The sequence below is a fragment of the Clostridium sp. OM05-5BH genome, assembly GCF_003481505.1.
Lineage (GTDB): Bacteria > Bacillota > Clostridia > Lachnospirales > Lachnospiraceae > Otoolea > Otoolea fessa.
The window spans coordinates 295,423-488,947 of the sequence record NZ_QULJ01000002.1; the positions used below are offsets into that span (position 1 = coordinate 295,423).

Genomic DNA, 193,525 nt, shown 5'->3' on the forward strand with positions numbered 1-193,525 from the left:
TGTGGTACCGAGGTCGGCAGCAAGGTGACGCCGGAAAATACAGAAAAAATCGTGCTTCAGTATCAGGGCGGCAAGATTCCGGAGGATCAGCTGGCACCGGCAGATACAGAGCTTGGAAAACGCCAGCGGGAGTATCTTCAGAATAACAGCAGACGCGAGGTAACGATTACAGATCCGGAACAGATTGCAGAAATTCTTGCAAACTCCGCTTCGGATGATATGGTGCAGATCAATCAAATGGCGGAGGCATATCAGGGGATCAATATTGCAGTATATGTGTCCGGTATAGAGGACACAGGGGCAGTTTCAGAGGATGATTTGAGGGATTCGGTAAATTCAATGGAGGAAAATGAGATAGGTCAGACATATACGGTGGATGCCGGTCAGAATGTCCTGTATGATGGGGAATATGCGGCGGACTATGAAATGGATGAATCGGGTCAGTATGGCATCTACCAGCGCTCGTTCCGCTATGGCAAGGTTCCGGAGTTTGTGAAATCGACCTTCGGCCTGACACCGGAATTGATGCGGCTGAACCGGGTGTTTGCGTATTAAAAAAGTTGCCTAGAGTTGATTTAGGGATGCAAAAGATTGACTTTCTCCCCTGTAGGGACTAAAATAAGGGGAAACGTAGCGGTTCAGCCGGTTTATGTATTTGATGCAAAAATCGGCTGAATCGTTATGAGAAAATATCAGATGCCTTGGTTTTGCATGAACCTACCGTTGCATTTAGAACAGCGATGCACTGTCCCATCAGGCAGAACGAAATTTGAGGCGTACATATCCCGCAGAGGAGGAAGAAAGATGGCATTTTTCGATGAACTTGGAAAGGTGATCAGCGATAAGAGCAAGGAAGCTGCGAACCGGGTAAAGGACATCACAGGCGTATTACAGCTGAAATCGAAGCTGTCCGCCGAGAAAGATAAGATTAATAAGGCATATATCACACTGGGAAAAGCATACTATGACAGACATGAGGGCGAGCTGGAAGGGAAATTTGCAGATGAGTTCCACACTATCCAGGCAGGGCTTGTGAAGATTGCGTCCCTGGAGGATGAGATTGCCGAGTTAGAGGGCACAAGAGTCTGCGCGGAGTGCGGCGCAAAGGTGGAGAAAAATGCGGCATTCTGCAGCCGGTGCGGTGCGCCGATGGATTCGACGACATCTGCAGATGTGCATGAGCCGGAAGAACCAGAGGAGATGCAGGAGACTATCTTTGAAGAGAAGGATGAAGCTGCAGCAGATAAGGCGGTTGACAACGCAGAAACAGAAGGCACGGCTGGCCCAGACGCGGATTCCGCGGATGCTTCGGACTCTGTTTCGGAGAACACCACCGATACTGCGGCACAGAATGAAAATAACAGCGGGGAGCAGGCATAATTTATGGATTCACTGGTACAATGGTTTACAGCTAATTTATCCGGAGTCATATCGAAGGAGGCAATTATCTTCATTATCTCGATGATTCCGATTCTGGAACTTCGAGGCGGGCTTCTGGCTGCGTCACCGGCACTCTTAAACGTGCCGATCCTGCGGGCGATCCCGATCTGTATCGTGGGAAATATCCTGCCGATCCCGTTTATCCTGCTTCTGATCCGCCATGTGCTGGAGTGGATGAAGAAGGTTCCGTGTTTCCGTGGTATTGCGCTGTGGCTGGAACGCAAAGCGATGAGCAAAAAAGGGCAGATCGAGAAATATGAGTTCTGGGGGCTGATGCTCTTTGTCGGCATCCCGCTTCCGGGAACCGGCGCATGGACAGGCGCGCTGGTGGCATCCCTGCTCCACATGAAATTTGGCAAGGCATTTGGCGCGATTTTAGTCGGTATCGCGCTGGCGACGGTGATTATGTCGATTCTGTCCTACGGCGTGCTGGGCGTGCTGTTTGGATGATGCGCAGATAAAAATGGAATAATGTCTATGCCCGCAAAAGGGCGGCATGGATGCGAATGTATAAAAGACTCTGTAAGGGGAAATTCTCCGGACAGAGTCTTTTTGCGTCCATTATTATTTTGTTGAGAAAAAGAGATCATAAATGAAATTGGGGTTGACATATACCCTATGGGGGTATATTATAAAGGCAGTTAAGAGATAGGAGGAGACCATGAAGCAATATACAGTAACCGGCATGAGCTGCGCGGCATGCAGCAGCCGGGTTGAAAAGGCAGTATCGAAAGTGCCGGGTGTCACGGCATGCTCGGTCAGCCTGCTGACAAATTCGATGGGCGTCGAGGGCGATGTGCCCCCGGAGACCGTGATTCATGCGGTGGAAGATGCCGGATATGGCGCATCCCTGAAAGGACAGGGCACTGCAGCGCAGGCGCAGAGCGCGTCGGAGGCAGAGGACGCCTTAAAAGATCGGGAGACGCCGGTCTTAAAACACCGTCTGATCGCATCGCTGGGATTCTTAGCAGTCCTTATGTATATGTCGATGGGACATATGATGTGGGGCTGGCCGCTGCCGCACTTTATGGATGGCAACCATGTGGCGATGGGACTTTTGCAGCTCCTTTTGGCCGGAATTATCATGGTGATTAACCAGAAATTCTTTATCAGCGGTTTCAAGGGACTTTTACACCGCGCCCCGAACATGGACACGTTGGTAGCACTTGGTTCCGGCGCGTCGTTTATCTACAGCACATATGCGTTGTTTGCGATGACGGACGCCCAGTTAAAGGGCAACGACACGGCAGTCATGTCCTACATGCATGAATTTTACTTTGAGTCGGCGGCAATGATTCTGGCGCTGATCACAGTCGGAAAAATGCTGGAGGCGCGTTCCAAGGGAAAAACGACGGATGCCTTAAAGGGACTGATGAAACTGGCACCGAAGACAGCTGTTATCATCCGGGATGGAGTGGAAACAAAGGTTCCGATTGACGAGGTAAAGAAGGGTAATGTATTTGTTGTACGCCCAGGTGAAAATATCCCGGTGGACGGTGTGGTCCTGGAAGGAACAAGCGCGGTCAACGAGGCAGCACTGACCGGCGAGAGTATTCCGGTGGATAAGGCACAGGGTGACCCGGTTTCGGCGGCAACGGTCAACCAGTCTGGTTATCTGCGCTGTGAGGCGACCAGAGTCGGTGAAGATACCTCCCTGTCGCAGATCATCCGCATGGTCAGCGACGCGGCGGCGACGAAAGCGCCGATCGCCAAGATTGCAGATCGGGTTTCCGGCGTGTTTGTCCCGGCGGTTATCACGATCGCAGTGGTGACAACGATTATCTGGCTGTTGGCAGGACAGACGTTTGGATTCGCACTGGCGCGAGGTATTTCCGTACTGGTTATCAGCTGCCCGTGTGCACTGGGACTGGCTACGCCGGTTGCGATTATGGTCGGCAACGGCATGGGCGCGAAAAACGGAATCTTGTTCAAGACAGCTGTTTCGCTGGAAGAAACCGGAAAAATGGACATTGTAGCGCTTGATAAGACGGGTACGATCACCAGCGGCGAGCCGCGTGTGACCGACGTCATCCCGTCTGGAGGTGTGACTGAGAAGGAGCTGGTAAGCCTGGCGCTTTCCCTGGAAAAGAAGAGTGAGCACCCATTGGCGAAAGCTGTTCTTCTCTATGCAAAAGAACAGCAGATTGATGCGCCGGAGGCGGCTGATTTCCAGGCGCTGCCGGGTAATGGACTTTCCGGTACGTTAGACGGCGCTTCACTGGCAGGCGGAAGTTTTTCCTATATCAGCGGACATACGACGGTGTCCGCACAGGAACAGGCATCCTTTGAGCGTCTGGCATCGGAAGGCAAGACGCCGCTGTGCTTTATGAAAAATGGTCGTCTGGCTGGTATGATTGCCGTGGCAGATGTCATCAAGGAAGACAGCCCGCAGGCGGTCAAGGAACTGCAGAACATGGGAATCCGTGTGGTTATGCTGACCGGAGATAATGAGCGGACCGCCCGTGCGATTGGGGCACAGGCTGGTGTGGATGAAGTCATTGCCGGAGTACTTCCGGATGGGAAAGAGAGTGTCATCCGCAGCCTGAAAGAACAGGGTAAGGTGGCAATGGTCGGTGATGGTATCAATGATGCCCCGGCGCTCACGCGTGCCGATATAGGTATCGCGATCGGAGCTGGTACAGATATCGCGATTGATGCCGCGGATGTGGTGTTGATGAAGAGCCGTTTGAGTGATGTTCCGGCGGCAATCCGTCTAAGCCGTGCGACGCTTCGAAATATTCACGAAAACCTGTTCTGGGCATTCTTTTACAATGTTGTGGGTATTCCACTTGCAGCCGGTTTGTGGTATCCTATCTTTGGATGGAAATTAAATCCGATGTTCGGCGCTGCAGCGATGAGCTTATCCAGCTTCTGCGTAGTGACGAACGCGCTGCGGCTGAATCTGTTTAAGATGCACGATGCATCGAAGGATCATCCGATGCGGAAGAAGGCTGAGAAGGCTGCTAATAAAGGTGGAGAAAAGGCAGAAAACGCAGGTGCAGTTAGGATGGGGGCAGAAGACACCCGGTCAATTGGGCAAACAGCAAATGGAAATGAAACTGTTTCAAAAGAAATGCAAAAAAGTGAGAATCAAAAAAATCATATAAATATGGAGGGAATAACGATGACAAAGACAATGAATATCGAAGGAATGATGTGTGGGCACTGTGAGGCACGCGTAAAGAAAGCGTTGGAGGCACTGGCAGGCGTGGAGAGCGCAGAGGTCAGTCATGAGAAAGGAACCGCGGTCGTAAGCATGAGTGCGGATGTGGCGGACGATACGTTGAAAGAGGCAGTTGAGGCACAGGATTATAAGGTGGATTCGATTCAGTAAGATGAAAAAAGCTGCGAAATGGTGGAATCAAAAGGCTATTTCGCAGCATTTTGATAAAAGATAGGAGAAAAGCATGGGCTGTTGTAAATGTGAATCCCAAGCGCAGGTCTGTCAGGGAGGAGAGACGGAACGCCACAAACACAGAAACCTGACCGAAGAAAAAGATCTGCTGAAACGTTTAAACCGGATCGAGGGACAGGTGCGCGGTGTGAAGGCGATGGTGGAAGACGAGCGATACTGCGTCGATATATTAAACCAGGTATCAGCGGTTCAGGCGGCGCTGAACAGTTTTTCCAAAGTCCTGCTGTCAAACCATATCAAAACCTGTGTGGTCGATGATATAGAGGCGGGAAATGGGGAAGAAGCGGTTGAGGAACTGTGCAAGACGATTCAGAAGCTGATGAAGTAAATATAAATTTATTGAATTGAGCAAACACAAGCAACTATAGCGAAATATTAAACATAATAAATATTTTTAAAAATTCTTCAAAAAAAGTGTTGACATTCTCCCGGATTTATATTATACTACGTCATGTAATCGAGGCGTGGCTCAGTTTGGTAGAGCGCTGCGTTCGGGACGCAGAGGTCGCGTGTTCGAATCACGTCGCCTCGATTCTATTATAAAACATACGGCCTGTTGGTCAAGCGGTCAAGACGACGCCCTCTCACGGCGTAAACCCGGGTTCGATTCCCGGACAGGTCATCGAAAGTTGCTTTGGGTTTTCCAGAGCATTTTTCAAATTAAAATGCTTCCTTGGCTCAGTTGGTAGAGCGACGCATTCGTAATGCGTAGGTCGCCGGTTCAAGTCCGGCAGGGAGCTGACGAGTGGAAACCCTTGTAAATCAAGGGTTTTTCTTGTATCTGAATATAAAAAATGCCGTCCGAAAAGGGCGGCTTTTTGTGTTTTTGGGGACTATTCGGGGACTGAATTTTTTGTATTAGCCTTTTTGGATAAGGTATCAGCCAGAGCGTCAGAGGCTTTTCGATCTAGTTCTTTCAAGGCGTGACTGTAAATATTTAGTGTTGTTGTTACGTCAGAATGTCCTAGACGGCTTGCAACCGTGCGGATATTGACGTTTGAGCCGATCAGCAGAGTGGCGGCGGTGTGCCGGAGTCCGTGCAGAGGAATAAGCGGCAGCAGGGCGCTTTCGTCTGTCTGCGTGGCGTTGTAATTGTTTATAACACGGTGTAAAATCTGGTAAGGTGTTTCAAGCCCCATCATTTCCCCATTCCAGCGGGTAAAGATATATCCGCCGTTTTTCCATTGGGAGCCAATCGAAAGCCTGTAATATTCCTGTTCCTTCTTCCATTCCTGTGCAAGGGAGATAACGATCTCCGGAAGTGAGATAGTGCGGGCAGATTTTTTCGTTTTGGTACTCTTTATGATGATTTTTTTCTTTACACGGCAAACGCTTTTCACTATGCTGATAGTCGCGTTCGTAAAGTCCAGATCGTCCCATGTGAGGGCGACAAGTTCCCCACGCCTGCAGCCGGTAAAGATTGCCAGATAAAAGAGAAATTTATATTGTGTCATGCTGCGCCGGTTCGCCCGGAGATCATCGAGGCGCTGCGCTGTGGTGTCGAGTGGTCGCGCCAGCCTACCGGATGCGGTGTAATAGGCGGGATTCTCCAGGGCTTCAAGGAAGCGTTCGGCTTCCGGCTGTGAGAAGAACACGATCTTCTCATCCTCCGGTGTGTCTGGTGCTTTTATCTGTACGCGCTCCATCGGGTTCGCCGTCAGGAGATTCCAGCGGACGGCCTGCGAGAGCATAGCGGATAAAACAGCGGCTTTTCGTTTGACCGTGCCACATGAGAGCGTTTTCCCGGATCCGTCTGCCTTTTTACGCTTCAACAGCGCATTCACATATTCCTGTAAATAGAGCGGCGTGAGGTTTTCCAATGTCATATACCCGAACGCGCTTATAAATTCCTTGATAGCTGATTCTGTAGATTGAAGCGTCCGCGGTGCCTGGTTCTCTTCGGCGTATTCTGCCAGATATTTGGCGGCGTATTTCTCAAACGTCATAATATGCCCGTCTGTGTACTGACCTGTTAATACCTTGCGCTCGAAATCGGCGGCAAAGGCGGCAACGTCTTTTTCGATAGATGCCGCGCTTTTGGGGTTTCCCTTAGCCGTCAACAGCTCCGGCTTGTAAGTGATTTTCCGGCGGATCTTCTTGCCGATGCTGTTATATCCACAGCTCACAACGATTTGATAGGCGTTTTCGCCTGTTTTTTTAATTGATGCCATCGTTTAACTCTCCTTTGTTCCTGCCGGGCTGGGGCGTCTGGGACAAACAGAGAAAGTGCAGAACGATTCGTTCAGTCAGCTTTATTTGTGATCCGGATCGGTTGTATCTGGTTTTTCTCGAAGCTTTTTTTCAAGTTTTTCGATACGCTCGTCTAAGTCTTGTATTTCTGCAGTTAAAAAAATAACCTCTTCTTTTAGGTTGTCTCGAGCATTTCTATACAACGTGAGTAAATTTTCAAAAGAGCCTCTTGTTCTATTATTTAATTCAACATCTGTGAGCTGAAAGCCGTCATATCTATTTATAAAATAGTCGGTAGGTACATTTAAACTAGCGGCTATTTGCTGCAATGTTCCTAGTTTTGGCTTTCGTTTCCCGTTTTCGTATTGTGCAATCATCTGCGCTGAAACCCCTAGTGTATTTCCGAGTTCCTTTTGGGTCATGCCTCGTTGCTGTCTTAAATCGCGGAGAGTATCGCCGAATGTCATTACATAAACCTCCTGCCTGTTTTGGGATAAATTAATAATAACATGATGAAAACAAAAAAGAAAGCAAAAGATTGATAAAATGACTTGACTAAAGCAGATGATTGTGTTTTAATTAAAGCAAATGATTGAGAAAGGAGAGAAAAAATGGCGAGAATTGATAGAAAAAAATTTGTCATTGCATTGATGGATGCAGATTTGAAACTAATTGATTTAGCAAAAAAGTCAGGTTTGTCAAGGAGTACTATAACGGCAGTAAAAGGCGGAAAAAGCTGCAGCAAAAGGACGGCGGACACTATTGCCCGCGCTCTGGGCGTGGATGTAACCGAAATTATCGAAGATTAACAAGACGATCCGGGCTGGGGCGTCTGGGATGCACAGAGGGCATCAGAAAGGAGAAAACAGAACTATGACAGTACCAACGATGGTTACCATCAAAGAAGCATCTGAAAAAACCGGTATTTCCTATAACCGGCTGCGGTGCTTGTGCTTAGAAAAGAAAATCGTGTATATCACGGCGGGATGCCGGTATCTGATTAACTTTGAAAAGCTGGTTGAATACCTTAACAACGGCGATCCGAGACAGTAAGGGGGCGAGGCTATGAATGAACAGCTCTATGAGAAAATGTGGCAATCTGCGGAATCATGGCTTATACCGGAGTTCCGGCGGCAGTATATCGAATGTGGAAAGGTTGAGGATTGCCCGGAATATAACCAGATGCGGGACTTCTGCCAGGCTGTGAACATTGTTGGAGCTTGGGCGGGCGCTCCTGAAGTATCGCCGGAAAGCATTGTGTGCAACGTTAAGACGCGCGATCCAGGCATCACAGGGACGGAGCAGCGGAAAGAGGACTTGAAAGCGGCTTATTGTTGGCTGTGGGAGGTTGTGCCGCTTCTGTCCGGGAATGAGGGCGATTTAGAACGTGCTTCCAGGATGTTTTTGCAGAAGCTAAACAGCATTCACTACGAAATGGAGCGCTTGGGCGTGTTCAGAACGGAGCGGAGGCGGTAAGATGCAGATAGTTGATCTTATGGCGCTGCGTGTGAAGAAACAAGGCCGTTTAGACTTCAAGGCGGTACAAATGACAGCGGAGCAGATAACAGCACGGCGGGCGGCGCTCCGTCAGTGGCTCATGAAAAGTCGCTTTGCGAATCTGCCGAATGATACGCTGGATGCTGTACGCTTCTGGAAGCTGGCAGCAGGCGGCTACATACTGGAAGATGCGGGCGGCTATGAATATTACCTGTCTGAAAGTCAGTTGAACGGCGAAGAGCCGGAGCAGGCAGCAGGAGAAAGGGCGAACGATGGCAAATAGACGAATGTTTTCGAAAGATGTGGTTGAAACGGATAAATTTTTGAATATGCCGTTGACATCACAGGCGTTGTATTTTCACTTGGGGATGGAGGCTGACGATGACGGCTTTGTAGCATCCCCGAAAAAGGTGCAAAGAAGTATTGGATGCAGTGAGGGAGATTTACAGATCCTTGCGTCACGTGGGTTTATTATTCCGTTTGAAAGTGGGATTGTGGTTTTGGTGCATTGGAAACAAAACAACTATATTCAGGCGGATAGATACAGGAAAACGGTACACAAGGAAGAAGCGGCGTTATTGCAAAATGATAACTATGTATACCGCTTGGATCCAACTTGTATACATCCTGTGTCCAGCTTGGATCCACAGGATAGTATAGGTAAGGATAGGGTAGGTAAAGATAGTATAGAGTTAGATAAGGATAATATAGATAAGGATAATATATATGTTTGCTCGGAGCTATCGCCTGTATCCAAGATGGATACAGAAAAAACGGAGCCGGAAAAGGTGGAAACTGTAGAAGTAGAACCGGTTCCAAGTGGCTACAAGATTATCTTGCTTGATAAGAGCTTTTATGAAATCCCGCTTGAAAAGCTGAATTTCTGGAAAGAATCCTATCCGGCTGTGGATGTGGAACAGGAGATCCGGAACATGGAAGCGTGGGCGGATGCAAACCCGACAAGGCGAAAAACCCGAAACGGGGTAGTGCGTTTTATCACTAATTGGCTTAAAAGGGAACAGGACAAGGGCGGCAGTTACCAGAGAGGAAGCAGCCAGAAAGGGGCGGCTTTTAATGCGTTCGATTACATACAGAAACAGATAAGTGGAGGTGGTGAAAATGATTACACGGGAACAGGCTTTTAAAATTATCGGACTCTTTCAGACGGCTTACAAAGAGAGTTACCGAGATTCTACACCGGAAGAGATAGAGCAGAAAGCGGCCATTTACCGGGATATTCTTCAAGATTATACCTTTGAGCAGGTGCAAGCCGGTATTCGGGCGTATATGTCAGAAAATCATCAGTATGAGCCAAAGCCGGGGCAGATTATTGCCAGAATCCGGGGAAATATAGGCAACCTGGACGAGCTGGCAGCAGAAGCATGGGGCGAAGTATGGAAAAAGATTGTTTGCCGGGCAAGTGTGGCAACACAGGAAGATTACAACGCTCTTCCGGAGCTGACCCGGAAAACAGTTCCGTTCGGTCTGTTGCTTACCTGGGGAAAGGCGGAGGATCCGGGTGCCGAAGCATTCGCCCGCAGGGACTTTATGAATGATTACAAGATTCTTTTAGCACGGGAACAGGCACGGCAGGCGATACCAAAGGCAGCGCTGGAAGCTCTGCAGCGTTCAGCAGAGCCGGAGAAGCTGGAAGATAAGGCGGCGGATTCAGCTATAACGCCTTGCATCAGTGACGGCCAGACAGTAAAGAAGAACACCGGCTATACGGACTCCGAAGGGTATCAGCGGAAGCGGGCGGCTTTGTACGAACGATTGAAAAAGTAAAATAAAAAAAGCCCTTAGGATGTGGGGCATCCATAAGGGCAAGGCTTACAGCCGGAGCTGTGAAAAGACCATTTAAAGTATAATATCACAGCCCGGCGGAAAGGACAAGAGAATGAATGTGAAAATTATAGACAAAACCGGGAAATTTATTATTTATGACAAGAGAAATACGCTGCTTATAACTGCGGATATGGCGCAGGCGGGAAAGCTTGCCGAATTGATACAGATGTATTTTTCGCTGGAATATTGGCAGCGCCGCGAGGTGGCGGAACATGGAAGCGAAAAGATTCGCGCGTTGCTTCGGTATCTGGATCGGGTGGATAGGATGTCAAGGAAGCGGCAGAAAGCAGCGTATAGAACGCGTATAGAACGGGATGTAAATATTTCACAGTATCAAAACGTGGTATTCATAAAGGGGACAGAACTGGGGGATTTGTACGAGGCAATGCGGAAAAGATGGACGAATAAAAACGGGCGCTTTTGTAATGCCTTTGATGCAAGTTTATTTTACAATTTAGGTTTTGTGCATGGAGTCCGGGAAGAACGGGCGAGGCGAAAGCGGCGGAGTTTAGAAACTCAATAACGAACTGCTTTTTTTAAAGTCGGATTTTCCGACATTTCAAGCTGCTTTCCAGATTTGGAAAGCGAAACAGCTTTTAGACAAAAATGTCCGAAAGTACAGACGACTTTACATAGATTTAATCAGACTGAACCGCTGACCGCTGCGACAGTGCGGGACGTAGCGAAACGCGACACCCTTGGAGGTATAGGAATGAATGAAAGAATGACATGGGAGTTCCTGAAAGCATCGTTGTTTATTAATTTTCTGTTTGCGCTGGCGTTCTGCTTCGTGAAATAGAGTCGGAAAGCGCGACGGAAAAGGAGGAAAAACGTGATAAAGATAAAAATATCGTATGAGCGGCCGGAAGAGCTGCAGAAAGTCCTTGAAAGGCTGGCGCCGAATGTGAAGAATTTAAAGGTGGCTAGGAAACAGGACGGCAGATTCTTAAAGGCATATGTGACAATGGAATAAGATTTTGGCAGGGGATAGGCACTTGAAAAAAAGCAGCTTATCCCCTGTTTTTTCTTTGAAATGGCTTGAAAAACAGCCGGAATCCTTTGTAAAATCAATGGTTTTCTTGAATATATCCCCCTATTATGGTATAATAGACATAGCAAACAAAACATTGATAGTACCCCACAGAAAAAATGTGTGTGCCTGTTTACTCTCCAAACTGTGGAAGCCTTTGATAGAATGGCGCGGGAATAGCTTAGTTCAGAAATGAACGAAGTTGTTTCTGCGCCTTTTTGTTTGCTTAAAATAGCCCACCGGGCGTAAAACGGGAAAGGAAATGGAATGGAAAATAACACTAACACTCAGACAGAGGGAAACAACACCCAGCAGACAGCGGGGGATAGCACAGAACCGAAGACGTTCACACAGGAAGAAGTGAATAGAATCGTTCAGGACAGATTAGCGAGAGAAAGAAGAGGCACCGGGCAGACTATCGAGGAAAGAGAATTGGATCTTACCCGGCGAGAAAATAGAATGAAATGTGCTGAAAAGCTGACGGAAACAGGATATCCGAAAGAATTGTTAGATATCCTTGATACATCAAACGCTGAAACGTTCATGGAGAATGTCGGGAAACTGGCAGCGATGCAGATCCAGGCGCCGAACGCAGCACCGATCCCGCGGGTGGTGGGCGTTACTCCGGGCGCTCTCAAAGATGGCGAGGAGGCGGATATTCGAAAGGCTTTCGGCTTAGACTGAAAGGAGTTAATGAATGTCGATTGATTTAGTAACAAAGTTCGCCCCGTATACGGACGAAAAATTTAAGGCAGAAAGTAAAATTTCACTGCTTACGAACCAGGACTTTGATTTCGTAGGTGCCCGCATTGTCAAAATTTATAAAATCAGTACCGCGGAAATGAACGATTATGTCCGCCATCCGGTTTCTGACTATGCGGCATCCAGATACGGAACAGCAAAAGATCTTGACGCCACTACAGAAAGTTTTGAAATGACAAGAGATCGTTCGTTCACATTCACGATTGATAAACTGGATGAGGACGAAACAAATCAGCAGCTCACAGCGGCAAAGGCACTTGCCAGACAGCTCCGTGAGGTAGTGATTCCGGAAGTGGACGCATACACCTATAAAGCGATGGCAACGAAAGCGGGCAATAAACCGGATGCGGTAGCGCTTACCGCTGAAAATATCTATACGGAGATTCTGAAAGCGAGCAAGGCGCTGGATGATGAGGAAGTGCCGGAGACTGACAGACAGCTTGTTGTCAGCCCGGAAGTGTACCAGCTTATGAAGCGTTGCAAGGATATCACAATGGAAACGGAGATCGGGAACGATTTAAGGATCCGCGGCGTAATTGCCAACCTTGACGGCACGAACGTGATCAAGGTGCCGGCGGTAAGACTTCCGGAACACTTCGGTTTCATGCTGGCTCATCCATCCGCGACGGTAGCACCAACCAAACTGGCTGACTATAAAATCCACCAGGATCCGCCGGGAATCAGTGGCGATCTGGTAGAGGGGCGTATCGTCTATGATGCGTTTGTGCTGGATAATAAAACAAAGGCTATTTATTATCAGGCACAGCCGGAATAATAAAAGAGCGCTTCGGGCTTTCCTGTTGGATTGTTCGGGGCGCTTTTTTTATGTGAGGTGGTAGATGGGAAAAATAAGATTACGGACAAACAGTGCAACGGAGGTGCGCCGGACTATATCACGGGTAATCAACATGGTCGCGAACGGAGAAATGGACAGCAAGACCGGAAATACAATCATAGTTGGCTGTAATGCGGTTCTGTCATCCATTCGCACAGACGAACAAAAACGCCGGATTGATGAGCTTGAACGGCTTATCAGAGAGAGCGAGGAAGGAGAGGGCAATGGATAGGATAGAAAGCCTTGAAAGGAGATTTAATCGCCTGCAGCGCTGCGAAATAGAAGATATGTTTGATGTAGAGCTGAATATTTACGGCTATGATTACGCGGTGGAAGAGTACGGGAAAGAATACGTTGATCGCCGGATGAAAGGAGGAAAAGAGAGTGGATGAGATTCTGAAGGTGCTTGCGATCGTACTTGGGGTTTGGCTGGGGCGCTGGATTGCAGGAAAATGGGATAAATAACAAAGAGGGGTAAGGACATGACGAACGAGGAACTTGTGATCCGGATCCAGTCCGGGGAGGATGTGGGAAACAACATGGCGCTTCTGTATGGACAGGTAAAAAACTTTATTCGGTCGATTGCCTGGCAGTATCGGGACAGCGGAGAAATGGAAGATTTAGAGCAAGAAGGCTATCTTGCATTGTATCCGGCTATAGACAACTTCGATCCGGATGCAGGCTGTAAGTTCCTTACCTATGCAGCACCTTGGATCCGGCAGGCAATGCGGCGCTATCTGCAGAACAGCGGCGGTTGTGTGCGGCTCCCGGTGCATTGCCTGGAACAGATTCAGAAGATGCAGAAATATCAAGCCGAATATTACAGAAAACATGGTTGTGATGCGTCAGATGCCGAGATTTGCCGCTTTATGGGTCTTACCCTTGAACAGGTCGAGGGACTTCGGGAAAACGCCTGTATGATGAATCTGCGAAGTCTGGAAGCACCTGTAACAGGGCGCGATGGTTCAGAGGATGCCACAGCGGGCGAACTGGTTGCATCTGCTGAAAGTCTGGAAGAGGATGTAATAGAGCGGATCCAGCGCGAGGAATGCAGCCGGGAGGTGTGGGCGTGTGTGGATGAGCTGGAGCCGAAGCAGGCGGCGATCATCCGGGCGAGGTACCAATATAGCGCCACACTGGAACAGGCAGGGCAGTTATGCGGTCTGACAGCAACAGAGGCGCGGACAAGGCAGAATAAAGCGTTACGGCGGCTGCGGAGCTGGGACTATCGGGAGCGCCTGGCGCGGTTCCTGCCAGAGTACGAAGAAATATACGGCGATGGACTGCGAGGAAATGGCGTGGAACGCTTTCAGAGGACATGGACAAGCAGCACCGAGCGCGCCGCGCTGCATCTGGTAGAGTGATGTTTCTTAGGGACTGTTTGGGGACTGAAATCGTAAAAAGTCCCCAAAAGTTATGAAAAAGTAGAGAAAATAGGATTCGAAAAACCCTTATAAATCAATGGTTTCAAGACTTTTTACAGAGCATGGAAAGACTTTTCTTCTCGTTCGTAATGCGTAGGTCGCCGGTTCAAGTCCGGCAGGGAGCTGATGAGTGGAACCCCTCTTGATTATCAAGAGGGGTTTCTTGTATAATTGGAAATACCTTGGATTTTGCCGATGCTTCACTTTTTAAATTGGCAAAATCTGCAATCAGAACTGTGTCGTACGGAAATTTCAGTTCAGAAAATCCCTATCTGTGAACAGTAACGGTACAGTCTTTATTCCATATAACCACTTGCATGATCTCCGCAAATGATATAAAATAATAACATACAAAAGATAAGGCGGCAGACGGCAGAGTTCGTACTGCCGCTTCCGTTTGCCAGGAAAGGATATTTCACGCCATGAGACAAGAAGAATGGACGGTAGAAGCGGCAGATGCATATCTGAATGAGATACCGAAATTTACCAGTGAAAAACATACAGCGGAGGGACTTCGCAGGATGCTTTCATATCTGAATGCATTGCCGCAGGAGGAAAGAATCGTACATGTGGCCGGAACGAATGGAAAAGGGTCGGTCTGCTCGTTTCTCGATGCGATTTTGCAGAAAGCCGGGAAGCAGACGGCGCGGTTTACGTCTCCTCATCTGGTACGCGTGACGGAGCGTTTTTCCTTTGATGGACAGGAAGCAGACGATGCACTGTTCCTGGAGGCATTTGAGGCGGTTAAGGCATCATATGTTCATTTTGAGCAGGAAGGACTGGGGCATCCGACGTATTTTGAATATCTGTTTTTGATGTTCATGTGGATGGTGCGCCGGAAAAAGCCGGAGTATGTGATTCTGGAAACGGGGCTTGGCGGACGGCTGGATGCAACGAACTGCATCGAGCATCCAGCGCTTACGGTCATCACTTCAATCAGCCTTGACCATATGGAATACCTGGGCGGCACGGTGACACAGATCGCGGGCGAAAAGGCGGGAATCTTGAAAAAAAATGTGCCGGTGGTGTACGATGATACGGATGCGGCGGCTTCGGCAGTTATCAGAAATCGGGCGTCGGAACTTGCCTGTCCGGCATATCCGATCAGCCCGGAAGTGTATACGGATCTTCGGCGGGGACATGGCGGGATGAGCCTGATGATAAAAGAGAAAAGCCAGCGTCTGTTTATTCCCTTCGAAGCGGAATATCAGGCAGTCAACGCCTGCATCGCTTACCAGGCGGCGCAGCTTCTTGCAGTGGATGGGGAGACAGCGGCAGTGGGCATCCGGAATGCGGTATGGCGCGGACGCATGGAGGAGATCGAGGACGGAGTTTATCTGGATGGCGCGCACAATGAGGGCGGAATCCGTGCATTTGCGGGCGCGGCGGCAGAGGTGGCAGCGCGCAGAAGAGAAGAGTCCGGGAAAGATGGTCGGATTTTTCTGCTGTTTGCAGCCGTTTCAGATAAAAATTATGAATCGATGCTGGAAACACTGATGCGGAAACTGAAGCCGGATCGATTGGTGCTGACTCATTTATATACATCGCGGGCACTTTCGATGGAGGCGATGGAAAAAGCAGCACACCGGGTGGCAGATGGCTGTGAGGTTCAAAGTATACCAGATGTAAAAACAGCTTATCAGACACTGGTTCAGGAAAAACGTCCGGAGGATACCTGCTTCTGTGTGGGTTCCTTGTATTTAATCGGAGAGCTGGAGAAAAAGATTTCCCGAACTGGATTTGACAGCACCGCCAGAATGGTGTAAGATTAGCGGGAATGTATATCCATGTAATAAAAGGAAGAAACTCTGGAGGAAAAACATGAGTGGCGAAGGAATGACAATCAATTTCGAGGAAGAAATCGAACATTTTAAACCGAGTCTGGAGGTCGAGGAGGTCGGCGAGGCGATCGTGAAGAGTGACCTGACAGATATGTCGGATATTATGATGGAACTTTTAAAACATATGAAGGAATAGGCGGACATGATGGATCGAACAAGAAAAATTCGCCTGATTTCCAACAGCTTTTACAATGCCGGGCTGGAACGGGCAAAGAGACGGGATTTAACAGGGGCGGTCGAGTATCTGAAAAAATGCCTGAACCTGAACAAGTATCATATTGATGCCAGAAATCTTCTCGGACTTATCTATTATGAGATGGGTGAGGTGTCGGAGGCGCTGGTGCAGTGGGTTATCAGCATGAACTTTAGGGAGCAGGATAACCGGGCTGATTATTATTTAGACCAGATTCAGCGCAAGCAGGATCGTCTGGATCAGGCGAGCGCGACGATTCAGAAATATAATCAGGCGCTTCTGCAGGCGCAGACCGGAAGCGACGATCTGGCGACCTTACAGCTTACAAGAGTTGTAGAAGCTAATCCGAGATTTGTAAAAGCACATCTTCTGTTGGCTCTTTTGCATATTAGTCATGAGGATTATACGAAAGCGGGCAAATCCCTGTATAAGGTACTCAAGATTGATAAAAACAATCCCAAGGCGAACTGGTATATGGAGATTGTTAAAGAACATACCGGCAAGGCGGATATCGAGCGGAGAAAGCTGAAAAACGCATTTTCCCACCGTCAGATGCAGGATGATGATGTCATTATGCCGCCGACGTACAAGGAGAATACGGGACTGCAGTCAGTGCTCAATATCGGCGCGGGACTGCTTTTGGGCGCGGCAGTTATCTTTTTCCTGGTGATGCCAGCCAAGATTAAGCAGGAAAATAATGCACATACGCAGGAAATGCTCCAGTACAACGAGCAGCTCAATCAGAAAAATGAAGAGATTGACAGTTTAAATGAGAGCATTGAGACCTCGAAAAAGGACAAAGAAGAGGCGGAGAACAAGCTGGATACGATGCTCAACAGCAATGACAGCGTTCTGAACCAGTATGCGAAGCTCGTCAAAATGCTGCAGGCATACCGCAACAATAACCTGGCAGAGGCGGTTACCTATTATGAGGGCTTTGATCCGTCGTTATTTACGGACGAGACGGTCGTTTCCATTGCCAACGGGGTAAAGCAGGACATCGAGACAAACGGCTACCAGACGCTGGAGGATCTGGCATACACGATGTGGTCGGCAGGCCGTATGGCGGAAGCACTGGCAGATTACCAGACCTGTCTGGCGATCCGTCCGGCAAACCCGAAGGTTATCTTCAGCATGGGTATGATTTACCGGGCACAGGGCGAGACAGACAAGGCGGTCGAAATGTTTACGCAGATTGTGACCCAGTATGCGGATTCCGAGCAGGCGGACAAGGCAAGACAGCAGCTCGCCGAGCTTGCGCCGGATAACCAGCAGGCTGCAGTTCCAGGTCAGTCCATCATCAGTCAGGGAGAGACTGCGGCGGATGAAACGGCAGCAGGCAGCGGAGCGGAGACGCAGGCGGCGCAGTAAGTACAAATATAATACGGCAGATAATTAAGAAGAAAAGCACTGTAAAGATAAAAACTTTACGGTGCTTTTTGCTTTCCTAGGAAATCATGTCCTATGAAACAAAAAACGCTCCGTGAGGATGCGCACTCGCGCGAAGCAGAAACATGCTGCAAGCGACCGCGCGAGACGCCCGAATGTGCCAAGGCACATTCTTTTAGGCCTATAGGAAAAGGCTGCATAAAAAATCGAAAAAGGGGGAATCCTGATATGGAACGAAATATGTTTACATACGAAGCGATCGATTCGGCGCTGGTGATTCATCTGCCGAAGGAGGTAGATCATCATAACTGCCTGACACTCAAATATGAAACAGACCTGCTTCTGGCGGAAAATTATATTAACCGGATTATTTTTGATTTTTCGGGGACGGAATTTATGGATAGTTCCGGGATCGGTGTAATTCTCAACCGGTATAAGCAGATGGAGGGTAGCAGCGGCACGGTGGCGGTGTACGGGGCAGGCGAGCGGATGCGCCGGATTTTGCGGATCGGCGGCGTGTATCGTTTGGTGCAGTCGTACCGGACGAGAGAGGAGGCACTGGATGGGAGACATTAAAGGAGAGATGAATATGTATGCGGATGATATATCTGTATCAGAAACGGAAGTGAAAGGAAAACTTAAAAAAATAAAAGATTCAGAAGAATACAGAAAATTTAAACAGAATGAACAGAGACAAGCAGAGAAGAATGGCACGTGGATGCACCTGGAGATAGACAGCCATTCATCGAACGAGGAGTTTGCCCGTGTCACAGCGGCAGTCTTTATGAGCCGGATGAATCCGACGATGGAGGAGCTGGAGGATGTGAAAACGGCGGTCTCGGAGGCAGTGACAAATGCGGTGATTCATGGGTATAGCGATGAAATCGGAATTATTTACATAGAAGCGCGGATTGAGGGAGAAGAACTGATAATTTCGGTCCGGGATGAGGGAAAAGGAATCCTGGATGTGGAAAAGGCGATGGAGCCGATGTATACGACAGACACGACCGGCGAGCGCTCAGGGATGGGCTTTTCGTTTATGGAAGCGTTTATGGATGAGGTCGAGGTGGAGTCCAAGGTGGGCTGCGGAACGTGTGTGACGATGAAAAAGCAAATTGGAAGGGGATATATGAATAAAGAGCAGGAAGAAAAAGAAACGGCAGAGTCCTATGGATAAAACCATCGAGCAAATCAAACGGGCACACCAGGGCGATAAGACGGCGCGGGAGGCGCTGGTAAAGGACAATCTGGGACTTGTATGGAGCATCGTCCGCCGCTTTGCGGGGCGGGGGTGTGAGACGGAGGACTTATTTCAGATCGGAAGTATCGGGCTGTTGAAGGCGATTGATAAGTTTGACCTATCATATGAGGTGCGTTTTTCGACGTATGCGGTGCCGATGATTGCGGGGGAGATCAAACGTTTTCTCCGGGATGACGGGATCATCAAGGTCAGCCGTTCCATCAAAGAGCAAAACCAGCGGCTCCGGGCAGCGCGGGATGCGCTCTGCACGGCGCTTGGGCGGGAGCCGACGCTGGAAGAGCTGGCGGCGCAGATTGGAGTGAGCTGTGAGGAAGCAGCCGCATCGATGGCGGCGGACAGTCCGGTTGAATCGCTCTCTGCACCAGCCAGCGCCGGGGAAGAAACTGGCCTTCTGCTTCAGGACCGGATTGCTGGGGAGACAGCGGAGAATGAGGTTCTGCTTGACCGGATGCTTTTGGGAGATTTGCTGAAAATGCTCAATGGACGGCAGCGGGAGATCATTGTGCGGCACTATTTTTATGATCAGACACAGACTCAGATCGCGGCGCAGCTCGGCATTTCACAAGTACAGGTGTCGCGGATCGAGCGGAAAATATTAGGGCAGATGCGCGCAAAGCTGGAAGAAACATGAGAAAAAAAGACAGGCTCATAATTCAGAATATATGAATGTGCATACTCCATTGAAAGACAGCCATACTACTGGATGCAGGAACTTTTAGAGTTTCCAGAATACACAGGAAGGATGGAAAAAAATGACGGGAAATGTGAAAGTGACAATGAAAAAAAAGATGGGAATCTGTGTCTGGGTCGGATGCATGATTCTGATTGTAGCAGCGCTCTGTCTCTGTCTGATGGCAGTGGGGCGGGACAGCGTCTACATTGACGGAACCTTCGTACAGCATTCCGGGGACAGCGCGGAGGCATTTTTGAGACCGGAGGCACAGACGGAGAAGGCAGCATTATGACACAGACGGTCTATCTGAAACTCAGCCAGATCACGCAGGTACATGAGAAAAATGTACCGCTTGCAAGCCTGGGAGAGGTTTATTGCAGTGAAAAAAGCGTGGAAAGCCGCTGCCGTGCGATGATCGTGAAGAGGATCCGCGGCGGCGGGAAACAGCGCGAAAGCCGTCTGGTTGGAAACGTCATGGAGATTATCCAGCAGATTGAACGGGAAATTCCGGGGACATCGGTGCAGAATCTGGGGGAGACGGACTATGTCATTCATTATCAGCCGCCGCGCCGTCAGGCGCTTGTCTGGCAGTGGTGCAAGACACTGTTCGTCTGCCTGATTTGCTTTTTCGGGGCGGCATTTGCAATCATGACATTCAACAACGATGCAAACGTGCTGGATGTATTCAGGAAAATATATGAGATCACGACGGGGCAGGCGTCGGACGGAACAACGGCGTTGGAGGTCGGTTATTCGATCGGGCTTCCGGTGGGGATTTTGCTGTTTTTTAACCATTTTACTTCGTGGAAATTCAGTCTCGATCCGACGCCGCTGGAGGTAGAAATGCGCCTGTATGAGGAAAATGTCAATAAAACGCTGATTCAGAACGAGGAGCGGAAGGAGGATGACATCGATGTTTCTTAAAGAAGCGCTGCTTTTGCTGGCGGGGCTGGCGGCGGGAAGCACGGTGGCAGCGGGAGTCTACGCCTTTCTGGTGGTCATCGGCGTTTATCCGCGCCTGATTGGAAAGACGGCGACGGCGTCGAAGGGGAAAATCTTCTTGTATGAGACGATTATCGCGCTGGGAGGATTGTTTGGAAATGTGGTGGATTTATTTACAGAGAAAGTGAAACAGCTGACCGGGAGTTTTCTGAGAATAGCGTGGCCAGCGGCAATGACGGAGGCAGAGTTGTGGCAGAAGGCAGCAGAAGGCGGTGGCAGAACGGGAGCTGGTGCTGGATTTCTGGTGATGCTTGGAAATGTCTCCGGACAGCTGCTTCTAGCGGCTGCGGGACTTTCCTGTGGTATTTTTGTGGGCTGCCTCGTCATGTCGCTGGCAGAGACATTGAAAGCCCTGCCGGTGCTGAGCCGCCGCCTGCGTCTGGCAGTGGGGCTGCCATATCTGATTCTCGCGATTGCGGCGGGGAAATGTGCGGGTTCGCTGTATTATTTCTTACATGGAATTGGAAGACAGTAGAAGAGAGGAGAAACCATGGAAGCCAGAAAAGATCAATATGAAGCATATGTCAAATCGGTTACGCCCGTCCACAGTACATGGAAAAATGTGTTGATGGCGGGCATTTCCGGCGGGCTGATCTGCCTGGCGGCGCAGATCAGCACAAATTGTCTGGTTCAGACAGGCATGGAGGAGAAAACGGCGGCGCTCTGGACGATGCTGGGACTGATTCTGCTCAGCGTTATCCTGACAGGGGCAAATGTATTCCAGAGGCTGGCTCGTGTTTTTGGAGCTGGTGTGCTGGTTCCGATCACCGGATTCGCCAATTCAGTTGCATCCCCGGCGCTGGAATACAAGGCGGAAGGACAGGTGTTTGGTGTCGGATGCAAAATATTTACAATCGCGGGTCCGGTGATCCTGTATGGGATTCTGAGTTCGTGGGGATTAGGGGTTGTGTATTGGGGGTGGATGATGCTGACTCAATAATAAACGAGAAAAAGTCTCAATAATATAATAAGAATCTTTCTTGTTTTGTGAAAAATGAGGGTTTACAATCCGGAAATAAATACCTATAATAGCCATAGGGTAATCTGACCGTCTGAACAGCCAGATTCATTATAGAAAAAAGGAACCAGAGAGATGGACGTTTGCTAAGAAGGATAACCGCTTTCGTGACGAGGCGGCTGTCACAGATCAGACAGACCGAGCATGAATGTCTCAGCCGGTCCCGGAAATGGAGTGCTTTATGGCAGAAAAAGTGTTAGAAGTAAATCAGATAAGGGCAAATATAGAAGAAAAAGAGATTCTGCACGGCGTTGATTTAAGCGTCGGTGCAGGGGAGGTACATGTCCTGATGGGACCGAACGGCGCGGGCAAATCGACGCTCGGAAACGTCCTGATGGGAAACCCGCGATATCAGATCACGGGCGGTCAGATCTTATTTAAGGGTGAGGATATCACACATGAGTCCACGGACAAGCGTTCCAAAGCCGGTATGTTCCTGTCCTTCCAGGAGCCGCTGGAGGTACCGGGACTTTCGCTGGAAAGTTTCCTGCGTAGCGCGATGCGCCAGCAGACTGGCAAGAACTTAAAGATCTGGGAATTTCATAAACAGCTCAAAAAGGCGATGGACATTCTCCAGATGGATGAATCGTATGCACAGAGAAGCTTAAACGTGGGCTTTTCCGGCGGTGAGAAGAAAAAATCTGAGATTTTACAGCTGATGCTCTTAAATCCGAGCCTGGCAATCCTCGATGAGACAGACTCTGGTCTGGATGTTGATGCAGTCCGTCTGGTTTCTAAGGGTGTGGAAGAGTACCAGAAGAACCAGAACGGCGCGCTTCTTATTATCACGCACAGCACCCGGATTCTCGATGCACTGCATGTTGACTATACGCACATCATGGTAGATGGAAAGATCGTGGCAACCGGTGACGGCTCCCTAGTTGATAAGATCAACCAGGAAGGCTACGAATCCTTTATCCGTGAGGCGGGTGTGGCAGACGCCCGGAACTAATCGTTACTGTTCGCAGGCAGGCATTTTTGGAATCGAAGGTGCTGCAGGATAACGCGACAGTAATAACGAATCAGCACGGGTAATATGGAGGCATCAAACATGAAAGAAAAAACGTATGTAGATGACATTGATCGCAGCGTCTACGATATAAAAGACAAAGAAAATGACGCATATAAAGTAAAAGCGGGTCTGACCCCGGAGATCGTTGAGAAGATTTCTAAGGAGAAAAATGACCCGGCATGGATGCAGCAGTTCCGTCTGCAGTCCTTACAGATTTACAATTCCCTGCAGGTTCCGAACTGGGGACCGGATATCGAGGATCTGGACATGGATAACATCGTAACCTATGTCCGTCCGAAATCCAAGATGAGTGCCAAATGGTCAGAGGTTCCGAAGGACATCAAAGATACCTTTGAACGTCTGGGAATCCCGCAGGCGGAGCAGAAATCGCTGGCAGGCGTGGGCGCCCAGTATGACTCGGAGTTAGTATATCATAACGTGCGCGCAGAGGTAGCGGCGCAGGGCGTTGTCTACACCGATCTGGAGAGTGCGATGCACGGCGAATATGCGGAAATGATCCGGACGCATTTTATGCATCTGGTCAAACCGCAGGAACATAAGTTTGCAGCGCTGCACGGGGCGGTCTGGTCCGGCGGATCTTTTGTGTACGTGCCAAAGGGCGTGTCGGTTACGATCCCGCTTCAGTCCTATTTTCGACTCAATGCACCGGGAGCCGGACAGTTTGAACATACTCTGATCATCGTTGATGAGGGGGCATATCTGCATTTCATCGAGGGCTGTTCTGCGCCGAAATATAACGTAGCAAACCTGCATGCGGGCTGTGTTGAGCTGTACGTCGGCAAAAATGCGAAACTCCGCTATTCGACGATCGAGAACTGGTCGAAAAATATGTACAATTTGAACACCAAGCGCGCGATTGTGGAAGAGGGTGGCACGATCGAGTGGGTATCGGGTTCCTTTGGTTCCCATGTATCGTATCTGTACCCGATGAGTATTTTAAAGGGTGACGATTCAAAGATGGAATTTACCGGCATTACTTTTGCCGGAGAAGGTCAGAACCTCGATACCGGTGCGAAGGTAGTCCATACGGGCAAACGGACTTCTTCCTATATTAATACGAAATCTATTTCCAAGGACGGCGGTATCAGTACGTTCCGAAGTAGCGTGCAGATTGGAAAACAGGCATCTGGTTCTAAGGCATCGGTTTCCTGCCAGTCCCTGATGCTGGATGATATTTCACGTTCCGATACGGTCCCGGCGATGGATATCCGGACCCGCGATGCGAACGTCGGCCATGAGGCAAAGATTGGACGGATCAGCGACGAGGCTGTTTTCTATCTGATGTCACGCGGCATCAGCGAGGAGGACGCGCGCGCAATGATCGTCAGCGGATTTGCGGATGATGTATCGAAGGAGCTGCCGCTTGAGTACGCGGTTGAGATGAATAACCTGATTCAGCTTGAGATGAAAGGCAGTATCGGATAATAGATGGTTACTGTTTGCAGCGGGGATTTTGAAATAACAGATTCTGCTGCGGGGCATGCAAGTGCATGAATGGTAACGACAGGAGGAAACAATGGGACAGAAAGAAATGATAGTAAACATTCTTCCGACCCGAACCTGGAACCGGCTGGGAATGAACGAAAGCCAGATACAGATTGAGTGGCCGGAGGAAAGTGTTTTGATAAAACCGGAGCGCCTGGCAGCAGGTGTGACCTGGGAAAAAGAAATCTCCGGAAAAGAGTGGGACGAGATCCAGACCGGCATGGGACGCGAGTACGATGCAATGGCGGCGGAATGCGGAACGGCTGGCGCAAATAGAACGGACACTGTAAATGGAACGGCTGTTGCAGAAGAAAATGCCGGTGCGGGAAGTATCTACCGGCTGACAGCGGAAGCGGCAGCTGTGCTGCAGAATGAAAATACAGAATGGACGGTTCTCTGCGTCGATTACAAAAACGGCAGTTACCAGAACCGCCTCTGCCTGGATGCAAAGGAAAACAGCCGCTTAAACGTGCTGATCGTATTCCGCTCCGGGGAGGACGCACAGGGAACATCCTCGTTCCAGGTAAAGGTTCATGCGGAAAAGAATGCAAAGGTACAGCTTCAGGAAGTGCAGCTTCTCGGCGCCGGATATACCTGCCTGAGTGATATCGGTGCGTCCTGCGGAGAAAATGCCACATTTGAGCTTTTGAAACTGGAGCTGGGCGCAGGCAAGGTCTACGCGGGCTGCCTGACCGAGCTGGAAGGAAAAAAGAGCGCATTTGACGCGAAGATCGGCTATTACACCAGTGTAAACCAGAAGCTGGATATGAACTATACAGTACGCCACCGCGGCAAAAAGACAGAGAGTATGATGGAAGTCTCTGGCGTTTTGCAGGACGGTTCCTCCAAGCTGTTCCGCGGAACGATCGATTTCGTGCCGGGATGCGCCGGGGCAAAGGGAACTGAGCGCGAGGATGTGCTGCTGCTCGGCGATGACATCGTAAACCAGACGATTCCGCTGATTCTGTGTGCGGAAGAAGATGTCGAAGGAAATCACGGCGCTTCGATGGGCGATCTGGACGATGCAACGCTGTTTTATCTGTGCTCCCGCGGACTGTCGAGAGAGGAAGCTGAGCGCATGGTAGCGCGGGCGAGAATCGACGCGCTGAATGAGCTGGTAGCTGACGAGGCAGTACAGAAGCAGGTTCAGGAGTTCATGAACCAGAAGCGATAATAAAATGAAAAAACTGTAAGTTGGCTGCGGTTTGTTTTTGCAGCAAGTATACAAACAAATATATAAGAAGGAACAGAACATGACAGATTACAAGAAAGATTTTCCCCTGCTTGCGGGTTCGGATATCGCATATCTGGACAATGCGGCAACGGCACAGCGCCCGGAGGCGGTATTAAAGGCAGTGGAAGATTTCTATACAAAGAAAAATGCCAATCCGCTCCGCGGGCTCTATGAGCTGGGAATCGAGGCGACGGAGGCATATGAAGCGGCAAGAGAGCGCGTGCGGGAATTTATCAATGCTGGAAAGACGAGCGAGGTCGTGTTTACACGCAACAGCACCGAGAGCCTGAATTTGATCGCGTACAGTTATGGTTTAACCAGTCTGAAAGCAGGCGATGAGATCTTAATCAGCATTGATAACCACCACAGCAATATCCTGCCGTGGCAGATGGTATCCAGACAGACAGGCGCGAAGCTCGTTTATCTGGAATGTCAGCCGGATGGTTCCTACCGGGATGAGGATATGGAAGCCCTGGTGACAGAAAAGACAAAGATCGCAGCGATGCCGCAGATTTCCAATGTCCTTGGCCGCAGAAATCCGGTAGAGAAGCTGACGAAACTGGTGCATGAAAAAGGCGGTGTCATCGTCATCGATGCGGCACAGAGCGCCCCGCATATTCCGGTGGATGTGCAGGCACTGGATGCAGATTTCCTTGTATTTTCCGGTCACAAGCTGATGGCACCGATGGGAATCGGCGTCCTGTACGGAAAAGAGACCCTTCTGGATGCGATGCCGCCGTTCCTGACGGGCGGCGAGATGATCGATTCGGTCAGCCGGGAATCCGCAGTCTTTGCCGAACTGCCGCACAAATTCGAAGCCGGTACCGTCAATGGCGGCGGTGCGGTCGGCTTACAGGCGGCGATCGATTATCTGATGAACGTCGGATTTGACGAGGTGCGGAAGCGTGAGGAGCTGCTGACAACACGGGCAATGACGGCGATGCAGCAGATTCCGGGCGTTCATATCCAGGGAAGTGATAAGCCGGAAGAGCACAACGGAATTATCAGCTTTACCGTGGACGGCGTACATCCGCACGATATCGCGTCGATTCTGGATGCCGCAAATGTCAATGTGCGCGCAGGCCACCATTGCGCCCAGCCGCTTTTAAAACATCTGGGTGTGTTTGCAACAGCGCGTGCCAGCTTTGCGTTCTACAATACGGAGGAGGACATCGACCGTTTTGTCCAGAACCTGAAAGAAATCCGGAGGAAAATGGGATATGGAGAATAGAACCTTTTACAATGAAATACTGACGGATCACAATCTGCATCCGTTACATAAAGAAAAGCTGCCGGATGCCAATCTGGTATTAGAGGGCGTCAATCCGAGCTGTGGAGATGACATCATTCTTCAGCTGAAGGTCGAAGATGGACAGGTGGTAGACGGTGCTTTTGAGGGAAGCGGCTGCGCGATCTCCCAGGCGTCTGCCGATATCATGCTGGATCTGATCATCGGAAAATCCGAAGAGGAAGCACGCCATCTGGCGGATCTGTTCCTGCGGATGATCAAGGGCGAGGCAAGCGAGAACGAGATCGAAGAACTCGAGGAAGCCGGTGCCCTGGTCGATGTTTCCCATATGCCGGCGCGTGTCAAATGCGCGGTGCTGGGATGGCATACGATGGAAGAGATGCTGGATAAGGAAAACGAGAAATAAGAGAGAAGATAAAAAGAAACGGGAGCTATTCTTTTGGGAGTGTCAGGGCGGGACGTACCATTTCCGCTCTGATGATCTATATACCTGAAATAGTCTGGAAAAGAAAGAAAAGTCAGATGTGTTGGTGAAAATATATACCAAAATAGATTGGCAAAAACAAAGCACGTATAGAGAAAATAGCAAAAAAAAGCCGATCTAGATGCGTGTTTCGTATAAAATATCCAAAAGATTGACGGCATATTTACAAAAACAAACAAAGATGTTAAAATAATGATAAAAAGGATGCAGATGGCGATGTACATACGGATGGCGTACAGCTGAATCCTGTGGCTGGAGGTATGAGAGATGCCAAATTTTTCATATAAAGCGCTGGGACGGGATGGAAAAGAAGTCCGGGGAGTGCTCCAGGCTGAGAGTGAAGCGGCAGCCGCTTCCAGAATCCGGGAAAACTATCCGATTCTTCTGAGCATCAGTCAGAAGAAAGAGAAGAAAAGACCTGATGACGGCAGTCTCCTGGAGATGGAGATCGGAAGCAGGCGGATCAAGACGAAGAAGCTGGCGATCCTGTGTTCACAGTTTGCGATCACGCTTCATTCGGGCATGACAGTGGCACGCGCGATGCGTATGCTGGCAGATCAGAATGAGGACAAGCGGATCCGGAAGATCATGGGGACTGCGGCAGAGGAAGTAGCTGCCGGAAGTACCGTTGCGTCGGCGCTGGAAAAGTATAGCGACCGTTTTCCGCTCACGTTTATCGAGACGATCCGGGCAGGCGAGCAGTCTGGTACGCTGGAACGATCCTTTGACCGGCTTCAGAAGTTTTATGAGAAATCCTACAAGACGACGGAGAAGATCAAGGGAGCGATGACGTATCCTTTGTTTGTCGTTGCGGTTGCGGTGGTTGTCCTGATTATCGTCATGGCGAAGGTTATCCCGACACTGGCAGATGTATTTACTGATCTGGGCGGTACGCTGCCGCTGATGACGCGGATGCTGATCGCGACTTCCCATTTCTTCGCGAAGTGGTGGCTGCTGATGCTGGCGGTGCTGGCGTTTTTGAAGATTGGTTCGCAGGTCTACGGCAATACGCCGCAGGGACGGATTGAGAAAGCCAAGCTCATGTTATCCCTTCCACTTGTGGGCGCGATCAACCAGATGAACGGCGCAGCGCAGTTTGCCAATACAATGTCGGTGCTTCTGGCAGCGGGTATCACGATCAATCAGGCGGTTGACACGACGGCGAAGGTCATGGACAATGCACTTCTGAGCGAGGATGTTCGCTCCATGCGCGAAGGAATCGAGCGGGGACGCAGTCTGGTGGAATGTCTGCAGGGAAAGAAATATTTCCCGCCGACGATGGTCGATATGTGTTCCGTCGGAGAAGAAACCGGTGAGCTCGAGGAGACACTGGACAATGTCGCCGATTATTACACCAACGAGGCGGATTACCGAATCCAGCGGCTTCTGGCACTGCTGGAACCGACGATGCTGGTGGTGCTTGCGATTTTTGCGGGTATCATTGTAGTGTCGATTTATCTGCCTATCTTTACGATGTACGATCTGATGTAGACGGAGTGCATGATTCAGGATGAAACAGGGCGGAATCCCTGTTCATTAATAAAAAAGAAATAGGAGAATGATTATGATGAAAGGATTAATGAAAAAAGTTCGTGGGAACAAAAAAGGATTCACACTGGCAGAGCTGCTGGTGGTTGTTGCGATCGTAGGTATTCTGGTTGCAATCTCGATTCCGGTATTTACGGCACAGCTGAGCAAGGCTAGAAAGGCTACGAATCAGGCAAACTTAAGAGCGGCGAAGGCAGCAGCGATAGCAGCGTATTTGACAGATGAAGATGTGACGTTAGCCGATAAAGATGGTAAAATTGTATATTATGAGTACGATTTGGATAGTGGCACGTCTACGAAAGATGGTTCTCTTAAGACTGCTTTTGCAGCACCAACTGACTATAGCGAAGTCGCTGATATGGATTCTGCAACCGATAAAGCTAAGTACGAGCATATACAGGTGGCTATTAAAATCAGCAGCGATTCAGACAGTACTGCAAACGGTACAGAAGTTAAATTGTATGCTTCTACTAAGAAGTAAGAAATAAACCACATACGTGGAAAAATGGATGGGGTTTCCCATCCATTTTTGCTAAATGCGCCTGCCAAAGCTTTCATTTGTGGTGGCACACCTGACTGCCAGGCACATGAAGGTTTAGAAGTAACTGTTCACAGGTAGGAATTTTCTGAACTGAAAATTCCGTACGATACAGTTCTGGCAGCAGATTTTGCCGATTTGGAATGCGCAGCATCGGCAAAATCCCGTTGCTGGGCACACGTGTGTGAACAGTAACGTTTAGAATGCAAGTGATGTTCACATCAGAAATCTTTCAGGATTGAAAAATCTATTGTCAGATACATAAGCGTGACCTGCAACGAACGAATCAAAACAAAGTCAGCAGGTCATTTTGATAAAAAGTGGGTGAGCAAATGAAAAAGAACCAACACGGTTTTACACTGGCAGAGCTGCTGGTGGTGATAGCGATCGTAGGGATCCTGGCGGCGATCAGTATTCCGATTTTTACGGCACAGCGGAAAAAAGCGGTCATCGCAGCCAATCAGGCGAATGTCCGTGCGGCGAAGGCGGCGGCCGTGGCAATGCTGTATGGAAGCAAGGAAAGCCTGGAACGCTACGAGAACCAGCCGCAGAAGCAATACCGCTATTACCGATACAATGTAAAAGAGGGAAAGATTGTCTGTCAGGCAGAGGGAGAGAACGCACGCATTGAGGATGCACAGGGAAATAAAAAGGGGGTAAATGACCTGGGGCAGGAATACCGGAAGACGGCGATGGAAGCCAAGACACCGTGTACAGATATTCTGGTTTACATCGGAAATCCGGCGGCTAATCCATATGCGAATACGTCTCCGCTTCAGACCGCTCCTTTCTATGAGGGAAATGAAGTTGGGGGAACCAGCCAGAATCCATTTGGTCCAAAGCCGGGATTTGGCGCCAAATAAAAGAAATGAAATTGGGCGTTTTAAGATAAAGATAGCGTTTTACATATCTTGGAAGATATAAAATATTGGGGATTTACAAACAGACAGAACATGGATACGGACAGGAGATATTCCATCAATGCTGCATCAAACCACATTTTTAACGATTTACATTTTGACGATTACTTTTATTCTGGGCTGTGCGCTCGGAAGTTTTACTGACTGTCTGGCAGGGCGGATGTTAAACGGAACGTCCGTTTTGAAAGGGAGATCCCACTGTGATGTCTGCGGTCATGTGCTGGGAGTGCTGGATTTGGTACCGCTTTTTTCACGGCTGTGCCTGCGGGGCAGGTGCCGTTATTGCGGGGCGAAGATCCCGGCGGAGGCATTCTGGACGGAACTTGTCTCAGGAATTGCATGCTGCCTGATTATGTACCGGTACGATGTCTCGGTGCTGGCACTGCGGGGAATTCTGCTCTGGATGGTGCTTTTATGTCTGACACTCACAGATCTGCACGCGTGGATCATACCGGACCGGCTTCAGATAGCCGGAATCCTGATCTTTTTCGGCACGGCGCTGGGCTTACCGGAACCGGGAAGACAGATGCTGCGGGGAGTTCTGACCGGTGCCGGACTGTCTGTCAGTATGCTGGCACTTTCCCTGCTGTTTGACCGCCTGACCGGAAAAGAAAGCTTGGGGGGCGGCGATGTAAAACTTTTTTTTGTGACAGGACTGTATATGCGTTCCGCCTGGGAGGTATTATTTTTCCTGATTCTCAGCTGTGTGCTGGGAATTGCAGGTTCTGTCATCGGTCGGAGGGAAAAAATTCCGTTCGGACCGGCGATTGCGGCGGCATGTTTTTGTATGCTGCTGTATGGAGATATATGGACACAATGGTATACAGGGCTCTTTTAAAGGGAGTGCAGAGATGAAGAATTGTTTAGGAATTGAGATTGGACATTACCGTATCAAGATTGCATATGCGGAAAAAGGCGAGCTTCGCGAATTTATCAGCGAGCGGGTCGAGGGGATCGACCGGAACGATATGCGTCAATATGCGGATTTAATAAAGGATTTGCTGAAGGAGTATGCGATCCGCTGCCGGAACGTCGTGTTTGTCATCCGGCAGGAGGATGTGTATGTGCGGCGCTTTGAGCTGCCGCTGATGACGGAGGAATAGCTCCGGCTGAATCTTCCATATGAGTTCCATGATTATATCGGAAACGAGATGGATAAGTACGTCTTTGATTATGCGATGATCTATGCGGATCAGGAAAAAATGGATTTGATTGGTGCGGCGTGTACGAAAGAGCTGTCGCAGCAATTTGAAAAACTGGCCAAGATGGCACACTTGAAATTGGTCGGTCTGGTTCCGGCCGTGCTGGGACTGGAATGGATTCTGGAATATGCAGAAGAGAGAATGGCGGATGAGAAGAAGGCTTTGGAGACAAAGCTGAATGCAGAACCTCATAAAAAGGAAGAAAAAGAGAACGCAGAGGGGGCAGAAAAATCGGAAACTGTGAAAGACTATGCGATTCTCGATCTGGGAACCCAAGCATTGCGGATCCATTTCTTTCGCCATGGGATCTATGATATTACCCGTACCATGGAGCCGGGCTGTGAGGAGATCGAGCAGATCCGTTTGGGAGATAAGAACAAGATGCAGGAACTGGGAATTGAGGTGGAGGAAGAAAACCGCGAGGAGACCGACAAAGAAAAGATGGCGGCTGTGCTGGAGGAGCAGTACCGGACCCGCGCCGTTCAGGTCATGCGAGTTTTGAACTTTTATAGCTTCAACAATGTGAATAATACGATCGACAGCCTCTATTATTGCGGCGGAGGCGCACGATACGGGAAATTGATTGATGCGCTGAAAGAAACGCTGGATCTGCCGGTGCGGAGTGTGGCGGAGCTTCTGCCGGAGGTCTCTTTGGATGAGGAAGACGAGTGGATCGACAGCCCACAGGCATACGGTGTATTACTTGCATAAGGAGGAAGAGCGGTGGCTGATTTAAAATCAATCGCGAATATGCAGATTGGCGGTCCGAAGTATCCGAAAAAACGGCGCATCAATCTGTATCAGAAGCAGACTAAAAAAGGGAAAATAGCGGCGGAGCTGGGCGCGTTTGCCGTTTTTATGGTTTTTGTCTACGGATTTTCGAGATTTGGCGTAATGCTTCCCCTGCAGGAGGCAGACCGGGCAGAGGCGGTTTATGCGGCGACAGAGAAGGAGCTTCGTACATTGGAGAAATCCAACGAGGTGTACGGTGAGGTCCTGGCAGAGTACGCGCATTATGGAAATGGGTATCTGAATGAGGAAGAGAGTAAGCTTCCGGACCGCCGGATGATGCTGGATTCCCTGAAATCACAGATTTTCCCGCTGACGGCAGTTTCGAGTGTTTCGATCACCTCGGATCAGATGTCATTGGAAGGAACCATTCCCAATGGTACACTCTTTTCGCAGCTGGTCCGTGATGCACAGGCGGATCCGAATGCGCGCTATGTGACCGCTTCGCTGGAGGAAACAGTGAAGAAAGATGGCGAAGAGAGAGCTCTGGCATCCTTGAAGCAGGTGGGAGTGTCAATGGCTGTATTTTTTAACGAACCAGAAGAGGGCAAAGAAAAATGAATTCGTTAGGGAAATATGTATTAACAAAAACACAGAAAATAGTGCTGCTGGTTGTAGTCTTTGCCCTGATCGCGGGCGGCTACTATGCCGGATTTTACCTGCCGGTGCAGAGGCGGATTGAGGCGGCGGACACGGCGGAGCTGGATGCCCAGATTCAGCTGGAGCAGATGAAAGCGATGCAGATCCGGCAGATGGAGGAAGAGATCGAGGAAAACAAGACATCGAATGCGCCGATGGTTCCGGCCTACAATCATTTCAAGACGGAGACGGAGGAGCTGAACCGTATTTTTGCGAATGCGTATGATTTTACTTTCCAGTATTCAGAGCCGCAGGTGGACGGAATGGAGATCCGCCGCGCGATGAATATTTCTTTTACGGCGGATTCGTTTGATCACGCTGTTTCGATGCTTCATGAGGTAGTGGAAGGACCATACCGCTGCCTGATCGAGGATCTGAGCATTCAAGATGATGAAGATCTGGAAGATGAAGAGTTAAAGGATATCCGCATCCACCCGGTAGCAGTGACGTTCCAGCTGACCTATTTTGAGACCCGATACGATGCGGAATCAGAAGAAGGTCTGGATCTGGAACCGGAGGAAACGCAGGCACCGTCGGGACTGGCGAATGCGGATGTGTCGAACCTGCAGCGTTCGAACCTTGAGACAGCGGCAGAGGCGGCGCTGGGAGAATAAAGCATGAAAAAAGCAGAGAACAGTGAAAAACACCCGGAAATCTGGAAGCGGGTTTTCAGATGTATGAAAAATCAGGATGGCGCCAGCTTGATGGCGGCGCTCCTGTTTTTTGTGTTTTGCGGGGTAGGCGCGTCGATCATTCTGGCGTCCGCCTCTGCATCGGCTGGTAAGATCCGGAATCTTCCGGGAGAAGATCAGAAGCGGTATGCGGTGGACTCGGCGGCGGTATTTCTGCGGGATGAACTGCAGAAGACGGAGAATATAGTCAAGATCAAGGAAGTGATCGTGCATGACAGCCGGGAAGACGAGGAAAACGATGAGGATGATTTTTACTGCTACTACGTCGGCAGCCGGAAAAACACGGATAATGAGGCGTCGTGGCAGAAGTTCTATGGAACGGATTCGGGTTTGTCAAGCCCAGAGAGTGGGAATAGCGCGATTCTCGATTCACTGATCGTGGATATTTATAGAAATAATGAGTATCGGAAGCTGGCAGACGGGGACGATGCGTCGGAGGAAGAAATGGCGTACAAAGATTTTACCCTGTCAGTGAAGAAAGACGGAACGAGCGGGGACACGATTGACCCGTTAAAGACCAGTGTACGTCTGTGGATGGCGGATGATTATAAAATCAAGGCGGTTATCTCAGATACAGTAACGGCGGATGACAGGAAGGAAGAGCGGTGCGAGAAACGGCTGGAGCTGGAAGCAGCACATAGCTCCGAGCATAAGACGGTCACAGTACGGGGCGATGACGACGAATCGGACGACGACGATTCCTACACGATCACGACGACGACCATCATTACGACGATCCGCTGGCAGAACGGAACAATAGAGAAGGAGCTGCTGCAGAATGATAAGTAGAATGAAATGGGCAGCTGGAAGAAAGCTGCGTGCCAATACGGGCGAGACACTGACAGAGGTACTGATATCGGTTCTTGTGATTGCACTGGGAATGACGATGTTTCTGAGTGCATTTCTGGCGTCCGGCAGGATGCTGCGGCAGGGCGAAGAGCAGATGGCGAGCTATTATGACAGCCGCAATCAGCTGGAGAACAACCGGACAGCGAAACAGGCGTCGGGCAGATATGTTCTGGAGCTGGAGGCATCTGGAACCGGCGGCATGAAGAAAAGCCTGGCGTCAAAGGCCTACCAGACAGGCACACAGACGAATTACCGGACGGGACAGTATCCCATCGTGCTGTATGTGAGCCAGGCTGATTCGGATGCAGAAGAGGAAGAGGTAAACTTACAAGAGCTGCTTTACAGATACCGATAGAGGAGACAGAGATGGGACAGGAGAGATGTGAATGCCGCAGATGCAGAAATAGGCATTGCAGGCAGCAGAAACAGACGGCATCCAAGGGTCACCGGAAGCTCTTTTCAGTATGTCAGAAAAAACTCCGGTCACAGAACGGTATGACGCTGACGGAGCTTCTGGCGGCGATTGTGATTCTCGGTATGATCGGCACGGTGCTTGGAGGCGGCGTGATGATGGTAAAAAATGTTTACCAGAGGACGCAGGAACAGGCAGATGCAGAGCAGGCGCTGTCGCTCACGGCGCAGCTGATGACCGATGAATTTGCGAATGCGCTGGAAGTGAAAAATTCTGCCGGGACTTCCGCAACAGGAGAATTGGTAACACCTCTTTTGCGGAGTGGAAACAGCCACCTGTGGCTGCACTTCAGTGCGACAGACTGGTCTGGCACGGGCATTGAAAAATGGTATGGGGATTATACTTACGATGATGCGTATAATAAGATATCTTTGCTGACGCAGGCGGCGATTTCGGATGAATACTATACGGCATTTGACGGCTATACCTATTCGGAGGAGACAGCATGCTTTACGGTTCAAAATCTGGCGATCTACCGGAAAAAAGATACGATGGGAACTTCCCGGAAAGCGGTGGTAAAGCCGATTAACCTGACCGTGCGTGCAGTCAACCTGGATCAGAAATAAAATAAAAACTAACTGTTCAGCAGGTCTGCGCGTGACTGTGAAGGTACTGAACAGTTACAATAAAAAGAGGAACGAGGACAGATGGAGCAGAAGAGACAGAACAAACAGAAGAGAAGGGCGGCGTTTACACTGGCGGAATTTTTGACGGTGATTGCGATTGTCGGTATTCTTGCCAGTCTTTCTTTTGTTGCGGTGATTCATTACCAAAGAAAGCTCCGCCGTCTGGAGATGGATCAGACGGCGAAGGAGATCTTTCTGGCGGCGCAGAATCATCTGACACTGGAGGTCTCCAGTGGGACGATTCCGCGTCTGCTCCATATGGAGGCACAGGGGGAATTTTCAGACGATCAAAAGCAGGCAAAGCTGGGAATTTCGGTAGATAATACAGTGCTGGCGGAGGAGAAAGAGGGAAATATCTACGGGGTTCTCTATGTGCCGGAAAAACAGGCAGGGCAGCCTGAATCGGAACAAGAAGAGTCTGGCGGTGAGATGGCGCTGGCATCTGCGAATGTGACCGAGGAGATCCGGCAACGCCTTCTTCCGTTTGGATCGATTGATGAGACCGTCCGTGGAGACGGGAGCTATCTTATTTTCTATGATCCGGAGGCAGGACTGGTCCGCGAGGTGTGGTATTCGGATCATTATCAGTTTGTGCAGACGGATATCGGAAGCGAGGCACTTCTGGCGGCGGCGTCTGATGCCGGAAAACGGGAGCGGTTTACGGGAGCTAACTCCAATTATAAGGATCAGAAACTGCCGATCGGATATTACGCATCAGGAAATCTGGAAGTCCCGGAACTGCCGGTGGAGGAATTCGAGGTGCCGACAGTGAAACTGGTGAATGATGATATTTTATATGCAAAAATCGAGGATCCGAATAAAAATGAACATTCACTGAGTCTGTTTGTAAAGGGAGAAAAGAGCGGTACAACCGGATACATCGAGATCAATCCCCAGGGAACCAGCCCTTCGGCGCGTGTGGCGAAGGTGTCCGGAGCTTCGGGCAATTCGGATGGAACGTATCAGGTCATTCTGGATGACATAGCGGCGCCAGCCGGCACGGGCACAAGTACAGGATTCAAATTTATGGATTTCAACCAGCCGGCACAGACGGATATGACATTTCAGCAGGATGAAAGAGGTTTTGCCTCCTTTATTCCGGGCGAAAATATCTTTGTGTACGCGCAGGTTTTCAACAATGAAGCGCTTTCGCAGGTTAAGACGAGCAATATAGAATCCGGCAGCAGCCTCTTTGCATCGATCAGTACGGACCGAAGCGCGGAGATTGGCAGCTTCCGCCATCTGGAAAATCTGGATGAGCGGGTTTCAGGCTGGGATCCGGATCAGCTGTACACTGGGGCGGTGACTACATCCAAAACGGTTACGGCGATGCAGAATAGTGATCTGACCTGGAAAGCGGGAGAAAACATTGCGGACGAGAGCGGTTACTGCGGACATGTGGCGAAGCTGCATACGGCATTTGGCTCGAATTTTTTGAATCAGAATGCGGAAACCATCTCGATTGCCTACCGGGTGACGGATCAAACGAATGCAGATCGGACAAACCCGACGGCACAGACATATACCACGGAGGCGGGAAGCTATCTTCCGCTTAGCCTGCCGTATCCACTGGATTATCAGGGAAATACATACCGGATTGATGGTCTGCAGGTGGGAAAAACGACGGCAAGTTCAATCACAGCAGTAGATGGGACGGGCGGACTGTTTGGAACGGTAACGCAGGATATGAGTGTTAAAAATCTGCTGATCTGCCAGCCGGTGGTCCGGACGAAGGCGAGTGCAGGTGCTCTGATCGGTGCGGTGACGCCGGGAACGGATTCCCGGGGAACTACGAATCGGGCAACGGTGAAAATTAAAAATGTGCAGATTGAATATCCGCAGGTGCAGGCAGAGCAGACCGGCGCTTCTGCCGGTGCGTTGGTGGGCACATTTGAGGGCGTCACTCTGACCGTCCAGGATGCGCTGGCGGAGAACCATTTCCGTGATAAGCTGGGAAGCAGCACAGAAAAAGCGGCAGATCTGAAGCAGGAGGAAGAAAGCAAATACCGGATCCGCGCTTTAAAGGGAACGGCGGGCGGCCTGATCGGCACGGCAAAGGGAAAAATTTCCCTGACCGACAGCGCAGCGGCACTCTATGTGGAAGGTATGTATGCCGGCGGTCTGGTCGGAACTGCTGAGAAAGCAGCAGCTGCAGCCGCCGCAAGCGGTTCCACGGTGCAGATTCAGAGCTGTTATGTCGGCGGTCATACAGCAAACAAGAAGTTTGATACCTCCCAAAAACCAGGGAATGGGGCAAACGCCAATACAGCCTTTGAGAATCTTACCGGACGTTATAACGTAGCGGCATATACCGGCGGATTTGCAGGGGGTCTCGCCGCACAGCTTCCGGCAGACAGTCAGATAGCGAATACATATGTGTCGGCGTCGGTGTATTCGCCGACGGCTGAGGAAAAATCGGATGAAACGGAAGGTGGAAGCGGTACGGCGGCGGATGAAACAGAGGATCCGGCGATGAAAGCACCTGCGTTTGTTGCGTTCTATGATTATGCAAGTAGAACGGATGGAATACTTCCATCGGAGACGAGTGGTACGGGGACGAACAAAAAATCAGTTTATCCGGGGTGCTATGTGTGCAGTAAGGTGAATGAGAAGTATGTGCTTGCATATGACGAGGCTCTTGCAAGTCTGTTTGGTGTAAAGGATCCGAATGCAGATAGCAGTGAGGAAGAAAATAAAGATACGGAGGAAAAGCGGAATACATATCCGTATGATCCGGAATTAAAGAAGGCAGAAATACCGATTTATCCGATGCCGACGATCCAGAAAGTAGCGGAAAAACTTGCTGCGCAGGACGCTTCAAAGGGATTTTCCTGGTTTCTGAATAACCATGTCGGGGACTGGGACAAGGGCGAGAACGAAGAGGCGCTGCATACTGGAAACAGGCTGTATATCAATTATGTCTCTCCGTCTCCGCTTGAAGAAAATCAGAGAATACATCTGATATTTTCGATTACCGGCGAATTGAGCGGTAAAACGATGTGGTATGTTCTCCAAGTCAATACTGGTGATTTGCAGGAAAATACTCTGAGAACGGGATCGAAATTTTGCTTTGTAGATACGAAAGAGAAAGCTGCCAGCTGTGCAGAAAATGAGGCAAATGGCAGTTGGACGAGCTTTGCTGCAGAAAACAGGGTAAATCGTTTTGAAATAGGCATAACGGAAGAGAAAAAGTTGAAATTGCGTTTCTATCTGGATGATTTATCACGTGAGGGTGGAAATTTCTGTAGTCTGGGTACCTGGGGAGGTTATCAGCCGGGCGGTTACATAAATGGAGAAAATGTTATCGTAAAATTGAGCGAGGATGGCTATCCGCCGACAGAAAATACAAAGCTCTCATACAAGTTCAACAGCTGCTTTGCCGATGTAATTGAACGAAATGGTGATGGAACGGATACCTATACGGTTAAGGTCGCCAATGGACGTCATCTGCAGAATCTGAATTTCTGCGGAGAAGGCTATGGTGGTTTAAAGATCACACGGGTCATTCAGACCGATAATATTCTCTGGCAGGAGGATGATTCGATTACCTCACAGACGGAAGCGTATTGTAAAGAGGTGAAAGATGCATACGGAAAGATGACGATCTACAGTCCGGGAAATTCCAAGTATGAAGGTGGAAGTTTCTGGCCGATTAACAACCCGGATATTATCTCTTATGATGCGGAGGTGGATGAGAAAGAAAAAGCAAAACTGGATGAATGTTATACGATTGCAGGCTTAAAGATAACTCCTGTTGCCTGGAATGGTGCGGCTTTATTTCAGAAGACGGATCATCTGACGATATCAAACTTGAATCTGAAGGATCCGGACATTTCCTGTCAGGGGCAGAATACAGCAGGGCTAGTGGCACAGGCAGGTACTTCGGCGGACAGCTATCTAACGATTAAAAATATCCATATATATGGAGAAAAGTCCCGGATTTCTGGAACTATGGCAACAGGCGCGGTGGTTGGAAGCACGAATAATGGCAGTCTGACACTCGAACATGTAGTTGTAGATGCACCGACGCTGCAAATAAGCGGAGGAAAAACCGGAGGCTTGATCGGGGAGGCAAAAGTAAGTGATTTAGTGATGAATCACGTATATGTTTCAGGAAAAAATGTACGGATACAGGGAACTGATGATAGCGGAGGTCTGGTCGGCTTTGCCGAGAGCTCTGGTCAGATGAAGCTGGAAAACAGTTTCTTCTCTGGGTATGTGGATACAACTGAAACCGCTGGAGGTTTGTATGGATATCTGAAAAACAACCAGAATGGCGGAACTGCCGGGAAAGAATTCAGCATTGAAAACAGTTATGTCGGCGGACGGAACCGCTCTTACGGTTATACGGAAAGTGGTGCGGAAGTGCTGTCAGATAGAAGAAATGTGTCAGGCGGCTGGTGTGCCGGAGGTCTGGTGGGATGGATGGATGGTCCGATTTCGGTAATACGGAGTTTCAGTGCAGCGGATGTGTGTGGAATGAATCCATATAATGCCATCGCAGGTGGTTTATTTGGAAAATATGATTCTGCAAAACTGGTTCTTTCGAACTGCTATACAACAGGAAGTGTGAAAGCGGCTGGAACCTCAATGTTCCTTGGACATTATATTGGTCAGTTGAACGATACCTGGTGGCAGGGCGCGCAGCTGGAAGCTGGCAGTCTTTCGGTCCCGGAAGAATGCTGGTATCTGCCGAAGTTAAGCGAAGCAATCATCGGCGTACCTTATGTAGACAGCAACTCTGTAAAGGACAGCTATTTCAGTATTACCAGGACAGGTGCCGCTGACCTGTCGTCCAAAACAGGCACCAATGGCGTTGATCAGACGATCGCAATAGATGATTCTCTGCAAGGAAAAGCATATCCATATCCAATTTGGACGATCTATGAACCAACAGCTTGGCAGACTGGCACACGCCTGTATGTGGGCGACTGGGATTAGGAAATTAAGAAAAATTAGAAAACGATTGAAAACTGGAAACAGGCGCTATTCCATATACCGGGCGGAACCATCAAATTTTTGCCCGACAGGCAGGATAGCGCTTGTTTTTATCTCAGTCGAGAAGACTCCCACCTCTTCAGGCGGTGAGTAATAGCAAATTTGTCTCAGTGGGAGTTGGGTCTCCGACTGAGATAACCGCTCCGCGAGGATGCGCAGTGATTCTGCACAGAATAAGTGTTTTACTTGCATATAGGAATTTTCTGAACTGAAAATTCCGTACGATACAGCTCTGGCAGCAGATTTTGCCGATTTGGAATGCGAAGCATCGGCAAAATCCCGTTGCTGAGAACAGTATAAGTGAACAGCAACGAATATGTCAGCTTCGCTGACCAGAATCACGCGCCAAGTCTCACGGACGTTCGACTTGAAAAAAATGCCGGATGGGCAATCAGCGAAATTCTCCAATTCCCTGATGTAAATGCTGACAAAATATGGTATGATATAAGGTACGAGATTTCGAACCGACGGAACTGTGGGAAGACGAAGCAGTTACCGGGACAGGATAATGAAACGGCAGGTGATAGGAATGAAAGAGAGAATTAACCGGCTGGCGAAGGGAATCATCGATTCGGAACAGCCGAAGATGACCTGGTCGCCTGAAAAGATAGACGAGACGCTGCGGATGAATACCCTGATGCAGAGAAATTTATGGATCGGGAGCGAAAATGGATTAAGTGTGAAGGGATTTGTGTATTCCTCGAACCTGCGGGTGCGGATTCCGGGAGATAACAATTCGTTTGGCGGACTCCGGTGCCGGATCGTATATGAAGTGGACACTTCGTTCCTGACGGCAGGCGACACGATCACGGGTTCTTTTTATCTGGTGACAAACTGCGGGGAAGAGGAGATTCCGTATGAGTTTCACGTCGAGGTGGCAGACGCCGGGAAGACTTTAGGTGATCTGAAAACGGCGGAAGATTTTCTGCACATCGCGGAAAATGATATGGAGACGGCGCTCCGGCTTTTGGAGTACCCGGATTTTGTGGAAGTGCCGTTTATGCAGGATCTGCATGTGCGCGCACTCTATGACGGCCTGAAGGGGCACGGCAGCCGGGCAAATTTTATGGAAGAATTTCTGGTTGGACTGGGCGTGAAAAAGCCGGTCGGTCTGACGATTCCGGGCAGGGCGCGCGTATATGCCGAGCTGGCTGAGAATGCCGAGGACACGATCGAGATCCGGATGGATAACTGGGGCAGTGTGTACCTGGAGGTGACGGCAGACGGCGAGTTCCTCCATCTGCCGAAGAAGAGTGCGACGCAGGCGGATTTTGAAGATGGTCTGCTCCGTCTTCCGGTACGGATTCTGGCGGAACGGCTGCATGCCGGAAAGAATTTCGGTGCCGTCCTGATTCACACTGCCAGAGAAACCGTGCGGATCCCGATCGAGGCATCGGCTGCCGATGCGGGCGGATGCGACCGGGCACATATGTCATTCCAGAAAGAGCTTGGAAATTATCTGACTGCCCGTCTGGCGTATGAAAATGGGATCGGCGGCCCGGAGGCGGTTCACCAGATGCAGCGGGAGCTGGATCTGATGAAAATGACGCACTATGACGCGGGACTGCGGCTTTTGCAGGCGGAATTATACCTTTTGACTGATCGGCGTGAGAAAGCGCAGACGATTTTAAAGGAGCTGCAGGATTCAGCGGCGCTTAAAATATCGGGCGACCGGAAGCTTAACTGCCTGTACCGCTATCTGTACGTGACGCTGACCGGCAATGCCGAGCAGAAGGACACTTTGATCCGCCTGCTGCAGCAGTATGCGTCGGAGGAGACGGGCAGCAGCCTGTTTTATTATCTGATGCTTCTGCGCCTGGATGAGGAATTGCAGAAAAATCCGGTTACGGTGCTGATCAGCATGGAGCAGGAGTTTAAGGATGGCTGTCACAGCCCATTCCTCTATGCGGCGGGACTGAAACTTCTGGAGAGTGATCCGATCCTTTTAGACAATGCGGGCAATTTTGAGCTTCATGCCCTGTACTATGGGGCACGCCGGAAAATTATCAGCCGCGAGCTGGCACTGGCGGCGGTCCGGGTGGTGCGTGCGTCCCGTTCGTACCGGGAGTTTTACAGACGCCTTTTGACGGAACTTTACGGGCTGTATCCGGAGACGGAGATTCTGGAGGCGCTCTGTGCAATGCTGATCCGGGGAGACTGCCGGGAGACAGCCTGTTTTGAATGGTATAGCCGGGCGCTGGAGGCAGATTTGAGTCTGACGCGCCTGTATGAATATTATTTATATGCGATGCCGGAGAATTATGACCGCCTGATGTCGCGTGAGGTATTTTTATACTTTTCGTATTCGGCAAATTTGGATGCGGGGTCACTGGCGAAGCTTTATGCGAACCTTCTTACATATGGAACGCCGGATTCGGATATTTACCGGATGTACGAGCGGGCGATGGAAGAGTTTGCGGTGGATCAGCTTTTCAAGGAACGGATAGACGGTGCCCTGGCGGTCCTGTACCGGAAATTGATCTATCCGGAACTGATCGATACGCAGATGGCGCGTGTCCTGCCGGGGATTTTGAAATCCTGCCGGGTAGAATGCCGGGAACCGGCGATGAAATACGTGGTGGTGCGCCATGAGGAGCAGATGACGGAGGACGCGTATGTGCTGAACGAGGGCACGGCGTATGTGCCGCTGTTTTCGGAGCGCGATCTGGTTCTATTCCAGGATGAAAATGAGACGCGGTATGCGCGGGTAAATTGCGCCATCCAGCCGGTATTTACGGATATGGAGGAACTTTTACAGACCTGTTTTGAAATGAATCCGATGCATCCGTTCCTCTTTATGAATGCGTGTGCAAAAGCCTGCCGCAAGGAGGTGCTGACCGGGGACGATGCGATCCTTTTGGAGCACGCGGATCAGAAGATGGAGCTGCACCCGCTGTTTAGGGCAAAGGTGCTGTCAGCGATCGTGCGGTATTATAAGCGGATGGCGGATGGGATTGAGGATGCGAAAAAGGATGGAAGTGTTTCTTATCTTCTGAGCCTTGATAAGGATCAGTTGACGCGGGATGAGAGAAACGGCGTCTGCGGGACGCTGATCCGGTGCGGGCATTTCAGCGAGGCGTATGAGATGGTGTGCCGGTATGGTCTGGAAGGTCTGCCGGTCAATCTGCTGCTGCGGCTTTGCGGGAGAATGCTGCTTCAAAATCTCTTTGACCGGGATGACCACCTGCTTTATCTGACCTGGTATGTCTTTGAACACGAGAAGCCGGACAGTGTGATTCTCGATTATCTCTGCGAACATTTCAACGGTACGGTGGATCAGATGTACCGCGTCCTGATGCAGGGGCTGCGGCTCCGGGTGGAGACGTACGATCTGGAGGAACGGCTGGTGGCGCAGATGCTCTTTACCGGCAATACAGCAAAGTTAGACAGGGTGTTCGAGCTTTATGCGTCACGCAAGAAAACAGGGGAAAATATCGTGCGCGCGTATTTCACGGTCAAGAGCGTGGAATATTTTCTGGAAAACCGTCCGACGGACGACAAGGTGTTCGCATTTTTGGAGGGTGCTGTGCAGGGAAGCTCTGATCGGGAGCGGATCCCGGATATTTATCTGCTGGCGCTGACAAAGTATTATGCGACGCTGCCGGAGCTTTCGGAGGAACAGCGGCGCCTGTGCCAGTCGGTGGTGGATGTGCTTTTAGATGCGGGTATGATTTTTGCCTATTTTAAGGATCTGGCGCGGTTTATCCATATCCCGGGCAATATTTTAGATAAAGAAATCATCGAGTATCACGGAAACCGGGCGGTGCGCCCGTATCTGCGGCTGCGGATTCTGCCGCAGGAGGAAGAGTTCCACTATGAGGAAATGCGTCTCGTTTACCGGGATATTTACATCCGTGAAAAGGTGATTTTTGAGGGCGAGACGTTGGAATATCAGATCGAAGAGGAAGAGGACGGCGTCCGGAAGACGAAAGAAAAGGGAGAGATTTCCTGCCGGGAGATTCCGGGACGCAGCCGGGAAAGCCGGTTTGCGGCGCTCAATGAGATGAGTCTTTCTTTAAAAGTAAATAACGAGACGGCGCTTCGGGAAAAGATGCGGGAGTACCAGAAGAGAGATGCGGCGGTAAGCGCACTTTTCCCGATCGCCTGAGGAAAGGGACAGACGGACAAACGATAGATGAATGGACTTATAATTGGCATGGATCTGTGTGATTCATGCACACATATATCCTGTCAGGGTCAGGAGACGATCTGGTCGGTTCCGACCCGGATCGGAAAAGAACCGGATTCGGACGTCTGGCGGGTGGCAGAGGAGAGTGCCGGGGGCGCGTTAGAGGGCATGGTAGTGGAAGATAAGCTGCTTTCCTTGGCGATGAAGGACGGCACCGCCACGATCGACGGTGTCCGCTACGAGGGCTTATATCTGCTGAAAATGTTCCTGAAGCAGGTGCTTGCGATTCCCAGACAGGCGTCCGGAAAAGAAGAGATAGAAAACCTGGTGATCACGGTGCCAAAGCTTGAGGTAAAGCTGGTGGACTGCCTGATGTACTGTGCCGATTTTCTGGAAATCGACCGGAGCCGGGTGCATGTGATCAGTCACGCGGAGAGCTTTGTATATTACGTGATGAGCCAGAAACGGGAAGTCTGGAGCAACCAGGTGGGAATGTTTGAACTTTCGGAGAATGGTCTTCATTATTATGAATTGAGAGTGCAGCGCGGGCTGCGCCAGATGCAGGTGGTCGCGGATCAGGAGGAACTGGAGGAGTCGTTCCACTTAAATGTGCTGGACAGCGACGCGGGCATCCAGATGGCAGACAGGATTCTTTCCTCCTGTGCGGAACGGCTGCTGCAGAAGCGTCTGTTTTCAGCGATCATCCTGACAGGCAGGGGATTTGCACAGACGGACTGGGCGTCAGATTTTATGCAGCAGATCTGCAAACGGCGCCGTGTATTTGCGGAGATGGATGTATTTACCCGAGGGGCGCTGATCCGCTCGGAAGATCTCTGTGAGGCACATAGTGCGTACCATTTTACCTGTATCTGTGAGGGGCGGCTGAAAACAACGGTTTCCTTAAAGATTCAGGAGCGTGAAAAAGAGGGACAGCTGGTGCTGGCATCCGCCGGGGACAGCTGGTATGAGACGAAAATGACGGCGGAATTTATTGTGTCGGGCACGCCGGAGGTGGAATTTTCACTCCAGCCGCTGGAACCGCGCAAAAAGAAGACGGTGAAGATTCCGCTTGAGGGATTCCCGAAACGCCCGGACCGGACGACCCGGATCGAGATGGCATTTGGATTTACCGGGGAAGACACGATGATCGTCATGATACGTGATTTGGGATTTGGAGAATTATTTCCGGCGACAAACCGGATGATTAAACAAGAGGTTTCATTATGAGTCTGATACTTTGCCGGCAGGAGCCGGTTCGACATCCTTTTTACATAGAACGGCTGGGCGTCCATATCGCATCGTCGCAGGAGCTGTGTTATATCATTTATCAGAATCCGCTTCTGGTGCTGGATGGATTTGTGGATGACCGCCTGATTGAGTTTATCCGTTCGGAGCTGGGACTTTCGTTTCTGGCCGGCAAACTGGAGGCATGGCAGCGGAGCGGCGAGAGCCAGGACGAGCTGCCGATCGTGATTCTGCAGGAGTGCTGTTATTATACGGCAAAGGAGATTGCGGCATACCGCCAGAAATTGGCGGCATTTCGCAAAATGAATGCGGCGGAGTTCCGGAAAGAGACGGCGGATTACTATTTCCGCCTGCGGCAGTTTGGGACGGCGATCTATTACTACAACCGGATTCTGGAGGACTGGCGGGTCAAATCGCTGACGGACGAATTTACCGCGAAGATCTGGAACAATATCGGGGCGGCGTATGCCGGGATTTTCTGGTTTGAGAAAGCGTTTACCGCTTATGAAATGGCCTACAATTTCGACAAGAGCCCGGAGATGCTGAAGCACCTGTACCAGCTTGCCTTGATTGACCCGAAACTGGAGCTTAAGGAGCGCCATGCGGCTGCGATGACGCCGGAACAGAAGAAGATCTGGAAACGGGAACTCGACGAGGTGAACCAGACCGCGGAGAAGTGCGGGAATGTCCGCATGGTCGAGACGATGTTTGACCGCAATCCAGTCCGGCGGATGGAGAGTGCGGGAGAACTTTTAAATGGGTGGAAGCAGGAGTATCGGAAGATGCTCTGATTTTGCCCGCGCCCAGATACATCCCTTGGTCATGAGCACCGCGCTTTTTGGTTTTGTAACATTTCTTTACGAAAGGAGTTTTCCTATGCGCCTTTTGATTGTCCGCCATGCGGATCCTGATTACTCAATTGATTCCCTGACCCCGGCTGGCTGGGAGGAAGCAAAGCTTCTGGCAGACCGTCTGGCGCCGATTCCGGTGGCGGCTTATTATGTATCGCCGCTGGGGCGTGCGAAGGACACGGCGTCCCTGACCTTAAAAAAAGCCTGCCGCACGGCAGAAACCTGCAGCTGGCTGCGTGAATTTGCCCCGCAGGCGGTACATCCGGGAAAGGATTCCGGGCACTGTGTCTGGGACTGGCTGCCGGATGCGTGGATGGCGGAGCCGAAGTATTTTGATAAGGATCACTGGCATGAAACAGAAGTCTTTCAGAACGCCCATGTAAAAGAAGAGTACGACTGGGTGACTGGAGAGCTTGACCGGCTGCTCAGACGGCACGGATATGTGAGAAATGGATTGTTTTACCGGGCCGTGGCACCGAATGAGGACACGATTGTTTTATTCTGTCATTTTGGCGTCGAGTGCGTCCTGCTTTCCCATCTCTTAAATATCTCTCCGATGCAGCTGTGGCACGGAACCTGTGCGGCGCCGTCGTCGGTGACGGTGATCTATACAGAAGAGCGCCGCTCCGGCGTCGCATCCTTCCGCATGAGCAGTTTTGGGGATGTTTCTCATCTGTATGCGGGTGGACGCGAGCCGTCGTTTGCGGCGCGGTTCTGTGAGGTGTATACACGGTTTGATCAACGGCATGACTGATGGATGTTTCTGTTATTATGTATCGCAATCGTTTGAATCAGCCGATAAATAAATTTTGTGTGAGAGGCTATTTACTGCTCAGCATCCCAATATTTTTAATCAACACCGAGATTGTCCCGTCCATGTTGGTGATAAACTCCACATGGTCGGGATTTCTGTATTCTTCCATCGGGATCGAGATCTCGATGCCGGTGTCAGTGTACAGCTTCTGTTTCTGGAATTTCTTGATCGTCTGCTCATTTTTCGGCGCGACCGTCTCGTAGGAGAGGTTGTAGCGGTCGAGTTTTTCATCCAGCTCCTCGAGCATCTCCGGGCTTCCGGGAAATACTTTTTCGCGCAGTTCGGATACCTTGATTTCGCCCTGTTCCTCTAATTCATTACAGATAATGTCTTTGATTTCCATCTTTTTCTGTGCATCCTCGTCGCCGTAATATTTTTTGGCAACCTGATCGACGGCGCGGGTGACGATGTCGAGCTTGGATTTCTGGGAGAGCGGGGCGCGGCATTCGAGGAAGAGCTCGGAGAAATAGAAGCATTTTTCGCCGTTGACCTCATATTTTTTCTCAGCCAGAATCAGGGAGCCGTCGGAGAGATCGAGGACAAACGCCTCGGAGAGGCGCTGTCCCTGTCCCGGAAGCAGTGCGCGCTGTAAAATGATCTCGTTGCTGTTGCCGCCGTCCGTTTCCCTGGTCTGATGTGTGTAGGAGGTCTTGTAGTTCATCTTTAAGAATGCCAGATAATCCTTGCCCTTGCAGCCGAACACGGTCATCGCCACATCGGCGGCTGGAATGTCAATATTCGCATTCATGATGTCGTAGAGGCGCTCGGCGAGCTGTTTGCTCGTCTCGACGAAATTATCCGGGGTGCAGTTTTGCAGCAGCTCTTTGACCTCGGATCCTTCTGCAAATGTACAGTGCTTGACATCGTCACTTTCCGTTATTTTCTCGATATGCGCTTTCAGGAAGTCGGAGAAATCGGGTCCGACCTCCATGCTCTGGTCGGAGAGAACCGGGATTCCCACCGAAGAATCGAGGATGTGTACGATGGCTGCCTTTAAAATCATATCTTCACTTTTCAATGTTATCTTACCTCCAGGTTATAACTTCTTTTGTAGAACCATTCTCGACGCACTCAAAGGAAACGGAGTCGCCTGCCTGCACGAACGGAAGCCGCTCGGAAACGGTGATCGCAGCGGTGTAGACGCTGTCGGTGCGGTCATCGGTCAGCGTGAAATAGTAGTAGGTGTTACCGGAAACGACGACATTCTCGATCGCCTCGACCGTGCCGGAGACAGTTTCGCTTGCCGCCGGTTCCTTGGCAGTCGGATCTTCGATTTCCTCCTGTCCCAGCGTCTCACGGTAATTGCGCTTCGCCTCATCGATCGTCTGTCCGGTGCCGACGATCTGGTACTGCGCGACATCGACGAACGCATACATTTTCACAAGCCCTGCAGCATCTTTCAGGGAAATGAAATATGCCGGTCGTCCGGAAATATTTAAGAGAAGCGGGAAGGTCGCACTGTAATTTAAGTGCTGCACCTGTCCGCGCGCGGAATCCATTGCGGCGAGCTCGGTGGCGCCCGGAACGGTGTAAAATTTCGTTTCTTTCGTCCGCAGGTTGACGAGGACGAAGCCAATGTTCGACTCATCTGAGGTTACAGAGCTCATGCCGGTGTACAGCCACACATCGTCGTCGATGGCGAGATAGTTGTAGCCGTAGGTCGTCCGACGCACGCCGCGCTGACCGAAGATAGAGTTTAAATAACCATTCTGGAATCTGCCGTTGTCGTCGAGCTGTTCCATGATGAGGTTCGAATCATAGAGCTGGTCGATCCACTGCGGGACATCCGCCTTGGCGTACCACTTAGATTCGCCGGTCTCAGCATTGACGAGGATCGCGCCGTCGATGTCCTTGCCGTTCCACCAGCCGATCCGGTAGGCGATGGTCGGCGCCACCCAGTATGGGTTTCCATCGTCGTCGATCTCGAAGGAGACCGTCTCAAACATCCGTGTTGGGTAGCAGAAACGGATGTAGCGGTTGATATTGCGGAAGAAATATTCACTGGTGGAATACTTCATGCCGGAGGACAGCCAGACGAGATCGGTATTCTGATCGACCATATTGACAGCAATGTATGCCGGAAGTCCCTTCTTCTGGTTGTACAGCCACTTGATCGGGTCGGCATAGCGCAAAGGCGTCACGCGGTACGGTGTCCCCTTGTAGTTGATCTGTGTGTAATTTTCCTGAATCTCAAACTGGGAGACCAGGTCGGTCATCTCACCGAGCTTTTTGCTTCCGAGCCGGGAGGCGGTATCCTTATCAACGACCGGGATCTGCGACATGCCAAGCTCTGCGACATCTGAGGCAAAATCGCCCTCGGTAACGGTGATCAGATCGCGGTAGCGGGACGCATTAAAAAGCTGGACGCCCGCCGCCGAGGCGATCAGGGAAAAGAAAATCAGGACAGCGATCGCGATTGTGCCATATTTGCACGGGCGTCCCATCGCCTTAAAACCGGCAAACGGACTGCCGGAGGCGTCGGCGTACTTGCGCCGCAGAACCATCCGTCCGGTCACAGGATCGCGCACGATCTCGACGCCGCGGTTTTGCTGCACTGTTTTCAGGAATATGAGAATGCTTTCCATAAAGTTGACTGCCAGTACAATCAGAATGCAGATAATCAGAAATACGATGAAATCGTGATCGTGCAGGTTGATGGCTGGCATCATGGTGTAGAATACCAGAAAAATAAGGACGGCAGAGAGAAACAGACGCCCAAACGCCGAAGTGAATTTTTTCAAAATAGAACCCTCCTGACTTGTTTTATGATAAAAAATAGCTGTTCCCATGAAAAAAGGATTTCGCTGATTGTAAATGTGATAGAACTCTATTGTATCGCATGACGAGAGATAAAATCAAGCCCGGAAACGGCGGGAAATGTTTTCGATGAGTTTTTCAAAGCCGGAAATCTATACAGACCGGGAGAAATAATATATAATGTAAACTAAGGGTAACTATGGAAATGATTAAGAAGCGGCAGATGGGAAGATAAATATGGAACAATTCATTCGTTTTTTAGAGCAGCTGGGAGTGCACCGATGGGAGATGCTTTTTCTGATGCTGGAAGCAATGGCAGCATTGTGGCTGTTGATTGCATTTTCTCGTTTTTATATAAAACAAAAACATTTTCGCCGATATCAGGACGGCTGGCTGATTGAAACAAAGCGGGCAGCATTCCAGGACGGACTGGAGATGCAGTGTGTATTCCGCTGCTATGACAGGCTTCCGGTGTATGTATCGGATGGATTCGAGCGGGTGTTTCGGGTCACAGTGCAGCAGCTTCGCGGCGACGTCCGCTATTTTCTGGACCGGCTGCAGGGAAATATGGGAGAACAGCTCTGGAACCGGTATCTGTCGTGGAACGGCGAGGAGATCTGTACCATGGAGGTGAGGCTGACGGAACTGGAAGCATGGTACCGCGTATTTATTACGCGTAGCCAGGATCAGAAGTATGATCGGTTCTGGTTTCAGGATATCACAGAAGATCGTGCGAGACTTAAAAAGCTGAAGGAAAAGGTAGGGCAGGCGGAGGAAGAGAGCCAGTCCAAGACGGCATTCCTTTCGAACATGTCTCATGAGATCCGGACTCCGATGAATGGTATTCTCGGTATGCTGATGCTGGCCCGGACGCAGATTCAGAATCCGGGTGCGATGACGTATATAGACAAGGCGGAGGAGCTTTCCAAATATCTGCTTTCTGTTATCAACGATATTCTGGATATGTCCCGTATCGAGGCGGACAAGCTCCAGCTGGAGGAAAAGCCGTTCGGCATCCATGAGCTGGCAAAGCGGCTGCAGGATATGTTCCAGAAAAATATTGAATCTAAGGGACTCAAATTCATACTGGAAATTAAAGATTTCACAGTGGAATACCTAGTGGGCGATGAGTTCCGTATTTCGCAGGTGCTTGTAAATTTTCTTTCGAATGCACTGAAATTTACAAGTGAGGGCGAAGTGCGCCTGACGTTCCGGCAGATTCTTCGGGAGAATGAGAAGATCAGCTTCATGGTGCAGGTGCATGACACCGGCATTGGTATGGAAGCGAGCTTCATCAACCGCATTTTCAGACCGTTTGAACAGGAAAGCGCAGGCGTGGCGAAGAAGTACGGCGGTTCTGGTCTGGGGATGGCGATCGCAGATCAGATGGTTTCCCTGATGGGCGGTGAGATCGTGATCGACAGTATGCCAGGAAAAGGATCGGATTTTACCGTTTACTTGAGTCTTCCGGAGGCACAGATGGCGGAAGCGGCGCAGACGGAGACGGAGACAGCTGCTCCGGAAGAGAGCGAATTTACTTATGAAGGCTGTCATATCCTGATGGCAGAGGACAACGCGATCAACATCGAGATTGCCGTCAGCATTCTGGAAATGAAGGGTGCGACGGTCGATGTGGCGGAGAACGGAAAAGAAGCGGTCGAGAAATTTGCCGCTTCCGAGCCTGGAACCTACGATTTTATTCTGATGGATGTGCAGATGCCGGTAATGGATGGACGCGAGGCGACGATGGAGATCCGGAGGCTACCGCGGGAGGATGCAGATAAGATCCTGATTTTTGCATTGTCGGCGGATGCGTTTGTGGAAGCACAGCGCTATTCGATCCAGTGCGGCATGGACGGACATTTCTCCAAGCCGATCGATTTTGATGAGATGGGAAAAGAAATCGGACGTATGCGGAAAGAAAAAACAAGAGAAAGTCTCTCTTCGCTTCGGGGGGGGGTAGAATGGGCAATGTATAGAATGATAAAGAACGGGTGAGCGCATGAAGATAACCAGAAAGAAAATTATAAGTTTTATTGCAAAGAACGGTGGAGCAGCCGGTTGGAGTAAAGCGGCTGCGGGTGTGGTTTCTCTGGCGCTTCTGGCTGGCGGTGCTGGGATTTTCTGGAACCAGCTTCAGGAAGGTACAGCGTTTAAGCCGGGAAAAGCCTCTGCATTGCAGGGACTCCGTTCGAATCGGGTTATGTTTCCGGAGGATGATACACTTGGCGGTTCCGCTGACTCTGAGCAGTCGGACAAAAATGATAATAAACGCCTGGAACAGGATAAGAATGCGGAAAAACTTCAGGAGGGAAAAAAACAGGAGAATCAGCCGGAGCCGATGGAAGAGGAGCAGTCCCTGATGGAGGTGGCGCAAGATGTGCTGGTAATGCAGAAACCGTCTGACAGCAGTCAGAATAACACGCTGCCGGACGGTCTGGATGAAAAAAATATGAAGGTTTATGACGGAACGGCGGCAGATGGTTCCAGCTCTGCGGAAATCAGTCTGCCAGGTCACGGAACTGGCAGTGGAGGTGTATCTTCTGGCGGCAACAATGGCGGAAGCGGCTCCGGCGGCGGAACGACTAATGCGGGAAACACAACGGGAGAAAATGGAACACAGCCGGGCGGAAATGGAAATGGAAATGGCGGCGCGGTAACGCCGACACCGACTCCAACGCCGGATCCGCTCCCGACACCGACCCCGGAACCGAATCAGCCGATCGAGGATCCAGACTATCCAGCCGGGTCGGAAGGTCCGAAACTGCCGGAGGATGTGAAGGGATATCTTCCGATTGAAGCAGATAAGTATCCGAGTTCGGGGCTTCCATCCGATGAAGCGCAATCCAAAGTAAAACTTACGATTATAGGTGCAGATGTGCTTAACAGCGGAGAGGGAGAGACTTTATATAAAGGGGCTGTTTTGACAGATTGGAAGCTTCTTTGTTCTGTATACGCATATGTAGATGTAGATGGAGTAAGGTATCGCCTGACAGAATTGAATGATTGTTTTAAGGTGGAAGGTTACCCGAACGTGGCAGAGGGTAATTTCATGGCAAAATTTTCGTTCCGTCAAAACCCAGATGTCTCCTGGGAAGATGAAAAGCATGCAGACAGTGTCGAATATGATGAATTTGAAGTAAAATATGGAAAAATTGTTTTGATGGGTGAAGCAGATTCCGACGGAAAGCGGGAGACTGTGAAGGATACTTTTATGGAAGAGGGAAAACCAGTTTCCATTGCAAACCAGCTGTTGGAACTGTATAGAGCAAATCCCGAGTGGGGAGACCAGTTTGATACTCTTTCTGCGATTGTGCCGGGGCTAAGCTTATCAGAGGATGGAAGTGATCCGATTTTTGATTGGTTTGCTCCCAGTCAGGGAGGGCGTTATGTCCTTTATCCCCTGGAACGTCAGCCGGTACCGGATGGCATGGAAATTCGGTTTTATCAGGAATATAGCACGGAATGCCAGGCGGTCATCTGTAAACAGACATTGACAGGTTATCAAAATCAGGAGATTGTAGAGGTACCGGAAGGAGTTTATGCGATTGCACCGGAAGATAAGACGGTATCGGCAGGTAAACTTGAGATACCGGCTTCTGTGATGGAAATAAATCTTCCGGCTCAGGGGGTGCGGGAAAAATACGAAGTATCGCCGGAAAATAATTCCTATAGCTCAGCAGATGGTCTTCTTTATAATAAAAGTCAGACGGAGATTTTAGGTGTTCCGTGGGAACAGACGGAGCTGGTAATTCCGGAAAATGTTGAAAAAGTTGTGCTGGAAAAAGGCAATTCGGTTCGGAAATTAATTATTCAGACGGAAACCATACCAGAAATAGATTTAAACACACTGGAAAATACAGAAATTATAGTCCCGGCAGGACACTATGCAGCATATCAGCTAGCATGGGGTGCTAAACTGGGTAACAATACTACATTAGCTGCAGATGGGGAAACAGTGGATACGATTTTTGACAACAATGCGGTTGTATCAGCGGATGGAAAAACATTGTATGCGATTTCCCGGGATGCATACGGTTTATATCGGATGAGTGATCAGGTAGAGACGCTTGAAAATGATGCAACGTATGTGTGTTCACTGGAAGAAGGCATTTATATGCCAGCCGGGATTAAGCACTTAAAAAAAGGAAGCCTGTCAGGAGCAGGTGTCCGCAGAGTTTATTTCACGGGAGATACACCTCCGAAGATAGAGGATGGAGTGTTTGGAGATCCGAAAGAGGCATTGGCACGAGGATTGGAAATCATTATTCCATCCGCATATGAAGAGGCATGGCAGAAAGCGTTAGCCCCTGTTTTGGGTGAATATGCGCCATCTTTGATACGGCCGATGAATGTTTCTTTGGAGGAAGAGGATAGTGGTTTATCTTATCTGCTCACAGCGGATGGAGCGGTTCTGCTTCACGCACCGGAAAATACAGATGGTTTTGAGAATTTAAAGGCAAAATCTGGAAAACCGTGGATTCGAATTGGGGCGAAGGCGTTTGAAGATTGTCAGAGCTTGAGCGTGGCAGAACTTCCCGACACGATTTCGGAGATTGGGAGCTGGGCGTTTGCAGACTGCAACAGTTTAGATTTAATCATGATTCCATGTATGGACACCGTAAAAATAGGCGTAGATCCATTCCCAAAGGATTCTTCTGTGGCAGTTAATACACAGAAAATTGAACTAGAGGACGCATCCATATTGGATTATATTTATCTGTATGGTTCCTATAGTTGTGTGGCGGAGGACGCAGAGGGCGACGAATACGAAATCAATCGGTGGGGACTTTCGTACCGGCTGGAAAAGGCAGAACAGGGATGGTTCCTGTTTGGTATTGATAAAGAAACAGATAACGAAACAAATGCAGAAAAGGATGTTTCTTATCTGATAGGCGTGACCCGCGATATGAGCGGAGCAATCCGCGGGGCCAAGGGATGTCCGCTGCGTCAGATTGGATATTATACCTTTATGGATCATGAAAAGGAGTTTACAATTCCAGATAAGGTGGCTGCACAGATTCAGTTTATCAATCCGTATGCGTTCTATAATTCTGGTCTGACGGGAGAGGTGAATCTGTCAGTAGGGATGATAAATGTTGCAAGATATGCATTTGCAAAATGTGATAAGTTAAATACGGTCCGATTTGATAAAGCAACCGATCTTCCAGAAGAGAAATTAATACTTGGCGAATCCGTATTTGAAGGCAGCGGAGTGAAGAAGATTGTATTTGGAAAAAATATGGATTCAATCTGTGCGGGATCCTTTACACAGTGTGGTGAATTAGAAGAAATTGTTTTTACCGGAGAGGAACCACCGGTTCTTGTTCTTTTTTCAGTGGGTGCCCCTTATCTGTGGGGCTGGGAAGACGGTGATTCGATCCCTGCTATCATTTTGGAAGGGGATGCACAAGGGGAAGAGGAGGCTTATATTAATCGCTGGATGTATCCGATTCTTGGTTACGATTCCAAGGAAACGATGGAAAATAAGTTCTGGATGGAGGCATTTCAGAATATCGTTGAATTTCTGGATGATGGTCAGACAATGAATTGGAAGTACATAGATGATTATATTGCAGCCAAAAGTGAGTTAGCAGAATATGAGGCAAGGAAGAATTTAAATCCCCTGTTTAAGCTGAACGAACCGGAAAAGCCGGATGTGAAGATCCCTAATATCAAGGATTATCTGTATGATGAGATCGAGGAAGACCTTCCGTTTGAACTTGTCCTCCCGGACGAAATTGCCACAAACCCGGATGAGGTGGAGATTGATGAGGATTTCCTGATTGATGATCTGCCGGACGAGGAAGAACCGGACGGGGATACCACAGATGATGACACACCGGATGATGCGGAAACGGATGAAAAAACGGACGAAGATAGCGGAGATGGAGATAAAGATAAAGAGCCTTCTGGAGAGGAAACTGACAAGGATGGTTCGGATGAAGATAACGAAAATAAAGACAACGAAAATAAAGGTGATTCGGATATAGACAACGCGGGTTCATCCGACAGCGGAAAAGGGGATAATTCCTCAGAGAAGAACAATTCGCCTGATGAAGCGGGAAACACTGATAAGACCGGAGCGCCTGAAACAGAGGATTCAGATGCAGAATAACAAACTTGGAGGTAAGGCATGATAGTAGAGCAGTCGGAACATATCATTCGTGAGATACAGACGGCGTTTATGGGAAAGGATGAAATTATCCGGCGCGTTCTGACCACGATATACGCGGGAGGACACGTGTTGCTGGAGGACTCCCCGGGCGTTGGTAAGACGACGTTAGCGCTGGCGTTCTCAAAGGTTATGGGACTTTCTCATAAGCGTGTCCAGTTTACAACAGATACGATGCCGTCGGATATCACGGGATTTACAATGTACAACCACCAGTCGGGACAGTTTGAGTACCGCGAGGGTGCGGCTGCCTGCAACCTGCTGCTGGCAGACGAGATCAACCGTACCTCCCCGAAAACGCAGGCGGCGCTTCTGGAGGCGATGGAGGAGAAATCGGTCACGGTCGATGGTGTAACCTATCCGCTGCCGTCGCCGTTTATCTGTATCGCGACGCAGAACCCACTTGGTACGGCAGGAACCCAGGCGCTGCCGGAATCCCAGCTGGACCGTTTCATGGTAAAGCTGTCGATCGGTTATCCGTCTGCAGAGGATCAGCTGCAGATTTTAAAAGCCAGACGGTATAAGAATCCGCTGGATTCGATCCGGGTAGCCGCAGAGGCAGAGCATGTTATCGATGTGCAAAACTATCTGTCCTCGATCCGGGTGCAGGACGAGATCCTGTATTATTTGATCCGCCTGTGTGAGGCAACGAGACAGGAGCCGGCGGTGGAGCTGGGAATCAGTCCGCGAGGTGTACAGGCGCTGACCCGTATGGCAAAGGCAAATGCGGTGCTGGAGAAGCGGAGCTATGTGATTCCAGAGGATGTGCAGGATGTATTTTGTGATACCTGTGCACACCGACTGATTCTGAAACCGCAGGAGAGAATCAATGGAATCAGCGAACGGATGATTTTGCAGAAAATTTTGATGGAAGTGAAACCGCCGGAACTGGTGAAGGGAAGAAAGAATGCGTAAGAGCCGAATTCTGTATGGAATGATTTTGCTGATAGAGATGGGGCTGCTTTTCTGGAGCGGCAGCGGGCTTTTGCTTGGAATGCTGACAGCTCAGTTTCTGATTCTGGTTCTGCTGTGGATTGCTCTGAGGTTAGATACGGAAAAGCTGAAACTGTCACTCCGGATGCCATCGGCATGTCTGGCAGGGAGAGAGCTGCTGCTTACACTGGAAATTGATAAAAAAGTGTTTCTGGCAGCAGGCGTCATGGAAGCAGTGCTTGCGTGTGAAAACCACATGATGAATATGAAAAACGAGCTTCCTGTCCGCGTGATTTTTGCGGGAAAGAAGCATATGGTGCAGATACCATTTCAGACGGACAGCTGTGGTCAGAGCCAGATACAGCTGAAACAGATCCGCTGCTATGATATTTTTGGTCTGATGGAGCGCGATATTCCGATGCTGGATGAGCAGAGCATGGTGGTTTATCCGCGCGAGACAGCGCTGCAGCTCTCTTTGGAAAATCTGCTTTCCGGCGGATGGGAGGGCGAGCAGAGAACGCTGGATCGCCGCGGCAGAGATATGAGCGAGGTATTTGAACTGCGGGAGTATCAGCCGGGAGACGATGTGCGCCGGATTCACTGGAAGCTTTCTGGAAAAATGGGCAAGGTGCTGATCCGTCAGGCAAGCGATACATTTCGCTGTGATAATATGTGCTGTTAGATACCGGACATATGGATGAAACCAGAAACTATCCGATTACCCAGATGGCAGCAGCGGTCAGCGTAGCGGCATCGGTCAGCCAGGGGCTGTCTGAGCTGGGAATTTCCCATTATACCGGGATTGCTGCGGGAGAGCACCTGCTTTCGAGCCCGGTGGGGGAATCAGCCGAGTTTCAGAGGATGCTGAACACCTGGATGACGGTGCGCCTCGCTGAGACGAAAGGAAAAGCGCTTTCTTATTTCATGCTGGAACAGTTCCAGCAGCACTATAACCGTCTGATTTATATCACAAATGGAATGTGCCCGGAGGCATTTTTTGAACTGCCGCCGGAGTTAAAGATAACAGCCGTCTGCATTCTGGAGGACAAGGAGGAGGCATCTGTGCGCCAGCAGGGAAACTGCACGATTCTGGAAATCCCGCAGGGAGAGCTTTGGAAAACCATGTATACGATTGCGATCTAGCTGCATGAAAGACAGGGAAAATGATAGAAGAAACGAAAAAGATGGAAGAGGGAGTATCATGCCGATAAAGACTGGAAAAGAGAGTCAGCGTCCGGAAAATCAAAGATGGGGAGGTAGTCTGACAGACAGTGTCTCTCAGCTTTTGCGCAGCGGCGCGCTGGCAGGCGGTATTCTGGCGGCGTGGAGAAAGTTTGTGCAGCTGCCAGCGTGGGACAGCCTGGTTCTGGCAGGTGTATTGGGGCTGGTATTGGCGGCGGCGCTGGTAATTCATCACTTTTCTGTGCGGCTGGCGGGGAAACTTTCGTGGATATTTGCCCTTTTAGGGGGAATGACAGCGATTTTCGGTGGTCTGGGACAGCTGTTGGAAGGTGTGATTGGCACCGTCAACATGGGAATCGCTTACTGGAACCTGAAGGAAGAGGATGCGATTCCCTATCTGATGCAGGGGGCAGCAAGCCGGAGCGGCTTTTTCCTTTTGGGACTTGTGATGGTGTTCTGTGTGACCGGGCTTTGTTGGTATATTGCACGGAAGGGAGCGATCGCGAGCAGTCTTCTGCTGACGCTTTTGGCGCTGGTTCCTGGAATTATGCTGAAACAGCTCTCATTCTGGGGTCTGATTCTTTTATTCCTGGGACTGATCGGGCAGTGGCTGCACGTGGTGGGAGCCGGAAGCATGCGGATGCGCCTTGCGTGGACGTTAGTTAGTGCGTCTCTGTTTTTGGGAATAGTGGGAGTGGCTGGAACCAAGGAGGTTGGCTCGATCCTTCAGTTCAAAAATAAGACGCTGCAGTTTGTAGATGAGGCTCGGTTTGGAAAAGATATGCTTCCAGAGGGAGATCTGAGAAAGGCATATTCGATGAAGCAGGGCGATGCGGTGACGCTGCGTGTGACTTCGGGGAGAGAAAAAGCGCTCTATCTGCGGGGCTATACAGCGGGGGACTATGAAGACGGACACTGGGTGCCTCTTAAGCGTTCGGCATACAGCGGCGGGCGGAATGGTTTTTTGAAATGGCTGGAAAATCAGGGATTTGACCCCAACACGGAATACGCGCTCAGCCGTAAAGTGGGTGCTGCCAGTGACAGTACACAGCAGCCAGAGGCGGCGACGATCCGGATTCAGAATCTCGGTGCGAGCCGGAAATATTATTATACTCTGTATTCGGCTGAAAAACCGGCTGGCAGCTATGGAATAGCCGCAAACCGGGACGAGGGGTACCGTTCCCATGCACTTTCCGGTGTTAAAACGTATGAGATATGCGATTTTTCTCAAAATATTCCGGGTGAGTTAAATAAGCTGGAAAACTGGATGTATGCGCCACAGACAAAAGAAGAATCGAACTATCTGCAAGCGGAGGCGGTGTACCGCGATTTTGTATACGACGCTTACATGGAGGTGGATGCGGAGTTTGCATCTTTGATTGAAATGATTTTCCATGCTCCGGGAGAGAATGAGACGGATACAGAAGAGAGTATCTATACGGTTACCCAGAAAATCCGCGAAAAGATGGAACAGAACATGGTTTACAGCCCGAATCCAGAACAGCCGGAGGACGGGGGAGACCCGTTAAGACCGTTTCTGCGGGGCGAGCAGGTTGGAAATGCAGCCTTTTTTGCCTCGGCGGGTGTAATGGCGTACCGGAGTTTCGGTATTCCGGCGCGGTATGCCGAGGGCTACCTAAAAGAGAGAACCAATGGAGCAGACGGGGCGAAGACTGTGAACCTGACTGGTTACAATGGGCATGCCTGGGTCGAGGTTTATATGGACGGTCTCGGCTGGGTTCCGATCGATGTGACGCCGGGCTATTATTATAATACATATGCGCTGCTCCAGATGATCGGATTGCCGGATGAGATTCAGAAGGCATCCGTGACGGAGGATCAGGGTGAAAATATGGACAATGCGCTGGAGCTGCAGGGCGCTCAGAAACACAGTCAGAAAGAGACTGTTGAGAAGATTCTTATTTCCATGGCGGTTTCCGGCGCGGTTTTACTGATGGCATTTCTTCTGTTCTTGTTTATTGCCAGCGGAGAATTCCGGATGCTCTATGAGGATTGGAAAATCGAGCGCCTGTTGGGAAAATCGCAGATGGAGGACACCGCGGGGGAGTTTGGCGGCTGGATCACGAAAGAACTGGCGCGCATCGGAATTGAGATGCGTGTCGGCTGGCGGTGCGCCGAGACGGAGCAGGAGATCCTTGCATATCTTCCGGGAGTTGCGGCGGGTGAATATGTGCGTGTCAATGAATTGCTGGAAAAATGGTTTTACGGCGGCGAGCCGCTGGAGCCGGAAGAAATCCGTGTGCTGTATACATTTTTGCGTAAAATTAAGACCGTGATTGACAGGCGGCACCGGTACGACTGGATAAACACCAGGGTTGGACATCTGATCAGACGGACAAAGCGGAAAAACCACCGTAAGGCAAGTTGAAATTCTGTAACTGTTCAGTACCTTCACAGTCACGCGCAAAAATCCATTAAAAATTGCCTACGGCAATGGGATTTTTGCCTGCTGGCCCATGTTTTCGTACGGTCAGCGCAGTAAATGCGCAGACCTACTGAACAGTTACGAAATTCTTACATAAAATTCTTTTGCATGAAAAAACAGTTGTCCTTCCTCTGAAAATATGCTATGATTACTATGTTTATTCAGGAGGTGCGAAGATGATCAAGACGATCCTTACGATCATATTTATTATTATCTGTGTATTCCTGTCGGCGGTAATCCTACTGCAGGAAGGCAAATCGGCAGGTTTGTCCGGTTCCATCGGCGGTATGGCTGACAGCTACTGGGGCAGAAATAAAAGCCGTTCTATGGAAGGAAAGCTGGAGAAGCTGACCAAATATGCTGCAATTCTGTGGCTGATCCTTGCATTAGTTTTGAATTTAAAATTCCTGTAAGGAACCTTTAAGAGGCTGTCGCGTGGCAGCCTTTTTTTCATTTTCACAGGACCCAATTTCCTATAAAATGAAAAACGCTCCGCGAGGATGGGCACTCGCGCGAAGCGTAAAACATGTCGCAAGCGACCGCGCGAGACGCCCGAATGTGGCAAGGCACATCCTTTTTAATATTTGAGAAAGAGAAGTGATATAAATTTGAACATATTTGATAAAATTATGGAAAAAATAAAGAGAAGCGAGGCTCAGAAATACACAAAACAGCAGAAGCGCCAGGCGCAGATGCAGAGTGCGGCAGCTTCACAGAAAGAGGAAGGACAGAAAATGCCGGAAAATCGCAGGAGAGAAAGAGAGGCGTTTGAAAAACGTCAGCAGACGGAGATGAAGCTCTCGGATGAGATGCTGGAGACGATCCGGAAAAATGCAGAACAGCGGTTTGCGATGCGGAAAGAAGAAGCGCGGGAAGAGAAAATGTCCGGAGAAAGCCGGGAGAGCAGCGTACGGCGCCAGATTGACGGGGATGGGCTGATCGGCGAGTGGGAAGAGAGGTACGGAAAAAAGAAGAAAAAACCGGAGCGTGCGAAAGGTCCGAAAGAGGAATCGGTGCGCCAGAAAAAGGATAAAGCGGGAAAGAAAGACCGTGATCGAAAGCTTGAGCGTGAGATGGATAAGAAGCGCGAAAAGCGCGGCAAGAAGGAGCGTGAGGATGCTGGCGTTTCCGAGGAGGAGTTTACCCGCCGCTGCAAGATGATTCAGGATGTCATGAATGAACCGGCATACGTGCCGATGAAGCTGAAGGAGCTGGCACTTCTTTTAAATATTCCGAAGGAACAGCGCCGGGAGCTGCAGCGGGTTATCGATCATCTGCTGGAAGAGGGAAAAATCAGCATGTCCCGCAAGGGCAAGCTGGGACGCCCGGAGACATTTTCAGAGGCAGGTATTTATTCGGGACACCCGAAAGGCTTCGGTTTCGTGGCAATCGAGGGACGTGAGCAGGATGTGTTCGTTCCGCGTGAAAAAACAAAGGGCGCGATGCACGGCGATAAGGTGCTGGTTGTGATTGAGCAGGAGAGCGACGGCGGACGCAGAGCTGAGGGAAGTATCGTGCGGATCCTGGAGCACGCCAATCAGGAGCTGGTTGGTCTGTATGAGAAAAACGGCGGTTTCGGCTTTGTGATCCCGGACAATCCACGGATTTCACGCGACATTTTCATCCCGCAGGGGTGTGACGCGGGCGCAGTGACCGGTCATAAGGTCATCGTGAAGATCAAGGATTACGGAAACAGCCCGGATAAGAAGCCGGAGGGCGTGATCACCAGTATTCTCGGACATATGAACGATCCGGGAGTCGATATTTTATCGATCGTGAAAGCATACGGTCTGCCGGAAGAATTTCCGCCGGAGGTCATGGCGCAGCTTGAAGAGATCACGGATGCCGTCCGCGAGGAGGACAAGGCGGGACGCAAGGATCTGCGCGATCTGCCGACAGTCACGATTGATGGTGAGGAAGCGAAAGATCTCGACGATGCGATCACGCTGGAGAAGACGGAGCAGGGTTACCGGCTCGGTGTACACATCGCGGATGTGACCCATTATGTCCGCGAGGGCAGCCCGCTTGATCGCGAGGCATTAAAGCGCGGAACGAGCGTGTATCTGACCGACCGCGTCATTCCGATGCTGCCGCATAAACTCTCAAACGGTATCTGTTCCCTGAATCAGGGCGAGGATCGCCTGGCGCTGAGCTGTATCATGGAGATCAATGACAAAGGCGTCGTGCTCGGACATGAGATTGCAGAGACATTGATCCGCGTCGATCGCCGGATGACGTATACGGCGGTCAATGCGATCATCACGGATGATGATGCAGAGACAAAGGAGAAATATAAGGAATTTGTGGATTTATTCCTGCAAATGAAAGAACTTTCGCAGCTTCTTTGCAAGAGACGCCAGGAGCGCGGTGCGATCGACTTCGACTTTCCAGAGAGCAAGATTTTACTCGACGCCAAAGGACGCCCGATCGAGATCAAGCCGTATGAGCGCAACGCAGCGACGAAGCTTATCGAGGATTTCATGCTGATGGCAAATGAGACGGTAGCCGAGGACTATTATTGGCAGGAAATTCCGTTCCTCTACCGAATCCATGAGAAACCGGATGAGGAGAAGATGGCGAAACTCGGCACATTCATCAACAACTTTGGATATACATTGCGGATGCCGGGCGGCGAAGTCCACCCGAAAGAGCTGCAAAAGCTGCTTGAAAAGATAGAGGGCACGCCGGAGGAGGCATTGCTCAGCCGTCTGACGCTGCGCTCCATGAAACAGGCGAAATATTCGACCTTGAACTCCGGTCATTTCGGATTGGCGGCGAAATATTATACCCATTTCACTTCCCCGATCCGCCGTTATCCGGATCTGCAGATCCACCGGATCATCAAAGAGTGCCTGCACGGCAATATGGATGCGCGAAAAACCGCCCATTTTGAAAAAATCCTGCCGGAAGTGGCAGTCCAGACCTCGGCACTGGAGCGCCGCGCTGACGAAGCCGAACGCGAGACTGATAAGATGAAGAAAGTCCAGTACATGGAACATTACATCGGAGAAGAATTCGAGGGAGTCATTTCCGGTGTCACCAACTGGGGCTTCTATGTCGAGCTGCCGAACACGGTTGAAGGATTAGTTCATGTCAATGAACTGCGCGGCGACTATTTCGTATTTGACGAAGCACATTATGAGCTGGTCGGAGAGATGACTAGAAAGACGTACAAGCTCGGTCAGACTATCCGCGTCCGCGTGACGGCCTGCGACCGGTATGCAAGGACGATTGATTTTATGCCGGCGGTGTACTGGAAGTAGGGGATTGTAAAATAAGATGTAAAAAGTAGAGAGGGAAAGAGGAATTAAAATGGGAGCAGGAATCAAGATGGTGGCGAACAATAAGAAAGCCTACCATGATTATTTTATCGATGATAAATTCGAAGCCGGGATCGAGTTATTCGGTACCGAGGTCAAATCGATCCGCATGGGTAAATGCAGCATCAAGGAAGCATTTATCAAGATCGAGAGCGACGGTCAGGTGTATGTATTCGGCATGCATATCAGTCCATATGAGAAGGGAAATATCTTTAATAAAGATCCGCTGCGTGTGCGGAAACTCCTTCTTCACAAATTGGAGATCCGCCGCCTGATGTCGAAGATCAAAGAAAAAGGATACACGCTGGTACCGCTGCAGGTTTATTTTAAAGGAAGTCTCGTAAAAGTGGAGATTGGTCTGGCACGTGGTAAGAAGCTGTATGATAAGAGAGATGATCTGGCGAAAAAGGACGCGAAGCGGGAGATTGACCGGGCGTTTAAGGCGAGACAGAAATAAAAGAAAAGATTCCATCTATGTACCGACTTCCAAATGTTAGACCTAAAAATCTAACGATTGGAGGTCGGTATTTTTACGGCTAAATATTCTTTTGAACTTAAATTTCTGTTTCGTTGTAAAAACAACTGAATTTCTGCCGGTATTTTTTTATAATACGCTTGTAAAGCTAAGAAAGACAAAAAGCCGGCAGCCTGGAAGTGCGCGAATGTGTTCTTGAACGTGAGGGTGCCGCAGGTTAGAAATAATGGCAGTTGATTGCAGAACAACGAAAAGGAGTTATAAAGTATGGAGCGGAAAATGTTTTGTTACCAGTGTGAGCAGACGGCAGGCTGTACGGCCTGTACCGGCAATGCCGGTGTGTGCGGCAAGAGAGCGGACACCGCCAGGCTGCAGGATAAGCTGACGGGTGCGCTGATTGGCCTTGCAAGAGCGACGGAAGGCAATGAATACCTGATTACCGGGGATACCAGCAGGCTTGTATTGGAAGGATTGTTTACCACGGTAACAAATGTGAATTTTAACAATGACACCATCACTGAATTGATCCGGCGGGTTGAAAAAGAGAGAGAACGCCTGGTGCCTGATTGTTTCGTGTGCACGGTCTCCTGCGGCAAAAATAACAATTATGATATGAATAATCTCTGGGAGGCAGACGAGGATGTCCGTTCTCTGAAATCGCTGATTTTGTTCGGAATCCGCGGCGTTGCGGCGTATGCTTACCACGCGGCCGTTCTGGGATATACCGATGACACGATCAATCGCTTCTTTTTTAAGGCGCTCTTTGCGATTGGCATGGATGACTGGGGCATGGACGAGCTGCTTCCGATTGTCCTGGAAGTGGGTGAAATCAACCTCAAGTGCATGGCGCTTCTGGATCGGGCCAACACCGAAACTTATGGAAATCCTGTTCCGACGCAGGTGCCTCTGACCGTGGAGAAAGGCCCGTTTATCGTTATCAGCGGCCATGATTTATACGATTTAAAACAGCTCCTTGAGCAGACGAAAGATAAGGGCATCAACATCTACACTCACGGTGAAATGCTTCCGGCGCACGCTTATCCGGAACTGAAAAAGTATCCTCACCTGAAGGGCAATTTCGGCACGGCATGGCAGAACCAGCAGAAGGAATTTGCAGATATTCCGGCTCCGGTTCTCTTTACGACGAACTGCCTGATGCCTCCGAAAAAGAGCTATGCCGACCGGGTGTTTACGACGGAAGTCGTGTCCTATCCGGAAATGGTACACATCGGCAAAGAGAGAGATTTTACGCCGGTTATTGAAAAGGCACTTTCATTGGGTGGTTATCCTGAGGATATGCATTTTACAGGCATAAACGGCGGAAAAACAGTCATGACTGGATTTTCCCACCATGCGGTTCTTTCAGTGGCGGATACGGTCATCAATGCCGTTAAATCGGGAGCTATCAAACATTTCTTCCTGGTCGGCGGATGTGACGGTGCCAAGCCGGGACGCAATTATTATACCGAATTTGTAAAGCAGACACCGGCAGACAGCATTGTTCTGACCCTTGCCTGCGGCAAATACCGGTTCAATGATCTGGATCTGGGTACGATTGGCGGTCTTCCGAGAATAATGGATATGGGACAGTGCAACGACGCTTACAGCGCCATCAAGGTTGCGGTGGCACTGGCAGAAGCATTTGACTGCGGTGTCAACGATCTGCCGCTTTCCATGGTGCTCTCCTGGTATGAGCAGAAAGCAGTGTGTATCCTGCTGACACTGCTTCATCTGGGGATCAAAAATATTCTCCTCGGACCGTCCCTTCCGGCATTTATCTCTCCGAATGTGCTGCAGTATCTGGTGGAAAATTATAACATTGCACCGATCAGCACACCGGAGGAGGATCTGCACAGATGCATGAGTCTTTAAGGATATAAATAAATATATAAAGTGAACATTCGTATCACACTGAAATGCGCGTACTTGTGTTCTGTTTTGATTTGAGAGAAACAATAAAATTGGGGCTGTCGGGAAATAGATAGTTCCAAAGCAGGGAGGGTATGACTCACAACGAGTCATACCCTCCCTGAAATTTATCAGAAAAAAGAAAAAAGATGGCTAATGACAACCATCTTTCTCTCCGTTACATGTTATAATGTAACTATGCTAACCAATAATTATTATAACGATTTTTTTGAATTAGGGCAACAGAAAATTAACTTTAGTTTCTTCGAATTGAGTTTACCTGACGACGATCCAGTCTATACCCTGAAAAAAGTGATGGAGGAATTAGATTTTTCTGGCTTGTTAGCCAATTGTTCAGATAAGGGAAGAACCGGGTACAACCCAATCATGATGTATGCTGTAGTTACCTATGCAAATATGCGGGGAATACGTTCTGTTGACCGTATTGTTGATCTGTGTGAAAGAGACCTTGCTTTTATCTGGCTGACGCGCGGACAAAAACCGAGACGTGATGCTTTTTATGACTTTAAGAGCAGAAAGCTGACATCAGATGTCCTGGATGACCTGAATTACCAGTTTATGCGACGGCTGCAGAAAGAAGGGCTGGTCACATTAAAAGAACTTTTTATTGATGGTACAAAGATAGAGGCAAATGCCAACCGTTATACTTTTGTATGGCGCGGAAGCATCAATTACCATCTTGCAAACCTTCTGGATTCTATCGACCAGCTTTTTAAAAAATATAACGCTTTTTTGCAGAAGAATGATTATGGGACAAAGTATGAGCTGGGAAATGCACAGATGTTTGTGATCGAAGGAATGGATAAAGTCCGGGAAGTGATCGAAAAGAACAGAAAACGAAAGCTTGTAAAACATAAAAAACTCTCCAATAACCATATTATAGAAATTGATAACTGTTCGCCACTTGAAATACGGAAACTCCAGAACAATCTCATGATGATCGCAGATTGCGGTAGAGAATTATTTTATCGTACATGGATATGTAAGCAGTGACCGCACCAATTATAATACCCTGATCCCGGTCCTTGAAAAACATAAGAATGCTTTCGGGAGTATTCTGGAAGAAGTAACTGCAGACAGCGGGTACTGCAGTGAAAAAAATCTGCTTTATTTAAAACAGAATGAAATATCCAGTCATATAAAGCTGCAGGATCATGAGAAGCGAAAAACACGCGCTTATTCAGAAGATATCAGTAAATATTACAACATGAGGACGGGGATCTTTGAAGATGAACAGTTCTATATCTGCCATGACGGACGTGAACTGCGGCATCTCAGGACAGAGACCAAAGATCAGGATGGATATACACAGACCTTTGAGATATATGGCTGCGCAGACTGCAGCAGATGCGAACACAAAGCCCGCTGTCTGTATAAGTATGATGCGGAGAAAGATGCCGAAAAGAACAAAGTCATGAAGATCAATGAACAATGGGAGGAACTGAAAGAAAGATCCCATGCCAATATCCAGAGCGAACGGGGAATCCTGAAACGCCAGACACGTTCCATTCAGACGGAAGGACATTTTGGAGATATCAAGGAAAATGAGAACTTCCGGCGTTTTAATTACCGCTCGTCAGATAAGATATATAAAGAATTCATGCTGTATGCCATTGGCAGAAATATAAATAAATACCATCGTTTTTTATACGAAAAGCTGAAAAAATTTGAGGGAAAAACTGCCTAGAAAAAAATGTGGCCGTAAAAATCCAATCAAGGATTTTTTGCGGCCAAAATAGAAAGTATTTACCAAAATAAAAATATCCTGAACAAGTTGCAGAGCCAGAAAGCCTTGTAACTGTCAGGATATTTTTGTTTAGTGCTGTCAGCTCTAAAAAACGTTATTTACCGACAGCCCCTTCCTTATATAATATTTCAAGCACTGTTTCAGAAGGTAATCCGGTTTCGTGTGCGACTTCTTCGGGACTGTGCTTTTGTTGAAGTAATTGAAGTGCTTGTAGCATTCGCTTTGTGGTTTCTTGAAATTCGGCTAGGATATTTTCTTCTATACATTCATTTACAGCGGTAGTGACCGCTTTGCTGGAATTGCTATTTTCATAGAATAGTATATGTAAGGGGAGGATGCAAGAAGAAAAGAAGTTGAAAAATAGATTGGGTAAATCTTTGCAAATTCTTTTTTGAAATGCTACAATACAAGAAAAAACTTTGCAAAGAGAAGTGAGGATTTATGATATTTTTAAAACTAAAATATTATTTCAGTAAATTCAAAATCTGCATCTATATATGTGGAGTCATTCTTGTCCTGTTTACGTTTGTGACATTGTTAAGACAAGTGAATCTTTTCACGCGAGCAGATTCTCAAACACTATTAGGTATAATCGGAACATTGCTTGGAGCAGTTATCGGTGCTGTTTTTTCATTGCTTGGGTCTATATGGGTCAACACACAGCAGCGAAAAGAAGAATTGAATAGGAAAAGAGCGCAGGAAATTTATCGACCGCTTTATGATGAACTTGTAAACATCCATAAAAACATATTGAAAGAAAATCCATATCCATCTCTTATTGAATTCAGGACGGGGCATCAAACGATGAAACCGCATCCACAGTATGTTGAGTGGCAGAAAATAAAATTGGACAGCCGCTATCTTCAGACCCCGACGGAGTTGAAGAGGCAAATGGAGCGCCTATTTGGGGCACTGGATGGTTATTTGACGAAACGAAAACGGGCATCGGATGAAGTGAAGAGAATTCTTGATTCTGTTTTAGAGGAATTCAAACTGCCGCCTTGCAGAATGGAAAATTTTGGAAGTGTGGTATTAGGGGATGTTGTGAGTGATAAAAGGAAGGAAATTTATGGAGAGAGTATGTATTTTATGGAAGAGGATGTGACGGATGAGGCTGTCATAAAAAAAGTAAATGAACGCTTTTATGAGATGGCGAATGAAAGCATAATTTTGAAGGACATGAAGGATGTTTATAATGGCTGGATGCGGGAAGAAGAGATGGCAATTAAAATATTGGAGTTGATGATTCGGATGGCTGAGAAGTAGAGGAACGTTTTGAATGATGATCTTGCCATTCAAACTATCAAATGTTAATATTAATCATATAAATATGATTAATATTATGAACAGGCAAAGCAACAGCTTCGAAAGGAGTGTGTCAATATGGGTATTTTTGTGAATTCGGATAATTCAGCGTTTCAAGTTGCGTTGAATTCGGAAATCTATATTGATAAAACAGGTTTGTTGACGTATACCAATAAGGTGATGAATACATTGCAGGGATATATTTGCAATAGCCGTCCCAGAAGGTTCGGAAAGTCGATTACGGCGGATATGCTGACAGCGTATTACAGTAAGGGCTGCGATTCAGGGAATATGTTTTCTGGACTTGAAATTAGTCAGAGCCCGGATTTCAAGGAACATCTAAACCGATATGATGTGATTCACTGGGATATCCAGTGGTGTATAGGAGCTGCTGGGGGCGCCGACAGGGTTGTATCGTATATTACAGAGAAAACGATTGAGGAATTAAGAAAATACTATTCAGAAGTAATACCGAGTGACCCGTGTTCGCTTCCAGAAGCACTGTCGTTTATTTGTAATGCAACGAAGAATAAGTTTGTTGTAATTATTGATGAGTGGGATGTTCTGATTCGTGATATGGCGGCGAATTCGAAAATTCAGGATGAATATATAAGTTTCCTGAGGGGATTGTTTAAGGGAACGGAACCGACCAAGTATATTCAGCTTGCTTATTTGACGGGCATTCTTCCTATTAAAAAAGAGAAAACCCAGTCGGCACTGAACAATTTTGATGAATTTACGATGTTGAGCGCGGGTCGCTTGTCTCCGTATATTGGATTTACGGAGGCGGAGGTGAAAGAACTTTCAGAACGCTATCAAGTGGAATTTGATAAGGTAAAGGCGTGGTATGATGGATATGTTCTAAGAAATTGTCAGGTTTATAATCCCAAAGCAGTTGTGAGTGTCATGCTGGATGGTGAATTTAAGAGCTATTGGTCGGAAACCGCGTCTTATGAGGCGATTGTGCCGCTCATTAATATGGATTATGACGGACTGAAAACGGCAATTATCGAAATGCTGTCTGGAGTTGAAGTGAAGGTAGATACGTCAACATTTGGAAATGATATTTCGAATATTCAGAGTAAAGACGATGTGCTGACATATATGATTCATTTGGGGTATTTAGGCTATGATCAGACGAAAAAGATGGCGTTTGTTCCGAATGAAGAAATTCGGCAGGAGTTGACCAGGGCGGTAGAAAGCAAACGCTGGAATGAGATGCTTCTGTTTCAGCAAGAGTCGGAGAGGTTGTTGGATGCAACACTGGATTTGGATGAGAAAGTAGTAGCATCACAGATCGGGAAGATTCATGATGAATATGTATCTGTTATTCAATATCATAATGAAAATTCTTTGAGCAGTGTTCTCGCGATTGCTTATCTGAGTTCGATGCAATATTATTTTAAACCAGTTCGGGAACTACCGACAGGACGTGGATTTGCGGATTTTGTATTTATACCAAAACCAGAGTACAAGAATGATTATCCGGCGCTGGTAATTGAACTTAAATGGAATCAGAATGCACAGACTGCGCTGCAGCAAATTAAAGAAAAGAACTATCCAGAATCGATTTTAAATTATATGGGAAATATTTTATTGGTTGGAATTAATTACGATAAGGTAAGTAAGGAACATACGTGTCGAATTGAAGCATATGGAAAAAATTAATGTATATTTTTGACATAGTAAAAACTATCGTTATATACAGCAATGGCTAAAAGTCCGTCCCACAAACTTTTAGCCACTTTCATTTAAATAAATAACCTCTCTATTTTTAAGAATTCTTCCCTTTCTGCAATCTCGTCAATTCTCTCCAAATCGTCAAAAGCATCGTTCCAAAGCAGGCAATTCCGCCGACAAAGTTGGAAATCGGTTCGGCGGCGAATACGCCGTTGGTGCCCATTCCGAACATACCTGGCAGCAGGATTGTCAGCGGAACGACGATGATTACTTTTCGGAAAATAGAGAAAAAGATCGCTTTTTTGGATTCGCCCAGACCGACGAAAATCGACTGTCCGGAGAATTGGAGCGACATCATAAAGAATCCGAAAAAGTATAAGCGGATCGCCGGAATACCTGCTGCAATGAGTTCTGCATCCTGATTAAAAATGCGGATAAAGAATGCTGGGAAACCATCGACGATCAGCCAGATACCGGTCGTATATAAAATTGCAATAAAAGAGGTAAAGACGATTGCCTTTTTAACGCGGCCGTATTCTTTCGCCCCATAATTGAAACCGAGCACCGGCTGGGCGCTGTGGGTAACGCCGGTTACCGGAAGAGTTGCAATTTCACGGATGGAGTTGATAACGGTCATAACACCGACGTAGAGATCGCCGCCGTATACCTGTAAGGTTGCGTTGCACATGATCTGGACGGTGCAGTTGGTGATCGCCATCGTGAAACCGGACAGACCGAGTCCGACGATTTTCCGGATCCTCCGTGCGGAAAGGTGCATCGAAGAACGTCTCAGTTTCAGGATTGTTTTGTCACTGGTTAAAAACCGCAGAATCCAGATGGCAGAGAGAAGCTGCGACAGGATGGTGGCGAGCGCCGCGCCGCGGATTCCCATGTGAAGCATAAAGATAAAAATCGGGTCGAGCAGGATATTGGCGGCAGCGCCCAAAAGGACGGTCATCATGCCGATGCGCCCGAATCCCTGTGAATTGATGAACGAGTTCATGCCGAGTCCGACCATCACGAACAGGCTGCCGAGCAGATAGATTGTAATGTAGGCGTCCGCATATGGATAAGTAGCGTCGCTGGCTCCGAACAGATACAGCATTGGTTTGCGGAATATCAGGCAGAGTACGGTCAGAAGCACACCGGAAATAACCATCATGGAGAAGGAATTTCCCATGATTGCCTCGGCTTCTTTGATATCCCCGCGTCCGCGCTCAATTGAGCAGAGCGGCGCACCGCCCATGCCAAACAGGTTGGCAAATGCGATGACGAGCGTGATGATCGGCAGCGAAAGCCCGATGCCGGTCAAAGATAGGGTGGCATGATCGGGTATGCGTCCGATGTAGATGCGGTCAACGATGTTGTACAGGACATTGATAAGCTGCGCCAACGTCATCGGGATCGCGAGATTCATGATATTTTTAACGATACTTCCTTTGGAAAAATCGTTCTGTGTATTGGAAGCACTCATACAAACTCCTTTTTTCTTGCGTTTGGATACAATCTGATATTATAATAAGGAAAAAGAAATTTGTCCAGAGAGAAAGTTATTCAAAAGAGATTCAAAAAGGAAGTATATTATTAAAAAAGGCGTTTTATTGAAATGGAGATTACTCTGATTGATGAAAAACTTGGTTTTTAAACGAATCGATATTGCACAAATAAGAGATTTGTGCTATTCTCAAAGAAAACGAAAGGGGTATGTATTATGCCGAGAGGACCGAAACGTTCTGCATTAGAAGTAAACAAAGAGAAGCTGGCAGCGGTAGAAGAGAAGCTGGCTAAATTAGAAGAAACCGTTAAAGCTCTGAAAGCAGAGAAAAAGGAATTAGCGGCTGAGATTCGTAAAGCTGAATTAAGCGAATTACTGGATGCGATCGAAGAGAGCAATTTAAGCGTAAACGATGTTCATGAGTTTATTAAACAGAATTCTGAGCAGAAATAAATTAAAGAGTGATAAATCATTGTATTCAAAGAATGAAAAGAGAACTGGAAATTAGGGACATCCTGATTTTTGGTTCTCTTTTTTTGTTTGCGGAAAGACGTTTGCAAACGAGAAACATATGAAAGAATGCCGATGTATAAACAGAGGGTTGTTTGAATCGGATTTGAGCCGGGATTGGCGGATGAAATCGGCTTAATGATAAAAAGGAACCGTGCAAAAGAAAGGTGCATATGCTACAATAGGAATATTCAATCAGAGGAACTTGAGATGACTTCTTTGATCAAATCGGTACCTCAAAGAGAAATAGAAGGAAAAAAACAAGGTTCCGGGAAAAGAACCGCTCAGATGTTAAAAAAGAAAGAGAAGGGAATGAATATGGATCATAATACGCTACTTGGGGTTTTGATTCCGTTTGTCGGTACGACGGCGGGAGCAGCTTGCGTCTTTTTTTTGAAAAATGAGTTAAAGCCGATCATCCAGAAAACGCTTTTGGGGTTCGCATCGGGAGTGATGGTGGCGGCGTCGGTCTGGTCACTTTTAATTCCATCGATGAATATGTGCGAAGCAATGGGGCGTCTGGCATTTCTGCCGGCATCTATTGGGTTTATGGTGGGTATTCTGATGCTGCTTTTGCTGGATCGCCTGATTCCGCATCTGCATCTGGGAAGTGATGAGCCGGAGGGACATATGTGCGGGCTCAAGAAGACAACGATGCTGGTTCTGGCGGTCACACTTCACAATATCCCGGAGGGGATGGCAGTCGGAGTGGTATTTGCCGGATTCTTAGCAGAAAAGAGCGGCATCACGCTTGCAGCGGCGCTGGCACTTTCACTTGGAATTGCGATTCAGAACTTCCCGGAGGGAGCGATCATTTCCCTGCCGCTTCGGAGTGAGTCGGGGATGAGCCGGAAAAAGGCATTTGCGATGGGAACACTCTCTGGTATCGTCGAGCCGATCGGGGCGCTTGCGACGATCGCCGCGTACCGCTATCTGGAACCGGTTCTGCCGGTTCTCCTGGCGCTTGCAGCAGGGGCGATGATTTACGTGGTTGTGGAGGAACTGATTCCAGAGTCGGCGCAGGGCAGTCATTCCGATATGGGAACGATCGGATTTGCGGTTGGATTTGTGCTGATGATGATTCTGGATGTGGCGCTGGGATAAAAGAAAGCTGCCAGTGCTGGCATGGAATCTGGTTGCCTAGAGAATAGACGAACATTTGTTCTAAAAAATGCATTGCAAAATTTTTGAATTTATGTAATAATATTTGTAGCTGTTCAGTAGGTCCGCGCATTTACTGCGCTGACCGTACGAAAACATGGACCAGCATGCAAAAATCCCATTGCCGCAGGCAATTTTTAATGGTTTTTTGCGCGTGACTGTGAAGGTACTGAACAGTTACTAATATTTTATAGTAAATGAGAACGGTTTACTACTTTTTCGCTAATGAAAAGTCTATAAAACAATGGCTGGCGGGTGTGATGCCAGAGAGTTAGAGTGTTCTATTTGCATGATTTCAAAGTCATAAAATAAATACGCATTATAAGTGGAAGAAATCAGCCTGACCTGTGAAATAAAAGCTGCCGTTTGCATCACACGTGTAAATGGCAGCCAATATTATTCCCAGGTCGGGCACAGGAGGAATGAATCTATGGGTAAAACACAGTATGATGCGGACAGCATAACGGTCCTGGAGGGGCTGGAGGCTGTCCGTAAGCGTCCTGGTATGTATATAGGAAGTGTGGGAACGAAGGGACTGAATCACCTGATCTATGAGATCGTGGACAACTCGGTCGATGAGCACCTGGCGGGCGCCTGTTCCCAGATCCGCGTGACGCTGGAGGCGGACGGCTCCTGCACCGTCCGGGACAATGGACGCGGTATTCCGGTGGAGATGCATAAAAAGGGTGTGGCGGCGGAGCGAATCGTACTCTCGACCTTGCACGCGGGCGGCAAGTTTGACAACAATGCGTACAAGACGAGCGGTGGTCTGCACGGCGTCGGTTCGTCGGTTGTCAACGCCCTCTCAGCGCATCTGGAGGTCAATGTATATAAGAATGGACAGATTCATCACGATGCGTATGAGCGCGGCATCCCGACGGTTGAGCTGATCGATGGTCTTCTGCCGGTGGTCGGAAAGACAAGAGAGACCGGAACGGAGATCAATTTCCTGCCGGATCCGGAGATTTTTGAAAAAACGCGGTTCAAGGCGGACTGGCTCAAGAGCCGCCTGCATGAGACGGCATATCTGAACCCAAAGCTGACGATTCTTTATGAGAATAAGCGGGCGGGCGAGGCTGAAAAGGTGACTTATTCGGAGCCGGACGGCATCGTGGCGTATGTGCGTGAGCTGAACAGCACGAAGACGCCGATTCATGATCCGATTTATTTCAAGGGCGTCAGCGACCAGATCGAGGTTGAAGTGGCATTCCAGTTTGTCGATGCATTTGAGGAAAATGTACTCGGCTTCTGCAACAATATTTTCACACAGGAGGGCGGCACGCATCTGGCGGGCTTTAAGACGCGTTTTACCCAGATGATCAACAACTATGCGAAAGAGCTGGGAATCCTGAAGGAAAAAGATACAAAATTTACAGGACCGGATACGAGAAACGGCATGACGGCGGTTGTGGCGGTCAAGCATCCGGATCCGATCTTTGAGGGGCAGACGAAGACAAAGCTGGCGAGTGCCGATGCGACAAAAGCGGTGTTCAGCGTGACAGGGGACGAGCTGCAGCTTTATTTTGACCGGAATTTAGAGGTATTGAAGGCGATCATCGCCTGTGCGGAGAAATCTGCAAAGATCCGGAAGGCAGAGGAACGCGCCAAGACCAATATGCTGACGAAATCCCGTTTTTCCTTTGACAGCAACGGAAAGCTGGCAAACTGTGAGAGCCGCGAGGCAGAGAAATGTGAGATTTTCATTGTCGAGGGAGATTCCGCGGGCGGTTCAGCTAAGATGGGACGAAACCGCCGCTATCAGGCGATCCTGCCGATCCGGGGCAAGATTTTAAATGTGGAGAAAGCTTCGATGGACAAGGTGTTGGCGAATGCCGAGATCAAGACGATGATCAATGCGTTCGGCTGCGGCTTTTCGGAAGGATATGGCAATGATTTCGATATTGCGAAGCTGCGTTACCACAAGATCGTCCTGATGACGGATGCCGATGTGGACGGAAGCCATATTGATACGCTGCTTCTGACTTTCTTATACCGTTTTATGCCGGAATTGATTCAGAACGGGCACGTATATATTGCGATGCCGCCGTTATTTAAGGTGATTCCGAAAAAGGGAAAAGAAGAGTATCTATACGATGAGAAAGCGTTGGAGCGCTACCGCAGAACCCACACAGGGGAATTTACCCTGCAGCGCTACAAAGGTCTGGGCGAGATGGATGCGGAACAGCTCTGGGAGACGACGTTAAACCCGGAGAACCGTGTGCTAAAGCGTGTGGAGATCGAGGATGCCCGAATGGCGTCGGAGATCACGGAGATGCTGATGGGAAGCGACGTGCCGCCGAGACGGCAGTTTATCTACGATCACGCGGATGAGGCGGAGATAGATGCTTAATAGAAAGATTATGAGTGACTGTGAAGGCACTGAACAGTTACGATTATGAAAGTATATGACAGGAATTTAGGAGATAGAAAATAGAATGGCTGAAACGATCATTACGACAGAATATTCAGAGGAAATGCAGCGCAGCTATATGAACTACTCGATGAGTGTCATCACGGCCCGCGCCATCCCGGATGCGAGGGATGGTTTGAAACCGGTACAGCGCCGCGTCCTTTACGATATGGGGGAGCTGCATCTGGGGCATGACAAGCCGCACCGGAAATCGGCGCGTATCGTCGGTGATACGATGGGTAAATACCACCCGCACGGCGACAGTTCGATCTATGAGACGCTGGTCGTGCTTTCCCAGAATTTTAAGAAAGGAATGCCGCTGGTAGACGGACATGGAAACTTTGGTTCCATCGAGGGCGACGGGGCGGCGGCGATGCGTTACACGGAGGCGCGTCTCCAGAAGTTTGCGGAGGAAGTATATTTAAAGGATTTGGATAAGACCGTCCGCTTTGTGCCGAACTACGATGAGACGGAGAAAGAGCCGGAGGTTCTGCCGGTCCGTGTGCCGAATCTTCTGATTAACGGTGCCGAGGGAATTGCGGTCGGCATGAGTACCAGCATTCCGCCACACAATCTGGGCGAGGTCATCGATACGGTGATGGCGTATATCGATCAGCCGGAGATGGAGACGGAAGCGCTTCTGAGCGTCTTAAAGGGACCGGATTTCCCGACAGGCGGCATCATTGCGAATAAGAGTGAGCTTCCGGCGATCTATGAGACGGGAATGGGGCGCATCAAGCTGCGTGCCCGGATGGAGGTGGAGCTTGGAAAACGCCGTTCTGACCGGGACAAGCTGATAATCACGGAGATTCCGTACACGATGATCGGCGCGGGCATCAATAAATGTCTGTCGGATATCGCAGATCTGGTTGAGTCCAAGAAACTTGCCGATGTGGTGGATATTTCCAACCAATCGAATAAAGAAGGAATCCGGATTGTTCTGGAACTCAAGAAAGATGCGGATATTGAGAAAATCCAGAATATTTTGTATAAAAAGACAAAACTGGAGGATACATTCGGCGTCAATATGCTGGCGATCACGAATGGACGCCCGGAGACGCTGAATTTAAAGGGAATCTTAAAGAATTACCTGGATTTCCAGTATGAAAATAATACCCGCAAGTATCAGGTACTTCTGGAAAAGGAACAGGAGAAGAAGGAGATCAAGGAAGGTCTGATCACAGCCTGCGACTGCATCGATCTGATTATCGCGATCCTGCGCGGTTCGAAGAATCTGAAAGATGCGAAAGCCTGCCTGATGGAGGGCGATATTTCCAAAATCCAGTTCCGCACACCGGGATTTGAGGAAGACGCCAAGAAGCTTCATTTTACGGAGAAACAGGCATCTGCGATTCTGGAAATGCGTCTCTATAAACTGATTGGCCTGGAGATCTTGGCATTGCAGAAGGAGTACAAAGAGACACTTCGCAAGATCAAAGAATACCAGAAGATTCTCGGCAGCCGTGAGGCGATGGATGAGGTGATTAAAGAAGATCTGCAGTCAATCAAGGAAGAGTTTGCAGTGGAACGCCGGACGAAGATCGAGGATGGACGCGAGGCGGTGTATGACGAGGCGGCGGAGAGCGCCAGACCGGGCGTGTTCGTGCTGGACAAGTTTGGTTACTGCAAGATTCTGGAACCGTCGATCTACGAGCGGAACCGGGAGACAGTGGACACGGAGAATGTGTATGTACTGCCGTGCCATACGACGGATAAGATCGGATTGTTTACGGATCTGGGTGCATTCCATCAGGTGAAGGTGACGGAGATTCCGTTTGGAAAGCTGCGCGATAAGGGCGTGCCGATTGATAACCTGAGTAAATTTGATGGCACCAAAGAACGTCCGGTCTGTGTGGTGAATGTGGCGCAGTTAAAGGGACAGAAGCTATTATTTGCAACGAAGGATGCGATGATCAAGATCGTGCCGGGCGGGGAATTTGAGACAAATAACCGGACAGTGGCGGCGACCAAGCTGCAGGAGAATGATATGCTTCTCTCGGTACAGCCGTCGGACGGCATGAGAGAGGCGGTTATCCAGACAACCAGCGGTATCTTCCTGCGATTCCCGATCGAGGAGATATCGGAGATGAAGAAGAATGCGAAAGGTGTGCGCGGCATCAAGCTGGGACGTACCGAGTCGCTGGAGGCAATCCATCTGCTGGACGGCACTGAGGACGATCCGATCGTTATGTATAAAGAAAAACCGGTTCATTTGAGCCGTTTGAAAATAGGGCACCGCGATGGCAAGGGAAACCGGGCGAGAAGCTAGAATCAAACAGAAAGATTCCGAGAGTACATTTACGAAAAAAGGAGGTATTTCATATGGCTGAACTTCAGAACACACCGACCCCTCATATCGGGGCAAAGCAGGGCGAGATTGCGGAGACGATTCTGCTTCCGGGCGATCCGCTGCGGGCAAAGTATATCGCAGAACATTTTCTGACGGATGCAAAACAGTTCAATACAACGAGAAATATGTACGGTTATACCGGCTATTATCAGGGCAAACGCGTGTCTGTCATGGGAACCGGCATGGGCTGTCCGTCGATGGGAATTTATTCGTATGAGCTGATTCATTTTTATGGATGCAGGAATCTGATCCGGATCGGAACTGCCGGTGCGCTGCGTCCGGAGGTAAAGGTGCGCGAGCTTATTTTTGCGATGGGCTCCTGTACGACATCCAACTATGTAAAACAGTTCCGCCTGCCGGGGGATTATTCCTGCGTGTGCAGCTATGAGCTGCTGGAAAAGGCAGTTGAGTCCGCGAAAAAGAGAAATTTAAAGTATCATGTCGGTAATATTTTGTGTTCCGATATGTTCTACAACCCGCCGCTTGAGCCGGCCGGGACTACCTGGGCGCAGATGGGCGTTCTGGCAGTGGAGATGGAGTCGGCGGCACTTTACAGCAACGCTGCCTATGCGGGCGCAAATGCGATCTGTATCCTGACCGTATCGGATTCGGCAGTGACCGGAGAGGCGACGACGGCAGAAGAACGCGAGAAGACGTTTACCAATATGATGGAAGTGGCGCTGGATCTGGTGTAAGATAAGCTGGTAAAAGTAGAATTTGAAGTAACTGTTCAGTAGGTCTGCGCATTTACTGCGCTGACCGTACGAAAACAAGGACCAGCAGGCAAAAATCCCATTGCCGTAGGCAATTTTTAATGGATTTTTGCGCGTGACTGTGAAGGTGCTGAACAGTTACAATTTGAAGAGAAAACAGGAGAGAAAAATGATAGGAATTGCTCCACAGGAGTGGAAAACAGATCTTCCGGAGTTTTGTGAAAAAACGAGGGATTTTTATGCAGGAAAGATGGATAAGGGCTCATATAAGGGCTTTTCAGGACGTTACGGCAGTTATGCACAGAAAGGCGGCGCGGCGAGCATGCTGCGTCTGCGTATGACGGCAGGATGTGTGTCGAAGGAGAAGCTTGCATTTATCGCAAAGGCAATCCGTGCATATCAGGTAAATATGGTACATTTTACGACTTGTGAGAGCGTGCAGTTTCACAATCTGGATGAGAAATCAGTCTGTGAATTGATGGAGCAGGCACTCGATGCCGGGATCGTGACGATGGGCGGCGGCGGGGATTTTCCGCGAAATGTGATGTGTTCTCCGCTTTCCGGCGTGGAAGAGGGCGAATATTTCGACGTTATGCCGTGGGCGAAGGCGGCGGGAGAATATCTGATGACCTTTATCAATGCGGAAAAGATGCCGCGCAAGCTCAAGGTCTGTTTCTCTAATTCACCGGCGAATGTGACGCACGCGACCTACCGCGATCTGGGATTTGCGGCTTGTCCGGACGGAACGTTTGATGTGTACAGTGCAGGCGGCCTGGGAAACAATCCGCAGTTTGGCGTTAAAGTTGCCGAGGGCGTTGCGCCGGAGAAGATTCTTTATTACATTAAGGCGATGTGGCTGACATTCCGGGCATATGGCAATTACGAAAACCGCGGAAAAGCGCGTACCCGGTATATGCAGGAAGCGCTCGGCGGAGCGGAAAATTACCGGAAGGCGTATCAGGAGAAGCTTCAGGAGGTACTGGCATCCGGGGAGCAGCTGGATCTTTCCCGCGAGGAAGTGATGGCAGCGGCAGGAATAAAAGAAAAGCAGAGCAAAACAGGCGATGGAAGCAGCGCGTCGGGAGAACGTGTGCTGGAGCAGAAACAGCCGGGACTTTATACGGTTATCTGGCATCCGATTGGCGGACAGCCGCGCCCGGAGACGCTGGCAGCCCTGGGAGAACTGATGCAGACGATTGACGGCACAGAGCTTCGCCTGGCACCGGATGAAACTGCGTACATCATTAATTTGACCGGAGCAGAAGCAGAGAAGATTCTGGAGGCGACGAAGGAGACGGCTCAGACAAAGTTTGAGACATCGGTAAGCTGTATCGGTGCGTCGATCTGTCAGGTTGGTGCACGCGATTCGCAGGCTCTGTTACAGGCGTGTGTAAAGGCGGTCGGGGAGGCACAGATCCCGGACGGCGCACTTCCGCAGATTCATATTTCTGGATGTCCGTCTTCCTGCGGTACCCACCAGACCGGACCGATGGGATTCCGCGGCGGCGCGCGGATGGCAGATGGCAAGGCACAGCCGGCATTTGTATTTTATCTGGGCGGAAATGAGGTACAGGGAAAAGAGACGATGGGACGTGAGCTTGGCACGATGTTTGAGAGTGAGATTCCGTCGTTCTTAGTCAAACTAGGAAAAGAGATTGCGGCAAGGGGGCTTGATTTTGAGAGCTACCGGACGCAGTACCCGGATGGGATTGAGAAGGCTGCAGCGGAATACTTAGCTTAGAAGAACCTATTTTGAGTTAAAGCATCGTTAAATCCGTGACAGACGTTATAAATTTATCAAATGTCCGCGAGAGGCGTACAAATGTATTTTTCTTGCGGAAAAATGTTGATTTTTTGTTTGTTTTGTTATAGGATAGACAAGAATTACAGCGGCAGAGTGAAAACGTGTTGCAGAGCAGGAGCTTCCTATCCAAACTCCATCCTGCCATGAGAAGCTGAAAAAGCCGCTGTCAGAAGAGGAGAAAAACGATGAACATGGAAAAGAAATTACGTGTAGGCATTCTGGGAGCAACTGGTATGGTAGGTCAGCGTTTCATCACGCTTCTGGCAAATCATCCGTGGTATGAGATTACTGCGCTGGCAGCAAGCCCGCGTTCTGCAGGAAAAACATATGAGGAGGCAGTCGGCGGACGCTGGAAAATGCAGACCCCGATGCCGGAGTGTGTGAAGAAGATGGCCGTTATGAACGTAAACGAGATCGAGAAGGTAGCATCCGAAGTTGATTTCGTGTTCAGCGCCGTAGATATGACAAAAGAAGAGATCCGTGCGATTGAAGATGCGTATGCAAAGACAGAAACACCGGTTGTTTCCAACAACAGCGCACACCGCTGGACACCGGATGTTCCGATGGTAGTGCCGGAGATCAATCCGGAGCACTTTAAGGTGATTGAGTTCCAGAAAAAACGTCTGGGAACCAAGAGAGGCTTCGTAGCGGTAAAACCGAACTGCTCCATCCAGAGCTATGCACCGGTTCTGACTGCATGGAAGGAATTTGAGCCATATGAGGTAGTAGCTACGACGTATCAGGCAATTTCCGGAGCGGGCAAGACGTTCAAAGACTGGCCGGAGATGGAAGGCAACATCATCCCGTACATCGGAGGTGAGGAGGAGAAGAGCGAGCAGGAGCCGCTTCGTCTCTGGGGAGAGATCAAGGACGGCGAGATCGTGAAGGCATCCGAGCCGGTGATTACCTGCCAGTGCATCCGTGTACCGGTTCTGGACGGACATACAGCAGCCGTATTTGTAAAGTTCAGAAAGAAACCAACCAAAGAGCAGCTGATCGAGAAGCTGGTTAATTTCAAAGGACTTCCGCAGGAACTGGAGCTTCCGAGCGCACCGAAGCAGTTCATTCAGTATCTGGAAGAGGATAATCGTCCGCAGGTACAGCTGGATGTCAACTATGAGAAGGGCATGGGCGTATCTGTTGGTCGTCTGAGAGAAGACAAAGTTTACGATTGGAAGTTTGTAGGTCTCTCCCACAACACACTGCGCGGCGCAGCCGGCGGTGCGGTACTGTGTGCAGAGCTTCTGACCGCACAGGGATATATTCAGGCGAAATAGAGAAATCTGTTCAGAGAATCCGTGAAATAGAAAATTAAAACTGATAAAAGTAAGAACTGCCGCCCAGTGGCGGAGAAGCTGTTTGAAAAACGATGGCTGACTCTGCTCTGGAAGGCAGTTTTTATTTGTGTCATAGGAAACATGTGTGAACAGTGACGACTCTTGAAATTTTTATAATCAGATTTGGAAAAATGGGTGTGCATGAGGGGAAAAGTATTGTATACTTGTAACTGTTCAGTAGGTCTGCGCATTATAAATCAGCTATTTATAAGTTAGACAGATTTATTCTGACAAAAGTAAGCATAAAAAATGCGAGAAATATTTTTCGGATTCTAAAAATTAAGGGGGATTTGGCATGGTTGAGAAGACAATCTTTGGAACAATGGAAGATGGCAGAGAGGTCAGCCGTTATACATTGACGAATCAGAATGGCGTTTCTGCATCCTTTTTAGATCTGGGTGCAATCTGGTCCACGATGCTGGTGCCGGATCGGAATGGAGAGATGGCGGATGTCCTGCTGGGACATGAAACAGTAGCAGACTGCCTGGTAAGCGATGGACATCTGGGCGAGGCTGTTGGACGAAATGCAAACCGGATTGGCGGCGCGGCGTTTACGTTAAATAATAAAAAATACGAATTGACGGCGAATGATGGTCCGAACAACCTGCACAGCGGTATGGATTTCTACCGGAACCGTATCTGGGCGGCGGAATATGAGACGGGCATTAATCAGGTTTCTTTTACACTGGAAAGCCCGGACGGCGATCAGGGATATCCGGGAAATGCCTCGATCCGTGTGACCTACACGCTGACAGATGAAAATGAAGTAAAGATTCATTACGAGGGGACCTGCGATCAGGATACTATTTTTAATATGACAAACCACGCGTATTTCAATCTGGCAGGTCATGAGAGTGGTCCGGCGCTTTCACAGATGGTTTACATTGACAGTGATGCGATCACGGCGGTAGACAAGGTGCTGATCCCGACCGGTGAGATCCGCAAGGTAATGGGGACTCCGATGGATTTCTCAGATTTCAAGCCGATCGGACGTGATATTGAAGCGGATTACGATCAGTTAAAACTGGGCGGCGGCTACGATCATAACTGGATTCTCAACCATGAGTCAGGCGTATTCAGTCTGGCGGCGGCTGCGATCGACGAGGAGAGCGGGCGCAAGATGGAGGTATACACCGATCTGCCGGGAGTTCAGTTCTACACGGGCAATTTCCTGGACGGACAGGTTCCGGGTAAGGGCGGTGTGAAGTATGCGAGACGCCAGGGATACTGCTTTGAGACGCAGTATTACCCGAACGCAGTCAACATGCCGGGATTTGCATCCCCGGTCGTGAAAAAGGGCGAGAAATACGATACAACGACCAGTTATAAATTTATGACGGTTTAAATTTGTATTTGATTTGTGATCATTTTGACATAGGATAGAGATTGACATGAGTGAGACAAACAACAAGGGAGTAAAAGTGCTGGCATCTGCCAGCCTTTTATTTGTAACAATTATCTGGGGCAGCGCGTTCGTTGTGATGAAAAATTCGATGGACGCGATCACACCTACATACCTTTTGGCGTACCGGTTTACGATCGCGGCGCTTGGGATGGCGGCTCTTTTCTGGAAACAGATCCGGGGAATGTCGATGCAGGAGTTTAAATGCGGCGCACTGGCGGGATTGTTTCTATTTATCAGTTATTATTTTCAGACGTATGGGCTGAAATACACGACCGCGAGTAAAAATGCGTTTATTACGACGTTGTATGTGGTGATCGTACCATTTCTGGCATGGGCGGTTAATCATGTGCGCCCGAAAGCAAATAACCTGATCGCAGCGGGATTTGCTGTTGTGGGATTGGCGCTTTTATCGCTGAAAGGCGATCTGTCGGTCAATTTTGGTGATTTCCTGACGCTGGTGTGCGGCATCTGCTTTGCGGTTCATATGATTTTTCTGGATCGCTTCACGGCATACTGCACTCCGATCCGCCTGACGGTCATGCAGATGGGAACAGCGGCGGCGTGTTCGTGGGTGCTGGGGCTTCTCACGGAAGGAGCGTTCCATCCGGAAGTATTTACACTGCCGGGAGTAGCAGTTTCGATGCTGTATCTGGGACTCGCATCCAGTATGCTCTGTTTTCTGCTTCAGACAGTGGGGCAGAAATATCTGAGCGCCAGCACATCCTCGATTCTACTGTCGTTTGAATCGGTGTTTGGACTCCTGTTCTCTGTCTGGCTGCTGCATGAGAAGCTGACGGTGCGGATGCTAATTGGCTGTGCGCTGATGTTTGCGGCGGCGATTCTGGCGGAGTGGACGCCGAAGCGGAAAAGTAATTAGAGGAAATTAGGTACTGAACAGTTACGAAATTAGTAAGATAGGAGCAGAACAACGTGGCAAAATCGTTATTTATAGCCGAGAAACCGAGCGTGGCGCGTGAGTTCGCAAATGCACTCAAGGTAAATGGACGATCGGTGGATGGCTATATTGAGTCGGAAAATGCGGTTGTGACCTGGTGTGTTGGACATCTGGTCACGATGAGCTATCCGGAAGTATATGATATGAAATATAAGCGCTGGAGTCTGGAGACACTTCCATTTCTCCCGAAAGAATGGAAATATCAGGTTATCGACAGCGTGAAGAAACAGTTTGGAATCGTGAGCGGTCTCTTAAACCGGGCGGATGTAGATACAATCTACGTCTGTACCGACTCGGGACGGGAGGGAGAATATATCTACCGCCTCGTCGCGCAGATGGCTGGCGTGCAGGGCAAGAGACAGAAGCGCGTCTGGATCGATTCACAGACGGAGGAAGAGATTCTGCGCGGCATCCGCGAAGCGAAGGATCTGTCCGAATACGATCATCTGGCGGATTCGGCATATCTGCGGGCAAAAGAAGATTATCTGATGGGAATTAACTTTTCCCGCGCACTGACGTTGAAATATGGACCATCTGTTTCTAACTATATGCGAAGTTCTGACCGGACCGTGATCTCAGTCGGACGCGTCATGACCTGTGTCCTCGGCATGGTAGTCCGCCGGGAGCGGGAAATACGGGAATTTGTCAAAACGCCATTTTACCGCGTGATCGGTACATTTGGACCGGCAGGCATCTCGATTGACGGCGAATGGCGGGCGGTGGAAGGAAGCCGGTACTATGGAACGCCGTGTCTGTATAAGGAAAATGGTTTTAAGGAGCGAAAGGACGCGGAGGCGCTGATTGCATGGCTGTGGGAACGCGAGAATGGAAGCGAAAATTCGGGAGTCATGCAGTCAGAGGTCAGCGACGCAGGAAAAGCGAACGCGGGTTTAATGGGCGTATATAATACTTCGCAGGGAACCATTTTAAAAGTGGAAAAGAAAAAGGAAACCAAAAATCCACCTCTTCTCTATAACCTGGCGGAGCTCCAGAATGATTGTTCTAAAATGTTTAAAATCAGCCCGGATCAGACCCTGAAAGTGGTGCAGGAGCTGTACGAGCGAAAGCTGGTTACCTATCCGCGAACGGACGCGCGTGTGCTTTCAACGGCGGTGGCGAAGGAGATCAGCAAAAATATCGGCGGTCTGACGCATTATGAGCCGCTGGCGGCATTTGCATCGGAGGCGATGCAGGCAGGGCTGTGGAAGAACATAGCAAAAATGCGTTATGTCAATGATAAGCAGATTACCGATCACTACGCAATCATACCGACCGGACAGGGACTCGGCGCGCTGCGAAGTCTCCCGGAGTTGAACCGCAAGATTTACCAGGTGATTGTGCGCCGTTTCTTAAGCATCTTTTATCCGGCGGCGGTTTACCAGAAATATGCGGTTGAGATTGAGGTAAAAGGTGAACATTTCTTTGCCGGTTTCAAGGTATTGAAAGAAGCGGGATATCTCAAGGTGGCGGAAATTCCGAAAAAGAAAAAGGACACCGCCGGGGAAAGTGTCGGCAGAACGAACCGCCTTGAACCAGGTATAGATGGAAATGATGCGGAAAATCCGGCAAGAGAAGCAGATGGAACAGACAGCAGCCAGCCAAAGGTAATTGACGCGTCCCACCCAGAGTTTATCCAGATGCTGGAACAGCTCAAAAAGGGGATGAAAGTGTCACTGGATGATTTGCAGATCAAAGAGGGCGAGACATCTCCGCCGAAGCGTTATTCCTCCGGTTCGATGATTCTGGCGATGGAAAATGCCGGTCAGCTTATCGAAGACGAAGAGCTGCGCGCCCAGATCAAGGGCAGCGGCATCGGAACGAGTGCAACCCGCGCGGAGATCTTGAAAAAGTTGTTCAACATCAAATACATGGCGCTCAACGAAAAAACGCAGGTCATCACGCCGACCTATCTGGGAGAGCTGATTTATGAGGTCGTACACACATCCATGAAGCAGCTTCTCAACCCGGAGCTGACGGCAAGCTGGGAAAAAGGTCTGACCTATGTGGCAGAGGGCAGCATCACACCGGATGAATATATGCAGAAATTAGAGCGCTTCGTTATCGGACGCACCTACAATGCGGTTCATATGGGAAATACGTATGGGCTGCGGCCGGCATTTGATGCGGTTGCTGTGTTCTACCAGAATGCAGAGAAAGAGAAGAAAAGTTCGAGAAGTGCGAAGAGCGCGGGAAATATGAAAGCTGCAAGAGCGACAAAAGCTGGAACCAAATAGCTTATTTATAATAATAGAATCAATTGAATTTTAGGAAAGGCAATGATCATGAAAAAAGAAGAAATGAAAATCACAGAATTATATGATTTAACCCATACGCTGGCTTCAGATTATCTGAAACAGTTTACCTACCCGTGGGAGGCGCTGGCAGGTCTCAGTGATTTTATCATCGAATTGGGAAATAGCCTGGATCCGGCAGAATATGAGAAACGTGGTGAAAACATCTGGGTTCACAAGACAGCGAAGGTATTTGACAGCGCCTATCTGCACGGACCGGTCATCGTCGGCAAAGACGCCGAGGTGCGCCACTGTGCATTCATCCGCGGCAGCGCCCTGATCGGAGAAGGTGCAGTAGTCGGAAACTCTACCGAGCTTAAAAACGTCATCCTGTTCGACAAAGTACAGGTACCGCATTATAATTACGTCGGAGACTCCATCTTAGGCTATAAATCCCACATGGGTGCCGGTTCTATCACCTCCAACGTAAAATCCGATAAACTTCTGGTGGAAATCCACGCCGAAGACGGCAAGATCAAAACCGGACGCAAAAAAATCGGCGCCATGCTCGGTGACAACGTAGAAGTAGGCTGCGGCTCTATCTTAAACCCGGGCAGCATCATCGGACGCGGTACCAACATCTATCCGCTTTCCAGCGTGCGCGGCGGGGTAGATGCAAACTCTATCTATAAGAAGCAGGGAGAAGTTGCTAAAAAGGAAGAGTCCTGTTTTGCGTCCGAATCACAAATACCTATTTTCACCGGTTCTCTACACTAAATGAAACACATCCACCAGCAAAATCTCCGCCAGTCCATAATAAGTCACAACCGCTACCAGATCATTCACCGTCGTGATAAGCGGACCAGACGCAACTGCCGGGTCAACCTTCAGCTTGTGAAACAGCATCGGCACCAGTACGCCGACCAGGCTGGAGATCACCATCGCGGTCAGAAGAGAGATGCCGACACAGCCGGAAAGTGCAAACGAGAAGAAAAGACTCTTCTGCTTCATAATATGGATGAAAATGCCGATTACGACGAACGAAGCCGAGCCGAGCAGCAGTCCATTTAAAAATCCGATTCGCATTTCCTTGAATACAAATCCCAGCTTCTGCATCGCGGAGATGTCCTCATCCATCAGGACACGGATGGTGACAGCCAGCGACTGGGTGCCGACATTGCCTGCCATGTCGAGGATCATCGACTGGAAGCAGATAAGAAGTGCGATACGGTCAACGATCGGCTCGAAAATGCCGACCACCGAGGAAACACCCATGCCGAGGAAGAGCAGCAGCACCAGCCACGGGAGGCGTTTTTTCAAACTCTGCAACAGTGGTTCGTGCAGATCCTCTTCCGAAGTAAGACCTGCCAGCTTTGCGTAGTCATCACCCATCTCGTCGTCGATCGCCTCGGCGATGTCCTCGTAAGTGATAGCACCGATGATCTTATGGTTCCGATCGAGTACTGGGATAGAATCCTCGCTGTAATCGATCAGCTCTTCCATACAATCCGAAGATTTCTCATCCGCGTACACATACGGATAGGAGGTACTGATAATGTCCTCCAGCTTCATGTACTCACGGGCAGTGATTAAATCTTTCAGCTCGATCGCACCGAAATAGCGTCCATTTTCGTCTTCGACGTAGATGGTGTCGATGTTGTCGTTGTCCTCCGCCTGGGAGATCAGATGGCGCATTGCCTGCTTGATCGTGCAGTTATTGGGAATGACGATGTAGTTGGTCGTCATCCGGCTACCGATCTGTTCCTCATCGTAGGAAAAGATCAGGTGGATATCATCCTTAGATTCCTGATCCATGCGCGCGATCAGGGCTTCTTTTTTCTCTGGATCTAAATTTTCGAGGATATCGACCGCCTCATCGGCATCCATCTCTGCCAGAACGGCTGCCGCCCGGTCAAGCCCCAGTTCATCCAGATAAGGCGCCGGTTCATCGAGATAGGTGAAAATCTCTGCCGTCATTTCCAGAGAGAGAATATTGTAGAGGCGTTTCCGGGTCGCAGTGTCCAGTGTTTCCAGAACCTCGGCAATATCGTTTGCATGGTAATTGTCGAGGTCATCCCGGATCACGCTTGCCGGTTTTCCGCTGCGGATGATCGCGCGGATATTTTCTTCAAAATTAGCATTATGCTCTGCGGTTGCGGCGATCGGAGCCGTTTCCGGGGAGCTTGTTTTCTTTTCGTCCATTTCTGGAGTCTGATTCATATTTGGTTCCCTCGCTTTCTGTCGTTCTATTTAATGCCGTTTGGGACGTACAGGGCGAGCAGTGCGGGGATAAAAAAATCCACCGCCAGTCGGGAACAGGATGAAATGCCGCAGATGGCAGTTTCAAACCCGCGCCAGGGCGATGGACAAATATATATGAAAACCAATCGTGCCGGGAAACGTTCAGCACTGAATCACCAGCCTGTTAAAGCAGGCGGAAATGTGCTATCAGACAGCCCGATTCACACTCAAAAAGACCCTGCGGCAGACCAACAGTCTGGTACGCATGGTTGGAATTCATAGTTTGATTTTGCCCATCGCGACGACTTCGCCCGTTGCTGTCACAACTGTCCATGTGGTTCTCCTTTCTGAATTTTTAAAAATTGCAGTTTTATTAAAGCACGGAATTTCGTGAAAGTCAAGCCGGATTTTCCAGCACCCGGATGCCTTTTAAGATAAAGTCCTCTGTCAAGATTGCCATCTGTTCTGTGGATTCCTTCATGCCGCTTTCGATCCAGTACTGAACGGTACCGACACAGCCGGAAACGATAAAGGCGGAAAATGCCGCGAGCGTATCCGGATCGCTGGAACATTTGAGATCCAGCCAGCCTTTTAAACATTTATCGCTGACAATGCGTTTCAGGCGGTTGACAAAATTCAGATCACCGTTTTCTCCTATTAAAATAGAAACAATCTCTGCATTTTCCTGTACAAGAGGAAATAGTTCTGAGAGTGCGAGGGAAGGGCGCGCTACCAGTTCGGGAACGGGATGGTGCGTCAGGACAGACTCAACCTCCTCGATCAGTTCATTTTTGATCTGATCCATCAGGTCAAAGACATCTTTATAATGAAGATAAAAGGTGCCGCGGTTGATGTCAGCCATCTCGGCGAGTTCGCGCACCGTGATATCCTGAATTTTTTTTTCTTTGAGGAGGCGGGTTAAGCATTCTTTTAACTGGCGTCTCGTCTTTCGTACACGCCGGTCGAGTATTTCTTCTTTCATAGTGACTTCCTTTCTGAACGTTTCCAGACAGGGAAACGCCGTATGACTGTGTATCGGAGGCTGTGGATGAAGAGAGTGTTAAAAATAAGTAAAAATGGGCACACCAGATACAAAAAACAAACATAATGTGATGAAATGTTGATTAAAATACAACTGACGTAAAAATGATTATTGTATTCATTCGAACAACTTAGTATAATGCATTATAGTTCAAAAATGAACAAATGTCAATTAAACAGACATGAGTTGTATATGCTCTATTTTAGATGTAACTGTTCACTGCGAAGAAGTCTTTTGTATGGAACGTTTCACAGACGGCAGGAGTGGCTGACAATCGGGAAAGGAACGGCTATGAGAACCTGCAGCATATGCGAAAGCAAAAGGAAATAGATACGAAGGTGGAATCTGGTATGAAAAATTTTGTCATTACAATCGGAAGAGAGTTTGGAAGCGGCGGCCATAATCTGGGGCAGTCTCTGGCAAAGGAACTGGGAATTCCCTGTTATGACCGCCATCTGATAGAGGAAGCAGCGGTGTGCGGCGGATTTAAGATGGAGGAACTGGAAGAGGCGGACGAGATGAAGGCGAACCGTTTTCTTTTTAAGGTTCCGGCCAAGTGCAATCCGTTTACCGGTTATGGAAAGCCGATGAATGATACCTTGTTTGTCGTGCAGTCCCAGTTGATCCGGGAGTATGCGAAGAAAGGTCCATGCATCATCGTGGGACGCTGCGCTGACAAGATCCTGGAGGAGACAGAAGGGCTTATTTCTCTATTTATATATGCCCCGATGGAGGCGCGCGTGAAGGAGATTATGCGGCGTTACGAGACAGATGAAAAAGAAGCTGAATACCTGATCAAACAAGCGGATAAAATACGGAAAAATTATTATAATTTTTATGCAAAAAAGACATGGGCGGATAAAGCAAGTTATGATATGCTGATTGACAGCAGCCGGATATCGGAAAAGGAGCTGGCGGCGATGCTTCGGGCACTTTTAACGGCACGGGGGGTGGAACTGGAAACAGATGGATCCGATCAATAAGCATAAAGAAGAGTGAGGACAGCGTATGAAGGACAGAAATTTGTGGATGAAGAAGGAAGAAAAGCGGACGGCGCCGGGGTTAAAAAGGGCGCTGAAAGCGGTTCTGGGACATAAGATAGTACGGCTGGCAGGAATCGCAGGAGTAAGTCTCCTTTTCTCAGCGTCTGCCGCCCAGACAGTGCTTGCGGATGATGCGGGTGTCTGGCAGCCGGTGGAGAATGGTTATTATCTGGTGGGAATGGATGGTTCTTACCTGACGGGCTGGCAGCAGATGGGCGGAAAATGGTACCTGCTCGGAGCAGACGGTTTGATGAAAACGGGCTGGGAGCAGGAAAATGGAGCCTGGTATTATCTGCAAGGGGACGGCGCGATGGCGACCGGCTGGCAGAATATCGACGGAAAATACTATTTCCTGAAAGACAGCGGCGCGATGGAGGGAACGACCTTCACAAAGGATGAGACGCAGTATACGATCAACGCGGACGGCAGCCTGGCGAACGCCAAAAAGAAGAAAAACACGGGCGGCGGCGCGTACACGCTGGCATTTCTGGATGCAGATACCCAGGCGATGGCGGACAGCTTAAATGAGCTGAAGGCGGACGCGTTTGACGGGGATGAGGAAGAAGATTACTATGACGATGACAAAAAAGATTACGATAAAGATGCCAGCTTTATTTTAAATGGAAAATTACAGCAGATCGCCGAACACCGCCTGGCGATGGCACGCAGTAAGGGCTATGGAAGCAGCCGGATCCCGGATGAAGGCACACTTGATGATTACCTCAAATCCATCGGGGAAAGCACTGCGAGACGTCATACGGAGATTTACCTCATCAACTGTGACGATGTGACGCAGGCAGAAGAAAAGCTTCTGCGTAATCACGACAGCGACGAGAAAAAGCGCGTGGACCGGGTGATTTATTATAAGGAAATGGGTGTTGCACATCAGCAGGTCGGCGATAAGCATTATTATATGATTATTTTGATGCGGTAAGGATCGCAATCATTGTATGACAGGAGCAAGCAGGCATGAAACTGAAATTTTTACATAAACGCAAAGAAGAAAAACAGACGGAAAAAGAAGCCTTCTCCCTGCCGAAATTCATCATTGAGCGGAGCAGGGCGATCGAGATTGTCTTTCTGGTTCTGGTGCTGATATCAGCGCTCATGGCGCCGTTTGTCGAGATCAACTATGATCTGACGGAATACCTGCCGTCGACCGTCCAGTCCAAACAGGGATTGGACCTGATGGAAGAGAAATTCGGCTACCCCGGCACGGGGCGTATCATGATTGACGATGTTTCGCTTTATGAGGCGAAAGCCTACAAGGATAAAATAGAGGCGTTGGACGGAGTCGATCAGGTCATGTGGCTCGATACATCGACCAGCGTATACGCGGCGGACGCATTTATCAACTTTAATAGTGTTGATGAGTATTACAAGGATAATACGGCGGTTATGGATATTGTTTTTGTAAACGGCGACACGGATAAGAGGACGTCCCAGACGATCGATGAGATCAAGGACATTCTCGGAGACAAGGGACATTACGTCGGCATGGCGGTTCAGAATAAATCGCTGCAGGAAAATGTTTCGAGCGAGATGAAGCTGATTATGACGCTGGCGGTCGTGGTTATTTTCCTGATTCTGACCGTGACGACGAACTCCTGGTTTGAACCGGTGCTGTATCTGACGGTCATGGGCGTGGCGATCGTCCTGAACAAAGGAACGAACCTGTTTATCGGGCGGATATCCTTTTTGACGAACAGTGTGTCGGCGGTCCTGCAGCTCGCCTGCTCGATGGATTATTCGATTTTCTTAAGCCACGCGTTTGCGAGGGAAAAGGCAAAGGGACTGGATCAGATGACCGCGTTAAGCAACGCGATCAATGAGGCATTAAACTCCATTTTCGCCAGCAGCCTGACGACGATCGTCGGATTTATCGTTCTGTGTTTTATGAAGTTTAATATCGGATTTGATATGGGACTCGTGCTGGCAAAAGGTATTGTCCTGAGTCTTCTGACAGTTGTGTTTTTCATGCCGGCGATGATTCTGCGTATGACACCGATGATTGAGAAAACTTCGCACCGTTCGTTCCTGCCGTCGTTTGATAAGCTCAGCCACGGCATTTATAATTGCCGCCGCATCGTGCTGATTCTGATTGCGGTGCTGGTGATCCCGGCGTACACGGCGCAGAGCATGAACGATTTTCTCTACGGAAATGATGCGGTCGGCGCCAGCGAGGGAACGACGGTATATGAGGATGATGAGCTGATCACAGCAAAATTCGGACGAAGCAATATGATGATGGCGATCGTGCCGGATACTTCTTCTATCAAGGAAAAACAGTTCACGGATGAGCTGGAAGACCTGCCGTACATGAAGAGTGTAACGTCCTTGTCTGGGCAGCTCCCGGAAGGCGTACCGGAAGATTTCCTTCCGTACAGCATCACAAGCCAGTTACATAAAAAAGATTATGCGAGAATCCTTATTTACGTTAAGAGTAAGGGCGAGAGCAAGCTGGCGTACCAGTGCTCGGATGAGATCCAGGCGATCATGAAGAAATATTATCCGGAAAATTCGTATCTGGTCGGCACAACACCGTCCACACAGGACATTCAGACGACGATCACGAAGGATTACAGCCGTGTCAATGTGATGTCGCTGATCGGCGTATTTGTGGTTGTCATGTGGAGTTTTAAATCACTGATTATTCCGCTCCTTATCATGATTCCGATTGAGGTCGCGATTTTCGTCAATATGGCGGTACCGTACATCGTCGGAGACACGATGATTTTCATTGGTTACATTATCGTAAGCTGTATCCAGCTGGGCGCGACCGTCGATTATGCGATTCTGACGACGAACAATTATCTGGAATGCCGCAAGACGATGGATAAGAAGGAAGCGGCGATCGGGACGCTGAATCTTAGTATTCCGGCGATTCTGACATCCGGTTCGATCCTGACCTGTGCCGGATATATTGTATACAAGGTATCGAGTGTCGCGGCGATTGGCGATCTGGGACATTTGATTGGACGGGGGGCTCTGATTAGTATGCTTTTTGTCTGCTCCCTGATGCCGGCATTTCTGGTATTGTTTGATCATATCCTGATGCAGAACGAATTTGAGAGGATTCATCTGTTTTTCAAAAAATGGCGCGAACGCCGCCATGCCCGTATGAAACGGGCGGCAAGACGCGTGGCTGGTGCCGTGTGGAAAGGGAAAAAGCCGCTGGTGGATTCAGTTACGTCGAAAAGAAAACAATTCGAAGCTGAAACGAAAGCGCTGGAAGATACAGAAATGACAGAGACGGGCGGTTCTCAAGAGAAAACAGATTCCGATGCGGAGGCGCGGGAGAAACACAGAAGAAAGCTCCGGCTACTCGGAAAAGTGAGAGAACGAAGAAAAGACCGGAAACGGAAGATGACAGAAAAAAGGGAGGCAGGAAGCCATGAAGAAGATCATTAGAAGAGGAGCGGCGGCGACGCTGGCAGCGGTTACGCTGGTAACGAGTGCGGCAGTTCCTGTCCGGGCGGCTGCACCAAGACTTCAGGTAGATGAAACGATGTATGTCAATCTGGACTATTATGGAACGGCAACGCAGATCAATGTGGTCAAAGGCTGTACCACGAATGGACTGACCGAATATACCGATTATGGTACCTATGACAAGGTGGTCAACATGACGGACGACACGGCGCCGGAAATTGGCGATGGAACCGTCACATGGAAACTGCCGGAGAAGAATTCGCGTTTTTATTATCAGTGTACGATGCCGAAAAACAGCGTCGATCTGCCGTGGACGTTTGACGTTTCCTATAAACTTAATGGAGTGGAAGCGGATGCATCCAAACTGGCGGGGGCGTCTGGTCTGGTTGAGGTCAATGTAAAGGCGACCCCGAATGAGAAGGCGAAGGCGTATTATAAAAATAATATGGTGTTGACCGTGTTGGTGCCGGTGGATATGGAGAAATGCTATAGTGTCGATGCGCCGGGCGCGCAGGTGCAGTCGGTTGGAAGCTATCAGGCGGCAATGTTTGCGGCGCTTCCGGGCGAGGACGGCGATTTTACAGTCCGGGTCGGCACGGATAATTATGAGAATATCGGAGTCATTATGATGATGGTTCCGGGGACCCTGGATGAGCTGAACCGCATCAAGGATCTGAAAGAGGCGAAAGATACCTGGCGCGAGGATGGAAACAAGATGTATGACAGCATGAATGCGCTGTTAAAGACGATGGAATCCATGAAGTCGGATGTTTCCGGCGTGAAGGGCGGTCTGGCAAATCTCGATCAGGCGCGTGGAACCGTCAGTGCTAACCGGAAACAGATCGAGGCGCTCTCGACACAGGCGCTTGCCGATTTGCAAGCGGTCACGGATCAGACGACGGTCATGATTCCGTATTTACAGACGGCGCGCGATGCGGTGACGGATATTAACAGCAACACACAGGCGCTTTCCAATACGATGGAAGATATGCAGGATGAACTAGATCGCCTGTATGATCGTCTGGGAGGTTTGAGTAAATCGCTGCGTTCGGCAGCCGATGAGCTGAACAAGGGACTGCTCAGCCAGCAGTCGCAGGAGGCGATCGAGAAAGAGCTTGCTCAGAAGACGGCGGAGACCCAGAAGATTCTGGAACAGATTGACCAGCTTCTTGGAGAGGGAACTACTTCTCTGACGGCGACCGAACAGGGAGCCGAAAGCCTGAATCAGAGCCTGGATGCGCTGGATGGCACGAAGCTGAAACGAATCCGTAAGACGAAAACTGCCAATGCAGAGGAGACTGCGGCGGATACGTCAAGTTCAGCAGCCGGGACGGAAAATGGAACCGAGGCGGATATAACCTCCGGTAATTCTTCGGAGAAAGAGGCTGCAGTATCTGGTACAGAAGAAACGGCGGAAGACAAGAAGGATACAGGCGATTCTGCTTCAAAAGACAGTGAAGACGCGCAGGTAAATGCATTTGGAACCGAGGCTTCTTCCGAAGAGCTGACAGTCGGACCGTCCGGCGAACCGGGAAGCGGCGGCGTCAATGATGCAAGCTGGGAAGACGAGATTGGAAATGCAGAGGATGACGTAGAAGAATCGCTGCAGTCCCTGTCATCGACGACCTATGCAGCCGGTGTGAAGAGTCTGGTAGAATCGACGAAAGGCATTTTCCAGAAAATTGAGGAGATGCAGAAATCAGCAAAAGAGGTTGTCAACCGGGTCAATGGAGCGTTCCAGACGGCCGGAGACATCAGTGGAAAGACGGGCTCTACCCTGTCGGCACTGAGAAGTTCCACGGATGAGCTGATTAATTTGCTGGATGATATGCGCGTTCTGATTGAAACGACTGATAAGTATGTTCCGACGATGCTGGATTCGCTGTCAGATTCGGAAGAGCTGATGAATCGTCTGACGAAGACGCTGTATACCACACATGATATGCTGAGCCTTTTAAATGACACGCTGATTTCAGCTGGAGATTCTCTGGATGCCGGTACGAAGGCAACACTTCAGGGAATGGAGAAGCTTCTTGATAAGAATCTGACGATGATTGATAATATTTCAGCCATCCGCGAAGCGGGAGACAGCATGAAGAGTACGCTTGATGAGCAGCTTGATAAGTTTGAGGATGAGAATAATTTCCTGAACATGGATCCAGAGGCAGATAAGATTTCCTTTACTTCCTCCAAGAACCCGTCCCCGAACAGCGTGCAGATTGTCCTCAGAACGGATGAGATTAGCGATGATGATGACGCGACGGATATTTCCGATCAGGAATCCACAAGCGACAGCGATGAAGGTCCGCTGAAACGGATGTGGAATGTACTGGTGGCGATTGTGAAAGCAATTATCCAGATATTCCAGAACCGGTAGAATAAACGAAAGGAAAGCCTCGAAGTGGTTCAGACTTCGAGGCTTTCTTTTTGTGAGTGGACCAGACGGGAGTTGAACCCGTGTCCAAAAACCAATTCCCTGTTCTTCTACTATCATAGTCCGTTCTTTGACATTCCCTCTATCCTGCGGAAACGAACATCCTCAGAACTTCAGTAGTTCCTGATACGCCTGACAGTCCGGAACCCGCCTGTCATCGTTTCTCACATATTCGATGCCAGATTCTTAAAGTGTGAGTGCTCTAAGGCTGACAACTGCCAAATTAGGCAGCGTATGCTAATTTGTTGTTAGCGTTTAATTTTAAGTTTGCCATTTAACGCATCGCATGCGGATAGCTTCACCAGCTTCATGATCCCTGTCGAAACCGGTACTGGCCCTTATATTTAGATCCTTATTATCATACCATGAAAGAGGCGGTCTGTCAATGCAGTGAAAACTCAAGAGAAAAATATCTTGACAAAATAGAAACAGCTGATATAATCGAGACTGTAATGATGAACCAGAAACGGGTTTATCTATATAAAGAAAGTGTTGAGAAGACCAGTAGGATTGTGGAACTGGACAGAGAACGGCGTCGCAGGAAAAGCCTGAAATAACAGAGGCAGGTGGCTGTGGGTGGAAGCGCCGGACAGGAAAACAAATCTGAATACCAGCTTTGAATGTCCCTTAATCGGGAACGGTGATTCCGTTATCATCAGAATGAAGTGGAATCGATCCGAACGATCGATTCAATAAGGGTGGAACCGCGATTTATCGTCCCTTAGTCAGAAACATCTGGCTAAGGGACTTTTTTTGGTTCTTCTGGTCAGGAAGCTTTTATTATTTCAGAACGAAAAGGAGAAAAAAGATGAAGATCACATTAAAAGATGGCTCTGTCAAAGAATATGCGAGCCCGATGTCCATCATCGATATTGCAAAAGACATCAGCGAAGGCCTGGCGAGAGTGGCATGTCTGGGTGAGGTTGACGGTAAGGAAGAAGATCTCCGTACCGTGATCGACCATGACTGTCAGTTAAATATCCTGACTGCAAAGGATGAGAAAGGTCTGGCAGCTCTGCGCCATACCGCCAGCCATGTAATGGCACAGGCTGTAAAACGCCTTTACCCGGAGACAAAACTTGCGATTGGACCGTCCATCGCAGACGGTTTCTACTATGATGTCGATCCGGCTACCCCTCTGACTGCAGAGGATCTGCCAAAGATCGAGGCAGAGATGAAGAAAATCATCAAAGAAGCACTTCCACTGGAGCGCTTTACTCTGCCGAGAAATGAAGCGATCGAGTTCATGAAGGAGAAAGAGGAGCCGTACAAGGTAGAATTAATCGAGGATCTGCCGGAGGATGCAGAGATTAGCTTCTACCGTCAGGGTGATTTTACTGACTTATGTGCAGGACCTCACATGATGAACACCAAGGGTGTTGGTAAGGCATTTAAGCTGATGAATCTGGCAGGCGCATACTGGAGAGGCAGCGAGAAGAACAAAATGCTGACCCGTATCTATGCGACCGCATTTGCAACCAAAGAGGATCTGGAAGCATACATCACAATGATGGAAGAGGCAAAGAAACGTGACCATCGTAAACTGGGCAAAGAACTTGGCCTGTTCATGATGCACGATGCAGGTCCGGGTTTCCCGTTCTTCCTGCCGAAGGGCATGGTACTGAAAAATACCCTGCTTGATTACTGGAGAGAAATCCATAAAAAAGCTGGTTATGTAGAGATTTCCACTCCGATCATCCTGAATCGCAAGCTCTGGGAGACTTCCGGACACTGGGATCATTACAAAAACAACATGTATACAACTGTGATCGATGAAGAGGATTACGCAATTAAACCAATGAACTGTCCGGGCGGCGTTTTGGTATACGCTTCTGAGCCACGTTCCTACCGTGATCTGCCGCTGCGTATGGGTGAGCTTGGTATCGTTCATCGTCATGAGAAATCTGGTCAGCTTCATGGTCTGATGCGTGTACGCTGTTTCACACAGGATGATGCACATATCTTCATGACACCGGAGCAGATCAAGGACGAGATCAAGGGCGTTGTACACCTGATCAACCAGGTATATTCCCTGTTTGGGTTCAAATATCACGTAGAGCTGTCCACCCGACCGGAAGACAGCATGGGAAGTGATGAAGATTGGGAGATGGCAACCGAAGGCTTGCGTTCCGCTCTGGAAGAGCTGGGACTGCCGTATGTGGTAAACGAGGGCGATGGCGCATTCTATGGACCGAAGATCGACTTCCATCTGGAAGATTCTATCGGAAGAACCTGGCAGTGTGGTACCATCCAGCTTGACTTCCAGCTTCCACAGCGATTTGAATTAGAGTACACCGGAGCAGACGGCGAGAAACATCGTCCGATCATGATTCACCGTGTTGTATTTGGTTCCATCGAGCGTTTCATCGGTATCTTGATCGAGCACTTCGCGGGTGCATTCCCAACCTGGCTGGCACCGGTACAGGTAAAGATTCTTCCGATCTCTGACAAATACGCAGATTACAGCAAGGAAGTTCTGGACAAGCTGACCGAGGCTGGCATCCGTGCAGAGATGGATACACGTTCCGAGAAGATCGGCTACAAGATCCGCGAGGCACAGACCCAGAAGATCCCGTACATGCTGGTTGTTGGACAGAAAGAGGAGGAAGAGAAGACCGTTTCCGTCCGCAGCCGTTTTGCGGGTGACGAGGGCGCAAGCAGTGTAGAGAGCTTCATCGAGTCCATCCAGAAGGAGATCGAAGAGAAAAACCTGCGTGAGACTGTGAAAGCAGACGAAGCTAAATAATTTTGAAAAATTAAAAAATCAGGCAGACGCATCTGTGAGATAAAATCATGGATGCGTTTGTTTTAGTTTGCACGAATAAATCCAAAAAAGAAGCAGATACTACTCCTGAATCTAAAAACCAGTAACTGTTCACAGGCAGGAATTTTCTGAACTGAAAATTCCGTACGATACAGTTCTGGTTGCGGATTTTGTCGATTTGAAATGCGAAGTATCGGCAAAATCCCGTTACTGGTCATACATGTGTGAACAGCAACGAAAACCATGACACATTGAAAAGTGTATCGCTGAAAAGTTTGACGGCTGGATGCCGGAGGAGACTTTCGGTGATGCATGTCAGAAAACAGGAGGAAAAATCATGACAAAACTGGATTGTAGTGTAACCGGATGTATGCACAATGCGGAAAACTGCTGCTGTAAAAATACCATTCTGGTAGAAGGAAAGACAGCGCAGGATAAATGCGATACCTGCTGCGGCAGCTTCGACGAGAAGAAAGGCGGCACATTCCGCAACCTTTTTAAAACACCGGAGAGCCGTCTCGAAGTAGAGTGCGAGGCAACGAACTGTGTTTATAATACAGACCGCCGGTGCAGTGCGGAACACATCGGAATCACCGGAGGCAATGCGACGGTTTCTATGCAGACGGAATGTTCGAGTTTCCAGAAGCGGTGACTCTGATGCGGTTTTCTTTTTAATTTAAATAGAAGAAAGCCTGCATAAGCATTCGAAATAAAAAATGCCGCCGGATATGGAAAATTCTGTCAGGAAGGAAGCAAAATCGGGCATAGGTAATGATATCCGGCGGTAGTTTTTAGTATGTCCGTAAATGTATTTGCGTACGTTGCCGTCATTTGCGCAACACGTGAACCATATTTAAAAATCATTTGTAAATCTTCTCAAAAATCTTCTCAAAAATCTCGAAAAAACCGGTTGACATTCCAAAGAAACCATAGTATACTAACAAAAGTTGTGAGGAAACAACTTTACGAAGACAGGAAAGCAGGTTATCTACCTCACCTCAGCACGAGCAAGTGACTGTGGGTTCATAAATTTGAGAAATTTCCTATATTGGATTTCCTATTATGAGTAAGTGGATGGTCTGTACTGTTCACTTATTTTTTTTGACACTGAATCAACCAAAATCATCACATATCATGGGGGTGCACGACTATTAGCGAGTTAATGATTAACGAACAGATTAGAGACAGAGAGGTTCGTTTGATTGGCGAAAATGGAGAGCAGCTTGGAATCATGTCCGCAAAGGATGCTTACAAGTTAGCGAAAGAAGCGGAACTGGATTTAGTAAAGATTGCTCCGACTGCGAAGCCGCCGGTCTGCAAGATTATCGATTACGGTAAATACAGATACGAGCTTGCAAGAAAAGAAAAAGAAGCTAAGAAGAAACAGAAGGTAATCGAGATCAAGGAAGTTCGTCTTTCCCCGAATATCGATGAAAATGACCTGAATACCAAGATGAACAATGCGAGAAAATTCCTGGAAAAAGGCAATAAAGTAAAGGTTACACTTCGTTTCAGAGGTCGTGAGATGGCACATATGTCAAAGACAAAGTATATCCTTGACGATTTTGCAGAGAAGCTTGCCGATATCGCAGCCGTTGATAAACCGGCAAAAGTAGAAGGAAGAAGTATTGTACTGTTCCTTTCTGCGAAACGCTAGATATAAGGACATAACTATTATTAAGGAGGACTACACCATGCCTAAAATGAAAACAAGCAGAGCAGCTGCTAAACGTTTTAAAACAACCGGAACCGGAAAGTTAGTAAGAAATAAAGCTTACAAATCCCACATCTTAACTAAGAAATCTACAAAGAGAAAAAGAAATCTTAGAAAAGACATCGTTACTGATGCTACAAACAGCAAGGTAATGAAGAAGATTTTACCGTACTTATAAGATTCGAGGATTAAGAAGGAGGAAATAACCGATGGCAAGAGTAAAAGGCGGATTAAACGCTAAAAAGAAACACAATAGAGTATTAAAGCTGGCAAAGGGTTACAGAGGCGCACGTTCCAAACAGTACCGTGTAGCTAAGCAGTCCGTAATGAGAGCTCTTACAAGCTCCTACGCTGGTCGTAAAGAGAGAAAGAGACAGTTCAGACAGCTGTGGATCGCTCGTATCAATGCAGCAGCACGTATCAATGGTCTGTCCTACAGCAAGTTCATGTACGGCTTAAAGCAGGCTGGTGTTGAGATGAACCGCAAGATCCTTTCTGACATGGCTATCAACGATGCAGAAGGTTTCGCAAAACTGGCAGAGCTGGCTAAGTCCAAACTTGCGTAAGCAAAGAGCAGTGCGAAAAAAAGAAGCCACACACAGAAGCGTTGTGTTTACACAAAAGCAGCTGTGTGCGGCTTCTTTTTTTTAAAGGGGGAATGCCCCGACAGCGAGGAAAAACGAAGTTTTTTCGAGCTGCCGCACTGCGGACTAGAAAGATGTGACCAAGAAACTTTTTTCCTCCAGCCGCCCCCACGCGGCGCAGAGGAAAGCTCCCTGACATCAGCAAAAATCACAACCCACATTTCCACGATATAGAATTTACTTATGAAATTATATTAAAAAAACTATCCAGAAATCGAGAAACTTGTGGTATAATGGATAAAAATATGGCTGTGAATTATTTAATCAGCCAGGTCGCAGATAGTTGACTCATAATAAAAGTGTATTGGGAGGTATCTTTAGAATGGCAAATGAAAAGAAAAAGCCGGTTAAGATCGTGGAAACTGTCCTTCGTGACGCGCACCAGTCTCTGATTGCAACCAGAATGACAACGGAGCAGATGCTTCCGATCATCGGAAAGATGGATGAGGTTGGATATCATGCAGTAGAATGCTGGGGCGGTGCGACATTCGATGCCAGCCTTCGTTTCCTGAAGGAAGATCCGTGGGAGCGCCTTAGAAAGCTGAGAGATGGTTTTAAGAAGACAAAACTTCAGATGCTGTTCCGTGGACAGAATATTCTGGGTTATAACCACTATGCAGATGATGTGGTAGAATATTTCGTACAGAAATCAGTTGCCAATGGTATTGATATTATCCGTATTTTTGACTGTTTAAATGATATCCGCAATCTGGAGACAGCGGTAAAGGCAGCCAACAAAGAAAAAGCACACGCACAGATAGCGCTGAGCTATACACTGGGTGATGCATATACACTGGATTATTGGAAAGACATTGCAAAGAGAATCGAGGATATGGGCGCTGATTCCCTGTGTATCAAGGATATGGCAGGTCTTCTGACCCCGTACAATGCAGAGATCCTTGTGAAAGCACTGAAAGAAGCAGTTGATCTTCCGATTGATATCCATACGCATTACACCTCCGGCGTTGCATCCATGACGTACTTAAAGGCAGTGGAAGCGGGCGCTGACATGATCGATACCGCGATGTCCCCATTCTCGATGGGAACGAGCCAGCCGGCGACCGAGGTTATGGTTGAGACCTTCAAAGGTACTCCGTATGATACCGGACTGGATCAGGAAAAACTGGCGGAGATCGCAGATTACTTCCGCCCGATGCGTGAGGAAGCGTTAAAGAGTGGTCTGATGAATACCAAGGTTCTGGGCGTTGACATCAATACCCTGCGTTATCAGGTTCCGGGCGGTATGCTTTCCAACCTGGTTTCCCAGCTGAAAGAAGCGCGCGCAGAGGATAAATACTACGATGTTCTGAAAGAGATCCCGAGAGTCCGCAAAGACTTCGGTGAGCCGCCGTTAGTTACTCCGTCTTCCCAGATCGTTGGTACGCAGGCTGTATTAAATGTCCTGATGGGCGAGCGCTACAAGATGTTCACAAAGGAATCCAAGAAACTTCTGATGGGCGAGTTCGGACAGACTGTAAAGCCGTTCGACAAAGAAGTTCAGAAGAAAGCAATCGGCGATGCAAAACCGATTACCTGTCGTCCGGCAGATCTGATCGAGCCGCAGCTTGAGAAGATTGAGGCGGAGATGAAGCAGTGGAAGCAGCAGGATGAGGATGTCCTGACTTATGCACTGTTCCCACAGGTGGCAAAAGAGTTCTTCGAGTCCCGTCCGGCAAAGAAACCGCCGGTTGAGAAACGTGAGATCCTGAAAGCGGCTGCACCGGAAGTAAAGAAAGCACCGGTGTCCACTGAGGAGATGGATGGAAACGGCATCAATACCTGGGCTGGAAGAAAAAGCGAGTCTTACCAGATCTAAGCTAAAAAGAATTTAAGGATTTTGAGCCAAAAGGAGTGCCAGAATCGGTAGAGTGTACCGGGTTGGCACTCCCTTTTTTATTTCATAGGAAATTATGTCCTATGAAACAAAAAAACGCTCCGCGAGGATGCGCACTCGCGCGAAGCAGAAACATGTCGCAAGCGACCGCGCTCGGCGCGAGAATGTGCCAAGGCACATTCTTTTTCATGCGGTCATGCATTCAAAAATCATATATCCGGAAAACATTTCAAAGCCAACTTATACTGCTTCTAAAAATTAAGGAAATCTTACAATTTCGCGCAAAGGCCCCAAATTTTGCGAAGTTTTTTCGGTAAGGTTGACACATATGGTCTTTTTTCATTATAATAGATACGATTGTAAAAACGTGAAAAAGATGGAAAACAGTCGAGCGGCTGTCTGGAAATACGGCGGCAGACAGAATAAGAATTCCGTTGCGGGGGATGAATTGCAGAAAACGCAGCAGAATGAGGAGATAGACGGATGAAAAAATGGAAGTTATTGGGGAAACGGGCGGCGGCGTTTCTGCTGGGCGCTGTGATGGCGGTCAACCCAGGGCTGGCAGGTACTGCAGCAGAGTCTTTGCTGGGGATCGTCAGCTATGCGGAAGAGAGAACCGCGTCGGTCAATGCGACAAACCTGAATGTCCGGAGTGGTCCGGGCACTTCGTATCAGGCACTAGCGAAGCTGTCCAAGGGCGCACCAGTTACAGTACTTGGTGAGCAGACGGGAACGGATGGCGTCGTATGGTATCAGATACGATATAGCGGAAGCGGCGGTGAGCAGACGGGTTATGTTTCGAGCAAATACATAAAGTTTCCGACTGCGATCAAATCGGATTCGGATTTTGAAAGCTATCTGACAAAGCAGGGATTTCCGGAGAGCTATAAACAGGGGCTCCGGGAATTGCATGCACAATATCCGAATTGGACGTTCACGGCGTTCCAGACAAATCTGGATTGGAACACAGCGTTGAAAAATGAAAGCGTGATCGGGCGGAACCTGGTTGCGAGCAGCAGCATTTCGTCCTGGAAATCGACCGAGACAGGTGCGTATGACTGGGGAACCGGAACCTGGCCGGGTTTTGACGGAAGCTCCTGGGTACAGGCGTCTTCGGATATTATCGCCTATTATATGGATCCGCGGAATTTCTTAAATGATAAATATATTTACCAGTTCATGAAACAGTCGTATGACAGTTCGCTTCACACGAAGACGGGGCTGCAGAACATGGTGAGCGGAACCTTCCTTTCCGGCACGGTGTCGGGCGGCTCGTCGGTATCGGCCGGTACGGGAAGTAGTTCAGGAAGCTCTTCTTCCGGTTCAGCGACGGGACCGGGAAGTTCGTCAGGTTCGAGCGGAAGCAGCGCCGGTCTGTCGTCTCCGATTGCTTCGATCAGCGATCATAAGACGGAGCGGGTGGCAGCGACCAATGGACCGGGCATGGCGGGAGATGGATTTTCTTCCAACAATGCAGACGGGGAGACGGCGCCGGTCAGCAGCGGCACATCGAATAAGTCATCGGGGACAACCAGCAGCACGGCTGGAACCACCAGTGGCAGTACAAGCGCACCGGGAAGCAGCACAACTGGAACAACTTCTGGTTCAACCAGCAGCGGAAGAACAAGTGCACCGGGAAGTGGCACTTCCAGCAGTTCGGGAACTTCCACGGGAGTGGCGCAGCAGTCTGCAATCGGCACTTCCTATGTAGATATCATCATGAATGCGGCATCCGAATCGGGAGTCAATCCATATATTCTGGCATCGATGATTCTGCAGGAACAGGGCAGCCAGGGAACCGGACGCAGTATTTCCGGAACGGTGTCCGGCTATCAGGGTTATTATAACTTCTTTAATATAGAGGCATATCAGTCCGGCTCGATGAGTGCGGTAGAACGCGGACTCTGGTGGGCATCCCAGTCGGGAACCTATCTGCGCCCGTGGAACAGCATCGAGAAATCGATCCGTGGCGGTTCGGTTTATTACGGCGAGAATTATGTAAAAAAAGGACAGGATACGCTGTACTTAAAGAAATTTAATGTGCAGGGCAGCAACCTTTATAAACACCAGTACATGACGAATGTGCAGGCGGCAGCTGCCGAAGGACTGACGCTTTCGAAGATCACGGCATTGGCAAATACAACACTTGAGTTCTCGATTCCGGTGTATAAAAATATGCCGGCGGGCGCCTGCGTCAAACCGACGCTGGACGGCAGCCCGAACAACAAGCTGTCGGCGCTGGGTGTCGATGGATTTGCACTGACACCGACCTTTAACCGAGATACAGAGTCCTACGATCTGATCGTGGATCCGTCGGTGGCAAGCGTGACGGTAGCAGCGAGCGCGATTGATTCCAAGGCAACGATTGCCGGAACGGGAACGGTCGATCTGCAGAGCGGTGTCAATGAGATCACCGTGACGGTCAAAGCGGCAAATGGAAATCTGCGAAATTACGTCCTTCACGTAGTGCGCCAGTCAGGCGGTCCGACCTACTCAAGCTCGATTGGAAGCGGCGTTTCCTCTGGAAGCAGCTCTAGCGGTCCGGCGACGGGACCGGGCATGTCTTCAGGAAGCAGTTCAGGAAATTCTTCCTCCGGCGGTTCGGATGTGCAGATTGTCGGTCCGACCTCTTCGGGAAGCAGTTCAGGAAGCTCTCCTTCCGGGCAGTCTGCACCGGGATCGAATGTGAATGGATTTGGGAGCGGCAGTTCCGGAACCCTGATTGCGCCAAATGGGGAGTCTGTCGGGAGCGCCGGCAGTCCGCAGGGGAGCCAGTCGCCGACCAGCGCGGCGGCACCATCCCAGTCCACATCGGGAACGCATGCGGCATCGTCGGTGCGCGGGGATGTCAACGGCGACGGTAAGCTGAACATCATGGATATCCTGCTGGCACAGCGGTCGATACTGGGACTTGGAAAGTTAAGAGCGGAGGAAATCGCGCGCGCCGACCTAAATGGAAATGGAAAAGTAGATATTTTGGATATTCTTCTGATGCAGAAGAAGATTCTGGGACTGTAGGGATATTTCACGTACCTGCGGCTGGTCTTGAGAGATGGCAGCGGGTACGTGAAAATTTGTAAAGAAAGGGAACGGTGCAGATATGGGACCGTTACCAATAAAGAATATAGGACAGGGCAGTTGAATGAAAAGGTTTAAAAATATCATATTAGGTATACTTGCGGCAGGTATGCTGACGGTGGCGGCGCCGGTTGGCGGGATCAGCGCCTATGCATCCAGCGCAAAAATTTCATTTTCCGATCCGAGTGCGACGGTGGGTCAGGAGTTCAGCGTCAATGTGAAGATCTCCTCTCAGGATGGAAATCTAGGGGCATCCGACGTGGTACTTTCCTATGATCCGTCGGTCATTGAGTTTGTGAGCGGAAATAACGCAAGCGGCGGTGCAGGTTCCGTCCGCCTAGTTGGAACGATGGATTCCAATTCGACGAAGGCATTTTCCTATACGCTGAAATTCAAGGCAGTGCAGGCGGGAAATACTTCGATCTCTGTGGGAAGTTATGAAGTCTATGACTCAGATGCACAGGCAGTCACAGTTTCTAAAACGGGGACGGCGAGCGTCAAAGTAAAAGCACCGGCAACCTCCTCGGCGGAAGCGGCGCTTTCGTCCTTGAAGATTTCTCCAGGAACACTTTCCCCTGCATTTTCGCCAAATGTGACTTCCTATACGGCGCAGGTAGGAGCCAGCGTCGATAAGCTGGCGGTCAGCGCGAGTGCGAAGGACAGCAAGGCGAAAGTCCTTGTCAGCGGTGATTCCGGCTTAAAGGTAGGTGCTAATACCGTTGTCTGCAAGGTGACGGCGGAGGATGGACAGACAACTAAGAGCTACACGATCACAGTCAATAAGCTCGATACGGTCGATGTGCCGTCAGAGGCGGAGACAGGGGCTGAAACAGAGGCAGTTGGGACAACGCCGGTTGTGAAAAACGGGCTGGATGTGGAAATAGACGGCGTTTCCTATACGGTGGCGACGGAATTTGATGCCTCCCTGCTTCCGGAAGGATATACGCAGTCTACCTGTACTTATGGCGGTTCAGAGGTCCAGTGTGGAAATGGCAATGACCTGACGCTTTTGTATTTGCAGGGTGCCGATGGAAATGGTGCATTTTATATTTATATACCGGAATCCGGTGTGTTATCGCCGTATGTGACGATCGATGTGACAGCAAAGTCGATTCTGGTGCTTCCACCGGATGAGTCGGTTCAGATTCCGGATGGATTTATGGAGACGACCATTCAGTTAAACGGCACGTATAAAGTGCAGGGCTGGGTGTGGAAGAGCGATGAACAGCAGAAGTATTGTGTCGTATATGGTATGAATGAGAGCGGCGAGAAGTCGCTGTATCGGTATGATATTGCAGAAAAGACCTTCCAGCGGTATTTTGAAGACCCGTCTCTGGCAACTAAATACGATGATGCACAAGTGGAAGAGATTGTAGATAAGTACAACGCACTTTGCAGGGATTATAATATCCGCTTTGTCATGCTTGCGGTTCTGGGCGTAGCGTGTGTAATCTTGTTCTTTATCGTGATCAATCTTCTGCTCAAGCGGAAAGAGTGGAGAGAGGAAGCGCAGGCAGCCGGAGGCAGACAGAGGTCCAAGCGTCGTCCGTCATCGCCGAATGCACGACCGGCGGCAGACGCACGGGTGAAACGAGGCACTGGGCGCGACAAGAGAGAAGATGGGGAAATGATGCCGGCAAGACCGGCAGCGCGGAGTGAGAAGGAGCGCATGGCAGCGGATGACAGACGCCGCCCGTCCGCAGAGCGGATGGAGGAAGGGCGGCGGAGTGCGCGCCGAACCCAAGAGACGCTGGAGACAAGACCGGTCCGCCGGGAGCGGGAAGAGGAGCGCGAGACGCCGCCGGTCCGCCGGACAAGGGATGAGGGGCACGCGTCCCAGCCGGTTCGCCGGGAGCGGAGTATGGAGGCAGCAGCATCGGCAGACCGCGCAAAACGGATGCCGGAGGAAAGACGCCGCCGGGAAGCAGGAAGCGAAAATCGTTCCGAACGCGTCCGTAGAGAAATGCCAGAAGAAAGCAGTCCGGCTTGTGTCCGCAGAGAGGCATCAGAAGAAGAACGTCTGCAGCGCACCCGCAGAGATGCGGCAGAGGAAAGCCGTACTGAGCGTCCTCGCAGAACTTCGGCAGACGGAAGCCGTGCAGAGCGGGAACGCCAGGCAGTGGCAGAAAGCCGACGCACAGAACGGGAACGTGCCGTTTCAGCAAAAGAAAGCCGCCTGCAGCGCGATTACACGCCTGCATCGGCGCATCGTGCGGCGAAAGAGTCTGCAGCATCGGGAGAACGCCGGAATGCGCGCCCGGCGATTTATGTGCGCCCGGCATCCCGCTCGGAGCTTTACTACACGCTGGAACGGGAGGAATACGGTGATCGCCCAACGAGATATGAGTCGGAATCAGAGCGATCCAGACGCGCCCGCGAGGCAAAAGCCCGGTTAGAGCGGGATCGGCGTGATGAGGATGGATTTGAGTATATCGACGATCCGCAGTAAATAAAAGAGGAAAAGATGGATATCTGTCCAGGAGATTTCTGGCGGGTATCTGTCTTTTCTTTTATATCGATTTTTTTGTAACAAGTTCACGTTACTGTTCACGCATACGTGCCCAGTAACGGAATTTGCCGTGGCTTCGCATTTAAATACGGCAAATTCCTGCTGCGACCACGTTTTCTTACGGCACTTTCAGTTCCAAAAGTGCCTATCCGTGATCAGTAACAAGTTCACACAATTAACACAGTTTTACAGTTGACGAAAACATCTGTTTGTTATACAATCTATATAACAAATGATAAAACAGGCGGCTGACTGTATTTAGAAACGGGGTCTGCCGTCAGAATGAAAGATGGTGGAGTATGATTGTAGAGATTGATTTTAACAGTGAGGAAGCGCTTTATATTCAGCTCATAAACCAGATCATCATCGGGATTGCAACCGACCAGATCCGGGAGGGCGATACGCTGCCATCCGTGCGCCAGTTAGCGGATAACATCGGAATTAACATGCACACGGTCAACAAGGCATATTCTGTACTGAAACAGGAAGGTTTTCTGCGTGTGGACCGCCGCCGCGGGGCAGTGATTGCACTTGACACGGATAAGATGCGGACGATCTCGGAGATGCGCCGGGATCTCAGTGTAATTCTGGCAAGAGGTGTCTGTAAAAATGTGAGCCGCGAGGAGGTTCACAATCTGGTGGATTCCATTTATGACGCATTTACAGCGGAATAGCAGGTTCCGGCTGCGGACGATGGTTTTTGTGTATTGGAACCGTTGCGGGATGTGTATGTTGGGAGGATAAATTATGCTGTGTGAGAAATGTGGGATTCGCGAAGCGAATATTAAATATACAGAAGTGTTTAACGGCGTCAAGACAGAGCATAATCTCTGCGCCCAGTGCGCGAAAGAGATGGATCTGGGACCGTACTCGGCACTGATTGAGGGAGAATTTCCGCTTGGAAAACTGCTTTCGAGCCTTTTGGGACTGACGGATGCGTCTGCCAGCCAGGCACCGAAAGAGGATGTGGTATGCCCGACCTGCGGCACGACGTATGAAGAATTTATCAAGAACAGCCGTTTCGGATGCGCGGACTGTTATCATGTGTTTGATCCGTTGCTTGGAGAGAAAATTAAGAAATTGCAGGAAAATTCGAGCCATACCGGCAAACATCCGAAGATCCAGCCGCGCAGTCAGGCGGCTGCAGAGGTGACGAAGAAAGGAGAACTGGAATTCAGCCCGGAAGAGCAGATTAAGCAGCTGAAACGCAGGCTGGAAGCGGCGTTGCAGGAAGAAGACTATGAGACGGCTGCTGCCTGCCGGGATAAGATACACAGTCTGGAAGGAGAGATGAGACATGACGAAATGGTTTGAGGAAGTGGCGAATGATGCGTCCAATATCGTTTCCAGCCGGGTGCGTCTGTCTCGGAACTGGGAGGAATATAAATTTCCGAGCAGTCTGGAGCCGGATGAGGCGCGGACGATGATTGCCCGTTTAAAACAGAATTTCCGCGATCTGGGTGACTGGGACGGTCAGTTTTATGAATATGAAGATCTGGAATTGATGGAGAAGCTTGACCGCACCGCATTGCGGGAACGGCGGCTTTTAAACCACACGCTGGCGGAGAAGACGACGCCGGGCGGGATCCTCTGTTCGGAGGATGAGCGGGTCAGCATGGTATTAAATGCGGACGATCATATCCGGTTACAGGTGCTGGCATCGGGACTCGATCTGCAAGAATGTTATGCAAAAGCGGATGCGCTGGATGATTATATCAACGAGAAGATTCCGTATGCATTTAATGAGAAATATGGATATCTGACGTCCTATCCGACGAATGTCGGAACAGCAATGAAGGCGTCCGTGGTCGTGCATCTGCCGTCTCTGACAATGAATAAGAAATTTCAGGAACTTCTGGGCGATATGGGACGTTTCGGCACGACCGTGCGCGGCGTTTATGGCAGAGGCAATGAAAACTACGGCGATTTGTACGAGGTAGTCAATCAGAAGACACTCGGCATCACCGAACAAGAGATTCTGGAGCTGGTAGCCAACGTGGCGGGGCAGCTCTCGGCGCAGGAAAATCAGTTCCGCGAGGTTTCTCTGTCGAGGCACCGCCTGGAGCGGGAGGATGAGGCGTACAAGTCCTACGGCGTTCTGAAATATGCGCGCCGGATGACGCTCAAGGAAGCGATGACATTTCTATCTCATGTCTGGGCGGGCATTGCGGACGGGCTGTTAAAACCGGCAGAATTTGTGAGTATTTACCGCCTGATGATCGGCATCCAGCCGGCAAACTTACAGAAACGTTCGAGCAAGCCGCTGGGACGTGAGGAATTGGAGGCAGAGCGGGCGCGGTATCTGCGTGAGGAACTGCCGAAGCTGGTGTAAAGTAAAAAGAAACAGGAGGAACAGTAAAATGAACGATCGTTTTACTCAGAAAGCCAGAGAAGCGATCCGTCTGGCAGTCGAGACAGCGCAGGAGCTGGAACACGGCTATGTGGGGACGGAGCATCTGCTTTTAGGACTGATAAAAGAGGGAACTGGCGTGGCGGCAGCGGTTTTGGCAGAACATGATGTGACAGAAGAGCGTGTCATGGAACTGATGGAGCGTCTGATAAGCCCGGCAGTGGCGACTCAGGTAGAGGGACAGATTGAATATACGCCGGGGGCGCGCGCCGTGCTGCAGGCGAGTTATGATGAGGCGGTTTTTTTCAAAGCGCCTCTGATTGGAACGGAGCACATCCTGATTGCCATCATCAAGGATGGAAAATCAACTGCGTGCCGTTTACTCAATACAATGAATGTTAATATTCAGAAATTATATGTGGATCTGATGGGGGCTATGGGCGATGATGCGCCGTCCGAGGCGGCGGAAGATGCGGCAGCAGGACGGGTGCGCCCGGAGAAAGGCAATACACCGAATCTGGACAATTTCAGCCGGGATCTGACTCAGATGGCGCGGGACGGAAAGCTCGATCCAGTCATCGGCAGGGAACGGGAAATGAAACGTGTTATTCAGATTTTAAGCCGCCGGACGAAGAATAATCCGTGCCTGATCGGGGAACCAGGCGTCGGAAAAACGGCGGTTGTGGAAGGTCTGGCGCAGTTCATTGTTTCCGGCAATGTACCGGAGACGATCGCGAAAAAGCGGGTTGTCAGCCTCGATTTGTCCGGCATGGTCGCAGGATCCAAGTACCGCGGTGAGTTCGAAGAGCGGATTAAGAAGGTACTTGCCGAGGTGCGGGAGAGTGGAAATGTGCTCTTGTTTATTGACGAGATTCACACGATCATCGGCGCAGGCGGCGCGGAGGGCGCGATCGATGCCTCCAATATCCTGAAACCGTCGCTGGCGAGAGGCGAGATTCAGCTCATTGGTGCGACGACGCTGGAAGAATACCGCAAATACATCGAAAAAGATGCGGCCTTGGAACGCCGGTTTCAGCCGGTTATGGTGGATGAGCCGACGGAGGCGGAATCCATCGAGATTTTGAAGGGGCTTCGCAGCCGCTATGAGGAACATCACAAGGTGACGATCCAGGATGAGGCACTGGTGGCAGCGGTGCGCCTGTCTGCCCGATATATCAATGACCGTTTCCTGCCGGACAAAGCGATCGATCTGATCGATGAAGCATCCTCGAAGCTGCGTCTGACTGTATATACGGAGCCGGAGGAGATCAAAAAGCTCGAAGCGGAGATCAAAAAACTCGAAGGCCAGAAGGAAGAGGCGATCAAGGCTGAAGCCTATGAGAAAGCCGGTGAGATCAAGAAGAAGCAGCAGAAAAAGCAGGAAAAGATTGAAAAGATTCGTGAAAAATGGGAAAAAGAGAAAAATTCACGCAAGTTAGTGGTCGGTGAAAATGAGATTGCGGACATTGTTTCTGACTGGACGAAGATCCCGGTTCGCAAGCTGGCAGAAGAAGAGTCAGAGCGGCTGTTGAAACTGGAGTCCATTCTGCATGAGCGCGTGGTCGGACAGGAGGAAGCTGTATCCGCCGTGGCGCGTGCGATCCGCCGTGGTCGTGTGGGACTCAAGGATCCGAAGCGGCCAATCGGTTCGTTTCTGTTCCTGGGGCCGACGGGTGTCGGAAAAACAGAGCTTTCCAAGGCACTCTCGGAGGCGATGTTTGGCACGGAAAATGCGATGATCCGCGTTGATATGTCGGAGTACATGGAGAAACACAGCGTTTCCAAGATGATCGGTTCGCCGCCAGGATATGTTGGCTACGAGGAGGGCGGACAGCTCAGCGAGAAGGTGTGTCGCAATCCATATTCGGTTATTCTCTTTGATGAGATTGAAAAAGCGCATCCGGATGTATTTAACATTCTGCTGCAGATCCTCGATGACGGGCACATTACGGACGCACAGGGACGGAAGGTGGATTTCAAGAACACGATTCTGATTATGACCTCCAATGCGGGCGCTGAAAATATTATTTCCCCGAAGCGGCTTGGATTCTCGTCGGAGAGCGGTGAGAAAGCGGATTATGCGTTTATGAAAGAACGCGTGATGGAGGAAGTGCGCCGGATGTTTAAGCCAGAGTTTTTAAACCGAATCGATGAGATTTTAGTATTCCATCCTCTGACGAAGGAGAATATCAAGACGATCGCGGGCATTCTGCTGCGCGGCATCAAGAAAAGGACGGAGGATCAGCTTGGAATGACGCTCACGATCACAGATGATGCGATCGATTTTCTGGCAGACAAGGGATATGATTCCAAATATGGTGCAAGACCGTTGCGCCGGACGATCCAGACGCAGATCGAGGATCAGCTTTCTGAGAAGATCCTGGAAGGCACGATCCGGAAAAAAACAGAGGTTCGGATTGAAAAAGATGGTGATCAGCTGAAATTTGAGACGGTCTAAAGGGCTGGAAGCGAAAAGACTGGTAAACCCGGTCGAAGTGTGTTAAAATGATACTACTGAGCAACTGTGTAAGTGCGGAGCAGTTGCGATATTGATTAAAAGGATACTAGGAGGATAAAACATTATGCCAGTAGTTAGCGAGTTAATCCGCATCGAGGATGACGGAACCATCAGTTTTGGCAATTATATGTTAGCAGCAAAGTCCAAGCTGCAGGATTTTGAATTTCAGGGCGATCTTTATAAGGTAAAAACATTCGGCGAGATTACCAAGCTGGAGCGCAACGGAATGTTCGTATATGAGTCGGTACCGGGCACGGCAGTCAATCATTTCCAGGCGGGAGATACTTCCGTACAGTTTTCGGTTGAGGGCGAGAAGGATGCTCAGATTACCATTCAGTTAGAGGATGAGCGTGAGTATGAGGTATATGTAGACGGCGTATCGGTCGGTGGCATGAAGACCAACGTCAGCGGCAAACTGGTACTGAGCGTGGAGCTGAACCCGGGCAAGGCAACCGCAATCCGGATTGAAGCCAGATAAGGAAAAGAAAAACAAAACGTTACGTACAAGTTACAATGCATGAGATGAAAGCTGCTGCATGGCAGGAATGGCGGGCGTGTGCGCCGGAAGCCGGTTTCCGCCATGCAGCAGCTTTTTGTGTAATAAGAAATATGAGAAGAAGTGTTTGGAAAGGAATCAGCATGGCAAAGGCAAAATCAACGGGATTTTTCTGCAGGGAATGCGGTTATGAATCTTCCAAATGGATGGGGCAGTGCCCGGCGTGCAAGGCGTGGAATACGATGGTGGAAGCGCCGTCCGCACCGGCATCATCCGGTACGGCAGCAGGGCGGTATGCGGCAGCGGCTTCGCTGACGGTGGCACCGGGGAAACGGGCTGGCGCGCAGGCAAAGCCGGTCAGCTTAGATGAAATTGAGCTTTCCGATACGGATCGGACGAGAACCGGATTTGCAGAACTTGACCGGGTGCTTGGAAGCGGCGTGGTGCGTGGCTCCCTGGTACTGGTCGGCGGAGATCCGGGAATCGGAAAATCAACCCTGCTTCTGCAGGTCTGCCGGAACCTGGCAGGACAGGAACAAAAGGTTTTATACGTCTCCGGCGAGGAGTCATTAAAACAGATCAAACTGCGGGCAAGCCGGATCGGGACGGTGCGCGGACCACTTTCGTTCTTGAGCGAGACGAACCTGGATACGATCGCGGAGGTGATCCGGGAGGTACGCCCGGATGTGGTCGTGATCGATTCGATCCAGACCATGTTTATCGAGGCGGCAGGTTCTGCACCGGGCAGTGTCAGCCAGGTAAGAGAGTGCACCGGCGTCCTGATGCAGCTCGCAAAAGGACTGGGCGTGACAGTCTTTATCGTCGGTCATGTGACGAAAGAGGGCGTTGTGGCGGGACCGCGTATGCTGGAACATATGGTCGATACAGTGCTATATTTTGAGGGCGATCGTCATGCGTCCTACCGGATTCTGCGGGGAGTGAAGAACCGTTTCGGTTCGACCAATGAGATCGGCGTGTTTGAGATGCGGGAGGAAGGACTGGCGGAGGTGCCGAATCCATCCGAATTTATGCTGGAAGGGCGCCCGGCGGAGGCATCCGGTGCGGTGACTGCCTGCTCTATGGAGGGAACCCGCCCGATTCTTCTGGAAGTGCAGGCGCTGGTGTCAAAGACGAATTTCGGACTGCCGCGGCGGACAGCAGCGGGCGTCGATTACAACCGTGTGAACCTGCTCATGGCAGTGTTGGAAAAACGATGCCGTTATGCCCTGTCCGGGTACGATGCGTATGTCAACATTGCAGGCGGCATGAAGATGAACGAGCCGGCGCTTGACCTTGCGATCGTGATGGCGCTGATTTCCAGCTATAAAGACCGTCCGCTGGATGAGAAAACGATCGTATTTGGCGAGGTCGGACTTTCCGGAGAGGTGCGCGCCGTCTCGATGGCAGAGCAGAGAGTCCATGAGGCAGTCAAGATGGGATTTACAAGATGCATTCTTCCGATGGTCAATGTCAGTAAATTGAAACCAAGGTCGGATATCCGGCTGGAAGGGGTGGCAAATGTGCGGGAGGCGATTGGGCTGCTGTAGGTTGCTTGGATTTTGGGAAAATTTAAGAAAAATAATATTAGCGTAATGTGAGTAATAGCAAATTTGTCTCAGTGGGAGTTGGGTCTCCGACTGAGATAAACGCTCCGTGAGGATGCGCAGTGATTCTGATAGGAATATGTCAGCTTCTCTGACCAGAATCACGCGTCAAGTCTCACGGACGTTCGACTTGAATGTTTAAAAAAACAAAAAACGCCAATGACTCATCTCTGAATCACTGACGCCTTTAGAAGCAGGGGAAGAGGGATTCGAACCCCCATTAACGGTTTTGGAGACCGTTGCTCTGCCATTGAACTATTCCCCTTCGTTGCTGACTCAGTTATAATATCATAGCCATAACGAAAAGTCAACAATTTTTTTGTGATTTTTCATTTTTTTTGATTTAATATATTTTTTTCCATTTATTAAGTATCATTCATCATTTTATATGGAAACTAGAGATCAGGATAATTTGGTAAAAGAGAATTTGTGTGCTCATGCTGGGTGGAAAATCACAATGAATATTTAGTTCAACTGCCCAAAACCAATCCGTTAAACCATTTGATGTATATAAATAATGACAATATATCATGAAATGAATACGACGATAGTTCTAGACGTCGGAATATTTTACTAAGAAACACTCTGCTTTTTTGGTAAAAATCATGTATTAAAAATATGCGGTATAAAAGAAATCAAATTGACATTCGACAAAAATCATGCTATAAACACTGAATAAATCTTTATGGTTTTAAATGTGCCTAAAAAACGGAGGAAAAAATTCTGTTGGTACATTCAGTAAAAAGGAGTTGTTTATTATGAAACAGAGAAAAATTATGCTGAAAACGATAGAAGATGCAAAGAAATTTGTCAATGCTTCTATGAAATGCGATTTTGATATTGATGTTTTTTATAACCGTGTTGTCATTGACGCCAAGTCGATTCTGGGAGTTATGAGCCTGGATCTGACACAGATTCTGACCGTTGAGTACATGGGCGAGGATGCAGAGTATGAGGCGTTTCTTGACACGATGGAAGCGAACAATGTGACAGCGGCATAAAAGGGCTGGAAGGCTGGTTCAAGTGGAACATAGATATCATAGATATTTTGGAAGGATATGTATGGCTCGAATCGACATGATGAAAGAAAAGTTGATAGTACGAAAATAAAGAAAGACTGCGGGTGCCGGAGAGAAGATGGTGTCTGCAGTCTTTTTGATAGACATATATATGTACTCTCGGAGTCTTTCTGCACGTGCTTTTGTGGCTGATTTTCCGCCAGCCGCACCCGAATTTCATCAACGTACGCACCGCGTACGCCTCAGAAATTTGGGCACAACTGACAAAAAATCATTTCACAAAATCAAGCACAGAAAGATTCCGAGAGTACATGTACGGGGAAGGGAGGAACCACACATGGAGCTGACCGGCAGGCAGATACGGATCTCCGTCCGCAATCTGGTTGAGTTCGTTCTGCGTTCGGGGGATATTGATAACCGGCGCACGGCGGGTGCACAGAAAGAGGCGATGTTAGCTGGAGGACGGATGCACCGGAAGATACAGCGGCGGATGGGATCAGGGTATCAGGCGGAGGTGTCGCTGCGCCATTCGGTGGAGGAGGACGGATTCCAGATCGTGGTCGAGGGGCGTGCGGATGGAATCATCCGGGATGGAAAAGATGTCACGATCGATGAGATCAAGTGTGTTTACCAGGATGTAAACTGTCTGGAAGAAGCGGTTGGCGTGCATATGGCGCAGGCGCGCTGTTATGGATATATCTATGGATTACAGGAAGCGCTGGACGAAGTGACACTGCAGCTCACCTACTGTAATCTGGAGACGGAGGAGATCCGCCGCTTTCAGGAGATCCAGACGATGGACGAACTTTCTGAATGGTTTGCTGGTCTGATCCATGAATATGTCAAATGGGCGCGTTACCTCTATCACAACGGGCTGCGACGTGATGAATCAATCAAAGCGCTCGAATTTCCCTATCCGTACCGGGCGGGACAGCGGGATCTGGCGGTGGCGGTTTACCGGACGCTGGAGCGCGGGCGAAGGCTGTTTGTCCAGGCCCCGACCGGGATTGGAAAGACTCTTTCGACGGTATTTCCGGCACTTAAAGCGATCGGGGAAGGGCATGGGCAGAAACTCTTTTACCTGACGGCGAAGACGATCACGCGGACGGTGGCGGAAGAGGCGCTGGCGATTTTGCGGGAACGCGGGCTGTATTTTCGTTCGGTCACGATCACGGCAAAGGAAAAGTTGTGTATTTTGGAAAAACCGGTGTGTAATCCGGAAATGTGCCCGCGTGCGAAAGGGCATTTTGACCGTGTCAACGATGCGGTGTATGAAATTTTGCATCAGGAATTTGGAATCACGCGTTCGGTAATTTTAGAGTATGCGGAAAAATTTCAGGTCTGCCCGTTTGAGTTCTGCCTCGATATTTCTTCGTTTGTGGATGGGATCATCTGCGATTATAATTATGTCTTTGACCCGGACGTGCGCTTGAAACGTTATTTTGCGGATGGGGCGGAGGGAGACTATTTCTTCCTGATGGATGAAGCTCACAATCTGGTATCGCGCGCGCGGGAAATGTATAGTGCTTCTATTATAAAGGAAGAAGTGCTTTTGACGAAAAAGGTACTGGGACATCGTGCGCCGGCGCTGGGGCGGCAGCTTACAAGGTTAAATAAGGCGCTTCTGGAGATGAAGCGGGAGTGCAGCGGCTACCAGGTGCTCAAGGATGCCGGACATCTGGTTTCAGTGTTAAACAGTGTTTTTGGAGAAATGGAAAAGTATCTGGAAAAGCCGGGCGGGGAAGATGGACGGGACACGATTCTGGATTTTTATTTTTCGGTGCGACATTTTTTAGATATGTATGAGCGGGTCGATGAGCATTACAGGATTTACACGGAACTTCTGCCGTCCGGCGAATTTGTCATCCGGCTTTATTGTGTCAATCCGATTGAAAATCTGGCGCAGTGCCTGTCGCAGGGGAAAGCGGCGGTCTTTTTCTCGGCAACGCTTCTGCCGCTCCGGTATTACCGGATGCTTCTGTCGGATCAGGAGGAGGACTATACAGTCTATGTGCCGTCCCCGTTTCCGCAGGAGCGGCGTCTTCTGCTGGCGGCGACGGATGTGACGAGCCGGTATACGCGGCGCAATGAGACGGAATACCGGCGGGTGCTGCACTACATCCAGGCGATGGCAAGTGCAAAAAAAGGCAATTATATTGTGTTCTTCCCGTCGTACCAGTATATGAACCGGGTGCGGGAAGTGGAAAAACGTTTTGGGAAAACCGGAAAAAGTATGGAAGTTTTGATCCAGGATTCTCACATGACCGAGGAGGAACGAGAAGCATTTTTACAGAAATTTTCTCCCGAACGAACAGCTGAACGTGATACCTCCTTGGTGGCGTTCTGCGTGATGGGCGGTCTGTTTTCGGAGGGAATCGATTTGACAGGCGACCGGCTGATCGGCGTGATCGTGGTCGGAACCGGGCTCCCGATGGTATGCACGGAGCAGAAAATTTTGCAGGGATATTTTGAAGAAGCGGGAAAAGATGGATTTGCATATGCCTACCAGTATCCGGGCATGAATAAGGTACTCCAGGCGGCAGGGCGGGTCATCCGGACCGCGTCCGATCAGGGCGTCATCCTTTTACTGGATGACCGGTTCTGGCGTCGGGAGTACCGGGAATTATTTCCAAGGGAATGGAGCGATGTTAAACGAGTCAGTCTTTCGTCTCTGGAGCAGGAGCTTCAGGCATTTTGGAGCCGTTTTCCAGAAGTTCAATAAATTCACGCGATGCCTGTGAGATCGGCATTGTCTCATTGTGGACGACGACGAGCTGGCGCGGCGGCAGGGCTTCAGTCAGGGTCAGGGCATAAAGTTCTTTTTCGCCAGCCGGGAGACAGAAATCCGGGACAAATGCGATGCCGAGACCGATGCGCGCCAGATCGATGAGCAGATCGTTGCTGCTTAATTCAATCTCCGGTACGAGGTCGAGCTGGTGCTTCTGGAACATGTTGTGCAGAAATTCGCTGGTGGTACTCTTGCGATCCAGCATGAGGATTGGGAGCGCCTGCAGCTCGCGCAGTGTAACCGGGCGGTCTTTCATCGGAAAATAGGTCTCATTGGCGACGAATATATCGTTGAATTCGCGCAGCACATGGATATTCTGCGTTCCACCGAGCCCGGAGTTTGGATAGTTCGTCAGAATAAAATCGACCTGACCGTTGTCCAGAAGCCGCGCACATTCGATGGAGGTACGGTTGGTAACCTTGATGTGGATATTTGGGTAGCGCTTGTGAAATTCGCTTAAAAATGGCACCAGATAATAGCGGCAGATCGTATCGCTTGCGCCAATGCGGAGCTGACCGCCGTTTAAGCTGTTAGAGTCGAGCAGCTGGTTTTCGCCCTGACGGATCAGGTTCATCGCCGGTTCCACGTGCTTGAGTAGGATCTCGCCTTCCGGGGTAAGCTGTACTTTTTTTGTGCTGCGGATGAAAAGAGTCTGGTTCAGTTTCTTCTCCAGTACTTTGATCGACTGGCTGACCGCCGACTGGGAGATGAAAAGCTGCTTAGATGCCTCGGAGAAACTTAACGTCGAGGCTACGTGGTAAAATACTTTATATAATTCATAGTTGATATCCATTTATTAGTCCTCCTTATAGAACTGTATTCAGTGTAACATGATTGGAGGGCGGAGTCAATAATGATTGTATCTGTGTCTTGTTTGTGATAAAATGACGGAATCATCTTAGAAGTATGTATTTTTTAGGAGGGAATACCACATGGAATCTAATACATTTTATGATATTTACTTAGAGGAACTGAAAAATCTCCCGCAGGGCACGCCGGAGGAGGAAACGGCGCTTCTGAAAAAACTGACGGAGGGGGACAAGACCGCGGCTTCCCGTCTGACGGAGTTAAAACTGGCGAAGGCGGTTCAGATCGCGGAGGAGTACCACGATCGGGGACTTCCGGCGGGCGATCTGGTGCAGGAGGCAAATATGGCACTGTTCCTGTTTGCAGGCGAGTATGAGGGAGGCGATTTTGACGCACAGATGGAGAAACGGGTGCGCGCGGCGATCGAGGATGCGCTGCAGATTCAGAACCGCGAGACGAAGATTGAGGAGGAGATGGCGGCGCGCGTTAATGTCCTCAAGGATATTTCTGCGAGCATGGCGCGGGAGCTGGGACGCGAGGCGACCCTTGCGGAATTGGCAGAGCGCATGAAGATGAGCGAGGATGAGATCCGTGACATCATGAAACTGACGATGGACGCGATGAAGGTCAGTGGTCAGGCGGCAGAGATGGCTCAGAAAGAGATAGATGAACAGGAGTAATAGAAAATGCTGTTTTATTTGGTACGCCACGGTCAGACCGACTGGAACCGGGCGGGAAAGATACAGGGAACGACGGATATTCCGCTGAACGAAACAGGACGGCAGCAGGCGGAGCAGCTTGCCACTGTCCTGAAAGAAAGGAGCGGCTATCCGGCAAAAACGCGGATCGATGCGGTCTATGCCAGCCCGCTTGCGCGTGCATTCCAGACGGCGGAGATCCTGGCAAAGGAAGGAAAATTACCGCTCCGCCGCCTGACGGGGCTGCGGGAGCGCGATTTTGGATGCTGGGAAGGCAAAAGCTGGCAGCAGGTGGAAGCAGAGTACCCGGATGAATTTCATCTGTGGAGGGAACAGCCGATGGTCGGCATCCCGTCCGGCGGAGAATCAAGAAAATCCTGCGAGGCGCGGAGTGAACGGGCGATCCGACAGATTTTGGAGGAGACAGCCGGGGATGCGGTGATCGTGGCGCACGGTGGGATCCTCGTCTTTTTGATGAATTATCTGCTCCGTTTCCATCGGGAGCCGCAGGAGATCATTGTGGCGAATGCCAGTCTGTCGGTTGTTTCGTATGACCGTTCGACGGGGATGGGAAAGCTGCTTGCACTGAATGAGACAGGGACGTTGGAACAGAAAAAATCGTTTTAAAGAATGATTTCAAAATGAAAAAAGCAGGAATGAAATAAGGCAAGAGATACAATAAGAGTTACTGTTCACGGGTAGGCACTTTTGGAACCGAAAGTGCCGTAAGAAAACGTGGTGGTAGCAGGAATTTGCCGTATTTAAATGCGAAGCCACGGCAAATTCCGTTACTGGGCACGTATGCGTGAACAGTAACCAATAAGATGCGTTAATAAAAAATATTAAATATATTAATTTTACTAATCTATAAAAATTGTGTATGATAAAGGCAGATGCTAGAAGAAGGCATTTGCCTTTTATGCTGAAAAATGAATGTATTTTACAGAACATGAAACATTAAAATACGAAAAAACAGGAGGAAAACATGAGCGTAAGACGTATTTTCGTTGAGAAAAAACCGGAATTTGCCGTATTGGCTCACGATCTGAAAGAGGAGATCGCAAGCTATCTGGGGATCGACACGATCACCGATGTCCGCGTACTGATCCGCTATGATATTGAGGATGTATCAGAGGATACATATCAGAAAGCGCTGATTACTATCTTCTCTGAGCCGCCGGTTGATTTTGTCTATGAGGAGGCATTCCCGTTCAAGGAAGGCGATACGATCTTTTCCGTTGAGTTCCTGCCGGGACAGTTCGATCAGAGAGCCGATTCCGCAGAACAGTGTGTGAAACTTCTGAATGAAGAGGAAAATCCGGTGATCCGTTCCGCGACAACTTATGTTATTTCCGGAACACTGACCGCGGAGCAGATCGAGGGCATCAAGTCCCTGTGCATTAACCCGGTGGATTCCCGTGAGAATAACAACGCAAAGCCGGAAACGCTGGTAACGGTATTTGAGCAGCCGGAGGATGTCAAGATTTTCGATGGCTTCTGCGGTTATGGCGAGGCAGAGTTAAAAGAACTCTACGATTCCCTGAACCTTGCGATGACGTTCAAGGATTTCGAGCATATCCACAACTACTTTAAGAACGAAGAGAAGAGAGATCCGTCTGTGACCGAGATCCGCGTGCTGGATACATATTGGTCCGATCACTGCCGTCATACGACCTTCCAGACTGAGTTAAAGGACGTTACCTTTACAAAGGGCGATTACAATGAGCCGATGGAAGCTTCCTACAAACAGTACCTGGCAGATCGCGAGGTTCTCTACAAAGATCGCGATGACAAGTTTGTCTGCCTGATGGATCTGGCTGTTCTCGCTATGAAGAAGCTTCGCCGTGAAGGCAAGCTGGAGGATCTGGAGGAGTCTGAGGAGATTAATGCGTGCAGTATCGTAGTTCCGGTTACCATCGACGGCAAGGAAGAAGAGTGGCTGGTAAACTTTAAGAATGAGACCCACAACCATCCGACCGAGATTGAGCCGTTTGGCGGCGCTGCCACCTGCTTAGGCGGTGCTATCCGTGACCCGCTTTCCGGACGTACCTATGTATATCAGGCTATGCGTGTGACCGGTGCGGCTGATCCGACCCGTCCGATGTCGGAGACACTGCACGGCAAACTTCCGCAGAAGCGCATCGTAAAGGATGCAGCACATGGCTACAGCTCCTACGGTAACCAGATCGGTCTTGCTACCGGCTATGTAAAAGAGATTTATCATCCAAATTATGTGGCAAAACGTATGGAGATCGGTGCTGTTATGGCAGCAGCTCCGCGCAAAAATGTCATCCGTGAGACTTCCGATCCGGGCGATGTAATCATCCTGATGGGTGGACGTACCGGCCGTGATGGTATCGGCGGCGCAACCGGTTCTTCCAAGGTACATACCGAGGAGTCCATCGAGGTCTGCGGCGCAGAGGTTCAGAAGGGCAATGCACCGACCGAACGTAAATTACAGAGACTGTTCCGCCGCCCGGAGGTCAGCCGTCTGATCAAGAAGTGTAACGACTTTGGCGCCGGCGGTGTATCGGTAGCGATCGGTGAGTTAGCTGACGGACTTCAGATTGACCTTGACAAGGTTCCGAAGAAATATGCAGGTCTGGACGGAACGGAGATTGCGATTTCCGAGTCACAGGAGCGTATGGCTTTGGTGGTAGATCCGAAAGATGTTGATAAGATGCTTGCTTACGCAGCAGAAGAGAACCTGGAGGCAGTTCCGGTTGCCGTTGTTACCGAGTCTCCGCGTCTGGTTCTGAATTGGAGAGGCAAGACGATCGTAGATTTAAGCCGTGCATTCCTGGATACCAACGGTGCACATCAGGAGACAACTGTTACCGTTGAGGTTCCGACCAAGGAAGGCAATGTATTTGATAAACAGGAAGTAAAGGATGTCAAAGAAAAATGGCTGTCCATGCTTTCTTCCTTAAATGTATGCTCCCAGAAGGGTCTGGTTGAGATGTTCGACAGCACCGTGGGCGCAAGCAGCGTATTCCTTCCATACGGCGGCGTTCACCAGATGACCGAGACACAGGCGATGGTGGCAAAACTGCCGATGAGCGAGGGCAAATGCGATACCGTTACCATGATGAGCTACGGCTATGATCCGTACCTGTCCAGCTGGAGCCCGTACCACGGCGCTACTTACGCAGTGCTGGATTCCGTTGCCAAGATCGTGGCAAACGGCGGTGATTTCCACAAGATCCGCTTTACCTTCCAGGAGTACTTCAAACGTATGACGGAAGATCCGAAGAGATGGGGCACGCCGTTCTCCGCTCTGCTCGGTGCTTACAGTGCGCAGCTCGGATTTGGACTTCCGTCCATCGGCGGCAAGGACAGTATGTCCGGCAGCTTCTATGATGAAGAGCACGGCGAAATCGATGTACCGCCGACACTGGTTTCCTTTGCAGTTGATATTTCCGATACCAAACACGTGGTATCTCCGGAATTTAAGAAAGCGGGCAGCAAGATTGTTCTCTTTACCATCGAGAAAGATGCACATGACCTGCCGGTATACAGCCAGATCATGGATGGTTACGAGAAAATCTACCGCGATATGGAGTCTGGAAAGATTATTTCCGCATATGCGGTTGAGGGTGCTGGTGTGGCAGAGGCTGTCAGCAAGATGGCATTTGGTAACCGCCTGGGCGTAAAGATTGAGCACAATGTAGATCCGAGAGACTTCTTCGCCGCTGGCTGGGGCAATATTGTCTGCGAGGTTCCGGACGGCAAGGTAGGCGAGCTGTCCATTCCGTACACCGTGATCGGTGAGGTAACCGACAAGGGAACCTTCGAGTATGGCAGTACCCTGATCTCCATGGAAGAGGCTCTGAAAGCATGGACCGGAACCCTGGAGAAAGTGTTCCCGACCGCTTCCGGCGCACCGATGAAGGCAGCAGAAGAGACACTTTACAATACCGATAAGGTATATGTATGTAAACATAAAGTGGCAAAACCAACTGTATTTATTCCGGCAATGCCGGGTACCAACTGCGAGCTGGACAGCGCGAAAGCGTTTGAGGCAGCCGGAGCGGAGACGATTGTGCGTGTATTCCGCAACCAGAATGCATCCGATATCCGTTCTTCCATCGAGCAGTACAAAGAGGATATCAAGAAATCCCAGATCATCATGTTCCCGGGTGGATTCTCCGCAGGTGATGAGCCGGATGGTTCGGCTAAATTCTTCGCTACGGTATTCCGCAACGAGGCGATGATGGAGGAGATCGACAAACTGCTTCATGACCGGGATGGCCTGGTACTGGGTATCTGCAATGGCTTCCAGACATTAATCAAACTGGGACTTTTAACCGGAGGCAAGATTGAGCCGCAGAAAGCAGATTCCCCGACTCTGACAACCAACAACATTGGACGCCACATTTCCCGCATGGCATACTTAAAGGTTGTATCTAACCTGTCCCCGTGGCTCAGAAAAGCAGAGCTGGGAGGCGTATACTGCAACCCGATGTCCCATGGTGAAGGACGTTTCGTAGCCAACGAGGAGTGGCTTGCAAAACTTCGCGCAAATGGTCAGATCGCGATCCAGTACAGCGATCCGAACGGAAACTTATCCGTCAGCGAGGAGTGGAACCCGAACGGTTCCTACCAGTGCATCGAGGGTATCACAAGCCCGGATGGACGTATTCTTGGTAAGATGGGTCACAACGAGCGCTGCTGGAGCGATACAGGCATGAATATCTATGGAAATCAGGATATGCAGCTGTTTGCTTCAGGTGTGGAGTATTTCAAATAAAATGAACACCTGCTTTTAAGTAAGGTAGAAATAGACCGGACCGCAGAAATCTGCCCCGGTCTATTTTTTGTGTGATAGAAAATTCCTTGGAATTCCCCATCACACAAAAAGGTACATTCTTTTTTATGTCACAGGAAATATCAATTATGATATAAATTCTACCATTGACGAAAATGTCAGAAAACCTTAAACAAAAAGTTATTCTCAGGTAATAAAAGTGTGGTATCCTGTCAATAACAGAAAGCAGACATCTACTTCAAAAAAACAAGGGGAAAATTTTGAAAATACCGACAGTTTATTTTGACGCAGGCGGATATGTTTGTTATAATGAAAACAAGATTTTGTACGCGAGAGTACATTAAAAAAGGAGGATGGGATATGAGACATAACCTGAAGGCAGCGGCGGTTTCCGTTCTTGCTATCATGGCGGCACTGGCTATGAGTATTCCGGCATACGCGGCTGACAAAAAGATCTCGGAAGTTAAGTTCCGTGTCAATGCGAAACCGGAAGCGGGCGACAGCATCGGGGATCCGGATGTACAAGTTACGAAGGGTAATGTTGAGATTACCGAGCAGGAGTTTGACAATGACGACAGCGAGTGGGAGAGAGGTGATAAGCCGGTCATCTACCTGACGATCGAGGCAAAGGACGGTTATCAGTTATCCGGCACAAAGCTTTCTGCAACCAAGTCGGCTTACAAAGTTACGAAGCGATCTGGCGATAAGAGCGAGTGGAAAGTTAAGATTACGATGTCAGCTGTTGACGGCGATTTGGATACGGTCGAAGATCTTAGCTGGAGCAATCGTACCGCAACCTGGGACAGCGTATCGGATGCAAGCAAGTATGAAGTTAAACTGTACCGCAACAGTTCTACCGTAACGACTGTTACAACTACAGGCACAAGCTACAATTTCTACCCATATATGACGAAATCCGGCGATTATACCTTTAAGGTGCGCGCGGTTGACGGAAGCGATAAGGGTGAGTGGAGTGACGAGTCCGATGAATATTATATGAATTCTTCAGATGTGTATACAGGTACACCTCCGACCGATAATTCTTCTGGTGGTTCCACTCCGGCAAATGCGAATGGTCAGTGGGTAAACAGCATTTACGGCTGGTCTTACTACATCAATGGTGTACCGGTTAAGAACAACTGGGTATATGTTGATAATGAGTGGTATCATCTGAATGCAAACGGATTCATGGATACAGACTGGATCTATACTGATAATAACTGGTTCTATTTAAACCCGGTATCCGATGGTACGAGAGGCAAGATGCTGACCGGCTGGCAGCAGATTGGACCGTATAAGTATTATCTGAATCCGGTATCCGACGGTACCCGTGGTGCAAGAAAGACAGGCTATCAGTTCATCGATGGCGCATGGTATCTGTTTGACCTGAATAGCGGAGCACTCTGGACTAACATGGTAGCTCCGAACGGTATGATAGCGGATGCAAATGGTGTTCTTCACTAAGGAGATATCCGACTGCAGACCGGAAGAGAATCTGAAATGCGGAAACATACATAAATGAAATAAAAATCAGACAGCGGCAGACAGCGGACTAGCGAAAGCAAGTGGCTGATGCCGCTGTTTTTTGTTTTTCTTGCACAGAAGGGGAGAAAAAGGATATAATAGAGAATCATATTGAGAAGCCGGAGAATTGATGAGGCGGGAATAAGAAACAGAGAGGAGAATCGATAAATTACGATGAAACCAACTGTATTATTGTATAATTTTACTGATTCCAAAAGAAAAATGAAGGTGCAGCAGGCGCTTATGCCGCTGGGATTCCGTTTAAGGGCAGTGAAAAAGGAGGAGTACGGGCTGCCGGTGGGCGTGCTGGCTGGTGTGAAAGGACTGAATGAGGATGTCCTCAGGGAAGCCGGACAGGCAATAGAGGCCGGGGAGGAAACGCAAAAAGAAGGGACCGCGCAGAAACAGGCAGACGGGAGGCTGCAGCGAGAAGTGCCGGAGAATGATTCTTCCAGGAAAATGGATTTCTCGGATGAGATGGCGATCATGGCAGGCTTTTCTTCCGCCCAGATCGATGCATTTATCTATGCACTCCGAAAAAAGGGAGTCGGACGGATTGATTATAAAGCAGTCCTGACACCGTATAATATGAAGTGGGATTCGGTACAATTATACGAAGAGATCAAAAAAGAGCATGAGATGATGACGGGGAAGGGTAAAGACGAAGCGTTGTGATGCCATGGGATTGGTGAAAGGTCATTTTACTGCTTGATGTGGAGGTGGAAAGATGCTGGAAAAAGTAGATTTGAATAAATCAGTGGATAAGGAAAACTACAAGAAGCTTCGGGAAGAGATGGATGTGAAGCTGGGAGAATTGCAGCGCGCCTGTAAGGCGGAAAAGATCCCGGTTGTCATCGTATTTGACGGCTTCGGGGCAGGCGGTAAGGGAACGCAGATCAACCGCCTGATCCAGCCGCTGGATCCGCGCGGCTTTGATGTTTATGCGAGCCGGGAGACGGGAGAAGAGGAACGGATGCGTCCATTTCTCTGGCGGTATTGGACGAAGACACCGGAAGATGGGCGAATGATGATCTTTGACAAGAGTTGGTACGATAAGGTTACCGTTGACCGGTTTGACAAAGAGACGAAGCGGCAGGAGCTAAACGGGGCGTTTAGGGATATCCTTTCATTTGAAAAGCAGCTGGCAGATTCCGGCATGATTCTGATCAAATTGTTTCTGTATATTTCCAGGGACGAGCAGAAAAAGCGCTTTAAACGGCTGGAAGAAAGCAAAGAGACTGCGTGGCGTGTGACGGAGGCGGACTGGAAGCGCAACAAGGATTACGATACGTTTCTGGAGATGAATGAGGAAATGCTGCAGCGGACGGATACCGGGTACGCGCCGTGGACGATCGTGGAAGCGACTGATAAAAATTATGCGGCAGTCAAGATTTTATCCACCGTCACAGACCGGCTGGAGTATGAGCTGAACCGCCGCCGAATGGAACGCGAGGAAGGGGCGGTGCATCCGCCGGTCAAACTTCCAGATGAGCGGTTTAAAAATGGCGTGCTTTCCGGCGTGGATCTGACGAAAACGCTGACACGCGAGGAATATAAGGAACGTCTGGATAAGCTGCAGAAAAAGCTGGAGGTGCTGCACGGCGAGCTGTACCGGCTGCGGATTCCGGTGGTGATCGGCTTTGAAGGCTGGGATGCGGCGGGAAAAGGCGGTGCGATCCGGCGCCTGACAAGCCACCTGGATCCACGCGGCTACAAGGTCAATCCGACGGCTGCACCGAATGATGTGGAGAAGGTACACCATTATCTGTGGCGTTTCTGGCGGGAGATGCCGAAAGCGGGGCATATTGCGATCTTCGACCGCACCTGGTACGGGCGCGTGATGGTGGAGCGGATCGAGGGCTTCTGCAGTGAGGCGGACTGGAAACGGGCATATCAGGAAATCAACGAGATGGAAGAGCACATGGCGAATTTTGGCGCGGTGATCGTGAAATTCTGGATTCATATTGATAAAGATGAGCAGGAACGCCGCTTTAAGGAGCGCATGGAGGCTCCGGCAAAACAGTGGAAGATCACGGACGAAGACTGGCGCAACCGTGAAAAATGGGACGCATACGAGCAGGCAGTCAATGAGATGCTGGTGCGGACCTCTACTACCTATGCCCCGTGGACGATCATAGAAGGAAATTCCAAATATTTCGCGCGCGTCAAGGTGCTGGAAACGGTTGTGGAGGCGATGGAGGAGAAGATCCGTGAGGTAAAAAAGCTGCGTAAGTGATAGAAAGAAGCGGACGGCCGATTTGGTAATCATGTGTGGAAATATGAAGAAGCGCGGTTGCAATTCTTCGTAAGATACAGTAAAATCAATATTTAAAGAAAAAGACGGCAATTTTGAAAAACACAAACATTTGTGTAACTTTGCGTTAAGTGTAGCGATAGAAAGGAAGCGGACAAAATGGAGCAGACAGCAAAAGAGCGCACACTAGCATTTATGGCAGAGCATGCGGGGGATCCAACCCCGATGGAATTATTTCATATGCACGTAAAACACGTGGGAATCAATACAAAATCGGAAGACGAGGCCTGGGAGGTTACTGAGACACTGGCGCGTCTGATGGGGCTGATGCCGCGCGAGACGGAGAAAGCTGTGTTCAGCGGGGACCTGACGGAAAATATGAAGGTGGAGAGCCACGGAACCTACGGCCATATTGGCTTTGGCGTAAATGATTGCGAGGCGGCGATCCGATACTTTGTGAACCGCGGTATGACGCTTCGGGAAGAGACGAAGCGCTTTGATGAGCAGGGGCGCTGTATTTTCGCCTATTTTAAAGAAGAAGTCGGCGGATTTGCGATCCACCTGGTACAGGATTGATAGCATCAGGCGATATAAAAACGAAAAGGATAGCAATATGAAAAAAATAATCGTGATCGGCGGCGGGGCAGCCGGCATGGCGGCTGCGATTGCGGCGGCGGAAAATGGCTGCGCGGCAACGATCTATGAAAAGAATGAGAAACTGGGAAAAAAGATCTATATCACGGGAAAAGGGCGCTGCAATGTGACGAATGACTGTGATATGGAAGGCCTGTTTGACAGTGTTGTGACAAACAGCCGCTTTTTATACAGTGCATTTTACGGTTTTAGTAACCAGGATATGAAGAATTTTCTGGAGGCGAACGGCTGTCATGTTAAGGTGGAGCGCGGCAACCGTGTCTTTCCGGTGTCTGACCGGGCATCGGATGTGACATCGGCGTTTGCAAGACGGCTGCGGGAACTGCGCGTGAAAGTAGAATTGAATCAGGGAGTCCGGGAACTGTGGCTGGAGGATGGTGTATTAAAAGGTGTGATTCTGGCGCAGGGCGGTAATGAGCGTGGGAAAAAGGGCTCCTACATAGCTGCGGATGCAGTGATCGTGGCGACGGGCGGTTTGTCCTACCCGACGACCGGCTCAACCGGCGATGGTTACCGGTTTGCGGAGGCTGCAGGGCACAAGGTGACGGAACTTTCGCCGGCGCTTGTTCCGTTTGAGACGAAGGAAGATGTGAAGGAGCTGCAGGGACTCTCCCTGCGGAACGTGGAAGCTGCTATTTTAAATGGAAAGAAAGAGGTTTACTGTGAATTTGGTGAGATGCTGTTTACCCATTACGGCGTTTCGGGTCCGGTACTCTTGAGTGCCAGCAGTTATGCAGCGAAAAAACTGAAAAAGGGTCCGCTGACTCTGATGCTCGATCTGAAACCGGCGCTTTCCATGGAACAGCTCGATGCGCGGATTCTGCGCGATTTTGAGGTGGAGAAGAATAAACAGTTTAAAAATGCGCTGAACCATCTGTACCCATCAAAACTGATACCGGTCATAATTCGCCGCAGCGGCATTGAGCCGGACAAGCAGGTCAACGCCGTGACGAAGGAAGAGCGGAGACGGCTGGCGGAGGTGACAAAGCATTTTACACTGACGCTGACCGGGCTGCGAGGTTTCAATGAGGCGATCATTACCCAGGGCGGTGTGACGGTAAAAGAAGTTAATCCATCCACGATGGAGTCGAAGAAGCTTCCAGGGCTTTATTTTGCTGGGGAAGTGCTGGATCTCGATGCAGTCACGGGCGGTTACAACTTACAAATTGCGTGGTCGACCGGTGTGCTGGCAGGACGGAGCGCAGCGGAAAATCATGAATTATAACGATATGAAAAAGGGGAAACGAAATGCCGATTAATATAGCGATTGATGGACCAGCCGGGGCTGGGAAGAGCACAGTGGCAAAGAAGCTGGCGGAAGATTATGGATATATTTATGTAGATACGGGGGCGATGTACCGGGCGATGGCATTGTATTTTCTGCGCCAGGGCATCGACAGCCATGATGAGGCGGCGATCGGACGCGCCTGTGAGACGGTTTCCATTTCACTGGAATATGAAAATGGGATCCAGCAGGTTTATTTAAATGGGGAGAATGTCAGCAGCGAGCTTCGGACGGAGGCGGTTGGAAATATGGCTTCGAATACCTCTGTCTATGCGCCGGTCCGCAAAAAACTGGTGGAGCTGCAGCGTGAATTAGCCGGACGCCGGGATGTCGTGATGGATGGCCGGGATATCGGAACGGCGGTTCTGCCGGATGCGACCCTGAAAGTATATCTGACCGCGAGCAGTCATGTGAGAGCTGAACGCCGTTATAAAGAGCTGACCGAACGCGGGGAAAGCTGTTCCCTGGAGGCGATCGAGCAGGATATCATCGAGCGCGATTACCGCGATATGCACCGGGAATTGTCGCCTCTCAAGCAGGCTGAGGACGCCATTTTACTGGATACTTCTGCGTTGAATTTTGAAGAGGTAATGCGGGAGATGGAGAAGCTGGTTGAGGCGGCAAAGAAAAAGCAGGCGTAAGACTTTAATTTAGAAAATGTGTAACAGTTCAGTAGGTCTGCGCATTTACTGCGCTGACCGTACGAAAACATGGGCCAGCAGGCAAAAATCCCATTGCCGTAGGCAATTTTTGATGGATTTTTGCGCGTGACTGTGAAGGTACTGAACAGTTACGAAAATGCCAGGAAAAAGGAGAAGCCGAAAAGGGGCGGCAGCAAACATGAGACGATTGAAACAAACATGGATCGCCGCAGCACTTGGGATGAGTGTATGGATGACCGCCTGTGCGGGCGCGGCATCGGAGACAGCCACACAGGAAGGGGCTGTCGATGAGGAGAGCCAGGGGGCGATCCGTGAGGCTGTGGCTGAAAATGATCAGGCGCAGGAGCAGCCCAAACGGGATAAAACGCAGGAAACTGAGCGGACGGAACAGCTCACGGTTGAACCAGTCCGGGAAACCCTCAATATGACGCATTTTGACAACTGTACCTTTGCAGCTGGGTTCAAACCGCAGCAGATCCATCAGGATGAAAGCAATGTTATCATCACATTGACGGTCTATGACTATGAGCATTTTCATAAGGCAGATATCGATGAACTGCGGGCGGGAGATACGCTGCTCATCGATGGGAAAGAATGTCTCATTACTTCGATTGACCGACAGGAGTCTGGGCGGATCGAGATCAATGGCGGTCCGGCACAGGGGGGAGAAGAGCTGAGAATGGTAGAGGAGGATTCCTTTTATGGCTCGGAGATGGCAGTCGGGAGAAGTTACCATAAGCTGGGAGAGGTTACGCTGCAGATGGATGAGAACTTTGTCCTGACAGATGATTCTGACCCGGATACACCGCCGCAGGTGTATACCGCGGAAGAATTATTCGCGATCCGTGATCGGCTGATCGGCGAGTTTAAGCCATACAACACGGCTGTGACGGTGAAGAATGAGAAAATCATTTCGATTTACCGGAAATTTATGCCATAAAAAATATAAAATCATTAAGAGGAGGAGAGCACCTTTTATCCGGATGAGAGAGTTCACGGGTAGGCACTTTTGGAACCGAAAGTGCCGTAGGAAAACGTGGTGGCAGCAGGAATTTGCCGTATTTAAATGTGAAGCCACGGCAAATTCCGTTACTGGGCACGTGCGTGAAGAGTAACCGGATGAGAGGTGCTTTTTTGATATAATTTCCAGGATAAATTGACTTTTAAGCATACCCCATCTATAATGAAACAAGCTGATATGGGCAGTGGGTGCCGCTGTTTGTGCCAGACCAGTCAGATTGCTCGGATTGGCAGGCGCGGACAGGGGGTAAAAGGGAAACAGGTGCAAAACCTGTGCGATCTCGTCACTGTGAACCGGAGAGTGGCGCCGCAGATGCCATTGCGAAAGTGAGAAGGCGCGGCGTGCATGATGACCCGAAAGCCAGGAAACCTGCCAGCTGTCGTGAACATATCGGTTAAAACTATTTTTGTGCGAGTCACACAAGGAGGAAAACATGAGAAAAAACAAAAAAGTAGTTGTAAGTGCAGCGGCAGTTACGATGTCCGTATTGCTTGGAGCCTGCGGCGGCAGTACATCCAGCCAGGCAACCTCGACGGAGGCGGCTTCTGAGGCAGAGACCGAGGCAGCTGAGGGCGCCGATTCCGATCAGGAAGCAGCAGATAAGGTGGCAAAGCTGATCGATGACATCTATGTACAGGAGCGCACCGATGACACGGATGAGCAGTGCAAGGCAGCCAAAGAGGCATGGGATGCCCTGACTGACGAGCAGAAGGAGCTGGTAGAAGGCGAGAACGCAGATCCAGATTATTTTGGTCGTGATACCGGCGACGCGAGCCTGGACGATCCGCGCAATCAGGATGAGATTGGCGACAAGGAGATCCTGGTAGTCAGCTTTGGTACTTCCTTCAACGACAGCCGTGTGAAAGATATCAAGAGTATCGAGGATTCCATCCAGGATGCATTCCCGGATTGGGCAGTCCGCCGTGCATTTACCGCACAGATCATTATCAACCACGTTGAGGCTCGTGACGGCGAGTGCATCGACAATATGGATCAGGCACTGGAGCGCGCCGTGGAGAACGGAGTTAAAGAGCTGGTTGTCCAGCCGACCCACCTGATGCACGGTGCTGAGTATGACGAGATGGTTGAGGCGCTCGAGAAGTATCAGGATAAATTCGAGCAGATAGCTGTCGCAGAGCCGTTGTTGGGTGAGGTTGGCGACGATGCAACCGTTATCAATGCAGATAAAGAGGCAGTTGCAAAAGCAGTTGTAGCAGAGGCAGCTTCGGAAGCAGGTTTTAAAGATGCAGCTGACGCAGCCGATCAGGGAACTGCATTCGTTCTGATGGGGCATGGTACCGCACACGTTGCAAAGGTAACCTACAGCCAGATGCAGACCCAGATGCAGAATCTTGGATATAGCAATGTATTTATCGGTACCGTAGAGGGCGAGCCGGAAGAGACCTCCTGTGAGTCTGTTATCGAGGCAGTGAAGGCAGCAGGTTATAAGAATGTCGTTCTTCGTCCGCTGATGGTAGTTGCAGGTGATCACGCAAACAACGACATGGCAGGCGATGACGAGGATTCCTGGAAGAGCCAGTTTGAGGCATCAGGTGCATTTGACAAGGTAGATACTCAGATTTCCGGTCTGGGCAGAATTAAAGCAGTAGAATCATTCTATGTTGCTCATACACGGACAGCCATTGATTCTATTGTGAAATAATGTATATGAAAAAGAAATTAAATTTAGCGGCGCTTCTGCTTGCTGCCGCTTTTCTCGGAGCGTGCGGAGGACAGAAACAGGACGCAGCTGACACCGTGGCGCAGACAGAGAGCGCAGAAACCGAGAATGCCGATCAAAAGAGCAGCATTGACCTTGCAGACGGCGTCTACACCGTCGATTTTAAGACGGACAGCAGTATGTTCAAGGTCAATGAATCGAAAAATGGAAAAGGTGTCCTGACGGTCAAGGATGGCGAGGCGACACTTCATATCAGCCTGACCTCGAAAAACATCGTGAACCTGTATCTGGGTACTGCGGACGAGGCAAAGGAAGATGAAGCCGGTTGGCTGCAGCCAACCGTAGACACGGTTACTTACAGCGACGGTCTGAGCGAGGAGGTCAACGGCTTCGATGTGCCGGTTCCGGCGCTCGGAGAAGAATTTGACCTGGCTCTGATTGGTAAGAAGGGCACCTGGTACGACCACAAAGTAAGGGTAGAAAATCCGGTTTCCGGAGAGGCAGAGGACGCGGAAGCGGCATCATCCGAGACGGAGAATAGCGATGATGCGGCAGATGTCCAGAAACCGGCAGGGCAGACTGCAGATGTGGCAGACGGCACTTATACCTGTGAGGTAACCCTGCAGGGAGGTTCCGGCAGAGCATCGGTGGACAGCCCGGCGATCATTATCGTCAAGGATGGAAAGGTGACTGCCGATATTGTCTGGAGCAGCCCGAACTATGAGTATATGCTGGTGGATGACGTGCAGTATGATCCGATCCAGACCGAGGGCAATTCCGAGTTCCAGATTCCGGTAACGCTGGATGAGGATGTAGCGGTCAGTGCCTTGACGGTGGCGATGAGCCAGCCGCATCTGATTGATTATACGCTGTATTTTGACAGCGTGACGTTATCAGAAGTTACGAAATAAAAGTAGATAGAAATACCTGTCCAGGAAGAACCTCCCGGTCCTTTTGTACATATTTTGATTACAGAAGGATCCGGGAGGTTTATGTCTATGCGTATCTGTGAACTCAAACAGCGGGAAGTTATAAATGTAAAAGATTGCAAGCGCCTTGGTTTTGTGGGCGACGTCGATTTTGACATCAGCACGGGAAAAATGCTTGCGATCATCGTACCGGGACCGGGCTGTGTCTGGGGCTTTCTGGGGCGGGAAAAAGAGTACATAATTCCATTCTGCGACATCTGCCAGATAGGGGATGACATTATTCTAGTGAGGCTGAAAGAAGAGAAAAAGAAGGAATAAAGATTACTGTTCACGGGTAGGCACTTTTGGAACCGAAAGTGCCGTAAGAAAACGTGGTGGCAGCAGGAATTTGCCGTATTTGAATGCGAAGCCACGGCAAATTCCGTTACTGTTCACGCATGTGTGAACAGTAACGAATAAAGAAGGAGTAGCGGAAAACTTCTGCTTGCAGAAGCGCACTTCCTGCGATATTATAATAAGTATGATATGTTATGAAAACTTGGCGGGGGCATATCAATAAAACCAGAAAAGGGGAAGAGCGATTGAAGTGTCCATTTTGCAACGCGGCTGACACGAAAGTAATCGATTCACGGCCTGCGGATGACAACAGTTCTATCAGACGCCGGAGACAGTGCGAGACTTGTGGAAAGCGTTTTACCACATATGAAAAACTTGAGACAATCCCTCTGATGGTTGTCAAAAAGGATAATACCCGGGAGATGTACGACCGGGCGAAGATAGAGGCAGGAATCCTGCATTCCTGCCACAAGCGCCCAGTCTCTCCGGGACAGATTTCGGCGTTGATCGACGATGTGGAAAACAATTTATTTAACCGGGAAGAACGGGAGATCTCGACCGCGGTGATCGGGGAACTTGTGATGGAGCGGTTAAAGGATCTGGATGTGGTTACCTATGTGCGGTTTGCATCGGTATACCGGGAGTTTAAAGACGTCGATACATTTATGGAGGAACTGCAGAAGATACAGCAGCGGAATGTGCCGTCGTATGAGTCTGGAAAGAACGGGGAAGAGACCAGATGATGGGAAATGCGTTTTATCCGGATGAATGGCTGGATTCTGCGTATGATATCCCGTATGAGCAGTTTTACCAGAAGGGAATGCGGGGTATCATATTTGATATTGACAATACGCTGGTGCCGCACGGTGCCCCGGCGGACGAGCGGGCAGTACAGCTGTTTGAACGTTTGCGGGCGATCGGGTTCCACACCTGTCTGCTCTCGAATAATAAGGAGGCGCGGGTCGCCCCGTTTGCCGGACAGGTAGGTTCGGATTATATTTACAAGGGCAGAAAACCGAAGCGCAGCGGATACAGGCAGGCGATGCGCCGGATGGGAACGGGCGAGCGCTCGACGATGTTTGTCGGGGATCAGCTCTTTACGGATGTGTACGGGGCGAGGCGGACAGGCATCTATTCGATTCTTGTAAAGCCGATCAATCCGAAGGAAGAGATCCAGATCGTGTTAAAGCGGTATCTGGAGAAAATTGTCCTGTGGTTCTATGTGAGAAGACAGGAAAAAAATAGCGGAAGTTTGTAGTTGGGTGTTTTTGAACGGTTTGAAAGAGCTTGCCAAGTGGCAGAACTGGATGCTGACAGGAGTGCCGGAAACGGTGGAAAATCAGTTGTTTTCAGAAAAAATATCGGCAATTTTAGAAAAATAAGGGGCGGAATTGACATGATGTGCCCTGTGTTTTCAAAAAAGTAGTTGAAAAAGAGGATTTTATAGTATAAAATAAAAAAGATAAAGCGAGTATTTTCAAGGAGGAGCATCATTTATGATATCAGCGGGCGATTTTAGAAACGGCATCACACTGGAGATTGATGGCAACGTATACCAGATCATGGAATTTCAGCACGTAAAACCGGGAAAGGGAGCTGCGTTCGTTCGTACTAAAATTAAGAACGTAATGAATGGCGGCGTTGTAGAGAAAACCTTCCGTCCGACCGAGAAGTTCCCGTCTGCCAGAATCGACAGAGTTGATATGCAGTATCTGTATTCCGATGGCGACTTATACAACTTCATGGATGTAAACACATATGAGCAGGTAGCTTTAAACCAGGAGACAATCGGCGACGCACTCAAGTTCGTAAAAGAGAACGAGATGTGCAAGATCTGTTCTTACAACGGCAAGGTATTCTCCGTAGAACCGCCGCTGTTCGTAGAGCTTGAGATCACAGATACAGAGCCGGGCTTCAAGGGCGATACCGCTACAGGCGCTACCAAACCGGCAGTTGTAGAGACTGGCGCTACTGTATATGTACCGTTATTCGTAAATCAGGGTGATAAGATCAAGATCGATACACGTACTGGTGAATATCTGTCCAGAGTCTAAGTTATAACATATACGTCAGAAAGGTCTTCACGATACCGTTTGTACCCTTGTGGGGAGGCAGTCGTGTCACTGACAGGTTTCTGACTGGAAACAGAGATTACTGTTTGTGGCAGGCATTTTCCTTTGCTGGTTATGCAGCGCATGAACAGTAGCAAGCAGAGAAACTGTTGTAAGATCCGGAGGAAACGTCGAGATTTTACAACAGTTTTTTTGCTTAACATATCGGGGAGGCGTCTATGACGCGTCCGTTGGTTCATCTCAGAGAGCGGGTTCGGAGTGAACGGTGCTCATGGGGAGTGATAAATATGGAGAACGGAAGAGAAGACCGTCTGCGTCTGGGGGAAGAGGATGAGCCGGGGCGCAGATCTGGTGGCAGGAAGAGGCGTACATCCGGCAGGCAGACGGCAATCCGCCGGGAGCGGACGAGGCAGCAGAAGAAGCGCCGTGTGATGATGCGGCTGTTTTTGTGTCTGCTTATTTTTCTCCTGGGTGCGGGAACAGGCTGGACGCTGCGCGGGAAAATGATCCGCAAGCTGATCGATCCGTCCACGATCGAGATGCCAAACTGGGTTGATGAGCAGCTTCTCACGGTCAACCGATATTCCAGACCGGGGACGAATATCCCGGTCATCAACGGGATCGTGATTCACTATGTGGCAAATCCTGGGACGACGGCACAGCAGAACCATGATTATTTTGAGGGGTTGAAAGATCAGAGCGGCAGTAACACTGTTTCCGTCAGCAGCAATTTCGTGATCGGTCTGGACGGCGAGATCATTGAGTGCGTTCCGGTCGGGGAGAAGGCATATGCCTCCAATGAGAGGAATGCGGACACCGTTTCGATTGAGTGCTGCCATCCGGCGGCAGACGGAAAGTTCACAGACGAGACGTATGACTCGCTGGTAAAACTGACTGCATGGCTGTGCAAGCAGCTCGATTTAAGTCCGAAAGACGTGATCCGTCATTATGACGTGACTGGAAAGGCGTGCCCGAAGTATTTCGTGGATCATGAGGATGCCTGGAAGCAGTTCCGCAAGGATGTGAAAAAGGCAATGCGGAAGGATATATCAGATGAGAGATGACTCCCACCTCTTCAGGTGGCGAGGAGCAAATTAGTATCAGTGGTGGGAGCGGGTCTCCCATCTGATATAGCCTCCGGCAGGATTGCTTAAGATGCGCAAAAGAAATATGTCATGCTTTGCATGACGCGCATCTCGCAGCAAGAATGCAGAGGCATTCTTGAAAATATGCGATATAAATTATGAAAGGGAATCTAGTATGAAAACGATTTTAGATTTGATCGTGGAAGAACTGAAACCGGCGTTTACCGGCTGCGGGTACGATGAGAAGTATATCCGCGTAACGGTATCAAACCGCCCGGATCTCTGCGAGTATCAGTGTAACGGCGCGATGGCAGCTGCCAAAGCGTATAAAAAGAAACCGATCGATATTGCCAATGAGGTGGTGGAAAAGACAGCCGGAAGCAAGATGTTTTCTGAGATCAACGCCGTGATGCCTGGATTTATCAATATCCGCCTGAATCCGTGCTATCTGGCATCCTATGTACAGCAGGTGGCAGAGGATGAAAAGCTGGGACTCAACGCAGCTAAGAAGCCGGAGACGATCATCATCGATTACGGCGGAGCCAATGTAGCAAAACCACTGCATGTCGGACACTTACGTTCCGCGGTCATCGGAGAGAGCATCAAGCGCATCAGCTGCTATATGGGACACCATGTCATCAGCGATGTGCATCTGGGTGACTGGGGATTGCAGATGGGACTGATCATCGAGGAGCTGCATGACCGTCAGCCGGATCTGGTATATTTTGACCCGGATTATACCGGCGAGTATCCGTCGGAGCCGCCGTTTACGATTTCCGAGCTGGAGGATATCTATCCGGCAGCGAGCGCGAAATCCAAGGTAGATGCGGCATTCCGTGAGCGGGCACAGCAGGCAACCTTCAAACTGCAGAGTGGCTATGCACCGTTCCATGCGATCTGGAAGCACATCATGAACGTGTCCTTGAAGGATCTGAAAAAAAACTATGGCAATTTAAATGTATCGTTCGACCTCTGGAAGGGCGAGAGCGATGCGCAGCCATATATTCCGGGACTGATCGAGGATTTACAGAAAAAAGGTCTCGCCTATGAGAGCGATGGCGCGCTGGTTGTCGATATCGCACAGGAAGGGGATGCGAAGGAATATCCGCCTTGTATCGTCCGCAAATCCGACGGTGCGGCGCTGTATGCGACTTCCGATCTGGCGACGATCATCGAACGTGAGCAGGATTTCCATCCGGACCGCTACATTTACGTCGTAGACAAGCGCCAGGAGCTTCATTTTATCCAGGTATTCCGTGTGGCGAAGAAGGCGGGCATCGTCAAAGAAGATACGCCGATGATCTTCTTGGGTTTCGGTACGATGAACGGCAAGGACGGTGGTCCGTTCAAGACACGTGAGGGCGGTGTTATGCGTCTGGAGCACCTGATCAAGAATATCGATGAGAAGGTATATGAGAAGATTCAGGAGAAGCAGAAGGTTCCGGCGGACGAGATGACACGCACGGCGGAGATTGTCGGCCTGGCGGCACTTAAATATGCCGATCTTTCGAATCAGGCGACCAAAGATTACATTTTCGATGTAGACCGCTTTATTTCCTTTGAGGGAAATACAGGTCCACATATCCAGTATATGATCGTCCGCATCAAGTCCATTCTGGAGAAATACAAGGAACTGCGCGGTGCGGATGCTAAAGTGGTTCCGATCCGTCCGGCTGAGAGCGAGACAGAGAAAGCACTTCAGATGGCGCTCTGCCGTTTCGGCGAGGTGACAGAATCTGCATTCTACGAGACGGCGCCGCATAAGCTCTGTCAATACATGGCGGCAGTGGCGGATGCGTTCAATGCATTCTATCTGGAAAATAAGATCCTCTCCGAGGAGGACGCAGCGAAGCAGGCAGCCTTTATCAGCCTGATCACGCTGACCAAGCGGGTGCTGGATACCTGTATGGATCTGCTCGGAATGGAATCGCCGGAACACATGTAATCTGTAATATGGAGGAATCCTCATGAAAATAATAAAAATGTCCGTAGATACCTTCTGGAAGGGCGAAGTACGGGTACAGGGACAGATTGAGGATGAGACAAAGGTATATCAGACAAGAATTTTTATCAAGGGTAGTCAGATCTATGACTACTCTTGTTCTTGTGCGGAGGGAAATTCATTCCGGGGTCCCTGCGTTCATGCAAAAGCGCTTCAGGAGGCGTTTGCCCGCCAGCAGAAAGCCGAGCATACACCGCCGGTTTCGACTTCGCCGGAGATCCGGATGATGATCCGGGAGTACACGAACCGGGAAGTAGCGCGGATTCTGGGCGAGGAAGAGCGGGAACCGGTCTATCTGCATCCCTATTTACAGATCCGGCGCGGCGAAGTGCTTTTGGAGGCACGGATCGGACGGGAAAAACGGTATATTGTGAAAAACCTGCTGGAATTTGCACAGGCGGTTCACAGCGGAAAACGGGTGGAATACGGAAAAGGCATGGCGTTTGAACACGTCCCGTCTGCCTTTGCGCCGGAAAGCCGCCCATTTTTAGATCTTCTGCTGGAGGAGGCGGACGCCTACATACGCCATTATGAGGAGATGCGCGGTCATGCGGGGCTGCCGCTTCCGGTAATGCGGGCGTTAACGCTGGGATCTGCAGCGAGGGATCGGCTGTTTGATCTTTTAGAGGGAAAAGAAGTCCAAACGGAGGACGAGAAAGGTGCTGAACGTGTGTGCCAGGTTGAGCGCAAGGATCCGCGTTTCCCGGTGGAGGTGGAAGCAAGGGGCGATGGAATTGCGGTTACGGTTCCATCGGCTCTAACTTCGTTCCGGGGAGAACAGCGTCTGTATGTGGCAGATGGATTGCATCTGTTTGGATGCAGTGAACTGTATACAGAAACGATGGGCGTTTTTCTGGAGCAGATGGAACAGGGCGGAAGAGAGTGCGGAAGCCGGAAAGAGAAGCGGGGGCTGCTGGTTGGAAGCCGGGATATTCCGCTCTTTTATGCGCGGGTGCTGGAAGGCATGGAGGCACTTGGGATCTTGCAGAGCCCGGAGATCGATTGGGAGAAATACCGCCCAGAGGCGTTGAAAGCCCGGTTTGAGTTTGACAGTGATTCGCCGGACGAGCTGCGTCTGCGTCCGACGCTTTCCTACGGAGATTTTACGTTTTCGCCGCTGGCGGACGAGCATGTTCCGCGGGAGATCTGCCGGGATGTACCGGCGGAATTTTATATCAGCCGCCTGATCACGCGGTACTTCTCTTACTGGGAGGATGAGAGCGGCGAGCTGGTGATCCGCGGGGATGAAGAAGCGCTGTACCAGGTTCTGAGCGAGGGAATGACGCAGTTTCAGGAGGTGGGCGAGGTATGGCTGTCAGAGTCTGTCCGCCATCTGCGCGTCCTGCCTCCGCCGGAAGTGTCGATGGGGGTTTCTCTTGGAGGCGGCTGGCTGGATCTGAAGATTGAGACGGCGGGAATCGACCCGGCGGAGCTTTTGCAGGTACTCAGTGAATACCGCCAAAAAAAGAAATATTACCGCATGAAAAATGGCGAATTTTTGCAGCTCTCGGGCGGCGGTCTGCAGGCGCTTGACAGCCTGACTGCGGATCTGGGACTGACAAAGAGTGAATTTCAGGCGGGGGAGGCGAAGATACCTGCCTACCGTGCTTTTTATCTGGACAGTCTCTCGGGCGACGGCAGGATGAAACTGTTTCAGCGGGATGAAGCCTACGGGATGATGGTGCGCGATCTAAAAACGGCGCAGAGTGTCAGCTATGCGGTTCCGGCGGTGCTGGAAAAGACGCTGCGGGAATATCAGAAGATCGGATATACGTGGATGCGGACGTTGGCGCGGTATCATTTCGGCGGGATCCTGGCAGATGATATGGGACTGGGAAAAACGCTGCAGGTGATTGCGCTTCTGACAGCATTTTATCAGGAAAAAACCGAGCAGAAAGCGGCTGGAAATGAAGGCAGTGGGTCAGAATTACCTCTTCCGTCTTTGATCGTCTGCCCGGCGTCGCTCGTCTACAACTGGGGACAGGAATTTGCCCGGTTTTCGCCGGGGATCCGCGTGCTTCTGATTGCCGGGACGGCGAAAGAACGGCAGGAACAGCTGGAGGAGCAGATGCGGATGGAGGCGTCTGAGGGGGCGCAGGTGATCATCACGTCCTATGATCTGTTGAAACGGGATCGGGAGGCGTATCTGGGACGCACGTTTGAATATGAGATTATTGACGAGGCGCAGGTCATTAAAAATGCAAAGACACAGGGCGCGAAGGCGGTAAAGGAGATTTCGGCGAATGCCCGTTTCGCTCTGACGGGAACGCCGGTGGAAAACCGGCTCAGCGAGCTTTGGAGCATTTTTGATTTCCTGATGCCGGGATTTTTATACAGTTACCGGAAGTTCCGTGAGCGGTATGAGCTGCCGATCGTGAAAAATCAGGATCCGGAAGCATTGACGGCACTGCGGCGGATGACGGGACCGTTTGTCCTGCGCCGCTTGAAAAAGGATGTGCTGCGGGAGCTTCCGACCAAGGAAGAGAGGATCGTTTATTCGGCGGCGTCGGGGCGGCAGCAGAAGCTTTATACGGCGTCGGCGTTGAAACTGAAAGAGGCGCTGGCTGGCGGCGCGTGGTCGGGTAATGGAAAATTGGAAGTGCTTTCCCAGCTCATGCGGCTGCGCCAGATCTGCTGCGATCCGGCACTCTGTTTTGAAGATTATACGGGGGAATCGGCGAAGCTGGAGACCTGTGTTTCGCTGATCGCATCGGCGTCTGCGGCGGGACATAAGATCCTGCTCTTTTCCCAGTTTGCCTCGATGCTGGAGCGGATTCGGGAACGCCTTTTACAAGAGGGCATTTCGTCCCATCTTCTGGTCGGCGCGACCCCGAAGGAAGAACGCAGCCGGATGGTGCAGGCGTTTGCCTCGGATGAGGTTCCGGTGTTCCTTATTTCCCTGAAAGCCGGGGGAACGGGACTCAACCTGACGGCGGCGGATATCGTGATTCATTACGATCCGTGGTGGAATGTGGCAGCGCAGAACCAGGCGACCGACCGCGCGTACCGGATTGGGCAGGAAAAGCCGGTCACGGTATACAAACTGATCTTAAAGGATACGATAGAAGAAAATCTTTTGAAGCTGCAGAATGCGAAGCTTGCGCTGGCGGCGCAGGTGGTTTCAGAGGGAATGGTTTCACTGGGCGATTTGAGCCAGAATGAACTGATGGAGCTGTTTGAACAGAATCCATAAAAAAATTTGCAGAAATAACGGGCAGGAGGAAAAAGCGTGAAGCAATGGAAACGATACAAATCATATATACTGCCATATAAGAGCGCCTTTATTCTGGGACCGCTCATGATGGTAACGGAGGTGCTGGGTGAGATTCTGCTGCCCAAATTTATGTCGATGATTATTAACCATGGCGTGGCGCAGAAAGACGGCGGATACATTCTCAAAATGGGACTTGTGATGGCGATTACCTCCTTTTTGATGGCGGCAGGCGGCATTCTGGGGGCATATTTTGCAGCGAAGGCGTCGATTTCCTTTACCAGCGATCTGCGCCGCGACTTATTTGCCAGAGTGCAGCAGTTTTCATTTAAAAATATCGATACGTTCAGCACGGGATCACTGGTAACCCGTCTGACGAACGATATCCAGCAGGTACAGAACCTGGTTATGATGGGACTTCGGATGATGCTGCGCGCGCCGGGCATGTTTCTGGGGGCGCTTGTGATGGCGTTCTGGATGAATGCGGAACTGGCAGCTGTCATCCTGGTGGTGATTCCGCTTCTGACGGCGGCGATCGTCTGGATCCTACGGACTGCATACCCGCGGTTTACGGCCATGCAGAAAGCGCTGGATACACTCAATAGCGGCATCCAGGAGGTGCTGACGAACGTGCGGGTGGTGAAATCCTTTGTGCGGGAAGACTACGAGGAAAAGCGGTTTGCCGGCACGAACCGGGAGCTCAAGGAGGCAGGGCTGCGGGCGCTGAAGATCGTAATTGCGACGATGCCGGTCATGATGTTCGCGATGAATGTGACGACACTGGCAGTTGTCTGGTTCGGCGGAAACCTGATTATCGGCGGACGGATGGCGGTCGGGGATCTGACGGCATTTACGACCTACATTGTACAGATTCTGATGTCACTTATGATGCTCTCAATGGTATTTTTGCAGAGTTCCCGCGCGATGGCGTCCATCCGGCGAATCGATGAGGTGCTGGATGAGCCGATTGATCTGAGCGATGAAAATGCATCACAGAAGGATCGGAAGGTTGAGAAAGGACGCGTGGAATTTAAGAATGTTTCCTTTTCCTACCGCGAAGGCGGTGAGCCGGTTCTATCCCACATCAGCCTGACGGCAGAGCCGGGAGAGACGATCGGCATCCTCGGTGCGACCGGAAGCGGAAAAACGTCGCTGGTACAGCTGATTCCCCGCCTCTATGATGTGACAGAGGGGAGTGTGCGGGTGGATGGTATCGATGTGCGGGAGTATTCCCTGAAAAATCTCCGGGACGGCGTTGGCATGGTTTTACAGAAAAACGTCCTGTTTTCCGGCACGATCGAGGAAAACCTGCGCTGGGGTGATGAGACGGCGACGGAGGAAGAAGTGCGGCGGGCAGCAGTGTATGCGCAGGCAGATTCCTTTGTGAATTCGTTTGCCGAAGGCTACAAAACGGAGATGGGACAGGGCGGCGTCAATGTATCCGGCGGTCAGAAACAACGGCTGTGCATCGCAAGGGCACTCTTAAAGAAGCCGAAGATCCTGATTCTCGACGACAGCACCAGTGCGGTCGATACGGCAACGGAGGCGGCGATCCGGACGGCATTCCGGGAAGATTTGAAAGATACGACGAAATTTATTATCGCACAGCGGCTGAGTTCGCTGGAATACGCGGATCGGATTCTCGTCCTTGAGGACGGCAGGATTATCGGAGAGGGAACGCAGGAGAAGCTGCTGGCATCCTGTGAGGCGTACCGGGAGATCTATGAGACGCAATATGGAAAACGGGCAGACGGGGAGGGGATGGCATGATGGATGAAAAACAGATTGAAAGCCTGAAACGCCGATATGGCAGCCGCATAGCCGACGCGCCGAAACGCCGCCGGGGACCGGAACGGATGGCGGTCATGAAGGGCGGAAAGCCCAAGGCGGGCGGTCAGACGATGCTGCGCCTGCTTTCATACTTAAAACGCGACCGGATGGCGATGACAGCCGCCTTTTTCTGTGTGATCCTGGGGACGGTGACGAATCTGGTGGGCGCCTATATGTTGCGCCCGATCATCAATCGGTATATTGTGCCTTTAGATGGCAGCCGGGGCGATGTGGCGGGGCTGTTCCGTTCCCTGTGCGTGATGGGAGCGGTTTATTTAGTCAGCGTTGCCGCTTCCTATATGCAGTCGCGCATCATGCTGCAGGTGGCGCAAAACGCGCTGCAGCGGCTGCGGGAAGAGCTGTTTAACCATATGCAGACGCTTCCGCTCCGGTTTTATGATACCGGCAGCAACGGCGATCTGATGAGCCGTTTTACAAACGATGTGGATACGATCGGCATGATGCTCAGCAGTACGCTGGTGCAGCTTTTATCCGGCGCGCTCAGTATTGTGGGAACGCTGGTCCTGATGATTTACACGAACGTGTGGCTGACGGTGATTACGCTTGCCATGATGCCGGTGATGCTGCGTGCCGGTAAATTTGTTGCCGGACGGAGCCAGAAATATTTCTCTGCTCAGCAGGCGGCGCTTGGCGCGATGAACGGCTATATCGAGGAGACTGTGCAGGGGCAGAAGGTCGTCAAGGTATTCTGCCATGAAGAGATCGCAGAGGAAGAATTTGGATGGCTCAATGCGGATCTGAAAGAAAAACAGATCCGGGCTCAGTTTTTCGGCGGTGTGATGGGACCGGTCATGAACAATTTAAGCCAGCTAAATTATGGACTGACAGCCTGCATTGGCGGTCTGCTCTGTGTGTTCCGGAACTTTGATGTCGGTGGACTGACCGTATTTTTAGGTTTTTCGCGGCAATTTTCCAGACCGATCAACGAGCTTTCCATGCAGGTTGGAAACGTATTTTCGGCGCTGGCAGGCGCGGAGCGCGTGTTTGCAGTGCTGGATGCGGAACCAGAGGCGGCAGATGCGTCGGATGCGGTTTCGATCGCGCCGATCCGCGGTGAGGTGGTGCTTGACCATGTGACTTTCGGCTATGAGCCGGGGCAGGTGATTTTGAAGGATATTTCGCTCTATGCGAAGCCGGGACAGAAGATCGCCTTTGTCGGCTCGACGGGAGCCGGAAAAACGACGATCACGAATCTGATCAACCGTTTTTATGATATACAGGGCGGCTCGATCACGGTGGACGGCGTCGATGTCCGCCGGATGCACCGGAAGGAGCTGCGGGAAAATATCGCGATGGTTCTGCAGGATACGCATCTTTTTACCGGCACGGTACGGGAAAATATTCGATACGGGCGGCTGGATGCCACGGATGAAGAAGTTGTTGAGGCGGCAAAAACGGCATCGGCGCATTCCTTTATCATGCGTCTGCCGGATGGGTATGACACGATGCTGGAGGGCGACGGTGCAAACTTAAGCCAGGGACAGCGCCAGCTATTAAACATTGCGCGGGCAGCAGTTTCTAAAGCACCGATCCTGATTCTGGATGAGGCGACGAGTTCGGTCGATACGCGGACGGAGAAGCACATCGAGCACGGCATGGACCGGCTGATGGCGGACCGGACGACCTTTGTCATCGCCCACCGGCTTTCGACAGTCCGCAACGCCAATGCGATCATGGTGCTGGAGCACGGGCAGATCATTGAGCGCGGCGACCATGAAGATCTGCTGGCGCAGAAAGGGCGGTATTTTGAGCTGTATACCGGAATGAAAGAGCTGGAATAAGGCTTTCGTTGAGAATTAAATGAGAATTTGTTTCCTGTACGCGTGAACTCACCTATATTGAAAAACGGATGGATCTAGTGTATAATGGGAACACTTGAAATTTTTAAGTAAAATCGGATCACGTAAGCTGGAAAATAGAGCCGGATCCGTGGCAAATTTTGTACCGTTAGGAGGAATATCTATGAGTATCCGAGTTGGAATTTTAGGATATGGAAATCTGGGACGCGGCGTGGAGTGTGCGATCCGCCAGAATCCGGATATGGAACTGAAAGCAGTATTTACACGGCGTGCGCCGGAAACGGTCAAGATCCTGACCGAGGGCGTACCGGTTTATCATGTAGATGAGGCAGAGGCGAAGAAAGACGAGATCGACGTTTTGATTCTCTGCGGCGGTTCGGCTACGGATCTGCCGGTCCAGACCCCGAAATATGCACAGTGGTTTAACGTAGTGGACAGCTTCGATACCCATGCAAAGATTCCAGAGCATTTCGCAGCAGTCGATGAGTCCGCACAGAAATCCGGAAAGGTTGGCATCATCTCCGTTGGCTGGGATCCGGGTATGTTCTCCCTGAACCGTCTCTATGCAGCTGCATGCCTGCCGGAGGGCGAAAATTATACATTCTGGGGCAAGGGCGTCAGCCAGGGACATTCCGATGCGATCCGCCGGATCGAGGGCGTCAAGGATGCCAGACAGTACACAATCCCAGTTGAGAGTGCACTGGAGGCAGTCAGAAGCGGCAGCAGCCCAGAGCTGACCACCCGCGAAAAACACACCAGAGAGTGCTTTGTTGTGGCAGAAGAGGGCGCGGATCAGGCAAAGATCGAGAATGAGATCAAGACCATGCCGAACTACTTTTCTGATTATGACACAACGGTTCATTTCATCACCGAAGAAGAACTGAAACGCGATCACAACCGTCTCCCGCACGGTGGTTTTGTACTCCGCAGCGGTAAGACCGGCTGGAACAAAGAGAACCACCATATCATCGAGTACAGCTTAAAGCTGGATTCCAACCCGGAATTTACTTCCGCCATCATCGTGGCATACGCACGCGCGGCATACAAGATGAACCAGGAAGGCCAGAAGGGCTGCAAGACCGTCTTTGATGTGGCACCGGCATATCTGTCGGCAGAGAGTGGGGCAGATCTGCGGAAGAAGTATCTGTAAAAATTTATTAAATAAAAGTAGAAAGCGTCTGGAATGCAGAAGATCTGCATGACAAGATGGATTCTGTGACGCACGGCGTATGCAAAGGCGGCGTTAACTGGAAACCGGCGAAGCTGGTCAACGATTTAAAGAGAAGATACAAAAAGAATCAAGCGGTAGCTGGAGGATCTGAATGTCCTTCGGCTACCTGTTTTTGTAATAAAATTGTAATAATTTCAAATTTTCCTTTCAACTTGTATTGTCGCTTAAAATGAAGTAAAATGTAAGACAGATTTGCATGATTTGTACCTGCGCAGCACTGGCAAAATCCGTTAAAGTCCGCGCAATGAGTGAACGTAACTTTACGTTTGCGGGAGCTGGCGGGTAGGAGAAAAGCGAAAATACATACAGGAAGGACAATATACGATGAATAAATGGAAAAAATCCGTGCGTTCCCTCTGCCTGGGAATGGCACTTATGATGTCTGTGTCATGGACTGCATTTGCTGCGACAGACGGGGCGACCGGTCCGGGACAGGCGGCAGGAGGCACGGTCTCCGGCGCAGTTCCTTCGGGAGCAACGGTTACTTCACAGAATGCAGCTCAGCCGACGGTGGCAGCGCAGGGCGCAGTGCTCTATGATGCGACGCACAACCAGTTCCTGTTTTCCAAGAATGCGGATACGCAGTATTATCCAGCCAGCATCACGAAGCTGATGACGGCGCTTCTGGTAGCGGAAAACTGTAATCTGAGTGATACGGTAACCTTTTCCCAGACGGCAGTTTCGAATCTGGAATCGGGCGCGGTGACGTTGCAGGTCAAGGCGGGCGATACCTTTACGGTTAAGGACTGTCTCTATGGTCTGCTTTTAAAATCGGCAAATGAGGTGGCAAACGGACTGGCGGAGCATGTGTCCGGCAGTGTCAGCGCGTTTGCGGATAAGATGAATGAGAAGGCAGCGTCCTTAGGATGCACGCATACGCATTTTGCAAATCCGAATGGTCTGAACAATGCAAACCATTTTACAACCGCACATGATATGGCGCTGATTGCAAATGCTGCATTCAATAATGCGACGGTGCGTCAGGTTGCATCGACCCTGCATTACGATTTCCCGGCGACTGCCAGCGTGCCGACGGTGCGGACGCTTACGATGGGACATAAGATGCTCAATCCGGCAAATTCCCAGTACTATGAGGGAATCATAGGCGGAAAGACCGGTTATACCTCCCTGGCAGGCAACACGCTGGTAACGTGTGCAGAGCGAAATGGCGTGCGCCTGATTGCAGTTATTTTAAAGAGTTCGCAGACCCATTATGACGATACGAAGAAGCTGCTGGACTATGGTTTTGCAGTGGCGGGAAGCGCATCCGGCACACCGGCTGGCACGAACACCTCGGTATCGGATGCGGCGAACAACAGTACGTCAAATTCCAGCAAGCCGTCCGGCAATACGACCAGCACAAATACCTCGTCTTCCGGCAGTCAGGGCGGACCGGGTAGCTCTGGAGCTGGCAATACAGCTGCTCAGGGCGACGGTGCGTGGCAGCAGTTTGGAAATGAATGGAAATACCTGAAAGCAAACGGAACCTACGCGGCAAATGAGAGTCTACTGATCAAGGGAGAGACATACTATTTCCATGCGGATGCGTGGATGGCGCGTGACTGGCAGATGGTAGACGGCTCCTGGCATTATTATACCGAAAGCGGGGCTATGGCGAAGAGCCGCTGGATTCAGACGAATGGATACTGGTATTATGTGAGTGCTGACGGAGCATTGTTTGTCAATGGAACGACACCGGACGGATATAGAGTCGATGCGAATGGTGTCTGGATTCAGAAATAAAGAAGAGAATAAAACGGAGCCGACCGGCAGAAAAGACCGGGGCGGCTCCGTTTTTCACAGCTCTGCGGTCGCAAAAAGACCGGCGGCATAGCTGGCAGATGGGGGTGATGTTATTATAGTGTGATCAATTCATACTCCCGGCTTCCCAGACCGATCTTCTCCGCGTGTGCCAGGCAGCTTTTCCACTCAGATTCTGGTGTGGAATTTGTGAAATGGTCATGGTGATCGTGGAAATCCGGATCAGCAAGATGTTTTGCAAGCTGGCTGCCCGGCATCGGAGCAGCGGCCAGACAGGCGTCCACACAGGCCTGATCGAGTGCCAGCGGATCGAAAGAAGCAAACATACCAAGATTTGGAAGGATCGGTACGTCATTTTCACCGTGGCAGTCGCAGTTCGGGGAGACGTCAACGACCAGGGAAATATGGAAGTTTGGACGTCCATCCACAACGGCTTTTGTGTATTCCGCCATACGGCAGTTTAACAGCTCGTTGGCTGCGTTGTTGTCAAATTCGATCGCGTCAAAGTTGCAGGCGCCGAGACACCGTCCGCAGCCGACGCAGTGCTCAGCATCCACGTGCATTTTTCTGGAGGCTTCATCGAAAACGAGACCGCCGTTGGCACATTCCTTCTGACAGCGGCGGCAGCCCCGGCAGAGCTTTTCCTTGACGTGTGGTTTTCCACTGCTGTGCTGATCGGTCTTACCGGCGCGAGAACCGCAGCCCATGCCGATATTTTTGATCGTACCGCCGAAGCCGGTCATCTCATGTCCCTTGAAATGGGTCAGGCTGATAAAGACATCGGCGTCCATGACGGCGCGGCCGATCTTAGCTTCTTTGATGTATTCGCCTCCGGCCACCGGAACAGCGATGTCATCGGTGCCTTTTAATCCATCACCGATGATGATTGGACATCCAACAGTCAACGGGGTAAATCCGTTTTCCCAGGCGCATTCCAGGTGCTCGAGCGCATTCTTGCGGCTGCCTGGATACATCGTATTGCAGTCTGTTAAAAATGGTTTGCCGCCCAGCTCTTTGATGACATCAACAACGGCTTTGGCATAATTCGGACGCAGATAACTGATATTTCCAAGTTCACCAAAGTGCATCTTGATAGCGACAAATTTACCGTCCATATCGATGGAACCGATCCCGGCTTTACGGATCAGTTTTTTTAATTTGGTAGGGAGACCGTCGCCAAATGCAATGGTGTGGAAATCTGTAAAATATACCGTTGCTTTTTCGGTTTTTGACATATGAATACCTCCTGATAGATTGCCTTTTTGGATTTTTTATTATAGTAAGGTGATAAAAAAATCCATTTTATTATACCGGAATCGGGTGGATGTGTCAAAAATTTACTTTTCTTTTTAATGTAGTTCCTATATAATAAAAAAATATGGAAAAAGCAGATTTCAGCTGCAGGGAGGATTCTGGCAAGATACCTGTATCTGGAAACCTGCTTTTGAAAATACGAGGGGACTTGTCTGCATAGAAGGGACAGTGACCCGGGCAGGAGATGACAGTATGAGAAATGCACCGGTTATCTATATCGTGGTGCCTTGCTACAACGAAGAGGAAGTTCTGCCATTGACGGCAGAATTTTTAGGTAAAAAATTAGATGATTTAACCCGCAGCCGCCGGATTCATCCGGGAAGCCGGGTGCTGATGGTAGACGACGGTTCGAAGGATAGAACGTGGAAGCTGATCGAGGAACTCCATGAGAAGGACGAGCGGTTTGCAGGTGTGAAGCTGAGCCGCAACCGCGGTCATCAGAACGCGCTTTTAGCCGGGCTTTTTGAGGCGGCGAGACGGCGGTGTGACGCGGCGATCTCGATGGATGCCGATCTGCAGGATGATGTGGACGCATGCGACGCGATGATCGAGCGGTATATGGCTGGCTGTGACATCGTGTACGGTGTGCGTCGCCACAGGACGACGGATACATTTTTTAAGCGTACAACCGCACTGGGATTTTATAAGATTATGAATGCGTTGGGAGCGAACACCGTGTATAATCATGCGGATTACCGACTGATGAGCCGGAGGGCGCTGGAAGGACTGGCGGAATTTTCGGAGGTCAATCTGTTTCTGCGCGGGATTGTCCCGATGATCGGCTATCCGTCCGATGTGGTATATTATGACCGTAAAGAGCGGGCAGCAGGGGAGAGCAAATATCCGCTGAAAAAGATGCTGGCTTTTGCCATCGAGGGCATCACTTCGCTGAGTACAAAGCCGATCCGGATGATTACGTTCATGGGAATTGCGGCATTTTTTGTCAGTATTGGATTCCTTATCTGGGCAGTGGTTGATTTCTTCCGGGGCAATACGATCACCGGCTGGGCGAGCATGATGGTGTCGCTCTGGTTTATCGGCGGACTGCTCCTTCTCTCGGTCGGAATCGTCGGAGAGTATGTCGGAAAGATTTATCTGGAGTCGAAGCACCGCCCGCGCTATATCATTGAGAGCCGCACGCCGGATCGCATCCGAGAACGTGAGAAAGGGCGCAGCCGGAGGCAGGAGATGCCGGGAGAAAATTTGCGCCGCAGCCGTGCAGAAGCACGGGAACTCCAGACATCAAAAAGAAGAGAAGCTGTGCAAAAACCGGAGCAGGAGTGAAATAGCTCTTAAAAATAATAGTTCTTAAAAATTCAGGAAACACTTGACAAACCTGGAAAATGGGTGTATCTTCATAAACAAATAATTCCTATCAGGAATAAGGGAATATAAGCTGAAAGGGGACAGATCCGATGCGTCAGAGTAAAGCCATGCAGATGAATATGATGATGAACGGCATGTGTATGATGTGCTGTCATATTTGTGTGCATGAAAGACGGAACGGGCTGGTCGGATAGACCTGTAAGTATAGCATAGGAAGCCGCGATCCGTACTGGATTCGCGGCTTTTTTGTGTCATAAGAAATTCCTTGGAATTCCTTATGACACAAAAAGGCACTAACTGCTTCCTGTGACAGAAAAACAGTAGTGGCATCTTTTATGCGACAGGATATCAATGCTGTATATTCGAAAAAAGAGAGGGGAAAAGACAATGGAGCAGAGAAAGAAAGCGATCATCTGCCTGGAAGGACTGGGAAAGCAATTCCAGACAACTAACGGAACGGTGACCGCGTTAGATGATATTAACCTGGAAATCCTGCAAGGTGAGATTTTTGGAATTATCGGTCTGTCAGGTGCAGGAAAGAGTACGCTGGTCCGGTGTATCAATTATCTGGAGACACCGACGGCGGGACGGGTTATTTTTGAGGGGCAGAACCTGTCGATGATGAAGGAGGCGGAGATTCGGAAAGCCAGACAGTCGATGGGAATGATTTTCCAGCAGTTTAATCTTCTGGCACAGAGAAATGTACTCCAGAATGTGTGCTTTCCGATGGAGATTGCCGGTGTCCCGAAAGCAGAGGCGAAGAAACGGGCGGCTGAGCTTTTAAAATTAGTCGGTCTGGAAGAACGGATGAAGGCATATCCGGCACAGCTCTCCGGCGGACAGAAGCAGCGTGTGGCGATTGCACGTGCGATGTCCACGAACCCGAAGGTGCTGCTTTGCGATGAGGCGACGAGTGCCCTCGACCCGAACACGACAAAATCGATTTTGGAGCTTCTCAAGAAGATTAATCGCGAACTCGGCATTACTGTGATCGTGATTACCCATGAGATGGCGGTGATTGAGTCTATCTGCGACCGTGTGGCGATCATCGACCACAGCCACATTGCAGAGTCTGGCAAGGTATCAGAGATTTTCTCCGGTCCGAAGTCGGAGATTGGGCGGCAGCTGATTCTCGGTGAGACGGTAGGGCAGAAGACAAGCTTTGCCAGAGCGCGCCAGATCCGCGTTATTTTCAATGGACAGGAATCCTCGGAGCCAATTATTTCTAATATGGTATTAGCCTGCAAGGTTCCGGTCAATATCCTTCTCGCGGATACCCACGATATTGGGGGCAAGGCGATGGGACAGATGCTTCTGCAGCTCCCGGAGGACGAGGTAGATGCAGGGCGTATCTGCAATTATTTAAAAACGGTCGGTGTGACCTATGAGGAGGTGCGCTAAGATGGTATTTGATGCGAAGACAGTCAGTATGCTGGTAAAAGAGACCTGGAGAACCTTATATATGGTAGGTCTTTCTTCCCTGATTTCTTATTTGATCGGCATCCCGCTCGGCGTGGCGCTGGTTGTAACCGATAAAGACGGCATCCGTCCGGTGCCGCTGTTCAACAAAGTGGCGGGCGTGATTGTCAACCTGCTCCGTTCGGTGCCGTTTATCATCCTGTTAGCGATGGTAATGCCGCTGACCCGTGCGATCGTGGGAAAGACGATCGGAGCAAATGCGGCAGTTGTACCGCTGGTAATCGCGGCGTTCCCGTACATCAGCCGTATGGTAGAGGCATCATTAAAGGAAATTGATGCAGGCGTGATTGAAGCAGCAAAATCAATGGGCGCTTCAACCTGGCAGATTATTTTCAAGGTGCTGCTTCCGGAGTCCAAGCCGTCCCTGTTAGTCGGCGCAGCGATTTCGATCACGACAATCCTCGGATATTCCGCGATGGCAGGCTGTGTCGGCGCCGGCGGTCTGGGCGATGTGGCGATCCGATATGGATACCACCGTTATCAGGCAGATATGATGCTGGTTACCGTTGTGATTCTGGTTATTATCGCACAGCTGATTCAGGAGATCTTTACACGAAGTTCGAGAAGAAGTGATAAGAGAATCCGTTAATAAGATATTTACAGAAATGAAATGCAGCCTATCGTCTGTGGCAGATGCAGGACATTTCTGAAATATAAATTTAAACACACAAAGAGGAGGAGATCACTATGAAAAAATCATTCTTAGGAACCACATTCCTGGCACTGCTGGCAGCTGCATCCTTAGCAGGCTGCTCTTCCAGCTCGAATGAGACAACTGCTGAGACCGCTGCAGAGGCAGCAGAGGAGACTACCGCAGAGGCTAAAGAGGCAGACGGCGATCTGGAGAAGCTGGTAGTAGGCGCAAGCCCGGCACCGCATGCTGAGATCCTGGAAGCTGCAAGAGACCTTCTGGCAGACAAGGGCTACGATCTGGAGATCGTAGAGTATACTGATTATGTACAGCCGAACAACGCACTGGAGTCCGGCGATCTGGATGCAAACTACTTCCAGCACAAACCATATCTGGATACCTTCAATGAGGAGAATGGCACTCACCTGGTAAGTGCAGGTGCAATCCATTATGAGCCATTCGGCATCTACGCAGGCAAGAGCGATTCTTTAGATGAGCTGGCTGACGGCGCAGAGGTTCTGGTGCCAAACGATGTAACCAACGAGGCAAGAGCACTTCTGCTTCTTCAGGATCAGGGTCTTCTGACACTGAAAGAGGATGAAGGTCTGACCGCAACTATCAATGATATTACAGAGAACCCGAAGAACCTGGATATCGTAGAACTTGAGGCAGCACAGCTTCCGCGTTCCTTACAGGATGCTGATATTGCAGTTATCAACGGCAACTACGCAATCGAGGCTGGTTTAAAGGTAACCGATGCTCTGGCAGTAGAGGCTTCTGACTCTCTGGCAGCCCAGACATACGGAAATGTTGTAGCAGTCCGTGAGGGTGACGAGGAGAGCGACAAGACAAAAGCTCTGATGGAAGTCCTGACAAGCGATGATATCAAAGAATTTATCGAGACGAAGTACGATGGAGCGGTTGTTCCGCTGTTTTAATTGACGGCAGGAACCTGATTACAGCAACGAAATTGGGAAGAGGCGGATGCTTTGCGGTGAAAACCGCAGGCGGAGGTCTCTTCTTTCAATTTATGGGAATGTGCGTCAGATGAAAAATGTTTTGCGTGAATTTTTTTGAATCATGTGATAGAATAAGAAAAAGATAAAGGTGACAGGCGGGTGATAAGAATGGAAATTCATATGCAGAACAGGAAAAAGGGCTTTACGCTGGCGGAGCTTTTGGTAGTCGTTGCGATAGTTTCCATTTTAGCTGCAATTTCTATTCCCATTTTTACCAGGCAGCTGGAGACCAGCCGGGAGGCCACGGATCTTGCCAATGTCCGTTCTGCATATGCAGAGGTTATGGCAGCGGTCATGATTGAGGATACAGAGAATGAAGTGAAGGTTGTAAAGCTGAAGCAGAAAAAAGAAAAATGGCAGTCGCATGACCCGGTGACGATAGGTGGAGTGATGCATTATAATGATCAGGGTGATACGGCCAACTGGATTGGTTATCCGGTTCCGGGTGGGGAGTGTGAAGTTTCCTATCGGCCGGATTCGGGAGTGTTTTTTAACTGGAAAGGCGGAAAGGGTACAGGCGGTTCGGAACAGAAATACGCGTTTAATATCAATTGCGATGTACATGCGCCCTTGAATGACAGCGACATATTGGAAATGCTGGGTAATAACAACAATTTTGAAATTGATTCCAACTGTACAAAATCCAATATGCTTCCAAAGATACAGGAAAAGATTGAGGGGGACAGCCTGTTAAAAAAGGGAACCTGGGCCTATCTGGGAGATGCGAAGGATAAGTCGAAGCGATATTTATTCTGGACATCTGTAGATATATCGTCAGATTCGGTTGGTGCAGGAAAGAAGATACCGGTTATTATCAGTACAGCAGATGGAAGGTTTTATATTTCGGAAACAACTACCGCTATTCGAAAGAATACAGCTGGTAACTATGTGGCAATCGCCGATCATCTAACTCCAAAACAGTATACGGAATATCTTTCGAATGATAAAAAGTATGAGAATCTGCAGGAGGCATATGATGCATACGCAAAGCTGGTGACGGATGGGACGTATCAACAGTATAAGGATACGCTGCCGAAGTAGGGTCTGTGCAGCTGTTACAGCTGGGCGTCTTTAAAGTGGGAAGAGCCAGGGCATATGTTACTGTTCACGCATACGTGCCCAGTAACGGAATTTGCCGTGGCTTCGCATTTAAATACGGCAAATTCCTGCTGCCACCACGTTTTCTTACGGCACTTTCGGTTCCAAAAGTGCCTACCTGTGAACAGTAACGGGCATATATCATTTATCAACCTGTGCCGAAAACCTTGACATTTTCCTGAAAAACCTCTATGATAACAAGGAACTGAAAAATGAAAGGCAGTGAAGAAGAGGAGTACACATAGAAGCCCTGACAGAGAGAACCGCGCAGGTTGAGAGACGGTTCCGGGAAACGGATGTGGAAGGTAGCTTCGGAGCCGGATTTCTGAAAAACCGCGTTCTGCTATGACTTAGGAATGTTGTGAAAGAGAGTGGTGGATAAGAGATCCCGGGAGTTCCCGTTATAGAATCAAGAGGATTGGGGTAAAGTCTGGATGTGTGCAAAGAAAACACCGGCAGGCGGAAATCCTGATTGAATTAAGGTGGTACCGCGTATATGACGCCCTTTGCAGATGATATGTCTGCAAGGGGCTTTTTCATTTCATAGGAAATTACGTCCTATGAAACAAAAAACGCTCCGCGAGGATGCGCACTCGCGCGAAGCAGAAACATGTCGCAAGCGACCGCGCTCGGCGCGAGAATGTGCCAAGGCACATTCTTTTTCATAGGAAACGCGCTTCGGAAAGGACAAAACAGATGAAAAAACAGGGTCCGCTGACAAGCTGTGATACGTGAGGCAATTATGTCTATGACGATGATTATGGGTATTATCTGTGCGAGGCAGATCTGGATGAGGACGAGATGGCGGCATTTTTAAGCAACCAGCGTTTTGTCTGCCCGTACTACCAGACGGATGATGAGTACAAGATTGTCCGGAAACAGATGTAAGAAACTGCATCGGAAATTACACAAAATGAAGGTAAACAAGATGCGGTTCATGATAGAATGCGAGGATAAACAGCATTTGATGAGTTAAAACACAAAAGGAGAATCGATCAATGAAAGAACTGGAAAAGACATATAATCCGGCGGATATTGAAGATCGCCTGTATCAGAAATGGCTGGACAGCAAATATTTCCACGCCGATGCAGAGCGTGGACGCAGAAACGGCAAGAAGCCGTTCACGATTGTGATGCCGCCGCCAAATATTACCGGACAGCTTCATATGGGACATGCGCTGGATAACACCATGCAGGATATCCTGATCCGTTACAAGAGAATGCAGGGCTATGAGGCACTGTGGCAGCCGGGTACCGACCATGCGGCGATCGCAACGGAGGTTAAGGTTATCAATAAGCTGAAAGAGCAGGGCATTGACAAGCATGATCTGGGTCGTGAGGGCTTCCTGGAGAAAGCATGGGAGTGGAAAGAAGAGTACGGCAGCCGTATCGTAAAACAGCTTCACAAGCTGGGTTCCTCCGCTGACTGGGACCGCGAGCGTTTCACGATGGACGAGGGCTGTTCCGAGGCGGTTCTGGAAGTATTTACCAGACTGTATGAAAAAGGTTATATTTACAAGGGATCCCGTATCATCAACTGGTGCCCGGTCTGCCAGACTTCCATTTCGGATGCCGAGGTAGAGCATGAGGAGCAGGACGGCTTTTTCTGGCACATCAATTACCCGATCGTCGGCGAAGAGGGACGTTTCGTCGAGATCGCAACCACCCGTCCGGAGACGCTGTTAGGCGATACTGCGGTAGCTGTCAACCCGGAGGATGAGCGCTACAAGGATATCGTAGGCAAGATGTTAAAACTGCCGCTGACCGACCGAGAGATTCCAGTCATCGCGGATGAGTATGTAGATAAAGAGTTCGGTACCGGCTGCGTAAAGATCACACCGGCACATGACCCGAACGACTTTGAGGTAGGAAAACGCCACAACCTGGAAGAGATCTGCATCATGAATGACGATGCAACCATCAGCGTACCGGGCAAATATCAGGGCATGGACCGCTACGAGGCGAGAAAAGCCATGGTAGAGGATCTGAAGGAAATGGGACTTTTAGTCAAAGTCGTTCCGCATTCCCACAACGTAGGTACTCACGACCGCTGCGGCACAACCGTAGAGCCGATGGTAAAACCACAGTGGTTTGTCAAGATGGAAGAGATGGCGAAACCGGCGGTAGAGGCACTTAAATCCGGCAGACTTAAATTCGTTCCGGAGAGCTTCGGAAAGACCTATCTGCACTGGCTTGAGGGCATCCGTGACTGGTGTATTTCCCGTCAGCTCTGGTGGGGACACCGGATTCCGGCTTATTATTGTGATGACTGCGGCGAGATGACTGTTGCCAAGAGCGCACCGGCGGTATGCCCGAAATGCGGCGGCACCCACCTGCATCAGGATAAGGACACGCTGGATACCTGGTTCTCCTCCGCCCTGTGGCCGTTCTCTACGCTCGGCTGGCCGAAGGACACACCGGAATATGAATATTTCTATCCGACCGATGTGCTGGTAACCGGATACGATATCATTTTCTTCTGGGTTATCCGTATGGTATTCTCCGGTCTGGAGCAGACTGGCAAAGAGCCGTTCCACACCGTCCTGATCCACGGTCTGGTACGCGACTCCCAGGGACGCAAGATGAGTAAATCCCTTGGAAATGGTATCGATCCGCTTGAGGTTATCGACAAGTACGGCGCCGATGCACTTCGTATGACCCTGATGACCGGTAACGCACCGGGCAACGATATGCGCTTCTATTGGGAGCGTGTGGAAGCCAGCCGTAACTTTGCAAACAAGGTATGGAATGCATCCCGTTTCATTATGATGAACATCGAAAAAGCGCCGGTAACGGATGTGAAGCTTTCTGACCTGCAGATGGCTGACCGCTGGATCCTCTCCAAGGTCAACACGCTGGCAAAAGATGTTACCGAGAACATGGATAAGTACGAGCTGGGAATCGCTCTCCAGAAGGTTTACGATTTCATCTGGGAGGAGTTCTGCGACTGGTACATCGAGATGGTAAAACCGAGACTCTGGTCCGAGGAAGACACCACCAAGGCAGCTGCACTCTGGACCCTGAAAACGGTTCTGATTCAGTCCTTGAAACTGCTGCATCCATATATGCCGTTCATCACCGAGGAAATCTTCTGCAACCTGCAGGATGAGGAACCGTCCATCATGATTTCTTCCTGGCCGGAGTACAAGGATGAGTGGAATTTCGCAGACGAGGAGAAAGCTGTAGAGACGATCAAGGATGCAGTCCGCGCGATCCGCGGCGTCCGCACATCCATGAACGTACCGCCGAGCAAGAAGGCAAAAGTATACGTTGTATCCGAGGATCCGGAAGTTCTGGCCATCTTCGAGCACAGCCGTGTATTCTTCGCAACTCTTGGCTATGCGAGCGAGGTTGTCCTTCAGAAGGACAAGAGCGGAATCGCAGACGATGCCGTATCGGCTGTGACTGCAAAGGCAACCATCTATATGCCGTTTGCAGAGCTGGTGGATCTGGACAAGGAGATCGAGCGTCTGACCAAGGAAGAGGAGAAGTTGAAAAAAGAGCTTGCCCGTTCCGAGGGCATGTTAAGTAATGAAAAGTTCGTCAGCCGCGCACCGGAGGCAAAGATTGCCGAAGAGCGTGAGAAGCTGGAGAAATACCGCCAGATGATGGCACAGGTACAGGAGCGCCTGGCACAGCTGCGGAAATAGTTGAATATGAAGTAAAAGGCAGGATCGAGAGATCCGCCTGATGCGTGAAATAAGCCGATGTGTATGGGGAAAACTATATGCATTGGCTTATTTGCAAAGAAAGAACCGAAATTATTCTGTTTTTATTTATATGGGCGAATGCCTTTGAAGAGAGAAAGGAGATTATTTTTTTATCCTCGAACGAGGATAATTGGATGATACGAGATATTATGGAGATAAGAACAGCGACAATAGCAGATCTGGCTCAGATTGCAGCCGTGGAAGCAGAATGCTTTCCGGCAGCGGAAGCCGCAACGAAAGAGGAGTTTGAGGAGAGAATTAAGTATTATGGAAATCATTTCTGGCTCATGTTTGAAGGCGAAAAGCTGATTGCGTTTGTGGACGGCTTCGTCACAGACAAGCCGGATCTGACGGATGAGATGTACGAACGGGCAGAAATGCACGATGAAAACGGCGCATGGCAGATGATTTTTGGTGTCAATACGATTCCGGCATACCGGAAACATGGCTATGCGGGACAGTTGCTCCAGTGCGCCATCGAGGATGCCAGAAAACAGGGGAGGAAGGGACTTGTGTTGACGTGCAAGGAAAAATTGATAGCCTATTATGCCAAGTTTGGATTTGTGAATGAGGGGATCTCGGAATCGGTGCATGGAAACGTGATCTGGTATCAGATGCGGTATAAGTTTTAAATTTAAGAAGAAATACGTGATTGCCCGCAAATACTAATAATACTTATTATAGGAATCGAAATGGCGTTTTTAATAGAAGTGTGATAAGATACAAGTATCAGAATTAAAAATGAGACGCCATTTCGATTTTTTGTAATTGTTTGCAACAAGCATTACAAATTCTTTTCCATCTTTCTGCGTGTATCTTTTGCGTGTGTTTTATATGCATAACGGGCATCGGAAGCAGGCTGCACGGGATTGGGTGAAAAAGGGTCAAAAGGGGCGTCCGCAAACAGGAGGGGTTAGAGAAAACATGAAATCATTGCAGGCGCGTTATCTGGATCGACTGGCAGAGCTTTACCCGACGATTGCAGCGGCATCGACGGAGATCATCAATCTGGAATCGATCTTAAATCTGCCGAAAGGAACGGAACATTTCCTGACCGATATCCATGGGGAATACGAGGCATTTTCTCATGTATTGAAAAATGGTTCCGGTTCCGTCAAGCGAAAGATTGACGATGTATTTGGAAATACCCTGAGCCGTCAGGATAAGCAGTCACTGGCAACCCTTATTTACTATCCGGCGGAGAAAATGAGCCGGATTCTGCAGACGGAGAAGAACCCGGATGACTGGTATAAGATCACACTCTATCGTCTGATTGCGGTCTGCCGCCGGGCAGCGAGCAAGTACACGCGTTCGAAGATCCGCAAGGCGCTTCCGAAGGAATTTGCCTATGTGCTGGAAGAACTTCTGACTGAGCGCGGTGATCTGCAGGACAAGGAATCCTACTACGATGCCATCGTCCAGACGATTGTCCGTGTGGGACGAGCGAAAGCCTTTATTATAGCGCTAAGCGAGCTGATTCAGCGCCTGACGGTCGATCATCTTCATATCGTAGGCGATATCTATGACAGGGGTCCGGGACCGCATATCATCATGGACAAGATGATGACCTATCACTCGATTGATGTCCAGTGGGGCAATCACGATGTGCTCTGGATGGGCGCGGCAGCGGGACAGATGGGCTGTATTGCAAACGCAATCCGTATCTGCGCGAGATATGGAAACCTGGATATTTTGGAGGATGGTTACGGCATCAACCTTCTTCCATTGGCAACCTTTGCGATCAATACATATGGGGATGACCCGTGCACCTGCTTCCAGTTAAAGGGCAGTGACTCTTACAGTGCGTCTGAGCGCGAGATGAACCAGAAGATGCACAAGGCGATCTCGATCATCCAGTTCAAGGCGGAAGGGCAGATCATCAAGCGCCATCCGGAATTTGGTCTGGAGAAACGAAATCTTCTGCATCATATTGATTTTGAACGCGGCGTTCTGGAAATGGATGGCAGAGAGTACAAGATGCTTGATATGAATTTCCCGACGGTGGATCCAAAGGATCCATATGCATTTACACCAGAAGAAGCGGATATCATGGAACGTCTGGAACGTGCGTTCATGAACTGCGAGAAGCTGCAGCAGCATATGAAGTTTCTGCTGGCGAAGGGAAGTCTCTATAAAGTATACAACAACAATCTTCTTTACCATGGCTGCGTTCCGTTAAATAAGGACGGTACCTTCAAGGAGGTAGAGATCTACGGCAAGCAATATAAGGGAAAGGCGCTATACGATATTCTGGACAATTATGTCCGCAAGGGGTTTGTCGCGGTCGATAAGGCAGAGCGGGAAAAAGGCAGGGACATGATGTGGTATATCTGGCTGAATGAAAATTCCCCGCTGTTCGGCAAGGACAAGATGGCAACGTTTGAGCGCTATTTTCTGGCAGAAAAAGAGACACATAAAGAAGTAAAAAATCCGTATTACGATATGCTGGAAAATGAGGAAGTGCTTGACCGCATTCTCCGTGAGTTTGGTCTGGAGCCGGAGGGCGCGCACATCATCAACGGTCACGTCCCGGTCAAATCCAAAGACGGCGAGAGCCCGCTCAAATGCGGCGGTAAGCTTCTCGTCATCGACGGTGGTTTCTCAAGGGCATATCAGAAAGAAACCGGTATCGCGGGGTATACGCTGATTTACAACTCCTACGGTCTGATTCTGGCAGCGCACGATCCGTTTGAGTCCACCGAGGCGGCGATCGAGAAGGAGAGTGATATCCATTCCGAGAGCCGTATGGTCAAATGGGTGCCGGAGCGCAAGTGCGTCGGGGATACCGATATCGGACGGGAACTGAAAGAGAAGATCAAAGATCTGGAAAAACTGCTGAATGCGTACTATAGCGGTGCGATCGCGGAGAAATTTACGCGGTAGATCATTCGCCAGACAACGGATGCAAATGGAAATCACGTAAGTGATCCGATTGCAGTGAATGCTGTAGAGGCAAATATTCAGAAATCAGAGAGTGTAAAATGAAAAGGAATACGGCAATGACATAATATGTATCATGTCATATACAGTGTGCCGTGATATGAGGACTTTTACAGCCGATGAGAGAAAAGAAAAAAGGAAAACGTTGATTTTCTGATTACATTATTTTCAAAACAAAAAAAACGCAATATTCCAGTTTGCGTTGCGGTTGTAGTTTGTAATATTTTATAGTACAATAATAAAAAATTTATAAAAAAAAGGAATGCAGCAATGACATAATACATATTATGTCATATACAGGGACATATATAAAGCAGGAAAATCTGGTTGGCGGAAATATGGACATCTTTTGATTATAAGACAGAGCGAGAAGAAGACAGGAGTTCACCGATACTGGGTGTGCCAATGCGATTGCGGAAACATCTGTCTGGTTTACGGAACGCATTTAAAAAGTGGACATACAAAAAGCTGCGGCTGTTATCGCAGAAAAAGGCAGACGCATGGATGGCTGGATCTGACGGGAGAACAAAGCGGCGCTGAGAGCGAAGGGAGAGAATAGAATGTTGCAAAAATCGCAGGAAGAGCCGAAAAAAAAAGAACAAAGAATTTCGGACATACATACACACGTTCTTCCGGGACTTGATGATGGCTCGAAAAGCATAAGCGCCAGTGTTCGGATGCTTCGGAAATCATATCAGCAAGGTGTGCGCAATGTGATAGCAACCCCTCATTATACCGTCTATCACTGGCGGACAAAACCGGAACAGATACAGAGACTTATGGAGCAGATGGCAAAAGCGGTTCAGAAGGTGATGCCGGAGCTGCGACTGTATAGCGGGCAGGAAATACAATATTTTGAAGGCATGGCTGATATGCTTCAGAGGGGAGAACTGCTGACACTGGCGGGAAGTCATTATGTTCTGGTAGAATTCCTTCCCCAGTCGCAGTGGAGCCAGATACAGAATGCAGTCCGGGAGCTGCTGCTGGCGGGATATTTCCCAGTGCTGGCGCATATTGAGCGTTATCAGTGTCTAAGAAAGACAGGACGTCTGACAGAGCTTCAGAGGGAGGGCGCTTATCTTCAGATGAATTACGGAAGTCTGATAAAGCTTAGAAATGTCTGGAATTTACGTGAGAGACTGGAACGGCGCTGGTGCCGTAAAGTGCTGCTGGCGGGATATATCAGTTTTCTGGGAACCGATATGCATGGGGTTCATCACCGTGCACCGGACAGTGACAGGGCACTTGCCTGGATCCGAAAAAAAGGCGGGGATACATTGGCCAGACAATTGTCAGTGGAGAATCCAGAAAAAATAATCCTGGATGAACGATTATAAGAGGAACTCTAAAATACATCTGAAACAGATTGGCAGAATGCCGGTCAGAAAAAAAGAAAGAAAAGGAAATTTGTAAGGTATGGAAACGAAAGAGAGTCAAAAACAGGCGTGGGATGATGAGGATGTAATTGATGTCGGAGAGATTTTGTATGCATTGCTCCGGAAACTCTGGATTATCATCGGAGCGCTTGTGATTGGAGGAGCAATTGGAGGGGCATATAGTTACTTTTTGCTCACACCGCAGTACACTTCAACCGCAAAAATCTATGTACTGACAAAAGAAACAACGCTGACATCGTTGGCCGACCTGCAGATTGGCACGCAGCTGACGCAGGATTACAAGACGATCATTACCGGCCGCTCGGTCATGGAAGAGGTAGTCGATAAACTTCATCTGGACATGGACTATAAAAAGCTGGTTAAGAAGATTGAAGTGGAGAATCCGAAAGATACACGTATTCTGAGCATTTCAGCGCAGGATCCGGATGCGGAAATGGCAAAAAAGATCGTTGATACGACGGCAGAAGTGGCATCGGACTATGTAGGAGAAATCATGGAGATGACACCGCCGAAACTCATCGAGAGCGGTGAGGTAGCTGTTAAAAAGACCAGTCCGAGCAATACCAAAAATGCTGCGATTGGCGCTTTGATAGCAGCCTTTTTGGTGTGTGCATACATCAGCCTGACTGTTATTTTGAATGATACGATTCAGTCAGAGGAAGATGTGGAGAAATATCTGGAACTGCCGGTACTGGCTGTGATTCCGGAGAGCAAGATTCACGGAAGAGGCGAGAAAAAAGTAAAACGTACCTCCGGCATCTGGGATATCATCAATCCATTTGCCGGAAAAGAGAAAAACGAAAGAAGGTAGGAGAGCATGGCAAACCAGAATCTGTTCATCCCGGTTACACAGGATGAAAAAAAAGACTATCAATATGAGGAAGCAATGAAAACACTCCGTACCAACATTCAGTTTTCGGGCAGTGGATTGAAAGTGATCATGCTGACCAGCACGATGCCGGATGAGGGAAAAAGTGAGACATCTTCCCAGCTGGCGATTTCAATGGCACAGACAGAGGGACGAGTTTTATTTATTGATGCCGATATCCGTAAATCCGTGCTGGTATCCCGCTTCGGATTCGGGCAGCAGATTTACGGTCTGACGCAGTACCTGACAGGACAGAAACTGCTGGGGGATATTCTGTATCATACCAATCTGCCAAATCTTGACATCATTTTCTCTGGCCCGATGGCGCCGAATCCGGCGGAATTGCTGGGAGAGGACGCATTTGCGCGGCTGGTTGAATGGGCAAGAAATGAATATGATACGATCATCATTGATACGCCGCCTCTTGGAAGTGTCATTGACGCAGCTATTATTTCCCAGCGCTGTGACGGAGCTATCCTCGTAGTTGAAAGCGGGGCGCTCAGTTATCGCCTGGTGCAGAAAGCAAAAAACCAGCTTGAGCGGACAGGCTGCCGGATTTTAGGAGCCGTACTGAATCGTGTCGATATGGCAGGCAGCGGATACTATCATAGATATTATGGAAAATATTCCAAATATAGTAAATATTACGAAAACGAGTCGGATAAATGAAAAAGCAGAATATGATTCGATGGATTGCCGGAGCGGCGGTGGGAATCGCCTGCGTGGGATTCGGTATCCATGCGTATTACAGATATGAAGAGAGAGAAGCAGCCGTGCAGGAGATGGAAGCACGTGGGCAGCAGGAAAACGAGGATGCAGAAGACCAGAAAAATGGGATTTTGACCTGGAATGGAAAGAAATATCGCCGGAATACAGCGATGAGAGCCATTCTTTGTATGGGTATTGATACGAAGGGCGAGATGGCATCACAGGCAGTTTCGGGAAAAGGCGGCGATGCCGATGCCATCTTTCTGATCGCCGAGGACGCGTCCAGAGATCAGGCTCAGATTGTACTGATTCCAAGAAATACAATGACGGAGATAGAGGTATTTGACTATTTTGGGGAACCTCTGGGGACCGAGACACAGCAGCTGACGCTGGCGTATGCGTTTGGAGATGGGCGGGAAGAAAGCTGTGAACTGACAGCAGAAGCCCTTTCTAAACTTTTATTTGGTCTTAAGATCGACGGATACTTTGCAGTCAATATGGATTCGATTTCCTATTTTAATGATGCAGTCGGTGGTGTGCCGGTTACCGTGGATGATGAGATGGTCGCAAACCAGTATCCAGAAGATTTCAAGATGGGAGAAACAGTCAACCTGACCGGAGATCTGACAGAAAAATATGTCCGCTTCCGGGATGTGGACGAAGAGGGGTCCGCAAGTATTCGTCTTCACCGGCAGAAAGGATATCTGAAAGCGTTTATTCAGAAGGCAAAGGAAAGTCAGGCGGCAGACAAAACCACCATAACCCGGCTGGTGGATGGAATACAGAAATTGGCGATCACCAACATGGCGAAGGACCAGTACATGGACATGGGACTGGCGCTTTTGAACAGTCCGGATGCCATGGAAGACGGTGATTTTATTGAACTGTCGGGAAAAATATATCAGGGAAAATTCGAAGAGTTTTACCCAGATATGGATGAGCTAAAAGAGATTGTCATCAATCTTTTTTATAAAGAAAAAGCTTAAAAAGCAAAGGCTTTGAAAGCCGGAAAGGAAGGTTCAAATGAAAAAGAAGTACGCAGCACTCATGATGGCAGCAGCAATCATGGCAGTGCCGGGCACACTGGCAATGGCAGCGAGCCCGAACACAAATGTGACAGTCAGTCACGGAGGAAGCAGTTCAGGTTCTGCCTCTTCCAAGAGCGCAGGTCTCAATGTAAATGCGGGAACCATTACCAACAAGACATCTACGGGTATCAAGAATAGTGGTCAGAATGGTTCCAACGGTATTACTGTTTCGCAGGGAAATACTGCAAATGGCAGTTCGGTTGGGTTCGCATCCGATCAGCAGATCAAAGACGGCAATAGCTGGGCTGTTGCAGAAAAAGTGTTTGAGATCAATGCAGGTGTTCCGCTGTATCGTGTAACGGGTGATCCGGCACTGGTTGGATATTCTCCGCTTATGCCGGCACAGCAGCTCATGACAACCGATGCAAATGGCGTTGCAGTGAGTGATCCGGTCACGGTAAATATTGCAGTAGCAGCTCTGGGTGATGTTCAGAATGTAGAAATCTACTACTACAGTGAAACCGATCATAAGTGGGAATTAGCTCCGGTCAACGGGATTGATCATGCAACAAACTCTGTTAATGTAACAATTCCGGGCAATGCAGTCTTTACATTAGTTCATAAGAACTAATTGATAAGGCCGCGGAAGCCGGCAGGTACCTGGTAAGAGAGGTACCTGCCGGTACCTTGAGAGGCTGATTTACAAAGTCGATTGCAATAGGCATTGACGGGGGGAGCGGTAGATATGTACAGAAGAAATTCAGGCGGATGGATGAAGCATATCGATTTCATCATCCTGGATGTGATTTCTCTGCAGGCGGCATTAATACTTGCCTATGCATGCAGTGGGTATGGATGGGATATATACACACCGATTTTGTATCGGAATATGGCGATTTTTTTAGGAATGATGGATCTGATTTTGCTGGTTTGCCGGGAGACAATGCGGGGAGTCATAAGAAGAGACCATTTTGTGGAATTTATAGTAGCTGTCAAGCAGGCCGTTTTTATAGAAGGCAGTGCTCTTTTATATCTGTTCCTTCTGCAGGAAGGGCAGAAGTATTCCAGACTGGCTTTGATGCTGACGGCTGTCTTCTATATCGGAACCGCGTATAGTGTGCGTGAATGCTGGAAATGGCATCTGCAGCGAAAAAAAACAGTCGATGGAAACAAGCGCGTTCTGATGATTGTGACAAATGAGGACATAGCCGGACGGACGGTCAAAACGATCAAGGAAAACAATTATGCACAATACATGATTGCGGGGGTCTGCCTGATCGGAGATCACGAATCGCATGTAGGAGAAAAAATCGAAGAAATTCCCGTGATAGTGGAGGAGGAAGAACTTCCCCATTATGTCTGCCAGGGATGGATTGATGAGGTTATTGTTGTAACCTCAGAGATGGTGCCATATCCGGATAAGCTGCTGAACCAGCTGACAGAAACCGGCGTAACGGTGCATCTGAACCTTGCAAAAGTGACAAGTGTGCCGGGAAAGAGACAGTTTGTGGAGAAAATAGGACCGTATACCGTGCTGACAACGAGCATCAATTATGCGTCGTCTTTCCAGCTTTTTCTCAAACGGATGATGGATGTCATAGGCGGACTGATCGGCTGTGCATTGACGGCGGTACTCTTTTTATTTCTTGCACCTGCGATTTATCTGTCATCACCGGGACCGATCTTTTTTACCCAGGAAAGAGTCGGAAAAAACGGAAAACGGTTTAAAATGTACAAATTCAGAAGTATGTACATGGACGCCGAAGCACGCCGTGATGAGCTGATGAAAGAAAATAAGCTGGGCGATGGAAAGATGTTCAAGCTTGATTTCGACCCGCGCGTGATCGGAAATCAAATCATGCCGGATGGAAGCCATAAGACCGGAATCGGTGAATTTATCCGCCGGACAAGTCTGGATGAATTTCCTCAGTTTTTCAATGTGCTGAAAGGGGATATGTCGCTTGTAGGCACCCGCCCGCCGCTGATTTCAGAGACCAATCTCTATGAATTGCACCATAAAGCCAGACTGGCGATCAAGCCGGGTATTACCGGTATGTGGCAGGTCAGCGGCCGAAGTGAAATCACGGACTTCGAAGAAGTTGTCCGCCTCGACCGGGAGTATATCACTAATTGGAATATCGGAATGGATATAAAGATTCTGATGAAGACGGTGATGGTGGTTTTGAGGAGAGATGGGGCGGTGTAAGGGGGGACAAGTTATCCATAAGTGGATGGCTTCGATTGAGAGCAGAGAAAAGCCTGATTTCATGCGGGTTTGCGCGGCTTGACCTTTTCACCTCAACTTGTTTCTGCCTGTCATGGTGCGTTACGGCCAGCGTGCTTTCAGGGGTTAATGGCTTCTGGCTGCGCTCTATACTTAACCCACCACAGCGAAAGCTGATAGAGCAGAAAACAGAATAAGGAGGTACGAGGACAAGCCTGCGTATAGATTGTTGTTGCAATCTGTATACAGGCTTGTTGTTGTGCTGTGAAGTAAGTTGAGGGGTAAAAGAATACGATTGGCAAGAAATACCATCCTTCGGGATGTGTACATAGATAAAAACACCTTTTGAGGGAATTGGGTCCAAGGAAGACCGGAGGAGTAAATATTATGAAGAATTTCAAAATCGCTGTTGCTGGCACTGGTTACATTGGGCTGTCGATTGCAACTTTGCTGAGTCAGCATCATCAGGTAACTGCAGTTGATATTGTACCGGAGAAGGTTGAGCTGATTAACAATCGCAAGTCTCCGATTCAGGATGATTATATAGAGAAGTACCTCGCAGAGAAAGAATTAAATCTGACCGCGACGTTGGATGCGAAGACCGCATACACAGATGCAGATTTCGTTGTAATAGCGGCACCTACAAATGTCTACTCAACAAACCGTATTGACGTAGCAACATCGAAAAGAACCTGTTTTGCACACTAATTGGGGCTGCTGAAATTGGCTATATTTCACAGCTGTATGAGCTATAAATGCTAGATGCTTATACAAAACGCTGAATTTTTGCCCCATGTGGCACAAAATTGGCACATCTTTTTCAGAAGAACCATAGAAATGGCGGAAAACAGGGGAAAACAAAAAAATCCGTGAGTTTATCATTAACGTCTGAAACTGCTGTTGAGTACACTATTTAACCTGCTAATGACATCTACATCATAACGGTTTGTTGAGTCATGAAAATTACGGAAAAACAGACGATTTCTACTTCATAAAACAGCTGTTGAGTAGAGCATTGATGGCGATGATAAATACAGATTTTGTGCGGTGAGAGTGAATGATTTGTTCATAACGAACAATGAATGGTGAGAATTTGACCGGATGATATATACAGTTTTAACAAAACTCATGCGCCGACAGGGTTCGATTCGACAATCCAACACTTAGAAAAAACGTCATTGCAGGGTATACGGGGTTCGACTGTATAAATCAACACTTCGGCTATAGAGGAATAGAGACGAGTGTACTCAACGGATGTTTTATGGAGTAGAAAACAAGGGAAATATGATTGCTGGGGTAGTTGGATACGACAGTATAAGAAAACACTTAGCCGAGTGTGGTTATCACACATGAGGAATTAGAGAGAAAGACCATCCATATGGATGTGTACATAGAAAATTAGAGGATATGCCCGATGAGGGCCGGAGGAGTAAATAACATGAAGAATTACAAAATCTCCGTTGCGGGCACTGGTTATGTTGGTTTGTCGATTGCGACATTACTTTCTCAGCATCATCATGTGACCGCTGTGGATATCATTCCGGAGAAGGTCGAGATGATCAACAACCGGAAGTCTCCGATTCAGGATGACTATATTGAAAAATATCTGGCAGAAAAGAATCTGGATCTGACTGCAACCCTCGATGCAAAGGCTGCATACTCGAATGCGGATTTTGTTGTAGTGGCTGCCCCGACCAATGTCTACTCAACAAAAGCAGTCGAGTTCTGATGGTCTATGGTGGAGTTGAATATACATACAAAAACACCTGATTTTGCATAAATATGCGCTGCATTTTACTCTGAAAATCATGTTTTGTGCAGTAGGACGTTAATACTGATAACTGCATTTATCTGCGTGGCGTTGAGCAACGGACGGAAATTACTAATATTCTGTCGTGTAGACATCATAAAAAATGAATAAATCATTGTGCAGGTTGCAATAAGAATGATAGATACATTTGTATGATTATTACAAAAAAGATGGAATGGGAAAATCTGGCAAAATAGAAGCAAAAAAACGGGTTTACTCAACAGATTAACACTTTGATGTAGAGGGCGGAGAGTGTGGCGTATGAATATGCGCCGGAGAAAAGTAGTGAAAGGTGCAACTGATTTTATTGAGTGAACCTGTCTGGATAATGATATGCAGGAAAATGGACGAAATACCGAGAAAAGATTTGATTGCTGCGGCAAAAGGGTACGACAGCATAAGAAAACACTTAGCCGTGTGAGCGGCAAGAGGAAAAAGGAAATACTATCTGTGAAGAGCAGATGTGTACATAGATTAGGAAATTAACCAAAACGGAGGAATACATATGAGCACAGTTACTTTAGATAATAAAACGATTTTAGTCACAGGTGCAGCCGGCTTCATAGGCTCTAACCTTGTGAAAAGAATCTATCAGGAGGCTCCTTCTGCAACGGTCATCGGCATTGATAACATGAATGCTTACTATGACGTTGCCCTGAAAGAGTTCCGTTTGAATGAGCTGGCCAAGTATCCCACATTCACTTTTGTAAAAGGCAACATCGCTGACAAGGCATTGATCACAGAGCTGTTCGAGAAATATAAGCCTGCTGTGGTCGTGAACCTTGCAGCACAGGCTGGTGTGCGTTACTCCATCACCAACCCGGATGCCTATGTGGAATCCAACCTGGTCGGCTTTTTCAATATTCTGGAAGCCTGCCGTCATTGTGAGAGCTTGGAGCATCTGGTGTATGCTTCCTCTTCCAGTGTCTATGGTTCCAACAAGAAAGTTCCGTACAGCACGGATGACAAGGTAGATAACCCGGTTTCCCTGTATGCGGCAACCAAGAAATCCAATGAGCTGATGGCTCATGCTTATTCCAAGCTGTACAACATCCCGTCCACCGGTCTGCGGTTCTTTACGGTGTATGGTCCTGCTGGTCGCCCGGATATGGCTTACTTCGGCTTCACCAATAAGCTGGTGAAGGGCGAAACAATTAAGATCTTCAACTACGGCAACTGCAAACGCGACTTCACTTATGTGGACGATATTGTTGAGGGCGTTGTCCGCGTAATGAAGAAAGCTCCGGACAAGAAGAATGGTGAGGACGGCCTGCCGATTCCGCCGTATGCAGTTTACAACATCGGTAATCAGAATCCGGAAAATCTACTGGACTTCGTGCAGATTCTGAGCGAGGAACTGGTTCGTGCGAAAGTGTTGCCGGAGGATTATGACTTCGAGGCACACAAGGAGCTGGTTCCGATGCAGCCGGGCGATGTGCCTGTTACTTATGCAGATACGAGCGCTTTGGAGCGTGACTTCGGATACAAGCCGAGCACAAGTCTGCGGACCGGATTAAGAAATTTCGCTGAGTGGTACGCTGAGTTTTATAAATAAGAGATTAGAGGGATAAAGAAATGAGAGAGTTTAAGGATTTGAAGATTGCTGTGGCTGGTACTGGTTATGTGGGTCTTTCCATTGCTACGTTGTTATCTCAGCACCACAAGGTGACTGCAGTGGATATTATTCCTGATAAAGTGGAGATGATTAACAATAAGAAGTCTCAGATTCAGGACGAATACATTGAGAAATATCTGGCAGAAAAAGAGTTGGATTTGACTGCAACTCTGGATGCAAAAGAAGCATACTCCGATGCAGATTTCGTGGTCATTGCTGCACCTACAAATTACGATAGTAAGAAGAATTTCTTTGACACAAGCGCAGTCGAAGCGGTCATCAAACTGGTGATTGAGTATAACCCGGAAGCCATTATGGTTATCAAGAGTACCATCCCGGTTGGTTACACTGCATCGGTTCGTGAAAAGTTCCACTGCGATAATATCATCTTCAGCCCAGAGTTCCTGCGTGAATCTAAGGCTCTCTACGATAACCTGTATCCGAGCCGCATTATTGTCGGTACAGATGTGGATAATGCTCGTTTGGTGAAAGCGGCACACACTTTTGCAGAACTCCTGCAGGAAGGCGCAATTAAAGAGAACATTGACACTCTGTTTATGGGCTTTACCGAAGCAGAAGCTGTCAAACTTTTTGCGAATACTTATCTGGCTCTGCGTGTCAGCTACTTCAATGAACTGGATACTTATGCCGAGATGAAGGGATTGAATACCCAGCAAATCATTAACGGTGTTTGCCTTGATCCTCGTATTGGTACTCATTATAACAATCCGTCCTTTGGCTACGGCGGCTATTGCCTGCCGAAAGATACCAAGCAGTTGCTGGCAAACTACGCTGATGTGCCGGAGAACCTGATCGAAGCTATTGTTGAAAGTAACAGAACAAGAAAAGACTTTATCGCTGACCGTGTGTTGGAGATTGCTGGTGCGTATGAGGCAAATGATAGCTGGGATGAGAGCAAGGAGAAGGAAGTCGTTGTTGGTGTTTACCGCTTGACCATGAAGAGCAACAGCGACAACTTCCGCCAGAGCAGTATCCAAGGTGTCATGAAACGCATCAAGGCAAAGGGTGCAACGGTTATTATCTACGAGCCGACATTGAAAAATGGTGAGAAGTTCTTTGGTTCTGTTGTTGTGAATGATCTGGACGAGTTCAAGAAGCAGAGTCAGGCCATCATCGCAAACCGCTATGATAAGTGCCTGGATGATGTGAAAGAGAAAGTGTACACGAGAGATATTTTCCAGAGAGATTAAGAAAGACGAGGGATACAGAATGAAAGGCATTATTTTAGCGGGAGGATCAGGCACTCGTCTGTATCCGTTGACGAAAGTTACGAGCAAGCAGCTCTTACCTATTTTTGATAAACCGATGATTTACTATCCGATGTCCGTTCTGATGAACGCTGGCATCCGCGACATTTTGATTATTTCCACACCACAGGATACTCCTCGTTTCGAGAACTTGCTGGGTGATGGGCACCAGTTTGGTGTGAATTTGACCTATGCTGTTCAGCCTTCTCCGGATGGATTGGCACAGGCCTTTATCATTGGTGCTGATTTTATTGGCAATGATTCTGTGGCAATGGTTCTGGGCGACAACATCTTTGCGGGTCACGGATTAAAGAAACCAATGAGGGCGGCTATATCAGCTGGTATGATTTCACGAAAGAAATCTACCGTCAGGCTGGATATAAGACGGAAGTCCTGCCGGTGACCACGGCAGAGTACGGTCTGAGCAAGGCTGCTCGCCCGTTCAACAGCCGCTTAGATAAGAGCAAGCTGGTAGAAGCTGGATTTACTCCGCTTCCGACCTGGCAAGATGCGCTGAGCCGTTATCTGAAAGAAATCGAGCAGTTTTGATTTTATATAAAATGCGCAATAAGGAGAAAATAAATGATTATTACAAAAACACCGTTTCGTATGTCTTTCTTCGGTGGTGGAACAGATATGGAAAGTTTTTTCAAAGATAATGGTGGTGCGGTTTTGTCCACCACATTTGACAAATATTGTTATGTAAATGTGCGTCATCTGCCGCGTTTTTTTGACTACTCTACAGAATTATCTTACTCGAAAACAGAGCGAGTAACTGACATCAATGACATCCAGCATCCGGCTATCCGAAATGCAATGAAGATGTTAGACATGCACGAGATTCGTCTCACTTATGAAGCGGATCTGCCTGCCCGTTCAGGTCTTGGCACATCAAGCTCATTTGCAGTTGGTATGCTGAACGCCTTTTATGCATTAAAAGGGAAATATGCAGATAAGAAGAAGTTGGCAGATGAAGCAATCTATCTGGAACGCAACCTTTGCCATGAAGCAGGCGGATGGCAGGATCAAATTGCAGCATCTTTTGGTGGATTTAATCGCATCAACTTTAATGCAGATGGTTATGAAGTTCTTCCGGTAATCATCTCATCGGAAAGAAAGAAACAGCTCAACCAAAACTTAATGATGTTTTTCACTGGCTTTACCCGCTTCTCTTCTGACGTACAGAAGGCAAACGCAGCAGGAAAGACGGATAAAACAGCACAGCTGAAAGAGATGCTTTCTTTGGTAGATGATGCAGAGCGGGTTTTGACGGATAAAGAAAGCGATTTGGATGATTTTGGACGGCTGCTTGACCATACTTGGAAGTTAAAGCGGCAGACTGGCTCGGCTGTGTCAACAAACAGTATTGATGAACTGTATGCAAAGGGGATGGCTGCTGGTGCTTTGGGAGGAAAGTTGCTCGGTGCAGGTGGTGGCGGTTTTCTTGTATTCTATGTACAACCGGAGCGTCAGGACGCAGTGCGCTGGGCAATGAGAGATTTGCTGTACATCCCATTTAAGTTTGAGGATGGCGGTACAAGAGTGATCCACTATACACCAGAAGATTATACACCGAGGAACTGAGAATATGAAAGTAGTAATTATGGCGGGTGGAAAGGGAATTCGTATTTCTTCCGTGGCGAGTGACATTCCAAAGCCAATGATAAAAATTGAGGGCATTCCTGTTTTGGAACGAGAGATTGAATGTCTGAAAGAGCAGGGCTTCGATGACATTCTTATTACTGTGAGTCATCTTGGAAATATCATCATGGATTATTTTGGTGATGGTTCTGGAAACTCACCAGTGACAGGGCAGCCGCTTGGTGCACATATTGAATATTATTTTGAACAAGAACCACTGGGTAATGCGGGTGCACTGTTCAAGATTAAAGACAAATTAGCAGAAGATTTTCTGCTTTTGAATGCTGATGCTATGTTTGATGTGGACTTTAACAGATTTGTTGAGTATCACAAGCGACATGGTGGACTGGTTACACTTTTTACTCATCCTAATAGCCATCCGTATGATAGCGGGCTGATTGTTGCAAATAAAAATGGTGCGGTTGAAAAATGGCTTGCAAAAGAGGATGAAAGGCCGAAGTATTATCGAAACCGCGTGAATGCGGGGCTTCATGTCATTAACCCAAAAGTATTAGCACTTTCCAAGATTGATGCCGAAGCTGTTGGAAAAATTGGTGGTGACGGAAAACCCGTAAAAGTGGACTTGGATCGCCGGTTGTTGAAGCCTCTTGCTGGAACAGGAAAGATGTTCTGTTACGACAGCCCGGAATATGTTAAGGATATGGGAACACCGGATAGGTACTATTCTGTGTGCGCTGATTATCGAGAAGGGCGCGTTACAGGAAAGAATCTGAAAAATAAGCAGAAGGCGATATTCCTTGACCGAGATGGAACGATTAATAAATATGTTGGTTTCCTTCGGAACATTGATGATTTTGAGTTGATAGATGGAGTTGCAGAAGCGATTCGCAAAATTAATGAGTCGGGATATCTTGCAATCGTCGCAACTAATCAGCCTGTAATTGTTCGTGGTGAAGTATCATTTGACGAGTTAGAAGAAATTCACAACAAGATGGAAACGCTTCTCGGCAAGGAGGGCGCATATCTGAATGCAATCTATTATTGTCCGCATCATCCTCATAAGGGATATGAGGGGGAGCGTCCGGAATTGAAGATTGATTGTGACTGCCGAAAGCCAAAGCCAGGGATGCTATTGAAAGCAGCCGAAGACTTTAATATTGATTTGTCTCAATCTTGGATGATTGGTGACGGAGAGAATGATATTAAGGCTGGAATCAACGCTGGGTGTAAAACTGTGTTAATTGGAAATGGTGACGAAAACTACGGTCAAATGATGATGGTTGATTCTCTGTTGGCGTTTGTGAAGATATCCTTGTGAAAAAATTGCGGAGTATAAAAATGATAGAGCTAAAAGAAAATATAAAAAAACATATTGATTTGCTTTGTGAACGTTATCCGGCATTGAAGATTGTAGAAGATGATATTGCAAGGGCATATCAGATATTAGAAGATTCATATAAAAATGGCGGAAAACTGTTGGTTGCTGGAAATGGTGGATCTGCAGCGGATGCAGAGCATATCGTTGGGGAATTGATGAAAGGATTCAAACTTCCAAGAAAACCGCAGTCGGATTTTGCAGACAAGTTAATTCAGACAAATACAGAATTAGGAGCTGTTTTGGCTGAAAACTTGCAGGGGGCACTCCCTGCGATTGCCTTGGATGGCCATCCGGCATTATCTACGGCCTATATGAATGATTGTGAGCCACTTCTTTGTTTTGCACAGCAGGTAAATGGCTATGGCAAAACGGGTGATGTGTTCCTTGGCATTTCAACAAGTGGTAACAGTAAAAAAGTTTTGTATGCAGCGACAACTGCTCATGCAAAGGGTATGAAAGTAATCGGTCTGACAGGGGCAAAAAGCAGCAAGCTTGAGCAGATGAGTGATGTGTGTATCAAAGTGCCTCAGATAGAGACCTATATGATTCAGGAATTCCATCTTCCGGTTTACCATTGCTTGTGCTTAATGTTGGAAGATGAATTTTTTTGGGAGAACTGATGTGATGGAAAAACAACCATTGCTTAACACATACATAAACAATGTCACAATGTCGGAGACGGTAGAAGCCATTGAGCAGATGATTACTGCAGATAAAAAATCCTACATTGTGGCAATCAATGTGGATGTTGTTATGAAAATAGAAGATGATCCATACCTAAAGAAGGTCGTTGATAGAGCTGATATGGTGCTGGTAGACGGCAAGCCGTTGGTATGGATTTCTAAAATGCATGGCAAGCCGTTAAAAGCGAAAATTTCGGGGTCTGATTTGGTTCCACTGCTTTGTGAAGCTGCGGCTGAAAAAGGATATAAAATCTTTATTATTGGCGGAAAAGATGGCATTGCGGCACAGGCGAAAGAAAAATTAGAAAGCAAACATCCGAAGATTCAAATCGTCGGAACTTATGCGCCCCCATTTGGATTTGAAAAGGATGAGAAAGAGTTAAATCATATTAATCAAATGATTTCTGATGTGAAACCTGATTTGCTGATTGCGTGCTTTGGATGTCCTAAACAGGAAAAATGGATTTATGAGAATATCGGAAAGTATGATGCAAAAGTTTCAGTATGTGCAGGCGCAACGGTTGACTTCCTTGCTGGAAATGTGAAACGTGCACCACGCTGGATGAGTGAGCATGGTTTGGAGTGGTTTTATCGCTTCTTGCAAGAACCAAAACGGATGTTTAAGAGATACTTTATAAACGACATAAAGATTGTCAATTTGATAAGAAAATATAGGTAATGACATGGAAAATATATGTTTTGTTGTAAATAAATATCCAAATGAATTTGAACCATATATGCTTGTTTTTTTGCAGCAACTTGCTTGGGAATTTGCAGATATGGGGAAAAAGGTAACCGTGATATGTCCTTTGCCCGTAAATTTGAATAGGAAGTATTTGCAGATACCTTATCACACCAGAGAATATACAGAAAAGAAGAAATCTATTGATATATACTGGCCAAAAACAGCAGGGCTTGGTCAATCGCATTATGTTTTGGGAAGAAGCCCAGTTGGAATAACGACTTTTTTCTTAGAAAAAGCAGCGGAACGCGTAATTAGATCATTCACAGAAAAACCAGATGTTATATATGGACATTTCATGGCACCGTCCGGTATTGCTGTGGCAAGATTAAGTGATACGTTCAAAATTCCTGCTTTCTTTGCGTTAGGTGAGTCACATAATACAATAGAACAGTTTGGAGCAGAAAGGGCAAAGGAAGAACTAAAAGATATTGCAGGAGTTATAGCTGTTTCAACATATCTAAAAAGATGGATAGTTGATGCAGGTGTTCTTGAAGATGATAAAGTGGAAGTCTTTCCAAATGGAATTAATGGAGATAGGTTTAGAAAATATAATAAGACTTATGCACGCGATTACTTTGGATTACCAAAAAATGAAGTGCTAGTAGGATTTGTTGGTGCATTCAACGAGCGAAAAGGGATTCTGCGAGTGTGCGAAGCTATGAAAACGGTTAGAGGTGCAAGGTTAATATGTGCGGGGAAAGGTGAGCAGAGTCCCTATGGCGATAATTGTATTTTTGCAAAGTCTTTAAAGCCAGAAGAAATACCGCTGTTTAATAGTGCAGCAGACATTTTTGTGTTACCAACGTTGAATGAGGGATGTAGTAACGCAATCGTTGAAGCAATGGCTTGTGGATTACCGATAATATCATCAAATAGAGCATTTAATGATGATATTTTGGATGCGGAATGCTCTATTAGAGTAAATCCAGTTGATGTCGATGAAATTCATGAAGCAATTCAAAAACTTGTTTCAGACCCTATTAGTAGAGAAAAAATGTCAGAAGCCGCAATAAAAAAAGCAGAAAATTTGACATTGAGTGTGCGCGCTCAAAATATTCTGGCGTACATTGAAAATAGAATAGGAGTATGGGAAAGTGAAAATACGGATAGGAACAGAAGAAAGAAGTTTTAGTTCGGCTAAAGTTTGGAGAGTGTTTTATGCACTTTTTGGACAATGGCTGCCTAGATCCTGTTATTCAAAAATATGCATGAAAATTAGATATTTCTTCCTAAAAAAAATTGCCAAAAATACTGGCAAGAACGTCAATATAGAACAGTATGTCGTATTTGGAGAGGAATTTGAAATCGGTGATAATTCAACCGTTGGATTTCGATCTGATCTATATGGTCCAGTTAAAATTGGAAGAGATGTTATGTTGGGACCGGAGGTAGCTATCTATACTCATAATCACCGTCACGATGAAACTGATATTCCAATGATTCAGCAAGGATATACGGAGATGAAACCTGTATATATAGATGATGACGTGTGGATTGGGAGAAGGGTGTTGATTATGCCAGGAGTCCATATAGGAACAGGAGCAATTATAGCCGCAGGTTCAGTTGTGACCAAGAACGTTGAGCCATACAGTATTGTAGGGGGGAATCCGGCCAAACACATCAAATATAGAAGGGAAAATCTATGAGTGTAAAAATATATATTAAAAAGTCATTAAATGTGTTCTTCTGGTGTCTGGATAAAATATCAAGAAAGGCTTATGTGAAATTCTATCCCAAATATTTAAATTGGCTTGGAATAAAGATTGATACGAAAAATTGCGAGCAAACATGGATTAGTCCAACTGTGTTTTTGATAGTTCGCAATATGATTTAATAGAGATAGGAAAAGACGTCACCATTTCTTTTGGGGTAAAAATATTGGTTCATGATTTTAGTATTAAACACGCAGCTAGAGTTATTTGTAAAGAAGATAAAGTGAAAACATCAATAAGGAAATCTGTTAAAATCGGAAATAATGTTTTTATCGGTGCAGAAACAATGATTTTGCCGGGAACAGTTATATGTGACAATTGTATTGTGTGTGGGGGGACTGTGATTAAGGGAAAAACAGATCCAAATGGAATATACGCAGGAAACCCGGCAAAAAGGATAGGTTGCGTTGAGACATTTGAAAAAAAATATATAGATTGACATAGGAGCAGATAGGATGAAAACAATTGCTTTTTTTGTACCTCAGTATCATCAAATTCCATTAAATGACAAATACTGGGGCGAAGGATTTACAGAGTGGGATAATGTAAAAAATGCGAAATCACTATTTGAGGGACATATTCAACCTAAGATTCCACTGGATAACAATTATTATAATTTATTGGACCGTAGAACAAAGATATGGCAACGTGATTTGGCTAAAGAATATGGCATTTATGGTTTCTGCTATTACCACTATTGGTTTAACGGAGAAATGCTTTTAGAGAAACCTTGTGAGCAGATTTTAGGCGATTCGGAATTGGATCTGCCATTCTGTTTTTGCTGGGCAAACGAAGCGTGGTCAATGGAGTGGACTGGTAAAAAAACAGTGATTATGCCACAATTTTATGGTGAAAAAAAAGAGTGGCTTGAGCATTGGAAATATCTCCTGCAGTTTTTCAGAGATGATAGATATATAAAAATAGATGGGAAACCTGTTTTGATTATTTATCGACCAGAATCAATAGAATGCCTCAGTGAAATGCTGCAATATTGGAGAGAATTGGCATTCGAAGCAGGGTTTCCTGGTATGGTTTTTATGAACCAAAGTGCGGAGTTTATGTTGGACAATAGAAAAGATCACAGCCAAATAGATTTTGAAATTGAATATGAACCAATTAACTCCAGAAAGAGTTTGGGGAAGAACAAATTTGCAAATATAAAAAGACTAAGAAGAGATGTTATGAACTTCTGTGAAAAAAAATTTGGTTGGGATTTACGGCGACATGGCAATTATCTTTTAATGAAGGCGACTAATATGCAAAGGCCTAGTTATGATGAGGCGTGGAAAGACATTTTAACTAGAAAACCGCATGGCAATAATTCGATTCCATGTGCATTTGTAAATTGGGATAACAGTCCGAGATATCATGAGAGAGGACAGGTTTATATAGGTGCAAATCCAGAAAAATTCAAAAAGTATTTTTCGGCACAGATTAAGCGGACAAAAGAAGTCTATCATAAGGATATGATGTTTATTTTTGCATGGAATGAATGGGGAGAAGGTGGTTATCTGGAGCCGGACGAAGAAAACAAATATGGTTATCTTGAAGCTGTAAGAGACGCTTTAAAGGAGAATGATGAGTTTCCATGGTAAAAAAATATAATAGTCAGAAAAATATTATTTGGATTGCTTCTAATGCCCCCTACAGTGGAGCACCCGCAGCGGGAGGTCAGACTTTTAATTATTACCTAAATGGTTTTAAGCGAAGTGCTGATTTTAATATTAGACTGGTGTGTTGGGGGGATATTTGGAAAAAAAAGGAAATTGAAGATGAGCAAAAGGATATAGTTCATCATGTGATCTATACTGAACCAACACTAAAATCTAAAATTAAAAAAATTAGCAACATTGAGTCATCATATAATCCATGGAACAAAAATGCCAATCTGATTTCAAATTATTGTGCAAATGAAATCATAAACACATTAGTTAACTGGAAAGTTGAGGGTTTTTTGCCAGATTGTATTATTTTAGAATGGACAAATACGGTGGTGCTAGCTTCTCGAATACATAAGATATTTCCAGATGCTAAACTAATCGCTTCTGAGCATGATGTGACATTTGTTGGCTATAAAAGAAAAGCAAAGTATTTTAAAGGAATAAAAAAGATTTTATGGAAACATAAATACCTTTATGAAAAGAAAACGGAACTGAATGCTTTGAGAGAGTGTGACTTAATACTTCCACATAATGCTGAAAACAAGGAAGTGCTAATAAAGTGCGGAGTAAATGAAGAGAAAATTCAATGGCTTGTTCCTTATTATAGTAATATGTCGGGGTGTGCAAGAAAATCTAACAACCGAGATATACTTTTCTTTGGAGCCATGTCTCGCCCAGAAAACTATTTAAGCGCAATTTGGTTCATAGAGAATGTGATGCCCTTATTGAATGATTTAGATGTTCGTTTCGTTATTGTAGGTAGTAAACCGCCAGAGGAATTAAAAAGATTTAAGTCCGACCGTATTGTGATTACTGGATTTGTTAATGATACACTTCCGTATTTTGAATCTTCCATGTGCTTGGTAGCTCCATTAGTTCTAGGAGCAGGAATAAAAGTCAAAATATTAGAGGCCATGTCATCAGGAATTCCAGTGTTGACAAATGATATAGGGATTGAAGGTATTCCGGCTGAAAATGGGTCAACATACTTCCATTGTAATGATGCAGAAACTTATAATAAAATTATTCGACAATTGTATAGTGGTGAGATTGACACTGAAACGGTTTCTATTAAATCAAGAGAATTTATGAAACAGTTGTTTGATGTTGAAGGATCTTTGAGACGGTATATGTATTTGTGCAAGGAATTATAACATGGAATGATCGAAGCGTAGTAAAGGAGGCGAATTATGAAAATTAAAGTCAGCATAAATACACCTAAAATTGTGTTGTTGATAGCCTTGCTTTTGTATGCGCTATCGCAACAGAGTTGGGGTGGGCTTATTTCTGGTACTATTATGTGGCGTATACTCTTTTTGGGATGCGTCGTATTTGGTATTACAGCATTTTTCAAACTAGTTAAGACACCTTCATTGTACATGGTTATGAGTGTTGCAATGATAGCAGTTGTCCTTTTGTTTAATAATCAAAACCTTAGCAATGGAAGTAATGGCTATGAATTGGTGTTTTGTGAAATAGTGCTATTTTCAATCTCTGCATATCGAGGTGATTATTGGATTAAGAGTTCGTTGAAATTGATGCTTATGTTGGGCGTTTTTTATGCACTGATGACATTGTTGTCATTTTCTAGTAAAGGGTTCTATGATTTGATCATATATCCTTTCATATCTTCAATTAACGATACCAGCCATATGGGATTGAGTGCGTATTATTCCAATGGATTTACAGCACATTATAGTTTTAATGGAATGTATGTTGCAATGGGAGTATGCATAGCGATGGGGAGCTTAGTACCTTTGAGCGGTTGCCAAAATGTGAGAAAAAAATTGTTGAAAGTCATATTTGTCGTACTTATGTTTTTAGTTCTTCTCTTGACAAATAAGCGCGCTCATATACTTTTTACTGGAGCTGGAGCTTTCTTAGCGTACTACTTTTATAATAGTAATACGCCAACTAAAAGAATAACAAAAATTATGGCATTAATAATTGGTGTTTTACTGGCGGCATACTTTCTTAGCTATTTTATGCCGGATGCTTTTGAATTTTTAAGACGTTTTGAGGAATCGGCTAATGGTGAGGGTGGCATATCCAATGGTCGATATATAGTTTGGGGAATTGCAACAGCGTTTGCCAGTGGGAATAAGATGTTTGGAACAGGATGGTGGTCTTTTTATCGTTATTTCGGAGCCCATGTACATAACATATACCTTCAGCTTTATGTTGAAACGGGACTGATTGGCACAACGATATTCATTCTTTTCTTTTTTAATGCTTATGTTAAAAATATTGTACTTATCAAAGAAATCCGTAGAGAGAAAGTGTTTTTATCTGAAAACGCTGAAAAGCATTTAATTATTTCGCTTATTTACCAGACTTTCTTTCTGTTATATGGAATAACTGGCACATGTCTTTATGAAATTCCAACATTGGTTCCATATATAATTTTTGCGACAATTACGGAACATTACTGGTATTTGAATAAGAAAGGAGTCTGTAGACTATGAAAATTGGCATACTAACATGGTATTATGGAGCAAATTATGGTGCAAAAGCCCAGGCTTACGCGCTAAATCAAGTTGTGTCTCATTTGGGGCATACGGTCCAGATGGTAAATTATAAAACCAATGGATTTGAGAAAGTCAATATAGGAACTAATTTAAATGTTGAGCGTGCAAAGCATCATCCGGTTTTATATTTGAAATGTCTATGGCGTGTAAAAAATTTCTGGGAAGTAAATAAATACTTTAATGAATCAATTGTTATTCGTAAAGGAGAGGATGTTGATAGTTTAGGACTGGATTGTGTGATATTTGGAAGTGATGCAATCTTTAATGTTAATCATAAGCTGTTTGAAAAAATATATATGGGTGTTGGGATCAAGAAAACAAAGAAAGTTTCTTACGCACCTAGTTGTGAAGATTTAAATCCTAATTATAAATTAAGTAAAGAATGTATAGATTCTTTACGACAATTCTCAAATGTATCTGTTAGGGACGAGAATACTAAGCGGTTACTAAAAAATAATGTTGGCATAGATGCAGTGGAAGTCTTAGATCCAACACTTTTGTATGATTTTGTTGATATTAGTACCAGATGGGATGAGAAAGATTATATTTTAATTTATACATTTTCGGATTGGAGCATATATCAAAAGCAAATCCAGTTATTTGCAAAAGATCATGGGCTCAAGATTATTGCAGTAGGGAGATATTGTAAATGGGCATATAGATCTTACACAGCAGCATCATTTGAACAATGGATATGTTCGTTCAGGAAGGCTACATATGTTTTGACTGATTCATTTCATGGTACAGTTTTTTCTATTAAGAATAATAAGCAAATGATTTTATGTAGTAGACCAGATAAGAGAGCTAAAATTGAGAGTCTATTAAATGATGCGAGAATACAACGGAAATTTTATGATGGCAAGGAATCTATAGAGACTTACCTTCAAGCAGTAACAATAGATTATCAAGAAGTGAATCAGAGTATGAAGAAACTGGTTGATTTCTCAATGGCATATTTGCAAAAGAGTCTTGCAGATAATGTAGATTATTATGGTGAACACTAATATGAACGAAAATAAGAAAGCAGGAATTGAGAATGCATTTAAGGCAGGTGTATGGTATTCACTATCTGCTATTGCGGCAAAGTCAATTTCGATAATTACAACACCTATTTTCACGCGAATGATGTCAACATCAGACTATGGAATTGCAGCGACATTCTCATCGTGGTATTCGATTTTTTTGATATTATGTACTGCTAATCTTTCATATAGCCATTCCAGAGCCAAGATTGATTTTCCGGGACAGTTTACTAGATATGTGGGGGCAACACATACTTTATCTTATCTGATTACAGGAGTATTATCAGTAGTTGCAATTTTATTTCTATCACCGGTAGCAAAATTTTTGGATCTAAATCCTGCTTTGATTCTGCTTTTGTTGATATATCTTTTCTCAGGCGGGACAATTAATATTTCTCAAAGTGAGAATAGATATTGTTATGATTATAAGAAAAATATTTTCATAACATTATTTACTACTGTTGGAACTGTGCTTTTTACATTTCTTTTCCTTGGCATCATTAAAGAAAACCGTTATTATGCAAAAATCCTTGGATTTGTTGTTCCATCTCTATTACTTGCCGTTTGGATTGTTATCTTACAAACAAGAAAAAGAGCATTTTGTATTAACTTAGATTATTGGAAATATGGGCTTCGCATTTCAATGCCTTTGATTTTCCATACCATATCTTTGAATGTGTTAACTCAGTCAGACCGTATAGTGATTAATAAAGTGTGTGGAAGCGAGGCTGCTGGTATATATAGTCTGATTTATCAATATGCAATGCTGATAAATATTATCTTAAATGCAATTAATGAGAGCTGGAATCCATGGTTTCATGACATATATAATGAAAGGCGCTGCGATCTGATAAATAAAAACATTACTCCGTTGAATGCTTTTGTTTCATACATATGCATCGGGTGTATTACAGTTGGTCCAGAAGCGATAATGATTTTAGGGGGAGAAAAATATATCTCAGGTCAGGATTGTATTTTCCCGATTGTTTTGGGACTTTTAGCACAATTTCTGTTTAGTCATTATATTATTATTGAAGTTCACCATAAACAGACTCAATTTACTTCGCTTGGAACAATTATTGCAGCAGCTATCAATTTGGGATTAAATGTTGCATTAGTACCGTTTTTTGGATTTACATGCGCGGCATATACAACCCTAATTGCATATTTGGTGCTTTACTTAATTCATTTATATATAACAAGGCATATGCTGAATATTCACTTATACAATGATTTGAAGATTTTTGGATGGTTTGGCGTGGTTGCATTATATGGTATATTATCAAAAATTTTGTATAGAACGATCATGCCGAGGTATGCACTATTTTGTATCGTTACGATTGCTTTGTTTGCAATATATAAAGATGTTGTGTTGGGCTTAATAAAGAAAAAAAGGAGTTAACAAAAGTGAGCGAGAATATATCATTGGTTGGTGCGTCCTGTTGCGGGTGTATGGCGTGTGAAGCAGTATGCCCAGTACATGCCATAGAATTGGATACACGGGGGGGGTATTGGTACCCGAAAATTAATGCTTGTGTTTACTGTGGTAAGTGCTTGGATGTTTGTCCGATATTAAACTCGGAGCATAATAAGGTTAAGGAGAAAAATACAGCATATATAGCATATCTTATAGATGAACAAGAGCGAAGAAAAAGCACATCGGGCGGTCTATTTTTTGCCATTGCTACATATGTGATTCAGCATGATGGTGTTGTTTATGGTGCGGCATTTGATGATAGTATGAGAGTTACACATCATCGTGCTTCAACAAAGCAACAAGTTACTATGCTTCGGGGAAGTAAATATGTCCAAAGTGATATTCGTTTAGTTTTTATATGCAATAATAGATGATTTGAAAACAAAAAAAATGGTTCTTTTCTCTGGAACCCCGTGTCAGGTATCAGCAGTTAAATCTTTTTGTGAAAAGAAAGCAAATTGTGACAACCTTTTTTATTAGAAATACTCTGCTATGGTGTTCCAAGTCCAATGATCTTTCAAAATCATCTCAAACAAATTGAATTGAATTATAAAGATGCAGTGTGTAATTATTTATTTCGAGACGAAAGTGGTGGTTGGGGGCAATATTACATTCACAGCGCCGATCTAAAAAATGGAATGCATCTGTACAATGAAACTCTGTTCCAAGACCTAGAGAAATTGTATAGGTCACATTATAATGTGCGGCAGAGTTGTTTTGAATGTCGATATATAGGAAGAAAGCGATGTGCAGATATAACCATTGGAGATTGCTGGGGAGTACATGAGATAACAAAAGAGTTTGATAGTAAGGATGGGGTTTCTCTTGTGCTTATAAATACATCTTTTGGAAGAGAAGTTTGGAACTCAATTTGTAATGATGTGAATTCTTTGGAGATTGAGTACAATGTTTTGGAAAAATCAAATGGTGTTCTTGTGCATGGACCGGAGAAGCCAAATGATTACGAGGAATTCTGGAAGTGGTTCCAAAAAAGAGGATATTTGGAGACACTCATCAGATTCACTCCGTATGGTGGGATACGGTATAGTATCTACCATAAAATATGTAACATGAAAAATAGATTAAGAAAGAAATGGTACAATGAAGATAGAAAAAGCGGATGAGAGAGCTGTGATACAAATCCTTAGAGGAATTGCAATAGTGTTAGTTGTTATACACCATGTCATGAAGTGTTTTTCGCTTTCGAACGAATTGAATACCTTATTGACGATCATTAACACAGTCCATGTTGTTGTTTTTTTTGTAATTTCAGGTTGGCTTTTTGAAAAAAAGAAATGTAAGTATAGGAAGAACGGCATTTTTCTGTTTCTTAAGAAGAAGTTTTGTCAATTAATAGTTCCTTATACGACTTTTTCCTTTTCATTTGCGATTTTGATATGGTTGGGAAGCCATATTGAAGTGCTGAAACAAGCAACCTTGGCATTAGCTAAGGGAAGAGTTAAAAGTCTGGTTCAAATCATTGTTGATATCGTTTTATATAGAAATGTATATTATGAATCACTTTGGTTTGTCTATGCAATGTTTTTTTTAATGGCTTTAATGTTTTTACTTTATGATGATAGATTTGTGAGGCTCCCTTTTGTAATAAGTATGTTGCTATTGGCCACTTTTATAAAGTCCTATGCATGGATGCTAATTGATTTGGAACGATGGACGATTCTTAATAATACTATTATGTATTTTCCATGGATGCTGTTTGGAAGGCTGCTTTACACGAGGCTACACAATGGATTTGTAGTGAAGTGGAATATAGTTGCTATTGCAGCTCTTGTTCTTTCAATGTGTATTATTAGATGGTATTATATTGATCTTAAGTGTTTTATGGGACTATATGCTAGAGCTATTTGGCAAGGATTGGAATTTCTTGCAATAAGACTCTCTTTTTTGGCATTAGTGTTAGCCTTGTCCAAATGGTTAATTATAACGGATAAATATAAGCCGATTGAATATATTGGTGATATGTCGTATGATATTTATTTGATTCATAATCCTTGGATTGTATCAACCCTGTCTATTATTTTGAAGAATCGGGTTACGATACCTTTGGCTATTGTGATTGGCACAATAATGACTATTGTAATAAGTGTTACTGTAATTAATGTGATTAAGTGTTATTTAAATCCTATTTACAAGGTATACTTCGGAAAGATTTAATTAGAAATTTGACTCGTGCGTCCATTTCACTGAGGGGGTTAAAATCCTGCCTGAAAAGAGAATAATCACCTCGTTTGTTGGCTAGTCCGCATAAAATCAACTATATTATATGACTGTGTGAAAATACCTGTAAAGGTAAGAACATCAAAAATGCCATGTGTAAGCATGGCTACGCCGTCCGAAAATGCTGCCTCTACGTGGCGGACGGCAGGCAACGGGAGTGTGTCTGGACACCTCCGGCTAAAGCATCACGTTCTTTGCAATAAATAGCACATTCATAACTAACTAAAGAAATAAAGGAATAAGTTTGGAAAAGTTCTTTAGAAGATAGTCTTTAGGTATATTTCAATACAATAATCCGATATTTCAATTGGCTCCATGTTTACAAATATTCATAAGGAATATAATAATGCGAAACATTTTAGCTTTTAGACGTTGTACAGGTGAGGAAATCCGATGGCTTGTTGGAACTTTTGAGTCGCAATTTCCAACATCATCGAATTGGCAGATAAAAGAAGTTGATATCAATGAAGTTATACCGCTCTGTAAGTATGTGTATAGCAGGAGATTAGAATTTGCTAAAGAGAGCATACGAAAGTGCATTCGTTATGGTGTTCCACTGTTCTATCCGTATGTTGTCGAATATGATAATGGAGATACACATTTGGTTACATAGCTATAGATATTACCCATTGATGCCAAAACCAAACATTGCGGGAGAAACAATCTATTACGCGGGCAAATATTTCGCCTCTAATGTGACACATTTATTGAAAACATCATATAATAAATTAATTCAATTTTCAAATCCAGTATGTGGGAATATGTTGAGATATAAACTATATGGGATCCTATTTAAAATCGATATTGTTGGATTTACTTTGATGTATAATAAAATTGTCGATGAAATGAAGAGCTTTGATGAAACAGGAAAAGAAATAGCGTTACATTTTATTGCAGGAATTTCTAATATTTTTGAGAATGAAATGCAAAAATTCGATATTTTGAATATTACGGTTCAAATGTACCCCTGT

Annotated in this window: 160 protein-coding genes, 4 tRNA genes, 1 other RNA gene, 4 pseudogenes, 1 riboswitch and 1 other annotated feature (1 of these 171 cut by a window edge); of the genes and pseudogenes, 158 read left to right on the top strand and 11 right to left on the bottom strand. The window is 48.4% G+C overall.

Features of this window, described 5'->3' with window-relative positions; translation table 11 throughout:
• The 8 genes from DXB70_RS03805 to DXB70_RS03840 form a co-directional block, all read left to right on the top strand.
• Nucleotides 1-555: the final stretch of a DUF6449 domain-containing protein gene (locus DXB70_RS03805; protein WP_118672679.1), read on the top strand. 1,863 nt of this gene lie to the left of the window's left edge; the window shows 555 of its 2,418 coding nt (coding positions 1,864-2,418); the start codon falls outside the window, past its left edge; the stop codon is at nucleotides 553-555.
• Between the two features lie 249 nt (nucleotides 556-804).
• Nucleotides 805-1,380: a zinc ribbon domain-containing protein gene (locus DXB70_RS03810; protein ID WP_118472868.1), complete on the top strand. Its 576-nt coding sequence runs from the start codon at nucleotides 805-807 to the stop codon at nucleotides 1,378-1,380.
• 3 nt (nucleotides 1,381-1,383) lie between these two features.
• Nucleotides 1,384-1,890, top strand: a complete 507-nt coding sequence (locus DXB70_RS03815) for a small multi-drug export protein (protein WP_022358562.1) — start codon at nucleotides 1,384-1,386, stop codon at nucleotides 1,888-1,890.
• A gap of 211 nt (nucleotides 1,891-2,101) precedes the next feature.
• Nucleotides 2,102-4,774: a heavy metal translocating P-type ATPase gene (locus DXB70_RS03820; RefSeq protein ID WP_118672680.1), complete on the top strand. Its 2,673-nt coding sequence runs from the start codon at nucleotides 2,102-2,104 to the stop codon at nucleotides 4,772-4,774.
• A gap of 73 nt (nucleotides 4,775-4,847) precedes the next feature.
• Nucleotides 4,848-5,183, top strand: a complete 336-nt coding sequence (locus DXB70_RS03825) for a metal-sensing transcriptional repressor (protein WP_022358560.1) — start codon at nucleotides 4,848-4,850, stop codon at nucleotides 5,181-5,183.
• 130 nt (nucleotides 5,184-5,313) lie between these two features.
• A tRNA-Pro gene (locus DXB70_RS03830) sits at nucleotides 5,314-5,387 on the top strand.
• An 18-nt stretch (nucleotides 5,388-5,405) separates the two neighbouring features.
• Nucleotides 5,406-5,477: transfer RNA gene (locus DXB70_RS03835), tRNA-Glu, on the top strand.
• 45 nt (nucleotides 5,478-5,522) lie between these two features.
• Nucleotides 5,523-5,595, top strand: a tRNA-Thr gene (locus tag DXB70_RS03840).
• A gap of 93 nt (nucleotides 5,596-5,688) precedes the next feature.
• On the opposite strand, the gene DXB70_RS03845 is transcribed toward DXB70_RS03840, so the two are convergent.
• Nucleotides 5,689-7,026 carry a site-specific integrase gene (locus DXB70_RS03845; RefSeq protein ID WP_118672681.1) on the bottom strand — a complete coding sequence of 446 codons (1,338 nt, stop codon included), beginning with the start codon at nucleotides 7,024-7,026 and terminating at the stop codon, nucleotides 5,689-5,691.
• 81 nt (nucleotides 7,027-7,107) lie between these two features.
• Entirely contained in the window at nucleotides 7,108-7,512 is a 405-nt protein-coding gene (locus tag DXB70_RS03850) for a helix-turn-helix transcriptional regulator (RefSeq protein WP_107000070.1), read from the bottom strand.
• Nucleotides 7,513-7,656: 144 nt separating this feature from the next.
• Between DXB70_RS03850 and DXB70_RS03855 the strand changes: the two genes are divergently transcribed.
• The 44 genes from DXB70_RS03855 (at nucleotide 7,657) to DXB70_RS04060 (ending at nucleotide 47,552) form a co-directional block, all read left to right on the top strand.
• The gene (locus DXB70_RS03855) at nucleotides 7,657-7,854 is read left to right on the top strand and encodes a helix-turn-helix transcriptional regulator (protein ID WP_107000069.1); all 198 of its coding nucleotides are present in this window, start codon (nucleotides 7,657-7,659) and stop codon (nucleotides 7,852-7,854) included.
• Between the two features lie 64 nt (nucleotides 7,855-7,918).
• Nucleotides 7,919-8,098: a helix-turn-helix domain-containing protein gene (locus tag DXB70_RS03860; protein ID WP_233430162.1), complete on the top strand. Its 180-nt coding sequence runs from the start codon at nucleotides 7,919-7,921 to the stop codon at nucleotides 8,096-8,098.
• 12 nt (nucleotides 8,099-8,110) lie between these two features.
• Nucleotides 8,111-8,521: a hypothetical protein gene (locus tag DXB70_RS03865; protein ID WP_118672682.1), complete on the top strand. Its 411-nt coding sequence runs from the start codon at nucleotides 8,111-8,113 to the stop codon at nucleotides 8,519-8,521.
• Nucleotide 8,522: 1 nt separating this feature from the next.
• A complete protein-coding gene (locus tag DXB70_RS03870) occupies nucleotides 8,523-8,825 on the top strand; it encodes a hypothetical protein (RefSeq protein ID WP_118672683.1) in 303 nt (100 codons plus the stop codon).
• Entirely contained in the window at nucleotides 8,815-9,687 is an 873-nt protein-coding gene (locus DXB70_RS14095) for a hypothetical protein (protein ID WP_182448410.1), read from the top strand. The genes DXB70_RS03870 and DXB70_RS14095 overlap by 11 nt, the downstream gene beginning before the upstream one ends.
• Nucleotides 9,662-10,327, top strand: a complete 666-nt coding sequence (locus tag DXB70_RS03880) for a replicative helicase loader/inhibitor (RefSeq protein ID WP_118672684.1) — start codon at nucleotides 9,662-9,664, stop codon at nucleotides 10,325-10,327. Before DXB70_RS14095 ends, DXB70_RS03880 begins: the two co-directional genes overlap by 26 nt.
• A gap of 118 nt (nucleotides 10,328-10,445) precedes the next feature.
• Nucleotides 10,446-10,910, top strand: coding sequence for a hypothetical protein (locus DXB70_RS03885; RefSeq protein ID WP_147354036.1), 465 nt, complete (start codon nucleotides 10,446-10,448; stop codon nucleotides 10,908-10,910).
• A 309-nt stretch (nucleotides 10,911-11,219) separates the two neighbouring features.
• Nucleotides 11,220-11,360 (top strand): hypothetical protein, encoded by a 141-nt coding sequence (locus DXB70_RS14100; protein ID WP_182427331.1) that lies wholly within the window; start codon nucleotides 11,220-11,222, stop codon nucleotides 11,358-11,360.
• A gap of 324 nt (nucleotides 11,361-11,684) precedes the next feature.
• Entirely contained in the window at nucleotides 11,685-12,101 is a 417-nt protein-coding gene (locus DXB70_RS03890) for a hypothetical protein (RefSeq protein WP_118672686.1), read from the top strand.
• 13 nt (nucleotides 12,102-12,114) lie between these two features.
• Nucleotides 12,115-12,954, top strand: coding sequence for a hypothetical protein (locus DXB70_RS03895; RefSeq protein ID WP_118672687.1), 840 nt, complete (start codon nucleotides 12,115-12,117; stop codon nucleotides 12,952-12,954).
• A gap of 64 nt (nucleotides 12,955-13,018) precedes the next feature.
• Nucleotides 13,019-13,246: a hypothetical protein gene (locus DXB70_RS03900; RefSeq protein ID WP_107000061.1), complete on the top strand. Its 228-nt coding sequence runs from the start codon at nucleotides 13,019-13,021 to the stop codon at nucleotides 13,244-13,246.
• On the top strand, nucleotides 13,239-13,406 hold the full coding sequence (locus tag DXB70_RS14105) for a hypothetical protein (RefSeq protein ID WP_181357150.1): 168 nt from the start codon (nucleotides 13,239-13,241) through the stop codon (nucleotides 13,404-13,406). The genes DXB70_RS03900 and DXB70_RS14105 overlap by 8 nt, the downstream gene beginning before the upstream one ends.
• 90 nt (nucleotides 13,407-13,496) lie before the next feature.
• The gene (locus DXB70_RS03905; protein WP_118672688.1) at nucleotides 13,497-14,378 is read left to right on the top strand and encodes a sigma-70 family RNA polymerase sigma factor; all 882 of its coding nucleotides are present in this window, start codon (nucleotides 13,497-13,499) and stop codon (nucleotides 14,376-14,378) included.
• Between the two features lie 482 nt (nucleotides 14,379-14,860).
• Nucleotides 14,861-16,204 (top strand): Mur ligase family protein, encoded by a 1,344-nt coding sequence (locus DXB70_RS03910; RefSeq protein WP_118672689.1) that lies wholly within the window; start codon nucleotides 14,861-14,863, stop codon nucleotides 16,202-16,204.
• Between the two features lie 55 nt (nucleotides 16,205-16,259).
• The gene (locus DXB70_RS14110; protein ID WP_022358683.1) at nucleotides 16,260-16,415 is read left to right on the top strand and encodes a hypothetical protein; all 156 of its coding nucleotides are present in this window, start codon (nucleotides 16,260-16,262) and stop codon (nucleotides 16,413-16,415) included.
• A gap of 6 nt (nucleotides 16,416-16,421) precedes the next feature.
• Nucleotides 16,422-17,843 carry a tetratricopeptide repeat protein gene (locus DXB70_RS03915; protein ID WP_243099898.1) on the top strand — a complete coding sequence of 474 codons (1,422 nt, stop codon included), beginning with the start codon at nucleotides 16,422-16,424 and terminating at the stop codon, nucleotides 17,841-17,843.
• Nucleotides 17,844-18,089: 246 nt separating this feature from the next.
• Nucleotides 18,090-18,437 carry an anti-sigma factor antagonist gene (locus tag DXB70_RS03920; protein ID WP_022358681.1) on the top strand — a complete coding sequence of 116 codons (348 nt, stop codon included), beginning with the start codon at nucleotides 18,090-18,092 and terminating at the stop codon, nucleotides 18,435-18,437.
• A gap of 142 nt (nucleotides 18,438-18,579) precedes the next feature.
• Nucleotides 18,580-19,038 (top strand): anti-sigma F factor, encoded by a 459-nt coding sequence (gene spoIIAB / locus DXB70_RS03925; RefSeq protein WP_182429178.1) that lies wholly within the window; start codon nucleotides 18,580-18,582, stop codon nucleotides 19,036-19,038.
• A complete protein-coding gene (locus DXB70_RS03930; protein ID WP_107000058.1) occupies nucleotides 19,031-19,753 on the top strand; it encodes a SigB/SigF/SigG family RNA polymerase sigma factor in 723 nt (240 codons plus the stop codon). Before spoIIAB ends, DXB70_RS03930 begins: the two co-directional genes overlap by 8 nt.
• A 121-nt stretch (nucleotides 19,754-19,874) precedes the next feature.
• Entirely contained in the window at nucleotides 19,875-20,087 is a 213-nt protein-coding gene (locus DXB70_RS03935) for a hypothetical protein (protein WP_107000057.1), read from the top strand.
• Nucleotides 20,084-20,719: a stage V sporulation protein AA gene (locus tag DXB70_RS03940; protein ID WP_117795710.1), complete on the top strand. Its 636-nt coding sequence runs from the start codon at nucleotides 20,084-20,086 to the stop codon at nucleotides 20,717-20,719. The genes DXB70_RS03935 and DXB70_RS03940 overlap by 4 nt, the downstream gene beginning before the upstream one ends.
• Nucleotides 20,709-21,272 (top strand): stage V sporulation protein AB, encoded by a 564-nt coding sequence (locus tag DXB70_RS03945; protein WP_118468783.1) that lies wholly within the window; start codon nucleotides 20,709-20,711, stop codon nucleotides 21,270-21,272. Before DXB70_RS03940 ends, DXB70_RS03945 begins: the two co-directional genes overlap by 11 nt.
• A gap of 15 nt (nucleotides 21,273-21,287) precedes the next feature.
• Nucleotides 21,288-21,737: a SpoVA/SpoVAEb family sporulation membrane protein gene (locus DXB70_RS03950; RefSeq protein WP_107000055.1), complete on the top strand. Its 450-nt coding sequence runs from the start codon at nucleotides 21,288-21,290 to the stop codon at nucleotides 21,735-21,737.
• A gap of 259 nt (nucleotides 21,738-21,996) precedes the next feature.
• Nucleotides 21,997-22,767, top strand: coding sequence for a Fe-S cluster assembly ATPase SufC (sufC, locus tag DXB70_RS03955; protein WP_118672753.1), 771 nt, complete (start codon nucleotides 21,997-21,999; stop codon nucleotides 22,765-22,767).
• A gap of 99 nt (nucleotides 22,768-22,866) precedes the next feature.
• On the top strand, nucleotides 22,867-24,273 hold the full coding sequence (gene sufB / locus DXB70_RS03960; protein ID WP_118490616.1) for a Fe-S cluster assembly protein SufB: 1,407 nt from the start codon (nucleotides 22,867-22,869) through the stop codon (nucleotides 24,271-24,273).
• 91 nt (nucleotides 24,274-24,364) lie between these two features.
• Nucleotides 24,365-25,507 (top strand): SufD family Fe-S cluster assembly protein, encoded by a 1,143-nt coding sequence (locus DXB70_RS03965; protein ID WP_118637086.1) that lies wholly within the window; start codon nucleotides 24,365-24,367, stop codon nucleotides 25,505-25,507.
• A 79-nt stretch (nucleotides 25,508-25,586) separates the two neighbouring features.
• The gene (locus DXB70_RS03970) at nucleotides 25,587-26,798 is read left to right on the top strand and encodes a SufS family cysteine desulfurase (RefSeq protein ID WP_107000052.1); all 1,212 of its coding nucleotides are present in this window, start codon (nucleotides 25,587-25,589) and stop codon (nucleotides 26,796-26,798) included.
• On the top strand, nucleotides 26,788-27,222 hold the full coding sequence (sufU, locus tag DXB70_RS03975; RefSeq protein ID WP_118672690.1) for a Fe-S cluster assembly sulfur transfer protein SufU: 435 nt from the start codon (nucleotides 26,788-26,790) through the stop codon (nucleotides 27,220-27,222). Before DXB70_RS03970 ends, sufU begins: the two co-directional genes overlap by 11 nt.
• A gap of 345 nt (nucleotides 27,223-27,567) precedes the next feature.
• Nucleotides 27,568-28,791 carry a type II secretion system F family protein gene (locus tag DXB70_RS03980; RefSeq protein ID WP_118672691.1) on the top strand — a complete coding sequence of 408 codons (1,224 nt, stop codon included), beginning with the start codon at nucleotides 27,568-27,570 and terminating at the stop codon, nucleotides 28,789-28,791.
• Between the two features lie 73 nt (nucleotides 28,792-28,864).
• Nucleotides 28,865-29,329 carry a prepilin-type N-terminal cleavage/methylation domain-containing protein gene (locus DXB70_RS14525; RefSeq protein WP_279221334.1) on the top strand — a complete coding sequence of 155 codons (465 nt, stop codon included), beginning with the start codon at nucleotides 28,865-28,867 and terminating at the stop codon, nucleotides 29,327-29,329.
• 389 nt (nucleotides 29,330-29,718) lie between these two features.
• Entirely contained in the window at nucleotides 29,719-30,249 is a 531-nt protein-coding gene (locus DXB70_RS03990; protein WP_118672693.1) for a type II secretion system protein, read from the top strand.
• Nucleotides 30,250-30,367: 118 nt separating this feature from the next.
• Nucleotides 30,368-31,144 carry an A24 family peptidase gene (locus DXB70_RS03995; RefSeq protein ID WP_118672694.1) on the top strand — a complete coding sequence of 259 codons (777 nt, stop codon included), beginning with the start codon at nucleotides 30,368-30,370 and terminating at the stop codon, nucleotides 31,142-31,144.
• Between the two features lie 13 nt (nucleotides 31,145-31,157).
• On the top strand, nucleotides 31,158-31,409 hold the full coding sequence (locus DXB70_RS04000) for a hypothetical protein (protein ID WP_118672695.1): 252 nt from the start codon (nucleotides 31,158-31,160) through the stop codon (nucleotides 31,407-31,409).
• Nucleotides 31,410-31,457: 48 nt separating this feature from the next.
• On the top strand, nucleotides 31,458-32,219 hold the full coding sequence (locus DXB70_RS04005; protein ID WP_118672696.1) for a pilus assembly protein PilM: 762 nt from the start codon (nucleotides 31,458-31,460) through the stop codon (nucleotides 32,217-32,219).
• Between the two features lie 12 nt (nucleotides 32,220-32,231).
• Nucleotides 32,232-32,858 (top strand): hypothetical protein, encoded by a 627-nt coding sequence (locus tag DXB70_RS04010; RefSeq protein WP_107000045.1) that lies wholly within the window; start codon nucleotides 32,232-32,234, stop codon nucleotides 32,856-32,858.
• Entirely contained in the window at nucleotides 32,855-33,550 is a 696-nt protein-coding gene (locus DXB70_RS04015; RefSeq protein WP_118672697.1) for a hypothetical protein, read from the top strand. Before DXB70_RS04010 ends, DXB70_RS04015 begins: the two co-directional genes overlap by 4 nt.
• Before the next feature lie 3 nt (nucleotides 33,551-33,553).
• On the top strand, nucleotides 33,554-34,417 hold the full coding sequence (locus DXB70_RS04020; RefSeq protein ID WP_118672698.1) for a hypothetical protein: 864 nt from the start codon (nucleotides 33,554-33,556) through the stop codon (nucleotides 34,415-34,417).
• On the top strand, nucleotides 34,407-34,832 hold the full coding sequence (locus DXB70_RS04025; RefSeq protein WP_147354037.1) for a hypothetical protein: 426 nt from the start codon (nucleotides 34,407-34,409) through the stop codon (nucleotides 34,830-34,832). The genes DXB70_RS04020 and DXB70_RS04025 overlap by 11 nt, the downstream gene beginning before the upstream one ends.
• Nucleotides 34,833-34,843: 11 nt before the next feature.
• The gene (locus DXB70_RS04030) at nucleotides 34,844-35,515 is read left to right on the top strand and encodes a type II secretion system protein (protein WP_117795685.1); all 672 of its coding nucleotides are present in this window, start codon (nucleotides 34,844-34,846) and stop codon (nucleotides 35,513-35,515) included.
• An 81-nt stretch (nucleotides 35,516-35,596) separates the two neighbouring features.
• Nucleotides 35,597-40,516, top strand: a complete 4,920-nt coding sequence (locus tag DXB70_RS04035) for a prepilin-type N-terminal cleavage/methylation domain-containing protein (protein WP_118672700.1) — start codon at nucleotides 35,597-35,599, stop codon at nucleotides 40,514-40,516.
• 586 nt (nucleotides 40,517-41,102) lie between these two features.
• Entirely contained in the window at nucleotides 41,103-44,681 is a 3,579-nt protein-coding gene (locus DXB70_RS04045) for a DUF5717 family protein (protein ID WP_118672701.1), read from the top strand.
• A 27-nt stretch (nucleotides 44,682-44,708) separates the two neighbouring features.
• On the top strand, nucleotides 44,709-45,929 hold the full coding sequence (locus DXB70_RS04050; RefSeq protein ID WP_118672702.1) for a DUF5716 family protein: 1,221 nt from the start codon (nucleotides 44,709-44,711) through the stop codon (nucleotides 45,927-45,929).
• Nucleotides 45,926-46,738: a hypothetical protein gene (locus DXB70_RS04055; RefSeq protein WP_118672703.1), complete on the top strand. Its 813-nt coding sequence runs from the start codon at nucleotides 45,926-45,928 to the stop codon at nucleotides 46,736-46,738. The genes DXB70_RS04050 and DXB70_RS04055 overlap by 4 nt, the downstream gene beginning before the upstream one ends.
• Nucleotides 46,739-46,823: 85 nt before the next feature.
• Nucleotides 46,824-47,552 carry a histidine phosphatase family protein gene (locus tag DXB70_RS04060; protein ID WP_118672704.1) on the top strand — a complete coding sequence of 243 codons (729 nt, stop codon included), beginning with the start codon at nucleotides 46,824-46,826 and terminating at the stop codon, nucleotides 47,550-47,552.
• Nucleotides 47,553-47,619: 67 nt separating this feature from the next.
• Here DXB70_RS04060 and DXB70_RS04065 read toward each other — a convergent pair whose 3' ends face one another.
• Complete coding sequence (locus DXB70_RS04065; RefSeq protein ID WP_118672705.1) at nucleotides 47,620-48,630, bottom strand: nucleoid-associated protein; 1,011 nt, start codon at nucleotides 48,628-48,630, stop codon at nucleotides 47,620-47,622.
• Between the two features lie 7 nt (nucleotides 48,631-48,637).
• Nucleotides 48,638-50,353: a CvpA family protein gene (locus tag DXB70_RS04070; protein WP_243099899.1), complete on the bottom strand. Its 1,716-nt coding sequence runs from the start codon at nucleotides 50,351-50,353 to the stop codon at nucleotides 48,638-48,640.
• Nucleotides 50,354-50,606: 253 nt separating this feature from the next.
• On the opposite strand from DXB70_RS04070, the gene DXB70_RS04075 reads away from it, so the two are divergent.
• From DXB70_RS04075 to DXB70_RS04135, 14 genes are all read left to right on the top strand, one after another.
• Nucleotides 50,607-52,367 carry an ATP-binding protein gene (locus DXB70_RS04075; RefSeq protein WP_118672707.1) on the top strand — a complete coding sequence of 587 codons (1,761 nt, stop codon included), beginning with the start codon at nucleotides 50,607-50,609 and terminating at the stop codon, nucleotides 52,365-52,367.
• A gap of 4 nt (nucleotides 52,368-52,371) precedes the next feature.
• Nucleotides 52,372-56,487: a leucine-rich repeat domain-containing protein gene (locus tag DXB70_RS04080; RefSeq protein ID WP_118672708.1), complete on the top strand. Its 4,116-nt coding sequence runs from the start codon at nucleotides 52,372-52,374 to the stop codon at nucleotides 56,485-56,487.
• A gap of 18 nt (nucleotides 56,488-56,505) precedes the next feature.
• The gene (locus DXB70_RS04085) at nucleotides 56,506-57,459 is read left to right on the top strand and encodes a MoxR family ATPase (protein WP_118672709.1); all 954 of its coding nucleotides are present in this window, start codon (nucleotides 56,506-56,508) and stop codon (nucleotides 57,457-57,459) included.
• A complete protein-coding gene (locus DXB70_RS04090) occupies nucleotides 57,452-58,159 on the top strand; it encodes a DUF58 domain-containing protein (protein ID WP_118672710.1) in 708 nt (235 codons plus the stop codon). The genes DXB70_RS04085 and DXB70_RS04090 overlap by 8 nt, the downstream gene beginning before the upstream one ends.
• Nucleotides 58,160-58,170: 11 nt before the next feature.
• Nucleotides 58,171-58,620, top strand: coding sequence for a hypothetical protein (locus DXB70_RS04095; protein WP_147354038.1), 450 nt, complete (start codon nucleotides 58,171-58,173; stop codon nucleotides 58,618-58,620).
• Nucleotides 58,621-58,678: 58 nt separating this feature from the next.
• Nucleotides 58,679-61,048, top strand: coding sequence for a transglutaminase domain-containing protein (locus DXB70_RS04100; RefSeq protein ID WP_182448411.1), 2,370 nt, complete (start codon nucleotides 58,679-58,681; stop codon nucleotides 61,046-61,048).
• Between the two features lie 233 nt (nucleotides 61,049-61,281).
• On the top strand, nucleotides 61,282-61,518 hold the full coding sequence (secG, locus tag DXB70_RS04105; RefSeq protein ID WP_107000428.1) for a preprotein translocase subunit SecG: 237 nt from the start codon (nucleotides 61,282-61,284) through the stop codon (nucleotides 61,516-61,518).
• Nucleotides 61,519-62,262: 744 nt separating this feature from the next.
• Nucleotides 62,263-64,368: a ribonuclease R gene (gene rnr, locus DXB70_RS04110; protein WP_118672754.1), complete on the top strand. Its 2,106-nt coding sequence runs from the start codon at nucleotides 62,263-62,265 to the stop codon at nucleotides 64,366-64,368.
• Between the two features lie 49 nt (nucleotides 64,369-64,417).
• Nucleotides 64,418-64,882 carry an SsrA-binding protein SmpB gene (gene smpB / locus DXB70_RS04115; protein ID WP_022358767.1) on the top strand — a complete coding sequence of 155 codons (465 nt, stop codon included), beginning with the start codon at nucleotides 64,418-64,420 and terminating at the stop codon, nucleotides 64,880-64,882.
• A gap of 285 nt (nucleotides 64,883-65,167) precedes the next feature.
• Nucleotides 65,168-66,772, top strand: a complete 1,605-nt coding sequence (hcp, locus tag DXB70_RS04120) for a hydroxylamine reductase (protein WP_182448412.1) — start codon at nucleotides 65,168-65,170, stop codon at nucleotides 66,770-66,772.
• Nucleotides 66,773-66,964: 192 nt separating this feature from the next.
• Nucleotides 66,965-67,822 (top strand): transposase, encoded by an 858-nt coding sequence (locus DXB70_RS14610; RefSeq protein ID WP_333490927.1) that lies wholly within the window; start codon nucleotides 66,965-66,967, stop codon nucleotides 67,820-67,822.
• 214 nt (nucleotides 67,823-68,036) lie between these two features.
• A complete protein-coding gene (locus DXB70_RS14615) occupies nucleotides 68,037-68,516 on the top strand; it encodes a transposase (RefSeq protein ID WP_333490928.1) in 480 nt (159 codons plus the stop codon).
• A gap of 501 nt (nucleotides 68,517-69,017) precedes the next feature.
• Nucleotides 69,018-69,842, top strand: coding sequence for a hypothetical protein (locus tag DXB70_RS04130; protein ID WP_118672713.1), 825 nt, complete (start codon nucleotides 69,018-69,020; stop codon nucleotides 69,840-69,842).
• Between the two features lie 117 nt (nucleotides 69,843-69,959).
• Nucleotides 69,960-71,549 carry an AAA family ATPase gene (locus DXB70_RS04135; RefSeq protein ID WP_118570417.1) on the top strand — a complete coding sequence of 530 codons (1,590 nt, stop codon included), beginning with the start codon at nucleotides 69,960-69,962 and terminating at the stop codon, nucleotides 71,547-71,549.
• Nucleotides 71,550-71,655: 106 nt separating this feature from the next.
• Here the strand turns inward: DXB70_RS04135 and DXB70_RS04140 are convergent, their stop codons facing one another.
• Nucleotides 71,656-73,035 carry an MATE family efflux transporter gene (locus DXB70_RS04140; RefSeq protein ID WP_118672714.1) on the bottom strand — a complete coding sequence of 460 codons (1,380 nt, stop codon included), beginning with the start codon at nucleotides 73,033-73,035 and terminating at the stop codon, nucleotides 71,656-71,658.
• A 237-nt stretch (nucleotides 73,036-73,272) separates the two neighbouring features.
• On the opposite strand from DXB70_RS04140, the gene DXB70_RS04145 reads away from it, so the two are divergent.
• The 11 genes from DXB70_RS04145 (at nucleotide 73,273) to DXB70_RS04195 (ending at nucleotide 88,709) form a co-directional block, all read left to right on the top strand.
• Nucleotides 73,273-73,509 carry a hypothetical protein gene (locus tag DXB70_RS04145; protein ID WP_022360338.1) on the top strand — a complete coding sequence of 79 codons (237 nt, stop codon included), beginning with the start codon at nucleotides 73,273-73,275 and terminating at the stop codon, nucleotides 73,507-73,509.
• A 375-nt stretch (nucleotides 73,510-73,884) separates the two neighbouring features.
• Nucleotides 73,885-74,670, top strand: a complete 786-nt coding sequence (locus DXB70_RS04150; protein WP_118491150.1) for a ZIP family metal transporter — start codon at nucleotides 73,885-73,887, stop codon at nucleotides 74,668-74,670.
• Between the two features lie 487 nt (nucleotides 74,671-75,157).
• Nucleotides 75,158-77,077, top strand: a complete 1,920-nt coding sequence (locus tag DXB70_RS04155; protein WP_117795665.1) for a DNA gyrase subunit B — start codon at nucleotides 75,158-75,160, stop codon at nucleotides 77,075-77,077.
• Nucleotides 77,078-77,162: 85 nt separating this feature from the next.
• Complete coding sequence (locus DXB70_RS04160; RefSeq protein ID WP_117795663.1) at nucleotides 77,163-79,406, top strand: DNA topoisomerase (ATP-hydrolyzing); 2,244 nt, start codon at nucleotides 77,163-77,165, stop codon at nucleotides 79,404-79,406.
• A 53-nt stretch (nucleotides 79,407-79,459) separates the two neighbouring features.
• On the top strand, nucleotides 79,460-80,182 hold the full coding sequence (gene deoD, locus DXB70_RS04165) for a purine-nucleoside phosphorylase (RefSeq protein WP_117795661.1): 723 nt from the start codon (nucleotides 79,460-79,462) through the stop codon (nucleotides 80,180-80,182).
• A 187-nt stretch (nucleotides 80,183-80,369) separates the two neighbouring features.
• Entirely contained in the window at nucleotides 80,370-81,941 is a 1,572-nt protein-coding gene (locus tag DXB70_RS04170; RefSeq protein WP_118672715.1) for a nitrite/sulfite reductase, read from the top strand.
• Between the two features lie 254 nt (nucleotides 81,942-82,195).
• Complete coding sequence (gene asd, locus DXB70_RS04175; RefSeq protein ID WP_118468829.1) at nucleotides 82,196-83,281, top strand: aspartate-semialdehyde dehydrogenase; 1,086 nt, start codon at nucleotides 82,196-82,198, stop codon at nucleotides 83,279-83,281.
• A 355-nt stretch (nucleotides 83,282-83,636) separates the two neighbouring features.
• On the top strand, nucleotides 83,637-84,686 hold the full coding sequence (locus DXB70_RS04180) for an aldose epimerase family protein (protein ID WP_107000025.1): 1,050 nt from the start codon (nucleotides 83,637-83,639) through the stop codon (nucleotides 84,684-84,686).
• Between the two features lie 46 nt (nucleotides 84,687-84,732).
• A complete protein-coding gene (locus DXB70_RS04185; RefSeq protein WP_118628555.1) occupies nucleotides 84,733-85,623 on the top strand; it encodes a DMT family transporter in 891 nt (296 codons plus the stop codon).
• A gap of 53 nt (nucleotides 85,624-85,676) precedes the next feature.
• The gene (locus DXB70_RS04190; protein ID WP_118672716.1) at nucleotides 85,677-87,935 is read left to right on the top strand and encodes a DNA topoisomerase; all 2,259 of its coding nucleotides are present in this window, start codon (nucleotides 85,677-85,679) and stop codon (nucleotides 87,933-87,935) included.
• Between the two features lie 48 nt (nucleotides 87,936-87,983).
• Nucleotides 87,984-88,709 carry a UDP-N-acetylglucosamine pyrophosphorylase gene (locus DXB70_RS04195; RefSeq protein WP_117795651.1) on the top strand — a complete coding sequence of 242 codons (726 nt, stop codon included), beginning with the start codon at nucleotides 87,984-87,986 and terminating at the stop codon, nucleotides 88,707-88,709.
• On the opposite strand, the gene mgtE is transcribed toward DXB70_RS04195, so the two are convergent.
• Together mgtE and DXB70_RS04205 are read right to left on the bottom strand one after the other, a co-directional pair.
• The gene (gene mgtE, locus DXB70_RS04200) at nucleotides 88,701-90,152 is read right to left on the bottom strand and encodes a magnesium transporter (protein ID WP_243099900.1); all 1,452 of its coding nucleotides are present in this window, start codon (nucleotides 90,150-90,152) and stop codon (nucleotides 88,701-88,703) included. The genes DXB70_RS04195 and mgtE overlap by 9 nt on opposite strands.
• A gap of 418 nt (nucleotides 90,153-90,570) precedes the next feature.
• The gene (locus DXB70_RS04205) at nucleotides 90,571-91,155 is read right to left on the bottom strand and encodes a TetR/AcrR family transcriptional regulator (RefSeq protein WP_107000022.1); all 585 of its coding nucleotides are present in this window, start codon (nucleotides 91,153-91,155) and stop codon (nucleotides 90,571-90,573) included.
• A 410-nt stretch (nucleotides 91,156-91,565) separates the two neighbouring features.
• Here DXB70_RS04205 and DXB70_RS04210 point away from each other — a divergent pair, with 410 nt between their 5' ends.
• Genes DXB70_RS04210 through DXB70_RS04225 form a run of 4 tightly spaced genes read left to right on the top strand, consistent with a single transcriptional unit; the run spans nucleotide 91,566 to nucleotide 98,067 of the window.
• Nucleotides 91,566-92,198, top strand: a complete 633-nt coding sequence (locus DXB70_RS04210) for a cytidylate kinase-like family protein (RefSeq protein WP_117795649.1) — start codon at nucleotides 91,566-91,568, stop codon at nucleotides 92,196-92,198.
• A 25-nt stretch (nucleotides 92,199-92,223) separates the two neighbouring features.
• Nucleotides 92,224-93,192 carry a cell surface protein gene (locus tag DXB70_RS04215; RefSeq protein WP_243099901.1) on the top strand — a complete coding sequence of 323 codons (969 nt, stop codon included), beginning with the start codon at nucleotides 92,224-92,226 and terminating at the stop codon, nucleotides 93,190-93,192.
• A gap of 35 nt (nucleotides 93,193-93,227) precedes the next feature.
• Nucleotides 93,228-95,669, top strand: a complete 2,442-nt coding sequence (locus tag DXB70_RS04220; RefSeq protein WP_118672717.1) for an MMPL family transporter — start codon at nucleotides 93,228-93,230, stop codon at nucleotides 95,667-95,669.
• A complete protein-coding gene (locus tag DXB70_RS04225; protein WP_118672718.1) occupies nucleotides 95,653-98,067 on the top strand; it encodes a hypothetical protein in 2,415 nt (804 codons plus the stop codon). The genes DXB70_RS04220 and DXB70_RS04225 overlap by 17 nt, the downstream gene beginning before the upstream one ends.
• A gap of 54 nt (nucleotides 98,068-98,121) precedes the next feature.
• Here the strand turns inward: DXB70_RS04225 and ssrA are convergent.
• Nucleotides 98,122-98,462, bottom strand: a transfer-messenger RNA (tmRNA) gene (gene ssrA, locus DXB70_RS04230).
• Nucleotides 98,463-98,932: 470 nt separating this feature from the next.
• On the opposite strand from ssrA, the gene thrS reads away from it, so the two are divergent.
• From thrS to radA, 14 genes are all read left to right on the top strand, one after another.
• The gene (gene thrS, locus DXB70_RS04240; protein WP_107000018.1) at nucleotides 98,933-100,870 is read left to right on the top strand and encodes a threonine--tRNA ligase; all 1,938 of its coding nucleotides are present in this window, start codon (nucleotides 98,933-98,935) and stop codon (nucleotides 100,868-100,870) included.
• A gap of 355 nt (nucleotides 100,871-101,225) precedes the next feature.
• A complete protein-coding gene (locus tag DXB70_RS04245; RefSeq protein ID WP_107000017.1) occupies nucleotides 101,226-101,540 on the top strand; it encodes a DUF1540 domain-containing protein in 315 nt (104 codons plus the stop codon).
• A gap of 510 nt (nucleotides 101,541-102,050) precedes the next feature.
• Nucleotides 102,051-102,545 carry a translation initiation factor IF-3 gene (gene infC / locus DXB70_RS04250; RefSeq protein ID WP_107000016.1) on the top strand — a complete coding sequence of 165 codons (495 nt, stop codon included), beginning with the start codon at nucleotides 102,051-102,053 and terminating at the stop codon, nucleotides 102,543-102,545.
• Between the two features lie 37 nt (nucleotides 102,546-102,582).
• Nucleotides 102,583-102,780 carry a 50S ribosomal protein L35 gene (gene rpmI / locus DXB70_RS04255; RefSeq protein ID WP_022358435.1) on the top strand — a complete coding sequence of 66 codons (198 nt, stop codon included), beginning with the start codon at nucleotides 102,583-102,585 and terminating at the stop codon, nucleotides 102,778-102,780.
• A 31-nt stretch (nucleotides 102,781-102,811) separates the two neighbouring features.
• On the top strand, nucleotides 102,812-103,168 hold the full coding sequence (gene rplT, locus DXB70_RS04260) for a 50S ribosomal protein L20 (protein ID WP_022358436.1): 357 nt from the start codon (nucleotides 102,812-102,814) through the stop codon (nucleotides 103,166-103,168).
• Between the two features lie 400 nt (nucleotides 103,169-103,568).
• Nucleotides 103,569-105,062 carry an oxaloacetate decarboxylase subunit alpha gene (locus DXB70_RS04265; protein WP_022358437.1) on the top strand — a complete coding sequence of 498 codons (1,494 nt, stop codon included), beginning with the start codon at nucleotides 103,569-103,571 and terminating at the stop codon, nucleotides 105,060-105,062.
• 501 nt (nucleotides 105,063-105,563) lie between these two features.
• Entirely contained in the window at nucleotides 105,564-108,098 is a 2,535-nt protein-coding gene (locus DXB70_RS04275) for an SH3 domain-containing protein (protein ID WP_118472747.1), read from the top strand.
• Nucleotides 108,099-108,222: 124 nt separating this feature from the next.
• Nucleotides 108,223-110,607: a cadherin-like beta sandwich domain-containing protein gene (locus tag DXB70_RS04280; protein WP_118672720.1), complete on the top strand. Its 2,385-nt coding sequence runs from the start codon at nucleotides 108,223-108,225 to the stop codon at nucleotides 110,605-110,607.
• 359 nt (nucleotides 110,608-110,966) lie between these two features.
• On the top strand, nucleotides 110,967-111,341 hold the full coding sequence (locus DXB70_RS04285) for a GntR family transcriptional regulator (protein WP_022359631.1): 375 nt from the start codon (nucleotides 110,967-110,969) through the stop codon (nucleotides 111,339-111,341).
• Nucleotides 111,342-111,414: 73 nt separating this feature from the next.
• Nucleotides 111,415-111,981 carry a UvrB/UvrC motif-containing protein gene (locus DXB70_RS04290; protein ID WP_107000012.1) on the top strand — a complete coding sequence of 189 codons (567 nt, stop codon included), beginning with the start codon at nucleotides 111,415-111,417 and terminating at the stop codon, nucleotides 111,979-111,981.
• Complete coding sequence (locus DXB70_RS04295; protein WP_118672721.1) at nucleotides 111,965-112,999, top strand: ATP--guanido phosphotransferase; 1,035 nt, start codon at nucleotides 111,965-111,967, stop codon at nucleotides 112,997-112,999. Before DXB70_RS04290 ends, DXB70_RS04295 begins: the two co-directional genes overlap by 17 nt.
• Nucleotides 113,000-113,027: 28 nt before the next feature.
• Nucleotides 113,028-115,475 carry an ATP-dependent Clp protease ATP-binding subunit gene (locus tag DXB70_RS04300; protein ID WP_118672722.1) on the top strand — a complete coding sequence of 816 codons (2,448 nt, stop codon included), beginning with the start codon at nucleotides 113,028-113,030 and terminating at the stop codon, nucleotides 115,473-115,475.
• A gap of 124 nt (nucleotides 115,476-115,599) precedes the next feature.
• Nucleotides 115,600-116,013 carry a hypothetical protein gene (locus DXB70_RS04305; protein ID WP_022359635.1) on the top strand — a complete coding sequence of 138 codons (414 nt, stop codon included), beginning with the start codon at nucleotides 115,600-115,602 and terminating at the stop codon, nucleotides 116,011-116,013.
• 161 nt (nucleotides 116,014-116,174) lie between these two features.
• Entirely contained in the window at nucleotides 116,175-117,578 is a 1,404-nt protein-coding gene (gene radA / locus DXB70_RS04310; RefSeq protein ID WP_118672758.1) for a DNA repair protein RadA, read from the top strand.
• Between the two features lie 251 nt (nucleotides 117,579-117,829).
• On the opposite strand, the gene DXB70_RS04315 is transcribed toward radA, so the two are convergent.
• A tRNA-Trp gene (locus DXB70_RS04315) sits at nucleotides 117,830-117,900 on the bottom strand.
• A gap of 493 nt (nucleotides 117,901-118,393) precedes the next feature.
• On the opposite strand from DXB70_RS04315, the gene DXB70_RS04320 reads away from it, so the two are divergent.
• Both DXB70_RS04320 and DXB70_RS04325 read left to right on the top strand, forming a co-directional pair.
• Nucleotides 118,394-118,636, top strand: a complete 243-nt coding sequence (locus DXB70_RS04320; protein ID WP_118472750.1) for an HPr family phosphocarrier protein — start codon at nucleotides 118,394-118,396, stop codon at nucleotides 118,634-118,636.
• Between the two features lie 355 nt (nucleotides 118,637-118,991).
• Complete coding sequence (locus DXB70_RS04325) at nucleotides 118,992-121,376, top strand: ATP-dependent DNA helicase (protein WP_118672723.1); 2,385 nt, start codon at nucleotides 118,992-118,994, stop codon at nucleotides 121,374-121,376.
• Here DXB70_RS04325 and DXB70_RS04330 read toward each other — a convergent pair.
• Entirely contained in the window at nucleotides 121,312-122,235 is a 924-nt protein-coding gene (locus DXB70_RS04330) for a LysR family transcriptional regulator (RefSeq protein ID WP_022359290.1), read from the bottom strand. The two genes, DXB70_RS04325 and DXB70_RS04330, sit on opposite strands and share 65 nt — an antisense overlap.
• 139 nt (nucleotides 122,236-122,374) lie before the next feature.
• Between DXB70_RS04330 and DXB70_RS04335 the strand changes: the two genes are divergently transcribed.
• From DXB70_RS04335 to DXB70_RS04445, 24 genes are all read left to right on the top strand, one after another.
• Entirely contained in the window at nucleotides 122,375-122,929 is a 555-nt protein-coding gene (locus DXB70_RS04335; protein WP_118672724.1) for a sigma-70 domain-containing protein, read from the top strand.
• A 6-nt stretch (nucleotides 122,930-122,935) separates the two neighbouring features.
• A complete protein-coding gene (locus DXB70_RS04340) occupies nucleotides 122,936-123,574 on the top strand; it encodes a histidine phosphatase family protein (protein ID WP_118672725.1) in 639 nt (212 codons plus the stop codon).
• A gap of 358 nt (nucleotides 123,575-123,932) precedes the next feature.
• Nucleotides 123,933-127,697, top strand: a complete 3,765-nt coding sequence (locus tag DXB70_RS04345; RefSeq protein ID WP_118672726.1) for a phosphoribosylformylglycinamidine synthase — start codon at nucleotides 123,933-123,935, stop codon at nucleotides 127,695-127,697.
• A gap of 378 nt (nucleotides 127,698-128,075) precedes the next feature.
• Nucleotides 128,076-129,179, top strand: coding sequence for a hypothetical protein (locus DXB70_RS04350; protein ID WP_118472755.1), 1,104 nt, complete (start codon nucleotides 128,076-128,078; stop codon nucleotides 129,177-129,179).
• 234 nt (nucleotides 129,180-129,413) lie between these two features.
• Nucleotides 129,414-129,914 (top strand): DUF3783 domain-containing protein, encoded by a 501-nt coding sequence (locus tag DXB70_RS04355; RefSeq protein WP_117795623.1) that lies wholly within the window; start codon nucleotides 129,414-129,416, stop codon nucleotides 129,912-129,914.
• Nucleotides 129,915-129,966: 52 nt separating this feature from the next.
• The gene (pap, locus tag DXB70_RS04360) at nucleotides 129,967-131,475 is read left to right on the top strand and encodes a polyphosphate:AMP phosphotransferase (RefSeq protein ID WP_117795621.1); all 1,509 of its coding nucleotides are present in this window, start codon (nucleotides 129,967-129,969) and stop codon (nucleotides 131,473-131,475) included.
• A 177-nt stretch (nucleotides 131,476-131,652) separates the two neighbouring features.
• Nucleotides 131,653-132,069, top strand: a complete 417-nt coding sequence (locus DXB70_RS04365) for a VOC family protein (RefSeq protein ID WP_243099902.1) — start codon at nucleotides 131,653-131,655, stop codon at nucleotides 132,067-132,069.
• Between the two features lie 37 nt (nucleotides 132,070-132,106).
• Nucleotides 132,107-133,372, top strand: coding sequence for an NAD(P)/FAD-dependent oxidoreductase (locus DXB70_RS04370; protein ID WP_118672727.1), 1,266 nt, complete (start codon nucleotides 132,107-132,109; stop codon nucleotides 133,370-133,372).
• A gap of 23 nt (nucleotides 133,373-133,395) precedes the next feature.
• Nucleotides 133,396-134,073: a (d)CMP kinase gene (gene cmk / locus DXB70_RS04375; protein ID WP_118468709.1), complete on the top strand. Its 678-nt coding sequence runs from the start codon at nucleotides 133,396-133,398 to the stop codon at nucleotides 134,071-134,073.
• A gap of 199 nt (nucleotides 134,074-134,272) precedes the next feature.
• Nucleotides 134,273-135,034 carry a hypothetical protein gene (locus DXB70_RS04380; protein WP_147354039.1) on the top strand — a complete coding sequence of 254 codons (762 nt, stop codon included), beginning with the start codon at nucleotides 134,273-134,275 and terminating at the stop codon, nucleotides 135,032-135,034.
• Nucleotides 135,035-135,329: 295 nt separating this feature from the next.
• Nucleotides 135,330-135,507: riboswitch (cobalamin riboswitch) on the top strand.
• Between the two features lie 41 nt (nucleotides 135,508-135,548).
• Nucleotides 135,549-136,778, top strand: a complete 1,230-nt coding sequence (locus DXB70_RS04385) for a sirohydrochlorin cobaltochelatase (RefSeq protein WP_118672729.1) — start codon at nucleotides 135,549-135,551, stop codon at nucleotides 136,776-136,778.
• Nucleotides 136,779-136,783: 5 nt separating this feature from the next.
• Nucleotides 136,784-137,707 (top strand): hypothetical protein, encoded by a 924-nt coding sequence (locus DXB70_RS04390; RefSeq protein ID WP_118672760.1) that lies wholly within the window; start codon nucleotides 136,784-136,786, stop codon nucleotides 137,705-137,707.
• Between the two features lie 87 nt (nucleotides 137,708-137,794).
• A complete protein-coding gene (locus tag DXB70_RS04395) occupies nucleotides 137,795-138,043 on the top strand; it encodes a YlmC/YmxH family sporulation protein (RefSeq protein ID WP_118637140.1) in 249 nt (82 codons plus the stop codon).
• Nucleotides 138,044-138,306: 263 nt separating this feature from the next.
• Nucleotides 138,307-138,804 (top strand): transcriptional regulator NrdR, encoded by a 498-nt coding sequence (gene nrdR, locus DXB70_RS04400; protein WP_117795612.1) that lies wholly within the window; start codon nucleotides 138,307-138,309, stop codon nucleotides 138,802-138,804.
• Complete coding sequence (locus DXB70_RS04405) at nucleotides 138,804-139,319, top strand: YqeG family HAD IIIA-type phosphatase (protein WP_107000417.1); 516 nt, start codon at nucleotides 138,804-138,806, stop codon at nucleotides 139,317-139,319. The genes nrdR and DXB70_RS04405 overlap by 1 nt, the downstream gene beginning before the upstream one ends.
• Nucleotides 139,320-139,355: 36 nt before the next feature.
• Nucleotides 139,356-139,487, top strand: a complete 132-nt coding sequence (locus tag DXB70_RS14530; protein WP_270228417.1) for a hypothetical protein — start codon at nucleotides 139,356-139,358, stop codon at nucleotides 139,485-139,487.
• 70 nt (nucleotides 139,488-139,557) lie between these two features.
• Nucleotides 139,558-140,115: an elongation factor P gene (gene efp, locus DXB70_RS04410; RefSeq protein WP_022358740.1), complete on the top strand. Its 558-nt coding sequence runs from the start codon at nucleotides 139,558-139,560 to the stop codon at nucleotides 140,113-140,115.
• 305 nt (nucleotides 140,116-140,420) lie between these two features.
• Complete coding sequence (locus DXB70_RS04415; RefSeq protein ID WP_118490748.1) at nucleotides 140,421-141,197, top strand: peptidoglycan recognition family protein; 777 nt, start codon at nucleotides 140,421-140,423, stop codon at nucleotides 141,195-141,197.
• Nucleotides 141,198-141,393: 196 nt separating this feature from the next.
• The gene (gene argS, locus DXB70_RS04420) at nucleotides 141,394-143,163 is read left to right on the top strand and encodes an arginine--tRNA ligase (RefSeq protein WP_118672730.1); all 1,770 of its coding nucleotides are present in this window, start codon (nucleotides 141,394-141,396) and stop codon (nucleotides 143,161-143,163) included.
• 22 nt (nucleotides 143,164-143,185) lie between these two features.
• A complete protein-coding gene (locus tag DXB70_RS04425) occupies nucleotides 143,186-146,413 on the top strand; it encodes an SNF2 helicase associated domain-containing protein (RefSeq protein ID WP_118672731.1) in 3,228 nt (1,075 codons plus the stop codon).
• Between the two features lie 105 nt (nucleotides 146,414-146,518).
• Complete coding sequence (locus tag DXB70_RS04430) at nucleotides 146,519-148,201, top strand: ABC transporter ATP-binding protein (protein WP_118672761.1); 1,683 nt, start codon at nucleotides 146,519-146,521, stop codon at nucleotides 148,199-148,201.
• On the top strand, nucleotides 148,198-150,063 hold the full coding sequence (locus DXB70_RS04435; protein ID WP_106999992.1) for an ABC transporter ATP-binding protein: 1,866 nt from the start codon (nucleotides 148,198-148,200) through the stop codon (nucleotides 150,061-150,063). The genes DXB70_RS04430 and DXB70_RS04435 overlap by 4 nt, the downstream gene beginning before the upstream one ends.
• Before the next feature lie 181 nt (nucleotides 150,064-150,244).
• Nucleotides 150,245-151,231, top strand: a complete 987-nt coding sequence (locus DXB70_RS04440) for a diaminopimelate dehydrogenase (RefSeq protein ID WP_118672732.1) — start codon at nucleotides 150,245-150,247, stop codon at nucleotides 151,229-151,231.
• Between the two features lie 405 nt (nucleotides 151,232-151,636).
• Nucleotides 151,637-153,055, top strand: coding sequence for a D-alanyl-D-alanine carboxypeptidase family protein (locus DXB70_RS04445; RefSeq protein ID WP_118672733.1), 1,419 nt, complete (start codon nucleotides 151,637-151,639; stop codon nucleotides 153,053-153,055).
• Nucleotides 153,056-153,168: 113 nt separating this feature from the next.
• Here DXB70_RS04445 and DXB70_RS04450 read toward each other — a convergent pair whose 3' ends face one another.
• Entirely contained in the window at nucleotides 153,169-154,308 is a 1,140-nt protein-coding gene (locus DXB70_RS04450; protein WP_118672734.1) for a DUF362 domain-containing protein, read from the bottom strand.
• Between the two features lie 271 nt (nucleotides 154,309-154,579).
• On the opposite strand from DXB70_RS04450, the gene DXB70_RS04455 reads away from it, so the two are divergent.
• From DXB70_RS04455 to DXB70_RS04650, 37 genes and pseudogenes are all read left to right on the top strand, one after another.
• Nucleotides 154,580-155,671: a glycosyltransferase family 2 protein gene (locus DXB70_RS04455; RefSeq protein WP_118672735.1), complete on the top strand. Its 1,092-nt coding sequence runs from the start codon at nucleotides 154,580-154,582 to the stop codon at nucleotides 155,669-155,671.
• A 429-nt stretch (nucleotides 155,672-156,100) separates the two neighbouring features.
• Nucleotides 156,101-157,114 carry an ATP-binding cassette domain-containing protein gene (locus DXB70_RS04460; RefSeq protein ID WP_118672736.1) on the top strand — a complete coding sequence of 338 codons (1,014 nt, stop codon included), beginning with the start codon at nucleotides 156,101-156,103 and terminating at the stop codon, nucleotides 157,112-157,114.
• A 1-nt stretch (nucleotide 157,115) separates the two neighbouring features.
• Nucleotides 157,116-157,781: a methionine ABC transporter permease gene (locus DXB70_RS04465; RefSeq protein ID WP_022358729.1), complete on the top strand. Its 666-nt coding sequence runs from the start codon at nucleotides 157,116-157,118 to the stop codon at nucleotides 157,779-157,781.
• Between the two features lie 98 nt (nucleotides 157,782-157,879).
• Nucleotides 157,880-158,761, top strand: a complete 882-nt coding sequence (locus tag DXB70_RS04475) for a MetQ/NlpA family ABC transporter substrate-binding protein (protein WP_118672737.1) — start codon at nucleotides 157,880-157,882, stop codon at nucleotides 158,759-158,761.
• Nucleotides 158,762-158,950: 189 nt separating this feature from the next.
• The gene (locus DXB70_RS04480; RefSeq protein ID WP_207665598.1) at nucleotides 158,951-159,883 is read left to right on the top strand and encodes a type II secretion system protein; all 933 of its coding nucleotides are present in this window, start codon (nucleotides 158,951-158,953) and stop codon (nucleotides 159,881-159,883) included.
• A gap of 270 nt (nucleotides 159,884-160,153) precedes the next feature.
• Nucleotides 160,154-160,450 (top strand) — a binding site (T-box leader).
• 186 nt (nucleotides 160,451-160,636) lie between these two features.
• Nucleotides 160,637-160,828 (top strand): annotated as a pseudogene (locus tag DXB70_RS14330) (DUF6472 family protein).
• Between the two features lie 110 nt (nucleotides 160,829-160,938).
• Complete coding sequence (locus tag DXB70_RS04490) at nucleotides 160,939-163,590, top strand: valine--tRNA ligase (protein ID WP_118672738.1); 2,652 nt, start codon at nucleotides 160,939-160,941, stop codon at nucleotides 163,588-163,590.
• A gap of 209 nt (nucleotides 163,591-163,799) precedes the next feature.
• Entirely contained in the window at nucleotides 163,800-164,282 is a 483-nt protein-coding gene (locus DXB70_RS04495; protein ID WP_107000411.1) for a GNAT family N-acetyltransferase, read from the top strand.
• A gap of 292 nt (nucleotides 164,283-164,574) precedes the next feature.
• Nucleotides 164,575-166,533 carry a fructose-1,6-bisphosphatase gene (locus tag DXB70_RS04500; protein WP_118523389.1) on the top strand — a complete coding sequence of 653 codons (1,959 nt, stop codon included), beginning with the start codon at nucleotides 164,575-164,577 and terminating at the stop codon, nucleotides 166,531-166,533.
• A gap of 617 nt (nucleotides 166,534-167,150) precedes the next feature.
• A complete protein-coding gene (locus tag DXB70_RS04510) occupies nucleotides 167,151-167,927 on the top strand; it encodes a CpsB/CapC family capsule biosynthesis tyrosine phosphatase (protein ID WP_118472775.1) in 777 nt (258 codons plus the stop codon).
• Between the two features lie 79 nt (nucleotides 167,928-168,006).
• A complete protein-coding gene (locus DXB70_RS04515; protein ID WP_117795586.1) occupies nucleotides 168,007-168,798 on the top strand; it encodes a Wzz/FepE/Etk N-terminal domain-containing protein in 792 nt (263 codons plus the stop codon).
• 6 nt (nucleotides 168,799-168,804) lie between these two features.
• Nucleotides 168,805-169,524 carry a CpsD/CapB family tyrosine-protein kinase gene (locus DXB70_RS04520; protein WP_118472777.1) on the top strand — a complete coding sequence of 240 codons (720 nt, stop codon included), beginning with the start codon at nucleotides 168,805-168,807 and terminating at the stop codon, nucleotides 169,522-169,524.
• Nucleotides 169,521-170,549 (top strand): LCP family protein, encoded by a 1,029-nt coding sequence (locus tag DXB70_RS04525; RefSeq protein ID WP_117795582.1) that lies wholly within the window; start codon nucleotides 169,521-169,523, stop codon nucleotides 170,547-170,549. The genes DXB70_RS04520 and DXB70_RS04525 overlap by 4 nt, the downstream gene beginning before the upstream one ends.
• 37 nt (nucleotides 170,550-170,586) lie before the next feature.
• Nucleotides 170,587-171,222 (top strand): hypothetical protein, encoded by a 636-nt coding sequence (locus tag DXB70_RS04530; RefSeq protein ID WP_118672739.1) that lies wholly within the window; start codon nucleotides 170,587-170,589, stop codon nucleotides 171,220-171,222.
• 114 nt (nucleotides 171,223-171,336) lie between these two features.
• A complete protein-coding gene (locus DXB70_RS04535) occupies nucleotides 171,337-172,797 on the top strand; it encodes a sugar transferase (RefSeq protein ID WP_118672740.1) in 1,461 nt (486 codons plus the stop codon).
• Between the two features lie 405 nt (nucleotides 172,798-173,202).
• Nucleotides 173,203-173,523, top strand: coding sequence for an NAD-binding protein (locus DXB70_RS04540; protein WP_118672741.1), 321 nt, complete (start codon nucleotides 173,203-173,205; stop codon nucleotides 173,521-173,523).
• Between the two features lie 730 nt (nucleotides 173,524-174,253).
• Nucleotides 174,254-174,529 (top strand): annotated as a pseudogene (locus DXB70_RS04545) (UDP-glucose 6-dehydrogenase); the annotation flags it as partial.
• Between the two features lie 601 nt (nucleotides 174,530-175,130).
• Nucleotides 175,131-176,180 carry an NAD-dependent epimerase/dehydratase family protein gene (locus DXB70_RS04550; RefSeq protein ID WP_118672742.1) on the top strand — a complete coding sequence of 350 codons (1,050 nt, stop codon included), beginning with the start codon at nucleotides 175,131-175,133 and terminating at the stop codon, nucleotides 176,178-176,180.
• Nucleotides 176,181-176,200: 20 nt separating this feature from the next.
• Nucleotides 176,201-177,451, top strand: coding sequence for a nucleotide sugar dehydrogenase (locus tag DXB70_RS04555; RefSeq protein WP_270497555.1), 1,251 nt, complete (start codon nucleotides 176,201-176,203; stop codon nucleotides 177,449-177,451).
• Between the two features lie 19 nt (nucleotides 177,452-177,470).
• A pseudogene (locus DXB70_RS04560) lies at nucleotides 177,471-177,842 on the top strand (sugar phosphate nucleotidyltransferase); the annotation flags it as partial.
• A pseudogene (locus DXB70_RS04565) lies at nucleotides 177,824-178,057 on the top strand (sugar nucleotide-binding protein); the annotation flags it as partial. The pseudogenes DXB70_RS04560 and DXB70_RS04565, both read left to right, overlap by 19 nt.
• Nucleotides 178,058-178,090: 33 nt before the next feature.
• A complete protein-coding gene (locus tag DXB70_RS04570) occupies nucleotides 178,091-179,092 on the top strand; it encodes a kinase (RefSeq protein WP_118472784.1) in 1,002 nt (333 codons plus the stop codon).
• A 4-nt stretch (nucleotides 179,093-179,096) separates the two neighbouring features.
• Nucleotides 179,097-180,428, top strand: a complete 1,332-nt coding sequence (gmhB, locus tag DXB70_RS04575) for a D-glycero-beta-D-manno-heptose 1,7-bisphosphate 7-phosphatase (protein ID WP_118672743.1) — start codon at nucleotides 179,097-179,099, stop codon at nucleotides 180,426-180,428.
• A gap of 20 nt (nucleotides 180,429-180,448) precedes the next feature.
• Entirely contained in the window at nucleotides 180,449-181,108 is a 660-nt protein-coding gene (locus tag DXB70_RS04580) for an SIS domain-containing protein (protein ID WP_118472786.1), read from the top strand.
• 4 nt (nucleotides 181,109-181,112) lie between these two features.
• A complete protein-coding gene (locus DXB70_RS04585; protein ID WP_118472787.1) occupies nucleotides 181,113-181,850 on the top strand; it encodes a WecB/TagA/CpsF family glycosyltransferase in 738 nt (245 codons plus the stop codon).
• Between the two features lie 4 nt (nucleotides 181,851-181,854).
• Nucleotides 181,855-183,048, top strand: a complete 1,194-nt coding sequence (locus tag DXB70_RS04590) for a glycosyltransferase (RefSeq protein ID WP_118472788.1) — start codon at nucleotides 181,855-181,857, stop codon at nucleotides 183,046-183,048.
• Nucleotides 183,011-183,562, top strand: coding sequence for an acyltransferase (locus tag DXB70_RS04595; protein ID WP_270497559.1), 552 nt, complete (start codon nucleotides 183,011-183,013; stop codon nucleotides 183,560-183,562). Before DXB70_RS04590 ends, DXB70_RS04595 begins: the two co-directional genes overlap by 38 nt.
• Before the next feature lie 232 nt (nucleotides 183,563-183,794).
• Entirely contained in the window at nucleotides 183,795-184,067 is a 273-nt protein-coding gene (locus DXB70_RS04605) for a DapH/DapD/GlmU-related protein (protein ID WP_182431321.1), read from the top strand.
• 16 nt (nucleotides 184,068-184,083) lie between these two features.
• Nucleotides 184,084-185,223, top strand: a complete 1,140-nt coding sequence (locus tag DXB70_RS04610; RefSeq protein WP_118472791.1) for a glycoside hydrolase family 99-like domain-containing protein — start codon at nucleotides 184,084-184,086, stop codon at nucleotides 185,221-185,223.
• Nucleotides 185,217-186,443 carry a glycosyltransferase gene (locus DXB70_RS04615; RefSeq protein ID WP_118472792.1) on the top strand — a complete coding sequence of 409 codons (1,227 nt, stop codon included), beginning with the start codon at nucleotides 185,217-185,219 and terminating at the stop codon, nucleotides 186,441-186,443. Before DXB70_RS04610 ends, DXB70_RS04615 begins: the two co-directional genes overlap by 7 nt.
• Before the next feature lie 36 nt (nucleotides 186,444-186,479).
• Nucleotides 186,480-187,754, top strand: a complete 1,275-nt coding sequence (locus DXB70_RS04620) for an O-antigen ligase family protein (protein ID WP_118472793.1) — start codon at nucleotides 186,480-186,482, stop codon at nucleotides 187,752-187,754.
• A complete protein-coding gene (locus DXB70_RS04625) occupies nucleotides 187,751-188,821 on the top strand; it encodes a polysaccharide pyruvyl transferase family protein (protein ID WP_118472794.1) in 1,071 nt (356 codons plus the stop codon). Before DXB70_RS04620 ends, DXB70_RS04625 begins: the two co-directional genes overlap by 4 nt.
• A gap of 1 nt (nucleotide 188,822) precedes the next feature.
• A complete protein-coding gene (locus tag DXB70_RS04630; RefSeq protein WP_182431322.1) occupies nucleotides 188,823-190,241 on the top strand; it encodes an oligosaccharide flippase family protein in 1,419 nt (472 codons plus the stop codon).
• Nucleotides 190,242-190,246: 5 nt separating this feature from the next.
• Entirely contained in the window at nucleotides 190,247-190,690 is a 444-nt protein-coding gene (locus DXB70_RS04635) for a 4Fe-4S dicluster domain-containing protein (protein WP_118672744.1), read from the top strand.
• A 108-nt stretch (nucleotides 190,691-190,798) separates the two neighbouring features.
• The gene (locus DXB70_RS14535; RefSeq protein WP_279221338.1) at nucleotides 190,799-191,440 is read left to right on the top strand and encodes a Coenzyme F420 hydrogenase/dehydrogenase, beta subunit C-terminal domain; all 642 of its coding nucleotides are present in this window, start codon (nucleotides 190,799-190,801) and stop codon (nucleotides 191,438-191,440) included.
• Nucleotides 191,418-192,491 (top strand): acyltransferase, encoded by a 1,074-nt coding sequence (locus DXB70_RS04645; protein ID WP_118472797.1) that lies wholly within the window; start codon nucleotides 191,418-191,420, stop codon nucleotides 192,489-192,491. Before DXB70_RS14535 ends, DXB70_RS04645 begins: the two co-directional genes overlap by 23 nt.
• Before the next feature lie 575 nt (nucleotides 192,492-193,066).
• On the top strand, nucleotides 193,067-193,525 hold a 459-nt coding region (locus DXB70_RS04650), incomplete at its 3' end, for a hypothetical protein (RefSeq protein ID WP_147354040.1).

Excerpts from the sequence above, each read along its gene's own strand:
- DXB70_RS03810 (WP_118472868.1), top strand. The coding sequence starts at position 805 with ATGGCATTTTTCGATGAACTTGGAAAGGTGATCAGCGATAAGAGCAAG.
- DXB70_RS03815 (WP_022358562.1), top strand. The coding sequence starts at position 1,384 with ATGGATTCACTGGTACAATGGTTTACAGCTAATTTATCCGGAGTCATA.
- DXB70_RS03820 (WP_118672680.1), top strand. The coding sequence starts at position 2,102 with ATGAAGCAATATACAGTAACCGGCATGAGCTGCGCGGCATGCAGCAGC.
- DXB70_RS03825 (WP_022358560.1), top strand. The coding sequence starts at position 4,848 with ATGGGCTGTTGTAAATGTGAATCCCAAGCGCAGGTCTGTCAGGGAGGA.
- DXB70_RS03845 (WP_118672681.1), bottom strand. The coding sequence starts at position 7,026 with ATGGCATCAATTAAAAAAACAGGCGAAAACGCCTATCAAATCGTTGTG.
- DXB70_RS03850 (WP_107000070.1), bottom strand. The coding sequence starts at position 7,512 with ATGACATTCGGCGATACTCTCCGCGATTTAAGACAGCAACGAGGCATG.
- DXB70_RS03855 (WP_107000069.1), top strand. The coding sequence starts at position 7,657 with ATGGCGAGAATTGATAGAAAAAAATTTGTCATTGCATTGATGGATGCA.
- DXB70_RS03860 (WP_233430162.1), top strand. The coding sequence starts at position 7,919 with ATGACAGTACCAACGATGGTTACCATCAAAGAAGCATCTGAAAAAACC.
- DXB70_RS03865 (WP_118672682.1), top strand. The coding sequence starts at position 8,111 with ATGAATGAACAGCTCTATGAGAAAATGTGGCAATCTGCGGAATCATGG.
- DXB70_RS03870 (WP_118672683.1), top strand. The coding sequence starts at position 8,523 with ATGCAGATAGTTGATCTTATGGCGCTGCGTGTGAAGAAACAAGGCCGT.
- DXB70_RS14095 (WP_182448410.1), top strand. The coding sequence starts at position 8,815 with ATGGCAAATAGACGAATGTTTTCGAAAGATGTGGTTGAAACGGATAAA.
- DXB70_RS03880 (WP_118672684.1), top strand. The coding sequence starts at position 9,662 with ATGATTACACGGGAACAGGCTTTTAAAATTATCGGACTCTTTCAGACG.
- DXB70_RS03890 (WP_118672686.1), top strand. The coding sequence starts at position 11,685 with ATGGAAAATAACACTAACACTCAGACAGAGGGAAACAACACCCAGCAG.
- DXB70_RS03895 (WP_118672687.1), top strand. The coding sequence starts at position 12,115 with ATGTCGATTGATTTAGTAACAAAGTTCGCCCCGTATACGGACGAAAAA.
- DXB70_RS03900 (WP_107000061.1), top strand. The coding sequence starts at position 13,019 with ATGGGAAAAATAAGATTACGGACAAACAGTGCAACGGAGGTGCGCCGG.
- DXB70_RS14105 (WP_181357150.1), top strand. The coding sequence starts at position 13,239 with ATGGATAGGATAGAAAGCCTTGAAAGGAGATTTAATCGCCTGCAGCGC.
- DXB70_RS03905 (WP_118672688.1), top strand. The coding sequence starts at position 13,497 with ATGACGAACGAGGAACTTGTGATCCGGATCCAGTCCGGGGAGGATGTG.
- DXB70_RS03910 (WP_118672689.1), top strand. The coding sequence starts at position 14,861 with ATGAGACAAGAAGAATGGACGGTAGAAGCGGCAGATGCATATCTGAAT.
- DXB70_RS14110 (WP_022358683.1), top strand. The coding sequence starts at position 16,260 with ATGAGTGGCGAAGGAATGACAATCAATTTCGAGGAAGAAATCGAACAT.
- DXB70_RS03915 (WP_243099898.1), top strand. The coding sequence starts at position 16,422 with ATGATGGATCGAACAAGAAAAATTCGCCTGATTTCCAACAGCTTTTAC.
- DXB70_RS03920 (WP_022358681.1), top strand. The coding sequence starts at position 18,090 with ATGGAACGAAATATGTTTACATACGAAGCGATCGATTCGGCGCTGGTG.
- spoIIAB (WP_182429178.1), top strand. The coding sequence starts at position 18,580 with ATGCACCTGGAGATAGACAGCCATTCATCGAACGAGGAGTTTGCCCGT.
- DXB70_RS03930 (WP_107000058.1), top strand. The coding sequence starts at position 19,031 with ATGGATAAAACCATCGAGCAAATCAAACGGGCACACCAGGGCGATAAG.
- DXB70_RS03935 (WP_107000057.1), top strand. The coding sequence starts at position 19,875 with ATGACGGGAAATGTGAAAGTGACAATGAAAAAAAAGATGGGAATCTGT.
- DXB70_RS03940 (WP_117795710.1), top strand. The coding sequence starts at position 20,084 with ATGACACAGACGGTCTATCTGAAACTCAGCCAGATCACGCAGGTACAT.
- DXB70_RS03945 (WP_118468783.1), top strand. The coding sequence starts at position 20,709 with ATGTTTCTTAAAGAAGCGCTGCTTTTGCTGGCGGGGCTGGCGGCGGGA.
- DXB70_RS03950 (WP_107000055.1), top strand. The coding sequence starts at position 21,288 with ATGGAAGCCAGAAAAGATCAATATGAAGCATATGTCAAATCGGTTACG.
- sufC (WP_118672753.1), top strand. The coding sequence starts at position 21,997 with ATGGCAGAAAAAGTGTTAGAAGTAAATCAGATAAGGGCAAATATAGAA.
- sufB (WP_118490616.1), top strand. The coding sequence starts at position 22,867 with ATGAAAGAAAAAACGTATGTAGATGACATTGATCGCAGCGTCTACGAT.
- DXB70_RS03965 (WP_118637086.1), top strand. The coding sequence starts at position 24,365 with ATGGGACAGAAAGAAATGATAGTAAACATTCTTCCGACCCGAACCTGG.
- DXB70_RS03970 (WP_107000052.1), top strand. The coding sequence starts at position 25,587 with ATGACAGATTACAAGAAAGATTTTCCCCTGCTTGCGGGTTCGGATATC.
- sufU (WP_118672690.1), top strand. The coding sequence starts at position 26,788 with ATGGAGAATAGAACCTTTTACAATGAAATACTGACGGATCACAATCTG.
- DXB70_RS03980 (WP_118672691.1), top strand. The coding sequence starts at position 27,568 with ATGCCAAATTTTTCATATAAAGCGCTGGGACGGGATGGAAAAGAAGTC.
- DXB70_RS14525 (WP_279221334.1), top strand. The coding sequence starts at position 28,865 with ATGATGAAAGGATTAATGAAAAAAGTTCGTGGGAACAAAAAAGGATTC.
- DXB70_RS03990 (WP_118672693.1), top strand. The coding sequence starts at position 29,719 with ATGAAAAAGAACCAACACGGTTTTACACTGGCAGAGCTGCTGGTGGTG.
- DXB70_RS03995 (WP_118672694.1), top strand. The coding sequence starts at position 30,368 with ATGCTGCATCAAACCACATTTTTAACGATTTACATTTTGACGATTACT.
- DXB70_RS04000 (WP_118672695.1), top strand. The coding sequence starts at position 31,158 with ATGAAGAATTGTTTAGGAATTGAGATTGGACATTACCGTATCAAGATT.
- DXB70_RS04005 (WP_118672696.1), top strand. The coding sequence starts at position 31,458 with ATGGATAAGTACGTCTTTGATTATGCGATGATCTATGCGGATCAGGAA.
- DXB70_RS04015 (WP_118672697.1), top strand. The coding sequence starts at position 32,855 with ATGAATTCGTTAGGGAAATATGTATTAACAAAAACACAGAAAATAGTG.
- DXB70_RS04020 (WP_118672698.1), top strand. The coding sequence starts at position 33,554 with ATGAAAAAAGCAGAGAACAGTGAAAAACACCCGGAAATCTGGAAGCGG.
- DXB70_RS04025 (WP_147354037.1), top strand. The coding sequence starts at position 34,407 with ATGATAAGTAGAATGAAATGGGCAGCTGGAAGAAAGCTGCGTGCCAAT.
- DXB70_RS04030 (WP_117795685.1), top strand. The coding sequence starts at position 34,844 with ATGGGACAGGAGAGATGTGAATGCCGCAGATGCAGAAATAGGCATTGC.
- DXB70_RS04035 (WP_118672700.1), top strand. The coding sequence starts at position 35,597 with ATGGAGCAGAAGAGACAGAACAAACAGAAGAGAAGGGCGGCGTTTACA.
- DXB70_RS04045 (WP_118672701.1), top strand. The coding sequence starts at position 41,103 with ATGAAAGAGAGAATTAACCGGCTGGCGAAGGGAATCATCGATTCGGAA.
- DXB70_RS04050 (WP_118672702.1), top strand. The coding sequence starts at position 44,709 with ATGAATGGACTTATAATTGGCATGGATCTGTGTGATTCATGCACACAT.
- DXB70_RS04055 (WP_118672703.1), top strand. The coding sequence starts at position 45,926 with ATGAGTCTGATACTTTGCCGGCAGGAGCCGGTTCGACATCCTTTTTAC.
- DXB70_RS04060 (WP_118672704.1), top strand. The coding sequence starts at position 46,824 with ATGCGCCTTTTGATTGTCCGCCATGCGGATCCTGATTACTCAATTGAT.
- DXB70_RS04075 (WP_118672707.1), top strand. The coding sequence starts at position 50,607 with ATGGAACAATTCATTCGTTTTTTAGAGCAGCTGGGAGTGCACCGATGG.
- DXB70_RS04080 (WP_118672708.1), top strand. The coding sequence starts at position 52,372 with ATGAAGATAACCAGAAAGAAAATTATAAGTTTTATTGCAAAGAACGGT.
- DXB70_RS04085 (WP_118672709.1), top strand. The coding sequence starts at position 56,506 with ATGATAGTAGAGCAGTCGGAACATATCATTCGTGAGATACAGACGGCG.
- DXB70_RS04090 (WP_118672710.1), top strand. The coding sequence starts at position 57,452 with ATGCGTAAGAGCCGAATTCTGTATGGAATGATTTTGCTGATAGAGATG.
- DXB70_RS04095 (WP_147354038.1), top strand. The coding sequence starts at position 58,171 with ATGGATGAAACCAGAAACTATCCGATTACCCAGATGGCAGCAGCGGTC.
- DXB70_RS04100 (WP_182448411.1), top strand. The coding sequence starts at position 58,679 with ATGCCGATAAAGACTGGAAAAGAGAGTCAGCGTCCGGAAAATCAAAGA.
- secG (WP_107000428.1), top strand. The coding sequence starts at position 61,282 with ATGATCAAGACGATCCTTACGATCATATTTATTATTATCTGTGTATTC.
- rnr (WP_118672754.1), top strand. The coding sequence starts at position 62,263 with ATGATTCAGGATGTCATGAATGAACCGGCATACGTGCCGATGAAGCTG.
- smpB (WP_022358767.1), top strand. The coding sequence starts at position 64,418 with ATGGGAGCAGGAATCAAGATGGTGGCGAACAATAAGAAAGCCTACCAT.
- hcp (WP_182448412.1), top strand. The coding sequence starts at position 65,168 with ATGGAGCGGAAAATGTTTTGTTACCAGTGTGAGCAGACGGCAGGCTGT.
- DXB70_RS14610 (WP_333490927.1), top strand. The coding sequence starts at position 66,965 with ATGACAACCATCTTTCTCTCCGTTACATGTTATAATGTAACTATGCTA.
- DXB70_RS14615 (WP_333490928.1), top strand. The coding sequence starts at position 68,037 with ATGAGGACGGGGATCTTTGAAGATGAACAGTTCTATATCTGCCATGAC.
- DXB70_RS04130 (WP_118672713.1), top strand. The coding sequence starts at position 69,018 with ATGATATTTTTAAAACTAAAATATTATTTCAGTAAATTCAAAATCTGC.
- DXB70_RS04135 (WP_118570417.1), top strand. The coding sequence starts at position 69,960 with ATGGGTATTTTTGTGAATTCGGATAATTCAGCGTTTCAAGTTGCGTTG.
- DXB70_RS04140 (WP_118672714.1), bottom strand. The coding sequence starts at position 73,035 with ATGAGTGCTTCCAATACACAGAACGATTTTTCCAAAGGAAGTATCGTT.
- DXB70_RS04145 (WP_022360338.1), top strand. The coding sequence starts at position 73,273 with ATGCCGAGAGGACCGAAACGTTCTGCATTAGAAGTAAACAAAGAGAAG.
- DXB70_RS04150 (WP_118491150.1), top strand. The coding sequence starts at position 73,885 with ATGGATCATAATACGCTACTTGGGGTTTTGATTCCGTTTGTCGGTACG.
- DXB70_RS04155 (WP_117795665.1), top strand. The coding sequence starts at position 75,158 with ATGGGTAAAACACAGTATGATGCGGACAGCATAACGGTCCTGGAGGGG.
- DXB70_RS04160 (WP_117795663.1), top strand. The coding sequence starts at position 77,163 with ATGGCTGAAACGATCATTACGACAGAATATTCAGAGGAAATGCAGCGC.
- deoD (WP_117795661.1), top strand. The coding sequence starts at position 79,460 with ATGGCTGAACTTCAGAACACACCGACCCCTCATATCGGGGCAAAGCAG.
- DXB70_RS04170 (WP_118672715.1), top strand. The coding sequence starts at position 80,370 with ATGATAGGAATTGCTCCACAGGAGTGGAAAACAGATCTTCCGGAGTTT.
- asd (WP_118468829.1), top strand. The coding sequence starts at position 82,196 with ATGGAAAAGAAATTACGTGTAGGCATTCTGGGAGCAACTGGTATGGTA.
- DXB70_RS04180 (WP_107000025.1), top strand. The coding sequence starts at position 83,637 with ATGGTTGAGAAGACAATCTTTGGAACAATGGAAGATGGCAGAGAGGTC.
- DXB70_RS04185 (WP_118628555.1), top strand. The coding sequence starts at position 84,733 with ATGAGTGAGACAAACAACAAGGGAGTAAAAGTGCTGGCATCTGCCAGC.
- DXB70_RS04195 (WP_117795651.1), top strand. The coding sequence starts at position 87,984 with ATGAAAAAAGAAGAAATGAAAATCACAGAATTATATGATTTAACCCAT.
- mgtE (WP_243099900.1), bottom strand. The coding sequence starts at position 90,152 with ATGAATCAGACTCCAGAAATGGACGAAAAGAAAACAAGCTCCCCGGAA.
- DXB70_RS04205 (WP_107000022.1), bottom strand. The coding sequence starts at position 91,155 with ATGAAAGAAGAAATACTCGACCGGCGTGTACGAAAGACGAGACGCCAG.
- DXB70_RS04210 (WP_117795649.1), top strand. The coding sequence starts at position 91,566 with ATGAAAAATTTTGTCATTACAATCGGAAGAGAGTTTGGAAGCGGCGGC.
- DXB70_RS04215 (WP_243099901.1), top strand. The coding sequence starts at position 92,224 with ATGAAGGACAGAAATTTGTGGATGAAGAAGGAAGAAAAGCGGACGGCG.
- DXB70_RS04220 (WP_118672717.1), top strand. The coding sequence starts at position 93,228 with ATGAAACTGAAATTTTTACATAAACGCAAAGAAGAAAAACAGACGGAA.
- DXB70_RS04225 (WP_118672718.1), top strand. The coding sequence starts at position 95,653 with ATGAAGAAGATCATTAGAAGAGGAGCGGCGGCGACGCTGGCAGCGGTT.
- thrS (WP_107000018.1), top strand. The coding sequence starts at position 98,933 with ATGAAGATCACATTAAAAGATGGCTCTGTCAAAGAATATGCGAGCCCG.
- DXB70_RS04245 (WP_107000017.1), top strand. The coding sequence starts at position 101,226 with ATGACAAAACTGGATTGTAGTGTAACCGGATGTATGCACAATGCGGAA.
- infC (WP_107000016.1), top strand. The coding sequence starts at position 102,051 with ATGATTAACGAACAGATTAGAGACAGAGAGGTTCGTTTGATTGGCGAA.
- rpmI (WP_022358435.1), top strand. The coding sequence starts at position 102,583 with ATGCCTAAAATGAAAACAAGCAGAGCAGCTGCTAAACGTTTTAAAACA.
- rplT (WP_022358436.1), top strand. The coding sequence starts at position 102,812 with ATGGCAAGAGTAAAAGGCGGATTAAACGCTAAAAAGAAACACAATAGA.
- DXB70_RS04265 (WP_022358437.1), top strand. The coding sequence starts at position 103,569 with ATGGCAAATGAAAAGAAAAAGCCGGTTAAGATCGTGGAAACTGTCCTT.
- DXB70_RS04275 (WP_118472747.1), top strand. The coding sequence starts at position 105,564 with ATGAAAAAATGGAAGTTATTGGGGAAACGGGCGGCGGCGTTTCTGCTG.
- DXB70_RS04280 (WP_118672720.1), top strand. The coding sequence starts at position 108,223 with ATGAAAAGGTTTAAAAATATCATATTAGGTATACTTGCGGCAGGTATG.
- DXB70_RS04285 (WP_022359631.1), top strand. The coding sequence starts at position 110,967 with ATGATTGTAGAGATTGATTTTAACAGTGAGGAAGCGCTTTATATTCAG.
- DXB70_RS04290 (WP_107000012.1), top strand. The coding sequence starts at position 111,415 with ATGCTGTGTGAGAAATGTGGGATTCGCGAAGCGAATATTAAATATACA.
- DXB70_RS04295 (WP_118672721.1), top strand. The coding sequence starts at position 111,965 with ATGACGAAATGGTTTGAGGAAGTGGCGAATGATGCGTCCAATATCGTT.
- DXB70_RS04300 (WP_118672722.1), top strand. The coding sequence starts at position 113,028 with ATGAACGATCGTTTTACTCAGAAAGCCAGAGAAGCGATCCGTCTGGCA.
- DXB70_RS04305 (WP_022359635.1), top strand. The coding sequence starts at position 115,600 with ATGCCAGTAGTTAGCGAGTTAATCCGCATCGAGGATGACGGAACCATC.
- radA (WP_118672758.1), top strand. The coding sequence starts at position 116,175 with ATGGCAAAGGCAAAATCAACGGGATTTTTCTGCAGGGAATGCGGTTAT.
- DXB70_RS04320 (WP_118472750.1), top strand. The coding sequence starts at position 118,394 with ATGAAACAGAGAAAAATTATGCTGAAAACGATAGAAGATGCAAAGAAA.
- DXB70_RS04325 (WP_118672723.1), top strand. The coding sequence starts at position 118,992 with ATGGAGCTGACCGGCAGGCAGATACGGATCTCCGTCCGCAATCTGGTT.
- DXB70_RS04330 (WP_022359290.1), bottom strand. The coding sequence starts at position 122,235 with ATGGATATCAACTATGAATTATATAAAGTATTTTACCACGTAGCCTCG.
- DXB70_RS04335 (WP_118672724.1), top strand. The coding sequence starts at position 122,375 with ATGGAATCTAATACATTTTATGATATTTACTTAGAGGAACTGAAAAAT.
- DXB70_RS04340 (WP_118672725.1), top strand. The coding sequence starts at position 122,936 with ATGCTGTTTTATTTGGTACGCCACGGTCAGACCGACTGGAACCGGGCG.
- DXB70_RS04345 (WP_118672726.1), top strand. The coding sequence starts at position 123,933 with ATGAGCGTAAGACGTATTTTCGTTGAGAAAAAACCGGAATTTGCCGTA.
- DXB70_RS04350 (WP_118472755.1), top strand. The coding sequence starts at position 128,076 with ATGAGACATAACCTGAAGGCAGCGGCGGTTTCCGTTCTTGCTATCATG.
- DXB70_RS04355 (WP_117795623.1), top strand. The coding sequence starts at position 129,414 with ATGAAACCAACTGTATTATTGTATAATTTTACTGATTCCAAAAGAAAA.
- pap (WP_117795621.1), top strand. The coding sequence starts at position 129,967 with ATGCTGGAAAAAGTAGATTTGAATAAATCAGTGGATAAGGAAAACTAC.
- DXB70_RS04365 (WP_243099902.1), top strand. The coding sequence starts at position 131,653 with ATGGAGCAGACAGCAAAAGAGCGCACACTAGCATTTATGGCAGAGCAT.
- DXB70_RS04370 (WP_118672727.1), top strand. The coding sequence starts at position 132,107 with ATGAAAAAAATAATCGTGATCGGCGGCGGGGCAGCCGGCATGGCGGCT.
- cmk (WP_118468709.1), top strand. The coding sequence starts at position 133,396 with ATGCCGATTAATATAGCGATTGATGGACCAGCCGGGGCTGGGAAGAGC.
- DXB70_RS04380 (WP_147354039.1), top strand. The coding sequence starts at position 134,273 with ATGAGACGATTGAAACAAACATGGATCGCCGCAGCACTTGGGATGAGT.
- DXB70_RS04385 (WP_118672729.1), top strand. The coding sequence starts at position 135,549 with ATGAGAAAAAACAAAAAAGTAGTTGTAAGTGCAGCGGCAGTTACGATG.
- DXB70_RS04390 (WP_118672760.1), top strand. The coding sequence starts at position 136,784 with ATGAAAAAGAAATTAAATTTAGCGGCGCTTCTGCTTGCTGCCGCTTTT.
- DXB70_RS04395 (WP_118637140.1), top strand. The coding sequence starts at position 137,795 with ATGCGTATCTGTGAACTCAAACAGCGGGAAGTTATAAATGTAAAAGAT.
- DXB70_RS04405 (WP_107000417.1), top strand. The coding sequence starts at position 138,804 with ATGGGAAATGCGTTTTATCCGGATGAATGGCTGGATTCTGCGTATGAT.
- efp (WP_022358740.1), top strand. The coding sequence starts at position 139,558 with ATGATATCAGCGGGCGATTTTAGAAACGGCATCACACTGGAGATTGAT.
- DXB70_RS04415 (WP_118490748.1), top strand. The coding sequence starts at position 140,421 with ATGGAGAACGGAAGAGAAGACCGTCTGCGTCTGGGGGAAGAGGATGAG.
- argS (WP_118672730.1), top strand. The coding sequence starts at position 141,394 with ATGAAAACGATTTTAGATTTGATCGTGGAAGAACTGAAACCGGCGTTT.
- DXB70_RS04425 (WP_118672731.1), top strand. The coding sequence starts at position 143,186 with ATGAAAATAATAAAAATGTCCGTAGATACCTTCTGGAAGGGCGAAGTA.
- DXB70_RS04430 (WP_118672761.1), top strand. The coding sequence starts at position 146,519 with ATGATGGTAACGGAGGTGCTGGGTGAGATTCTGCTGCCCAAATTTATG.
- DXB70_RS04435 (WP_106999992.1), top strand. The coding sequence starts at position 148,198 with ATGATGGATGAAAAACAGATTGAAAGCCTGAAACGCCGATATGGCAGC.
- DXB70_RS04440 (WP_118672732.1), top strand. The coding sequence starts at position 150,245 with ATGAGTATCCGAGTTGGAATTTTAGGATATGGAAATCTGGGACGCGGC.
- DXB70_RS04445 (WP_118672733.1), top strand. The coding sequence starts at position 151,637 with ATGAATAAATGGAAAAAATCCGTGCGTTCCCTCTGCCTGGGAATGGCA.
- DXB70_RS04450 (WP_118672734.1), bottom strand. The coding sequence starts at position 154,308 with ATGTCAAAAACCGAAAAAGCAACGGTATATTTTACAGATTTCCACACC.
- DXB70_RS04455 (WP_118672735.1), top strand. The coding sequence starts at position 154,580 with ATGAGAAATGCACCGGTTATCTATATCGTGGTGCCTTGCTACAACGAA.
- DXB70_RS04460 (WP_118672736.1), top strand. The coding sequence starts at position 156,101 with ATGGAGCAGAGAAAGAAAGCGATCATCTGCCTGGAAGGACTGGGAAAG.
- DXB70_RS04465 (WP_022358729.1), top strand. The coding sequence starts at position 157,116 with ATGGTATTTGATGCGAAGACAGTCAGTATGCTGGTAAAAGAGACCTGG.
- DXB70_RS04475 (WP_118672737.1), top strand. The coding sequence starts at position 157,880 with ATGAAAAAATCATTCTTAGGAACCACATTCCTGGCACTGCTGGCAGCT.
- DXB70_RS04480 (WP_207665598.1), top strand. The coding sequence starts at position 158,951 with ATGGAAATTCATATGCAGAACAGGAAAAAGGGCTTTACGCTGGCGGAG.
- DXB70_RS04490 (WP_118672738.1), top strand. The coding sequence starts at position 160,939 with ATGAAAGAACTGGAAAAGACATATAATCCGGCGGATATTGAAGATCGC.
- DXB70_RS04495 (WP_107000411.1), top strand. The coding sequence starts at position 163,800 with ATGGAGATAAGAACAGCGACAATAGCAGATCTGGCTCAGATTGCAGCC.
- DXB70_RS04500 (WP_118523389.1), top strand. The coding sequence starts at position 164,575 with ATGAAATCATTGCAGGCGCGTTATCTGGATCGACTGGCAGAGCTTTAC.
- DXB70_RS04510 (WP_118472775.1), top strand. The coding sequence starts at position 167,151 with ATGTTGCAAAAATCGCAGGAAGAGCCGAAAAAAAAAGAACAAAGAATT.
- DXB70_RS04515 (WP_117795586.1), top strand. The coding sequence starts at position 168,007 with ATGGAAACGAAAGAGAGTCAAAAACAGGCGTGGGATGATGAGGATGTA.
- DXB70_RS04520 (WP_118472777.1), top strand. The coding sequence starts at position 168,805 with ATGGCAAACCAGAATCTGTTCATCCCGGTTACACAGGATGAAAAAAAA.
- DXB70_RS04525 (WP_117795582.1), top strand. The coding sequence starts at position 169,521 with ATGAAAAAGCAGAATATGATTCGATGGATTGCCGGAGCGGCGGTGGGA.
- DXB70_RS04530 (WP_118672739.1), top strand. The coding sequence starts at position 170,587 with ATGAAAAAGAAGTACGCAGCACTCATGATGGCAGCAGCAATCATGGCA.
- DXB70_RS04535 (WP_118672740.1), top strand. The coding sequence starts at position 171,337 with ATGTACAGAAGAAATTCAGGCGGATGGATGAAGCATATCGATTTCATC.
- DXB70_RS04540 (WP_118672741.1), top strand. The coding sequence starts at position 173,203 with ATGAAGAATTTCAAAATCGCTGTTGCTGGCACTGGTTACATTGGGCTG.
- DXB70_RS04550 (WP_118672742.1), top strand. The coding sequence starts at position 175,131 with ATGAGCACAGTTACTTTAGATAATAAAACGATTTTAGTCACAGGTGCA.
- DXB70_RS04555 (WP_270497555.1), top strand. The coding sequence starts at position 176,201 with ATGAGAGAGTTTAAGGATTTGAAGATTGCTGTGGCTGGTACTGGTTAT.
- DXB70_RS04570 (WP_118472784.1), top strand. The coding sequence starts at position 178,091 with ATGATTATTACAAAAACACCGTTTCGTATGTCTTTCTTCGGTGGTGGA.
- gmhB (WP_118672743.1), top strand. The coding sequence starts at position 179,097 with ATGAAAGTAGTAATTATGGCGGGTGGAAAGGGAATTCGTATTTCTTCC.
- DXB70_RS04580 (WP_118472786.1), top strand. The coding sequence starts at position 180,449 with ATGATAGAGCTAAAAGAAAATATAAAAAAACATATTGATTTGCTTTGT.
- DXB70_RS04585 (WP_118472787.1), top strand. The coding sequence starts at position 181,113 with ATGGAAAAACAACCATTGCTTAACACATACATAAACAATGTCACAATG.
- DXB70_RS04590 (WP_118472788.1), top strand. The coding sequence starts at position 181,855 with ATGGAAAATATATGTTTTGTTGTAAATAAATATCCAAATGAATTTGAA.
- DXB70_RS04610 (WP_118472791.1), top strand. The coding sequence starts at position 184,084 with ATGAAAACAATTGCTTTTTTTGTACCTCAGTATCATCAAATTCCATTA.
- DXB70_RS04615 (WP_118472792.1), top strand. The coding sequence starts at position 185,217 with ATGGTAAAAAAATATAATAGTCAGAAAAATATTATTTGGATTGCTTCT.
- DXB70_RS04620 (WP_118472793.1), top strand. The coding sequence starts at position 186,480 with ATGAAAATTAAAGTCAGCATAAATACACCTAAAATTGTGTTGTTGATA.
- DXB70_RS04625 (WP_118472794.1), top strand. The coding sequence starts at position 187,751 with ATGAAAATTGGCATACTAACATGGTATTATGGAGCAAATTATGGTGCA.
- DXB70_RS04630 (WP_182431322.1), top strand. The coding sequence starts at position 188,823 with ATGAACGAAAATAAGAAAGCAGGAATTGAGAATGCATTTAAGGCAGGT.
- DXB70_RS04645 (WP_118472797.1), top strand. The coding sequence starts at position 191,418 with ATGAAGATAGAAAAAGCGGATGAGAGAGCTGTGATACAAATCCTTAGA.